At 39.8% G+C, this 220936-nt stretch carries 251 protein-coding genes, 2 tRNA genes and 1 other RNA gene (2 of these 254 cut by a window edge); 79 read left to right on the top strand and 175 right to left on the bottom strand.

Features of this window, described 5'->3' with window-relative positions; all coding sequences use genetic code 11:
* A protein-coding gene (locus AC6JA8_RS05050; RefSeq protein ID WP_497976061.1) for a helix-turn-helix domain-containing protein crosses the window boundary here: on the bottom strand, positions 1-76 show its start. 458 nt of this gene lie to the left of the window's left edge; only the first 76 of its 534 coding nucleotides appear in the window; the start codon lies at positions 74-76; its stop codon lies off the left edge, out of view.
* Positions 77-349: 273 nt separating this feature from the next.
* On the opposite strand from AC6JA8_RS05050, the gene AC6JA8_RS05045 reads away from it, so the two are divergent.
* Positions 350-1255 (top strand): LysR family transcriptional regulator, encoded by a 906-nt coding sequence (locus AC6JA8_RS05045; RefSeq protein WP_497976060.1) that lies wholly within the window; start codon positions 350-352, stop codon positions 1253-1255.
* Here AC6JA8_RS05045 and trmA read toward each other — a convergent pair whose 3' ends face one another.
* The 5 genes from trmA to AC6JA8_RS05020 form a co-directional block, all read right to left on the bottom strand.
* Positions 1256-2356, bottom strand: coding sequence for a tRNA (uridine(54)-C5)-methyltransferase TrmA (trmA, locus tag AC6JA8_RS05040; RefSeq protein ID WP_497976059.1), 1101 nt, complete (start codon positions 2354-2356; stop codon positions 1256-1258). It abuts the gene before it with no gap.
* A gap of 48 nt (positions 2357-2404) precedes the next feature.
* A complete protein-coding gene (locus AC6JA8_RS05035; RefSeq protein ID WP_497976058.1) occupies positions 2405-3100 on the bottom strand; it encodes a transglycosylase SLT domain-containing protein in 696 nt (231 codons plus the stop codon).
* Between the two features lie 212 nt (positions 3101-3312).
* Positions 3313-3909: a YceI family protein gene (locus AC6JA8_RS05030; RefSeq protein WP_497976057.1), complete on the bottom strand. Its 597-nt coding sequence runs from the start codon at positions 3907-3909 to the stop codon at positions 3313-3315.
* 37 nt (positions 3910-3946) lie between these two features.
* Positions 3947-4462 (bottom strand): hypothetical protein, encoded by a 516-nt coding sequence (locus AC6JA8_RS05025; RefSeq protein ID WP_497976056.1) that lies wholly within the window; start codon positions 4460-4462, stop codon positions 3947-3949.
* Positions 4463-4601: 139 nt separating this feature from the next.
* Positions 4602-4946: a hypothetical protein gene (locus tag AC6JA8_RS05020; protein ID WP_497976055.1), complete on the bottom strand. Its 345-nt coding sequence runs from the start codon at positions 4944-4946 to the stop codon at positions 4602-4604.
* Between the two features lie 163 nt (positions 4947-5109).
* Between AC6JA8_RS05020 and AC6JA8_RS05015 the strand changes: the two genes are divergently transcribed.
* Positions 5110-5454: a hypothetical protein gene (locus AC6JA8_RS05015; RefSeq protein ID WP_497976054.1), complete on the top strand. Its 345-nt coding sequence runs from the start codon at positions 5110-5112 to the stop codon at positions 5452-5454.
* 49 nt (positions 5455-5503) lie between these two features.
* Here the strand turns inward: AC6JA8_RS05015 and AC6JA8_RS05010 are convergent, their stop codons facing one another.
* From AC6JA8_RS05010 to AC6JA8_RS04990, 5 genes are all read right to left on the bottom strand, one after another.
* Positions 5504-6103 carry a hypothetical protein gene (locus tag AC6JA8_RS05010; RefSeq protein WP_497976053.1) on the bottom strand — a complete coding sequence of 200 codons (600 nt, stop codon included), beginning with the start codon at positions 6101-6103 and terminating at the stop codon, positions 5504-5506.
* Positions 6103-6330, bottom strand: a complete 228-nt coding sequence (locus AC6JA8_RS05005; protein ID WP_497976052.1) for a helix-turn-helix transcriptional regulator — start codon at positions 6328-6330, stop codon at positions 6103-6105. Before AC6JA8_RS05005 ends, AC6JA8_RS05010 begins: the two co-directional genes overlap by 1 nt.
* A 110-nt stretch (positions 6331-6440) precedes the next feature.
* On the bottom strand, positions 6441-7019 hold the full coding sequence (locus AC6JA8_RS05000; protein ID WP_497976872.1) for a TMEM175 family protein: 579 nt from the start codon (positions 7017-7019) through the stop codon (positions 6441-6443).
* Between the two features lie 52 nt (positions 7020-7071).
* Complete coding sequence (locus tag AC6JA8_RS04995) at positions 7072-7572, bottom strand: CBS domain-containing protein (protein WP_497976051.1); 501 nt, start codon at positions 7570-7572, stop codon at positions 7072-7074.
* Positions 7508-8275, bottom strand: coding sequence for a DUF72 domain-containing protein (locus AC6JA8_RS04990; protein WP_497976050.1), 768 nt, complete (start codon positions 8273-8275; stop codon positions 7508-7510). The genes AC6JA8_RS04995 and AC6JA8_RS04990 overlap by 65 nt, the downstream gene beginning before the upstream one ends.
* 157 nt (positions 8276-8432) lie before the next feature.
* Between AC6JA8_RS04990 and AC6JA8_RS04985 the strand changes: the two genes are divergently transcribed.
* From AC6JA8_RS04985 to AC6JA8_RS04965, 5 genes are all read left to right on the top strand, one after another.
* Positions 8433-9218 carry an NYN domain-containing protein gene (locus tag AC6JA8_RS04985; protein WP_497976049.1) on the top strand — a complete coding sequence of 262 codons (786 nt, stop codon included), beginning with the start codon at positions 8433-8435 and terminating at the stop codon, positions 9216-9218.
* Between the two features lie 66 nt (positions 9219-9284).
* Entirely contained in the window at positions 9285-9593 is a 309-nt protein-coding gene (locus AC6JA8_RS04980; RefSeq protein WP_497976048.1) for a hypothetical protein, read from the top strand.
* Between the two features lie 37 nt (positions 9594-9630).
* Positions 9631-10479, top strand: coding sequence for a YihY/virulence factor BrkB family protein (locus tag AC6JA8_RS04975; protein WP_497976047.1), 849 nt, complete (start codon positions 9631-9633; stop codon positions 10477-10479).
* Positions 10476-10736: a hypothetical protein gene (locus AC6JA8_RS04970; protein WP_497976046.1), complete on the top strand. Its 261-nt coding sequence runs from the start codon at positions 10476-10478 to the stop codon at positions 10734-10736. Before AC6JA8_RS04975 ends, AC6JA8_RS04970 begins: the two co-directional genes overlap by 4 nt.
* Before the next feature lie 56 nt (positions 10737-10792).
* Positions 10793-11368 carry an alpha-ketoglutarate-dependent dioxygenase AlkB family protein gene (locus AC6JA8_RS04965; protein ID WP_497976045.1) on the top strand — a complete coding sequence of 192 codons (576 nt, stop codon included), beginning with the start codon at positions 10793-10795 and terminating at the stop codon, positions 11366-11368.
* 10 nt (positions 11369-11378) lie between these two features.
* Here AC6JA8_RS04965 and AC6JA8_RS04960 read toward each other — a convergent pair whose 3' ends face one another.
* Together AC6JA8_RS04960 and AC6JA8_RS04955 are read right to left on the bottom strand one after the other, a co-directional pair.
* A complete protein-coding gene (locus AC6JA8_RS04960; RefSeq protein ID WP_497976044.1) occupies positions 11379-11558 on the bottom strand; it encodes a hypothetical protein in 180 nt (59 codons plus the stop codon).
* A gap of 14 nt (positions 11559-11572) precedes the next feature.
* Positions 11573-11800 carry a BON domain-containing protein gene (locus AC6JA8_RS04955; RefSeq protein WP_497976043.1) on the bottom strand — a complete coding sequence of 76 codons (228 nt, stop codon included), beginning with the start codon at positions 11798-11800 and terminating at the stop codon, positions 11573-11575.
* A 117-nt stretch (positions 11801-11917) separates the two neighbouring features.
* Between AC6JA8_RS04955 and AC6JA8_RS04950 the strand changes: the two genes are divergently transcribed.
* The 4 genes from AC6JA8_RS04950 to AC6JA8_RS04935 all read left to right on the top strand — a co-directional run bounded on the left by AC6JA8_RS04950 (position 11918) and on the right by AC6JA8_RS04935 (position 16543).
* A complete protein-coding gene (locus tag AC6JA8_RS04950; protein WP_497976042.1) occupies positions 11918-13279 on the top strand; it encodes a hypothetical protein in 1362 nt (453 codons plus the stop codon).
* Between the two features lie 98 nt (positions 13280-13377).
* Entirely contained in the window at positions 13378-14976 is a 1599-nt protein-coding gene (locus AC6JA8_RS04945) for an ABC transporter substrate-binding protein (protein ID WP_497976041.1), read from the top strand.
* Between the two features lie 13 nt (positions 14977-14989).
* A complete protein-coding gene (locus AC6JA8_RS04940; RefSeq protein WP_497976040.1) occupies positions 14990-15472 on the top strand; it encodes an SRPBCC family protein in 483 nt (160 codons plus the stop codon).
* A gap of 162 nt (positions 15473-15634) precedes the next feature.
* A complete protein-coding gene (locus AC6JA8_RS04935; protein ID WP_497976039.1) occupies positions 15635-16543 on the top strand; it encodes a ParB/RepB/Spo0J family partition protein in 909 nt (302 codons plus the stop codon).
* 24 nt (positions 16544-16567) lie between these two features.
* Here AC6JA8_RS04935 and AC6JA8_RS04930 read toward each other — a convergent pair whose 3' ends face one another.
* Complete coding sequence (locus tag AC6JA8_RS04930) at positions 16568-17608, bottom strand: hypothetical protein (RefSeq protein ID WP_497976038.1); 1041 nt, start codon at positions 17606-17608, stop codon at positions 16568-16570.
* A 166-nt stretch (positions 17609-17774) separates the two neighbouring features.
* Here AC6JA8_RS04930 and AC6JA8_RS04925 point away from each other — a divergent pair, with 166 nt between their 5' ends.
* Positions 17775-18008, top strand: coding sequence for a DUF1653 domain-containing protein (locus AC6JA8_RS04925; protein ID WP_497976037.1), 234 nt, complete (start codon positions 17775-17777; stop codon positions 18006-18008).
* A gap of 4 nt (positions 18009-18012) precedes the next feature.
* Here AC6JA8_RS04925 and AC6JA8_RS04920 read toward each other — a convergent pair whose 3' ends face one another.
* Positions 18013-19029, bottom strand: a complete 1017-nt coding sequence (locus AC6JA8_RS04920; protein WP_497976036.1) for an extracellular catalytic domain type 1 short-chain-length polyhydroxyalkanoate depolymerase — start codon at positions 19027-19029, stop codon at positions 18013-18015.
* 216 nt (positions 19030-19245) lie between these two features.
* On the opposite strand from AC6JA8_RS04920, the gene AC6JA8_RS04915 reads away from it, so the two are divergent.
* The gene (locus AC6JA8_RS04915) at positions 19246-19419 is read left to right on the top strand and encodes a hypothetical protein (protein ID WP_497976035.1); all 174 of its coding nucleotides are present in this window, start codon (positions 19246-19248) and stop codon (positions 19417-19419) included.
* 21 nt (positions 19420-19440) lie between these two features.
* Here the strand turns inward: AC6JA8_RS04915 and AC6JA8_RS04910 are convergent, their stop codons facing one another.
* The 3 genes from AC6JA8_RS04910 to AC6JA8_RS04900 all read right to left on the bottom strand — a co-directional run bounded on the left by AC6JA8_RS04910 (position 19441) and on the right by AC6JA8_RS04900 (position 21954).
* A complete protein-coding gene (locus tag AC6JA8_RS04910) occupies positions 19441-19833 on the bottom strand; it encodes a response regulator (protein WP_497976034.1) in 393 nt (130 codons plus the stop codon).
* Entirely contained in the window at positions 19823-21451 is a 1629-nt protein-coding gene (locus AC6JA8_RS04905; protein ID WP_497976033.1) for a sensor histidine kinase, read from the bottom strand. Before AC6JA8_RS04905 ends, AC6JA8_RS04910 begins: the two co-directional genes overlap by 11 nt.
* A gap of 188 nt (positions 21452-21639) precedes the next feature.
* Positions 21640-21954, bottom strand: a complete 315-nt coding sequence (locus AC6JA8_RS04900) for a hypothetical protein (protein WP_497976032.1) — start codon at positions 21952-21954, stop codon at positions 21640-21642.
* A gap of 149 nt (positions 21955-22103) precedes the next feature.
* On the opposite strand from AC6JA8_RS04900, the gene AC6JA8_RS04895 reads away from it, so the two are divergent.
* Complete coding sequence (locus AC6JA8_RS04895; RefSeq protein ID WP_497976031.1) at positions 22104-22583, top strand: DUF2452 domain-containing protein; 480 nt, start codon at positions 22104-22106, stop codon at positions 22581-22583.
* Here AC6JA8_RS04895 and AC6JA8_RS04890 read toward each other — a convergent pair.
* Complete coding sequence (locus AC6JA8_RS04890) at positions 22580-23248, bottom strand: SGNH/GDSL hydrolase family protein (protein WP_497976030.1); 669 nt, start codon at positions 23246-23248, stop codon at positions 22580-22582. The genes AC6JA8_RS04895 and AC6JA8_RS04890 overlap by 4 nt on opposite strands.
* 118 nt (positions 23249-23366) lie before the next feature.
* Between AC6JA8_RS04890 and AC6JA8_RS04885 the strand changes: the two genes are divergently transcribed.
* Positions 23367-24833, top strand: coding sequence for a DASS family sodium-coupled anion symporter (locus tag AC6JA8_RS04885; protein ID WP_497976029.1), 1467 nt, complete (start codon positions 23367-23369; stop codon positions 24831-24833).
* Between the two features lie 44 nt (positions 24834-24877).
* Here AC6JA8_RS04885 and AC6JA8_RS04880 read toward each other — a convergent pair whose 3' ends face one another.
* Together AC6JA8_RS04880 and AC6JA8_RS04875 are read right to left on the bottom strand one after the other, a co-directional pair.
* Entirely contained in the window at positions 24878-26002 is a 1125-nt protein-coding gene (locus AC6JA8_RS04880; RefSeq protein WP_497976028.1) for a M23 family metallopeptidase, read from the bottom strand.
* A gap of 135 nt (positions 26003-26137) precedes the next feature.
* Positions 26138-27535, bottom strand: coding sequence for a L,D-transpeptidase family protein (locus tag AC6JA8_RS04875; protein ID WP_497976027.1), 1398 nt, complete (start codon positions 27533-27535; stop codon positions 26138-26140).
* Between the two features lie 217 nt (positions 27536-27752).
* On the opposite strand from AC6JA8_RS04875, the gene AC6JA8_RS04870 reads away from it, so the two are divergent.
* The gene (locus tag AC6JA8_RS04870) at positions 27753-28127 is read left to right on the top strand and encodes an ArsR/SmtB family transcription factor (RefSeq protein ID WP_497976026.1); all 375 of its coding nucleotides are present in this window, start codon (positions 27753-27755) and stop codon (positions 28125-28127) included.
* Positions 28124-29080 carry an SRPBCC family protein gene (locus AC6JA8_RS04865; RefSeq protein WP_497976025.1) on the top strand — a complete coding sequence of 319 codons (957 nt, stop codon included), beginning with the start codon at positions 28124-28126 and terminating at the stop codon, positions 29078-29080. The genes AC6JA8_RS04870 and AC6JA8_RS04865 overlap by 4 nt, the downstream gene beginning before the upstream one ends.
* Positions 29081-29120: 40 nt before the next feature.
* Here the strand turns inward: AC6JA8_RS04865 and AC6JA8_RS04860 are convergent, their stop codons facing one another.
* From AC6JA8_RS04860 to AC6JA8_RS04850, 3 genes are all read right to left on the bottom strand, one after another.
* A complete protein-coding gene (locus tag AC6JA8_RS04860) occupies positions 29121-29324 on the bottom strand; it encodes a hypothetical protein (RefSeq protein ID WP_497976024.1) in 204 nt (67 codons plus the stop codon).
* A gap of 173 nt (positions 29325-29497) precedes the next feature.
* Complete coding sequence (locus AC6JA8_RS04855) at positions 29498-30625, bottom strand: NnrS family protein (RefSeq protein ID WP_497976023.1); 1128 nt, start codon at positions 30623-30625, stop codon at positions 29498-29500.
* A 49-nt stretch (positions 30626-30674) separates the two neighbouring features.
* Positions 30675-31394, bottom strand: a complete 720-nt coding sequence (locus tag AC6JA8_RS04850; protein WP_497976022.1) for a class I SAM-dependent methyltransferase — start codon at positions 31392-31394, stop codon at positions 30675-30677.
* 91 nt (positions 31395-31485) lie between these two features.
* Between AC6JA8_RS04850 and AC6JA8_RS04845 the strand changes: the two genes are divergently transcribed.
* Positions 31486-32151, top strand: coding sequence for a hypothetical protein (locus AC6JA8_RS04845; protein WP_497976021.1), 666 nt, complete (start codon positions 31486-31488; stop codon positions 32149-32151).
* Between the two features lie 78 nt (positions 32152-32229).
* The gene (locus AC6JA8_RS04840) at positions 32230-32643 is read left to right on the top strand and encodes a hypothetical protein (protein WP_497976020.1); all 414 of its coding nucleotides are present in this window, start codon (positions 32230-32232) and stop codon (positions 32641-32643) included.
* A gap of 47 nt (positions 32644-32690) precedes the next feature.
* Here AC6JA8_RS04840 and AC6JA8_RS04835 read toward each other — a convergent pair whose 3' ends face one another.
* Positions 32691-33581 (bottom strand): hypothetical protein, encoded by an 891-nt coding sequence (locus tag AC6JA8_RS04835; protein WP_497976019.1) that lies wholly within the window; start codon positions 33579-33581, stop codon positions 32691-32693.
* Between the two features lie 306 nt (positions 33582-33887).
* On the opposite strand from AC6JA8_RS04835, the gene AC6JA8_RS04830 reads away from it, so the two are divergent.
* Both AC6JA8_RS04830 and AC6JA8_RS04825 read left to right on the top strand, forming a co-directional pair.
* Positions 33888-34655, top strand: a complete 768-nt coding sequence (locus AC6JA8_RS04830) for a serine protease (RefSeq protein WP_497976018.1) — start codon at positions 33888-33890, stop codon at positions 34653-34655.
* 47 nt (positions 34656-34702) lie between these two features.
* Positions 34703-34993 carry a hypothetical protein gene (locus AC6JA8_RS04825; RefSeq protein ID WP_497976017.1) on the top strand — a complete coding sequence of 97 codons (291 nt, stop codon included), beginning with the start codon at positions 34703-34705 and terminating at the stop codon, positions 34991-34993.
* Positions 34994-35001: 8 nt separating this feature from the next.
* On the opposite strand, the gene AC6JA8_RS04820 is transcribed toward AC6JA8_RS04825, so the two are convergent.
* Positions 35002-35703 carry an SIR2 family NAD-dependent protein deacylase gene (locus AC6JA8_RS04820; protein ID WP_497976016.1) on the bottom strand — a complete coding sequence of 234 codons (702 nt, stop codon included), beginning with the start codon at positions 35701-35703 and terminating at the stop codon, positions 35002-35004.
* Positions 35704-35806: 103 nt separating this feature from the next.
* Between AC6JA8_RS04820 and AC6JA8_RS04815 the strand changes: the two genes are divergently transcribed.
* Positions 35807-36346, top strand: a complete 540-nt coding sequence (locus tag AC6JA8_RS04815; protein ID WP_497976015.1) for an SRPBCC family protein — start codon at positions 35807-35809, stop codon at positions 36344-36346.
* A 38-nt stretch (positions 36347-36384) separates the two neighbouring features.
* Here the strand turns inward: AC6JA8_RS04815 and AC6JA8_RS04810 are convergent, their stop codons facing one another.
* Positions 36385-37122: an SDR family oxidoreductase gene (locus AC6JA8_RS04810; RefSeq protein ID WP_497976014.1), complete on the bottom strand. Its 738-nt coding sequence runs from the start codon at positions 37120-37122 to the stop codon at positions 36385-36387.
* Positions 37123-37241: 119 nt separating this feature from the next.
* Here AC6JA8_RS04810 and AC6JA8_RS04805 point away from each other — a divergent pair, with 119 nt between their 5' ends.
* Positions 37242-37787: a TetR/AcrR family transcriptional regulator gene (locus AC6JA8_RS04805; protein WP_497976013.1), complete on the top strand. Its 546-nt coding sequence runs from the start codon at positions 37242-37244 to the stop codon at positions 37785-37787.
* Between the two features lie 45 nt (positions 37788-37832).
* On the top strand, positions 37833-38318 hold the full coding sequence (locus AC6JA8_RS04800) for a hypothetical protein (RefSeq protein WP_497976012.1): 486 nt from the start codon (positions 37833-37835) through the stop codon (positions 38316-38318).
* On the opposite strand, the gene AC6JA8_RS04795 is transcribed toward AC6JA8_RS04800, so the two are convergent.
* Positions 38319-38828, bottom strand: a complete 510-nt coding sequence (locus tag AC6JA8_RS04795) for a hypothetical protein (protein ID WP_497976011.1) — start codon at positions 38826-38828, stop codon at positions 38319-38321.
* Between the two features lie 207 nt (positions 38829-39035).
* On the opposite strand from AC6JA8_RS04795, the gene AC6JA8_RS04790 reads away from it, so the two are divergent.
* Positions 39036-39521 carry a hypothetical protein gene (locus AC6JA8_RS04790; protein WP_497976010.1) on the top strand — a complete coding sequence of 162 codons (486 nt, stop codon included), beginning with the start codon at positions 39036-39038 and terminating at the stop codon, positions 39519-39521.
* Positions 39522-39688: 167 nt separating this feature from the next.
* On the opposite strand, the gene AC6JA8_RS04785 is transcribed toward AC6JA8_RS04790, so the two are convergent.
* On the bottom strand, positions 39689-40138 hold the full coding sequence (locus AC6JA8_RS04785; RefSeq protein WP_497976009.1) for a hypothetical protein: 450 nt from the start codon (positions 40136-40138) through the stop codon (positions 39689-39691).
* Between the two features lie 204 nt (positions 40139-40342).
* On the opposite strand from AC6JA8_RS04785, the gene katG reads away from it, so the two are divergent.
* From katG to AC6JA8_RS04770, 3 genes are all read left to right on the top strand, one after another.
* Entirely contained in the window at positions 40343-42508 is a 2166-nt protein-coding gene (katG, locus tag AC6JA8_RS04780) for a catalase/peroxidase HPI (RefSeq protein ID WP_497976008.1), read from the top strand.
* A 178-nt stretch (positions 42509-42686) separates the two neighbouring features.
* Complete coding sequence (locus tag AC6JA8_RS04775) at positions 42687-44252, top strand: methyl-accepting chemotaxis protein (protein ID WP_497976007.1); 1566 nt, start codon at positions 42687-42689, stop codon at positions 44250-44252.
* A gap of 9 nt (positions 44253-44261) precedes the next feature.
* Complete coding sequence (locus AC6JA8_RS04770) at positions 44262-44489, top strand: hypervirulence associated TUDOR domain-containing protein (protein ID WP_142409930.1); 228 nt, start codon at positions 44262-44264, stop codon at positions 44487-44489.
* Here the strand turns inward: AC6JA8_RS04770 and AC6JA8_RS04765 are convergent.
* From AC6JA8_RS04765 to AC6JA8_RS04735, 7 genes are all read right to left on the bottom strand, one after another.
* Positions 44486-45388 (bottom strand): M14 family metallopeptidase, encoded by a 903-nt coding sequence (locus AC6JA8_RS04765; RefSeq protein ID WP_497976006.1) that lies wholly within the window; start codon positions 45386-45388, stop codon positions 44486-44488. The genes AC6JA8_RS04770 and AC6JA8_RS04765 overlap by 4 nt on opposite strands.
* A 23-nt stretch (positions 45389-45411) precedes the next feature.
* Positions 45412-46197, bottom strand: coding sequence for a trypsin-like serine protease (locus AC6JA8_RS04760; RefSeq protein ID WP_497976005.1), 786 nt, complete (start codon positions 46195-46197; stop codon positions 45412-45414).
* A gap of 7 nt (positions 46198-46204) precedes the next feature.
* Positions 46205-46495 carry a DUF6172 family protein gene (locus tag AC6JA8_RS04755; RefSeq protein ID WP_497976004.1) on the bottom strand — a complete coding sequence of 97 codons (291 nt, stop codon included), beginning with the start codon at positions 46493-46495 and terminating at the stop codon, positions 46205-46207.
* An 11-nt stretch (positions 46496-46506) separates the two neighbouring features.
* Positions 46507-46935 (bottom strand): cold-shock protein, encoded by a 429-nt coding sequence (locus AC6JA8_RS04750; RefSeq protein ID WP_497976003.1) that lies wholly within the window; start codon positions 46933-46935, stop codon positions 46507-46509.
* Positions 46936-47108: 173 nt separating this feature from the next.
* On the bottom strand, positions 47109-49076 hold the full coding sequence (locus tag AC6JA8_RS04745) for a methyl-accepting chemotaxis protein (RefSeq protein WP_497976002.1): 1968 nt from the start codon (positions 49074-49076) through the stop codon (positions 47109-47111).
* Positions 49077-49331: 255 nt separating this feature from the next.
* Positions 49332-49724: a nuclear transport factor 2 family protein gene (locus AC6JA8_RS04740; protein WP_497976001.1), complete on the bottom strand. Its 393-nt coding sequence runs from the start codon at positions 49722-49724 to the stop codon at positions 49332-49334.
* Between the two features lie 8 nt (positions 49725-49732).
* Complete coding sequence (locus AC6JA8_RS04735) at positions 49733-50212, bottom strand: VOC family protein (protein ID WP_497976000.1); 480 nt, start codon at positions 50210-50212, stop codon at positions 49733-49735.
* Positions 50213-50381: 169 nt separating this feature from the next.
* Between AC6JA8_RS04735 and AC6JA8_RS04730 the strand changes: the two genes are divergently transcribed.
* Positions 50382-51152, top strand: coding sequence for a substrate-binding periplasmic protein (locus AC6JA8_RS04730; RefSeq protein ID WP_497975999.1), 771 nt, complete (start codon positions 50382-50384; stop codon positions 51150-51152).
* 2 nt (positions 51153-51154) lie between these two features.
* On the opposite strand, the gene AC6JA8_RS04725 is transcribed toward AC6JA8_RS04730, so the two are convergent.
* The gene (locus tag AC6JA8_RS04725; protein ID WP_497975998.1) at positions 51155-52855 is read right to left on the bottom strand and encodes a methyl-accepting chemotaxis protein; all 1701 of its coding nucleotides are present in this window, start codon (positions 52853-52855) and stop codon (positions 51155-51157) included.
* Positions 52856-53135: 280 nt separating this feature from the next.
* On the opposite strand from AC6JA8_RS04725, the gene AC6JA8_RS04720 reads away from it, so the two are divergent.
* The 3 genes from AC6JA8_RS04720 to AC6JA8_RS04710 are packed head-to-tail and all read left to right on the top strand — an operon-like array spanning position 53136 to position 55551.
* Positions 53136-54701, top strand: coding sequence for a carboxylesterase/lipase family protein (locus AC6JA8_RS04720; RefSeq protein WP_497975997.1), 1566 nt, complete (start codon positions 53136-53138; stop codon positions 54699-54701).
* 18 nt (positions 54702-54719) lie between these two features.
* Positions 54720-55073 (top strand): DUF1428 domain-containing protein, encoded by a 354-nt coding sequence (locus tag AC6JA8_RS04715; protein WP_497975996.1) that lies wholly within the window; start codon positions 54720-54722, stop codon positions 55071-55073.
* Positions 55074-55098: 25 nt separating this feature from the next.
* Positions 55099-55551 (top strand): SRPBCC domain-containing protein, encoded by a 453-nt coding sequence (locus AC6JA8_RS04710; RefSeq protein WP_497975995.1) that lies wholly within the window; start codon positions 55099-55101, stop codon positions 55549-55551.
* 1 nt (position 55552) lies between these two features.
* Here AC6JA8_RS04710 and AC6JA8_RS04705 read toward each other — a convergent pair whose 3' ends face one another.
* Positions 55553-56230 carry a hypothetical protein gene (locus AC6JA8_RS04705; RefSeq protein WP_497975994.1) on the bottom strand — a complete coding sequence of 226 codons (678 nt, stop codon included), beginning with the start codon at positions 56228-56230 and terminating at the stop codon, positions 55553-55555.
* Between the two features lie 158 nt (positions 56231-56388).
* Here AC6JA8_RS04705 and AC6JA8_RS04700 point away from each other — a divergent pair, with 158 nt between their 5' ends.
* Positions 56389-56919: a hypothetical protein gene (locus AC6JA8_RS04700; RefSeq protein WP_497975993.1), complete on the top strand. Its 531-nt coding sequence runs from the start codon at positions 56389-56391 to the stop codon at positions 56917-56919.
* A 146-nt stretch (positions 56920-57065) separates the two neighbouring features.
* The gene (locus tag AC6JA8_RS04695) at positions 57066-58697 is read left to right on the top strand and encodes a tail fiber domain-containing protein (protein ID WP_497975992.1); all 1632 of its coding nucleotides are present in this window, start codon (positions 57066-57068) and stop codon (positions 58695-58697) included.
* 5 nt (positions 58698-58702) lie between these two features.
* Here the strand turns inward: AC6JA8_RS04695 and AC6JA8_RS04690 are convergent, their stop codons facing one another.
* The 3 genes from AC6JA8_RS04690 to AC6JA8_RS04680 form a co-directional block, all read right to left on the bottom strand.
* Positions 58703-59494: an alpha/beta hydrolase family protein gene (locus AC6JA8_RS04690; protein WP_497975991.1), complete on the bottom strand. Its 792-nt coding sequence runs from the start codon at positions 59492-59494 to the stop codon at positions 58703-58705.
* A 112-nt stretch (positions 59495-59606) separates the two neighbouring features.
* Positions 59607-60005, bottom strand: coding sequence for a hydroxyisourate hydrolase (gene uraH / locus AC6JA8_RS04685; RefSeq protein WP_497975990.1), 399 nt, complete (start codon positions 60003-60005; stop codon positions 59607-59609).
* A gap of 22 nt (positions 60006-60027) precedes the next feature.
* On the bottom strand, positions 60028-60525 hold the full coding sequence (locus AC6JA8_RS04680) for a GlcG/HbpS family heme-binding protein (RefSeq protein WP_497975989.1): 498 nt from the start codon (positions 60523-60525) through the stop codon (positions 60028-60030).
* A 93-nt stretch (positions 60526-60618) separates the two neighbouring features.
* On the opposite strand from AC6JA8_RS04680, the gene AC6JA8_RS04675 reads away from it, so the two are divergent.
* Complete coding sequence (locus tag AC6JA8_RS04675; RefSeq protein ID WP_497975988.1) at positions 60619-61530, top strand: LysR family transcriptional regulator; 912 nt, start codon at positions 60619-60621, stop codon at positions 61528-61530.
* Here the strand turns inward: AC6JA8_RS04675 and AC6JA8_RS04670 are convergent.
* Genes AC6JA8_RS04670 through AC6JA8_RS04660 form a run of 3 tightly spaced genes read right to left on the bottom strand, consistent with a single transcriptional unit; the run spans position 61523 to position 62551 of the window.
* Entirely contained in the window at positions 61523-61894 is a 372-nt protein-coding gene (locus AC6JA8_RS04670; protein ID WP_497975987.1) for a hypothetical protein, read from the bottom strand. The genes AC6JA8_RS04675 and AC6JA8_RS04670 overlap by 8 nt on opposite strands.
* 45 nt (positions 61895-61939) lie before the next feature.
* Positions 61940-62353, bottom strand: coding sequence for an alkyl hydroperoxide reductase (locus AC6JA8_RS04665; protein ID WP_497975986.1), 414 nt, complete (start codon positions 62351-62353; stop codon positions 61940-61942).
* 6 nt (positions 62354-62359) lie between these two features.
* Positions 62360-62551, bottom strand: coding sequence for a hypothetical protein (locus tag AC6JA8_RS04660; protein WP_497975985.1), 192 nt, complete (start codon positions 62549-62551; stop codon positions 62360-62362).
* Between the two features lie 22 nt (positions 62552-62573).
* On the opposite strand from AC6JA8_RS04660, the gene AC6JA8_RS04655 reads away from it, so the two are divergent.
* Entirely contained in the window at positions 62574-63833 is a 1260-nt protein-coding gene (locus tag AC6JA8_RS04655) for a hypothetical protein (protein ID WP_497975984.1), read from the top strand.
* Positions 63834-63854: 21 nt separating this feature from the next.
* Here the strand turns inward: AC6JA8_RS04655 and AC6JA8_RS04650 are convergent, their stop codons facing one another.
* Positions 63855-64973 carry an FAD-dependent oxidoreductase gene (locus AC6JA8_RS04650; RefSeq protein WP_497975983.1) on the bottom strand — a complete coding sequence of 373 codons (1119 nt, stop codon included), beginning with the start codon at positions 64971-64973 and terminating at the stop codon, positions 63855-63857.
* 105 nt (positions 64974-65078) lie between these two features.
* Here AC6JA8_RS04650 and AC6JA8_RS04645 point away from each other — a divergent pair, with 105 nt between their 5' ends.
* On the top strand, positions 65079-65642 hold the full coding sequence (locus AC6JA8_RS04645; RefSeq protein ID WP_497975982.1) for a TetR/AcrR family transcriptional regulator: 564 nt from the start codon (positions 65079-65081) through the stop codon (positions 65640-65642).
* A 49-nt stretch (positions 65643-65691) separates the two neighbouring features.
* Here the strand turns inward: AC6JA8_RS04645 and AC6JA8_RS04640 are convergent, their stop codons facing one another.
* Genes AC6JA8_RS04640 through AC6JA8_RS04630 form a run of 3 tightly spaced genes read right to left on the bottom strand, consistent with a single transcriptional unit; the run spans position 65692 to position 67524 of the window.
* Positions 65692-66408 carry an HvfC/BufC N-terminal domain-containing protein gene (locus AC6JA8_RS04640; protein WP_497975981.1) on the bottom strand — a complete coding sequence of 239 codons (717 nt, stop codon included), beginning with the start codon at positions 66406-66408 and terminating at the stop codon, positions 65692-65694.
* A complete protein-coding gene (gene bufB / locus AC6JA8_RS04635) occupies positions 66405-67241 on the bottom strand; it encodes an MNIO family bufferin maturase (protein ID WP_497975980.1) in 837 nt (278 codons plus the stop codon). The genes AC6JA8_RS04640 and bufB overlap by 4 nt, the downstream gene beginning before the upstream one ends.
* On the bottom strand, positions 67228-67524 hold the full coding sequence (locus AC6JA8_RS04630) for a BufA2 family periplasmic bufferin-type metallophore (RefSeq protein WP_497975979.1): 297 nt from the start codon (positions 67522-67524) through the stop codon (positions 67228-67230). Before AC6JA8_RS04630 ends, bufB begins: the two co-directional genes overlap by 14 nt.
* A gap of 79 nt (positions 67525-67603) precedes the next feature.
* Between AC6JA8_RS04630 and AC6JA8_RS04625 the strand changes: the two genes are divergently transcribed.
* Positions 67604-68116, top strand: coding sequence for an RNA polymerase sigma factor (locus AC6JA8_RS04625; protein ID WP_497975978.1), 513 nt, complete (start codon positions 67604-67606; stop codon positions 68114-68116).
* Positions 68113-68706, top strand: a complete 594-nt coding sequence (locus AC6JA8_RS04620) for a hypothetical protein (protein WP_497975977.1) — start codon at positions 68113-68115, stop codon at positions 68704-68706. Before AC6JA8_RS04625 ends, AC6JA8_RS04620 begins: the two co-directional genes overlap by 4 nt.
* Positions 68707-68719: 13 nt before the next feature.
* Here the strand turns inward: AC6JA8_RS04620 and AC6JA8_RS04615 are convergent, their stop codons facing one another.
* The 7 genes from AC6JA8_RS04615 to AC6JA8_RS04585 all read right to left on the bottom strand — a co-directional run bounded on the left by AC6JA8_RS04615 (position 68720) and on the right by AC6JA8_RS04585 (position 74978).
* Positions 68720-70063: a response regulator gene (locus AC6JA8_RS04615; protein ID WP_497975976.1), complete on the bottom strand. Its 1344-nt coding sequence runs from the start codon at positions 70061-70063 to the stop codon at positions 68720-68722.
* On the bottom strand, positions 70060-70431 hold the full coding sequence (locus AC6JA8_RS04610) for a response regulator (RefSeq protein ID WP_497975975.1): 372 nt from the start codon (positions 70429-70431) through the stop codon (positions 70060-70062). Before AC6JA8_RS04610 ends, AC6JA8_RS04615 begins: the two co-directional genes overlap by 4 nt.
* 9 nt (positions 70432-70440) lie before the next feature.
* Positions 70441-71919 (bottom strand): sensor histidine kinase, encoded by a 1479-nt coding sequence (locus AC6JA8_RS04605; protein ID WP_497975974.1) that lies wholly within the window; start codon positions 71917-71919, stop codon positions 70441-70443.
* Entirely contained in the window at positions 71906-72475 is a 570-nt protein-coding gene (locus tag AC6JA8_RS04600) for a heme NO-binding domain-containing protein (RefSeq protein ID WP_497975973.1), read from the bottom strand. The genes AC6JA8_RS04605 and AC6JA8_RS04600 overlap by 14 nt, the downstream gene beginning before the upstream one ends.
* A gap of 12 nt (positions 72476-72487) precedes the next feature.
* Entirely contained in the window at positions 72488-73057 is a 570-nt protein-coding gene (locus AC6JA8_RS04595) for a response regulator (RefSeq protein WP_497975972.1), read from the bottom strand.
* A gap of 368 nt (positions 73058-73425) precedes the next feature.
* Complete coding sequence (locus tag AC6JA8_RS04590; RefSeq protein ID WP_497975971.1) at positions 73426-74052, bottom strand: flavodoxin family protein; 627 nt, start codon at positions 74050-74052, stop codon at positions 73426-73428.
* On the bottom strand, positions 74052-74978 hold the full coding sequence (locus AC6JA8_RS04585) for an alpha/beta hydrolase (protein WP_497975970.1): 927 nt from the start codon (positions 74976-74978) through the stop codon (positions 74052-74054). The genes AC6JA8_RS04590 and AC6JA8_RS04585 overlap by 1 nt, the downstream gene beginning before the upstream one ends.
* 124 nt (positions 74979-75102) lie before the next feature.
* On the opposite strand from AC6JA8_RS04585, the gene AC6JA8_RS04580 reads away from it, so the two are divergent.
* Positions 75103-76044 carry a LysR family transcriptional regulator gene (locus AC6JA8_RS04580; protein WP_497975969.1) on the top strand — a complete coding sequence of 314 codons (942 nt, stop codon included), beginning with the start codon at positions 75103-75105 and terminating at the stop codon, positions 76042-76044.
* A 101-nt stretch (positions 76045-76145) separates the two neighbouring features.
* On the top strand, positions 76146-76673 hold the full coding sequence (locus tag AC6JA8_RS04575; protein ID WP_497975968.1) for an NUDIX hydrolase: 528 nt from the start codon (positions 76146-76148) through the stop codon (positions 76671-76673).
* Position 76674: 1 nt separating this feature from the next.
* Here AC6JA8_RS04575 and AC6JA8_RS04570 read toward each other — a convergent pair whose 3' ends face one another.
* Complete coding sequence (locus AC6JA8_RS04570; protein ID WP_497975967.1) at positions 76675-77259, bottom strand: YiiX/YebB-like N1pC/P60 family cysteine hydrolase; 585 nt, start codon at positions 77257-77259, stop codon at positions 76675-76677.
* A gap of 130 nt (positions 77260-77389) precedes the next feature.
* On the opposite strand from AC6JA8_RS04570, the gene AC6JA8_RS04565 reads away from it, so the two are divergent.
* Positions 77390-77851, top strand: a complete 462-nt coding sequence (locus AC6JA8_RS04565; RefSeq protein WP_497975966.1) for a MarR family winged helix-turn-helix transcriptional regulator — start codon at positions 77390-77392, stop codon at positions 77849-77851.
* A 32-nt stretch (positions 77852-77883) separates the two neighbouring features.
* On the opposite strand, the gene AC6JA8_RS04560 is transcribed toward AC6JA8_RS04565, so the two are convergent.
* From AC6JA8_RS04560 to AC6JA8_RS04475, 18 genes are all read right to left on the bottom strand, one after another.
* Positions 77884-78540, bottom strand: a complete 657-nt coding sequence (locus AC6JA8_RS04560) for a hypothetical protein (protein ID WP_497975965.1) — start codon at positions 78538-78540, stop codon at positions 77884-77886.
* Between the two features lie 862 nt (positions 78541-79402).
* A complete protein-coding gene (locus AC6JA8_RS04555; RefSeq protein WP_497975964.1) occupies positions 79403-79894 on the bottom strand; it encodes a hypothetical protein in 492 nt (163 codons plus the stop codon).
* 163 nt (positions 79895-80057) lie between these two features.
* Entirely contained in the window at positions 80058-84239 is a 4182-nt protein-coding gene (locus AC6JA8_RS04550) for an AAA domain-containing protein (RefSeq protein ID WP_497975963.1), read from the bottom strand.
* 246 nt (positions 84240-84485) lie between these two features.
* Positions 84486-86123, bottom strand: a complete 1638-nt coding sequence (locus tag AC6JA8_RS04545) for an AAA family ATPase (protein WP_497975962.1) — start codon at positions 86121-86123, stop codon at positions 84486-84488.
* A gap of 194 nt (positions 86124-86317) precedes the next feature.
* Positions 86318-87181 carry a PDDEXK family nuclease gene (locus AC6JA8_RS04540; protein ID WP_497975961.1) on the bottom strand — a complete coding sequence of 288 codons (864 nt, stop codon included), beginning with the start codon at positions 87179-87181 and terminating at the stop codon, positions 86318-86320.
* Positions 87182-87202: 21 nt separating this feature from the next.
* On the bottom strand, positions 87203-88579 hold the full coding sequence (locus tag AC6JA8_RS04535) for a phospholipase D-like domain-containing protein (protein WP_497975960.1): 1377 nt from the start codon (positions 88577-88579) through the stop codon (positions 87203-87205).
* Between the two features lie 14 nt (positions 88580-88593).
* The gene (locus AC6JA8_RS04530) at positions 88594-92028 is read right to left on the bottom strand and encodes a TM0106 family RecB-like putative nuclease (protein WP_497975959.1); all 3435 of its coding nucleotides are present in this window, start codon (positions 92026-92028) and stop codon (positions 88594-88596) included.
* Positions 92029-92485: 457 nt separating this feature from the next.
* A complete protein-coding gene (locus AC6JA8_RS04525; protein ID WP_497975958.1) occupies positions 92486-93271 on the bottom strand; it encodes a HesA/MoeB/ThiF family protein in 786 nt (261 codons plus the stop codon).
* Positions 93255-93743, bottom strand: coding sequence for a hypothetical protein (locus AC6JA8_RS04520; RefSeq protein ID WP_497975957.1), 489 nt, complete (start codon positions 93741-93743; stop codon positions 93255-93257). The genes AC6JA8_RS04525 and AC6JA8_RS04520 overlap by 17 nt, the downstream gene beginning before the upstream one ends.
* Positions 93740-94072 carry a hypothetical protein gene (locus AC6JA8_RS04515; protein WP_497975956.1) on the bottom strand — a complete coding sequence of 111 codons (333 nt, stop codon included), beginning with the start codon at positions 94070-94072 and terminating at the stop codon, positions 93740-93742. Before AC6JA8_RS04515 ends, AC6JA8_RS04520 begins: the two co-directional genes overlap by 4 nt.
* Before the next feature lie 12 nt (positions 94073-94084).
* Positions 94085-94354: a hypothetical protein gene (locus AC6JA8_RS04510; protein ID WP_497975955.1), complete on the bottom strand. Its 270-nt coding sequence runs from the start codon at positions 94352-94354 to the stop codon at positions 94085-94087.
* Between the two features lie 186 nt (positions 94355-94540).
* Positions 94541-95551, bottom strand: a complete 1011-nt coding sequence (locus AC6JA8_RS04505; protein ID WP_497975954.1) for a hypothetical protein — start codon at positions 95549-95551, stop codon at positions 94541-94543.
* Positions 95541-96767, bottom strand: coding sequence for a hypothetical protein (locus tag AC6JA8_RS04500; protein WP_497975953.1), 1227 nt, complete (start codon positions 96765-96767; stop codon positions 95541-95543). The genes AC6JA8_RS04505 and AC6JA8_RS04500 overlap by 11 nt, the downstream gene beginning before the upstream one ends.
* 272 nt (positions 96768-97039) lie before the next feature.
* Positions 97040-97726, bottom strand: coding sequence for a M48 family metallopeptidase (locus AC6JA8_RS04495; RefSeq protein WP_497975952.1), 687 nt, complete (start codon positions 97724-97726; stop codon positions 97040-97042).
* Positions 97723-101028: a type I restriction endonuclease subunit R gene (locus tag AC6JA8_RS04490; protein ID WP_497975951.1), complete on the bottom strand. Its 3306-nt coding sequence runs from the start codon at positions 101026-101028 to the stop codon at positions 97723-97725. The genes AC6JA8_RS04495 and AC6JA8_RS04490 overlap by 4 nt, the downstream gene beginning before the upstream one ends.
* The gene (locus AC6JA8_RS04485; RefSeq protein WP_497975950.1) at positions 101021-102337 is read right to left on the bottom strand and encodes a restriction endonuclease subunit S; all 1317 of its coding nucleotides are present in this window, start codon (positions 102335-102337) and stop codon (positions 101021-101023) included. Before AC6JA8_RS04485 ends, AC6JA8_RS04490 begins: the two co-directional genes overlap by 8 nt.
* Positions 102330-104747 carry a type I restriction-modification system subunit M gene (locus AC6JA8_RS04480; RefSeq protein ID WP_497975949.1) on the bottom strand — a complete coding sequence of 806 codons (2418 nt, stop codon included), beginning with the start codon at positions 104745-104747 and terminating at the stop codon, positions 102330-102332. Before AC6JA8_RS04480 ends, AC6JA8_RS04485 begins: the two co-directional genes overlap by 8 nt.
* Positions 104748-104756: 9 nt before the next feature.
* Positions 104757-104957: a helix-turn-helix domain-containing protein gene (locus AC6JA8_RS04475; protein ID WP_497975948.1), complete on the bottom strand. Its 201-nt coding sequence runs from the start codon at positions 104955-104957 to the stop codon at positions 104757-104759.
* A 159-nt stretch (positions 104958-105116) separates the two neighbouring features.
* Here AC6JA8_RS04475 and AC6JA8_RS04470 point away from each other — a divergent pair, with 159 nt between their 5' ends.
* Positions 105117-105524, top strand: a complete 408-nt coding sequence (locus AC6JA8_RS04470) for a hypothetical protein (RefSeq protein ID WP_497975947.1) — start codon at positions 105117-105119, stop codon at positions 105522-105524.
* A 74-nt stretch (positions 105525-105598) separates the two neighbouring features.
* Positions 105599-106867: a DUF6602 domain-containing protein gene (locus AC6JA8_RS04465; protein WP_497975946.1), complete on the top strand. Its 1269-nt coding sequence runs from the start codon at positions 105599-105601 to the stop codon at positions 106865-106867.
* A 41-nt stretch (positions 106868-106908) separates the two neighbouring features.
* Here AC6JA8_RS04465 and AC6JA8_RS04460 read toward each other — a convergent pair whose 3' ends face one another.
* The 4 genes from AC6JA8_RS04460 to AC6JA8_RS04445 form a co-directional block, all read right to left on the bottom strand.
* Complete coding sequence (locus tag AC6JA8_RS04460; RefSeq protein WP_497975945.1) at positions 106909-107955, bottom strand: tyrosine-type recombinase/integrase; 1047 nt, start codon at positions 107953-107955, stop codon at positions 106909-106911.
* Positions 107956-107966: 11 nt separating this feature from the next.
* Positions 107967-108329, bottom strand: a complete 363-nt coding sequence (locus AC6JA8_RS04455; RefSeq protein ID WP_497975944.1) for a helix-turn-helix domain-containing protein — start codon at positions 108327-108329, stop codon at positions 107967-107969.
* Between the two features lie 275 nt (positions 108330-108604).
* Positions 108605-108975, bottom strand: a transfer-messenger RNA (tmRNA) gene (ssrA, locus tag AC6JA8_RS04450).
* Between the two features lie 18 nt (positions 108976-108993).
* Positions 108994-109425, bottom strand: coding sequence for an OsmC family protein (locus tag AC6JA8_RS04445; RefSeq protein ID WP_497975943.1), 432 nt, complete (start codon positions 109423-109425; stop codon positions 108994-108996).
* A gap of 116 nt (positions 109426-109541) precedes the next feature.
* On the opposite strand from AC6JA8_RS04445, the gene AC6JA8_RS04440 reads away from it, so the two are divergent.
* Together AC6JA8_RS04440 and AC6JA8_RS04435 are read left to right on the top strand one after the other, a co-directional pair.
* Entirely contained in the window at positions 109542-109787 is a 246-nt protein-coding gene (locus tag AC6JA8_RS04440; protein ID WP_497975942.1) for a DUF3253 domain-containing protein, read from the top strand.
* Positions 109784-110257, top strand: coding sequence for a 3-hydroxyacyl-ACP dehydratase FabZ family protein (locus tag AC6JA8_RS04435; protein WP_497975941.1), 474 nt, complete (start codon positions 109784-109786; stop codon positions 110255-110257). The genes AC6JA8_RS04440 and AC6JA8_RS04435 overlap by 4 nt, the downstream gene beginning before the upstream one ends.
* Here the strand turns inward: AC6JA8_RS04435 and AC6JA8_RS04430 are convergent.
* Entirely contained in the window at positions 110240-111265 is a 1026-nt protein-coding gene (locus tag AC6JA8_RS04430; RefSeq protein ID WP_497975940.1) for a class I SAM-dependent methyltransferase, read from the bottom strand. The two genes, AC6JA8_RS04435 and AC6JA8_RS04430, sit on opposite strands and share 18 nt — an antisense overlap.
* A gap of 94 nt (positions 111266-111359) precedes the next feature.
* Positions 111360-111620 (bottom strand): PepSY domain-containing protein, encoded by a 261-nt coding sequence (locus AC6JA8_RS04425; RefSeq protein WP_497975939.1) that lies wholly within the window; start codon positions 111618-111620, stop codon positions 111360-111362.
* A 173-nt stretch (positions 111621-111793) separates the two neighbouring features.
* Between AC6JA8_RS04425 and AC6JA8_RS04420 the strand changes: the two genes are divergently transcribed.
* Complete coding sequence (locus tag AC6JA8_RS04420; protein ID WP_497975938.1) at positions 111794-112513, top strand: cytochrome b/b6 domain-containing protein; 720 nt, start codon at positions 111794-111796, stop codon at positions 112511-112513.
* Between the two features lie 9 nt (positions 112514-112522).
* Positions 112523-113032, top strand: a complete 510-nt coding sequence (locus tag AC6JA8_RS04415) for a helix-turn-helix transcriptional regulator (protein ID WP_497975937.1) — start codon at positions 112523-112525, stop codon at positions 113030-113032.
* Here the strand turns inward: AC6JA8_RS04415 and AC6JA8_RS04410 are convergent.
* Genes AC6JA8_RS04410 through AC6JA8_RS04400 form a run of 3 tightly spaced genes read right to left on the bottom strand, consistent with a single transcriptional unit; the run spans position 113029 to position 115076 of the window.
* Entirely contained in the window at positions 113029-113802 is a 774-nt protein-coding gene (locus AC6JA8_RS04410) for a hypothetical protein (protein WP_497975936.1), read from the bottom strand. The two genes, AC6JA8_RS04415 and AC6JA8_RS04410, sit on opposite strands and share 4 nt — an antisense overlap.
* A 12-nt stretch (positions 113803-113814) precedes the next feature.
* Positions 113815-114492 carry a hypothetical protein gene (locus AC6JA8_RS04405; RefSeq protein WP_497975935.1) on the bottom strand — a complete coding sequence of 226 codons (678 nt, stop codon included), beginning with the start codon at positions 114490-114492 and terminating at the stop codon, positions 113815-113817.
* Between the two features lie 2 nt (positions 114493-114494).
* The gene (locus tag AC6JA8_RS04400) at positions 114495-115076 is read right to left on the bottom strand and encodes a GNAT family N-acetyltransferase (RefSeq protein WP_497975934.1); all 582 of its coding nucleotides are present in this window, start codon (positions 115074-115076) and stop codon (positions 114495-114497) included.
* A gap of 157 nt (positions 115077-115233) precedes the next feature.
* Between AC6JA8_RS04400 and AC6JA8_RS04395 the strand changes: the two genes are divergently transcribed.
* A complete protein-coding gene (locus tag AC6JA8_RS04395) occupies positions 115234-117048 on the top strand; it encodes a M3 family oligoendopeptidase (RefSeq protein WP_497975933.1) in 1815 nt (604 codons plus the stop codon).
* Here AC6JA8_RS04395 and AC6JA8_RS04390 read toward each other — a convergent pair.
* On the bottom strand, positions 117040-118353 hold the full coding sequence (locus AC6JA8_RS04390) for an MBL fold metallo-hydrolase (RefSeq protein ID WP_497975932.1): 1314 nt from the start codon (positions 118351-118353) through the stop codon (positions 117040-117042). The two genes, AC6JA8_RS04395 and AC6JA8_RS04390, sit on opposite strands and share 9 nt — an antisense overlap.
* Before the next feature lie 8 nt (positions 118354-118361).
* The gene (locus tag AC6JA8_RS04385) at positions 118362-119207 is read right to left on the bottom strand and encodes a restriction endonuclease (protein WP_497975931.1); all 846 of its coding nucleotides are present in this window, start codon (positions 119205-119207) and stop codon (positions 118362-118364) included.
* Between the two features lie 108 nt (positions 119208-119315).
* On the opposite strand from AC6JA8_RS04385, the gene AC6JA8_RS04380 reads away from it, so the two are divergent.
* From AC6JA8_RS04380 to AC6JA8_RS04370, 3 genes are all read left to right on the top strand, one after another.
* On the top strand, positions 119316-120044 hold the full coding sequence (locus tag AC6JA8_RS04380) for an SDR family oxidoreductase (RefSeq protein ID WP_497975930.1): 729 nt from the start codon (positions 119316-119318) through the stop codon (positions 120042-120044).
* Positions 120045-120144: 100 nt separating this feature from the next.
* Positions 120145-120570 (top strand): hypothetical protein, encoded by a 426-nt coding sequence (locus AC6JA8_RS04375; RefSeq protein WP_497975929.1) that lies wholly within the window; start codon positions 120145-120147, stop codon positions 120568-120570.
* A 140-nt stretch (positions 120571-120710) separates the two neighbouring features.
* Complete coding sequence (locus AC6JA8_RS04370; protein ID WP_497975928.1) at positions 120711-121493, top strand: S1 family peptidase; 783 nt, start codon at positions 120711-120713, stop codon at positions 121491-121493.
* A gap of 51 nt (positions 121494-121544) precedes the next feature.
* Here the strand turns inward: AC6JA8_RS04370 and AC6JA8_RS04365 are convergent, their stop codons facing one another.
* From AC6JA8_RS04365 to AC6JA8_RS04355, 3 genes are read right to left on the bottom strand one after another with little or no spacing between them, the layout of a single operon-like run.
* Positions 121545-121970: a hypothetical protein gene (locus tag AC6JA8_RS04365; RefSeq protein WP_497975927.1), complete on the bottom strand. Its 426-nt coding sequence runs from the start codon at positions 121968-121970 to the stop codon at positions 121545-121547.
* A gap of 6 nt (positions 121971-121976) precedes the next feature.
* Positions 121977-122780, bottom strand: coding sequence for a DNA/RNA non-specific endonuclease (locus AC6JA8_RS04360; RefSeq protein WP_497975926.1), 804 nt, complete (start codon positions 122778-122780; stop codon positions 121977-121979).
* Positions 122781-122785: 5 nt separating this feature from the next.
* Complete coding sequence (locus AC6JA8_RS04355) at positions 122786-123634, bottom strand: hypothetical protein (protein WP_497975925.1); 849 nt, start codon at positions 123632-123634, stop codon at positions 122786-122788.
* 194 nt (positions 123635-123828) lie between these two features.
* Between AC6JA8_RS04355 and AC6JA8_RS04350 the strand changes: the two genes are divergently transcribed.
* Entirely contained in the window at positions 123829-124179 is a 351-nt protein-coding gene (locus AC6JA8_RS04350) for a DUF1232 domain-containing protein (protein WP_102242597.1), read from the top strand.
* Between the two features lie 17 nt (positions 124180-124196).
* On the opposite strand, the gene AC6JA8_RS04345 is transcribed toward AC6JA8_RS04350, so the two are convergent.
* Complete coding sequence (locus AC6JA8_RS04345) at positions 124197-127049, bottom strand: hypothetical protein (RefSeq protein WP_497975924.1); 2853 nt, start codon at positions 127047-127049, stop codon at positions 124197-124199.
* A 100-nt stretch (positions 127050-127149) separates the two neighbouring features.
* Between AC6JA8_RS04345 and pal the strand changes: the two genes are divergently transcribed.
* From pal to AC6JA8_RS04325, 4 genes are read left to right on the top strand one after another with little or no spacing between them, the layout of a single operon-like run.
* A complete protein-coding gene (gene pal / locus AC6JA8_RS04340) occupies positions 127150-127671 on the top strand; it encodes a peptidoglycan-associated lipoprotein Pal (RefSeq protein ID WP_133566706.1) in 522 nt (173 codons plus the stop codon).
* A 10-nt stretch (positions 127672-127681) separates the two neighbouring features.
* On the top strand, positions 127682-127984 hold the full coding sequence (locus tag AC6JA8_RS04335; RefSeq protein ID WP_497975923.1) for a DUF4398 domain-containing protein: 303 nt from the start codon (positions 127682-127684) through the stop codon (positions 127982-127984).
* A gap of 45 nt (positions 127985-128029) precedes the next feature.
* A complete protein-coding gene (locus tag AC6JA8_RS04330) occupies positions 128030-128845 on the top strand; it encodes a tetratricopeptide repeat protein (RefSeq protein ID WP_497975922.1) in 816 nt (271 codons plus the stop codon).
* A gap of 18 nt (positions 128846-128863) precedes the next feature.
* The gene (locus AC6JA8_RS04325; RefSeq protein WP_497975921.1) at positions 128864-130450 is read left to right on the top strand and encodes a multiheme c-type cytochrome; all 1587 of its coding nucleotides are present in this window, start codon (positions 128864-128866) and stop codon (positions 130448-130450) included.
* 3 nt (positions 130451-130453) lie between these two features.
* Here the strand turns inward: AC6JA8_RS04325 and AC6JA8_RS04320 are convergent, their stop codons facing one another.
* The 8 genes from AC6JA8_RS04320 to AC6JA8_RS04285 all read right to left on the bottom strand — a co-directional run bounded on the left by AC6JA8_RS04320 (position 130454) and on the right by AC6JA8_RS04285 (position 141367).
* The gene (locus AC6JA8_RS04320; RefSeq protein ID WP_497975920.1) at positions 130454-131140 is read right to left on the bottom strand and encodes a response regulator; all 687 of its coding nucleotides are present in this window, start codon (positions 131138-131140) and stop codon (positions 130454-130456) included.
* Positions 131137-133827 (bottom strand): ATP-binding protein, encoded by a 2691-nt coding sequence (locus AC6JA8_RS04315; RefSeq protein WP_497975919.1) that lies wholly within the window; start codon positions 133825-133827, stop codon positions 131137-131139. The genes AC6JA8_RS04320 and AC6JA8_RS04315 overlap by 4 nt, the downstream gene beginning before the upstream one ends.
* The gene (kdpC, locus tag AC6JA8_RS04310) at positions 133817-134356 is read right to left on the bottom strand and encodes a potassium-transporting ATPase subunit KdpC (protein ID WP_497975918.1); all 540 of its coding nucleotides are present in this window, start codon (positions 134354-134356) and stop codon (positions 133817-133819) included. The genes AC6JA8_RS04315 and kdpC overlap by 11 nt, the downstream gene beginning before the upstream one ends.
* A gap of 9 nt (positions 134357-134365) precedes the next feature.
* Complete coding sequence (gene kdpB, locus AC6JA8_RS04305) at positions 134366-136390, bottom strand: potassium-transporting ATPase subunit KdpB (RefSeq protein WP_497975917.1); 2025 nt, start codon at positions 136388-136390, stop codon at positions 134366-134368.
* A gap of 12 nt (positions 136391-136402) precedes the next feature.
* Positions 136403-138094, bottom strand: coding sequence for a potassium-transporting ATPase subunit KdpA (gene kdpA / locus AC6JA8_RS04300; protein ID WP_497975916.1), 1692 nt, complete (start codon positions 138092-138094; stop codon positions 136403-136405).
* Between the two features lie 196 nt (positions 138095-138290).
* Positions 138291-139103 (bottom strand): alpha/beta hydrolase, encoded by an 813-nt coding sequence (locus AC6JA8_RS04295; RefSeq protein WP_497975915.1) that lies wholly within the window; start codon positions 139101-139103, stop codon positions 138291-138293.
* Positions 139087-140931: an Lnb N-terminal periplasmic domain-containing protein gene (locus AC6JA8_RS04290; protein WP_497975914.1), complete on the bottom strand. Its 1845-nt coding sequence runs from the start codon at positions 140929-140931 to the stop codon at positions 139087-139089. Before AC6JA8_RS04290 ends, AC6JA8_RS04295 begins: the two co-directional genes overlap by 17 nt.
* On the bottom strand, positions 140897-141367 hold the full coding sequence (locus tag AC6JA8_RS04285; RefSeq protein ID WP_102242583.1) for a DUF3015 family protein: 471 nt from the start codon (positions 141365-141367) through the stop codon (positions 140897-140899). The genes AC6JA8_RS04290 and AC6JA8_RS04285 overlap by 35 nt, the downstream gene beginning before the upstream one ends.
* 82 nt (positions 141368-141449) lie before the next feature.
* Here AC6JA8_RS04285 and tsaD point away from each other — a divergent pair, with 82 nt between their 5' ends.
* Genes tsaD through smpB form a run of 4 tightly spaced genes read left to right on the top strand, consistent with a single transcriptional unit; the run spans position 141450 to position 145079 of the window.
* On the top strand, positions 141450-142514 hold the full coding sequence (gene tsaD / locus AC6JA8_RS04280) for a tRNA (adenosine(37)-N6)-threonylcarbamoyltransferase complex transferase subunit TsaD (RefSeq protein ID WP_497975913.1): 1065 nt from the start codon (positions 141450-141452) through the stop codon (positions 142512-142514).
* Positions 142514-143326 carry a 16S rRNA (adenine(1518)-N(6)/adenine(1519)-N(6))-dimethyltransferase RsmA gene (rsmA, locus tag AC6JA8_RS04275; RefSeq protein ID WP_497975912.1) on the top strand — a complete coding sequence of 271 codons (813 nt, stop codon included), beginning with the start codon at positions 142514-142516 and terminating at the stop codon, positions 143324-143326. Before tsaD ends, rsmA begins: the two co-directional genes overlap by 1 nt.
* A complete protein-coding gene (locus tag AC6JA8_RS04270; RefSeq protein WP_497975911.1) occupies positions 143323-144633 on the top strand; it encodes an OmpP1/FadL family transporter in 1311 nt (436 codons plus the stop codon). Before rsmA ends, AC6JA8_RS04270 begins: the two co-directional genes overlap by 4 nt.
* Positions 144633-145079 (top strand): SsrA-binding protein SmpB, encoded by a 447-nt coding sequence (smpB, locus tag AC6JA8_RS04265; protein WP_102242579.1) that lies wholly within the window; start codon positions 144633-144635, stop codon positions 145077-145079. Before AC6JA8_RS04270 ends, smpB begins: the two co-directional genes overlap by 1 nt.
* 1 nt (position 145080) lies before the next feature.
* Here smpB and AC6JA8_RS04260 read toward each other — a convergent pair whose 3' ends face one another.
* Positions 145081-145362, bottom strand: a complete 282-nt coding sequence (locus tag AC6JA8_RS04260) for a hypothetical protein (RefSeq protein ID WP_497975910.1) — start codon at positions 145360-145362, stop codon at positions 145081-145083.
* A gap of 78 nt (positions 145363-145440) precedes the next feature.
* Between AC6JA8_RS04260 and AC6JA8_RS04255 the strand changes: the two genes are divergently transcribed.
* Together AC6JA8_RS04255 and AC6JA8_RS04250 are read left to right on the top strand one after the other, a co-directional pair.
* Positions 145441-145944 carry a hypothetical protein gene (locus AC6JA8_RS04255; protein WP_497975909.1) on the top strand — a complete coding sequence of 168 codons (504 nt, stop codon included), beginning with the start codon at positions 145441-145443 and terminating at the stop codon, positions 145942-145944.
* The gene (locus AC6JA8_RS04250; RefSeq protein ID WP_497975908.1) at positions 145931-146353 is read left to right on the top strand and encodes a hypothetical protein; all 423 of its coding nucleotides are present in this window, start codon (positions 145931-145933) and stop codon (positions 146351-146353) included. The genes AC6JA8_RS04255 and AC6JA8_RS04250 overlap by 14 nt, the downstream gene beginning before the upstream one ends.
* Here the strand turns inward: AC6JA8_RS04250 and AC6JA8_RS04245 are convergent.
* From AC6JA8_RS04245 to AC6JA8_RS04235, 3 genes are read right to left on the bottom strand one after another with little or no spacing between them, the layout of a single operon-like run.
* Positions 146322-146705 (bottom strand): hypothetical protein, encoded by a 384-nt coding sequence (locus AC6JA8_RS04245; protein ID WP_497975907.1) that lies wholly within the window; start codon positions 146703-146705, stop codon positions 146322-146324. The genes AC6JA8_RS04250 and AC6JA8_RS04245 overlap by 32 nt on opposite strands.
* Positions 146692-146964 carry a heavy-metal-associated domain-containing protein gene (locus AC6JA8_RS04240; protein ID WP_491634195.1) on the bottom strand — a complete coding sequence of 91 codons (273 nt, stop codon included), beginning with the start codon at positions 146962-146964 and terminating at the stop codon, positions 146692-146694. The genes AC6JA8_RS04245 and AC6JA8_RS04240 overlap by 14 nt, the downstream gene beginning before the upstream one ends.
* A gap of 13 nt (positions 146965-146977) precedes the next feature.
* The gene (locus tag AC6JA8_RS04235) at positions 146978-147625 is read right to left on the bottom strand and encodes a hypothetical protein (RefSeq protein ID WP_102242574.1); all 648 of its coding nucleotides are present in this window, start codon (positions 147623-147625) and stop codon (positions 146978-146980) included.
* 67 nt (positions 147626-147692) lie between these two features.
* On the opposite strand from AC6JA8_RS04235, the gene AC6JA8_RS04230 reads away from it, so the two are divergent.
* Together AC6JA8_RS04230 and AC6JA8_RS04225 are read left to right on the top strand one after the other, a co-directional pair.
* Positions 147693-148238, top strand: a complete 546-nt coding sequence (locus tag AC6JA8_RS04230; RefSeq protein WP_497975906.1) for an RNA polymerase sigma factor — start codon at positions 147693-147695, stop codon at positions 148236-148238.
* Positions 148235-148705 carry a hypothetical protein gene (locus AC6JA8_RS04225; RefSeq protein WP_497975905.1) on the top strand — a complete coding sequence of 157 codons (471 nt, stop codon included), beginning with the start codon at positions 148235-148237 and terminating at the stop codon, positions 148703-148705. The genes AC6JA8_RS04230 and AC6JA8_RS04225 overlap by 4 nt, the downstream gene beginning before the upstream one ends.
* On the opposite strand, the gene AC6JA8_RS04220 is transcribed toward AC6JA8_RS04225, so the two are convergent.
* From AC6JA8_RS04220 to AC6JA8_RS04180, 9 genes are all read right to left on the bottom strand, one after another.
* Positions 148702-149628, bottom strand: a complete 927-nt coding sequence (locus tag AC6JA8_RS04220; RefSeq protein WP_497975904.1) for a hypothetical protein — start codon at positions 149626-149628, stop codon at positions 148702-148704. The two genes, AC6JA8_RS04225 and AC6JA8_RS04220, sit on opposite strands and share 4 nt — an antisense overlap.
* Entirely contained in the window at positions 149628-150641 is a 1014-nt protein-coding gene (locus AC6JA8_RS04215; RefSeq protein ID WP_497975903.1) for a GHMP family kinase ATP-binding protein, read from the bottom strand. The genes AC6JA8_RS04220 and AC6JA8_RS04215 overlap by 1 nt, the downstream gene beginning before the upstream one ends.
* A complete protein-coding gene (gene hpt, locus AC6JA8_RS04210) occupies positions 150634-151158 on the bottom strand; it encodes a hypoxanthine phosphoribosyltransferase (protein WP_497975902.1) in 525 nt (174 codons plus the stop codon). The genes AC6JA8_RS04215 and hpt overlap by 8 nt, the downstream gene beginning before the upstream one ends.
* Before the next feature lie 44 nt (positions 151159-151202).
* On the bottom strand, positions 151203-151841 hold the full coding sequence (locus AC6JA8_RS04205; protein ID WP_102242568.1) for a thymidine kinase: 639 nt from the start codon (positions 151839-151841) through the stop codon (positions 151203-151205).
* A gap of 130 nt (positions 151842-151971) precedes the next feature.
* Entirely contained in the window at positions 151972-152580 is a 609-nt protein-coding gene (locus AC6JA8_RS04200; protein WP_497975901.1) for a hypothetical protein, read from the bottom strand.
* Complete coding sequence (locus AC6JA8_RS04195; RefSeq protein ID WP_497975900.1) at positions 152577-153989, bottom strand: hypothetical protein; 1413 nt, start codon at positions 153987-153989, stop codon at positions 152577-152579. The genes AC6JA8_RS04200 and AC6JA8_RS04195 overlap by 4 nt, the downstream gene beginning before the upstream one ends.
* Before the next feature lie 8 nt (positions 153990-153997).
* On the bottom strand, positions 153998-155533 hold the full coding sequence (locus tag AC6JA8_RS04190; protein WP_497975899.1) for a GldG family protein: 1536 nt from the start codon (positions 155531-155533) through the stop codon (positions 153998-154000).
* Positions 155534-155543: 10 nt separating this feature from the next.
* Positions 155544-156287 (bottom strand): ABC transporter permease subunit, encoded by a 744-nt coding sequence (locus AC6JA8_RS04185; protein ID WP_497975898.1) that lies wholly within the window; start codon positions 156285-156287, stop codon positions 155544-155546.
* On the bottom strand, positions 156284-157129 hold the full coding sequence (locus AC6JA8_RS04180) for an ABC transporter ATP-binding protein (protein ID WP_497975897.1): 846 nt from the start codon (positions 157127-157129) through the stop codon (positions 156284-156286). Before AC6JA8_RS04180 ends, AC6JA8_RS04185 begins: the two co-directional genes overlap by 4 nt.
* Before the next feature lie 160 nt (positions 157130-157289).
* Between AC6JA8_RS04180 and AC6JA8_RS04175 the strand changes: the two genes are divergently transcribed.
* Positions 157290-158300, top strand: a complete 1011-nt coding sequence (locus AC6JA8_RS04175) for a DHH family phosphoesterase (RefSeq protein WP_497975896.1) — start codon at positions 157290-157292, stop codon at positions 158298-158300.
* On the opposite strand, the gene AC6JA8_RS04170 is transcribed toward AC6JA8_RS04175, so the two are convergent.
* From AC6JA8_RS04170 to AC6JA8_RS04160, 3 genes are all read right to left on the bottom strand, one after another.
* Complete coding sequence (locus AC6JA8_RS04170; protein WP_497975895.1) at positions 158297-158656, bottom strand: hypothetical protein; 360 nt, start codon at positions 158654-158656, stop codon at positions 158297-158299. The two genes, AC6JA8_RS04175 and AC6JA8_RS04170, sit on opposite strands and share 4 nt — an antisense overlap.
* Before the next feature lie 24 nt (positions 158657-158680).
* Positions 158681-158974, bottom strand: coding sequence for a hypothetical protein (locus tag AC6JA8_RS04165; RefSeq protein WP_497975894.1), 294 nt, complete (start codon positions 158972-158974; stop codon positions 158681-158683).
* 81 nt (positions 158975-159055) lie between these two features.
* Positions 159056-159535, bottom strand: coding sequence for a hypothetical protein (locus AC6JA8_RS04160; protein ID WP_497975893.1), 480 nt, complete (start codon positions 159533-159535; stop codon positions 159056-159058).
* Positions 159536-159602: 67 nt separating this feature from the next.
* Between AC6JA8_RS04160 and AC6JA8_RS04155 the strand changes: the two genes are divergently transcribed.
* From AC6JA8_RS04155 to AC6JA8_RS04145, 3 genes are all read left to right on the top strand, one after another.
* On the top strand, positions 159603-160280 hold the full coding sequence (locus AC6JA8_RS04155) for an HAD family hydrolase (RefSeq protein ID WP_497975892.1): 678 nt from the start codon (positions 159603-159605) through the stop codon (positions 160278-160280).
* A gap of 110 nt (positions 160281-160390) precedes the next feature.
* Positions 160391-161593, top strand: coding sequence for a hypothetical protein (locus AC6JA8_RS04150; RefSeq protein ID WP_497975891.1), 1203 nt, complete (start codon positions 160391-160393; stop codon positions 161591-161593).
* A 243-nt stretch (positions 161594-161836) separates the two neighbouring features.
* On the top strand, positions 161837-162487 hold the full coding sequence (locus AC6JA8_RS04145; protein ID WP_497975890.1) for a hypothetical protein: 651 nt from the start codon (positions 161837-161839) through the stop codon (positions 162485-162487).
* A gap of 57 nt (positions 162488-162544) precedes the next feature.
* Here the strand turns inward: AC6JA8_RS04145 and AC6JA8_RS04140 are convergent, their stop codons facing one another.
* The 5 genes from AC6JA8_RS04140 to AC6JA8_RS04120 are packed head-to-tail and all read right to left on the bottom strand — an operon-like array spanning position 162545 to position 167899.
* Positions 162545-164092 (bottom strand): hypothetical protein, encoded by a 1548-nt coding sequence (locus tag AC6JA8_RS04140; RefSeq protein ID WP_497975889.1) that lies wholly within the window; start codon positions 164090-164092, stop codon positions 162545-162547.
* 45 nt (positions 164093-164137) lie between these two features.
* Complete coding sequence (locus AC6JA8_RS04135) at positions 164138-165406, bottom strand: TRAP transporter large permease (RefSeq protein ID WP_497975888.1); 1269 nt, start codon at positions 165404-165406, stop codon at positions 164138-164140.
* Entirely contained in the window at positions 165403-165906 is a 504-nt protein-coding gene (locus tag AC6JA8_RS04130) for a TRAP transporter small permease (protein ID WP_497975887.1), read from the bottom strand. Before AC6JA8_RS04130 ends, AC6JA8_RS04135 begins: the two co-directional genes overlap by 4 nt.
* Positions 165907-165919: 13 nt before the next feature.
* On the bottom strand, positions 165920-166891 hold the full coding sequence (locus AC6JA8_RS04125) for a TRAP transporter substrate-binding protein (RefSeq protein ID WP_497975886.1): 972 nt from the start codon (positions 166889-166891) through the stop codon (positions 165920-165922).
* Between the two features lie 27 nt (positions 166892-166918).
* Positions 166919-167899, bottom strand: a complete 981-nt coding sequence (locus tag AC6JA8_RS04120; protein ID WP_497975885.1) for a TRAP transporter TatT component family protein — start codon at positions 167897-167899, stop codon at positions 166919-166921.
* Between the two features lie 339 nt (positions 167900-168238).
* Between AC6JA8_RS04120 and AC6JA8_RS04115 the strand changes: the two genes are divergently transcribed.
* Positions 168239-168439, top strand: coding sequence for a hypothetical protein (locus AC6JA8_RS04115; RefSeq protein WP_497975884.1), 201 nt, complete (start codon positions 168239-168241; stop codon positions 168437-168439).
* A gap of 1 nt (position 168440) precedes the next feature.
* On the opposite strand, the gene AC6JA8_RS04110 is transcribed toward AC6JA8_RS04115, so the two are convergent.
* Together AC6JA8_RS04110 and AC6JA8_RS04105 are read right to left on the bottom strand one after the other, a co-directional pair.
* Positions 168441-169061 carry a Maf family protein gene (locus AC6JA8_RS04110; protein WP_497975883.1) on the bottom strand — a complete coding sequence of 207 codons (621 nt, stop codon included), beginning with the start codon at positions 169059-169061 and terminating at the stop codon, positions 168441-168443.
* Positions 169048-170478 carry a hypothetical protein gene (locus AC6JA8_RS04105; protein WP_497975882.1) on the bottom strand — a complete coding sequence of 477 codons (1431 nt, stop codon included), beginning with the start codon at positions 170476-170478 and terminating at the stop codon, positions 169048-169050. Before AC6JA8_RS04105 ends, AC6JA8_RS04110 begins: the two co-directional genes overlap by 14 nt.
* A gap of 105 nt (positions 170479-170583) precedes the next feature.
* Between AC6JA8_RS04105 and ileS the strand changes: the two genes are divergently transcribed.
* Positions 170584-173724, top strand: a complete 3141-nt coding sequence (gene ileS / locus AC6JA8_RS04100; protein ID WP_497975881.1) for an isoleucine--tRNA ligase — start codon at positions 170584-170586, stop codon at positions 173722-173724.
* Between the two features lie 34 nt (positions 173725-173758).
* Here ileS and AC6JA8_RS04095 read toward each other — a convergent pair whose 3' ends face one another.
* The 7 genes from AC6JA8_RS04095 to AC6JA8_RS04065 all read right to left on the bottom strand — a co-directional run bounded on the left by AC6JA8_RS04095 (position 173759) and on the right by AC6JA8_RS04065 (position 179246).
* Positions 173759-174481, bottom strand: a complete 723-nt coding sequence (locus AC6JA8_RS04095) for a putative outer membrane beta-barrel protein (protein WP_497975880.1) — start codon at positions 174479-174481, stop codon at positions 173759-173761.
* Positions 174482-174554: 73 nt separating this feature from the next.
* A complete protein-coding gene (locus tag AC6JA8_RS04090; protein ID WP_497975879.1) occupies positions 174555-174989 on the bottom strand; it encodes a hypothetical protein in 435 nt (144 codons plus the stop codon).
* Between the two features lie 71 nt (positions 174990-175060).
* Complete coding sequence (locus AC6JA8_RS04085; protein ID WP_497975878.1) at positions 175061-175450, bottom strand: MerR family transcriptional regulator; 390 nt, start codon at positions 175448-175450, stop codon at positions 175061-175063.
* Positions 175451-175684: 234 nt separating this feature from the next.
* The gene (locus AC6JA8_RS04080) at positions 175685-176551 is read right to left on the bottom strand and encodes a carbon-nitrogen hydrolase family protein (protein WP_497975877.1); all 867 of its coding nucleotides are present in this window, start codon (positions 176549-176551) and stop codon (positions 175685-175687) included.
* Positions 176545-177129 (bottom strand): GNAT family N-acetyltransferase, encoded by a 585-nt coding sequence (locus tag AC6JA8_RS04075; protein WP_497975876.1) that lies wholly within the window; start codon positions 177127-177129, stop codon positions 176545-176547. The genes AC6JA8_RS04080 and AC6JA8_RS04075 overlap by 7 nt, the downstream gene beginning before the upstream one ends.
* Position 177130: 1 nt before the next feature.
* On the bottom strand, positions 177131-178726 hold the full coding sequence (locus AC6JA8_RS04070; protein WP_102242540.1) for an Rne/Rng family ribonuclease: 1596 nt from the start codon (positions 178724-178726) through the stop codon (positions 177131-177133).
* Between the two features lie 91 nt (positions 178727-178817).
* Complete coding sequence (locus tag AC6JA8_RS04065; protein ID WP_497975875.1) at positions 178818-179246, bottom strand: hypothetical protein; 429 nt, start codon at positions 179244-179246, stop codon at positions 178818-178820.
* 107 nt (positions 179247-179353) lie between these two features.
* Between AC6JA8_RS04065 and AC6JA8_RS04060 the strand changes: the two genes are divergently transcribed.
* The 3 genes from AC6JA8_RS04060 to cdd are packed head-to-tail and all read left to right on the top strand — an operon-like array spanning position 179354 to position 182037.
* Complete coding sequence (locus AC6JA8_RS04060) at positions 179354-180805, top strand: thymidine phosphorylase (protein WP_497975874.1); 1452 nt, start codon at positions 179354-179356, stop codon at positions 180803-180805.
* A 3-nt stretch (positions 180806-180808) separates the two neighbouring features.
* Positions 180809-181642: a purine-nucleoside phosphorylase gene (locus AC6JA8_RS04055; RefSeq protein ID WP_497975873.1), complete on the top strand. Its 834-nt coding sequence runs from the start codon at positions 180809-180811 to the stop codon at positions 181640-181642.
* Positions 181642-182037, top strand: coding sequence for a cytidine deaminase (gene cdd / locus AC6JA8_RS04050; protein ID WP_497975872.1), 396 nt, complete (start codon positions 181642-181644; stop codon positions 182035-182037). Before AC6JA8_RS04055 ends, cdd begins: the two co-directional genes overlap by 1 nt.
* Here the strand turns inward: cdd and AC6JA8_RS04045 are convergent.
* Positions 182034-182801, bottom strand: a complete 768-nt coding sequence (locus AC6JA8_RS04045; RefSeq protein ID WP_497975871.1) for a phosphatase domain-containing protein — start codon at positions 182799-182801, stop codon at positions 182034-182036. The two genes, cdd and AC6JA8_RS04045, sit on opposite strands and share 4 nt — an antisense overlap.
* 132 nt (positions 182802-182933) lie before the next feature.
* On the bottom strand, positions 182934-184208 hold the full coding sequence (locus tag AC6JA8_RS04040) for a L,D-transpeptidase (protein ID WP_497975870.1): 1275 nt from the start codon (positions 184206-184208) through the stop codon (positions 182934-182936).
* 95 nt (positions 184209-184303) lie between these two features.
* On the opposite strand from AC6JA8_RS04040, the gene AC6JA8_RS04035 reads away from it, so the two are divergent.
* Complete coding sequence (locus AC6JA8_RS04035; protein ID WP_102242533.1) at positions 184304-184882, top strand: MarC family protein; 579 nt, start codon at positions 184304-184306, stop codon at positions 184880-184882.
* Here AC6JA8_RS04035 and AC6JA8_RS04030 read toward each other — a convergent pair.
* From AC6JA8_RS04030 to AC6JA8_RS03970, 13 genes are all read right to left on the bottom strand, one after another.
* Positions 184879-185571: a hypothetical protein gene (locus AC6JA8_RS04030; RefSeq protein ID WP_497975869.1), complete on the bottom strand. Its 693-nt coding sequence runs from the start codon at positions 185569-185571 to the stop codon at positions 184879-184881. The two genes, AC6JA8_RS04035 and AC6JA8_RS04030, sit on opposite strands and share 4 nt — an antisense overlap.
* 99 nt (positions 185572-185670) lie before the next feature.
* On the bottom strand, positions 185671-186099 hold the full coding sequence (locus tag AC6JA8_RS04025; protein WP_497975868.1) for a hypothetical protein: 429 nt from the start codon (positions 186097-186099) through the stop codon (positions 185671-185673).
* A gap of 164 nt (positions 186100-186263) precedes the next feature.
* Complete coding sequence (locus AC6JA8_RS04020) at positions 186264-187580, bottom strand: site-specific integrase (protein WP_497975867.1); 1317 nt, start codon at positions 187578-187580, stop codon at positions 186264-186266.
* Between the two features lie 118 nt (positions 187581-187698).
* Positions 187699-187992, bottom strand: coding sequence for a hypothetical protein (locus AC6JA8_RS04015; protein WP_497975866.1), 294 nt, complete (start codon positions 187990-187992; stop codon positions 187699-187701).
* Positions 187985-188113, bottom strand: a complete 129-nt coding sequence (locus tag AC6JA8_RS04010; RefSeq protein ID WP_497975865.1) for a hypothetical protein — start codon at positions 188111-188113, stop codon at positions 187985-187987. Before AC6JA8_RS04010 ends, AC6JA8_RS04015 begins: the two co-directional genes overlap by 8 nt.
* 154 nt (positions 188114-188267) lie before the next feature.
* Positions 188268-188405 carry a hypothetical protein gene (locus AC6JA8_RS04005; RefSeq protein WP_497975864.1) on the bottom strand — a complete coding sequence of 46 codons (138 nt, stop codon included), beginning with the start codon at positions 188403-188405 and terminating at the stop codon, positions 188268-188270.
* A gap of 14 nt (positions 188406-188419) precedes the next feature.
* The gene (locus AC6JA8_RS04000; protein ID WP_497975863.1) at positions 188420-188581 is read right to left on the bottom strand and encodes a hypothetical protein; all 162 of its coding nucleotides are present in this window, start codon (positions 188579-188581) and stop codon (positions 188420-188422) included.
* Between the two features lie 230 nt (positions 188582-188811).
* Entirely contained in the window at positions 188812-189105 is a 294-nt protein-coding gene (locus AC6JA8_RS03995) for a hypothetical protein (protein WP_497975862.1), read from the bottom strand.
* On the bottom strand, positions 189106-189360 hold the full coding sequence (locus tag AC6JA8_RS03990; RefSeq protein ID WP_497975861.1) for a hypothetical protein: 255 nt from the start codon (positions 189358-189360) through the stop codon (positions 189106-189108).
* Complete coding sequence (locus tag AC6JA8_RS03985; RefSeq protein ID WP_497975860.1) at positions 189344-189562, bottom strand: hypothetical protein; 219 nt, start codon at positions 189560-189562, stop codon at positions 189344-189346. Before AC6JA8_RS03985 ends, AC6JA8_RS03990 begins: the two co-directional genes overlap by 17 nt.
* Before the next feature lie 249 nt (positions 189563-189811).
* Positions 189812-190897, bottom strand: a complete 1086-nt coding sequence (locus AC6JA8_RS03980; RefSeq protein ID WP_497975859.1) for a recombinase RecT — start codon at positions 190895-190897, stop codon at positions 189812-189814.
* Positions 190897-191451, bottom strand: coding sequence for a siphovirus Gp157 family protein (locus AC6JA8_RS03975; RefSeq protein WP_497975858.1), 555 nt, complete (start codon positions 191449-191451; stop codon positions 190897-190899). The genes AC6JA8_RS03980 and AC6JA8_RS03975 overlap by 1 nt, the downstream gene beginning before the upstream one ends.
* Before the next feature lie 80 nt (positions 191452-191531).
* Complete coding sequence (locus AC6JA8_RS03970; protein WP_497975857.1) at positions 191532-191756, bottom strand: hypothetical protein; 225 nt, start codon at positions 191754-191756, stop codon at positions 191532-191534.
* Positions 191757-191897: 141 nt separating this feature from the next.
* Between AC6JA8_RS03970 and AC6JA8_RS03965 the strand changes: the two genes are divergently transcribed.
* The 3 genes from AC6JA8_RS03965 (at position 191898) to AC6JA8_RS03955 (ending at position 193890) form a co-directional block, all read left to right on the top strand.
* Complete coding sequence (locus AC6JA8_RS03965; RefSeq protein ID WP_497975856.1) at positions 191898-192389, top strand: helix-turn-helix domain-containing protein; 492 nt, start codon at positions 191898-191900, stop codon at positions 192387-192389.
* Positions 192390-193008: 619 nt separating this feature from the next.
* A complete protein-coding gene (locus AC6JA8_RS03960; protein WP_497975855.1) occupies positions 193009-193350 on the top strand; it encodes a hypothetical protein in 342 nt (113 codons plus the stop codon).
* 3 nt (positions 193351-193353) lie between these two features.
* Positions 193354-193890: a hypothetical protein gene (locus AC6JA8_RS03955; RefSeq protein WP_497975854.1), complete on the top strand. Its 537-nt coding sequence runs from the start codon at positions 193354-193356 to the stop codon at positions 193888-193890.
* Here AC6JA8_RS03955 and AC6JA8_RS03950 read toward each other — a convergent pair.
* The 32 genes from AC6JA8_RS03950 to AC6JA8_RS03795 all read right to left on the bottom strand — a co-directional run bounded on the left by AC6JA8_RS03950 (position 193880) and on the right by AC6JA8_RS03795 (position 219670).
* The gene (locus AC6JA8_RS03950) at positions 193880-194248 is read right to left on the bottom strand and encodes a hypothetical protein (RefSeq protein ID WP_497975853.1); all 369 of its coding nucleotides are present in this window, start codon (positions 194246-194248) and stop codon (positions 193880-193882) included. The genes AC6JA8_RS03955 and AC6JA8_RS03950 overlap by 11 nt on opposite strands.
* On the bottom strand, positions 194178-194519 hold the full coding sequence (locus tag AC6JA8_RS03945) for a hypothetical protein (RefSeq protein WP_497975852.1): 342 nt from the start codon (positions 194517-194519) through the stop codon (positions 194178-194180). Before AC6JA8_RS03945 ends, AC6JA8_RS03950 begins: the two co-directional genes overlap by 71 nt.
* Positions 194520-194521: 2 nt before the next feature.
* Positions 194522-194935 (bottom strand): hypothetical protein, encoded by a 414-nt coding sequence (locus AC6JA8_RS03940; RefSeq protein ID WP_497975851.1) that lies wholly within the window; start codon positions 194933-194935, stop codon positions 194522-194524.
* 33 nt (positions 194936-194968) lie between these two features.
* Positions 194969-195220, bottom strand: coding sequence for a hypothetical protein (locus AC6JA8_RS03935; RefSeq protein WP_497975850.1), 252 nt, complete (start codon positions 195218-195220; stop codon positions 194969-194971).
* A gap of 7 nt (positions 195221-195227) precedes the next feature.
* Entirely contained in the window at positions 195228-195737 is a 510-nt protein-coding gene (locus AC6JA8_RS03930; RefSeq protein ID WP_497975849.1) for a lysozyme, read from the bottom strand.
* An 8-nt stretch (positions 195738-195745) separates the two neighbouring features.
* Positions 195746-197575 carry a carbohydrate binding domain-containing protein gene (locus AC6JA8_RS03925; protein WP_497975848.1) on the bottom strand — a complete coding sequence of 610 codons (1830 nt, stop codon included), beginning with the start codon at positions 197573-197575 and terminating at the stop codon, positions 195746-195748.
* Positions 197575-199191: a hypothetical protein gene (locus AC6JA8_RS03920; protein ID WP_497975847.1), complete on the bottom strand. Its 1617-nt coding sequence runs from the start codon at positions 199189-199191 to the stop codon at positions 197575-197577. Before AC6JA8_RS03920 ends, AC6JA8_RS03925 begins: the two co-directional genes overlap by 1 nt.
* A 9-nt stretch (positions 199192-199200) precedes the next feature.
* Positions 199201-204279 (bottom strand): LPD3 domain-containing protein, encoded by a 5079-nt coding sequence (locus AC6JA8_RS03915; RefSeq protein ID WP_497975846.1) that lies wholly within the window; start codon positions 204277-204279, stop codon positions 199201-199203.
* Position 204280: 1 nt separating this feature from the next.
* On the bottom strand, positions 204281-206170 hold the full coding sequence (locus AC6JA8_RS03910; RefSeq protein ID WP_497975845.1) for a hypothetical protein: 1890 nt from the start codon (positions 206168-206170) through the stop codon (positions 204281-204283).
* Entirely contained in the window at positions 206170-206550 is a 381-nt protein-coding gene (locus AC6JA8_RS03905; RefSeq protein WP_497975844.1) for a hypothetical protein, read from the bottom strand. The genes AC6JA8_RS03910 and AC6JA8_RS03905 overlap by 1 nt, the downstream gene beginning before the upstream one ends.
* Positions 206551-206988 carry a hypothetical protein gene (locus AC6JA8_RS03900; protein WP_497975843.1) on the bottom strand — a complete coding sequence of 146 codons (438 nt, stop codon included), beginning with the start codon at positions 206986-206988 and terminating at the stop codon, positions 206551-206553.
* Positions 206985-208700: a phage tail protein gene (locus AC6JA8_RS03895; RefSeq protein WP_497975842.1), complete on the bottom strand. Its 1716-nt coding sequence runs from the start codon at positions 208698-208700 to the stop codon at positions 206985-206987. Before AC6JA8_RS03895 ends, AC6JA8_RS03900 begins: the two co-directional genes overlap by 4 nt.
* Positions 208700-209263, bottom strand: coding sequence for a phage connector family protein (locus tag AC6JA8_RS03890; RefSeq protein ID WP_497975841.1), 564 nt, complete (start codon positions 209261-209263; stop codon positions 208700-208702). The genes AC6JA8_RS03895 and AC6JA8_RS03890 overlap by 1 nt, the downstream gene beginning before the upstream one ends.
* Positions 209264-209274: 11 nt before the next feature.
* Complete coding sequence (locus tag AC6JA8_RS03885) at positions 209275-209526, bottom strand: hypothetical protein (RefSeq protein ID WP_497975840.1); 252 nt, start codon at positions 209524-209526, stop codon at positions 209275-209277.
* Positions 209527-209598: 72 nt separating this feature from the next.
* Positions 209599-210423 carry a phage capsid protein gene (locus tag AC6JA8_RS03880; RefSeq protein WP_497975839.1) on the bottom strand — a complete coding sequence of 275 codons (825 nt, stop codon included), beginning with the start codon at positions 210421-210423 and terminating at the stop codon, positions 209599-209601.
* Between the two features lie 111 nt (positions 210424-210534).
* The gene (locus AC6JA8_RS03875; protein WP_497975838.1) at positions 210535-211350 is read right to left on the bottom strand and encodes a hypothetical protein; all 816 of its coding nucleotides are present in this window, start codon (positions 211348-211350) and stop codon (positions 210535-210537) included.
* Positions 211351-211388: 38 nt separating this feature from the next.
* A tRNA-His gene (locus AC6JA8_RS03870) sits at positions 211389-211464 on the bottom strand.
* 7 nt (positions 211465-211471) lie between these two features.
* Positions 211472-211726 carry a hypothetical protein gene (locus AC6JA8_RS03865; protein WP_497975837.1) on the bottom strand — a complete coding sequence of 85 codons (255 nt, stop codon included), beginning with the start codon at positions 211724-211726 and terminating at the stop codon, positions 211472-211474.
* Positions 211701-213314: a portal protein gene (locus AC6JA8_RS03860; protein WP_497975836.1), complete on the bottom strand. Its 1614-nt coding sequence runs from the start codon at positions 213312-213314 to the stop codon at positions 211701-211703. Before AC6JA8_RS03860 ends, AC6JA8_RS03865 begins: the two co-directional genes overlap by 26 nt.
* Positions 213315-213317: 3 nt before the next feature.
* A complete protein-coding gene (locus tag AC6JA8_RS03855; RefSeq protein ID WP_497975835.1) occupies positions 213318-213590 on the bottom strand; it encodes a hypothetical protein in 273 nt (90 codons plus the stop codon).
* Between the two features lie 8 nt (positions 213591-213598).
* Positions 213599-215092, bottom strand: a complete 1494-nt coding sequence (locus AC6JA8_RS03850; protein ID WP_497975834.1) for a terminase — start codon at positions 215090-215092, stop codon at positions 213599-213601.
* Entirely contained in the window at positions 215076-215432 is a 357-nt protein-coding gene (locus tag AC6JA8_RS03845) for a hypothetical protein (RefSeq protein ID WP_497975833.1), read from the bottom strand. The genes AC6JA8_RS03850 and AC6JA8_RS03845 overlap by 17 nt, the downstream gene beginning before the upstream one ends.
* The gene (locus AC6JA8_RS03840) at positions 215432-215986 is read right to left on the bottom strand and encodes a helix-turn-helix domain-containing protein (protein ID WP_497975832.1); all 555 of its coding nucleotides are present in this window, start codon (positions 215984-215986) and stop codon (positions 215432-215434) included. The genes AC6JA8_RS03845 and AC6JA8_RS03840 overlap by 1 nt, the downstream gene beginning before the upstream one ends.
* Positions 215987-216169: 183 nt before the next feature.
* Positions 216170-216319, bottom strand: coding sequence for a hypothetical protein (locus AC6JA8_RS03835; RefSeq protein WP_497975831.1), 150 nt, complete (start codon positions 216317-216319; stop codon positions 216170-216172).
* A gap of 81 nt (positions 216320-216400) precedes the next feature.
* The gene (locus AC6JA8_RS03830; protein WP_497975830.1) at positions 216401-216640 is read right to left on the bottom strand and encodes a hypothetical protein; all 240 of its coding nucleotides are present in this window, start codon (positions 216638-216640) and stop codon (positions 216401-216403) included.
* Positions 216637-217089, bottom strand: coding sequence for an HNH endonuclease signature motif containing protein (locus tag AC6JA8_RS03825; protein WP_497975829.1), 453 nt, complete (start codon positions 217087-217089; stop codon positions 216637-216639). Before AC6JA8_RS03825 ends, AC6JA8_RS03830 begins: the two co-directional genes overlap by 4 nt.
* Positions 217086-217505 carry a hypothetical protein gene (locus AC6JA8_RS03820; protein WP_497975828.1) on the bottom strand — a complete coding sequence of 140 codons (420 nt, stop codon included), beginning with the start codon at positions 217503-217505 and terminating at the stop codon, positions 217086-217088. Before AC6JA8_RS03820 ends, AC6JA8_RS03825 begins: the two co-directional genes overlap by 4 nt.
* 21 nt (positions 217506-217526) lie before the next feature.
* Positions 217527-217865, bottom strand: coding sequence for a single-stranded DNA-binding protein (locus AC6JA8_RS03815; RefSeq protein ID WP_497975827.1), 339 nt, complete (start codon positions 217863-217865; stop codon positions 217527-217529).
* Positions 217862-218269 carry an Acb2/Tad1 domain-containing protein gene (locus tag AC6JA8_RS03810; protein WP_497975826.1) on the bottom strand — a complete coding sequence of 136 codons (408 nt, stop codon included), beginning with the start codon at positions 218267-218269 and terminating at the stop codon, positions 217862-217864. The genes AC6JA8_RS03815 and AC6JA8_RS03810 overlap by 4 nt, the downstream gene beginning before the upstream one ends.
* A gap of 12 nt (positions 218270-218281) precedes the next feature.
* On the bottom strand, positions 218282-218605 hold the full coding sequence (locus AC6JA8_RS03805; protein WP_497975825.1) for a helix-turn-helix domain-containing protein: 324 nt from the start codon (positions 218603-218605) through the stop codon (positions 218282-218284).
* A 48-nt stretch (positions 218606-218653) separates the two neighbouring features.
* Positions 218654-219331, bottom strand: coding sequence for a hypothetical protein (locus AC6JA8_RS03800; protein WP_497975824.1), 678 nt, complete (start codon positions 219329-219331; stop codon positions 218654-218656).
* 263 nt (positions 219332-219594) lie between these two features.
* Positions 219595-219670 (bottom strand) — tRNA-Val (locus AC6JA8_RS03795).
* 226 nt (positions 219671-219896) lie between these two features.
* On the opposite strand from AC6JA8_RS03795, the gene AC6JA8_RS03790 reads away from it, so the two are divergent.
* A complete protein-coding gene (locus AC6JA8_RS03790) occupies positions 219897-220322 on the top strand; it encodes a hypothetical protein (RefSeq protein ID WP_497975823.1) in 426 nt (141 codons plus the stop codon).
* A gap of 26 nt (positions 220323-220348) precedes the next feature.
* Here AC6JA8_RS03790 and AC6JA8_RS03785 read toward each other — a convergent pair whose 3' ends face one another.
* Positions 220349-220936, bottom strand: partial view of an HD-GYP domain-containing protein gene (locus tag AC6JA8_RS03785; protein WP_497975822.1) — the 3' portion only. It continues 930 nt past the right edge of the window; the window shows 588 of its 1518 coding nt (coding positions 931-1518); the start codon falls outside the window, past its right edge; its stop codon occupies positions 220349-220351.

Here is a 220936-nt window from a genome sequence, read left to right as displayed (position 1 = left end):
GACTTAATCGTGCCTCTCGAATAAAGTCGCCAATCGTTTTGCCTTTCAATAAATGATCAGAATAATCTTTTTCCATAATAATCCTGGAAAATACAAAGGGCCGACACCGTAAGGCCTTCGGCCCCATGAAACCTGGGAGAAAATGACAATGAGAAAGAGACTTGTTCTTAGAAGTCTCAAAGAATTTTTAGCTACTGTATCATCATAGCAAAATATAAAAATTTAAATAATATAAAATAAAGAGCCATCCATTCAAAAATAGTATGGATGATACTGAAATCAGGGCAAATAGCAGAAAAACAGCAAAAGAAATATTGATAGACATTGGATGAATCTCTACAATTTCATTATGCAGAACTTTAATCATCTCTACTATTTTTATACAGTCGCTAAATTAAGAAGTGTTACTGCCGCTGCAAAACACCTCAACACCAGCCAGCCATCGCTCAGCACTCAAATAAAAACATTGGAATTAAATCTTGATAAAACTCTTTTTATAAAAAAAGGGAAATACCTTGAACTTACCAATGATGGCATCAATATCTTTGAAATCTGCTCTCGTATGTTTGAAGTTTATGAAGAGCTGGAAAATTACGTAAAAAAAGAAGCACAAAATAGCAATCAGATTGTTGTTGGTGTCTGCGGTGAAATCTCACGCCCTTTTACGACAAAAATCATTGCCCAGGTCCTGAAAAAATTTACAGCAAAAAACAGACCTCGCATCAAACTCGACACTGGAAATCATGAGACACTGATACAAAAATTGAAAATTAAGAAACTTGATTTTATTCTTACTAATATGCCTACGACTGATATCGACTTAAAAACATTGAAAACTTTTCCCATGCCCGTTGTCCTCGCAGGTAAAAGTGAATTAATTGAAGACTTAAAGCTCTCTTCACTGAAAAAACCAGAGACCATTTTAAAGAAGGCTTCAGGGCACTTAAGCCTTCCGGCGGAAGAAACTAAGCTGAGGATTGAAACCAACAAGTTCTTTGTAAAAAACAAAATCAAATACTCGCCCTTATTTGAAAGCGACATTTTGGCCTCTCTTGTCCAATCCGCGATTGACGGTATTGGCATGTGCCTGATCCCTCTGCCCTATATCAAACGCGAGATCAATTCAGGATTGATTAAAATTCCAACTGGAGCTTCTTCACTATGGAAGCACAACATCTACATCATTTCGCGTTCATCGATAGATAAAAAACAATTCATCAATAAGTTAATTGGGGAAATTGAAGCTGCGGTTTAATTAGCTGTTTTTTACCAGCAATACCCCACACTCCATATGGTCGGTGTATGGAAACTGATCAAAAAGGGCCAGGCGCTTAATTGAATGAGTTGATGAAAGCACTTCAAGATTTTCAATCAATGTATTTGGGTTACATGAAATATAAAGAATGCGTTCATACTTTTGAACCAGTGTCACTGTATTGGCATCTAATCCAGCTCTTGGTGGATCGACAAAAATAGTACTGCACTCGTAATCTGAAAGATTAATTCCTCTTAGTCTCTGATACTCTCGTTTTCCGGCCATGGCATCGCTGAAGTCTTCGGCAGACATACGGATAATTTGCAGATTAGTCACACCATTGACTTCGATATTATATTGAGCGGCTTCAACTGAAGGTCCTGCGAGCTCTGTCGCCAGCACTTTTCTAAAGTTCGGAGCAAGAGCAATCGAGAAATTTCCATTGCCACAATAAAGCTCCAACAGATCTCCCTTACTCTCTTTTGTACAGTCAATCGCCCATTCCAGCATCTTAATGGCCACTCGAGCATTAGGTTGCGTGAAGCTATTTTCAATTTGCTTATAAATCAGTTTTTTGTCATTAACTGGGAGTTCTTCAAGAACGAAGTCGCGGTCTAGGTCAATTTTCTGTTTACGGGCGCGTCCGACCAGGTTCACTTTAAACTTTGCTGAAAGCCTTTCTTTTAGGAGTTTTGCTTCTGTGATCCAGGCATCATCAAGTTGGCGGTGATAAAGAAGACTCACCAAAATCTCTCCACTCAACGTTGAGAGAAAATCAACCTGAAATAGCTTTTTTCTTAAAGCAAGATTTGGTTTTAGCTCTTCCATTAAGGCCTTCATCATATCGTTGATTAAAAGGCTTACTGGAAGGTATTGATCTGTTCTGATTTTTTGATCCTGAACCTTATCGAACATGTAGTAATACATGTCCTCTCCCTCATGCCAGACGCGGAATTCCGCTCTCATGCGGTAGTGGGCCTCAGGAGATGCAAAGACCTCTGCTTCCATTGATGTAAACGGTTTAAAAAGCTCTTTGAGCTTAAGGCGTTTCGCCTCTAGCTGTGAAGCATACAGAGTGGTGTCTAGTGCATTTAAATCCATGAGGCCGAGTATGCCCCAAAAGGTTTCTTTTGACCAGCGTCTTTCTCTCTATTGAAGGGCCAGAAGTTGTGGTTTACTGGTCTTTTTAAAGCCAACGATGTTGGATTTCTCCAATTTCTTCATTCGACGCTCGAGTTTAGTGAGATAAAGCCCTTTGTATTTTTTAGTTTTCGAGTGGTAGCGAGCATACCATCTGCGGTCGTTTTTCTCATAGCGCTCTTTGAGTAAAGTCAGGATCTGGGCCATTGTATCCAGGGCATAAACTTCATCTCTTTTTAATCTCTCGCTATCAATTAATGGTTTTTTCATGCGCTCAAATTCTTTGTTCCAAACTTCCACATTAATCTGTGCCAGAGATAAATCCCCGCTCGATGAAACTGCATCTTGATTAAAACTACTTTCTGTATCAATGATCGATAAAACAATTTGCGGTGGAATAGTATACTTTTTTAAGACCGTATGAATCTTCATCGACAATTGATGTTTTTGGGCCTTGCTCATTGTAGGCTTTAAAGTCTTCATCATTTTAGCAATGACCACAGGCTTATTAGGAACAGAGACCTTATCAAAATTCCCAAATTCATCATCGTAGATACTGTCTAATTTGACAGGCTCCAGACCTTTCGCATTTTTGGCATTTCTAACATTTGAATAAACACCAATAGCTAATGTCGAAAGCAGAACAAACTTTAAGAAAAGTTCTTTTTCCTGAATTGTTGCTACATATGTTGTTAGTGTTTTCATATCTACATTATAAAATGCGACATGAATGAATGAGTCCGAAATATGGCCTTTTTTTGATATACCAGCTAGTTAAAAAAAACCAGTTATTTATAAGTGATGAAAATGTGACGAATTGAACTTAGAGATTTTACCTAAATGTGGCCACTGATGATGGCAGATGAGAGCTAAGTAAAAGGCTTCACTTTCCTAAATAGAAAGTGAAGCCTCAATCATTATTTTTCTAATACGCCTTCAGAAAGAATTTGAATTGTCACTTCATCGCCAACTGCTGGACCGATATCAATTTTATCATTGTAGTTGATGTGAAAGTCCTTGCGGTTGATTTTAGTATTGGCCGAAACGGCAGCTCTTGTTCCCCCCCAAGGGTCTTTAGCTGATCCTGTGTACTTCCCTACTAAAACAACTTCTTTAGTGACGTCTTTAATTGTTAAGTCACCAGTGACTCTAAAACTTGAGAGAGAACCGGTAAACTTTTTACTCTTAAAAGTCATCGTTGGGTATTTAGCAGCATCAAAGAAATCTGGGCTTTTTAAATGCTCATCTCTTTTAGCAACGGCCGTATCAATTGAATTAATAGGAATAGTAACATCGATAGTGCTCTTACTGATATTATCAGAAAGCATAAATGTCCCTTCGACATCATTAAAACGTCCTTGGACTTCCGACACCACAAAGTGCTTAATCAAAAAAGACACACGCGTGTGAGCGGGGTCAATTTTGTAAGTCCCCGGAGTAAGCTTTAATCCGACGGCAAAAGCATTAGAAGAAATGAGAAGTGATAGGAAGAGAGCTGACAATGTAGATTTCATAAGACCTCCTTAAGTAAAAAAAAGTCTAACAAACAACTCATAGGCAGTCAGCCTTTGAATGATAAATTAAGCTTTCGGCCTCTTCCTCTGTTTGACTCGTGCCAATGACACAACTCTTCTCTTTATCTAATCGCACAGAGTAAAGAATAGATGTGTCTGTTCCATTTTCTGCATCAACAACACTTAAACGGTATATCAGACCGGCCCACTCTATTGCCCCGACACCATCTGCATCGGCACTATGTCTATAAAGCCATTGGATTTTATCTGAACCTGGGTCATGAAAATTTCCCGGGCGTTGCAGATTAATTTGCACGCCGTTAAAAATAAGCTTCGGCCCATATCGAAGATCTCCACCTTCGATATAGAGTTGGTAGCCACCAAATGACCTGCACTCTGCTTCATAGAAATCAATAGGTGCTTGATCACTAGCTTCAGAAATAACTACGCAGTCTTTTTGAATGTCAGTGTAAGCACTCTTCCAATGCCAATCTGGAGCGAAAGAAAAACTCATGAATAGAAAGGAAAAAGGAACGATCAGTAGGGATTTCATTTTATTCTCCTGTTAAAAAACAACATAGAACGCTACTTCTTTTTATTTCTCTTCTACAAGATGAAGAAGAGAATTTAATAAAAACTAAAGCAGCTCTCTAGTTGTCCTTTAACAGGAGGTATACCGAATCAACGTTTATTTATTCAATGCATTTAGCTTCAGCAATTTTTCCAACAACAAGTTTGTTAGTCGCAATTTTTCCACCATTAGGAGTTGTGATCACTTCTCCAACAGCTTTTACTTTTACAACTGTCTCACAGCGCCAGTCTAATTTTGCTGTTTCAACTGTCACTGAGAACTCATTTAGTTTTGTGTTTTCGACTGCTACTTTTAAGAATGTTTCAGTCTGGGCCTTATCCATTACTTTTGAGAGAACTTCAGGAGCTAGAACAGCTCTAGCAGCGTCAGCGTTTCCGTAAACTGCAAGCTTAGCAAACGATGGTGCAGAAATAACCATTAGAGAAGCGATCAGAAGAGATTTCATAAGTCCTCCAAATTAAACCATTTTATGTGTTGAAAAAGCGCCTTCTTTATAAATAAGTTTTAGATTTTTCGCCAGAGCTCCTGAATTTTTTACACCAAGGCCACATAGGAAGAGAAACGTGCTACAAGGACGCAACTTCTTTATAACCAACTTGGGAGAATTTATGAAAAAGACTATCGTTATTGCTGCTTTATCACTTTCAACAACTCTTGCTTCTGCGGCTACATTTTCTGAGCAGACTCTGGCCAACTCAACAATCCAAACTGTTGCGAATGTTGTGGCCAACATGATCGTTATTTCAAGTCAGGCTTCTTCAATCGCTACGACTGAAAACAGAAAAATGGAAGCACAAATGATCCAAAATGATATCCAGGACTACGCTGTTAATGGAACAATGAGCGTATACCTTGCTTCTAAAGTTGAAATGGTAAAATCAGTGAATGCTGAGCTTTCGACAGAAGAGTCGATCGACGTTTTAATCCTGGCTTCTGAATCAATTCTTAACTAGTAAAAAAATCCACCAGGAGCGCATAAACCTGGTGGATTCTTTACTCATACTATTCGCGGAGCTCTCGCCTCGCGACCAAGTGATAACTTCCAATTTGCCATACCATAATAACTAAAAGCATGAACGGCTTTGAGAGAGGTATAGACTTGTAGTCAAAGCTCTCCACTCCATCTTTGATCTGATGAACAAAAGCTGTTTCGTCGTGGGCCTTCAAACCAAAACCGATAGCGACCTGTCCATTTCCATTTTTTCCGGGAGCAGGCACTTCATTCTTTTTTACAGTTAACGTTGTGACTGAAAAAACCAACATAAAAAGTAAAAGTGCAAAAGTTGAAAGAAAAGAAAACTTGGCCGCATTTCCTGCGACTAATCCCTCTCGTTCATCTCGCTCTTTAATCCCCGCAAGTCTTGCCATCGTCGTATCGCGGAACTTTTTTCCAAAGAGCATCTTTGTCACTGTATAAAGCAGGATTAAAACCCAGGCGATAAAACACCACCCAAAGACATCCCACAGTCCACCATTAAGCTTAGCAGGGTTACTGGCCCCCTTAAATTCCATACTCGCCCAGATCATAAATCCAATAAAAGCCGGACTTGAGTACACAAAATATTTCAATGCATATCTATCGAAACGATTTAGCTCTTTCATTATTCTTCTTCCCCTAATTTAAAAATGTCGTGAATGCTTTTCCCAAAGAACAGACTTAGTCGAAATGCTAGTTCGAGAGAAGGATTGTAATTTCCTTTCTCAAGCGCATTGACTGTTGCTCGTGTCACTCCAATGGCATCGGCCAGTTCCTGCTGCGTGATTTTCTTTTCAGCACGAAGCACGTGTAGCTCGTTGATGAGTGTGAGTTTTGCTTTTAAATTCCCCATGGGTGTGTGGCTCCTTCCATGTAAAGTAAACTATACATGGAAGGCTTTCATGTCAACTTTACTTTACATTTTGTTAAGTTTTTTTGACATTTTTAAGGAATTTTAAGGGTTTAATGGGTCTGAAGGACACCTTCAACTCTTTTATCGGGGATAAGCCAGATAGAGGCCACGGCCACATAAAGAGCGATCGCAATTGCCGAGTGAATAAAGGCCGAAGCTATCGCCACAGCGTAGATAAGCACTGAAACTTTTCCTTTCCAGTCTCTTCCTACGGCGCGAGCGAGTGAAGAGTCTTTTTCGTGAGTCTTGGTTAGTGTCTTCACTAGAATTCCGTAAGCGGTTCCACACATAAAAAGAACGAAACCATAAACAGCGACAGGAATAGAAGCAAAATGATTTTCATCCATCCACGCAGTGGTGAAAGGAATCAGTGAGAGCCAAAAAAGTAAATGAGTGTTGGCCCAAAGAACAGGACCTTTAATATGTTTTACGATCTGAAATAAATGGTGGTGATTGTTCCAATAGATACCAACATAAATGAAACTCAAAATATAACTTAAGAAAATATAAGCAAGCGAAGAAAGCCCCGCCCAAGTTGCCTCATGTGGAGGTTTAAGCTCCAGCACCATAATAGTAATAATAATAGCGAGCACTCCGTCGCTAAAAGCCTCAAGTCTACCTTTATGCATTTCATTCATACAGCTATTATCAAATGAAGCTTATAGGCTCGGCAACTCTTTTTTAGTGTACAGTGTGACTGTCGTGGCCGCCTTCACTTTCCATATTATTTGCTTCGGGGTCATCATCTTCAGCAACTTCTGTATTCACATTGACCGGAGCGCTCTTTTTGACTTCTGGCTTTTTTGGAATCTTATAGTGATTGACTCTATCGTATACTCCACATAAATGGCCTTCATCATCAATGATAGCTAAATGCTCCAGGTGATTGGCATCCAGAATTCTTTGGCATTCTTCCAGAGTAATATTTTCTCTTGCCGTCACTGGTACTGGCTTCATACACTGTTCAGCATTTAAACTTGAAGGAACGACACTTTGTTCAAAAGATCTGGCAGAAATGTCGTTGCCATAGATGATACCCACGAGATGTTTTTCAAGCATGGTATCCACAACTAAAATTTCTTCAGAATCATTGTCCTCCATAATCTTTTTAATATTCTCAATGCTGGTCAATGGCGTGCACATCGGTGTGTCCACTGTCATGTATTCTTTGATAAGACTCATAAACTTCTCCTTTTTGATAAACAGCTAATGCGTTTAGTGTTGCGTATCCAAAAGTTGTATTGTCGAAAATACACCATACATCTGATGTAAATGTTTTCATTTCTTCTACCAGATTATCTAAATACACCGGCGAGTAATCGCTGATATACATTTCCGGACTTCCATGAAGGCGATAATATTCAATCTCATTTTCAAATTCACCAGGACATTTTTCCGGGTCTGCTGTGACTTTGGAAATTCGGTATTTCTTCATCAGCTTGATCGCATCCCGGTAAAGCCAGGTAGAATTTCTGGCCTCGAGGACGATTGGCCCTTCATGAACTGCTCTAATAGTTTCATAGAAATTTTCCATCTTTTCGGTATGGAAACTTTGTCCTGCTGGGAATTGAAGCAAAAGCGGTCCTAACTTTTTACCCAATTCTTTAATCACAATTAAATTGGCCAGCAAGTCTTCACGGTCAATAATCAAGTCGTTTTTATGAGTAAACCGCTGATTGAGTTTGACACTAAATCGAAAATTTTCCGGAGTCGTTCTCGCCCACCTCTGATAAGTTTCCGGTTTGTGATCACGGTAAAATGAAGTATTAATCTCCACTGCATTTAATCGATTAGCATAGCGCTCAAGCACTGTTCCTTCTTTTATAAAAGACCCCTCGGCTATTTTAGGGATATTCCAAGCCGCTGTTCCGATATACATCATCATCAATTTCCCAATCGTTAAATTCCTCATTATGAGGAAAAGATCCACATAGATGCTATGTGCATAGGCATCAAATCCTCTTAATAAGTGAATATTGCAATCTACGCGCCACTGGCATACGAAATGCATTAAACCCTAGCAGGAGGGTCGACCAAAGATCATGGCCACACCAAACGAAATTACCAACATTGCGCTCTTTTGCGATTTCGAGAATATAGTTCTGGGAGCAAAAGAAACAAAGTTTCCTCATTTCAATATTCAGCTTATTCTTGAACGCCTTCTCTTAAAGGGAAGCATTGTTGTGAAAAAAGCATATTGCGATTGGGATCGTTATAAAGATTTCAAACGCGATATGCATGAGGCCGCTTTTGAGCTCATTGAAATACCCCACACCAGACAATCTGGGAAAAACTCTGCTGACATTCGCATGGTCGTAGATGCGCTCGATCTTTGTTACACCAAATCACATGTCGATACGTTTGTTATTCTTAGTGGAGATTCAGATTTTTCTCCCCTTGTTTCCAAACTAAGGGAGAACGACAAACACGTCATTGGAATTGGTGTCCGCGATGCCACGTCAACACTTCTCAGTGCCAACTGCGATGAATTTATTTTTTATGATGACTTAATGAGAACTCAAACTCCTTCTAAGAAATCAGAAGTGAGAAAGTCTCCTGAAAAAGCTGTCAGCAAAAAGCAAGAGGCCCTTGATTTTATCTGCGAGACTATTGAAGCTCTCACTGAAGAACGAGGCGAAGAAGAGTTTTGGGGCTCAATGGTTAAACTTACTATGAAAAGAAGACAACCCGGCTTTAACGAATCAGCTTATGGATATGCATCTTTCAGAGAATTAGTTGAAGACGCACAAAAAAAGAATCTCCTTATCATGCACAGGCAGGAGCGTTCTGGTCAGTACACCATTCGTCTAGCACATTCCGATGAATAGGCTTCTAAGTTGCATACTAAATAACCAAGAGGAATATTTCCTTTAAAAATATTCAAGGAGGAGAAAATGGAAAAAGATCTATTAAAAGAAAGCGGAAGAGCTCAAGGAATTGCCCCCTCTTCTACATCTGCGCGTGAAGGAACGATGACAAAAGTCATTGAGCGCCAAACAGCAAAAATTCCTTCTACTTACTTTTTAGCTGCTGCCGGTGGGGCCATTGCCGTTTCACTTGGGCTGGCGATTATGAAGGAGAAAAAAGGATGGGCAAACTTTGTGGGAAACTGGGTTCCTACGCTGCTTCTTTTGGGGATTTACAACAAGATTGTAAAAACCCACGGGTCTGATAAAGCTGATAACCTAAGACATCTACATTAATCCATGTTGCCGGGCTAAAAACCCGGCAATAAAAACTATGAGCACAAAACAACACTTAAAAAAATTCATCGAAGATGTAGACAAGCATGATATCTTCACACTCTCGGGATCGCTGGCCTACACGACGGCTTTAGCATTGGCGCCTTTTGTACTTATTCTTTTATCGCTCGCTTCGATACTGACACCTGATGTTCAAGAAAAGATTTATCTTCAACTCGCCTCTTCTATTGGAGAAAAGGCCGGGCAGACAGTCATTGATATTGTCCAGAACGCTAAAAAGAATTCATCTTTTTCCGGCATTTCAGGAATTATTGGTTTTATTATTCTGCTCATTTCTGCCTCTGCTATTTTTATTCAGCTCAGAGTGGCCTTAAATAAAATCAATGATCATGATACAGCAAAAGATAAAACAGGTTTTTGGTTTTTTATTAAAGATCGTTTTCTTTCGATGGGACTGGTTTTTGGTTTTGCTTTCTTGTCGATCGTTTCTTTAATTGCTTCAACTGCCATCTCTGTTGTTTTTCAAGGAGGAGAAGGCCTTTTCTGGCAAGGGGTTTCTCTACTAATAAACCTTATTATCTTCTCTGTTCTTTTTACTGCCATTTTTAAGGTGGTACCTTCTGATAAACTAGACTGGAGACGCAGCCGGATTTCTGGAATTGTGAGCGCAGTCTTTTACTTGATTGGTAAAAATTTAATCAGTCTCTATCTCGCCCATGCCGGTTTAGAATCGTCTTACGGTGCTGCCGGGTCTTTAGTCGCTTTCTTAGTTTGGGTTTACTACAGCTCACTCACGCTACTCATTAGCTATGAATTCACCCGCAATATAGTTTTATACCAGGATGTACCAGACAAATTTTTAAGTCCTAAGGAGAAAACTGCATGATAAAAACAAGCAATAATAAACGTCACAACGAAGACGAGGATCAACCGGATATTTCTCATATCCCCAATGATCAGCCTATTCCTTCCCGCAATCCTGATAAGACCCCTCCTGAAATCCCAGTGGATGAACCAGACATTCCTGGACCTAAGGATACACCGATTAGGGAACCCAATCGCAAACCAAAAAATCCGCGTTTTAAATATTCAATAAGGAGCCACTATGTTCAAGACAAAAACAACAAACGAAATCCTGTTTAGAAAAAAGAGTTTTTTAGTCTGTTGAGTTTAATCTCAAAAAAAGTGTAAGATGAGGCATGCACCTTCCTGGGCTTCTTGATTATCACGAGAAAAATCTTCTCCCTAAAGACGGCACTCTTGAGTACCTTTATCCCTTTTTTACTCTGGAGGAATCAGAAAACTTTTTTAAAGTACTGCATGCTCAAGTCAAATGGGTTCAAGATGAAATGGAAATTTATGACAAAATCCATCCACTCCCACGGTTAGTCTCCTGGTACAGTGAAGAAGACGAATGGCTTCCCGAACTTCTTGTCATAAAAAGGAAAATTGAAGAGTTCACCGGACTTATTTTCAATACGGTATTGTTAAATCTTTATCGAAACGAACGTGATCACGTTTCATGGCATTCGGATAAATATAAAAATCCAGATGATGTTAAACATATCGTCTCGATCTCATTTGGTGAAACGAGAAAATTTCAGGTAAAACACAAGAAGGATAAAAACCTTCCTCCTATCTCTCTGGAGCTTATGCCTGGCTCAATGGTTATTATGAAAGAAATGCAACAAGCGTGGCTTCATCGCGTGGCCCTGACGACAAAGCCAAAAGGCCCCCGGATTAATCTAACATTTAGAAATATAAAAAAAGATTGAGTTACTTTATCTACTTTGCTTTTTCCTCGGATGAATGGGCCTTCACGCGTTGACCACGTCCTTGTCCGCTATTTTTCTTTAAGTGCTTACTAAAACCCTTGATTTCTCCGGGAGCTCTACTTTGATTAGGAATCTTATCCATCATTCGGCGCTCTTCTTGTCTATGAGACTGGGCTTTTTTTTCTTTCATCTCTCCTCCTTCAATTACTGAACAACTTTGACAGTCAATTCGTTTTCCACATCATCGACACCCGGCAATTCTCTGATTGTTGACTCAATGAAGTCCAAAGATTCCTCAGTATCGACCACTCCAGTAAGTCGGACAATTCCATCGTAGACATGCACATCAATGCCACTTTCCTCTCCTACAGCTTTGTAAATCTCCTTTCTTATCTGCTCATTTGATTTAATGACAATGTCTCTCTCACTCATGGGTCAACCTCCGAAACAGGGTATTATAGATAACTAAAGCAAAACCCAGGCCAGTATTTATGAGTATTTTCCGACCAGAAGCTAAAGACTAAACCTGTAAAACCGATACATTTCCCAATGAAACTAATGCAAAAAACCCTACTCACATTAAGCCTTTTTATCCTCGTTGCCTGTCAGACAACACTAGACAGACACGTAGCTGCTGATTATCACATCTCTAACAGCGCTCAACAGCTAGTGACCTGGGAAACAAAGGCCAACGCTATTTCTGAAAGATCAAATGAAGTTATCCGAGTAGAACACTATGAGATTCCACTGAGGCTTTTAGAAAAAGACTTCGACGCTAATTTGGATTCAAATATTAAGAACTCCTTATTCTTTACTAAAAATGGCGAGACTTATGTTAGATGGATCATCAATCCAGAAGATTCTAAATGGCACCTTGAAGTTAAAAACTTTCTGCAAAAACATAAGATCGATAGCGAACCAAAAAAATTCTTTGATGGTTACTTAACTGCTTCACGCTCAATGATTCTGGTTAACCCAACGAATGGAGCAAGCTTCTCACTAAAAGTTTCAACTGATAAAACAGGTGGAAAGTGGACAGATAAAAAACAAACTTGGGCCGATGCCTTGCAAGTCCGCAACATGAACCGCTACCTTCAGGAAACACTTCCTAAAATGGACACGCCAACTCTTGTGATCATGGATGAACCACTTGCTATGGGAATCAAAGAACTCGATCACGGTATGATTATGCGCTCACTCAATGATCTTCCTGAAGACGGACACTACTACCTTCCGGCCTTTTCAGCTCTTCACGATGTTGAGGGGGCAAGAATCGCAAAGCTTAACGGTGCAACTGATCCTGTGCGCTTTTGGGATAAGCACCTCAATGAACCTATTGCCCGTGCAATGGCAGAATACTTTGCGGCCACAGGCTCTTGGTATGACTCTCCTCACGCTCAAAATTTCTTAGTGGAACTCGACCGCGATATGAAACCAACAGGACGAGTTGTTCTGCGCGATTTAGGTGACACTTACCTACTGGAAGATTTTGTGAAAAACACAAAGTTTGCATGGATCACAAAAAATTGGGACCCAAACAATGTTCAGCAGGGCAAGATTACTACAGGGATTGGACTTCTTCATGGAAACAATCCACCGAGCTGGATGACGTCAACTGAATACAAAGAATATCAATGGGGTTTCTACCGAACTTTTGAGCAACGTTTTGCAGAAATCACCGGAGTGCCCTACAATGAAATGCTAAGAACAGAATCCAAAGAGTCACTTTGGTCATACTCACGCAAAACATATCAGGCGACATCTGAGGCCTGGAAGAAATTCATTCGTTATGCCAACTGCCTAAACGGCGAACTTAAAACTCTGGCCGGTGAAAAATGCCCGGAGATTTATGTCAAACGCCATCGCAAAGTAGATTGTTTCCAGGGCGTCAACGCTATTATCGCCCATTAAATTAAGTAACATTCTTGTGACTATAGATTTGTGCACATCCACTATCTTATTGTGTTTATCACTTATATAATTTTTCCTTTTGCCTGGAGTTTATCAACATGCTTAAAACCACACTAATTCTCGGACTCTTATCTCTTTCACCAATGAGTCTTTACGCTAAAACGTTTGTTAATTGCTCTGAAGCTTCGCCAGCTTCTTTTAACCCACAAGTTGTGACAGACGCTCCTTCATACAATGCTTCTGCGATCACTCTTTACAATAAGCTAATGCGCTTTGAACTAGGAACGACAAAAATGATTCCTGGTTTAGCAGAGTCTTATACCATTTCAAAAGACGAGAAGGTTTATACTTTTAAACTTCGCCGTGGAGTGAAATTCCACACGACAAGCTATTTCAAACCAACCCGAGACTTCAACGCTGAGGATGTTCTCTTCTCTATCAACCGCCAAAGACAAAAAGATCACCCTTTCCACATGGTGAGTGGCGGAGTCTACACTCAGTATGAGAATAACATCAAAGACAATATCAAAGATGTTGTGGCCCTTGATCCTTACACTGTGCAGATCACTTTAAATGAAGTCCAAGCTCCTTTCCTCGCCTACATGGCCGGAAACTACATGAGTGTTCTTTCTGCTGAATATGGAGAGAAACTCGCTAAAGAAAACCGCAAACAGGACATGGATCAATTCCCAATTGGTACAGGTCCCTTTTCTTTCGTCTCTTACGTAAAAGATAGTGTGATCCGCTATGCTGCTCATCCTGATTATTGGGATAAAGCAAGTTATAAAGGGAAAGCTGAAAACCGCATTGATAAATTAATCTTTGCGATCACTCCAGACCAGACAGTTCGCTACCAAAAACTAAAAGCTGGCGAATGTCACTTCGTCACTCTTCCCTCAATCATCGACCTGGATGATATGCGCGCTAATAAAAATGTGCTGGTCATGTCTCAAGAAGGATTGAACGTTGGTTACCTGGCGATGAACACTACAAAAAAGCCATTCGACAATGTCTTGGTAAGACGTGCAGTTAACCATGCTCTTAACAGAAAACTGTATCTCGATGCCATTTATCACGGCACAGGAATCGTTGCGAGCAACCCAGTTCCTCCTGCTCTTTGGTCATACGACAAAACACTTAAGGACTACGATTACAACCCGGAAAAGGCAAAGGCCCTCTTAAAACAAGCTGGTCTTGCTGATGGATTTGAAACTGAGATGATTACTCTTCCTGTTACTCGTCCCTACAACCCGGATGGAAAAAAGATGGGTGAACTAATGCAAGCTGATCTTGCAAAAGTCGGCATCAAAGTAAAACTTGTCACTTTTGACTGGCCGACATTCTTAAAGAAGTCGCGCTCAGGTGAACAGCAAATGATCCAGTTCGGTTGGACTGGAAACAATGACCCTGACACTTTCTTAAATGACCTTTTAAGCTGTGCGAGCGTTGAATCTGGAAATAACACTGCAAGATGGTGTAATGAAAAATTTAACGATCTTGTTCTTCAAGCAAGACGTGTCACTGACCAAAAGAAGCGAGCTGATCTTTATAAGAAAGCACAAAAAATCTTTAAAGAGGAAGCTCCATGGGTGACTCTAGCTCATGCGAAAGTTTTTAGAGTCATGGATAAAAATGTCGCGAACTTTAAGATTGATCCGTTTGGATATGATTACTTTGATCAAGTTGAATTAAAATAAAATAGGAGCTCCTATGAAAAGCTTTAACCCTGAAACTGATTTAAAATTTGAACGCACGACAGACTTAACACCTGCTCAGTTATTTGCAGGCTGGACGACACCATCACTTTTAACGAAATGGTTTACTCCTGCTCCATGGAAAACAATTGAGGCCAAAATAGATCTAAGACCTGGTGGAAAGTTTTATACGCTCATGCAATCTCCTGAAGGACAAAGCTTTCCAAACACAGGATGTTACCTGGAAGTTGAAAAAGATCATAAGATTGTTTGGACGTCGGCCTTAACTTCAGACTTTCGTCCAACCTCAGATGAATCTCCAGCTTCATTCCCTATCACTGTTCACGTTATTTTTGAGAAGCAAGCTCAAGGCACAAAGTATACTGCCTACGCTCTTCACAAAAATGCTGAAGACAAGAAAAAGCATGAAGCAATGGGGTTTGAAACAGGATGGGGACTGGCCTTTGATCAACTCGTAAAATTAATGAAAGAGATTTAATTAATATAAGAAATTACAATAAATAAATATCATTTCTTTATCAGCTAAGATCCGAATATTTGGTCCAGATGTCAGACATTTTTTAACTAATTTCCCTGACAGTTGGACCACTATTTGGCACTCTTTTTCCTCACACACACAACGCATTTTGGAGACATTTTAGTGGAAACAAGAAGACTTAAGGATCTTAAGGCAACGAACCCGTATTTAAGACTTGGAACAGACGTTTCCGAGCTTGAAAAATCAATTCAAACAGTGGGCCTTATCGCTCCGCTTGTTATCTCCCCTGACAATGTTATTTTAGCTGGAGCAAGACGCTTCCAGGCCCTATTAAACCTTGGTTACGTTGAAGCTCCGGTGATGATCGTCGATAAAGGTGAACTAGAGCGCGAGCTTGTTTCAATCGATGAAAACTTAGTAAGAAAAGACCTGACAAAAATTGAAATCGAAGGACACCTGAGACGTGCAAAAGAAATTTATCAGGCCCTAAACCCATACGAAGAAGAAACACCTGCTCCAGTTGAAGCAAGTGAAGAAAATGAAGATGATGAAATCGAAAAAAAGAAGGTCGTTCTTCCTGCCGAGAAATTCCTAAATATCGTTGCCGAAAAAACAGGTCTTTCACCTAAGCAGATTCACGAGGCCATCAACCGCGATGAAATGGCGTCAAAAGATGTTAAAGAAGCGAGAATTAATGGTGAACTTTCTCTTAGCCAAACAAACGAAATTGTTAAGCTAAAAAAAGAAGAACAAGAAAAATCACTTTCACATATCAAGACACTTCCAGTGCGCGAGATTAAAAAATTCGTTAAAATTGCGAAAGTAAAAGGTGTTGAAGAAGCGATTAAAGAAACTCCAAAAGACCCTCACTCGAGAGATTTCTTAGAAGTTGAAGCGGCTTTAAAAAAACTGGTAAAGAAGTTAAAACAACTTGAGTTAGAAGGGATGAATCCTTCGGATTTCCCGGCAGATATTCAGAACATGCTAAAAACTGTGGTGAAGTTTGCTGAGAGCGAAGACAATTTTATTCCAGCAAAAAATACAGATATGTATGAGGAAGCTATTCAATAAGAATAGCTTCCCACTTTTTATAAATTAAAACTGGTAGGCCATACCTAAGAAGGCTTCGCCTTTTGAATCTTGCTCAACCGTTAAAGTTGTCACTGATCCATCAGAAAGATCTGTTTGTTTTAAATCATGCTCCATGATCCCCACTCCCTTCATCGCAAAGATGAATGAAAAATTTTCTGCAGGAGTAAAAACTAAATCTAAAGCGAGTGTCACTAGCCCAGTTGAGTCGTAAACATTTTTAAACTCTTGGTCTGTGTTATTTTGTTTTCTTTCACCTAAAACCCCAAGACCTGCGCCAAGGTTAAGAGCGAATTTCGGGTTAAAAATAAACTGATACTTAAACTCACCTAATAGTAGCCCATAAGCTTCAGAAGTCGTTTTATCTGCAGGATCTCCAGCATCTATTACCGTTGCTTCTGTTACACCCTGGAACGCAAATCTAGCAGTCCATGCGCTGTCTGCTTTCTTTTGACCAATATCGATGGCCAGGTTTAATTCACTTGCTCCTCTTTTTGCATTTCCTTCCAAGGTCGTTGTGGCGATTTTCGAGTCGCCTGTTTTTGGAGATAAACTTAGATAGAGATCAATATCTCTTCCTGACTCATTTTCTGCTTCAGAAAATCTATGTCTCATAAAAATATAAGGATCTTTTAATCCTTTCATTTTGACCGATTTCGTATGTGTTCCATTTAATGTACTACCAGGTCCATAAGCATTCTTAATCTCTGAATCGTACTGATAGGCCACACTTAATCCGGCCATCGTCGTCGATGTAAATGAATAACCAAGAGATTGCTCAAGAGTTGATTCTCTAGTCTCAACTTTTAAAAAGTCTCTAAGGAGGTACTGGTAATTGGTTGTCGAAGATTTCCCACCAAACCCCGTAGAACCAAAAAATGTTCCCTGAACTGGAAGATACATTAAATCATAAATGCGCTTTGGCCCTTTAGTTGAGGCCACAACAATAACTTCTTCCTTTTTTACTTCATCTTTTTTTACTTCTTCTTGCGCGCTCACGATGTTGGTCGCAGCTAGACTTAGACCTAATAACAATGCCTTTTTCACGATATCCCCTTAATACATAAAATTAACTATCCATTAATTATTAAGGGTTCCAAAAAATATGCAACCATTATTTTAATTGGAATATAATTCCAACCTCGTTCTGCTCCTATTGGATGGCCAGAAATATTTATGATAGCCTACTTAAATTCAATAACAGGAAATAGAAATGAAGCTCGGCCTCTATAAGCATTACAAAGGAAAACATTATCAAGTTCTCGGCATCTGCAAACATTCAGAGACACTAGAAGACTTAGTACTCTATGAAACTCTCTACGAAAACGAGCAATCTCGTTTGTGGGTACGTCCCGTGGCAATGTTTCTTGAGAGAATTGTCGTTGATGGCAAGGAGATCCCTCGCTTTGAATACATTGGGGATAGGAAATCTAATCAGAGGATGTAATCTGTTACTTGCTTAAAAAAAACTCCCACATCACATCATTGGCCGAAATCGCCTTTGACGTCTCTTGTGCCCCTCTTCTTATTTTCTCTCCCCCGGGCCATGAATGCGCACCTGTATCAGTTACGCAAAGCTGAACCTTCGTTCCACTTTTGCATCCCGAATAAAGATCACAATACGCCCCGTTTTTATCCAGGACTCTCTTTGGTGTGTCACTACATTCATTTTGCTTAACCCATTTTGCAACTGTGGCAGGTACAGAAACAAACTCAGTCACTTTTTCTTTATTCTCCGATAAGCTTTTGCCAGAGCCTCCATTAAATAAAACGTGATCATCATTTTTGGCATGAATATGCAGAATAGAAATAGGATTTTTAGGTGCGCAATTGATTGTGTTGTCCGTTCCAGCGACAGCGGCAATGCCTTTTATTGTATCTGATAATTCACACGCCAGGCGGTAAGCCATCATCCCGCCGTTAGACATTCCGGTAGCAAAGATCTTATTTTTATCCACATTGAGTTGAGAAGAAATCTTGGCAATCATCTCTTTAATAAAGCCTACATCATCAATATTTTTATCACGGGCATCGCCACAACACTTCCCTGCATTCCATGTCGCAAATTTCCCCGAATTGAATTTACTGTAACCGTTAGGGAAAGCGACAATAAAGCCCAGTTCTTCTGATTTAGAAATCTGTTTATAAAGTTTATCATTTGATTGATAAGACATATCCCCGCCACCGCCATGAAGAGCGATGAGTAGAGGAACTTCAGCGCCCGTATAATGAGAAGGTACATGCAGTTTATACATGCGAGTGATCCCATTGTGAGAAAATGAAAGTGTATAATCTCCAGGCTTAGTGATCTTTTCTTCTGAACTTACGTTTGTTTCAGGTGCAGGTTTGGCCTCTTCTCTTTTGGCCATACGCTCTTTGACTCGTTCTCTGATTCGTTCGCGAAGAGATTGAGCCTCACTACAAGGAGCAAAAAGAGTCAGTGAAAAAAGAGCAATCATTAACTTCATATAATACCTATTAAATAGTTGATCAGAGTTTTTCACTATCTTAACATAAAGAATTTCCGTAGTTCAAAAAACGTACAAAAAAATAAATAAATCATGCGACTATAAGATAATTGCGCGAAACTAGTTCGCTTAAATGTGGAACGAATCTTGAATTTATAATTGTATTAAATAATGTAGTCATTCACTAACGAATCACTACAGAATTTGGAGGAACAAATGAAAGATTTCAAAAAAGATTCGCTCTCTAAAAAGGCCGGAGATAAAATCGAGAGGGTCGGCGAAAAAATCTCTAATGCTGGAGCTAAGAAACTTGGAGATGCTGTTTATAACGCTGGCGATAAGCTAGAGCATATGAACGATAAAAAGGGATTCTCTAAGAATAAAAAATAATCTTTTTATTCGGCAGCCTTTTTAGGCTGCCGAATCTTTACTTCCGACCGTCGATAATAAAGTCAAAAAAACTTTTAAATCCAGAGGCTTTCTCATGACGGCTGCTGTCCTGGAATTAAGATCCTCCCTTGCACTTTGTTCAGAAGCAGTAATCAGGATAACGGGAATTTTTTTGAAAGAGTTATCAATCCCCGCATCAATGGCATCCAAAAATTCCCTTCCATTCATCACCGGCATAAAAAGATCCAGCAGAATTATTGCTGGCAAATTATCCTTATGCTCTTCCAACTGCTTTATGGCCTCTACCCCATTTTCGGCGTGAAGAACCTCATAATTTTCATACTCCAGGACCATTGCCATATTTTCACGAATATCAAGATCATCTTCTACTAATAAAATTTTTTTAGCCTGCATAACTTAAATTACCTTCTAATTCATTTATCATTCTCGTTGGTATTGTCGCGGTAAAAGTGGAGCCTACGCCGGCCACACTTTCAACCCTGATACTTCCTCCATGAGCTTCGGCAATTTTTCGGGAAATATAAAGTCCCAATCCAAGACCGCTGATCTTATTGACAGAAATAGCGCGCTCGTAAGGCTCAAATATCCGTTTAAAATCGCACGACTCAATCCCCATTCCATGGTCTCGGATTTGGATGCATATATTTTGCTTCTCTTGAAAAATACTTAATTCAATTGGTTGATGATTGCCATATTTGATTGCATTGTTCAGCAAATTTCCAACTAGCTGCTCTATTCGCCCAGTATCCCAAAACACAATGAGTGGATTTTCTGAGTCAATAGAAAGATTTAATTCACATTGATTGATTCTAAGTTGTGCTTTGTAACTCTCAAGCATATCAAAAATAAGTTTATTCAAGTTGAATTCTTCTTTATTCAATTTAAATCTTCCCCCGTTGAGTCTGCTAAAATCCAACATATCTTCGATGAGCTTGGTTAAACGGTTTAGCTGATTATCAAATTGTCCTAAAATTTCACTCATTTTCTTGGGACTAATGGTGTGTTGGACATCTTTTTCCATTTGATACTGCACAAACTGGGTTTGCAGTTTCATGCTGGATATTGGTGTCTTCAACTCATGAGAGCAAATACTCAAAAGATCATCTCTGGCCATAAGCGCTCTTTGTAATTCTTCAGTTCTCGTTTTTTGTGCCTGTTCAGCAATGGCCCTTTTTTCATCAACCTCAGAGAGATATATCCCGGTAATCATCGCCATCCATGCAAAACAAACAATACTCCCCACCACTCTGATCAAGACTCCAAAATCCGCATCAAACAAGTTCATTTTAAGGCCGTGGAGTTGGAGAATATTTATTAATGGTGGCACAATGATCGCGGCCAAAAGGAGTTTTCTTCCAACTCTGCCAGCCACATTGTCACCGGATAAGTGTTTAACGTAACCTTCATGCCTCCACATAAGTAGTATTCCAGACGTCAAAGCGATGAAGAGAATTGATGTGTGGAGAGCAATTTGTGTGTAGAAAGCTGAACCAAATGTATATGAGTTCCCACTAATATAACCAATCAATGCTTGAATGGAAGCGATCCATGCAATAGTCACCAGGGCCTGGGTCGCTTTTATAAATTTTTTTGAGTTGAAAAAATGTAGAAGTAGTCCTGTACTAATAAAAATAAAATTCACTCCAGTAATAGGAGCAAATCTTCCAGGCGGCCATTTGTTAGCGATCACGTCCATGTCTTTATAAAACAATTCATCAATATGAAAATCTCTATTAAAAAGATATTCACCTAAAGTAAACGAAGCCAGAAGCATAACAAAAACGGCAGTGATTACACCTAGAGCGTGAGAGATCTTTTCTTGTCGGTGAAAAAGGTAGCTAGACAATGCAAGGAAGATTAAACCAATTGCCGTGTTTGGCTTCATTGCAATGAAACCAGGTAAAACAGATTTAAAAACCTGAATGTTCCATTCCCACCCCACCAACACAATCAGGCCGCATATGATGACAAGGAAAAAAAGAAACAATGTGAATCGATTAACATTATTCATAATGGATTAAGATTAGCTAAAAAAAATAAGGAAACAAACACACCTAAAATAATTTTTTATGAGCGATTAAGTCATTAAAGAGTTGTGAATGAAAACATCAGAAGAAATTAATTAGGCGGGTTTTTAGCAGGCGGGAAAGATATTTTGAAACCAAATAGTAAGGGAGCTTTTCAGCTCCCTGTTATAATTTAGATGCCTGAACAGTCTACGTCTTTTGGAGAAAAAGAGTTTCCTGTTTTTTCGAAACTCACTAAACATGACCATGTTTGCGGGTAACCATTAAGAGGATTTACAGTTTCTACTTTTGCTTTTACGCCAACTCCACCTTTGATTGTCACAAGAGAGTGGTTCGTTATGCTCGTTACTTCACGACCGTTGTCATAGAACTCAGCGATGATTGCATCTTCTGCTTCAATCACAAGCTCTTTCATAGCTCCAGCAAATGCGTTTGTACTCATAAAAAGAGTGGCCATAGTAGCTAGCGATAAGACGATTTTTTTCATTTAGACTCTCCAGGGTGATGGTTTAAATTTATGGCGGAATACCATCTAAAAGTGGCATATAGCAAGCTGTTATTTTGTCTAATCCAAATCTTAACAATCCCATTATCCATGAGTTGCTTAAATTAAAGATTTTACGTTAAGATAGGGCCATGTCTGATGATAAAAAACCAAAGCCTGTTGATCTCGATAACATTAACCTTGATTTAATGAAGCTCAAGGTGACCGATATGCCATCGCTTCTTGAGTACGCTCATACCGTCGGTGGTTTTGCCATTACACCAACCAATCAAGGCGCTATCAAAAGCAATGCCCGTTCGGCAATGGTCGAACAAACAGAAGAGCAACTCAATATCATCTATGAGCAAATGAAAACTCTGGCCAAGCAAGTTCAAGACATCAAAAAGCGCGTCTATATTTCTGATCTTATCTACAATGTGGAAATCCCCTTCACACCCGTGATTGGAAAAACCTATTATCTCTATGAAGAGAATACTGGAAAAAGATACCTGTCACTTGTCTCACCAGATGAATGGGGAAAGGCCATGGACTCACAGATTTTCCTGGCCGAGATCAGGCTCAATGCTGATCACACCTGGAAAGTTATCAAATCGACTATTGAATTGTCTTAATTGTCTTTAATTAATTCTAGAAGCTGAACACTCACCTTTTCTCCCCATTGAGCAGAAGCACTTGGTGGATAGTGAATGCCCTCTTTGTTATCAGCAGGGAATTTTGTGAGTTTTAAGCTATCGATGTACTGACAGTTATTTTCTTTTGCCAAAGAAATCAAAAGATCATTAGTTTCTTTTAATTTTACCTGAGTGACGACTTTAGAATTCGCATCAGGTGGTCCAATCCAAATACACTTGCTACCTTCATCTTTAATGGCTTTCATCATGGCCAAAATACTATTTTTAGCGTTCGAAGGTTTTGCTCCAGCTGCGATATTTGTTCCCAGTTGAACAATGGTCACATCAGGGCGATACTTGGCCAGCTCATCCACAAACTTTGGAGTGTTATGCTCTTTAGATCTAATTTCCTCATTCCCGTCTTTCTTCCAAAATCCACAAACAGTCTTTTCGTACTTATTATTGCCCAACCACGTGCTCGGCGTTGCTCCACAACTCGATTGCATAATCACTCGTGTAACCTTTTGCGAAAGATTCTTTTCAATCGTCGTCCCCAGCTTCCCATAACTATGAGAGTCACCAACATATAAAATGGTTTTTGACTCTTGAGCAAAAGCACTAGAGAAGAGGATTAATAAAGATGGAATGAGAAGAGATTTTTTCATGATTCTTCTTAACATTAAACCAGAGAATTAGTGGTTTTTTGTAAAAAATATAGCCCATTATAGAGGCTTGAGATTAATATTATTATAAGAATTTATCTCATTTCCACAGGAGTCAGGAATGAAACTATCCCCGGTAAAAGTGATCCCGGCGCTTATTGCGTTCGTGGTAACTTGCCTTTTCTGGTTTATTATTGCCCCGCCTGAAGGTGTCGACATCAATGCCTGGCGCTTACTAGGAATTTTCGTTGGTACCATCGTTGCTATTATCGGTAAGGCCCTGCCTATCGGTGGAGCTGCCATGATCGGTATTCTTCTCGTCGGGATCACTCAGGTGACCAATCCCGGTGAACCGGCCAAGGCCATGGGAGATGCGCTAAGTGGTTTCTCAAACACTCTGATCTGGCTTATTGGTATCGCCTTTTTTATTTCTCGCGGATTTATTAAAACAGGCCTCGGTGCACGCGTCGCCTACTACTTCGTCAAGATGTTCGGGAAGCGCACCATCGGTATCAGCTACGGGCTTTCATTTGCTGAATTAATCCTTTCTCCTGTTATGCCAAGTAACACTGCCCGCGGTGGTGGCGTTCTCTATCCCATCAACCGTTCAATCTCTGAATCAATGGGTTCACTCCCTGATGAAGGCTCGAGATTAAAAGTTGGGGCCTTCTTAACGTTGGTGGCTTACCAGGTGAATATCATCACTTCAGCAATGTTTATCACCGCGACCGCTCCAAACCCACTCGTGACAGCAGGAATCAAGCAAGTCGCCAATATCGAAGTAAGCTGGAGCCAATGGGCCATCGCCGCTTTCGTTCCGGGACTCATTGCCCTTCTTCTTATTCCACTTATTCTTTACATGATCTATCCGCCGCAAATTAAAAACACTCCAAATGCGGCAGCACTAGCAACTCAGAAACTTCAAGAAATGGGTCCAATCAAATTAGAAGAATGGATCATGATTGGCGTTTTCTTCTTACTTCTTTTTATCTGGGCCGGTGGTCCTGCTCTCATTTCAAGTGACCCTCTTTTTAAAATTGACCCAACCGCGGGGGCCTTTGTCGGTCTTGGTGTCTTACTTTTCTCTGGTGTTTTAAGCTGGGATGACTTGCTTAAAGAAAAAGGTGCATGGGATACAGTGACCTGGTTCTCCTCACTCGTTATGATGGCCACTTACCTAAACAAGCTTGGAGTCATTAAATGGTTCTCACAATTGGTTGAGACCTCTATTTCTCACTGGGGATTAGGTACAATCCAGGCGGCCGTGATCTTAATTCTCATTTACGTTTTTATTCACTACTTCTTTGCAAGTAACACTGCCCACATCTCGGCACTCTTTGCTTCATTCTTTGGTGTTGGTGTGGCCTTAGGAGCACCTCCTCTAATGTTTGGTCTCTTCTTGGGATTTGCTTCTTCACTTTGTGCTTCAATCACTCACTACGGAACAGGAACAGCACCGGTTCTTTTTGGACCTGGTTATGTGACGATGGGTGAATGGTGGAAATATGGATTTGTAGTCACTATCCTTAACCTGATTATTTTTGGATTAGGGTGTGCTGTTTGGTGGAAAGTTTTAGGATATTGGTAGAAATAAAAAAGCCCCGTCATGCGGGGCTTTTTTTTATTCAGTTTTTATTCTTCTGCTTCATCATTAGGCAATAGATCGCCCTCTAAAATCCCAAGATCCTCTTGCTCCATATTCATGTTTTCATGCTGATCTTTTTGGTCATAACAATAACTCTTCACCAGGTTGATTGGATTTACAAAGAAGCCGTCTCTAATAACACCAAAGTGCAAGTGAGCTCCCGTTGCATACCCTGTGCGCCCCACTTGTCCAATTTGATCTTCCATGCTCACACGCATTCCTACGCGCAGACCTTTTTGAAATTTCTTTAAATGGATGTAAGTCGTCTGGTAGCCATTGTCATGGAGGATGGTAACAAATTTTCCTTTTGAACGTGTTCTAGCGATTGTCACCACCTCGCCTTCAAGGGCCGGGTAAACCGGAGTTCCACTTGGAGCAACGAAATCAATTCCGTTGTGCGGTTGATGTCTTCTCGTCACCGGGTGTCTACGATTCAGCTGGAATAAACTTGAGACGCGGCTTGATCTCACTGGAGCGTAAAAAGGTTTGTCTGCCAGCTCATAATCTTCAGAGAGAAGTTTCCATGCAAAAGTCTCTGGATCAATTTTTAAAATCTTTTTTGAAAGAGCGTGACCGATAACGAGTGAAGCTTGAAGAACGCTTCCTTGTTTAACCAGCCTTCCATTTTCATAATATTGTCTCACGTCCATGCTATAAGAAGCATTAGTGCGAAGACCTTTTGTTGTTGAGAAGTCTTCTTTAAAAGCTTCACTCATTTGTATTGCAATTTTTTCAACACCCACATCGTTCATCAATGTGTCGTAAAGCGTCCCGCGGATTTCACCTTCAATTCTTTTGATCTCTGATTCAAAAACGCCGTCAGACTTTTCAACATCAACTAACGAATCAGATTTCATAATCGTATAAATATCGTTTGAATCCTGGTCGTAAAGTTTTAGAGTGAAATTTGAAGCATTGTATTCTGGCCCAACAAAAGTCTGGTGTTCAGAAGAAATGATGAGTTCATCTAGTTCTGGCATTTTCTTTTCGAGAGCTGCAATTTCCTGGGCCTTAAATCCATAACGGCCAAGAATTGCAGAAGCTCTCTCGATCGCTTGAACACTTTGAGAAAAAGACATCAACAGCATTAGGCATAAGAATGTTTTAGTCATAAGTGGTCTCTAGAATTGGTGGGATATCAGCGTTTATTTTAAGGAAGCGCGAAGCGAAATGACTAATAAAGAACTCTTACATCTCGCGTGAATTCTATTAATAATTCGCTTCTTACGCCTCCTTGAAACTAAAATTTATCTTAATTTCGCCATATTCATCCACGAAGGCGTGACTTCGTCGAGAAACCCTGAAACTTCCATCTTCTCTGTAGGGTGACGATAGCCATTTAAAAACCCTGAGTCGACATAGAAAACGCCGCTGGACATCTCTTCATTTTTTAAACCGTAAACGTTTCCATTTCTTCCTGTCGCTCTCCATTTGCCAAGTATCTTTTTGCGTTCTGTGAATGGAAAAGCAGTCGGCTCTGTATCGAGATCATATGTCCCAACTTCAAGAATCTGATTCAATTTGTTTGCAGGATCAATAATGATTGAACCACCATCTCTGTATGCTCTCCAATAAGCATCCACATCGCGATCGTTAAGACCTAGCGATTTTATCACTTCTGCTCTGTCAGCGCGAAGTCCTGCTGTTTTTGTCATGATATACTTCCACTGGCGAGAGACTCCATTATAATTTCTTAAGCTCGGATCCATGAGAGCTTCACGAGCGTAAATTTTAATAATCGGTGTTCCCGTTTCGATGATTTGTCTTAAATAAGCAATCGCTTCATTATTATTTCTTGTGCAGCCTGAACTTCTTGGATTAGAAACTACATTGATCATAAACTTTTTTGTCTTCTTGATATATTTGTCTTTATCTTCACCCCAGCCAAGAGTTCCGTGCATCCATTGTCCAAAAGGATTTGGCGCAACAAAAGCCGCGTACCAACCAAAAGCTCCACGCATTTTTCCTTCCTTCTCACCATCTTTTCCATCTGGCATATACTTGCCCTTAAACCAATCTCTCCAATCGTTATCTCCAATTGCTGGAGGCATTGGGTAGCCCTCTTTATACCAGGCCGGGTAATGCCCCTCAGAGTCTTGATAAAACTTCGTCCACCCTGTCACTCGGTATGAACCAAGGATTGAGCGCCCTTTGCCTTTTTCAGCTGCAGAGAGGTCTTTATCTTCCCCTACCACAACTTCAGTTTCCATAATCATTTTGTGGGGACAAGAATCATCCATACATTGCCTTTCGTAAACGCGAAGAGTTTCACTGGCCACATTGATAACCACAAAAAGTTTTCCATTAAATTCTTTATAGTCTTGCGGTCTGTCTAAAAGATATTCGAAGACAACATAGTAATGTTCAGCATCGATTAGCTTTGCGTTTGAACTGACAACTTCAATTTCAACATACTTGTTATTAATGAGATCCGTGCTAATCAAACGGACTTTATCATTGAGATTTAAGAGCCCCATGACTTTGGCGCTATCTTCTGGAGTGGAGCGAACTCTAAGCCCATTGGTAGCGATATAATAAACCTTATCGTAAGCACCAACAGTGTACGGATTCAGCTCTTGCCCAAGTGCAGGTTTGATAGGCAGTGAAAACAAAATCGCGAGAAAAATAAATTCTAAAACTTTCATGACTCCCCTCTCTTTTTCTTGTAAATAAAAAAAGCCTAGGGAAAGTTAACAGGCTCACTTTTTAAAGACAACCCTAAAGTTGATTGATTTTGTTTAGTCTTTTTATTCAAACTAACTATCTAAAATAACTAGATTTTATCAACAACTTGACCATATTTCAGATTAGCCTTATATTTAACCAAATAGTTAATTAACCGACAGGTAAAATAACATGCTGATGCAAACAGACCAATTAAGCTTAACCTTCTCTGCGCTCGCTGATCCAACCAGAAGAGCGATGCTTGCTCAACTCTCAGAAGGAGAAGCAAGTGTAACGGATTTAGCAAAACCATTTTTAAAAGACATGAGTCTTCCGGCCATCACCAAACACTTAAAGGTGTTGGAGCGCGCAGGACTTATTACCAAAACAAAAGAAGCTCAGTGGAGACCATGCAAGCTCAATGCTGAAGCACTAAAAGATGCCACAGAGTGGATGGAGCAATACCGAATCTTTTGGGAAGAAAGTTTTGATCGCCTTGATGAGTATTTAAAAACTGTGACCTCTCAGAATAATAAAAAAACTAAACCTACTAAGAAGGGGAAAAAGTCATGAGTGCAAAACATAAACCGAATGAACTTTATATTGAAAGAATTTACGATGCTCCTGTAAAAGCAGTTTGGGATGCTTGGACTGACCCGGATCAAATAGCAAAATGGTGGGGGCCTCGCGGTTTTACTCACACAACTAAAAGCAAAGATTTTCGCCCCGGTGGAAAGTGGATTTATACCATGCATGGACCAGATGGAGTGGATTGGCCAAATATTACAACTTATCACGAGATTGTTCCCTACTCTCGCCTGATGTACGACCACGGTGGCAACGATGAAAGAGAAGCTCTTTTTAGAGTGACTGTGAATTTTATCGAACTAAAAAATAATAAAACAAAAATGGAAATGTGGATGGCACTTCCTACTCCAGAAGCTGCCAAGGAAATTGCCAAGTTTATTAAGCAAGCTGGTGGAACTGCGACTTGGGACCGTCTTGCTGAACACTTGGAGAAAAAATCTTCAGGGAAAGAAAATTTTGTTATCAACCGTACATTCGAAGCACCTATTGCTCTTGTGTTTGATATGTTCACAAAACCAGAGCACTTCACCAAGTGGCTTGCTCCGACGGGAATGAACATGGTGTACTTAAAAGACGACATCAAGGTCGGTGATTACACTATTTGTAAAATGAGCGATGCCCAGGGTTTCACTCTGTATAACAAGGCCCAGTACCAAGAAATCACGAAACCAAACCGCATTGTGTACACTCAAGAGTTTTGCGATGAAAAAGGAAATATTACCAAAGCTCCTTTTGATCCAAATTGGCCGACAACAATGAAGACGACAGTGACATTAACTGAAGAAACTCCAACTCTCACTCGCGTAACTGTCAACTGGGAGCTTGCCGGTGACTTTACTCAAATTGAGCTTGAAACTTTCATCAAAGAAAGAGGCGGCATGACTGTTGGATGGACAGGGTCATTTGATAAACTTGAAGAGTATTTGAAAACGATCTAAAAAAACTCAGGCCCCCGGCAAAGATCGGGGGCCCTTCCACTTATCTCATTTGACGATAGTGAAATAATGGACGATCCTGATGGATTGAAAGTGCCCTTGAATAAAGTTCTTGAGGTTTAGTGATTGAACTATCCGATGCCATAATTTCGTTCGTTACAAAGTAATGACATAAAAATCCCATAAAAAGTGCAATTAAAAGAATAAGGATGTTGGAATTTAAAAATTCTTTAAACTTGGCTTTCATTTTTCCTCCAAAAAATGCAGGGTTAAAGTTAAACTTCCTATTCATTATACGAGTCTTTAACAATTAGGTTTCGACCTCCTTGAAATATTGTGGGCATATTTATTTTGGGATGGCCGAAAAAAAAGTCAAGACTGGCCAATGTAAAAAAAACTCTACAAAAATGCTCGAGAAATTTACTTGTGTGTGCCAACAAATCTCAAATACTTCCATGACCACAAAAGAGTTCCCATAGTTAAAACAAAAGAACTATAGCCCAAGTGCCTCAAGTAGCCTTCGGGCATAAGAATGGCAGAGACTCTTGTAGCGGCGGCCAGTGTCACTAAAAAGGCTACAATATAAAGAACTTTTGAATTCTCAAGCTTTTTATCACCAGGCCCGTGAGACTGAAGCACCCTGGTTGCAATAAGGAACGACAAAAGGAGAATTCCGCTAAAAAAGAAAGCGTGCCCACTATGAATCGCTCCCTCAATCCAAAGCACTTTTAACAAGAAACTAAAAAGAATCGCCCAGCAAGAAAACCAAATACACCAGGTCAAAACAGATCTGTCTTTAGGCCGGATATAAAGTTTCCAATAGACCAAAGATATAGTTGCAACAACAAGAAGACGTAAAATGGCGCCTGGAGTTCCCGGAAGAAAATAGCTACCGATAAAAGTGGCGATCAATCCGTAAAAATGCAGAGGAACAGTCAGGAAAAAATTCTTCTCATTTTCATAACGTTTTCTTTGAGTCTGGACGATTTCAACGTGCCCAAGAATTCCGGGAACCAGCCTGCTTCCTACTCCTAAAATGATCGCGGCAATGGCACCTTCATAGTGCAGCCCTTTATAAACATCTTCTAAAGTCAGGGCACTGGTTATGGCCGAAAAAATCCAAAGAAGCAGCCCCACTAAGATGAAAACAAAAGAGTACGGTGGATTTACCTTTCTCTTTGTTATTCTTCTTACGAGAAAAAGAAGAATAAAGAAGGCCTGTGAAGCCGACACCCAATACATCAAAGATTCTCTATCTTGAAAGGCAAACACCAGACCAACCATCGTCAGGATAAAAAAGCCAATCGTCTCAAAAAGTGAAGCTGTTTTAGTTTGTGAAAACTTCGGCACAGCGGTCATTAAAAAACCAGCGATAAACGCCCCACTAAAACCATTAAGCATCAAATAGCGATGAGCAAGAACCGGATAATTTTGTTGAATCCATATTTGCGGAAGCCATAAGAGTGTTCCCCACAACAAGAAGACAACTCCTAGTGGGAAATAAAAGCGATAAGGTTCTTTTTGAACGTAGGCAAAGTAGGTTTTCATGATCTCATCATACTAGAGATCATAGAAAATAAACTGACCTGAATCAGCTTTAATAAATATAAACGTCTTCGAGTTTTTTGACTTTCAGGCCTTCGCCGTACTCTTCGTCTTTAAGCATGATCTGTCGTGCAATCTGCCCTTTAACAACCAGTAGACGTCGTGGCGTATGCTTGAGCATTTCAAGCACTTTCTTAATGTGTGTGACTGAACCAAAATCGTAGATAAAAAAGATGTCACCTTCAGGCAACTCGCTCATTTTATCCAAATCAATCGCTGCCAGCTTTTTATCGTGACAGCCAAGAGTTCCAAGAAGCCTGTTGCCCTCATCGACTCTTTCTTTAACGATCTCCACTCCTAAAAATTCTGAGCGTGGATAGAAGTGATGAAGAAAGACACCTATTCTTCCATAACCTGCACCAAGATCAATCACCCTCTCACCTGCTTTCGGTTTGATGATTTCAAACATGACCTTTAAATCGTGGTAGCTCGTTTGAAGAATTTGAAAATCGAGCCCAATCCAGGTTTGTGCTCCTCCATGAAGAACAGGCCCCCATTGATCAAACTGTGATTCTGGTAAAAGTCTTTTTGCTTTTGACTGCAGAATTTCTTCTGTTTGTTTGATATTGAATCCAAGCTCTAAATCAATTTGAGAAGAGATATGTCTTTTTGTAATGCTGTGATCGACGAAATGATTGAGAGGTGAAAAAATATCACTTAGATTTTTTTGAGATGTTTTATGTCGAGAGATTAAGGGAAGATCAAAATCCATATTGACCTCTTAAATAAAATCATAACCCAACTATAAAAAAGTGCAAGCCGACCTTTGATTTGCTTCATTCTTTATGTTATTTGGATACCTTATGAAAAAGAAAATCATCCTTGCCGTCACTCTGACAATCATCTTAGCCCTTGTAATCGCTTACTTTTACAAGGCCAATCAGGAAGCTAAAAAGAAGCTCATCACGACTCAACCGGTGTATGTCGCCGCTTTAAAAGAGGCCTTTGAAAGTAAGGCCATTAATCTTGAAGGCGCTTGTGCAAACCCTTCTCTTCTTCCATCTGGGACTGTGGAGCTAAAGGATGAAGAACAAAAAAAGCGCTTCGAGTATCTTTGCGAGGATCTTAAAATCCATAAAGGACTCGAGGAGAATTTCGCTTCTAATACTGACTACCGCTACTTCCTTGAGTGCGCACAAAAATACGCTCAAGATATAGAGCAACTCAAAGATGATTTAAAGGCACACTACCCAGAGGATTATCAGGCGCTGAATTTCAAACAAGAAGACATTCTTTTAAAATACCTGAAACACCCGTCATCTGCTTATCTTCAAGTTCAATGTGAAGCTAAGGCCGAAGCCCTTTATTGGAACTCAATTGTGAATTCTGGCAAAGTCGAAGACTTAAAATTTTGCCTGGAGACATTGGAAGGATGTGTAAACGGTTTCACTAAGGCCGAAGAATGTCCTGCAAAGTTCAAGAATTACTATGATGATTGCACAAAAAAGCTAAACAAGCTGCGACACTAGGGTCCAAAAAAATAAGCTAGCCGATGTCCTCCGCTGACGCTAGCATTTAACTACATTTCATTTCTCGGAGGTTATAAAATGAAAAGATTATTATCCCTTGCGCTTCTTCTCGGTTTCACCTCTCTGGCTTCTGCCCAAACTCCAGAAGTCGTTCAAGAAAACGAAAAAGCTCCTATCTTTCTTCAGTACTGTAGCCATTTCGGCACAGGTGTAAGCTACTCTTTCCAGAGCTGTGTAAACTCAAACTTCTCTTCGATTTCTCGCGTGACGGGAGGATTCTTCCAGCACTGTATGAACTTCGGCCAGGAAGTGGATTATGGATTCACGAGCTGTGTGAATAACGGTTTTAGAGAGGCTCAACGCCAACTTGAAAACACAGTATGGATGCAATCGTGTATGAACTTTGACCGCAAGACTTTGGACTACTCGTTCATCAGTTGTGTGAACTCAAACTTCAGCGCGATCCAAAGAGAAATTTCATCTAGAAACTAATTCCAAAGCAGGCAGATGATATTTTCGTCTGCCTGCTTCTTCTTTTATTAAAATCTATAATAATTTTTCTTCTCTTTATACTTGATTGGAATCTGATCAAATTTTTCCTTAAACATGAAATGAAATAAATCTTCAATATCTTGATTGCTACTTAAATAGTGGCGGTGTTCAGAACCAGCGAGCCCCGAAACATCGAAGTATAAAGCATTCGCTGCAATTCGAGTGTTAAGGAAAAGCAGGTTATCAAATCCTCTTCCAAGCCCTAAGCGGTCATCATTTTTAGAAGCAAGGTCAATCTCCGTGTAGTCGTGTCCAACAGAAGCAAGAAGAACAGCATCTTTATTATTGGTTACGACATAAACATCATGAGACATATTAAGAGTTGAAAGCCATTTTTTATGTCCAGTAAAAGGAGTGTCTGCTCCCGTTAGAATAATGGAATCAAAAAAGCTAGGGTCTTGAATATCGTTTTTAGACTTCTCAAGATAATTTTTAAGAACAATATTCCCCATTGAGTGAAACATTAAAAACATCTTGTGGTCTTTAAAAAATTCAGCATCATTCTTTTTAAAACGATAAACTTCATGCAGACCGAGGTCTAATTGCCTGCTTCCTTCATATGTGTTATCCACCGGGCGCCCTAAAGCATTATTCCACGAATCCCAGTGAAGCATTAACACGCGCACATTATAGATCTGCTCAACCTTGTTAATGTTATTCCATTCTTTTTCCAGTGTATGGCTTCTACCATGTACATAAAAAAGAATATTCTTGTCTGGTGATTCAACTGTCAGTTGATTTAAAAGTTTGGAAACATCTGAAGCTTGATAGGTCGTCATATCGTTGGAGATATAAAAACCTGTGGCCCCTGTGGCGTCTCCGGCAAATGTGTTGAAAGCAATCAGGAAGAAAGCAATGAAGAGAAAAGAAAATTTCATGCAATAACCTTGGTAGGGAGGGACATGCCCATTTTGCTAGAAATCGCGGCCAATCTAAACTCTATTTGACGAAGGCAAAAAAATTGAAGACTTGAGTCTTAATTTGGTAAGGATACCACTTCTAAAAAAGCGACTATGTTTGGAGGCATGGCCAACATCGTTATTATTTTCGCTCTGGCAAGTAGTGCTATTTACTTGGCCGTGTATAAACCATTTTAGTAGATTAACAAAACATTAACTGAATTCGGCGTTTTCAAGAAAGTATCTTTTCGTTATAGTCTTACGAAAAAAACCGGGTGCCCTGCAATGAAAAAAACTTTTCTTTTATGTCTTCTTTTCTCTCTTACTAATTCACTTTTTGCCAATGATAAAATTGTTGGTGGAGATTTTGTCGATCCAGCTGTGCTAGAAACATCACACATCGTAAGCCTTGGTGGTGGATGTGCTGGAAGTATTATTGCCGCTAAGTGGATTTTAACAGCAGCTCACTGCCAACCAGTTATCAGCCGTTACGTGACAGCAGGACACATCAACCTGAAGTCGAAAGAAAGAATTAAACTTGAAGTAAAAAAAGCATACCCACATCCAAAGTATAATCCAAAAACATACAGCCACGACTTTGTCTTAATCGAATTGAAGTACGCTATTCATTTTGAAAACATGGGGCTTAAAGCAATCGATCTTTTAACTCCAACACTTGTTGAGCAAGGTGCGATTGAACCTGGAACAAAAGCAATGGCCATGGGATGGGGTTCAGTCAGAGAAGGCGGAAGTTCATCTAATCTGCTTATGTATGTTGAACTTCCGATTGTAAGTCGTGAAGTGGCCAACGCTGAAAACGCTTACAAAGGTTTAGTAGAAGAAGCGATGATCCCTGCTGGATACGCTGCTGGAAAAAAAGATTCATGCCAGGGCGATAGTGGTGGACCATTTACGATCATGGGAGCTGATGCCAAACCAATCCTTGCTGGAGTTATCAGCTGGGGTAATGGCTGTGCCCGCCCTAATCTATATGGGTTATACGCGAACGTCGCTTTTGCTTACCCATGGATTATGGAAACAATTAATAAATAATTGCCATTGACACTAATCAGAGAGAGAATATTTTTAAGGAGCACTTTATGAAAAGTTTCTTAATCGTTTCTCTCTTTTTTGCTTTCAACGCTTTTTCTCAAACAACACAAAAGCCTGATCCCCACTCTCCGATCAATGCCGAAGAGCAGATTAGAGGCTTACCTGGCGCTGCTTCAGGATATCCAAATACTATTTCAACAGATAAGAAAAACTCACTAAAAGCTCCTGCGATTGTTGCACCCACAGAAAACACTGTCCCTGCAAATTGTGCTGACAACCTTGGTGGCAAAGGTAGTGCAACTTTCACTGCTTGCGAAGCGAATAAAAAAACTAGATAGTGATCTCTTTATTTCAGTAGTGACTCAACAAAACGAGGAACTTCGGCCGAAGCCTTCCCATAATAATGCTCTTTAAAAAGTGGGCTAATCTGCGTTGACACCAAATTGATTTCTACCGTTCTGCAATCCAGAGGAACCATATCGACAAATCCTGCGGCCGGATAAACTTGCCCGCTTGTTCCTATGCAAATGAAAAGATCACACAAACGAAGATGCTCCATAATCTCTTTCATATGCATCACTGCTTCTTCAAACCACACAATGTCCGGGCGAAGCCTTCCTTTAGTCCCACAACTCTTGCACACAGATGAGAGAGTCATATCTTCAAAATGTTCGTTAGACTTCTCACATGACAGACAGCGGGCCTTCATGATTTCCCCATGCATGTGAACAACTTTTTCAGCCCCTGCTCTTTCGTGAAGATTATCGACATTCTGAGTGACGAGAAGAAAATGAGCAAACGAATTGTCCTCAAGTTCTTTTAAGGCCAGATGTGCGGCATTTGGTTTTATCTCGGGGGCCTGAAGTTTCTTTCTTCTTTCATTATAAAAACGATGAACGAGTTCCGGATTTTTTTGAAAGGCCATTGGATGGGCCACTTCTTCAATGCGATGATTTTCCCAAAGCCCATCAGCTCCACGAAAAGTTTGGATGCCAGACTCTTCAGAAATCCCGGCGCCGGTAAGAATCACGATATTGGTGTACTTCATGATCACTATTTTAAGGCAGCCTTGCTATCACTGGCAATGCACAATAAAGATGACATCATTCTTGCATACTCTTTTATGGTTAATTAAAACCAGGGAGTAAAAAATGGCACAAACAACCGACAAACTAGATTCGACGTCACCACAATTTCATTCACACTTCAACACTCCTTTTGTGGAAGTGACAAAAACGTTCAATGCCCCCGTCGAAAACGTGTGGAAGGCATGGTCAGATCCAGAAATGGTTAAAGAATGGTGGGGGCCTTATGGTTTTTCATGCCCTACTGCAAAATTAGATTTTAAAATCGACGGCAAATATCTTTTTGCGATGAAAGACCCACAAGGGCAAGTTGTCTGGAGCACAGGGATATATAAGGAAATTTTCCCTAACGAATTAATCGTCTGTACAGACCAATTTGCTGACCAAAATGGTCGCCCTATCTCTGCCCAAGAAGCTGGTATGGGCGAAGCTTGGGAGAACGCAGAGGAAACACTTATTTATTCTGTGAAATTCACAAGCCTTGGTGAAAATAAAACTGAGATCCAATTAGTTCATGAAGGAATTCCAGAATCGGAACATGATGATTGCGTGAATGGATGGAGTTCATCATTAGATAAAATGAAAAAACTTTTAGAAAGTAATTAATAAAAGTCCCCGCTCTAAAAAGCGGGGACACATATATATTAAATCTGGCCAAATCCACCGTCGGCCATAAGTTCTGCACCCACAACATAACTTGAATCTTCACTTGCCAAGAAAAGTGCTGCTTTTGCCATCTCTTCTGCCTTCCCTAATCGCTTAATTGGAGTCGACCCACCTAAATGATCCTGACCTTCTTGAGGTAATCCCATTTTATCAAAGATTGGTGTTTGGATTGGCCCTGGAGATAAAACATTGAAGCGAATATCTTCAACTGGAAATTCCGCTGTCCAGCTGCGAGCAAAATTTCTTACTGCTGCTTTAGTTGCAGAGTACACACTTGAACCTGCAAACCCTTTACTGGCCACAACTGAAGCAGTCAGGACGACAGAGCTTCCTTTATTTAAAAGTGGAATCGCTCTGGCCACTGTGAAGTAAAGACCTTTAACGTTGGTATTAAATTGATTGTCGAAATACTCTGGAGTCACTTCTAGTGTTGGTGCAAATCCTGCAACTCCCGCATTGGCAAAAAGAATGTCGAACTTTCCGTACTTCGTTTTAATATGCCCAAAAAGGCGCTCAATATCGGCAATCTTACTAACATCGGCTTGAACGATATCAAACTGCGCTCCGTATTCAAGTTTAGCCTTTTCATAAGTTTCATTTGAGCGGGCAGTGATAATCACTTGCGCCCCCTGCTCTTTAAAAAGCTTGGCAGTTGCCAGACCAATACCTGAGTTTCCACCAGTAACAAGAGCGATTTTATTAGCTAATTTAGACATAATTCATTCCTTATTTGAGGGTTCTTAATTCTGAACCGATTGGTTCAAAATATACTCCTTTAAAAAACGATTGCAACAAAAATATTGAACCGAACGGTTTTTTATGATATATTAAGCACATGGGACGCTTAAAAGCCTTTAATCGCGAAGATGTCTTAGATTCAGCTATCCAACTTTTCTGGAAGAAAGGTTACGCTGACACATCTTTATCCGATCTGGAAAAAGCAACAGGTGTGAATAAGTCTGGTCTGTATTCTGAGTTTAAAGATAAGGACGATATTTATCTTGAAAGCTTACGAAGATACCACGACAACAATCCCCTCTACGTTTTCTTAAAAGCAGATCCACTTGGCTGGCACAATATTGAGAACTATTTCAAAGACAAACTTCACTGCAAAGGCCAGAAAGGATGTTTTATGGCCTATACAGCTAGAGAGTACGCCATCATTCCAACAAAGGCGAAACAACTTCTAGAAAAAAACTCGATCGAAGTCCAAGAAATGATCTTTAAAAACATCAAGGCTGAAAAAGTTAGGAATCCAGAACTACTGACTAGCTTATTGTTGAATTTTGCAACCGGGCTGAGCCTTAAGGCCTGCAATCACAAACCAGATGACCTGGAAAAGGAATTGCTGGCCTTTATAGACATCCTTAAAAAGTCTTAATACATAAGCATGGCAGGTTTTTTAATTCTCGATTAACATAAGAGAATGAAAAAAAGCCTGTTCCTTCTTTTTATCCTTTCTTCTACTTCCTCGCATGCCGATTTTGGTGACAGTATCGCTAAAGCATTCTTTCAAAAAAAAGTAGAACACGTTTATGAAAAGGCCCTGCAATGTGATCCTTTAGAAAAAGACCCTAAATCAGGAATGGATGCCAAAGACTGGATTAAAATTCAGCCGACTCTTCCCGGTTGGCAGATGCTGGCAGAAATTGAAAAAGTCGCTAATGAAGCCAATAGCTTTGCCCGCTCAAAAAAGACCAACGATAAAATCCGCCATTGCCTGGCCGGCTGTTATATCGCTCAGAAACTGGATTATCAGTCTGCTGTTTTAGTGGGATGGTATAAAGAACTTCAGGATGCAAGTGACTGCTCGAAGAATACTTCTTTTGAAAAGAAAGACTATGAGGCAACTATTTTTGGGGCCCGCGGAGCGGACTCTGAAAAAGGTTGTGAGCGCTTTTGTAAAAAGTGATTACTCTCGAGTCCTAAAGACATTGTAGACGTTATCTAAAATAAATCTCTTATATGACCCCGGCTTCTTCTTTTTTCCACCGATGTAATTCACCATCAGAGCTTCTTTCTTCGCTTCATTAATCCAGGCGACAAAAATCGCACTATGCTCGATATCTCTATATGAGTGATTAACAAAATACAACCAATCCCCTGCTTCAAAGGTTTCAGTCTTGGCATAAGGACCTTCAAATTTACTTTTATACACAGTGATTCTTTGATTTGACGGGTATCCAGCGCGGTCGTAAACGGCATTGATATAATCCCAACAGCCACCAACTACGACATCTTGATCGGCGATCATTGATCTGGAAACCTCGAGGATTTTTCTTCCGCCTGGTGTGGCATTGGACTCTGCTCGATCCAAAATCTCTGTCTCATTGTCGATTTTGTCTTGGTCTGAACTGCGAGAGGCAGAGGCGCAGGAAATAAGTGATGTCAGTAAGGCAAGAATTATCAAAATTTTATTCATTAAAATATTCTAATCGAATGAGGATTTGAGTCAAGCTAACCTCAAATAGTTGTCACTCTCTTAAGTCAGCCAGTACATGGTAAGTGCCTTATTTATATATATTCTCATTAAAATATGTGTTCAATTTTTAGATGGAGGCTAAAATGAATCCACTAGAATTCCGATAGAAATAACCATGGTATCATCGCGTGTTTTTAGGAGAAACAAATGAAAAGAATTTTCAGTATTTTATTACTTATGACTTTAGCGTCTTGTGCCTCTTTAAACTCTCAACAAAAATCAGAGTTAAAGGAATGGCAAGCAAGCAATCTGGAAGTTCAAGAAAAAAGCCCAGGAACGGCTGCTGCTCTTAATATTCTCCCTGGTTTTGGTGATTTTTACAACGGCAATGTTGGACTTGGAATCGTCAATCTTCTCTTCTGGCCAGCCTCTATTTTATGGGCTCCAGTCGGAGGTGCAACAGGGGCCGAAGAGATTAATTATTATGTGACAAAGAAAAATGTTGAGTTGTTTGAAAAGAACAAGAAGCTCACCCAAACTAGTATTGATGAAGCTCTCTATTATAAAAAAATTAATGATCAAGAGCATATGATGGCCGTAAAAAAGCTTGCTTCGATGGATCTAAAAGAATTTAAAACAGCACTTTCAGTATATGACTTGATCCCTGCACGAATTCCTTCAAGCCAAAAATAAACAAAGGAGGATTTATGGCCTATATTACATGCCCACAATGTGGAAAAGAAGAGTTCAATACAGAAACAAATGCCTGTGAGTGTGGTTATGACAAAGGACCCAGTCGGTTCAGAAGGGTCTTAAAAATTATTCTCATTAAGAATTTTTAATTTTCGCTGGCACATTCATTAATTTGAATGTGCCTTCCTTTGTTTTTTCATCAAATCAATAATAATTGAATTCGCTTCCAAATTTTTGTGATGTCTGGCCCAGTAAAGCAGACTCTTTTTCTTATATGAGCCTTGCAAAATTTCTGGATTCTCTTCAAGTGTTTCAATCAGTGACTGCGTCTGCTTCAAACGAATGTAAGTGATAACATCTTTCACTGTATCGCGTGTGACGTTTTTGAATTCATTTTCCAAAGTGTGATAGGTGTAAAAAAAGAGCACTGGGATCGCGAGCACAAAAAGCGCCGGAAACCTCGGTGTGAAATCATCATAGACCAAACAAATCGTTATCAAGTTATAAGCCGCAAGGACGGCCATGTAATACATCAGGCAATCCAGGTATCTTCGGATGTTTTTTGAGTTGGGCAAACTCCTGGTCTTAAAGGCGTATTTTTCTAACTCAAACTTCATCCCCCTATTCTAATGATAAAAGAGGACACATCCAAAAAATCCCCTATCTACCTGAAATAGCTAAAAAACATTGCCTCTTTTCATAGGCATTATGAGTAATAACCCTACGCAAAAGGAGTATTCCTATACCCTAATCAATTTAAACTATTTGCTCTCCAATAAATAAAAAAACTATAATTTAAAAAAATTTATGGAGGATGATTTATGAGCAGTACGACAGAAAAAGAAAACAACCGAAGACGAATTACCAACAGAGACTGGTGGCCGGATATGCTCAATATCAACGTGCTTCACCAGCACACGACTGAATCAAATCCATACGGAGAAAAATTCAATTACGCCGAAGAGTTTAAAAAGCTCGATCTCGATGCAGTAAAAAAAGATATCAATGCACTCATGAGAGATTCACAAGATTGGTGGCCAGCTGACTACGGTCACTACGGACCCCTTTTTATCAGAATGGCATGGCATAGTGCTGGTACATATAGAACTGGTGATGGCCGTGGAGGTGCAGGTTCTGGAAGTCAGCGCTTCCCTCCTCTTAACAGCTGGCCTGACAACGCCAACCTGGATAAGGCGCGCATGCTTCTGTGGCCAGTAAAACAAAAATACGGAAAGAAACTTTCATGGGCAGACTTAATGGTTCTTGCAGGAAACTGCGCTCTTGAATCAATGGGCCTTGGGACATTTGGTTTCGGGGGTGGTCGCGTAGATATTTACGAAGCTGAAGAAGATATTTACTGGGGATCAGAAGATAAATGGTTGGGAGACACTCGTATCACTGAAGACAAAAAAATGGATGACCCTCTAGCGGCCATTCAAATGGGACTTATCTATGTAAACCCAGAAGGACCTGGTGGAAATCCAGACCCAATAAAATCGGCCCGCGATATTCGTGAAACATTTGCTCGTATGGCGATGAATGATGAAGAAACTGTTGCACTCGTTGCCGGTGGACACACTTTCGGGAAAGCTCACGGGGCAGGAAATGCGAAACACGTTGGTCGTGAACCAGCGGCAGGAAATATTGTTGATCAAGGTTTAGGTTGGAAAAATGCTTACCAAACTGGTCACGGTGTAGATGCCACAACAAGTGGTATTGAAGGAGCATGGAAACCAAACCCAACAAAATGGGATTCTGGTTATCTTGATATGCTTTTAAACTATGACTGGGAATTAACAAAATCTCCGGCCGGTGCCCACCAATGGCGTCCGAAAGATCGCGCAACAGATACATTAGTTGAAGATGCTCACGACCCGAAGAAAAAACATGCACCGATGATGACGACTGCAGATATGGCCATGAAGATGGACCCTATTTACGAAAAAATCGCTCGCAAGTACCACGCTGATCCACAATTGTTTGCTGAATCATTTAGAAGAGCGTGGTTTAAGCTTACTCATAGAGATATGGGACCAAAGGTTCGCTACCTTGGAAAAGAAGTTCCAAAAGAAGACCTAATCTGGCAAGACCCGATTCCAGCAGTGAATCACCAACTCATTGGGCAGGCAGATATCAAAACGCTAAAAGATAAAATCTTAGCTTCTGGACTATCGGTCTCAAGACTGGTTTCAGTTGCATGGGCTTCAGCTTCTTCTTACAGAGGATCTGATAAGCGCGGTGGTGCAAACGGAGCACGCGTAAGACTTGCTCCGCAAAATACTTGGGAGGCCAATCGTCCAAAACTTTTAAAAGAAGAATTGGAAATCTTAGAAAAGGTTCGCAAGGAATTTGGAAAGCCAGTCTCTCTTGCTGACATGATTGTCCTGGCAGGATGTGCTGCTATTGAAAAAGCTGCCGCAGATGCTGGTCATAAAGTTACTGTTCCTTTTAGACCAGGAAGAATGGACGCATCTGCAGAACAAACAGATGCTCATTCATTTGAAGTCCTGGAGCCGATCGCTGATGGCTTTAGAAACTACCTGAAAAAGAAATACAGCCTGAGTGCTGAAGAGCTTTTAATCGACAAGGCCCAACTCTTAACTCTAACGGCACCAGAGATGACTGCGCTTATTGGTGGGATGAGAGTTTTGGGAACGAATTCAGACGGATCTAATCATGGGGTCTTTACTGATAAGGTTGGAGTACTCTCAAACGATTACTTTGTGAATCTTCTTAATATGAACACTCGCTGGGAAGCGATCGATAAAGATGAGCAGCTTTTTGAAGGAAAAGAGCGCAAGTCTGGCACAAAGAAATGGACAGCAACTCGAGTGGATTTGGTCTTTGGATCAAATGCTCAGCTTCGTGCCCTCGCTGAAGTTTATGCTTCGGCAGATGGGAAAGAGAAGTTTGTGGAAGATTTTGTGAAAGCTTGGGTTAAAGTAATGGAGCTGGATAGATTTGACCTAGATCCCTCATTTAAATAATTTTTCTTGCCAGGGAGAATCTCCTATTCTTCCTGGCCCATTTCTTAATTTGCCTGTGTGAAAATTTGATTGAATCCCCAAACACTATTTTCTAAATCCTCTCGATCAAACTATGTTTTTTCCAGGAATCAGATATCCTATTTGTCATTATACACAAAATGCACACATGGAATATTTTATGTCACTATCCCTAGGGAAAAAAATCGCTTTCGGTCAGTTTATTGCTTTTATGTTCTTTATCTCATTTGCATCTGTAGTTATTTACTATCTTTATCAAATCAACACCTACAACGTTAAAGACGTCAAAATAAATTTTACACATTACCGTCTATCTCAAAAAACAAAATTACATGTCGTTCAAATTCAACAGTACCTCTCTGATATTGGTGCAACGAGAGGCGAAGATGGCCTGGATGACGGACTCGAAGAAGCAAAAAAAAACTACGAAGAGCTTCTTAAAAATCTCCAGGAAGAAAATGAACTAGCAGCTAAAGAAAATAATACCGCAATGATTGCCAAGCTGGAGGAAATTAAAAAATTTTCTGAAGTTTATTATTCTACGGGTGTAAGAATGGCAAATCTCTATATCAAAGAAGGTACAAAGGCAGGTAACACTTTTATGCCGAACTTTGATCAAGCATCCTTAGATCTTCAACAAAAAGTAGACTCCTTCTTAAATGAGGCTACAAATAATTTTGCGAAAGAAATTGAGAAAATTTCTGACACTCTCTCTTTAATTTTCAAGATTGCTATCTACTTCCCAATGATAGTTCTCGTCATTTATTCTATCTTCAGTTTTAAATTTATTAAAAATCTCACTCTCCAGATCATCAATGTGAGTGAAGAGCTAAGTGCGACGACTCCCAAACTAATCTCTTCAGCTGACTCAATGAGTTCATTGAGTGAAGAGCTTTCTTCATGTGCAACAGAACAAGCGGCTGCAGTTCAAGAGACAGCTGCCAGCATCGAAGAAATCAGCGCTATGATCAGCAAGAACTCTGATAATGCTAACAATGCCAAAATATCTTCTTTAGAAAGTTTAAACTCTGTGAAGGCCGGTCAGAAAGCAATTCATGAAATGCTTATCGCCATGAATGAAATCAGCAAGAACAACGAATCACTTAATCAATTTATTGACAAAAACAACACTGAACTAAATGAGATGGCCAATGTTATTACCAACATTGCAGAAAAAACAAAAATCATCAACGATATCGTCTTCCAAACAAAACTTCTCTCTTTTAATGCATCTGTAGAGGCAGCGAGAGCTGGTGAACAAGGAAAAGGCTTTGCTGTCGTTGCGCAAGAAATTGGTAATTTAGCGCAAATGAGTGGAAATGCGGCCAATGAAATTAAATCTGAGCTAGATTCAAGTATCAAAAAAGTAAATGACATTGTGACATCTACTAAATTAGAAATTGACTCACTTATGCGAGATGGAAAAGAAAAAATTGAAATAGGTAATGAGAAGGCCGAATACTGCAATACCCTCTTGAATGAAATTAACCATTCATCTCAAACAGCTGAATCTTTAGTTGTTGAAGTTGCCAATGCTTCAAAAGAACAATCGCAAGGAATTAGTGAAGTTAACAAGGCCATGGGGCAAATTGATGAAGTTACGGGACAGAACTCTTTAGCTTCAGAGCGCGTTTCGACAACAGCGTCACAAGTTTTAGAACTTTCCAATACGATTAATAGTGGGGCCAATAAACTTCTATTGCTTGTCAAAGGGCAACAGGTGTAAAGTAAACTTATGGAAAAGAATAAACCTTATTCAGTTGGCGATAAAGTAACATGGAAATGGGCCGGTGGAACGATTAAAGGACAAGTTGAAGAAGTTCATTTCGCTCCGATTGAAAAAATCATCAAAGGCTCAAGAATTAAACGCAACGGCTCAGTTGAAAAGCCTGCTTACCAAGTCAAATCGGAAGCGGGCAATATCGCTTTAAAACTTCACACAGAATTACAAAAAGCTGATTAAATTCTGCTCTTAACGTAATTCAATCCGCCTCTAACGGCTGCGACCTGAGCAAGGTTACAATTTTCAGCTGTGACTTTCGGGCTATCTGGATAAACCTCAGTCGTTGTTGAATACTGAGCGTCTGAAAAACCTCCACACAAGAAGAGCTTCTTCATATCGTAATAAACCACTCCATCATCTTCCATTTTTACACCGATGAGATTTCCCTCTTCGTCGGCAGGAGCAATGTGAGTGACTTTTCTTACTTCATCAATGACTGCCTTTTGAAATCCTTTTTGTGGATTAGAGGTATCACCAACAACATAAAAACCATCCGGGATTTCTGAAAACTTTTCTTCTTTTCCATCTCTAGCTGCCAGGGCCGGTCTAAAAACAGAGTTGTCCGTATCCGTTGTTTCATGAAGGTCAAAATGAACAAAGATAGAAGTTTTTTGATCTGCAATGGCCTTTAAAAAGAGACTGCACTCCTCCGCCGGGCTATTGGCGTAGAAAGAACGGTTTGGATCAATCGCAAGATTGTTCCAGCGATTGATCGTTTCATATCCCCAGGGACTCACACATGGTGTGCAAATGAAGTTGAATGTATCTGTGTAATCAGAGGCATATTTCTCCATGAAAAGAAGAGCTCCATGGACACCACTTGTTTCATATCCGTGAACTCCACCTGTAATCAGAACTGTTTTTTTAGCTGGGTCAAAATTCTTGCTTTTGATCAAGAAGACAGGATATTTTTGTGCATTTAAAGAAAGGGCCCCGTATTGAGAAACATCATAACTCTCTTTGAGTTTCATGATTTTAGTCACGACCTCATCATTGTATGAACGTTTGATTGTTTGTTCTTTAAACCAGCTTTCTTTTTCTGCTGGTCCCCATGGTGTGCGTACATTTTCTTTTTTCATGAAAAAAGTCTATCACAAAAAAACTAAAGAAAAAGAGGACGGTTTAAACTCTTTATCCAATCAATAATTTTCTCATTAAGTGGAACAAAGAAAGTTGCACTAAAACCACATGGATGATTAGACACAGCGTACTCAACACCCACAAAACGAAGGTTACCTTTTTGGTCATTCATGTAGGCACTCCCTCCAGAATCACCGTGGCAGGCACCCGGGCCATTTCCACGCATCTCTCCAACTCCCAGGCCGTTATAGCCGTTGAGTTCTTTAAGAGGTAGACGAAACAAGGCCTTATTCCCTTTCACACCATCATTTGTAATTTGGCCGTAACCAATGTGGATCAATTCTTTCCCCAAGAGTTCTTTGGTAGGAATTAAAAGCGAGGCAGGATTGATATTCCATTTTTTTAAATCGACGTCTTGGTCTAATTCAATCAAAACAATATCGCTGTAAATAGAATCGTTAATTGGATGAACGACAACCTTTGTGTTTTTAAATTGAGGTGTAACCATTGGCAGATCAGGGGCATTCTCAGTCTCCCCCATATAAACCCAGGTCTGACTCTTAAAAGTCTCTACAGAGACTTTCATTGCCTTTGCACCTGAAGAAATACAGTGAGCTGCACTTATGACAACTCTTGGGCCGATTAAAGTACCGCTACAGTAAATTTCACCAGTCTTTTGGGTTGGATCTTTTTTGTAAACTAAGGCCACAGATTGGCGAAAAGCTGAATCAGTAATTGGCGTACCATCAACGATGGCCCATGCAAATTGAGAGAAAAAACTAAAACAAATGCACAGGATGAATTTCATAGGATCGTTATTTTACTTTCTTGGTTTTGTATCCCGGTTTTGCCAGGACTTCGATATAAAAACTCTCTGCATTGTCGCTTACGACTTTATCAATCGCTTTATTAATTTCTGAAACCTGAATCACAACAGCAGAGTCTTTGTCTTTGCCAAGCTTACAATCAAAGTCCCAGTAGTCAGCGCCTTCTTTCGGAGTCTTTCTTCTCTCACGAGCGAGGTACTTATTGATTTCGTGTTTTACATAATCAACTTGTCTTGCTGGAGCTTTTTTAGGGTCAGTTAGTTTAAATTCTTTTTTCATTAAGTCCTCTTTTATTCTTTATCTTCAGTTAGAATCTTCACGTGAATCGCAGATAGACCTTTTGGTCTCTTACTGATTTTGAAGATAACTCTATCTCCGTCATAAGGAACTCCGTCTTCGCAAGCAGACTTATGAAAGAATAGATCGTCCATGTCTTCATCCGGGCGGATAAAACCAAAACCTTTTTCCAGGTCCAGGAATTTTACTTGTCCAGTGAACATGTGTCTTTGTTCAATTTTATTTTGGCGATTTACTTCTTTGATTTGTTTATCATCCCAGATAATCTCGTGAATCTTTACGACTTCTTCACCTTTATGGATTTTTTCAAGTTGTGCGATAACTGCATCTTCGGTTTGCTCATCGACCAGCATATCTTTGCGATTGCGCTTTTGAGTTTTAGTCATGTCATATCTAACGAGTTGGACTCTTACTTTTTTCATGGGAATTCCTGAGATTGATTTTGGGGGAATCTACGCCAATTTACGAGGATAGTCATGAATAAAAGAGATTAAAGTGACTTCGTTTAATCGAGCAAGGAACGAGGTCGCGAGGCCCCTCCTAAAAACGTGAACTTGGCTACTAAAAGTGCTCTCTACGCCTCTCGAGTCTGCTTTTAACTTTGCCCCTCAATCACTGATCTCAATTCACCAGCAACAGTTTTAAGGGCATCAGACTTCTGATTAACAATTTGTGCTGATGTGGCGGCTTCCTGGGCAAGTGTTGAATTAGACTGTGCCTGAACTTCAAGTTCAGCGATGGCCTTACTTACTTCGGCCACCCCTGCGGCCTGTTGTTCAGAAGCTGAGAAAATCTCTTCTACTAGCTGTGCGACTTGATCTGAGCCAGTAATGATTTTTTCCAGGGCCTCGGTGCAAACTTCTGCAGTTTGAATTCCCACTTTTACTTTTTGGTTGGCCTCTACTACCAGCCCCTCAGTCGCAGCTTTGTTCTTTTGGATAATCTGTTCTACTTTTTCAGTGCTTGAAGACAATAAATCAGAAATTTCGGTTGAAGAGTGTCCGCTCATTTCAGCAAGCTTACCAACTTCTTCTGCGACAACAGAAAAACCTTTTCCTTGTTCACCGGCACGGGCAGCTTCTACCGAAGCATTAAACGACAGGAGCTTAGTTTGAAAAACAATGTCGTTAATCACTTTCGTTTTATCAGAGATCGCCTGGAAGATCGTTAAAATTTCCTGAACCTCAATATTTGATCTATTGGTTTGCTCAGAAATTTTATTGGTCGATTCACGGATTTCTTGAATAGAGCGAATCATTTCTTCTGTGGCGTTTTTTCCTTCCATTGCCGCACTTCTTGAATCCTGCGAAGCCTCTCTTCCTCTTCTGGCCGCAGACGTGTTGGCCTGAACCATGGCATTGATCTCATCCATCGCCGTTGCAGTTTCAACCAGAGCTGCCGATTGCTCCGTTGATGAGCTAGATAAACTCTCAGACACCTTCATTAATTTTTCAGAGTTGGCATACAAATCAATTCCCGTTTGGTGAACTGAATCCGAAGAAAGAGATAATGGTTTAGCAATTGATTGGGCCAGAAAATAAATAATGAGAGAAACAATAATCAAGGCAAGGATCGAAAAGAGAACTTGAGTTTTCGCCAAAGTTATTGAGCCTGCTAACACTTTATCGACAGGGATAATGACAATTAAAGACCAGTACTTTCCCGACTCTCCCAGCTTAATTGGGGCGCTTACAATATAATCTTTTCCATCTGCTGAAAGAGAGTCTTCAACTTTCTTTTCTTCATTTGATTTTTTAATTAGCCCTTTCATAAGCTCATCAGCAAGCGGCTTCATGACCAGGTCTTTATTGGGATGAGAGACAACATTTCCATCACTGGCAATCAACATCGCATACCCGACATCGTAAGGCTTGATAGAGTTAATCAGATCAATCACGGAGTTTAAAGTGATATCAACTGAGGTGATTCCTAAAAATTTCCCATTTAAAAGGATAGGTACTGATGGAGACGTCAAAACCATCTTATCCCCAGAGTTTGTGGTGTACTCGTAAGGCTCGATCATCGATTCTTTCTTGGATTGCATTGGAATTAAATACCAGTCACCATCGCCTGGTTTGTACATTTTAACTGCCTGCTCTGCAGTTGTTGGATCAAGAACATAATCCCCTTTCCCATCTTTGCGATACCAATAACCAAAAAGACCGCTGTCTTCAGCCCCATATTTCTTAGCATGCTCGTGATCTTTTCCATCCCAGGCGTTTGGCTCCCAGAATGTTCCTGAACCGTAATAGAAATCTTTTTTACTTTTAACAATATCACTAATCATCTCAACAACCACATCACGGTTTGAAACGATTTCTTTTTCTTTCATTCTCGTCAAAGTTGAAGCAAGGCTGCGCGCCTTTGAAAAAGCTTCATTAATATCAGATTCGATATTTTTAGCGTAATTCAAGGCCAGGTAATTTGCCTTTCCAAAGGCCTCTTCCTGAATCAAAGCAGAAGATTTTTTATAGTTGTATACTGTCATGGCCACTAGGATCAGTGTGATGACTGATATAATGGCAAAGGCCATACGCGTGCGCAGGTGCTTATTCTTTAGCATAAAAGTATCCCCAATAAAGTCTTAGGCTTATTTTATCGGGGAATATAAGTAAAATTTGACTTAAGATATCCTCAAAGAGAGCATGAACAAAAATGCTCGGCTTTTTTATTTGAGTTTTTCGACAATATTATCTGAGCTTAAAAGAAGGTTTTTATAATATTCATCAGAAGATTTTTCAAGGTAGGCATTGGCCAATTTCTTCGATTTCTGAGGATAATTCTGTACTAATAAATACTCAATGCCTGACAGGTTAAATCAATATTTTTCCTGAATCCACTTAATGGCCTCTTCACTCTTTGCAAATGTTCGCATTTCAATGACTTTATGATCGCGGAATGTAAAAACATCAGCGATGCGGGCATCAATCCAATCCTGATGGTTTTTTAATCGTACTTTTACATGCAAGAAAGCAATGACCTTTTCTCCTGCGACTTGAAAACTTTCAGGCTCACAGGCACCCTCGGCCCATGTATCACGCCCTTTCACTACGTGCGCCGCAAGTTCAGCGTGGCCTCGGTAAGTGCCAGTGCTTGGAAAACCTGCGGGCTCGATTCGTACAATATCAGGAGCACAGAACTCTAAAATAGCAGGAATATTGTTACTGTTAATTCCTGCATAAATAGTCTTTACGATTTCAGTTTTTGTCATGATTGATCCTACCCCTTCCTGGCAGCATCAATTTTAGCGACATCAATTTTTTTCATACTCATCATCGCCGTAAAAGCACGTTGCGCCTCAGCTCCTCCACGAGCCATCGCTTCCGTCAAAGTGCGAGGAGTGATTTGCCAAGAAATACCATAGCGATCTTTACACCAACCACATTGGCTTTCTTGTCCACCATTTTCAACAATCGCATTCCAATAACGGTCAGTCTCTTCTTGTGAATCTGTCGCGATTTGAAATGAGAAAGCTTCACTGTGCTTAAAATAAGTTCCACCATTTACGCCAACACATGGAATCCCTAAAACGGTAAACTCTACCGTTAAAACATCTCCAGCTTTCCCCATCGGGTAATCTGTAGGCGCGCGGTGAACAGCTCCGACGCTGCTATTGGGAAATACTTTCGCATAGAAGTGGGCGGCTTCTTCAGCGCCTTTATCATACATTAAGCAGATGAGGTTTTTAGGGTTTGCCATAGAGATCTCCTGTTCATTTCTCATAAACAAGAATATAGGCCTTGATAGGATTTTGATAGCCAGTATGCAATACAACTTTTTTGCTAAATTTTTCTTTTATCAGTTGCGATCTCTGCTATGATATCTGTAAATACTATTAATTTACAGCGCGTCAATGCCGGGACATCGAATGTACAGACTATTTCTCTTTGTTGTGACACTGTTCATTGCAATGCCTGCCCGTGCTGAAAAACTCAAAGTTGTTGGGACTCATTTCAACAAAATTTTTGAAACTGATACTAGTGGGGATTTTCATGGTGTGGCAGTTGATTTACTAAAGAAAGTTGCAGCTAAAAAAAATCTTCAGATCGAATACGCCATTTATCCATGGAATCGCGCTCAATACTTAATCTCAACAGGCAGGGCCGACATTCTTATCGGGCCTTATCGCACTCCTGAGCGTGAAAAACAAATGGACTTCCTCTCAACTCCTTTTTACACAGACAATATGGTTTTCTACACCACGAAAGACAAACCTTTTGTCTGGAATGAGAGTCTTGATCTTTTAAAAACGAAAAGGATTCTAACGATTAAAGGCTGGGTCTACGGGATAAAGTTTGATGAAATCAAAGACAAACTGACTATCGTCGAGGCCAATGACATTGAAACAGCTTTTAGGATGCTTGCCCTTGGAAGGGCCGATCTACTGCTTGCCAATGAAAGAAACGCTGAGGATGCATTAGAGCAAAAAGAAAATAAGGATCACTTCATCAAAACCAAAAAACCTTTTAGCTTTATGCAGGGCTATTTTGCTTTCTCTTTAAAATACAAGAATGACTCAGTCAAAAAGGCCATCCAGGAATCCCTTTCACAACTTTCTTATGAAGGGATTATTAAAAAGATCAATAAAGACTACAAACTTTCCTTTGATCCTAGAGTCTCCTTAGCGCCTAATCACTAAAATTAGACATCAGTAAATCTGCCGTCGTTTGCAGAAGGAAAGCCATTACTCACTTTTAGAGATTTCATAACCGGTGCTTTTTTTGCCATAGGAATAACGTTGTGATTTACTTTTTCGAGATTGGCCACTTTATCTTCACGACCTTCAACATTGACCAATAAATCACTCACTAATTGACTTAAGATCTGGGCCTGTTGAGAGAGTTCATCAGCAGCATTGGCAGCCTGTGCAGAAGTAGAAGAATTCTCTTGAGTCACTTGATCCAATTGGGCCACTGCTTTTGTAATTTCCTGCACCCCTTGTGCCTGCTCCTGGGTTGCTGTCGAAATTTCTCCAATCATTTTCGATACTGTTGAAACTGATTGGACGATTTCTTCGAGTGCCTCTCCACATTCATTCGCTACCAGCGTCCCTGTCTCTACTTTTTCTTGACCGTTAACAATGAGCTTACCAATTTTCTCTTTGGAGTTTCTCACAATACTTTCTACTGATTTTGTGCTTGTTTCAAGCATTTTTGTAATCTCTAAAGCAGCGGCACCACTCATCGCTGCCAGATTCCCAACTTCTTCCGCAACAACAGAGAACCCTTTACCTTGTTCACCTGCACGGGCCGCTTCAACAGAAGCGTTAAAAGATAAGAGTTTTGTCTGGAAAACAATGTCATTGATAACCTTTGTTTTATTCCCAATATCATTGATGATCTTAACGATATTTTCAATTTCAGCATTAGTCTCATCGATTTGCTTAACAATTTCACTGTTGCTGGCGTTAATCGCATCGATAGCAACAATCATTTGATCAACTTTCTTTTTCCCTTTCTCTGCCGTTAATAAGCTTTTTTCCGATAGGTCTGAAGACTTTCTGGCATTTTCAGTATTAGCAGAGATCATCGAATTAATTTCCTCAATAGATGATGATGTTTCCTGAAGAGAAGCCGCCTGCTCTACGTTGGCCTGAGAAAGTTGTTCTGAAGAAGCTGCAATTTGAGTCGAGGAATTTTCAACTAACTCACTTGAGCTCTTAACTTTATTTGTAATTGTTAATAAGGCCTTTGCAATTTGTGCCCCTAGAAGATAAGCGAGAAATATACTAATGGCTCCGGCCACAACTAGTATCAAAGGAACTAACCATGACAACAAGTTGGCTTCTTCGATCGCGTGACCGGATTTTAAATTGATTTCATTTTCCTGAAAATTTATAAGGGTATCAAATTCCTTATCTCTTTTTTCGACAATATTTTTCCAGTTTGCTTTGGCGAAATCGTCTCTAGCTGTAATGTCACTGGCCTTTCCAGTACCTGAGAGATCGATAATTTTTTTGACATCTTGTGCATACACTTGCCAGAATTCAGATTGAAATTTTTTCCACACGACCTCTTCGCCTTCAACAAACGGTAAAGACTCATACTTTTTAGCATTCTCACTATAGAGCTTAATGGCCTTTTCATACTGCTCTGACGCTTCTTTATAGGAATCAGCTGAGTACTGTGAACCAATGAGCATATTCGCGGCAGCTTCAAGTAAAACCCCAGACTTCTCCATTGTTGCTAAAACTTGAATGTTAGGGAGATTAACCGATGTTATATGATGAAAAACTGCAATGTTTTCTTTGGACTTCCAGTTGGCATATAAACTAATGAGAAGACACAAGACAACCGCAATCGCTGCAGTCCCGATAACTTTTAACTTTATACTTAATCTCATTTTCTTCTCCAGTCTAAGAAGCCTTGTTTTAATGCCTCTGCATAATTAATTATGAACCTCCCTAAAAATTTTTAGTTATCTTAATAATTAATTTTTTTTAATGTCGCCAAGTATTGATATTACGAGGAGTGCGCATAGAAGAATGCTATGTTTGTTAGATAAAATAATTATAAATCTCAGCATACATAAAAATTAATAATGCCCTATATAAGTGGCATGGGAGTTAAGTACTCGACAAATGGTAATCAGGACGCTAGCCTAATTCATACTCGGAGAGACTATGAAAATACCTGCTATTATCCTTACTTCCCTGCTTATTTCCTTTTCTGCCATGGCGGCAGAGTCATTTCAGTCGACAGAAGGAAAAGTTATCGGTCTTCTAGATAAGAACCAAACCATTTCCTTTAAGGGCGTCCCATACGCTAAAGCACCAACAGGCAGTTTAAGATTTAAGGCCCCAAGACCTGCCGAAAGAAGAATCTTTGCTTACAATGCCAAAAAGTTCGGGTCATCTTGTATGCAAGTTGGAAACGTCTTTTCTGTCACAAGCCCGGATGAGCTAGGTAAAGTAATCGGAAGCGAAGACTGTTTATTCTTAAACATCTGGAAGCCGCAAAAAAAGACAACCGAAAAAAGACCAGTCTTTTTCTGGATTCATGGTGGAAGTAACGATAAAGGCACTACCACTGATCCAAATTACGATGGGGCATACTTCGCAAGTACAAATGATGCCATTTATGTTTCTGTGAATTATCGCCTTGGGCACTTCGGCGCTTTCTATCACCCACTTTTGCAAACAGATAACCCACTTGATAATTCCGGCAACTTTACAACTCTGGATTTAATCCAGGCGCTAAACTGGGTAAAAAATAATGCTGATGCTTTAGGTGCCGACGCCAACAACGTGACGATTGCCGGGCAGTCTGCAGGCTGTATGAACGTTTGGGGTTTGATTCAGTCTCCTCTTGCTAAAGATTTATTTCATAAGGCCATCTGCTCAGCCGGTCTGCCCAATACATACCCAACAAGTGTTGGGACGGCAAAGGCCAGCTTAGTTATGTATAAGCTTATTGAGCAAATGGGATACGCTTCTAATGGAGAAGAATTCTTAAAAGACAAATCACCTGAATGGGTCAGAAAGTTTTTACAGCTTGTTCCTGCAGAAATGATCGCCAAAGCAAATACAGGCGTCGTCCCCTTTCAGCACTACTCTGATGGAGTTGTTCTTCCAAGCGGTGGATGGATTGACCTGACTCTGGGAATGTATAACCATGTGCCGATGATTGTTGGAGCAACTAAAGACGAGTTTTCAGCTGTTGGGCTTTTAAGTTTTAGTAAAATGGATACAGCGGAATTGTTTACTCACATGCTCAATCCAGACATGCCCGTTCGTTTTGAAGACTTAATTAGTATTAGTGAAGGACAATATAAACTCCTGGTGAATTCAGGAAGTGCCTCTCTTCACGCCACTCAAGATTCAATTCTTAATTCTCTAAGAGTTTATAACAAAGATATCTACCGCTATCATTTTAACTGGGATCACCTGCCCGCTCCGTGGGATAAGGCCCTAGGTGCTCTTCATGGACTGGATGCTATTTTCTATTTAGGAAACTTTACAACTGAAGAAAAGAGTTTTGCTAACTTTGCATGGAATGAAGAAAATAAGGCCTCTCGTGAAAAACTAAGAAAAGAAATGAGTGTTTATTTTAAAAACTTCATTCATTTTGGGAATCCGAATGCGAAGCTAACGGACGATTTACCAAAGTGGCCGACATGGAGTTTAGTGCCGTTTAAAGAAAAGCGTTTATTTTTTAATGAAACAATTTCAACTTCAAATGTTGATTAAACAATAAGGGAGATAATTATGGCCAAGTACGTTGACGTTTGCATGTTCCCAATTAATAAAAAACATCTTGCCCAATACAAGAAGACGACAACTAAAATCGGAAAGCTTCTTCTTAAGCATGGCGCTCTTTCAAGCAGTGACTTCGTTGCCGATGATAAAAACGCAACAAAAGATCTATTTCCGCAAGTTATTAAAGTTAAAACTGGTGAAGTGATTATCATTGCGATGGCCGAGTTTAAATCAAAAGCTCATCGTGAAAAAGTTTTTAAATCGTTTCAAAAAGATCCGGCAACAATGAAAGTGATGATGGATACGAAGATGGATGAAAAACGTATGGTGATGGGTGGATTTAAAGGGATTGTTTCGCTTTAATTAAACCTTTATCAAGGCCTGGAAAATGAACCTAGAGCATAAGACAATTAAACTAAAGAAAGTCATTAAGGCACCTATTGATGCTGTTTATAAGGCACTATCCTCAACAAAGGAAAAAGCCAAGTGGTCAGCACCCGGCACTGATAAAATAAAATACCTAAAATCGAATTTTAAAAATGGTGGGATTGAAACATTCAAGTGCGGTCCCGCCGGCTCTTTAGATTTCAGCGGAACTCTTCACTATGAAGACATCATTAAAAATAAGCGTATTGTGTATACAGAAACAGTCTTTTATCAAAAGAACAAACTTTCTTCGGCCTTGGTCTCGATTGAATTAAGTGAAAAAAACAGCTCTACCCTTATCTCAATGACCATTCAAGTCGCTTCTTATAGCGGGCCTCAAATGCTCAAAGGAAACGAAGTTGGTTACAAAGGGTCATTAAACAACTTAAAGCAATACCTCGAAGAGACTCCTTAAACTATTGTAATAAACATTTCGCCAGATCATTCTCAATCAAAGAAGAAATCTCATTTAGATCTTTTTGGGTCTTATTCGTAATAAATCTATAATTTTGTTGTGGCGTCTGAATTAATTGAGAAAGTTCCTTAAATTTTGCTGGAGTCATCACAACGCTATTTTCATAATCACTTCTTATGATTGAAAACACCTGTTTTTTTGCAGATGAAAGTTGTCCGTGCTCACGGATAACTTCGCTATGATTAGCTAAAAAAGATGAGATGGCATTATTGAAATGAGAAATGGCCTGTGGGCATTTTTGTTTAACTTCTTCTGTAAGGCACGAATTAAAATCATTTTTAAGCTTTGAGAAATTAATGTTCTGGATAAGATACGTGCGAGTATTAAGGTTTTGAGTCAATACATTAAAATGCATGCTCGCATTATCAAACATCGACATCACATAATCATTCGGTGGAGTGTTGCCAGAAGCAAGAGTCAGCGAAAATTCCAGCCCCTGCTGTGTTTTTTTAGTGAAATCATTTAATGACATAGAACCTATATTAAACATATTCGCAAGATAGCTGATATCATCTTTAACAACTTCTGTTTTTAAATAGCAAACTTGGTTTTGATTAGCTGAAGCCGAGAATGAAAAAGCTGAAAGAATAAAGACCAGTGATAACAATACAGGTTTCATAAGTAATCCTTGAAGGTTTTTTATTTTTTATTGAAAAAGACCAAAATTGTCCAATAAGTGGGTAAAATTTTTAAGGCTAAAGTCCTGTTATAGAAATTTGGACTAGTCATAAATAGTAAAAGCGATAAGATATAATACGAAAAAATAAGGGGTTAATCTTGAAACTCTACAAGGCCATAAGGCTCTCGCTCTCAGAAGCCGAAATTCTGGATTCAAATGATAGATCGATTGCTCGCATCTCATGGCCCAAAGTCGCGATTTGGAAGACCCAAAATGCGCCCCTGTCAGATGCTCTCGGCAATCAATGCCAATCAAACCCTACGATTGAAACTGACCAGAAAAAATGGACTGCCTATCGTAAGCTCTTAACTAATAATTTTCTGGCAAATGATTACGAAATTTCTCTTGGTGATGGGAATGGTGAAGCGAGAGTTTTGGCCGAGTTAAAAGGTACAAAAAGAAAGATCGTCATTCGTTTTGAAGGTGAAGAATATCACTTAATCAGGGAAGGTTTTTTTAGCTTTCATTTTAAACTTCAAAAAGGCCCAACCATATTTTTTCAAATGAGAGATGTGACACCATTTTTTACTTTTTCGAGCCGCCGAGAATTCGAAGTTTCTTCTGAAAGACTCTTAGATCCGACCTTGCTTTCATTTTCATTCTTCTTAGCGCACAATTCATTCTTTTAAATTAAAAAGGCATGTGCCTTTTATTCTCATTCTCATAATTTCAGTGCGCCTATTTTCTATGGCAAACTTATCAATTTTCTCGGAATTATTTTCCTAATTTCAGTTGATTGGAACTGCCCTTTTTTTTTAGTGGTACAATACTAGTCATGAAAAAGTTTATTCTCATTTCACTAGTCTTACTCTCTTTTTGTTTTAATGGCTGTCTTCCTGGTGCTCGAATAAAAGTCGATCCAAAAACAAAGTCAGTTATTGTTTCAAATATTCAGCTTACAAACAATCAAATGATTATCAGGGGAAACAACCTGGAATCAATAAAATTAATTAAGATGAATGAGGGGTCAAATAGTGATTCACTCGTCATTGAATCACAAAGCAGTGAACAAATTATTGCTAATACATTATCTAATGTTACCTGGAGTGCTGGAAAAATTTTCGATCTAATCCTCTCATCAGCCTATGCTGACAACACTTACAAAATTAACTTTTCATTATGTGATTCAACATTGGGCAATGGCGCTGTTATTGATTGCACTCTTACACCTGATGATAAAGATGTTCTGGCCTATGATCAAAGTTCTAATAAATGGCTACCAAGTACACTGGTTCTTCCATGGGGCCATAATTCTTCTGGCCTTGGTAACACATACGTAACTTCTGGCAATGTTGGTATTGGGACAAGCTCTCCGACTGCCATACTTGATATTAATGGACTCAAAAATGGAACAGGAACTTTAGATGCAGCTGCAGGTGCTACCACTGTAACGGGAACTGGAACGGCATTTTTGTCTGAAGTTGCCGTTGGAGATTTGATTCTTTTTACTGGAAACGGTGATGAGAAAATCGTTACGGCCATTGCCAGTGATACTAGTTTAACCGTCCATTCTGGGATGTTACTGACGGCTACGGCTTCGGCCTTTACAATTAGAAAAAAAGTTTCAATGAATAATGGTGTTTTAACACTGGGAACAAGTTCTGTGACTCCGCTTATTGCTGGTTCAGGAGTATTCGCTGGTGCCTATCCAAAAGTAGATATCAATACAGGTAATAATACTTGGCAGACGTATAGCGACGTCATGGTTATGAGACACTCTGGAACAGGAGCGACTGCAAATACAAGGCAACTAGGATTTCTTTTCAAATTAAGTAACGAATCTAGCACCGGTGAGTCTCAAAAGAGCGGTGGGATCATGCTTGAGTCCACTACAAGTTACGCGAACAATCCTAATCTTAGTCTCGTTACAACTGGTTCAAAACGATTGACGATTGATTACGCTGGAAATGTGGCCATTGGGACAACTCCAGTTACAACATCAAGATTGACCGTGAGTACGACTGCAACCAGTGGATCAATAGCCAACTTCGTCTCTACAGGAGCTGGAGGCGCAGGCTGTTCAATTACGTGGAACGGGACAAGTTGTTCTTCTGATGAAAGATTAAAAGAAAACATCACTGCATTAACCTCTCCCCTAGACGATGTTTTAAAATTAAGAAGTGTGAACTTCAACTGGAAAAAAGATCAGAAAAAAGAAAAGCAAATTGGATATGTGGCCCAGGAAGTAGAAAAAGTTATTCCTGAAGTCGTTCGAAACGATTCAAATGGATACAAACAAGTTAACTATGGAAACATCGTTTCGCTTGCGACTGCTGCGATTCAAGAGTTCTTTTTTAAATGGCAAGATGACAGCGAAAAGCTTCATAGAGAGATCGCTGCCTTGAAAGAAGAAAACGAATTGCTAAAGACACGTTTAGATAATCTAGAGAAGAAATCAAAAAACTAAGAATCTTAGTTTGAGATCTGCTTCCTGAAAAAATCTAATATTCTTGCTCTATAAAAATAGATTGTGCTCGCTCCTTTGACATGCCCACCATCTAACTGAATCACTTTGTGAGGAGGACAGGCCTCTTTTAATTCTAGTTGAGTTGATGTTGGAACCTTATCATCATCTAAAGCAATCACCTGGACAAAAGGGATTTTGATTTTTTCGCATGAATAGAGCGGATCATTCTTTAAATTCGCTCTGAGGTAAAGCTCATAGTCTTTCGGGTCAGTAAAACCAAGCTTGGCCATGTGGTTTTGACGTAGAGTTGTAATCTTTTTAACAGTAGATGTTGCATAAACTAGAGGAAAATTACCTCCAGCAACAGCAAACCAAGCGGCCTTCACCCTACTGCTTTCGGCCGCAAGACCAAGGGCCCTAATTCCTCCCTGGCTTGCACCCAATGCAAAGACTGGAACTTCATTTTTTATTTTTTCGTCTACTACCGCAATTAAGCCCATCGCAGCTTGAGCTGGTTTAAAATAATCGCGATCGAGTTGTTCTACATCTGGATTCGCCACATTGAGTTCAAGTGCGACCGGGTCCGGTATGATCACAGCAAATCCTCTGCGTGCAAAGTAGCGAGCTGTGGTTTTTTCAAGGGGGCTAGGCCCAGAGATTGTAGGATATAAATAGACAATCCCTTCGACTCTAGGATTCTCTGGAAGATAAAGATTCCCTTGTGTCGTAAAGGATTCATCGAGATAAGAAATAGTCTTTTTTATGACCTCAACTTTAAAGGTTGAGGCCTGAGACACGGATGATATTATAAGAACAAAAAGTATAATTAGTTTTTTCATGCCCAGAAGATAGCTCTTCTGGGTAGAAATTGTCATTTTACGGCCCTTAGACAGTAATTTTTACATCTGCCTAATTACCTCTATAAGTACTATATCCGTAAGGGCTTACAACCACTGGCACGTGATAATGTAGCCCCTCATCGGCAACATTAAAGACGACACTAATTTCAGGGAAAAATGGACTCGCTTTAGCTCCTGAGTACTTACTCATATCAAAGTTGAGCTTGTACTTACCGATTTTTGTTTTAAATGAATCACCAAAAGACTTTATACGGCCATTGTCGTCCGTCACTCCTGATGCAACCTTAGACCACACACCTTTTTCATTTTGCATTTCTAAAGTCACAGGCACGTTTTTTCCACCAACTCCAGAGGCCAAATCTAAAACATGCGTAGAGATCCCTTCTGCAAACGCAGAAAAACTTAAAAATGAAGATAAGATGGCCAATAAACAAAAAGAACGGAACATAAAAACTCCTCGTTAAAGTTTGCTATTTTTTAGTTGAAATACCTGCAAGAGAAACTCCTGCCTGACTCGCAATTAAATCATCATTTTCAGGACTTCCTCCTCCAGCAATTCCAATGGCCCCGATCACGGCTCCATCTTTCCAGAGAGGGTGTCCTCCACTTAATAATAGCAACTCTGGTAGCTCTGCTAAATTTGTGGTGTCTGGACTTTCTTTTGCCTTACGTAGCAGTAAGAGTGTCGGCGTTTTCGTTGATAAAGATGTGTACGCTTTTCTGCGCGCAGCCTCAGTATTATGAGGTCCCACACCGTCTCCCTTAAAAATCAAAATAGTCTCTCCCTGACTTCCAACGACTGCAATAGAAACTGTTTTATTTAATTTTTGTGCAGCCATTTGCGCTTGCTTGGCAATTTGAGTAGCCCCCTCTAAAGTGAGTTGTGGCGCCATTTCTGTAAGGCTGTCTTTATTGGCCGCAAAAGAAACTGAAGAGCTCAAACAGAAGACTAGAATTAAAAACTTCATATTTTTCCTTTGTTTATACACTACCAGTATTATAAGCCTCTTTACCCCTAGGTGGTAGTAGACAGCCATGCAAATCAGTTATACGCTATACGTATGACAAATACAGCTGGACTGAGCTTTGACAGACTTGAATTAATGAAAACGTTCATTAGAATTGTGGACTCAAAAAGTCTCAGCGCTGCAGCTCTGTCTTTAAAAACCACTCAACCTACGATAAGCCGCAGACTAAAAACACTTGAGCAAAGCCTGGGGTTAAAACTCATCCAACGAACGACTCATCAAATGCAAGTGACCGAAGAAGGTAGACGCTTCTATTATCACGCTAAGGACATTGTCGAGCGCTGGAGTTTGATAGAGACCGAAATGACTGGTGCGAAAACTTCGCCAACTGGAACACTTCGAGTTCAGGTTCCACAAGCACTAGGGATTGGAAAGTTTAACGATGTTTTATCAACTTACCTAAAAAATTATAAAGAAGTCGATATCGAGTGGATACTAAGCGACAAATCACCAGATTTCATTTCAGAGAACCTGGATTGCGCAATAAAAGTCGGCAATATAGATGATCCAAGTTTAATCGCCATTAAAATTTTTGAGCTACCAAGAATTATCGTGAGTTCACCTGATTTGATCGCCAAAATAAAAAGACCTACTCACCCCAGCGACTTGCAAAACTCTCCATGGATATCGTTCAAGACCCATTATCTCGATAGTATCGAGCTTTTTTATGCAAAAACGAATGAAGAAATAACGATGAAAATTCATTCTCGATTTATATCAGATAATTTATTTGCAATGAGAGAGGCAGCACTCATGGGCCTGGGGATTGGGGTTCTCTCTAAATGGATTGTTGAAAAGGATCTTCAAGAAGGCCGTCTCATTCAATTATGCAAAGACTGGCAGGGAGCAAGTCTTCCGGTATACCTAATCTATCCACAATCCAAATTAAAACCAGCAAAACTACAAAAATTTATTGAATTAATTAAGCGCCAAAAAATCAAATAAAGAGCAGAAGATAAATTGATTTCAAGCTCCAGGCACCTACGCGCAACCAGTTTGAAACTACCAGCCGTCTACAAGTATCGCGGTCAAAACCAGCACTAAGTCTCTCGTGAGAAGGAACAGAAAGAAAAAAAGTCGTTGCCCAAGTAAGTGCGATTAAGAAACCGACGAAAGGCAGATTAAACTCAACATGACTCTTTATAAAAAAAAGACCAACGAAACTAAGAAGCTCGATCAGCATTACAGGAGCGACAATAAAAGTTATGCTCCGAGCATGAAATGAATGATACTCACGAAAGCTATCATCCCCTACCTTCGTGAAGAGTGGATAATGGACAACTTGGATTAACCAGATAAGTCCGGTCATAAACCAACTGGATGCAAGCTGCGCTTTAAAAAAAATGGCTTCCATTTATAACTTACCTTCTCCAGCTAAATAGGATTTCATCTCACCTGAGCATTGTTTAAGAATAAGAAAAAATGGAATCCACCAGACCAAGTCATTGGTAATAATGGTCAGACCAAATTTTAAATTGAAGACACCAGTATAGAGCGCTTGAATAAAGCCAATCGGACCAAAAATTTTGCCTAAAAACCCTACAAGCACTATGGGCCAATGCCTGCGAGGGTCACTGGCCGCAACCCAATAGCCTACCCCATAAACCCCAACAATCATGCCCACGCATTGCCAGACGCCGGGGTAGTTCATCCTAGGCAATCCTGCAAAATCAAAGAGTGCGTGAGGGAAAAAGATAATCAGGGCCCCCCATACGACATTATAAAGCGCTGCAATTTTAAGAGTTGTTTTGGCGATTTGATTGTTCATGCCTCATTATCTTTCATTTGGAATTGGATCACAATGAGACAAGGCCTTGATGAAGTTGAGTTTTACACTTAGTTCTGGTCCCAAATCAAATGAAAGGCGTTTATTTTTTCTTAGAAAAAGTCGATAAAGAGACATGTCACAAATACTTCTCATTGAAAGCGATGAATCTCTACGCTCAATACTCAAACTGAATCTCATTAAAAATATGGGATGTGAAGTTGTGGAAAAAGATTCTTCAGAAGATGCGATCTCTCTGTTGGATATTTTACCTAACATAGATCTGATCATCTCCAGGGAACAAATTGATCATGCACCGGTGGCCTTAAAGATTGCACAATACTTACAAAAAAATCATTCAAATATTCCCTTGCTGGTGATCGGAGAAAGAATCGAGTGCTACGAGAATACTCTGACCATAAAATCTGATGAATCATGGAAGGGCATCATACAAACGGCAGCTAAAATTATTGGGATGGAAGTTAATTTTGACACTTCTCGAGTCACTTCTGACTATGTACCTGTGAGTATTCAGTATTTCTTCAATATCAATTCTCTAAGCTTCGGATGTGATGTCTATATTCGTGTTAAAAATGGAGAAATCTATCAATACATCAAAAGACTACACTCTACTGATCAATTTGAAAGATCCGATATTGAAAGATATAAAAAAGCCGGGCTAAGAGAATTTTTCATCGCTAAAGAGCATTTTCCTCAATTTGTAAATTACGTTACAGACCAGCTCTTATTAAAACTAGACTCACCTAACTTGAGTAAGATGGAGCGGATTTCACTGACTGCCGATACTTATGAAATGACCCTTGAACGCATCCACACTTTAGGTATTGACGATTATACGATTGCACTTTTTGAAGAAAGTGTTAAGGCCATGGAACATAGTCTCCAAGAAAATAACGCTTTATTGGATTTTTTACATTCATTAAGAGCGAATAAACATTCTTATGCTTACGCTCACACTTACCTCGTCAGTCTTATTCTGCACAAGCTTGTGGAAAGCTTTGAATGGGAAACTCCTCAGATAAAAGAAAAGTTGACTTACATTTCTTTCTTTCATGATATCTCTCTTCCAGAGAGCGAGCTAATGAAAGTTCATTCCCTCACCGAGCTGGAGGAATTATCATTGCCAAGAGCAGAAAAAAATCTTGTTTTAAATCATGCGTTTCAATCAGCAGAGATAATTGAGCGGTTTCCGAGAATTCCTCCTGGAGTTGGTGCAATTATAAGAGAGCATCATGGCTCAAAAAGTGGAATTGGTTTTCCAAAGACACTTAGTATTGCGATTGCTCCACTGAGTATGATGTTTATTGTTGTCGAAGATTTTGTTGATAGCTTCTTAAAAATTGAAGAATTACCAAAACGGAGTGATTTTGAGTCCATCTTTAATCAGCTTGAAAAAAAGTACACCAAAGTCACCTATGTACAAACTCTTTCAGCCTTAAAAAAGATGACTCTTGGTAAATGATTAAGTCCGTTCTTACGTTGATCATTTTCCCAAAAAAAGATTAACCACACTTTGCGGTGACTCTTGATTAAAAAATAATTTAGAATTTCGATCCGACTCCTCTGCTGAATGTGCACTTCTTATAAACATCTCTTTTTCAAAATCTTCTAAACCAGCTTCAATATCGTTGAGATTCTTTACAATGAACTTACCAAGTTCCGCTCCATCATAAAGAGCGAGGTTCGCCCCTTCGCCGGCAAAGGGAGACATCAAGTGAGCGGCGTCCCCAATTAAAGTCACTCCTGGCACTCGCTCCCAACTTATACCGACAGGTAGGGCATAAATTGCTCGAATCTGGGGTGATGTTTGCCCCTCAAGGATAATGGCCTGTAAATCGCTCGACCAATCATTAAACTCGTTTGCGATTTGAAGAGCAGCATTCTTAGAATCAGTTAAATCTATTTTTGAGATCCATTCTTTAGATTGATTAAGGGCCACATAAGCATGAAAGGTTCCATTCGTCTCTTTATGCCCGAGAATTCCTTTGCCTGGTGCCAAGGCCATGAGAGTTCCATTGCCTATAATATTGGCAACTGATTTATGATTTTTATCAACATCGTAAAGATAGAGTTCGATGAAAGACGTTCCAATATAAGAAGGCACTATATCTGTTAGGAGTGGTCTCACTTTCGACCATGCTCCATCTGCTCCAACCAGAAGAGCACTCACGACAGTCACTCCATTGGTAAAAGTCACTTCGTGCTTGCCATTAGAAAGCGGTTTGACACCCGATAATTTATGACCCCAGACAATAGATTCTTTTGGCAAAGAATGAATCAGCATTTCGCGAAGCTCTCCACGATAAACTTCAGGGCGTGATCCATGCCCCCTATCCTGATCTTCGTGCAAAATATTGGCATTCTTGTCCAAAATACGATGAGCGTCCGCCCCCGGTATAATGAGCTTTAAAAACTCCTCATATAAATGGCAATCTTTAAGGGCCAGCTGCCCGTTGTAGTCGTGGATGTCTAAAAGCCCGCCCTGTGAGCGCGCGCCTAAGGATGCTTCGGCCTCATAGACGGTGGCCTTAACTCCATTAACTAAAAGCACTCGGGCCAATGCTAAACCGCCAAGCCCTCCACCGATAATAACGATATTCATTATCTCCTCCTTTCGGAACTAATATCTGAACTTTAACACGAAACCTTGAAAAATTTAAGTGACTTAATTATTTAATTTAGTTAACATAATAAAAACGGAGACCTAATGGGATTAAGACAACTAAAAAAACAAAAAACAAGAAAGGCCATCTCAAACCTGGCGACCAAGCTCTTTTTGGAGCGTGGCTACTATAATGTGACCACTGCTGAAATTGCGGAGCTTGCAGAAGTCTCTATTCCTACTCTCTTTAAGTATTTTCCAACGAAAGAGATGCTGGTCTTTGACGAAGATTTTGAAATTGAAGAATGGCTGGTCAATACAGTAAAAAATAGAAAGAAAGGACAAAGTATTCTTGATGCCTTGGAGCTTGCTGGGCTTGAGAGAATTAGTGAGGTTCCGGCGAGCCATAGAAAGAATGCTAAGGCCTTTATAAATTTAGTGGATGAGACTCCTGAATTAAGTCGGTACGCAGGCCAGATGTGGATGAGGCATGAGATTGTACTTTCAGAGGTTATTAGAAAAGAAGCTAAAAAGAAGATGACGAGTGTTGAAGCAGATGTGGTGGCAAGATTTGTGCTGGATGCGTTTTATAGAGCGATGAAGGTTGGGAATTCGAAAGAAGCGCTTAAAAGAATGTTTGGGGTATTGAGAGGGGGGTGGGATGAGTAATCAATTTATGATTTTTCAGTAGGACTTTCTGCAAACTATTGATCTATTACTATGCCCAGGAAAGTCTTTTCGACCACTTTAAAATTGAAAAGATATCGGCCCAATCGTCTTGCTCTGGAACCATCTGGCATTCAGAAATAATTTCTTTCTGCTTTAGCTCCTCAAGAAAGCGAAACCCTTTTTCTGACAAGACTAAAAAAAGAACTTTTTCATCGGCCTTAAAAAGAGCGAGAAAGGTTTCAACCTCTAGATCCACATCCTCCAATACCTCTGCAGCGTCCTGTCGATGATTCCATACCTCATTTATTTTAAAAGGTGCCTGAATAAGAGAAATTTTTCTGAGTCCAAAATGTGTAGATAAAACATCTTCCTGGGTAAGAGTGATGCTCGAATTTTGCTCATCATGGAAAAGCTTCCAAAATGCTCTTTCGAACTCGGCCATAGCGACAACAGCTCCCCCTGCGTTTTCGCTTAGAAGAAACTCCGGGAAGGAATGACCGTAGTCAATCAGACTCCTAAACGAAGATGGGTGGGAGAATATATATTTTTTTCCGAGCGAAAAAAAACCTTCATCCCCCAAAAGAAGCCAGGTGGCCTCATAGTTGCTTCCCAAGGCTTCCAACATCCGCGCCTCATAATCTTGCCTATAGACCTCAAGTGCTTCCACGGCCGAGAGTTTTCCTTCTGCTCGAAAAGAAAGTGTAACTTCGTCGTTAGGATTGACAATACTTTTAACAAATTCCTCTTGAAGAGACTTTAATCTCATATCGACCCCACTATCTTTCTTGCCTTTGAGACCTCTGCCAGGACCACATCATAAGAAGGAATGTTTTCATCCCACTCAATCGTTGTCACTGCTTCTTTATAATGAACCAAGTGTTCTTTATAGATTTCCCAAACTGCATCTGCCACCGGACATGAATGGGTATCAAAGTAAAAATTTCCCATATCACTAAAGCCAGCTAAATGGATCTCTTTAACCGCATTTGGCGGTATTTTCTCCAGCCATTGCTTCGCTGAAAAATTTTGATTATATGAATTTACAAAAACATTATTAAGATCCAAAAGAAGATGACATCCGGTCTTTTGGTGGAGCTCATTTAAAAAATCAGCCTCACTCATTTCACTTTCGTAAAAACCTATATAAGCTGAAAGGTTTTCAAATAGTAGAGTTCGGCCTAAGAAATCTTGTGCTCTCAAAACTTTCTCTGCCAAGTATTCTAGGTTCTCTTTCGTGTAAGGAAATGGAAGTAAATTGTGCATATTATTTTTTTCCAATCCACTCCAGCAGAGATGATCAGAGACAAGAAAGGGTTGTAGCTGTCTTTCAAGCTCTTTAACCTTATTAAGGTAATCAAAATTCAAATTCCCATGCGAAGCGATTGAAAGAGACACTCCATGAAAAGATACAGGTACATGTTCACGCACTTTCTCCAAAACAGACAATGGTCTTCCCTTGGTTTCAAAGAAATTCTCTGTAATGATTTCAAAATAATCCACACCTAACAGTTTTGGATCATTTTCTATTCTTTCTAAAATTTCAGGAAAGTGGGTATGGCGTAACCCCATACCCACTTTCAAAAGACTATTTGCTTGCAACTTTTCCACCTTTATCCAAGCATTCTTTTTTCGAAGTTTTGATTAATCCTTTTCCTTTGCACTCATTGTGACCTGCACACTTAAGCTCAGCATTGCAACCGTTCTTTCCACTGCAAGCATCAATTTTTCCTGCACATGAACCTGTTCCTTTACATGAGTTAACCCCGTAACACATAACTTGCTCATCTTTAGTCATTTCACTTTTGCCGGCCTGAGCATTGCCTGATAACATTACTAATCCTGCAATGGCTCCAAGTACAATTGGACTTAATTCTTTCTTCATCTTCATCTCCTTTTTGTTCTACACATCAAAATGATGAGTATTTACTAGTAAGTTCGTAAAGGAGATGTAAAATGTTACAGTGGACGAAAAAAAATTTCATGACCTCTTAATTCGTTCCCAAATCGGGGATGCGCAGGCCTATCAATGCCTTCTGGAACTCTCATATACATACTTAAATAACCGGCTAAAGAAATGGCTATCCAGAGCGGAACTCCGCGAAGAAGTAACCCAGGAAATCCTCTTAGGGCTGCATCACAGCTTAAAAACCTTCACCCCTGGCCATAACAGCCTTGCCTGGATTCACGCCATAACCCGCTATAAAGTCATTGATTATCTAAGGAAAAATCCCCACCAATTCCAGGAATTCATCGACAATGTAACAAATGAAGAAGATTCAACGAATGAACTTATAGAAGCCGTTTACATGGCATTAGATAAGCTTTCCCCAGAGGTTAAGGCAGCCATTACGTTGACAAAACTTGAAGGTTATTCGACTCAGGAAGTAGCTAAAAAACTAGGAATGAAAGAAAACGCCTTGAGAACAAAACTTTCCAGGGCCTTTGCTAAAATTCGCGAGGAACTAATTAAATGAAGGATACCAAAACACTTATTGCCGAATTGGTAAATGATAAAAAAGCACAGAAAAGAGATTTCTCAGTACTAACGAAATCTTTTACTTCTTTCCTCTTTGTCCTCCTGGCCTTTTATCTCGTAAGCGCTCTATACAACCCAATGGCCTTTTCATTATCTAATCGAATAGAAAATGTGGAGACACTTTGTCTCGGGTTCATCATCCTATCTTTGCTCTCTTTGGGCTTTCGCTCTCTCATTCCTGGAATGAGATTAAGAAAGAATCTGATTGCAACTAGCCTATTAATTATTTTCTTTATCGCGATACATTCTTATAGAACAAGCCTTTCACCAGTCTATTCGCAAATCAGGGCCTTTTGTGAAGTCGAAGCGATTTGTGCCTCACTCATCACGTCTATCCTGGCCCATTTTTATTTAAAACGTTTTCCATTATCTAAATATCAACCTTTTTCACTGGCCATTGTATGGGGGCTTTCATTATCTGCAAGCTTTATGCTTCACTCTACTTGCAGCAACGAGACGGTCCATATGCTTTTATGCCATTTGCTTCCTGCGAGCATTATTCCCACTTGGATTAGCCTAAGAAAATAATATTTTCTCTTTTTTAAATTGGAACCTTTATTTTCTTACTTATAAACTCCTCAAAGTTAAATCGCTTTTCAGGTGTTTTTTCATACACATAGAAAGGATTTTTAATTCCGATCTGGTCATGGTGTCTTAAAAGTCTTTTTAGAATCTCTTTAGTTATTTTATACTCACTATTTAAAAGCATTTTCCCCTCTATGTTAAAAAGAGGACGCGAGAGAACCATTGATTCTTCCAGCTCTACGATATGAATTTTCCTTTCATTAAAGAACATTTCTAGCTTAAAGTTCTTTAAGATAATCTCTTTAAAGGATTCAAAAATGTCTGCATCAAACCTAGTCCCTTTCTCTTTTTCCATTTCCGCTAAGATTAATGCCAATGTTTTGGGTCTTTCATCCAATTCATAATTAACACTTGAACTCACCTCTTTATCGAAATGATCTACAAGACAAAGTATCTTACTCTCTAACGGAATGCTCGAAGCTCCCTCCTCATCGAGTCTTTTATGGTGGTAACGAACAATATTTGCTGCATCTTTGAGCTCTAAAAAATTAGATAAGAGGTTTGCACCCAACTCACTGTGTTCTGTTTGAGCGGCTAACTCGAATAACTTTCCAACATCATGATATAAACCTGCATAATAGAGGTTCTTTTGGGCCACGGTATCCAGATTCATGGCATTTCCAACAAATGCAGAAAGCTGGGAAACTCGCTTGCAATGGTTTCCAATTCTGCTGGAAACCAGATTTATAATGTAATTTAGGTGCTGATGCTCTTCAAGTCTTAGGACTTCACATAACTTCTTAGCATCTACCGAATCATAGATGGGAGATGGCAGGATCTCCTCAAGGTAATGGTCTTCCTCCAGTGTTCTGGAATCTAGGGAATCTTTCGCCATTTCTAGTGGCACAATATCCGCAAGAGATGCCCCTTGCTTCCTAAAAAGCTCTTCTCTGGCAAAGATCTCTCGGTCATATTTTGAAATAGATTCTTGAATAATCGACAATAGCTCTTTATCTTTCCAAGGTTTACTTATAAATCTAAAGACCTCACTCTTATTAATAATTTCCAAAAGTGTTTCCTGTGAAATATAAGCACTAAGCATCAGGCGAATACTTGCAGGAGAGACTTCTTTGACGACGTCTAGAAAATCAGCGCCATTCATCGAAGGCATTCTAAAATCACTGATAATAACTTTGTAATTATTCTCCTTGACCATTTCAACTGCTTTTATACAGTCTGTTTCAACATCGACTTCAATATTGTGTTGCCTAAAGTATCTCCTAAGGGAAAATAAAATAAAGGCTTCATCATCTACAAAGAGAATTCTATCTTTCTTCAGCTCTTCAGTGACTGCATTCATACAATCTCCCCAGGAAGAAATTTTATAATAAGTTTCTTGAAGATATCCAGCCCAATGGGCTTAACTAAATAATCCTGGACAATATTAAGCTCCATCGCACTTTTGATAAAACTTTCTTCAGCATACCCACTGATAATAATCATCGGGACATTGATTCCTTTCTTCCTGGCAAACTTTAGGAAGTCTAATCCTGTTTCTTGCTCCAATCTATAATCTGATATAATTAGATCTATTTTTTCATTCTGAATTATCTTTATCGCTTCTTGTGAATTTTTGGCGTAAAATCCTTCTATGTCTGTTGGATGAAGCATTCTTTTATAAGTATTGAGGATTCGCTCTTCATCATCTAAAAAGAGAATTTTGGCCATAAACCCCTCTCAGGCTGCAGGGAGAACGATATCGAATATTGTGCCTATCCCAACACTGCTTTCGACATTAATTGTCCCTTTATGTCTTTGTACAATCCCATAGCTTATAGATAATCCAAGGCCTGTTCCCTGACCTACTGGCTTGGTTGTAAAAAAAGGTGTAAATAAGTTATTCAGGTTTTCTTTCGAAATCCCTTTTCCATTATCTCGTATAGTAACAATTACATTCGAATCTTCGTCGCGCGAGGTGATTTCAATGACACCGTAGTCATCAATGGCCTGAGCACTATTGACCAGTAAGTTCGTTAGGACCTGGATGATTTGACCTTCAGAGCCTCGGATCATCAAATCACTTTCAAGTTTTTTTCCAACTTTGCATTTGTGTTTAAGCTCATTGGAGACCAATCGCAGTGAGCTCTCAATGCAAGAGTTGACACTGAACTCTTTTATTTCACCGTCATCAGCTCTTGAGAAGGCCCTCAACCCGTTAATAATTTCTCTTATTCTCTCTATTCCTTCCAAAGACTCCTTCATAAGCATCGGGGTATCATTAATTATGTATTCAATATTCTTTCTCATTTGATCTTTTTTTTCTTCACTCTCAAATCCATGTTCTAAATTATTGATATAGTCTATAATGCTCCCCATATACTCTTTTAAGACTTCAGAATTGGTTAAGAGGAAGCTGAGAGGATTATTGATTTCATGGGCAATCCCTGCAGAGATCGTACCGATAGAGGCCATTTTTTCAGACTGAATCAACTGAGATTTTATGTCCTTTAATTTTTTAAAGTTATCTACTAAGAGCATTCTTGACTTCTTTTTTTGCAAGATACTCTTGAGTTGCCCAATTCCTCTATCAACAAGCTCAATTGTGATTTCATCAAGCTCTATCGAATTAGAAAAGGTAAACCATATGAGGTATTTTTCATTCGCATCAACTTCCAGAGGACATAAATAGCTGTGATTAAGAAGTGAATATAATGGATTAATTTTTCTCATCTCTTGAGAGAACTTGGAATATCTTAATGGGTATGTAGCATCCAAGTGAATTTCCAAAAAATCGAAATTTTCTTTTAAAAATGCCTCATCTGAATAAGTGACACTTTGTTGGCCAGAAGCGAGCAAAAAAGAAGTTACTGGCTTGATCTTTTGATTTTCAATATCACATAAAAAAGCAAATCCCGCCTCTGACCAGAGATGGTTTGAACTAATTCTCAAAAAGTTTTTTATAATAGATGCACTGTCTTCGGTCTCATCATCTTCCAGGTTGGTGATCTTCAACAAATAATCAATATCGTGACTTGCTTTTGTCGAGTTTAAATATTGCTCATGTAGATGAGCATTTACTTTAGACAAATTCGAGGCTTTCTCCTCTAGGATTCGTTCTGCTTTTTCACGTGATTTCTGCTCTCTTTGAAAGGCCTCTTCCAAAGCTCTAATTTCTTCTAAGGCCTCTTTCATGGTGGTAATTTTATTTATCCCCATTCATCCCTTCCTGTTTCCGTCTATAAAGAACTTCAAACATACAGCAATCTCTACCTTCCCTCATGCATGAGATGTGACGGATTACTACATCTTCTTTATATATTTTTGCAGCCCCAGCAATCAGGCCATGGGCCAGATGGCATAACTTTCTTTTAGAGGAGTATTTAATGCTAAAGCCATTCTCATTGCTGCTTACGACTTGAACAACGGGCGGGATAAGACGTGGAGAGATCTTTTCAATCTCTGGATGAACATTGCTGTCAATTGAGCGCATAAATGAAAGGAAATTTACATGATCGAAAAGCTGAGGATACAGTCTATAAAAATATTTTATGAGATAAGTGCCAAATGCATGGAGGATTTCACCTTGTTCTTTACCTAATTTCCTGGAGATTGTATCAAGTAAAAGCTGAGACTCTTTATCGTCGTAAATTTCTGTGGAAGTGTAAATCCCTTGTGATTCTACTCCTGATTCATCCAAGAACTCATTCCAAACTCGATGACCATAAAGTTGCTGAATCATCGACGAAAGAGCAATAAAGACGACACCTTTCACAGATCTCTCCCTTCATGCTGACTTTGGACAAACCCTCCAAATGATTTTTTCCAAGTCCGTTTTTGAAAAAGGTTTTTGCAAATAAAAATCTGCTCCCATTTCAACGGCACGCTCACAACTATCATGAGAGCTGCCTGATATAATTATGATCCAAGCTTTTTGCCTAACTTTTAATTTTTGTATGATGCTCACGACATCATAACCATCTAAACCGTTCATAGAGAGATCGATGGTGATAATTTGCGGGACTTCTTTTTTCGCCAGGATGGCAGCCTTAAAGCCATTTTCTGCCAGAAGAATATCAAAACCATTACATTGAAAAACTCTGCTGATACTATTGGCAACATTCTCTTCATCGTCCACAATTAAAACACTTGGACGTTTTGGCTTTTTTTCATTTTCTACCGGCAGGCTTTTATTGATAAACTCGACAAATTCATCTAATGATACTTTTTGTTCGGGTTTCCAGGGGAATTGAATACGGTATCTATTAAACCAACGGGAGACAATCTGATAATTCATTCCACATTTTTGGGCAACTTCAATTGTCGTAAAGATCTTTTTGTCACTTTTTAAGCTCAAGTTTCACCTCAAAAGCACTAGATCACGATGGTATTCTTAGCGCTCATTATCACACATCTGAATGTATTACTAAAGAGTTTGAAATGATCACCATAACTCCAGACACATAAAGAAAAATGGTGAGTATACCTTTTCACAAAATCATTTTTTTTATGCCAATATATTGAGTAAAGTGAAATAACCTTATAGGATCTAAGGCCTGGGATTGAGCAATTTTCTCATCTCCCCAGAAATCGTAAAGACTTACTGGGGATTATGTTGTCTCTATCTATTCACGAATCTGATTGTTCTCATCGATCATACCTTCTAATCTTGCCAGCGTAACAATAGTATTTGATAAAATATGTTCCAGGTTAAGACTGGTCGATTCAAAAAAGATCATCAACTTTCTTTAGAAATTCGTCTATAGATAGCTGACTTCCTACACGACCTCGAAGAATGATTTTATGTTCAAACGAAGTTGCTCCTCTGGAAATAGCAATCTCTTTAAATTCATCAATAAATCTTTGCTCAAATTTGCTGTTATGACTATTAAACAAAACCACTTTCTTTCCATCAAAATTATTATTTTTTAAGAATGTCCAAATAGGTGGTGCCGGACTATATAACCAGATCGGAGAACCTAAAAACACTGTATGGTATTTCGATAAATCGATTTTCTTTGGATGAATTTCTACATCGTGATTTCTAGCCTGTGCCGTAGCCTTAACAAGACCAACGACTCCTCTTTCGTATTCAGGCGCTTCAATTCTAAATTCATCAGCATTAAAAATGTGAGCAATTCTATTGGCCATCAGTCTTGTTGTTCCTGATCTCGAAAATGAAACCACTGCCACGCCGCTATCGTTTACAGTAGGTCTTTTAATTAAAAGTTCATTATTTTTGTTAAACTGATAGTTTTCTACCAATGCAATATACACGAGATATAAAATGGGGGCTGCAACAACCAGCCCCACAATAGATAAAATCATTTTTTTACCCTTCATTTTCTTCATTAAAGATTTTCTTTAAAGAATGGGATGACTTTCGCCAATGCCTTGTCAACCGGCTCAGCTTTATCGTAAAGGTCGTAGTGCGAAAATCCTTCGACAACAACGAGTTCCTTCTTTTGTGATTTTGCACGACCAATAATTTCACAACCATCACGATAAGCACCGAAAGCCCCTACTTTATCCCCAACAACCACCATTAACGGTTGTGTTAATAAAACTTCGGCCAAGTGAAATGCATCCCATCCGACTGCTGCCGCTTGGTGCGAATCAAGTGAGCGGTTGCGACCGTTCGGGCTTTGTCCTCGCGGAGTTCTGTAATAGTCAGTTGCTTCCAGTACATCAATATCTTTGATGCCTGCTTCCTTCCCTGCTTGGACTGAAGGCGGTAGTAGATCAGTCACTCTATAATCTTCACCACGAGCTTCAATTGTACGTCTCTGAGCAATCCCCTCAAGCAATGCCACTGGGTTAAAATTACTGAATCCCTCTCTCATAAGACGGCCATAATTGACTCCTGTAATAGTCGTTACAGCTTTAAAGCGGCGTTCAGTCATTGCGGCGTTGATCGCATAACCGCCACCACCACAAATACCTAACACTCCAATACGGTTTTCATCGACATATGGAAGTGTCACAAGATAGTCCACAACGTGACGGAAGTCCTCTACGGCTAAAGTTGGGTCTTCAGTAAATCGTGGCTCACCACCACTAGCCCCTTGAAAACTGCGGTCGAAAGCAATAACAACGAATCCATCTTTCGCTAAAGCAGCACCGTAAACATTTCCTGAAGTCTGCTCTTTACAGCTACCAATTGGGTGGGCGCTCACGATGGCCGGATACTTTTTTGATTCATCAAATCCTGGCGGGAAATAAAGATCTGCGGCGATTTCCCAATACATGTCGCGATTTTTAATACTCACAGTTTTCATAAATATCTCCTATTGGTTTGTTAAATAAATTCTCTCTTTATTAATTTTAATGCTGGTATTGTTTATTGAGAATATGCTAATACTTCAATGACTTTGAAGTTAAACTTCATAATGTGAGGTGAAAATGGATAGAAACCTATTACCGGCGATTTCAGCTTTTTGCCAGCTTGCAAAACATGGCAGCTTTACTCTTGCATCTGAAGTGCTAGGTGTTTCCCCTTCGGCTCTATCGCAAACAATAAGAATGCTAGAAGATAAATTAAATGTTCGCCTGTTAAACAGAACAACCCGCAGTATTTCTCTGACTGAGGAAGGTAAGGTTTTTCTCAAACAAGTTGAACCGGCCCTTAAGTCGATTGAGTTCGCTGCCGGGGTCGCTGGGGAATCTCTTTCAACTCCCTCTGGTGAAATTCGTATTAATACTTCCCGCGTGGCTGCAAGGCTCTTGATCGAGCCTCACCTTAAGGAGTTTTATAATTTGTATCCGCAAATTCATATTGAGCTAGTCATGGATGACGGGATCGGAGACATTGTTCAGGAAGGATGTGATGCGGGCATTAGGCTTCGAGAAAGCGTTTTAGATAGCATGGTTGCTATACCAATATCACCTGATATTCAAATGGCGGTGGTTGGCTCTCCTGAATATTTTAAAAACCATCCAATGCCAAAGACTCCTTCTGATTTAAACCAACACAATTGTTTGCGTTTTCGTCCTACTGCAAATAAATCAGTTTATCATTGGGAATTCACAAATCCTCAAAGGCCTAACCAAGACGTTTTATTCGAGCCAAAAGGCTCATTGACGACGAACGATGAATTGGCACTCATTCGCATGGCCGTTGAAGGTGTCGGATTAATTATTCACTTCGATCTGGCCTTAAACTCGTATATAGAAAACGGCACTTTAGTAAGAGTTCTAGATTCATGGAGCCAATCTTGGCCTGGGTTTAATCTTTACATGCCCTCTCGCGCACAAATGCCAGCGAAGATGCGAGCGTTTATAGATTTTTTTACATCCAAAAAAGGTTTATCTTATAAGAAGAAAGGCAAAAAGCGGTTATCGTGAGTTAGTTCCAACACACACTTCTTGTTGCCTTGTGATTAGAAAAGTCCGCTGGAACGATAGTTGAAATCGACAAAATATTATCTCTTTGCTACCTTTTTTTTATGTCACAAGAGTTGATCGAAATTTTTGATTCTGAAGGTTTATTAATAGGAGTAAGAGACAGAAAAGAGGTCCACTCTCTTGGTCTATGGCATCGTGGAGTCCATGGATTTTTATTCGATAACAAAGGTAGACTTCTCATCCAAAAAAGATCAGAAAATTGTGACACTTTTCCAAATGTTTATGATTGTTCAATATCAGAGCACCTCAGAGTTGGTGAATCATTTAAAGAAGCCTTTATTCGAGGCTGTAATGAAGAATTAGGTCTTTTGATATTGAATTCAGAAAAATTAATATCTTACAAGATGATTTATGGACCTACTGATAATATGATTTGCGAGCTTTACAGGGCCAAGATTGAAAGTAACGATATTGAATTCGATAAATCTGAAGTCACATCTATCGACTTTGTAGAGATTGAATTAATTCTCAGTGACGTAAATGATAATCCTGCTCTGTTTACATCATGGTTCAAGCAACAATTGCTTTGGTATGCACAAAAACCACACAACCTGACACTTATAACTTGAATTATTCTTTTCTAATAAACACATTGATCATTTCATGACATTTAGAAGGTTGAAAAATTTTCTGAATATCAAGATGTCCGTTCTTTTCTAAAGAATAATAGTACTGAGAATGACTAGTGATCTTATTAAAAAGATCATCTGGTGAAATCCCAAGCTGCCCTCGCGATTTTTTATACTTATTGCTCCATACTGATGAATTGTATTTCATAGGTCGAGGTTCAATTTCTAAAATTTTTGCGACGAGTTCTGAACAATAGTAACTTTCATCCCCCCATGAAAAATGATTGTCGTAAGGTTTGCCTAAAAATTTGTGTAACTCAGACTCTTCGAGTTCATTTTTGTTCGTGTTAGTCACTATTGTAAGCTCCCCTATTTTTCGAAGTTTTTCTTCCGTAATCAACTCTACGCCGTAATAAGGTCGAGAGTGAAGCCATTTGCCTTTATAAGATATTGCAACATGTGCAAATCTTCCATTTTCTTCCAGCTGTACTAACTGCCCATCATGAGTTCTAACTTCAACAAAGGCAATATCAACAGAAGCAAAACAATAGATCGGAATCAGGAACTGTAAAAGGATATATCTCATGCCCTCTTTCCTATTAAGCACTAATGCTGTAAGCATATTTTATAGAAAAGAGTTTATATATAAATAGTATTTTAATTATTTTTAATTTAAATAGTTGAATCATTCAATCATTTGGATATTATATCTTCATATGAAAATACAAGCCTATCTCCATCAAAGTCCAATCTTTGCAATTAATTCTGCCTATGAAGGCATTATTACAAAAATCAACCGTCAGTTAAAATCCGATAAGCTTAACTTACTACAGGCCCTTGTCTTAACTTCATTATTTTTTGAAGAGCATAACGATATCACTCCGTCAAAATTAGCCGAGATATTTGAAACGAGCCGAGGCAATATGAGTCATATTTTATCGGCTCTCGAATACCAAGGTTATGTAAAAAGAGTTGTTAATGACAAAGATGCAAGACAATTTAAAATTGAATTGAAGGCTGAAGGCCGAAAAAAGGCAATCACATTAATCCGTTTTTTTGATCGCTTGCAGGAACTATTTGAAAAAGAGGTAGGAGAAAATACCTGTAAGAAAATTGTTGGAGGCATCAATCACTTCTCTAAGATTTTCAAGGAAAGTAAACCCTCTAAACATGCTTAGTCAGAATTTTTTGCCCAACAATTAATTATACTCTAAGTTGAACTTTGCTTCTCTTGTTCTTTATCCTTCAATAAAAAGCCAGCCTTTGCCCCAAGAAATAATGGAACTCCAAAGAAAAGCCTTACCACCAAACTTCCCCCATTGACCTGTCTTCCACTTTTCCCCATTTCAACAATCCATAAAAAGGCATTTACTGTATCGAGTAGAAAGACCACAAGAACAAAACACAATGCAACCCAACTCTTAGTTTTATATCCAATAAAAATAGGTACAAAATATAAAATTGACATAATTAAATTATACCAACCAAATCCCATTTGAATTAGAAAGTCGATTTGAAAAAAGGATGCAAGCAAACCAACGACTAAATTTAGTCCACAAAGAAAAATAGCCACTTTATAGGCTTTCTCTACAAGAACGGCAGGATCAGAATCTGTTCCTTCCAGGGGCTCTCCATTAACAAATACTTCGATTAGAACAGTCATTATTTTTTGCGTCTTTTTAACTCGAAGAGTTTCTCCATTAGGAAGCAAGAAATCTTCTCCTCTATCCAAGTGCTTTTGTCCTTGGAATCGTCCAATTTCTTTTCCATCAAAATAAACAATGAAATTCCTAAAAAATATTCCCCATGACATCTCTATTTCATGATTAATTCCATTCTTTTTATAAATCACAACTTTTTTAGGCATCAAGTCCTCCGTTTATTTTAAGTCGATTTAGTTTCTCATGATTAAGAAATTAAAAAGAAGAAAAATTCAAAGCGAATAAAAAACTAGTACCTTGGGCATGACTAGTCCAAAAGTGTAGACATAGAAAGTTGCCAGGGGCAATTACTCTAAAGAGTTTAAGGATCTGATAAGACTCAAAAATAGTTATATTTTACCAATCTTGAACCGATTCTCTAATAGAATAGTCCGAATAGTCACCCTCTAAAGAAACATATTCGGAGCTTAATAAATGGCTTAGAAGAGGGAAATTTCAAGGACTTCAAAAACTAGAATGAGAAAAACTGATGATAAAATCCATCTATCAAAACTGAAGCTAATTGGCCCCTGGTCAGCTTTTAGCTCCCTCATAAATTTACTTATTTTTTAGATAATATTATTATTTTTAAACGACTGTAACTCGTTAAGTGGAGCTCATATGTCCTTGATCTGTTCTAAATGTACTTGTGCCATTCACTCAAGAGATAATCTGGTTGTTGCAGTAGATCTCTATAAACTCGCCCCATTCTGTCCTGCGTGCTGGAGCCAGAATCAAAAGTCGTTTTTGGGACAGATGCTTACGGGAGTTCCTTTCAATGGGTCTCAAGCCAATATCACTACAGGTATAGCGGCTCTACTTGTGATTGCATTTATTTTTTATCAGCAATATATTTATAGTGCTCTATGTATACTGATTATTGTGTTACGTTTTCTTTCATTTTGGTTTTTTGAGAGAAGAGTTAATTAGAACTTTCTTGATAGATTTGGAATCATTTAAAAACTTCGGCTCAACAGCACACCTTTTCTGGACTCACATAGACAAGAAAAGTCTATTGGAACCTTTTAACTAATCCTGGAACCAATCAGGCCTAAACTTTTTTGAAGGTGAGTTATATGCTGTAGACCACTTGAACTGTTTAGCTTTTCCTTTCTTTGTTCTAAATAAGGTGTAGCAATCTTTTTTGGATAACCAGAAATGTTCTTTATAAGTTAAATCTTCATTTAACCGTACGGCAATTAACCAATCCCATTTTCCCTTGTCCGTATGAAATATCCCCGAAAGGCCAGTCTTAGAGTGTTCTGTTGTTGTCTTAACGGAAATATACTTTATTTCTCCATTATAACTTAACATGAGATCATCTGGATCTTTTGGCGATATTGAGACTCTGCTTGCATCGAGGCAAAAATCATTTTTTATAATTTGAATTGCTCTCCATTCACCAATTGGTCCGATAATATGATCATTGGGTGACACTGGACAACTCTCTGTCTTTTGAAACTTTACGAATTCTGCATAAAGGATGCCTATTCTATTTATTAAATTATCTAGTTCTTGCACATTTCACCTGTCCCTTAATTTATACCAACCGAAACCTATTCCAAGGCATCTTCAAGCTGCGAATGCAACCTTTCTTATAGCCTGGAAATATCATGAGATCAGTTCCAGCACACCTTTCTTGCTGCCTCATGACCAGAAAAGTCTGCTGGACTGACTATCTAATCTATGCAATCTTTTTCAAAGATTCACTCTTAAGCCTTTCTTCGATCTCTTGAATGACTTTATCTGGTTGACTTATCCAATCCTGAAGCCAAACATTATAAATTTTCCACCCTCTCTTACTTAGCAGCATCTCTCTATTTTTAAATGAGTCTCTTAAGAAAGCATTGTGCTCTTTAATTCCATAATTCAAATCAATGCCAAAATAAAATTCATTAATTGAATCTTCTTTGAGTACGCCTAAATCAACACTAAAACCACAAGTTCCAACATTTTCTTCTATCTTGTAACCTTTCGCTCTTAAACTTTTAGCTATCAAGTGAGTTAGAATATTTCGACTGCTTGAACTGATTTGCCCAGAAGGAAAAAGATTTAAAATTTCTATAGCTTTCTTGTCATCCTGCTTCGAAACAGACAGGGCATAATGCAAAAACCTAGAAAAAGTGGCTGTATTTGGATTTTTTTCATATGCTTCGGCATCAATTGCTAATCCAGTGATAGGATAAGAACAAAAGACTTTCATATTTTTACGAGCTCTTGTAATTGCCACGTTTAGACGGCGCCCGCCTCCAGCTTTCGATAATGGCCCGAAGGATTTGCGGAGCTTTCCTTCTTTGTTGTGCCCATAGCCTACACTTAAAATAATTTCGTCACGCTCATCACCCTGAACATTTTCAAGATTTCTATTAAAAAAACCTTTAAAAGATCCTTCTTCGCAATAGTTTAGAGAAAAGTTGTATGCCTTTGAAAAAGCTTCATTTTCTTCACATAATCGTTCAAGAATTTTATCTATAGCTTTTTGTTGCTTTACCCCCATTGAAATAACACCGATTGAAGCTTTGGCATCCTCCAGCAAACGTTCCTTTATAATTTGAACTATTTCCTGTGCCTCAATAATATTTCCATGACTAGAATCGAATACTGCATTTTCGACTTGAAAAAACTCAATCGCTCGACTTGAGCAAAGAGTTCGAGGATTAGGGGCAACCACTAACCTCCCCTCATAGTATGCATAATTTGAAAAAGCGATCAAAGCTTCATGTTCACTTCTATAATGCCATTCTAGCATAAGGGATGGATATTTTTTTGAGGCTTGATCTAATAACGATTCTGCAATTTCAACTCTAGACTCACCATCAATATCATCTTCTTCCTCATCATCCTCATCAATGCTACTTCCAAAGAAGTTTGTAGGGGGCATTTGCTTATTGTCTCCTACAACTACTAAAGACTTGGCTCGAAAAATCGATGGTATCGCATCTTCAATCCTCACCTGACTGGCTTCATCAAAGATAACGACGTCGAATAGATTCTCTATATTAGGTAACATTTGAGATATGCTCAATGGACTCATTAACCAACAACGTTTCCAATTTAACATTACATCCAGTGCACCATTTTCCATAACCTCACGTGGTGATTTTATTCTGCGACTCTTTCCAGCTTCATTTTCAATCATCTTAAGAATCTTAGTAGGAATTTCATTTTCAGATCTTTTTTGATGAACAAAATAGTCCACAGCTTGTTTTGAGAATTCTTTATGTTGAGTTAAAAGACTTAAGAGATCGGTTACATCCTTGTTCATTTTAGTAGAACTGAATAAATTTATGTTGGGATATTGCGAATAAATCCGATCTCGCAGAGAAGACATTAAATGATATTGAATATAATCGAACCAATTAACTGCTTGCTGTTGAAAAAACTCACATTGGAAGTCAAAATTTTGCACGCTCAACTCTTTTTCAACTTCGGCTATCTTTATTCTAATATTCTGAATTAATGGAAAATCATGCCTTTTGCTAATTAAATCATTTAGCTCAGAATCGTAGCTTAGGTAATCACTACCTATTTTATGTAAAAACTGATTATCTAAATCCTTTCCAATTACTTCAATTTCGCTCAAAGCGAGAGAGGCTTCTTTGGACAGCAATTGGCCCTTTTTTAAATCAGTTATCAAAGAGTTTAAACTCTTTGAGTCAAAATCTACATTAAACCTTTCCCCCGAAACTTTTTGCTTACATCCAAGTACAAAATCTGCAAATTTTAGATATCTTGAATATCCTTCAATTTGGCCATCCTTATCACTTGTTTCAAGCTGTATTGCATTGTATACCGTAGACAATTTTAATTTTAACTCTTCTTCAAAACTTGTAAAATAAATCCAATCCTTATAAATATCTCCTCTTTCAAAGTATGACTTATTCTCAACCGTCTGTTTTGCCAAATTAGCCATTTCCCAAAATTTCAAAGAAAAGTATTTAAAAAAGTTTCTTTTTACTGAAAAATAGTCTCTGAGCAATGTAATGTTTTCGACTGAGGCATTTTTTTTAATTACTTTAAAACTAGAGAGATTGGCTTTTAATCCTTCTATTGTTCCATTAATCTCATATAAAACTTCTTTTGACTTTTCTGTTTTTAGACATTTATTAACTAATGTACTCGCAATTTCATAGTCAATATCTTTTATCTCTGGAACATTTAATCTCTCTATAGCAAGATGATCACCTTGAGGAAAAGCTAAATCTAACTGAGCCTTTGAAGATAAATAAGAATTTTTAAGCGAAGTCAATTTCTTCGCTTTATTCCCAAATTCACTAACTGCCACTTCACTAAGAAAATTGTCTTTAAACCAAGGCCATTTACTTTCCTTATATCGTCCAAAAGAAACATAAGCTTCTTCACATTTTTCAATTAGCAGCTTTGACCTATCCAATTGCTGTAAAGTGAGATGGCTAAAATATTTGTAAATTTGTGAAGTTAAATCATATTTTGGTATGGATGAATATCTTGAAAAAAAATTGTAGTTTGAGATGTTTGTCTCAATTGCTTCTGCTGATAGTTCTTCGAAATATTTTTTTATATTTATATTTTGATAATTCAATCCTTCAGATATATCGGCCCATCTATTACCAATAGTATCATCATTCGATGAATTAAATGCTGTTACGTAGGATCTATAAAGCGCATTTTTGTTAACTTGATTATCATGTAAAATAACTGAATGCTTATCTAATCCTGTTTGAGCTAATCTTGAGAAAACTACATCTAAGGCCGCTTTCTTTTCTGCAACAAATAATACTTTTTTACCTTCGGCAAGATATTGAGCAATCATATTTGTTATGGTTTGACTTTTTCCGGTACCAGGAGGACCCTGAATGACGAATCCACTATTTCCAGAACTATCTTTTATAGCTTTATGCTGAGAACCATCGATATCTACAACGTAAAAGTTATTTTTCTCGCAATCTACATATGTCGGCTGTGTAATACTTGGATAATTATTCTCACTCACAAGATTTTCAATTAAATTATTTTTATCTGCATTGTAATTTTTAATTATTTCTTCGTAATCGTAGTACAGTGACATTTTAGATGCATTAAACACATCAATATAGAAAATGTCTTGAATAATGAAGCTATGTGATGAAATTGTCCCTAGTTGATTAATTTCTTGAGCTGTAAATCTTTCATTAAGTGGAATTTTGATAGATTTTTTTTTGCCGTTGTCATCAACTATAGTCTTAGACTTCGCAGGTATTCTGAATACTTCCTTGCCCGGAACATCTACTGTCAAAGTGATTTTTTCTTGAGATATTGCTTGATTAACTAACGATAAAACATCTTTTATTTTTCCAAAATATTCTTTTTCTAAATTAACACCATATTCTTTTTTTAAAAGTATTCTCAATGTAGGATTTACTTGAAACTTACCATCTTCCTCAAAAGAGACTATCTCTTGCTTGCTTTTATTTTTTTTAAAATCAACAGCACACTTAAAGATTGGAGAGATAAAAATGTTGTCAACTTCCCCTTCTCCTGCCATTTCTTTTGTTTTCCACATTAAAAATGGTCCAATGAACCATGCGCCACTGATCCCAAATTCTTTTTGAAAACTATCGTCTTCCAATCGCACTTTGTTTATTAAACTACGAAGAGTGCTATTCTCAAATTTTAATAAAAAATGTTCTGACAAATTTATCTCACCTGAATCAATCTCATTGAGAAAAGTCTCATTATTCAAATTACCTTCTTTAAATAATTGCCTGACCTTGAATGGCTCTGAAAATCCTTGTGGCAGAGTTAAATTAGAAAAATTAATCGAATAAGGACTTGGACGGTACAAAAGCTCTTTGTTTTTCTTTTGGAAATTACAGATCAGCTCTTGATACTTTCGTAAAATTTTCATTAGCACTCCTAAAAAATAGTAAAAACTATTCGGATAGAAATAAAAATAAAGGTAGTTTATTTTTGAAGTTTTGCATTTCTTGATAAGTAGCTAAGAAGGCTAAAGCAAAAAATATCCGACACTATTGGTCTGAAATAGATGCTACTTCATCACCTGTTAGCTCTTCTTTTTCATTGATAAGGCTCCAAAACCCTTCATGCAGAATTGCGACTAGAAAAGGCACTGGAACCTTTCCTGTGCGTAAAATTAAGCCGCTTCATCAAGGTACTCTTTGGCCAACTTAAGCAGCTGATGGAAAAAGTCCTTACTCTCAAATCCGTGAATTATCACCTTTCCTCGGCTGCGACAGATTGCCGAAAACAGTGAGCGCATCTTGGCTTCCTCTGAAAGTTTAGACGAGTATTCCAAATAAAAATCGGTGTTATAAATAAGAACGATATCGGCCTCTAGGCCTTTTACTCTTGAATAAGGTTCAATCTTTATCCTGGCGGACTCTTTGATACTTAATTGATCCTTTTGTCCTACAAAATTAGTGATGATTAATATGTCAGAATTAGGATTTTCGTTGATAATTTTAGAGAATTTTCTTTCCGCTTCTATTTTATCATTAAGCCAAAAGTAAATATTTTTGCGAACACCTTCTCTTGATTCCTTAAAATCATACCAATGATTATGATCTTGAAAGTATTTATCAATAGTTTTAGCTAGTTTTTTATTTTCAGATAAGAATCTTAGGCCATAATCAACAATAGAAGCCTCTGTTCGATATGGTTTTGCCAAAAACATACTTTGAAGTCCATAAACATGAATCCCTCGACTCTTCCAGGTCACTTCTTTATCTTTGATTTCTTGTAAAGGATCTCCAGCTAGTACAATCAGAGCATCTGGAACAACACATTTCAAAATTAATTTATAATCATCTTCTTCTAAGTCTTGATATTCATCAATGAGAAGCACGTCAAATAACGGCTCAACTTTCATGCTGAGAATTAGACGCAAAGACTTCTTATTCATTTCTGTATTTTTGTAATCAAACGGCAGCTGATATCTTCTGCATAACTTCATCAAGAGCTGTGAGATAGTATAAACGGAATTTTCATTTAAATCCTTTGCAACAGAATCTCGCAGAGGACGATTAAAACAAACAAAACCAATACGCTTATCTTCGGCCTCTTCCCTTTTTGCAATTGCCACCAACATCTTCGTTTTTCCCGTTCCGGGGAGTCCGTGAAAGAGATAATTACCATGTTGAACACGATTAATTTTTTCAATTTGATCTTGGCTAAATTTGAGAATTCTTCTTTCCGATTGATCCTCATCTAGCCCGTAATTATGATCAATAATAGACTCTTTATTCAATTTTTTACAAAGCTCATTAAACTGCTCTGAACTCATTGCATCTTCTGCTGATTCTTCAAAGCTAAAGGAGTTCTGCAAATCCTCTTTGAAAAAAAGATCTCCACTATGATGGTGTTCAATAATAGCTTGTGCTACTTTCCCATGTTTGGATATATGTGGGAAGACTGCCCCCTTAACAATGGGGACCTTAAAGTCTAAGTCTTTAACAAGGGCTTCAATCAGATAATAATACTCGCGCAACTGTACTTGATATCTATCGACTTCTCCTACAAGCTTAATACCTTGAGTATTGCTCACATCTTCGATAAAGTTTTCAGAGTGAGATTTGCATTCTAATATGCACACTCCATGTTTTTTTGTTATTAAAACAAAGTCTGGCCAGCGAGCATGCCTAAAACCTTCTCCCTGGTAGCTCGGTTCAACTAAAACGGTAAAATGGCGCTTGATATCGCATGTTTTGATCCATTCTAATGTTTTTGCTTCACCGAGGTTAAGGCGAGATAGGCATCCTATTATTTTAATCATGATGGCTTTTCGGTATCTGACTAAAACAATTTAGTTTTCATGGCTAAAAATCTATAAATTCCTAATTAAATACGCGAATACGGGTATTTCGAAGGAGAGATTCTTTCATATTATTGCAAAGCTATAAAAAAAGATACATTGGCAGTTTAAAGATAGCTTAGATCCATTATTAAAATAGCATTTTAATAATAAATTTAATTAAAATCTTTTTTCTTACTAGTTCTTCGCAACTCAATGACCTCTACACCTAAAGTATTTTTCATTGGTATTAAACGTTTTGGCAGCTCTCCTTCAACGACTAGAATCACACGGATTTGTTTATTCATCCTTTCAACATTATTAACTGCTTCCATTACTGAATAATATTTTACAGCTTGAAATAATCCTCTTACTAAATCGGCATCCTCTGAAATTGATGACTTCGCCTCAATCCCAACCCATTCAGATTTGCTTAAAAACGATACATCTAAAAAATCACCTGAAGGCAAAGGGTATTCCTTTAAGCCTTTTAAGTTATTGCCTTTCAATTTAAACATTTGTGGATTTTTTAAAATATAGTCTTTTAAATCTTTATGATTATCACTCTCGCCTCCTCTTCTTGAAGCACGAGAAATTAAATCGTTATAATCTTCCTTAAATACTTCTAAGTTAAGTGCATGTAAAACCTCTTCCCATTTCTTAAATAAGAAAATATCGCTTAATTTTGTTTCAACTATAATCCTTTTTTGGGTTCTTGAGAGCTTTGAAAAATCCTTTTTTGTTATGAACCAACCAATTCCTTCACCTGGTAGGCCTGTCTGTTTGTTAACAACGAGGCATTGAATTGGAGGAATATCAAACTTTAAACTTTTGCTCAGCATCTCTAATGTAGTGCCGATACTACCAAGCACAACATTTAAATTTCTAGCATTTGCCATCCCAAGTTCAAGTGCCAGATCAGAATAAAACATAGTTTCACCAGTGATTGCCTGTCTTACTAAAATTGGCAATGCATGCTGAGCATGCACTTGATAAGGTTTATTACCAAACATGGGAGCAATTGACCGGATATCTTTCACTTTAATCTCCTATATGGAAGGCTACTTTTTATGAGCTAGATCAAAAAAATAAGTTAATGAGTTCATATCTTGAGCAATATTATTAATGATTTTATTAGTTGTTAAAATTTCAGCATCCTTGGGATTATTTAAATAGTACTTTCTTCGGACGTGAACATCTGCAACTCTTTCACTTGCGAGATAATTATCGATCATGGCTACTAAAGAATCAGCTGTGATCAATTTGACAGCAATCTCGTTAGGCAGCTCTTCCATTTCTCTATCATGAGTTAACACCCATCCATCGCCTAATAGTTGAAATTTACTTAGTACTTCCTTATGTTTATTTTTCATATTTTTTAGGAATTTTCTCCCAAACTCTGTTAGTTTTGCCTCGTTAAGCTCTTCTACTCCCATTCGTATTTCAAACCAGTGTCCATGTTCTGGATGCTTTCCCATTCCAACAATAAACGACGGTTCGCTTATATGCTGAATAGGATTTTTCCCTTCTCTTTTTCTTACCATCCAAAGGTATCTATAATCCGGTAAGAAATTTTTTACCCAACGATTTTTCGAATATCCAATGTCAAAGTATTCAAGCTTTGTTTCTAAATCTCTGCTGAATCTAAAGTGCTCATAAAAACTTTTAAGAACTGGTTCGATTTTTTGTGTTAATATTTGTTTTACAGTATTTAGATTTTCTGGTGTAAAAGTAAGCCCATGATCAAATGCTTCCCAGTCCTTAATCGTGAATCCTTTAAATAAAGCTGCTGCCTCAAGTTCATTATCGACCTGAGAGGGATTCTCACATTCTTTCGAATGTGGCTTAAATTTTAGTCCAAGGGATTCATCAGATTGCAGCAATATCTCCTTTCTCAAATTTTCTGTTTCTAATTCTATTTTTAAGAAATCTTCAATATTTGTATGATTTAATCCAGATTCTTTTTGTTTTAAATCTGTCCATAAATTATTAATTCTCTTGTTAACTTTGCTAAAATCTACATCCTTTGCCAAAACTGGAGATTTGTTTTTATCAAGAAGAACACCAATTTCAAAATTTTCATCTAGCCCATTATTGGTTAGATTGGCCGAAGTAATTAATACTATATCTTCGTCGAACAAAAATAGTTTAGCATGCAAATTGCCTCCGACGAATGAAACTTTAACACCTTTGTCAATTAAAATTTTCAAGGTACTTGGTAATTGCACTCCTGTTGTAATTCCTCTTCTTGTAAGCTCAGTTACAATTTCTATCTCTCGGTCATTAGAAACATACTGAGCTAACCATTCAGCTCTATCTTTTGAGATAAAAGGACAAATAATTCGTATTCGTTTTGATTTTTTGATCAACATTTCTATTTTTTCACGATGATTAATATTTTTATGAGTATTCGAAATAATGTAGTCTGAAGTTTCCATCTAATTTTCCTTATTTATATAGTTAGCTTCTTACTTTTTTCTTTAACTATTTCCAAAAATCTACAGAATGAATTAGCTAGTTTGATTTGTGCTGGACTTTTACAATTCGGCTCAAATATTTCTTTATTGGCAACCATTATAAATAGACATTCAGCTCTACTGACAGCGACATTAAGACGATTTCCTGAATATAAAAACTCCATTCCTCTTGGCGCATCTTCTTGAGAAGATGTCGCCATGCTGTAAATAATGATTGGGGCTTCTTGTCCTTGAAACTTGTCAACAGTTCCGATACTTACTTCAGGTAGCAATTGCTTCAATCTGTTAACTTGAGCATTGTAAGGTGAAATAATTTTTATAGCTTCATAAGTAACTCTGAAAGAAATTTCTTTTCCATCTTTGAATAATGTAAATGTATTTTCATTAGTAACTAGTTCCTCAACGATTTCTTTAATTTTTTGAGCTTCTTCTATTGAATAGTTAGTGTTTCCCCAATGCTCAACTTCTACATATGCTAAATTTTTTCCAACAAAATTATTTTTACCTATAATGTTTTGACATTGATTTCCATCAACAGCCTTTAACCTGTTCTCATAAAATAATTCGCTATTAAATTGGCAAATATCTGGATGTAATCTATATGTGACCGGAAGAAAAACACCTTTTTCTTTAGGAAGTGTCTGATGATCACCAACAATATAATCCAATGCACTTACTTCACATCCTGGCGGATGAGCTCCCTGTATGGGTTGTTTTAATTGAGATCCATCACCAAGAAGAATAATATTTTTTGCAACATGAGCAATCGACATAATTCCGACCAGGGAAAACTGCCCAGCTTCATCAACAATTAAGTAATCTACTTTATCGGTGCAATTTTCACTTGCCCACATAAAATCTGTGCCGCCCAAGACGAATGGTTTTTTCATATTCAAAACTTCATCTAATCCTTTGCTTTGAATGTACTTAATGTTCTTATTTGTTTCTTCCTCTAATTTAGTTTTTTGGTAGATATTTAAAGGGACATTTTCTTTAACGCTGGCTTCATGGATTTTACTCATGAGATTACTTATCACTTTATGCGATAATCCTGTGACTCCAACTTTATAACCTTGTTTAACCAACTCCAATACTACTCGAGAAGCCGTATAACTCTTGCCGGTTCCCGGTGGACCTTGAATTGCCAGATAGCTATGGTTTAGTGCAAGTGCCATCTCCTTTGCTTGCATTAAAGTATCCGGGTTATCTAAATTAATCGCAGCTTTGAAATCAGGATTATTTCGAAGGAGAATGTCTCGAGCTGCTTTAAAATTTAGTTCAGGACTATCAATTCCTTTTTCTAATACAAATTTTGCTAATTCAAACAATCGATCTGCTTTAGTACTTTTATCAATATGATTCCAGGCCCAAAAGGCATTCGGATGGAATTCCGACATCCCTGTCTTTTTCTTTATATCAACATAGTTTTCTTCGTAACTAATGTTAGTGACTTCCCCAAAGGATTTTACATCTTCTCCAGATAAAATACCCTCTTTGTAAACTGGACACTCTTTCTTGATATCTACAACTTGATCAGTAAATTTATAACGATGGATTGGACATCTTGCTGTGCCACCTGCAATTTCTTTAATAAATTTCAGACCACCTATTCCAGACTTATCTTCTAAAAGTTCTAAAGCATCTAATTCTTTTAATCGAAACTTCTCCCAAAAATTCACCTTATCCTCTCTTCTATAAAAAGAAATTAAATCTCCTAATAGCCATTGCGCTTGCTCTTTTGAAGTTCTTTGCTCGGGTACAGGATTGATATCTTTTTGTAATAAGTTCTTTAACTCATTAAGCATTTTAAGGTGAGCATCTAATTCTTCTGCTATTTCCCCATCAGAACTCACCGGACGAGTTAACGTATGTCCTTTCTTGGCTTCAGTTGATCTCAATCCTTCCAGCCATTCACGAAGGTAAAAGGTGCTATCAGTATCATCTCGATTGTAAGTACGCACAAAATCTCTAGCCTCTTCAGTGATCATGTCTAATCGATTAAGCTCTAAAGAATGTTCTAATCCTCTTTTGTGCGCAATGAGCTCTCTAAGATTCGCTTTCCTTTTATAACCATAAAACTGCTCCAAATCCTTAATGGAATATTTTTCAATTCCGGCCCTTATCGACTGTCTTGTAATGCTGTAAAGATCAACGAAGGTTCCAGTTCGCAAAAGATGATCCACTTCTATCTCTTTTGTTCCGTACCGACCCATTAGTCTTTTAAGTGCACCCGTTTCATAACTGGCGTAATGATAAATTTTAAAATTCGGATGTTTTTTTTTCCGAATCATGACGTAATCTATAAACCATTCAAAGTTTTCTTTTTCTTCTTTGAAGTCAAATGACCATCGATGTTCATATTGAAGCTTACCATTCTGGCAATATGAAAAGCCCCATAGGTACTCAATCCCTAAATCTTTAAAAAATGAATCACCTTCTAGATCAAAAAAAATGTCTCCTTCCGTGGGAATGGGAAGCCTGTTAAGGCCTCTTTCTTCCAGAATAGGTAAAACTTCATAAGTTGGCTTCCCTGTGACTCTAGCTTCAAATTGTAGTCTTGCTTGCTCTTTAGTTAAGCTTAGACTTTCAATATTAACGTCAATAATAGTTGCTAAGAAATCAATGGGAGCATTTGCAAACGCTTCAAGTGTTGTGATTCCAACTGAACTTAAATCTTTTCTTTGAATTGTGCTTATTCCTGCGACAAAGGAAATATGATCATCATTTCTTCTTTGCTTATCACAAGTTTCAAACCACTTGCATACATCGCAGTGGGAAACGGGTTCTGGATATGTATTATTATCCGTTCGTAGGAAGCTAATCAGATAACTCTTGATTAAACGATAGTACGATTGATACTCACTAACTCTAAATTCAATTTCATTAAATGGATTCCCAGGAGTCACTACAAACATTACTTCCGGTTTTGAATTGATAACTCTCTCAAGTAGTTCGCTGTATAAACAAAGCTGCAAAACAGCTCCGGCTTTAGTTTCCTTGCTTAATTTTGTGTCCATTACTACGTATGAGTAATTTCCATAAACACACTTGCCTTCGACTTTTTTTAGAATGTCTGTTTTTCCAAACCATTCACCTTCTTTTAATACTCCTTGGGCAATAATGTCTGCTCCGCTTTCCATTGCTTTTATTGTGAGCTCAAAAGCTTCTGATGCTCCTGCATCTTCAGGAATTTTCGTTATTGTTAGTCCTTTAGACTGGAGAAACGTTAGATAATTTTCTTCATGTAAAAATCCTTTTTCTTGAAGGATTTTTACATGTGGATTGTTCCACTCAGGTTTTTTCAAATCCCCTTTAATTACTTTCTTATCTAATTCAGTAAGGTGTTTACAGCTTAGAAAATTACTTAGGTCAGAAGCGGATAGCTGGATGTAATCTTTTTTATCTTTCACAAATTCTCCAGGACAATTGAAAAAATTCAATGACAGGCAATGATTTATTGACTGCCCACTTTGTCGGATTCCATTTTGAATAAATTAAATAAACTTTGTTATTTTTTTAAATTTTGAATAATGCAAGACAACTTGACTAGGACGGTCAAGTAAATTGCAATTCATTGATTCATGCACGAAACTTAACAGTACCAGCACTAAAATGTTTCAGGCTAATCCGATGAAGTCTTAATTTTTTGAATATTCTATTTGAATAAGTTTATTTCTGACAAAGGTCCAACATGCTTATCGGGAAACGATGTGTCCCGATAAGCATGTTAGAATTTTTATTACCTTGCATTGGCAGTGTGAAGATGACTTGGAACTAGCAATGTGGGCAGGGGTTAATCCCATGAAAAAAGTAAGACCAGTCAGGTTTAACTGATCTTACTCTTACTGCAAAGTTTTAAAAAAGTATTCATGATTCAGAATAATGTGAGCATACGCATCTCTTTGATGAAAATTCTTCAACTTTGGGATGATCCATTAAATTCAAAATATTCCCATCGAGCATCTTGTAAAAAGCAAACCTCTCACTTCCCGTCCAACCGCTTAACAATTCAATTCCTAGGCAGACTGCTACATTTGAAAGAATACCGTTAATAGAAGCTACTTGCTGACGAATCCCCACTGCCCCGTATCTGGACGCTTCTAACTCTAAATCTTTATCCGTAATAAAATTTAAACACTTAAAGCAAGGCCCATAAGGATGGCTCATCACAACTTGCCCCATACTAAAATAATAATCGCCCGATTTTTTCACACTCATTCCAATGTCAATCATGATGATTCCATGCCTACGGCAAAAACTTTCAAGTTGAACTCGTGTTGCAAAATCATCAAGTCCAGAAAAGATAATTTTACACTCACGAAATCGTGGGTCATCAATACATTCTTGCCATTGCTTCTGAACCTTTATGACATCAGCATCGCCGGCAATGCTCTTAATAACTCTTTCTGCAATATCTACCTTGACTGTTTTATTTATGATGTCCTCGTAGTAACTACCAATTAGCCTATGAATATTTGATTCCTCAAATACATCAGGGTCACAAATAAAATACTTTTTAAATCCATAGTGAGCAAGTGACTGGCCCGTATGAGAACCACCACCACTATACCCTACAATACCAACTCGAACTTCCGCCATCGCATAATCAAAGTTTTCCCCCAAAAAGGATTGTCTGCTATTTCTCTCTTTCATACTCACTCCTTGGCCCAAGGCCGCAATCAATAATTAGTTCATTTTTTCTTTTACAACATCGCTCGTCCCACCAAATAAGCCTTGAAGACTCTCTTCCTATAAGTAGTGCACCATGAGGACCCATCCCTGAAAAATCGAACAGCGATGGCGTTACTTCAAGCAATGACCTAATATCTACCCCGCTGAATGTTGGGACATCCTGAAAATCATGCAAATGAGTGTGAAAAAAAAGGTTTTTTGAACTAACAACTTTTCTCATCAAAAAAGTCATCCCTTCTCCACCAATCCGTGCACCAACTTCATCATTGTCTTCGTAGAAAAAATCTTCAAATTTCATCCATTCATTTAAAATAAGGGTACCCTCTTTAATGTCACCGAGGACATACCCCACTCGTTCAAACGCGAAAGTGTGGGGTCGAATTAAGTCTTTAGTTATCTCCTCAAAAAGGCCTTTGCTAAAGTGTGCTCTCATCGTGCACCTGCCAAGTGAGAGAGGAGAATTTCAGAGAGAGTTGCACCTTTACCCTTCATCGAAAAAGCTGACCATAATCGCCCAATAATACAAAAATTTTTATGATTCCAATTCGCTTGAATTTCGCATGATAAATCTTTTGCAAACCATAGACGATTGGAATAGCCTTGATGGGTATCACAAGCAAAAAGGCAATCCACTAATTCTCCGCTCTTAGTTTTGAAGAACTGAGGCAGATATAAAAATCTGCACCCAGCTTCTGTTTTCACTTCTATCTTCTCAAGGCCAGTAATAATTCTCACGGCCTCTACTTGTTGTTCAAAGCTCATAATACTTCCTCCTTAAGACGCATCACCCTTGCCAGGATATGAACAAAACTTTTCGCCACCGCAGATGTGAGTAGCATCGTCACTCGGCTTCTCATCTACTTTTCCGTCTCTGATTTCAGCAAAAAGGTGACATTCAGGAACTCCAGCAAGACGTTTTAAATCTTTCACAAGATAAAATCCTTGTGGCAGATAAAACTTCTTCTCGCCGACTGAGAACTCAACAAGTTCTTCAATTTTTCGAGGGGACTTGATTTCGCAATTTTTTTTATCTAACTGATTCATAGATTAACCTCCTATGAATTTTCCAAAGCACCGTTGCCTTGGATATATCCATAGGATGAATCGGATCGAAGTATTTTTCTCTGGCTTTAACTATAGTAGATTGGACTCTATACTTTTAAGGGGGAAGAACAAGGGTGTGTAAGCAACTGATAACACTGGTTTTTCTCTATAGCAAATGAACTAGCATTACTCCCAAAAATAAATATCCTCTGGTGAAAAATTGCATCGAACAGCCCCATCTCTTGGTTGTTCATACAATGATTGCAATGCAATTTTTTGTTTTTCAATATCTGAAATTTTATCTTCTATTTTTTTCTTAATTTTGCTTCTCAAATCCCCAATATATCCCTGAGAAGATTGATTGCGACTAATCTTTAATAAGTTATATGCAAAATGATCATGTGTAACTTCGCTTGATTGAGCGTATCTAGCCAACGTATCAACATATTTGTAAATTCGATCGTCAGTCTTGTCGTTGATTCTTACACCAAATACATAAATAATTTTTTCTACTCGGTCTATCATTAATGGTTGAGAGGGAACAATTCCCAAATAGTCCTGCGATTTAAAATGAAATTTGCTTTTTAAATATGAACTTGGTGGAATAATCCAAGACTCCTTTATCTCGGGAAGTAATACCGAAACGATTATAGGCTCAAAAGACACCACTTCAAATAATGGTGACGTAAAGAGACACACTTTCGCAGAAGTTTTTTGAAGTGCATCCCTTAAAACAGGCACTAATGAGGTATTCTTAGAGAATGAAATACACCAGATAATTTTTATTCCAGATATCGTTCTACTTCCCCAAAATATATTCCCGTCAGAAATTTCAGAGCTATCAAAACTAAAACCATTTTCCTGAAATAGTTTTCTGGCCAATGCCCCTTTATCAATAGAAACAAATTTCTCAAAGCCTAGTGCTTTCTCAAAAGGTTCACCTACACCATCCTCTGGTTCAAAAAAAATCTTGTCGTCCCTGAGATTAATCCAGAAGCTTTTTTCTATTCCATCTAGTGAAAGGCTCAAGCTTGTTCCATCTAGCTGGACCCATTCAATCGATTTCAATACGCCATCACGAATTAAGCTCTTAGTCACTTCATCCCCAAAAAAATCGAAAAAGACCGACGAATGCACAAGATGGGCACTACTCAAAAGAGATAGTCTTGAAATGTTTTCAAATTTATCAGGCATCATAACTTTTTTCCATGATTCCTAAGCCATAAAGAATTGCAACCATCTCTTCCTCGCGAATTAAGTTTCCTGTCTTGAGCGTTGATTCTCCAAACGTTATCTTGTCACGCATTTTAGGATTATTATTGAATTCAATTTCGATGAGAATTGAACATGGAATTCCTGCATCCATTCGTTCTTGCATGAATGAAGAGTCTTCGAGCAAGCAACCATTTCTTACTGCTGTAAATTTTTGTTCTTTTTTTGATTGAGAATTGGATTTGAAAACAACTTTCTTAATTTTTATTTTTGTAATTCTTCCTTGAAGTACCGTTTGAATCATTCCAGACAAATCATCTGTTCTAACAAAGTTCAACTTGAATCCGACTTGAGTTTTAAATGCTGTTGGGTCTCCAAAAAGTTTTTCTCCCATCAACATTTTATATTTCAAGATGTCATGTTTCCCTTTTGCCGACATCCATAAACAATGAGTTGATACTTCATAAAAAGCAATATCGGTTTTACGAGGACGATCTCTTCGAGAACAAGCCTTCTCATGCAAATCAATTACTGGTTTTCCATTTCGTTTTCCGCCTCGTTCGACATAAATCCCGTTATTCTTTCCGTAATTATTGGGAAGTAAATTACAAAAATCGCCGCATCCTGTTTCCTTTAAATGCTCCTTAAGATCACTTTCAAATTCTGTTTTTAAATTACTATCAAATGGGATTTTTATTATCTGCGTTCTGGGCTTATTGCATTTAAACATTGCAAATGATGTCCCCTTGTAAAACTCGTCCCCAACGATACGATTGACCACTTCATAAAATACGTCTGTATGATCTAAAAGGCATCTAGATAGAAATTCTCCGAGTTCTTCCTCCGAGGAGCACATAATGTTTTTATTCTCAAAATGTTCTGTTCCATTTGTCAAAGCAAGTCGATGTATCCAACCAATAGACAAGAGTAAGCCATAGTCGATTTCTTCTTTCAAATCATTGATACGCTGAACGGCAACATCACACTCATCTGCATTTAAATCATATATAAGAGGGAATACTTGAGTTGGAGAAAATTTTTGAGCTAGTTTTTTTAGACCATTGATAGAGACAGCATGAACTGCTTCTGTTAAGAATACAGGGTTAATTGGAAAACCATGCTCAGGAAGCTGCTTGCTTCCTGAGAGGTTATCTTCCACAATCTTAATTACATTTCGAACCTTTTGTACTTCTGTATCCATGAAAATCCCTCCGACAATCGTTGTCGCAAGAGTTCGAAAAAATTTCTTGTCATTTTTTGAAATATCATGGATTCTTTAAGCACAACATTCATAATGATAAGAGTTTCGACTCTCTAATTTGCCCTTATTCACTAAGCCGCCAAGCATTCCGTGTTTAAGGGCATTGTTAATATTATCCTGATTATTTCAGTTCTTTTGGTTATGAGTCAAGTGCACTGGTTCGATAGCCGAAATAAAGTAAGAAGATATAGGCCGAGCATTTCAGTCAGCTTTTAATCCATGAAGTATTTTTCTAATTCTCTATCAAGATGCTTACTATCTTCAATTAGTGTCTCAAGACAATGCCAAAAGCTCGCAGAATGATTTAAATGAACTAGATGGGTATATTCATGAGCAAGGATATAGTTAAAAAGTTTTTCTGGAAGCATTATCGCTTTCCAATTTATCTTAATAACTCCTGAAGGAGTACAAACTCCCCATTTATCTTGTAACTCACAAACGAAAATGTCTTTTGCATCTTTTCCAACAATTTTTTTATAATCAGTTTTCTTATGACAAAGTCTTTCGTTAGCCTCTCGTATATAAAAATCTTTAATCAGATTTTTCCCAACAGTTATTGCATTGTGGTTTAAGTTAAAATTTCTCCCATCAAAATTGAAATCATTTTTGACATTATCAGTAATAAGAAGTTGATATGAGTTACCCAAAAACAAAAACTCTTCTCTGTCTACGATCTCATTTTCATCAAAACTCAATTTAATTTTGGGTTCCATGAGTTTCGCTATCTGAACAGAACTTCGTTGTACAAAAATTTCAACATCTGAATCCGAGTAGGTTTCATTCACATAAACCCAGATATTGTCCTTCGCATCTCGTAAAATACTTGGAGCCTTGCGGTTCTGTCTCACAAGATGAAACTCAAATTTTCCTATATTACGTTTTTCAAAATTCTCACTCATTGTAAGTCCCCATTCTGGGCTAATTCTCTAGCAAGTTTTAGTAACTCTTTAGTCACTTGTTCTTTCTGGTCAAAGAGTTCTGGACATAACTCTAAAAATAAATCCTGAATTTCAGACTCAAGAGCATTTTGATTTTGAATGTGCGTAGGATTCCAAAAATCTTTAATCTCTCTCGTTTTACTCATTATGTGTTCGACAACGGTGTTTACAAATGTCACATACGAACCACTAAGCTCTTGTCCATTCGATAGTTCTTTAACCCTGTCATTAAAGAGATCAAGAAATCTGTCCTTAATCGGGTCAAGCACGACATCTTTTCTGCCAGAATCAACTTCATCAATCAGTTCGTCGAGGAGAGCGATTTGCTCATCCCAATTATCTTCGTATTTCTTTAAAATTTCTTCCAACTTCTCACTTAGTCTTTTGTATCTTGAAGGGTCTTTGGCAAAATTGTCCTTAATATGTTTCCTTAGTCCACCAACTTTTGCTTTGGCACGAGTTCTTTTGCTTCCAGTGCTATTTGTTTCATTCTTGAATTTTTCTTTATCCGTGATTTCAACAGGAGCAATAGCGTCATCCACCCCCTGAGCTTTATAGAACTTGTTGATGAGATTTTTAACTTTCTCACCCGCCCCCATCACGGTTGTCGGATTTCTTCTTTCATAGGTTCGTTTTGCATCAACAAGAAGTTGGCCAGTTCTTCCGGCTGGCCTCAAGTATGGAGCACAAGCCTTATCCGGCATGAGAATATCAAGGCTCTCTAAAAAAGCCTTATACACTAATTCAAATTTCCCTCTTGTGTCTGGTTCATGGAGGTGATCAAGACAGATAATATTCACCTCATTTATTTCATCAGGATGTTTTATTTTTCCTTCTATAAATTCTTTAAACTTATTTGTTGAGGACTTATCAAAAATCTGAATAATCGCTCGGTATCTTGCTTCAAGCGTAGGAATTTCTTCTTCTTTTTTAATAAAAGTATTTTTTATGTCTTTTACATCTTCATCAGAATAAATCTTTAAAGCATCGACCAGATGTTCCGTGATTCCAATATAATCGACAATAAATCCTCTTGATTTCCCTTTGCTCTTTCGATTTACCCTCGCTATAGCCTGAAGAAGATTGTGTTCAACCATTCGCTTGTCAATATACATAACTTGTTCAATGGGAGCATCAAAGCCAGTAAGAAGCATATCCTTCACACACAGAAAGCATACACCCGTATCAGGTTTTTCTGGGTTAAATGCTTTTTTAAAAGTCTGATCTACAATTGAAAGTTTCGACTTTGAACCTTCGATCAGTTTATCTTCTTTCTCCTGTTTTTCTTTTTGCTCTATAGAAAGACTGCGCGTCCCTTGTTGCTTTTTTGTCGGTTTTCCACGACTAGAAACAATGAGTATTGCTTTCGCAATGCCAAGTCGTTCTTTTGTCTTATCAGTCATCTCGTCATCATTTTTATGTTCAGAAAGATATTTCTTAAGTTCTTCGTTGATAAAAACAGAATAGCGATAGGCCGCAATTCTTGAAGACGCTACCACTTGAGCCTTAAATCCATTTGGTAAAATGCTTTCTACATAATGCTTTACAATACTTTTAGAGATGGCTTTAATACGACTTTCGGCTTCAAGCACATCTCCCTCTGTCCCATATTTTTTCTTAATTCGCTCTAATTCCTCAGGCGTTTTATCTGAGAACATCTCCTCAAATTCATCTTCAAAATCTTGCTGATTGATTTTTCCCTTCTTAACAGTTTTACCCTCATAAAGGATTGCGAGTGTTGCACCATCAGCTATGGCCTCACCGAATTTATATTTATCAATATAATCGTTATCATTCCCAAAGGTTTGAAGGGTTTTCTTTTTATGCTTATCACTTATAAGTGGTGTACCAGTAAAAGCTATCTTCACCGCATTGGGAAAAGCCGCATTTAAGCGAACACCAAGAGAAGAGTTATGAGTTCTGTGGGCCTCATCGACGACAATTAAGACATTAGGGCTATCATTAATTTCAGGATATTCTTCTGCCTCATTTTCATCTTCAAGAACTTCATCTTCATCATCCGCATCATCGTCTTTTCCTAGGAACTTCTGAATTGTGGACATGACGATATTATTCGTCGTATTTCCAAGTTTCTCTGGGATTTCAGAAATCTTTTTAACCAGAACAGGCTTCTCACCTGTAAGAACTGCGGTATCACCAAGTTGCTTATCTAGGTCACGACGGTCTGTTACCATAACAACTTTGAGTTTTTTTAATTTTTCATGTGAACGAAGTTTTTTAACAAGAAAAACCATCGTAAGAGATTTACCACTCCCTTGAGTATGCCAGATAACACCTGATCTTTCTTCTTTCGGCTTATCTGATTCAAGCCGAACAATAGCTTTTGAAACTGCTCTAAACTGCTGATAGCGACAAAGAGTTTTAACCCTTATATTTCCGCCATCTGCTGTCTCAATATCCATAAAAAGATTGAAGTGATAAATAATGTCGAGAAAGTTTTGAGGAGTGAGCATACCTTGAACTAACTCTTCTCTTCGGTTCTGTTTTACTCCTATCTTATAAGGCGTTTCAGATGGGTGAATAGTTTTCCACTCGTTAAAGTGTTCGGCCATTGCTCCAATCGTTCCATAGAAGGCTGAATCTTGAGAGCAAGAAATAAGAATCTGATTATACCAAAAGAAACGCTCATTACTCGTTTTGATACTTTCGTTAAGATTCGTACCTATCCCTTGGTACATTCTTAAATCTTCAATTCCTGTATAAATGGGGTCTGAATCAATACCTTTAGCGTGCTTGCACTCAATCACACATAAAGGGATTCCATTCACAAACAACGTTATATCAGGAAAGATATTTCCATTCGGTGATTTTAATTGATACTGAGAAATGGCTAAGAAACGGTTTTTATCCCAATTTTCATAATCAATAAATTTAACAGGCCTTCCTTCCTCACTATTCAATTCACTCTTACCAATCGTCGGATAAGACTGAATAAAACTTTTTGTGATTTCTTCATTAAGGGCCAAAAGTGATTTTCTTTCTGGGCTTGTTAGATCTTGAATTAGATCTTCTATCTGATTATCAGTGACAAAACACTGTCCACTTTCATCTTTGTTGATAACCTTGATGGCTGCCACTAATTCGGACTTGATTACAATTTCGTCGAAATTTTCACGAAAACTCTCTTCAGGTTTTTGCCCAAACATATCGAGTTCATGGATTTTCCATCCTTGTTTTTCAAGTTGGACTAAGGTGGGCCTTTCAACATAGATATACTCTGGTTGATTTTCTTGATTACTCATCCTTGTCCACCTTTACCTCCACTTTCCCTGTTAAGAGGTCTTGCATTAAACCATTCTTCGCTTTTTGTAATTTTCTAAGAAATTTAAACTCTTCATCTAGCGTTGCCGAAAACGAGTTAATCTTCTTTAAAATCTCATCTTGCTCAATCTCGCCAGGAATCAGAACAGGAAACTTTTTAAAATCTGCAACAGGTAGTTGGGGCTGTGCTGAACCTGAAACTAATTTTATAAATTCTTTTTGAAAGATGTACTTATCAAGTGAATGATACAAAAAATCAGTTTTTAATCTTTTCTCTTCATTGCGAAGAATTATCATCCCTGAGTTAATTCTTATATTTTCAAAAGGTGTATCAATTGAAGTAATCGCCATATTTCCTACTGTCCCACGAGTTGTAAGAACAATATCGCCTTTAAGAACCTTCCCTTTTCTTAGGACATTATCCTTTTCTTTCGTAATGAATTGACACTCACTAAAATCATATCCTGATTGAGTTACATTACCTGCATTCAGGAAAAGGCAGTAACCAGAGGCCTTGAGGTCATCAGATTTTGGATAGTTTGGTCCACGATCACCATCAATCAAACATACTTTAATATCAACGATTTTTGGACAATCCCATTCTTTCGGAATCATTCCAAGGGGAGACGATTTATAAAGTTCAGGTTTTTCATCATAGCTAGGACGAAGTTTTCCATTCGCATCCACGCCTCTCGTAAAGAGGTCTTGCATCAAACCCGTTTTAATTTTTTGAAGTTTTGATATCGTTTCTTCGGTTTGGGTAATGCACTTATCAACAGACTTTAGAATAGCTGAAATCTTTTTTTGTTTGTTAAGAGACTTGGGGGCTGAAATATCTATCTTCAATAATTTTTTCTGCTGAATCCCTTTGGCTGTCGTTCCTGTCGCATTATTCTGGAGTTCTCGTTGAAATTCATCACCGGAAAGCAGGTAATAGAAGTAATCGTTTAATATTTTCTCTTTTTTTGTTTTAAAAAGCACTGTCCTCTGGCTAAGAATGTACTTCTTGTCGTCAGGTATCTGTGCAATATTACCGAGAGGAGCTTCCATGGTCATCACAACATCAGACTCAGAACAATCACCTCTATTCATCCATTTATTATAAAGTTTTTCACTTCCAAGATAGCACTCCTTCTCGAAGTTAATTTTTCCCATTTCTACATTGTTAGCCGAGAGGGCACGAATTTCTCCTCCTCCCCAATCCATCCCAAGTTTCTTTGGGGTTCTTCCTCGAAAATCTATTATTTTATCAATAAAGTTCGCGAATGGCTCTGAAGGATACTTACTCATACCCAAGCTCCTTCATAAAGCTATTAAGCTTCTGAGCTTCGTTATCTCTACTGTTTTTAATTAAACTCAGTGTTGTACTATATTTAGAATAAAAAATCTCAAGAGCGACAAGAATTTTCTGCTCCCCCTCTGAGAGATAGCCATCCAGAATCTTCTTAAATTCAGCTAAAAATTTATCAAGAATAAGTTCTTTAGCCTGAGCTTCAGTAAGTTTGCTTCTAAAATCTTCAACTTTCCCATCTAGCTCTTTTTCCGTTTTTGAAATCAAGGCAGTATGTTTTTTAAGCTCGTCTTTTTTATCTTTGATTTTTTTAAGTTCTTCAGTGATTCTTTCAATTTCTTTTTTATCAGCTTTCTTATCAGCCTTAAGAGCATCAAGTTGTTTTTTTAGAACTTTATCTTTTGTTTCTGGTTCAGACTCTTCTTCTCCGTCTTCCCCTGATGCTTCTTCGTCTTCATTGATAAGCATTTCATCAAGTTCTGACACAATCTCCGAGTTTTTACTTCTCAATGCTTCAAGTTCACTTAACTCATTTTTGAAATGGGCCTGTTTAATTGCTTCAGAATCAATGAGAACAGGACTCCAACCATGCTCAACAAGTGTCTTGAAGTCATACTTCAAGTTTGTCCAAAAGTTAGAAAAAATTCCAAGGACTTGATAAGGGTCAAGTGTTCCATTATTTTCAAAAGCTTTTTGTAGGGACTTCTCACCTAGATTTTTTAGCTCGTGCGGTTTCGTTCCAGTTCGTAGTCCATCAATACTTTTTGAGTATGTCTTAAACCACTTTACGAGGGTAGCTGTCTGATCTGCTCTTACTTGTTCAAAGGCCTTCGTTGTAATCACAGCTTCTTTTACTGAATCCTTCGTTCTAATTTCTTTCTTAAAAGAATAGTAATCCTTGTCCTTACTTTCAAAAATGACTTCAGGCTTAATTCTATATAGATCAAATAAATCCTTCGTCCATTCTGACTTAGGAACTCCCCCTTGAAGGTGAGCCTTCACATCTTGAGGTTCAGGAGCTGGACTATTATCAACATATCTTCTGATGTTGAGGTTATATTCTTCCTTTTTAATTTCTTCCCTAGAAACAATCCTAGAATACCCTGCAATTTCTTCTTTTGTTTCATAGACTCTTACAATTTTAGAAATATCTTCTGCTCGAAGGGAGTTCATGTTTTTTCCTTCTTTGAACTCTCGGTCAGCATTGATAATAAACAGGTCTTTTCTTTTTTCCTTTCCCTTTTTATTTACAACGAGAAGACAAGCAGGAATCCCTGTTCCGTAAAAAAGGCCTGCTGGAAGTCCAATCACAGCTTCAAGAAGTCCGTTGTTAATGACTTTCTCTCTTACTTCTTTTTCTTTCCCTCCACGGAATAAAACACCGTGAGGCATTACACAAACCATTTTCCCATCATCCTTGAGAGATGAGACGAAATGTTGAAAAAACATGAAGTCGGCTTTTTTCTTTTCAGGTGTAAAAGCATCGAAGCGATCTTTGAACTTCATATCTGTCGTATCGTAGTTTTGAGAAAATGGAGGATTTACTCCAATGCGGTCAAAAGTTTTAATCGCATTTCTTTTTGTATCTAAGATTTTTGGGTCTTTAATTGTATCCCCTTGCTCAATCTTATAGTTCTTCACGCCATGAAGAATCATGTTCATATTTGCAATAGCCCAAGTTCCACCGTTATCTTCTTGGCCATATAGACTGAGGTTATTAGAATTTCCGCCATTCTCTTCAACAAATTGCTTCATCTGAATGAGAATACCTCCTGAACCAGCAGCTCCGTCATAAATCTCCATACCTTCTTCCGGACGAAGAAGTTTCGTAATAAGATTCACTACCTCTGATGGTGTATAGAACTCTCCACCTTTTTTCCCTGCTGAGTCGGCGAAGTATTTAATTAAGTATTCATAAGCCGCACCCATAAGATCACTAAATTCAAAATCTTCATCACGGAGCCTGAATTTATCAAAGTGATCGACGAACTCTTTGATTCGCTCATTCGGAATAGATGCTTTACCAATCTTTTTTGTGAAGTCGATACTTGATAAAATCCCCTCTTCAATTTTTTTCTCGTTAGCCTTCTCAATTGCCGACAAGGCTTTATTAAGCTCACTCCCCACATTCTTTGTATGGTATTTGATGGCTTCCCAACGAGCTGATTCAGGAACGTAGTAAGTATAGTGGATTGGATTTTCTAATTCTTTTTTAAGTTGGGCAGGCGCTAATTTAGCTTTTTCATACTTTGCTTTTCTTTTCTCTTGCTCAACTTCAAATTGATCGGAAAGACGCTTTAAAAAAAGTGTTCCAAAGACATAATTCTTAAATTCTGAAGCGTCCATTTTCCCACGGAGAATGTCGGCAGCTTGAAGTAGATGTGATTCTAGTTGAGAAAGAGTTAACATTTTATATTCCTATATGAGTTTATTGTTTGATGCTTGTCCGGATTTAATCCATGTATCAATTTCAGAAATTTGAAACTTCCATTGTTTGCCAATTTTATGAGCAGGAATTTTTTCTGCCTCAAGCCAGCGATAGATTGTTTCCTTAGAAATTCCTAAATAATGAGCGACTTCTAGAACAGATAACCATCTATCCGTGATTTCCAGATTCATTATCTTCTCCGTGATAATTAAAAAGAATGTAAGTGTTTATAATTATGAAATAAATATATTTATGTGACAACTAAATACAAGTAATAACCATGATTAAAACAATTAAAATCAAACAAAATTAGTCAAGAAAAGTTCAAATTATTCCGAAACATAAATTGCATGAAATTAACAAAGATAAAATACGAAGATTTAAACAGTCGAGCCAAAGAAACTTATAATTTTCAAAAAATAAGTTCAATCCTTGTCGAATATGGATTTGCAACAAATTGGTTAAATGTGGATTTTGAATCCGCTGATTTTATAGCTGTTCATTTTAACGGCCTTGATATTCTACGAGTCCAGCTAAAAGGAAGAGTAACTATAGATAAGAAATATATAGGTAAAGATATTTGGATAGCATTCCCACTTGCAAATGATTTTTATCTTCTTCCGCATGATGAGCTTGTTGAAATAACCGGACGAGCCACTAACTGGCTTGAGTCCTCATCTTGGAATGACAATTCTGGATATTCATCTCAATCACCAAGTGCTCAAATGAAAACAGAATTATTAAAATATAAGCTATAAACATGCATTTTAATTTTTTGTTTTTTTTTCAAATACGCAATGACTAATTATTATATAAAATTAAGGAACCAAATTTGATAAAAAACATTGAAGAATTATTGTCACAGTTAGTTGCCGTAGAAAAGAAGATTCAAGATGAATACCCTATTAATCATGCACCAACTATTGGCAAAATGTATGAAGGATTAACAAGTAAAATTATCTCGAAAACGGCTAGTTTTTTTCCTGAATTAAATCTAAATGTCGTATCTGGGTTTATAATCGATGATAAAAACAATAGTAAATCTAAGCAAATAGATTGCATGCTTGTGACGGGTACAACTGAATTAATACCTAACACTTCAGATTATGTTGTTCATATAAATCAGGTTATTGCCATTTTCGAAGTAAAGAAAGAATTAACCAAGTCTGATCTAGAAGATGCTTTAGCATTATTTCAGAACATTGATAATTATCTTCCTTCAAAAGACACACCTTCAAATCTTTTTTTAGATTCATTCAAAGCCATCATAAAAGAACTTCCTCCAGAAAATAAAAAATATGATGGGTATACTCCATTTGAAATCATGATGTCTCATGTATTAACAATAGAAGCAGTAACTCCATTGAAAATTATCATTGGATATAATGGTCATAAAACAGAAAAGGGATTACGAGATGCCTTTTTAAGCATTATTGAAGAAAATATTGATCATAAAGGTTATTCTCCAACAGCACTTCCCTCTTTAATTATTTCAGGACAAAATACTCTTATAAAATTAAATGGAATGCCATTTTCATCTGGTGAATATTCTCCAGGCACGTGGGATTTAATAGCGAGTAATAATTCAAATCCACTCCATTACATATTAGAAGTCATTTTCACGAGACTAACATATTATTTTAATCTACCTCCCGAAGTGTTTGGGGATGATCTTGAGGGTGAACAATGTGCACCATTAATAAAAGCAAATTTTGATCACAATTTAAACGGTTGGCATTACAATGGTATCGATCTATCTAAAAAAGCACTTACAAAACTTACTCCATCTAAAAGCTGGGCACCTGTGCCTCTCAGCAAATTCGAATGGATTTTTATTAATATGCTTAATAAAAATCCAAACATGCGAACATATGATAAAAATTTTGAAAGCATGTTAGCAGAATACAATCTAGACAAAGATCAATTTATTTTTAACCTCAAAAAAACAGGTTTGATAACTACAACAAAAACCAAATTTACTTATCTAACTAAAGAACTAACTACAGTCATCTTACCAAGTGGAACCTATGCTGGAGATGCATCAGATCCCCGTTTTAAGAACTGGCTTTGCGAGGAACAGGCAAAACTAAAAAAACCATAATCTACTTTTAATATTAAAAATGATTGATCTGCATTTGTGTCTTAAAAAAATTTCAATGTGTCAGTTATCCCTTGAATATTTATCCCCGACTTCCTTATATAAATCTGCATCGTTTTCAAATCTTTCCAGCCTCCCATCGACATTATTTTGATAGACTCTATTCCTTTTGAGAGCATAATAGTTGCCCAAGAAGCCCTGAGATCATGAAAACGAATTAAAGGAAGATTTAAAGTCTTTAAAAAATCCTTTAATGGCTTAGCCTGCGTTCCAGTTTCCCAATCGCGAATTCTTGGAAGAACAAAGACCGAGTGATTAAAATCTTTCAGCTCAATTAATAGAGGAAGAAGACTTGGTGCTATTTCCACACCCCTATCATCACCAGATTTAGTTTCTTTAAATCCATTTATTTTATTCCAAGAATGAGTGATATAGATAATCCGTTTTTTAAGATCAACGCTCTCCCATTTTAAAGCGTAAAGCTCTCCGTTTCGAAGCCCTGTGTAACAAGCTAAGGCCCAAACATAAAACCATTCGTGATTTTCTTCTCTCGCTCTACTCAAAAGAATCCTAATCTCATCTTCTGTAAGCATTTTTTTTATTTTTTCGTTCTTTTTAAATTTAAGTTTTGGACAAGGATCTCGTGGAATTATATTTAGCTCAACAGCGTATCTGAAAACTGCTCGTAAGATTTTCAGCATACTTTTTCTATGGGCTTCAGAAAACTTTCCCAAATCTTCTTGGATAAAATCTCTTATTTCTCCAGTCGAAAATTCATTGATTCTTTTTTTGCTCCAAATGGGAAAGGTATTTGCTTCAATACATTGCTTGTAATTTTTAACGGTGTTCTTAGCATTACCACAATTTGCATAGTATTCTAAAAATCTTGCTACTATCTCTGGCCATAATGGATGAAGATTTTCATTAAACTTTTCGCTTAATTTAATAATGAGTTCTTTGTAAATTTTCTCGGCCTCAGCCTTTGTCTTAATTCCTTGTCTCCTAATACTTTTTGAAGCCCTACTTACTGGATGTCTTCGGTGGTAAGTAACGACGTAAGAATTTGTCTTTTCATCAAATTTAATTCCCATAAGCTTCCCCCCTATTGACCTAAGAAGGTGCTTAAAAAAGCCTTAACCGTTTTTAATTTCTGTTCATCTAAGCGATTTACGATGTCGATGCACTCTGATCGAATGTGCTGAGGTAATATAATATTTCCTTTCAGCATGTCCTGAAACTGCTCAAAGGAATGTCCATACGCATCTAAGAATTTGAGAATAGTTCCTGTGGTAATGTCTTTTCTTCCATTTTCGACATGGTTCACAGTTGATGAAGAAGTCCCGATTAAATCGGCAGCTTTTCGCATAGAGAGCTTTCGCGACTCACGTAGGTACTTCAGCAAATTTCCCTCAGGTGTTTCAGTTTTCTTGTCACAACGGCGAGTTTTTTTTCTTTTTAAAGTCATGTTTTCCTCCTTTTGACTTAAAAGTTTGCTCATCCGTTACACTGAGTAGTTTTTTTATTACGCTGACTTGATGATTCATTTTTGATGGTCGACTACATTGAGTAGTTTTCTTAAAACTGCTGTAGCCTTCGATTTGGCTACAAATAGCCACGTCGAGACAGTTTTAAACAGTTTTAGACAGGCTTGTTTTCAAAAACAAAACGCAAGTTACCGTAATGAAGTAGTTGATTTCAAAAATGTTTAAGGAAGAGAGGTGTCCACCATCGGAAATCCGATGGTGGAGGTGGTGGGAATCGAACCCACGTCCAAAAGGCCATCTATAAAGCGGACTACGTGTGTAGTTCTGAATTATTGTCTCAGAACGAAGACTAGAAGATTCGTGAACCTACAAGCTCGGTGATTTTAAAGTGTCACTCCCGACTACTCACTTGCCTCATTAAAGTCGAGACAGACCTGTTGCTACACTTGTTTTTATTGGCAGTAGCTTCCGCAATGACTAGGCTTAAATTAATTAAGCAGCTAGAGCATAGCCGTAATCGTTAGATTCAGCATTTAATTTTTGATCCCCTTTTTACCAGGACCGTGGTGATCAACCTGGACACGCCCACTAAATTTCAGTACCCCCTGTCGAAACCGGTGCACCCCCATTTAGAGATAGGTTAGCTTAGCACAAATGGTGGTGAAAAATCACTTTAGTTTTTACGGAATTTAAGATTAAACAACTTCCCTCAATTTTGGTGAGGAGGCGCTGTGCTCTCTCGGGGTTGCTGGCGCCCGAGAGGTAAGAATCGAGATAAAATTCCTTCATCATAGGGCGTGCGCTTTCATCCATATCAACGACAAGTTTTGTCTCCACCTTGAGGTCCGTAAAGGTGACTCCTGACTTGTGGGCGGCAAACTTAAACGTCGCTACAAAGCAGTTTGTGAGGGCCAGGAGATAAAGATCCTCTGGTGAATAACCTCCGCCCTCGCCTTCGAACTCCTTGGGAATGGCCACGGTGAGAGGTAGTTGATTAAATGCGTTTGACTCCCAGGTTGTGTTGAGTCCTGGGGTGGCGTTAGTGGTTGCGTTAAAAACGAGAGGGTATTTTGTCATAAAAGCTCCTTAAGAGAACTCTAGTTCAAAAAAAGACAATTGAGAGCTTCACAACACTTAGACTGTCCGGGAAATGTCTACCTCAACATTGGTGATCTTTTCGCTATGATGATGGCATGGATAAAGATGCTATCAGAAAAAAGATTATCGAGCTTACGAACACGCGCTTTCCAAAGACGATTTGCCCGAGCGAAGTGCTCTCTGGTGAGGATAAAAAGAATAAAGAAAAAATGGAGCTCGTGCGCGAAGTTGCCAAGAAGCTCGCGGATGAAAGTCTTATCGTGATCATGCAGAAAGAAAAAGTTATCGACTACACCAATATTAAAGGGCCCATTCGGCTAAAGAAAAAGGAATCTACATGAGTATTAACATTCATAAACGTCTTCACCACCGCGCTCCCTATCTTCTGGTGGATAAAGTTCTTGAGCACTCAAGTGAACATATTGTCGCTGCAAAAACTCCGGCCCTTGAAGACTTCTACATTCAGGGACATTTTCCAGGTGCGCACGTTGTTCCGGGAGCGATGATGCAAGAGATGACCACGCAGACAGCGGGGCTTTTAATTGCTGAACACCACTCGCCTGTGGCCGACTATGATTCAGAAGTGACTAAGGGTTATGCTTTGGGAGTTTTGCGCTCTGTTCATCATTCGAAGTTTAAGAAGTTTGCTCGCCCAGGTGAGAAGCTTGAAATCCATGTGCGCTTGATTGAAAAAAATGAGCAGCTCTTTCGCTTCAAAGGGAGCATCTTTGTCGGCGAAGACAAAATCATGAGCAATGAGTTTACGCTGATAAATATCAGCGACACTCACATCCTAGACTTTAACCGCTGAAAAATATTTTGAGAGCAAATGAAACTCCGATGAAATGTCTTTGAAGTTATTCTTTGTGAGTGCTTCAGAGACATCCCATTTCGTGTAATCGCGGTAAAAAGGCTCGTGATAATCTCGTGGGAAATTATCCAGCACTTCATTTAACCTTGAATCATCATCCATTTGAATCGAATCACACAAGGCCACCACTCCTCCACTCTTTAAAACGCGGAAAGATTCCCTGAAAACCTCGTCGCGTACTTGACGAGGAATTTCGTGGAATAAAAAGACGCTATAAACCAAGTCAAACTCCCCATCCTTAAAAGGAAGCTCTTCGGCCTTAGCGACATTAAAGCTCACGCGAGAATCAGTGATTTTTTCTTTAGCGAGGTTTAAGTACTGTTCAGAAATATCTGTGATCACAAGTTCATTAAAGTCAAAACTCTTCACAAAATCGACACTCATCGCCCCTGTTCCAGCGGCCACTTCCAGGACTTTAAAGAACTTCTTTTCCGGGAAGCGCTTTTTTAAGTGACCAATCAGCATGCGTCTCATCGCTTGGGCCGTGCCATTAAAGAGGATTTCCACTTGATGCTCGTAAAGAGAAGCTGAGTGATCTGAAAAATAACCATCCGTTTGAAAGTGATAATTTCTTTTGATGTAATCGGGAGCTTCGATTTCAGAATCCAGGTCTTTTGTTTTCCCCATTTTTCTTCGACGGGAAATGCTCAATGAATCCATTAGGAGTTTAGGCAGGCGAAGCAAGTGGTTTTTTGGGTCAAACTTTAACAATAAGTCTTTTGGGTAGTACCCATTTAAAACATTATTTGCATCCTGAAGATAAAGATCCAGGACTTTTTCACGCATGATTTTAATCAGTGCGGGGTCATCCTCTTTTTTAGGTGCCTTTACAAAAGGCTCCATCATACGGTTTAAGTGATAAAGCATTTTGTACTCCGACATATAGAGGAATGACTTAGAAAAATTAAGTGTGACGAGAGAGTTAAGTAAAACTTTTTCTTTATTCATGATGGACCCATCATAAATGACTTTTGGGGAAATGAGACTTTTACAATTCTTAGACGGGCACAAGACTTAGGCCTGTGCCCGAATAAAAGACGGTTTATTTCTCTTTCTTCACAGAGCCATCTACCGGGTTGAAGTAAATTTCGACTTTTTTGCCTTCCTTGTTAGTCCCGTAAATTTCATAACAAGTGCCTGGCTGTTTAAATTTACTGATAGTGTAACCTTCGGCCTCAACTTTCTTTTTGAAGTCAGCTTCCGACATCCATTTCTCTTTTGGTTGATCTGTGCAGTCTTTTTTGGCGAAAGCGACGCCTGAAGCAAGCATTAGACTCATAATAGCAAGTAAGTAGTTACGCATGTTATTCTCCGAATTGGTTGTTACAGAATGATTTCTGTTTGATTTAAAACTACCCACATTCAAAAAAATGCACATTGGCCAAATGACCTAAAGGCCTGAATAAATGCTCATAGGTCATTTGGACAATGGAAGTTTCCTTAGTTTAGGGCATGCTCTTATTATCAGGAGGCCTTATGCGCAAACAACTTATCTACGACTTACCTACTAGAATCTTTCACTGGAGCTTTGCTTTCCTCTTTGTCTTCGCCTTTATGATCGCTAAGACCGTTGACGATGAAAGCCCTGTATTTTCCTACCACATGCTTGCAGGCCTCATGTTGGGACTACTTGTAGTTCTAAGACTCATCTGGGGAGTGATCGGGACAAAATATGCGCGATTCTCATCATTTGCCCTCTATCCTACAGATGTCATAGAGTACCTTAAGGGTCTGTTTTCAGGAGATAAAAAACGTTGGAGTGGACACAACCCGGCCTCAAGTTGGGCGGCCATCATTATGCTCATTTCGGCCCTCATGTTGGCCATCACCGGAGTTATCATGACTTCGGGGCACAAGGAAGCTTTCGAAGATTTGCATGAGCTTTTTGCTAATCTTTTTTTAATCACAACTCTCTTGCACGTTGCCGGAGTTTTTCTCCACACCATTCGTCACGTCGATGGAATTGCGTTCTCAATGCTTCATGGAAAAAAAGAAACAGACCATGGCCTAAGCGGTATCTCTGGACATAAACCAGTGGTCGCGCTTTTACTGATTTTTCTCATGGTTGGTTCCGGGACTTATCTTGTAAAAAATTATGATACTTCTTCCGGCCAGTTAAAAATCTTTGGAAAGACACTTTCTTTAGGCGATAATGAAGGCAAAAAAAATGAGCATGAAAATGAACACGATGATTAGAGGTTGGTTGTGAGCCATAAAGAAAAATGGGTACTAGTGAGCATCTTAAGTGCGGTTCTTCTGCTCGTCTCAATGGACATAATCAGTGACTCTAAAGAAGGTGTAGTGATTTGGCATCTTTTAATGGAAGGAAGTGTTGGGCTTATTTCTTTAATTGGGATTTTTTATATTTTAAGGGATTCATTTCAAACCAAAAAAAGCCTAATTGAAACTAGTCAGAAATTTTCTGCTTACCGCGAGCAAGCAGAAAAATGGAGAGCTGAATCAAGAAAATACCTGGAAGGATTATCTCTGGCCATTGATGAGCAGTTAAGAAAATGGGAGCTCACTGAAGCGGAAAAAGAAGTCGCTTTCCTATTGCTCAAAGGCTTGAGTCTAAAAGAAATTGCGAGTGTGAGAAATACAACTGAAAAAACGGCACGAGTTCAATCGATGGCCATTTATGCGAAGGCGGGGCTTTCCAGCAGGTCTGAGCTTTCGGCGTTTTTTCTGGAAGATTTGCTGGTGCCGCAAGATTAAGATTCTCTAATCAGAAGGTTCCATGAAAGCGACTTCTCATAAAGTGGTGGATCAATTCTCACTACTTCGTGATCAAAAAACATCTCGCTTTTTCCAGAGCGTCCAACAACCTTCTTCACTTTCTTTAAACTTTGAGCATTAAGGATAATAGATTTATACCGATCACTTTTTCCTTTCTCTAGGTAAATAAAGGTCCCATCATTTAATTCAACTTTATCCTTAATTTTCTTGCCTAGAATAATTTCAAGATTCTTCTTCGATTTAGGAGTTAAAGATAAAACAATACCGTGAAGACCTTCAACTGTGTTTTTATGTTTTAGGATTTTTTCAATTTTTTTCTTTCTTTTGACTGGCTCATACTCTGTAAACCATGTGAAGGTATTTTGAATCGGCCTCTTTTTAAAAGTTAACATATTCCAGCCAGGCAGACGGTCTACAGAATTGTTTTTCCAATCATAATTTTTATGGACGAATTTTGCAGAAAGTTTACTTTTAATTTTATTAAATAGTTTTTCTAAATTTTCATGGTATCCAAAAGATAGTCCAGCTTCTCTTTCAATAGCAGGTGCACCTTTCCCAAAAGAAATGAATTCCAAGTAATACCCTTGACTCTTTTTAGAGCCACTTAACATAATAAACTTACAATAGGCCTTTCCAGGGTGCTCCATCATTGTCTTCTCAAGAACAAACCCCAGCTTTCCTAGTTTCTTAAAAAATTTAAAATTTTGATCGCAATTATAGCTATGATCAAGATAGATATTTTTAAACATTATATGCTCTCTTTATTTCCTATAATTTTTCCACTCTTCCATTTTAGCCACAAACTCTGCCACCTCAGCTTCGTTCACTTGAGATTTCTGTTTGCGGTACATGTCTTTATAACAAAGCAATGCCTCTTCATACTTTCCTAAACAGGCCAGGGACTGAGAGCTAAAGTAATTAATATTGTACCAATCAGGCATATATTTTTCGTATTTCTCAAAATGAAAAAAAGATTTATTCGCCCACTCTTCAGCTAGTGGGATATTTCTCTCCTTTAAGAATTTAAGTGCTAACATCGAAGCACCGACGCAAGCACTATAATGACCATCTTCACTGGTTGCGATTGTCTCTATGCCAAGATCATATTGCTCTTGATGTAACTCAAAAAACCAATAGTATTCATTCCGGACTCCAAATTGAAAATGCCACGACCATTTTTTAAAGTCAGGGTCATTAATTAAAGTCTGAAAACCATTGTTTGCAATTTCTCGGCACCTCTTCGACTCTTCCTGAGTGAGTCCTAACTCAGCAGAATAGTCTCCATGCATAACCGAGTAGAGATAACGGGCCGTTAGACTTTCTGGAAATTCTTTCAAAAAATTAATGGACATCTCAACTGCTTTTTTAGCATTCCCCGAATTATAAACTTTCCTAATCTCACTAGCTAATGCCTTTTCTCTCTCTGAAACTTCGTCCATAATCAATCCACCTTCTTAAAATAGTAATCATAACGATCTTGACTCTTAAACTTCACCAGCTTTACTAACTTTCCCCAGCGCTCATGAGTTTCACTGCCAACAATAACGTACTTTGCTTTTAATTTTAGTGAGATGATTCTTGCGTTAGTAGGCGCATGTTGAGAAGAAATTCTGGCATACCCCAATCCGAAAATATAATTTTCAAACTCTTTTAAAAATTTCTTATAAATTCCTTTATCTTGATGAGCAGGTAAGATACCTGTATTTCTCATATAAAACGTTTCGAAATCTTCCATCTCACCTTGCATCCATCCGATGACTTTTCCTTTGTGAGTAATAAGGAATCTTTCAGAGTGAATTTTTCGATATTCCAGGTAACAAGGATCAAGCGCCTTATCTTCTTTTTTATTAGGTACAAACCCAACACCTGTAGGAGGAAAGACTTTTTTGAAAATCTTCGTCTGCTCTTTATAAAAAACATCTCTTTCAGCGACTTCAACTTTGTAGTCTTTGAACTTAATTGGAAAATGCTGATTTCGCTTTTGGTCAGCCAACTCAGAAACTGTGAGTTTTTTCTTTGACACTTTACGCCTCTGTTGATTAGTTTATTTGCTAAATTCTAATAGGAATCATGCAAATGAAAAGAGAAAAATTTAAGTTACACAAACGAGTCAATTTAAAGGCGCATTAACCGAACTTTATGCTATGATTTGCCCCTAATTCATCTTCGCCGAGGTAAAAATGAACGATTTACAGACAATTTCTTGGGACAACACAAACATCTACAAAGATTTCAACGACCCTCAAATTGAAAAAGACCTCGCTCTGGTTGTCGAAACAACGGCGATTTTCGAATCAAAAGAAGCACTTTTTAAAAACCTCATCAATCAACTGGAAAATAACGAGACCGCTGATCTTTATAAAAACTTAGAACTCACAATTGAGCTCTACCACCGCTACCTTGAAACAACGGTCATCTACTATCAGGTTATGGTCTACTCAATGACGGCCTTGTCGGTGAATACACAAAACAAAGAAGCAAAGAATCTCCAGGCAAGAGGACAAAAGCTTTGGACGAATTACCTAAAGGCCTTTAAGCCCATTTCAATTTGTGTTCAGCGCTCGCCTACTGATTTCTTAGCGCTCTTTCTTGATGATAAAAGAACAAAAGAGCTGCACTTCACTCTTGGAAGACAACGCGAGCAAAACGATCACCTCCTAAGCACAAACGAAGAAGTTCTTCTAACGGGTTTTGGGCTTGATGGTCTTTCTGCCTGGGGAAAACTCTATAACGAAATTTCTGGTGCACTTAAAGTGAACGTCGATGGTGAAACAATGGCGCTTTCAAGTGCCAACAACCTTTACTCTCACCCTGATAGAACAAAAAGAGAGAAAGCTTACCGTGCCATCAACGAAGGCTGGCGAGGACAAGAAATCAGCGCGTGCGCGATTTTAAACTCAATTAACGGCTGGAGAAATGAAAACTACAAAGTGAGATCAACTAAAAAGAAGCTACACTACCTTGATCAAACTTGTCATGCGGCCAATATCACGAGAACAACACTTGATACTTTAATGAATACGACTTTCGAAAAAAGATCATTTGGACAAGATGTTTTAAAAACGATGGCCCGCGATCTCAATGTAAAGCAACTTGGTCCTTGGGATTTAATGGCGCCATATCCGGCAAAAACGACGGCAAGTAAGATTAATTTTCCAAAGGCGATTGAAATTATCAAAGCTGCTTTTAGTGAAGTGAGCCCAGAGATGGCGGACTTTGCCCAAATGATGGCCGATAAGAAATGGATTGATTGTGCTCCTTCTGAAAACCGCGCTCAAGGCGCTTACTGTACTGGATACGCAAAAGTGAGAGAGACACGCGTTTTTATGACTTACGATGGAAGTATGAAAAACGTCATTACCCTGGCCCACGAAATCGGCCACGCTTATCACAACTGGGTTATGAAAGACTTACCAGTGAGTGAATGTTCATATCCTATGACATTGGCCGAAACGGCCTCTATTTTTGCTGAAACAGTTGTGCGCGATTACCTCTTAAAGACATCTGAATCAAAAGATGAATTAAAAGCGATTCTATGGCAGGAGATCCAATCTGTTCAAAGCCTGATGATCAACATTCCGGCGCGCTACGAATTTGAAAAGCGCTTTGTTGAAAAAAGGCTGGAGAAAAATGTCACTGTTGAAGAGACAAAAAACATCATGAGCGAAAGCCAGAAAATTTGGTATGGCGATACTTTGTCAGAGTACGATGAGATGTTCTGGGCAAGTAAGCTTCACTTCTCTATGTCAGAAAGAAGCTTCTATAACTACCCTTACCTTTTTGGATACCTCTTTAGCTTGGGGATTTACTCAAAAAGAGAAGCTCTTGGAAAAGACTTCCACTCTCGTTATGTAGAGCTTCTAAAAGATACAGGTCGAATGACAGCAGAAAACCTGGTAAAAAAACACTTTAACGAAGATATTTCAAAAAGTGATTTCTGGTTAAGGTCTATCGCGATTGCTGAGCAGTCGTTTGAGAAGTATAAATCACTCTAGGCCTTCGGCATGAGCTATATCACATTTCTCAAATCCTAAACTCTTAAGTTTCTTTCTCAAGGCGATCTTGGCATCAGGGTCACCGTGATTTAGGTAAATGTGAGTTGTTTTATCCAAATCACTAATCCACTCAATGAGTTCATCTTGATCAGCGTGAGATGAGAAGGCCTGAGATGAAATCACACTTCCCGACCAGCGAATCGTCTTTCCTTCTTCATTTTTTACTTCGCGCACGCCTTCACTCAGTTTTCTTCCGGCAGTATTAGCGGCCTGGTATCCTGGTAAAAATAAAACTGCGTTTTTATCATCCTGCCAATTTTCCAGGTAGCGCCAGATTCTTCCTCCGGTAATCATTCCGCTTGAAGAAATGATGACGATTGGACCTTTTTGTTTTTGGATGGAGTGCCACTCGCGGATGTTGTCGATCACTTCCACATCACCTAAGGCCTTCTGTAACTCATCGGCCATTTCGGTGAGTTCAGTGAACTGTTGGTAAATGCGGTTAGCTCCGCTCATCATTGGACCGTCGATCACAAAGCGCACTTTATTTTCAGGGTTTTCAAAATTGTATTGGTGAATCAGCGTGATTAAAAGCTGGGCGCGAGAGACGGCAAAGCTTGCAATGATCCCAACCTTTGATTCTCTTTTAACCAGTTTTAAAAAATCAGTCAGGTCTTTTTGCAGATCACCTTTTCTCAGTTTTCCACCATATGTTGACTCAAGCACTACCACATCGGCCTTCGGGCATGGTGGAGGCGGAGAATTGAGTGGATCGTCGTGTCTGCCGAGGTCTCCTGAAAAGACTACGCGTTTTTTGTCTTCATCTTCAAAAAGATACGAAACCGCTCCCAGAATATGTCCAGCCGGGAGCAGGCTTACTTTTAAATCGAGAAAAGAGAACGTTGATCCCATTTCTTTAACGACGAAAAAAGAAGTTGTCTTCACTACTTCTTCGACGCCGTAATAATTTTTTAATGGATGATTTTCTGTCTCTTCAATAATGTGAGCACTGTCGGCCATAATTAAGAGTGCAAGCTTCATCGTTGCACGCGTGCAGAAAATGCTACCTCTAAATCCCAGCTTCACTAAGTGTGGAATAGAACCCGAATGATCAAGATGGGCGTGAGTGAGAAAAATCGCTTTAATATCTCTTGGATCAAAAGGTAGTGGCTGGAGATTTTTTTGAACGCTTTCAAAACTTCCTTGGTGCATCCCACAGTCAATCAGGATTTTCCCAGCTGGGGTTTGAACTAAGGTCATTGAACCAGTGACTTCATCAGTAGCGCCGACAAAAGTAAGTTTCATAAAGTCTCCTATAATCCAAGCAGCGTATGGATATCTTTAATAACAGCGCTCACCTCTTCAGGTCTCATGCCGATTTTGAGCATCAGCTTATCTTCATTTAAAAGCTCTGAGCACAGGATAACTTTTCGACTTAGCAGTTCTTTGCAATGAACTTTTTTTAAACGCACGAGTGCGGTGATGGGATAGAGTTTATGTTTTTTAATGATATCTAAAAACGTCTCCCCTTCCGGAGCGTTCACTCCTAAAAGAAGAAGCCCCACACCTTCGGCATAAGCAATGGCATCTTTGGTAAAAACAGTGTTAGTGGCCAGGGCGTAACCACGCAGGTATTTCCCATCAGGTCCATTTTTTAAATCGTCCCATCTCGCCTTGACGTAAAGAGCGACCTTAATATCGTTTTTCTTTCCACCGTTATTGTGGAATTTGCATTCAGTGTAAATATTATAGTTGGGCTTTGAAGCAACGACATCAACTTCATGGCGGACGATTCCTCCTTGAAGAACAACACCGACACTCGTTTGATAGCCCTGGTTTTCAAAATATTTCCCGACAAAGTGTTCAAACTCATAACCAGTCGGTCCTAAGTTTAAAAGAGCACGCTTTAATGAGTAATGGGCCGCCGCTATTGGGGATTGTTGTTTAACCAGCTTAATTGCTTTTCGGTAGATGTCTTTTGACGTCGTCCCGTCAAGCACACTACTGGAAACCTTTTTAGAGATGCGCTGACAGTCTTTTTCTTTTAACCCTGAACGTCTCAGAGAGTTTCGAAGTTTTTTCTCAGAAAATTTTTCAATCTCTCCGCTTGATTTAATAATTCGAAATTTGGGTTTTGGTCTTAAATTTGTATGTTTCATCTTGCAGGAATTATAACAAAGATACTCTCCTTGTAAAACGATGAGGTCCGCTTACCGCGAGAAAATACCAGCGATTAAAACTATGATTCTTATCAGTAGGAGGTCATTATGGAATTTCGTGACAAAATAGTTTTAATTACAGGGGCCAATCGTGGAATAGGCAAAGCTTTAGTCGAAGCGTGTCTAAAAAAAGAAGTCAAAAAAATATACGCGTGCGCTAGAGACAGTAAATCTCTTTCTGTCTTTCAAGATGAAAGAATTGTCCCTCTGACACTTGATATTTCCAATCAAGATCAAAGGCTCGCTGCCGCTAAGGCCGCTTATGATGTGCAAATCTTGATCAATAATGCAGGAGTTCTTCATCCTGGTAGTTTATTTGGAGAGAGCTCCAATAATTTTAAAGAGGACATGGAGATAAATTATTTTGCCACCATTGAAATGATGAGGGCCTTTCTTCCTCTACTTAAAAAAAATAAAGAAGCACGCATGATCAATATCGCTTCAATTGCAAAGTTTACAAACTTTCCTTTTATTGCCGGTTACTCAGCTTCAAAGGCCGCCCTTTACTCTATTTCTCAGGCCGCAAGAATTGAACTAAGCCAATACAATATTCCCGTTCATATCGTTAACCCCGGGGCCATCGATACGGACATGAATAAGGGAAGCACAATGCAGATGACCGCGCCCGATGAAATGGCGATGAATCTCTTAAATGACGTCGAGGCCGAGATTGAAGACATCATTCCGGATAAAATTGGAAAAGGGATGTATGAAGTCTGGGAGCGCTCCCCAAGGGAACTCGAGGCCCTTTCACGACAGATCTTCTTTCAAAGTTAAACTAATTTTCAAGCGGTTATCCCCTTCGATAAGATAAATTTTAGCTTCGAAGGGGTTGCAACTCTAGCGCCTGCGTTATAAACAAACGCCCGGAGGTTCTATGAAAACATTAATCGCAACTTCTCTCCTTTTAACTGCAGTAAGCGCCTTTGGTTATGAGCGTCCGGAAGACGGGCCAATGACAGCTAAACAAGCTGACCAATTAAAGAGTGCTGTGACTGTGACAATCACAGATGTTAACGAAAGAGCATTATCTAAAAAAGCAAAAGCTAAGTATGAAGCAGTTCTCATGAATCCATTCACACGTTCAATCACGTGCGATATCGATTTAACGAGCACACTTAAAACTGAAGCAATCGATTCTAAAAAACACGTTGGCATCTATGCTCCTGCAAGATCTGGTCAGAAAGTGACTGGTGAAATTGAAATTAAGCATGGAAAAAAAGGTGAAGAAGACGGGCTTCAGTGGATCAATGCTAAAGGGACTGCTGTTACAACTTCGAATTGTAGATTTATTGATCAATAGTTATTTCACAAAATTCACAAAGCCGAGCTCCACACTCGGCTTTCATCCTAACAAATCCCTAACAAAATATTACATTACTGCAAATGAATTGCAGATCTGTCCATGAGGTCTATCATCTTATCTATCAAGGATGGTAATTTATGAAAAATATTTTCAATCTCTCTCTTCTATCTCTAACAGTACTTTTCTCAAACGCTGCGATCTCTCAAGATAAGATCGTTGGTGGTGTAGTTGTTGACCCTGCTCAAACTGAAACAAGATATATTGTTTCTATCGGTGGTGGATGTGCTGGTTCAATCATTAATGAAAAATGGATCCTTACAGCAGCTCACTGTAAGTCAATCTTCACTCGCCCAATCACAGGTGGAAACGTTGATCTAAACGCATCTGGAAGAATCAAGCTTGAAGTGAAGAAATCTTATATTCACCCAAAAAACAACGCTAGCAAGTATAGCTACGACTTCGCTCTTCTTGAGCTTAAAAACCCAATCGACTTCGAAGCAACTGGTCTAAGAAGCATTGGAATGGTTGATCCTGAGCTAGTTAAAACTGGGGCAATCGATGCTGGTGTAGTTTCTACAGTTCTAGGATGGGGAGCGACAAGAGAGAATGGAAGTGTTTCATACGTTCTAAGAATGGTTGATGTTCCAATCGTATCTAACGAAACAGCAAACGCTCCAACTTCATACAATGGTCAAGTTGATTCAACGATGATCGCAGCAGGTTTCCCTGAAGGACAAAAAGATTCTTGCCAAGGTGACTCTGGTGGACCACTAACAATCACAGGAACAGACGGACGTCCAGTTCTTGCTGGTGTAGTAAGCTGGGGAAGAGGATGTGCAAGAGCTAAGTACTACGGAATCTATGGAAACGTAGCTGTAGCTCACCCATGGATCATGGAAACAATCTCAGCTGCTAGATAATTTCTAAATTAATAAGTTAATGAAAGGGCCGAAGAGAAATCTTCGGCCTTTTTATTTTGAACAAGTGTAAGCAGTCACTCTCGCCATGGCCTCAGGAATTTCTTCTTCCTTTTTAATCCCAGAAAGTTCAGTTCCCTCGCATCTCGTGTTGTCGCAGAAGCCGAGTTCGAAATACTCCGAATAAACACAGATCACCGTCCCCTTCTCAAAGCCTTTGGCCTTAATTACATTAAAGGCCCTGATATCTCTTTTTAAACTTAGAGCACTATCGCTTGAGAGTTGATCCAGGATCGTCTCCCAGTATGTCTGAGAGAATCCTTCATATTGCTGAAAGTTTCGGTAGTAACGATTGGCAATTTGCAGGTTGGTGCTGGAGAAATCGCGCATGAATTTTTCCTGAACACTTTTTTCCATAACAGGAGTAGAAGAACATCCTACAGCTGAAAGTGCGAGAAGGGACAATAGAAGTGAACGCATATAAACCTACTTGCTGCAGTCTGCTTCTTTCCATTCACTGGTGCTGGCAGGCATTCTGATTTTGCCATTCAGGTCAGGGAATTCACGGTTAAAAGCAATACCAGTTGCTGATTCAATCTTTTTAAGTGGGATCATTCTCTCTGCGAGCATATCGCCGCTGTCTTCTTGATAATACATAAAAGCGATGGCCTTTTTCGGAGGCGTTTCATCGATAATAATTTTAAAGAAGGCCTCTGGAATTTCTAAGCCGCTAGGAAGTGTCGCTAGATGCTCTTTTAGAACTGGCCCAGTAATAACTATCACCTTCTCTTCACCACAGGCCCATTTCCTGACTTGCTCTTCAAGCCTCTTCCAGGCATCGCGGTTTAGTTTCGGTTTTTGAGGCGCCATATTCGACATAACAAAAGTTAAGTCGTTAGCTTCCTGACTCCAGGCAAAGTCTGCAGAAGGGGCCATATGACCTCTGTCGTAGCCTGTTTTGACGTACTCAGCACTGACAACAAAAGGAAGATTTTTTTGTTTTAAAAGTGGATCGGGAATAAACCTGTCTTCACGAGAGGCTTCTTTTGCTTTTAAATGCTCTGCTGTGAGTTCGTAGCTTACGAAATTTGCCAGGCGTCTTTTCACATTATACGAAATCTTAAAAAACTTATGATCAAGTACAATCGAATCGCGAAGCTCAGCAGGCCCTGATTTCTCAACAGGCTTAACAACTTTCGTTATTGGTTTTGAAGTCTCTACTGGTTGTTGCGTCGGTCTTGTCGCACAACCAGCAAGGAGTAAAAGAAAAAAGACGTTACGTAATTTCATAAAACTTATTCTGGTCTAAAAACAAAACTCAACATTAGGAACCATCCAATAACTGGACTCGCTCCTGCTCCCATAACTGGTGGTGGATAGTGACCAAACTCAGTGATAATAAAAGCAGCTGATAGGTAAACAATAAAAGCGATAGAAAGAGTTCTCACTGTTTCGATACGCTTAAGACTCATGTAAATAAAAGGGAAAAACAGCAGAAGTGAAATCCCCACCATTCCAATATAACCAAGAGGTCCTAAGCTCTCCATCAAGGTAAAGATGTCTTCAACATATTCAACCGGCTCAAGAAGATCGACTCTGTTCCACGCCAGTCCTGTTGTCACGATAGCAATCAACACAGCGGCTGCGCGGATCTTTGCACTCATTTTATTTCTAAAGAAAAGCACGAGCCCTGCCAAAACAAAACATGTTGTCTGACCAGCGTCTGGCTGGAAACCAAGAACTGTAGCGATAGCTGCAAAAAGAATCACACCGTGAAGGTATTTTTTTTCATGAAGCAATTGGTGCATACAAAAAAGAACAAGCGGAAGCACGATCATCGACACATTGATATTAAATGACCCTAGTACAATCCAACGGTGGACTTCACTTGGCCCTGGGAAAAAGAAACAAAGAAGCAGAAGTAAAAGCGACACAAACGATAACTGGAGAACCAGAGATGGTCTTCGGTCATTCCATCGCGAGGCCAGAAGATAAACTAAAGGGATACCTAAAACTGTCGCAATAGCATTTGGGTAGAACACTTCAGCGGGAATTCCCATTGAATAAACGGTGTACATCCCAAAAAGGACAGCTAGGATTGGGCCAATAAAAAAGAGAGATGATTGTAGTTGAGCTTTTTTCATAGTTTATCTTAGCTTATTTTTTGTCTCTCAAACAAGGAGAGAATCGGGCCTGTCATAAAAGTTTCCAAGGGGGCTTGATAAATTGTGCTGCGACAATAAACTCATTTGGCCCTGAGCTTCCAGACCAATATCAATGGTAATGGGATAAAAAATTATTAATTTCATCCCCCAATGATAGTGTTATCATAGGCCATATGAAAACTTTTTTTATTGATCTAAAGAACTTTCTAAAAGACACGGCCAATGACGAACGCATCCCAATGCGCGATAAAAAGGTCCTGCTGGCAATGGTGGCCTTGCTACTTTCACCTATCGATATTATCCCTGATTGGATTCCCATTTTTGGATTAATTGATGACGTGATTATTCTCGGACTCATCCTGGATTACTTCTTTAGTGTTTTAGATCAAAGTATCCTTCTGTCTCACTACCCATGGGGGATGAAGAGTTTTGCCCGTCTAAAAAGAGTGGCGAGATTTATGTCGTTTTTTGTTCCGGGAATTATCAAAGACAATTTGTGGAAATATACAAGGGACCCGTTTTAGGTCCCTTGTGATTTTATCTATTCGAAAGAAGCATTAACCAGGAAATCTACCTGATTCACCTTGCCACCATTCGGGCGCTGAATGTTGGAATAAATGACATCGATATCAGTCGGGACAAAGTAGAAAAGATTCGTTTTCAAACGCGCTCCCGCAAACATTGAATGAATCGTTTGTTCTTTATAAAGAGTTTTCTCCAAGATGATACGGTCTGCATAAAGCGACTCTCTTCCCAAAAGTAAGTGAGCTTCTTTAAAGAAAACCGGAACCAGTCCCCACCCTCTGTTGATGTACCAGAAATTGTAATCTAAATGTAGCCTGAAAGTGAAAATCTCGTTTCCGTAAGCATTGTTGTATGGAAGTCCATAAAACTCATGCCAACGAATAGTGTCGAGTGAATTTACTCCCCCACCGTAGATAACCCCTTGTCTAAAACCGTCTTTAAAAAGTTTTCCGTAAGAAAATTTTACTCCACCGACAAGTCTTTCATAAAAGCGGCCTTCTAGCTTCAAAAGAGATTGCACGCTGTAGTAATCATCCCCGATATCAGGTTGGTTATTTTCAAACTTCAATTGGAAAATAAGTTTTTGGAAAACATCGTCGAAAGTCTGAGCGTTGTAACTTAAAACATTACTTACCCCCACACTTTTAACTGTTCTATCAGAGATGAAGTCATCTGTTTTGGTCTGACCAAAAAAGAGTCCCGGAACCATCGTCCAGCGCTTCATCAAGATAGCGTAATGTGTTCCGACACTCCACTCTGTCGTCTGATCTACATTGGAGCTGAAATCTGTTTTTGAATACTCGTGGTTGAAATAAGCACTCAATGACCATAGGTCGCTCACAGGTGCAAGCTTGTGATTTAGAGTGAAATGCCCACCAACTTTACTTTCTTCTGGATAAGTTAGAACTGCGGCGTCTAAAATTGTTAAATCCATTGGGTCAGAAAAAGTTGTCATGGCCCCATAGCTTGAAAGATTTTCACTCGAACCAAAAGCGATAAACCAGTAATGAGGAATGAAGTGGTAAGCTTTCGGGAACGACTCCGCTTTCGCCTGATCCAACGTTAGTGGCACTTCTTCATTCTTAAAAGAAACCTGGATCATCTCGACATTTTGAGCTTTGCCGGCATTTCTTTTTAAATAGGCCATGCTCTCTTTCAAACTCATGTCTTTTGTTTTTAGGCGGTTTTCTAAAACCAGCACGCGTTCATCGCCGATTTCTGCTGAAGTCACACGATTAAGCAGGTCTTTACCCATTTCGCTGACTGAAACTTTTTTAAGGCCATCATTAAATTCAAAAAGTCTTAATGAATCCTGTTCTCTTAAAACAAAGAAATTTTCATTTTGAATTGGTAGATCAAAAAACGTTTTTGACTCGTAAACTTTATATAAACTCTCTAATGTCAGGTCACTTATATAAAGTGCTGTTCCCAATTCCTTGCGGTTTAATTTAACCAGGACCTTCTGCCCTACTTTCTTAAAAAAAGCTAAGTTTACATCTGCTCCGAAATAATGAAGGATATCACTATCCGTCACTGTCCCTTTTGCCATATCAACTTTTTGTCTTTCAATAATCCAGCGGTTGTTCACAAAGCTAGCCGTTAAAAAGCGGTTATTCCCCAGACCAATAACATAACTTGGGTCGTTTTTTAGAGGAAGAGTGTAATCGGCCTGCAAAGTTTCCGTATTCACCAGTTTCCAGACGGGGTTTGCACCTCTAAAATAAGGGTCTTCATTAAAAGCAACGATTAAAAATTTTCCGTTGTCGCTGATCTCATTGTCTACTTGTGGGACTGTCGTCATTCCTGAAATATCTGAGATGGGATACGAAAATTGAGCAACCAGCATATTTACATTTTCTTGCAGGTCATAGCTAACCAGTGCTTCACTTTGTCTATACTGCTCCACTTTAAAAAGTGTATTTCCGTCGAGGTAAATACCTTTTTGAAGGTCATCACTTCCAAAGGCATTGCTAATTTTATCACCCCATGCTTCATTTTCCGGCGTCTGTGGTGGTTGTGAATTAATCAAACGCTCGCGGAATTCTGCAAATGAATCTTCTGCATTTTGTCCCGTACAAATACTAAAGACGCGGTTGAGAAGAAAAGGAATTTTTGAAGAGTTCTCTTCCACCAGACACTTAATTGTCCCCGGTTTCTTTTCTTCCATATACTCCATAAAATGAGCGCCGGCCCAATAGGCCAGAGAGCCATTTGGATAAAGACCTGGCTCATCAAGGCAATCGATCGTCTTGCAATAATCAGCGCGCAGGAATTGAATTAACAATTCTTTTCTAAAAAGAGGATTGTTCAATCGACCATTTTTTGAAAGATGAGACTCGGCCCAGACCGCAATCCCCTCAGTAAACCATCTTGGTACGATCATCACTGGAAACTTCGCAATTGATCCGAAGATATTTCGGCCTAATTCTAAAAAGTCTCTCGTCTGATCAAGATGAGTGACGTGCACGTACTCGTGAAAGATAAGGCCCGTAAGCCAATCTTCCATGACAATAAGGTGTTCATTGTTGCTGGGTGGAAACTTATAAAGATTGATAATATCAGTCGGAAATGTGCGCGCATTCCCATTTGTCAGTCTTAAGTAAGGATCTACGTTGAAATGCACAATAGTTCTAGGGACATACTGAAAGTAGTTGATCGCTTTAATCAGGTCTGTCTTGATCACTCTTTCCGCTTTAAGCGCAACATCAAGATCTCTCTCATCAAAGTGAATCTCTGCTTGAAGAATTCCGTAATCTGATTGAACGCTGACATTGATGGTTTTTAAAGTGACACTTTTTGCAAATCCCATTGGAGAAATGAGGCAAACAAAAAGAATTAGCGCGAACATAGAAACGCGAATTCCGACCATTTTTTTCTTCCTTATATACAGTAAAGTTGGCATAATCATATCTGTCTTTAAGATTATTTGGAATATCTTTTGATTTTTTTAAACATTAAGGAGCTTTTTCATGAAATTCAGATCGGTACTTGTATTAACACTTTTGGCAGCATCTCTAACTCTTACATCGTGTGCGAGCAAAAAAACTAAACCTACTGACGGTGTAGATGGTACAGATACTTCTTCTCAAATCGACAATGGGAACAACTCTGGTGTAGCTCTAGAACTAAACGGTGACTCTGATTCAAACCGTGCTGGTGCTCTTAAGACTGTATACTTTGGATACAGCTCTTCAGCTATCGAAGGTTCTACTCGCGATACACTAAATGCAAACGCTGATTTCCTTAAAACAAACGCATCAGTTAGAGTTCAAGTTGAAGGTCACTGTGATGAGCGCGGAAGTGTTCAATTCAACCTTGCACTTGGAGAAAGAAGAGCAAAAGCAACAAGAGACTACCTAGTAGCTCAAGGTGTAGCTTCTTCAAGAATCAGCATCATCTCTCTTGGTAAAGAAAAACCAGTATCTTTCGGACACGATGAAGAGTCTTGGTCAAAAAACCGTAGAGCAAACTTCGTAGTAACTGAAAAGTAATTAAAAGATTTTGAAAAATAATTTAGCTCTCATTCTTATCGTTCTATTAGTTTCAGCGTGTGGTCTAGCTACCACACGCCCGAAACTTGAAATGTCCATGGCCCAGACCGCTTTCATGGCCGCCAAAGAAGCCCAAGCAGATGTCAAAGCTCCCGGTCTCTATAGAAAAGCCGAGTATTACTATCTAAAGGCCAAATCCTCATACAAACGCAAATACTTTAATAAAGCCCAACAATACGCTCTACTATCCAAAAAATATTCCGAACGTGCAGAATATGTTGCTATTAGGAAGAAGACGTTAGAAAATTTATAGGTAACCCTATTATTTATCTACACTCATTGGAAGAGGTATTGATTCATGAAACGTTCTCAAATTCTCATTTGTGCATTTCTAGTTATTTTTGTTTCAGCTTGTAAAACGCAAGAAGACATTCGTCGTGAAAGAACTGTTGAAACGTTAAACGAAGAAGTTCAACAAACAAAGAAAGCTGCAGCTTCAGGAAATACTCGTTTTCAATCAATCGAAGAGCAAGTTTCAAGACTTCAAGGCCAACTTGAAGAAGCTAACCACGCTCGTTCACAATCAATTAAAGACAACCAGGCCCTTAACGATCGCATCAATGTTCTAGAGAAATCAAACAAAGAACAAGTTGAATACTTAAAAGCTTTAACTGAAAAAGTTAACAATCAAAGCGGATACATCGAAGAAGTTCTTGAGAAATTAAAGGCGCTTGCAGAAAAGCCGGTTGAAAAGACGTCTTCAAAAAAAAAAGCGGTAAATCCAGATAGCGTAGAAATGGAAGACGAAGATCTTCCGGCCACTTTTGATAATGGAATGAAAAAATTCCGTGCAAAAGAATACGACTCGGCAAAAGAAATCTTCAAAGAAGTTTCTGAAAACAAAAAGGCCAGCAAGAAAAACCGCGAAGGGGCCACACTGTACTTAGGAATGACTGAGTACAGACAGAAAAACTATGAAGGTGCAAAAGTGTACTTCTCAAAAGTTTTCAGCGACAACCCAGACTCAAGCTACGCTCCTCAGGCGCTTTTAAACTTGGGGAAAACGTTTACTCAGCTTAAATCAAAAGACGAGGCCAGCATGACATTTGACGAGCTGATCTCACGTTTCCCAAAAAGCAAAGAAGCACAGGAAGCTCAGAAGCTAAAAAAATAATTTTCACTGAGACCAAACATGAAAAAATACCTTTTGCTCTCTCTTCTCGCCCTCACCTCTTGTTCTTACTTTATCGAAACAGTCGATAAGAACTCGGTGGTGAAGGCGCCAGTAGAAAAGAAAGTCTCTATTGTTTTCTCTCACAACATTAGCGGCGAAACTCATCCATGTGGCTGCCGAAACTTCCCACTTGGAGGTCTGCCACAGGTTGCCGGGCTTTTTGCTGATATTTCAAAAGACAGTGAGCTTATCTATGTTGATACGGGAGATACGTTTTTCCCTTCATCTGTTGTTCCAGTAACGATGAAAGACTCTCTTACCTTTGCTGGAGAAAACCTGGCCCTTGGTTTAGAGCAAGTAGGCCTTAAGTACTATCTTCCCGGAGACCAGGACTTTGCGATGGGTCTGACGTTTCTTCAGGGAATTGCCAACACAAGAAAATTTGAATTCTTAATTGCCAACCTAAGAGATGAAAACTTAATCAAACACAAAAAGTTTGCTGTTATCGAAAGAAACAAATCAAAAATCTTTTTAGTGGGATTAGTTGATCCTGAAGTTTTTAACGGCCCTCATGCTGATTATTTTATGAAACCAGCAGACGCCCTTCCTGGAATTATGGAAGAGCTTAAAAAGGCCGGATATGAAAAAAATAATGACTACCACCGTTTAGTTATTCTTTCTCACGCTGGTATTGACCCGGATAAAGAATTAGCTAAGGCCTACCCTTTTGTGGACTGGATTATAGGTGCTCACTCTCAAAGCTTCCTTCGTTACTCTGTGGATGAAGGAAACGTTAAAATCGTTCAGACTCTTTCAAAAAACCACTACATTGGCGATATCAAGATCGATGTAAACTCAAAAAAGCAAACTGACACTTACGAGCTTCACGAAATCCGCGATGAACTAGAAAGAAAACTCACTCCAAATCCAATGCGTTCATTTATCGATGACCACAAAACAAAAATGAATGACCTGCAGATTAAAGAGCAGGCCAAGATGGGAATGAGTGAAATTTTAAATGCTGAAATCCACAAAGATGTGAAGAAGTTTAAAACTGCGGCCAGCTGTATTGAATGCCATAAACCTCAGACTGATTTCTGGCAAAAGACTCCGCATTCAATCGCCTACACAACTTTAATCAACGCCAAAGAGCCAAACAACCTTTCATGTATTGGTTGTCACTCGCTAGGCCTCAATGATCCTAAGGGATACACTACTCAGAAAAACATGGTGACGTTTAAAGGCAAGCCATTAAAAGCATACTGGGACGAAGTTCAGAAGATGGGGGCCCATGTTGAAACGGTTAGAAAGCTTCCTCCAGAAGAGATCAAAAAAGTTTCTGTGAAGTGGTTTGCTCTGGATAAAAAAGCAGGTGTAAAAAATAACTTCGCTAATGTTCAGTGTTTAAATTGTCACATGCAAGACGACGCTCACCCGGTTCGCACTGAACCAAAACTGGCTTCGAGCGATCGCGAGTTCAATATCAAAAATAAATGTCTTGGTTGCCACACCCCAGATCAATCACCTGAATGGTATGAAAGTGGAATTAAAGTAAACGCGAAATTCGAAGAAAGTTATAAGAAAGTCAGCTGCCCTAGGATGTAAATCCTAGGGTACGTTTTTAAGCCTGTATCCCACTCCAGATTCATTCTCGATAATTTCCCCTGCTCCCGCCTGGGCCTGATCAAGTTTCTTTCTAATCTGGCCAAAATACACTCTTAGGTAATGATTATGCTCAACAGAGTTGGGTCCCCAGATCTCTTTTAAGATCATGCGGTGAGGAACGAGTTTTTCTCCGTTTTTTAAAAGAAGTTTTAACAGGTCGTACTCAGTCGATGTGAGTTTTAACTCATGGCCATCGTATGAAACCTTATGAGTCGCCTGATTTAAAGAAAGTTTTCCAAAACCAAGAACAGGTTCGGTCTCTTCTGTCTTTGAATGGCGAAGGGCCACGCGGATTCTCGCCATGAGTTCCGGTAAACTAAAAGGCTTTGTCAGGTAGTCATCTGCGCCGTTATCAAGGGCCTGAACTTTATCTTCATCGGCATCTCTAACCGTAAGAAAAATCACCGGCACACTCGACCACTCACGGAGTTTCTTTAAAACCTCAATCCCATTCATATCCGGGAGCCCGTGATCGAGAATCACCAATCCAGGGCGGGCCTCAATCACCTTTTGCAAAGCTTCGTTTCCATTGTGTGCTTCCACCACTTCAAACTGATTGGCCTCAAGAGAAACCTTGAGGAACTTGCGGATAGATGTCTCGTCATCGACGACTAGGATTTTGGTGTTCATATTTCTTGATTCACTAAACTTTTAGGCACCTGTTTTTTTGGCAGCTTGATCTTGTAACAAGCGCCACTATAAGTATCACTCAATTCAATGCTTCCGTCATGGAGTTCGATAATACTTTTTACGATCGCGAGCCCCAGGCCAAGACCTCCGGCCTTGGAGTTTGGAAGCCTGAAGAATTTTTCAAAGACCTGCTCTTTGTAGTCTTTATGAATTCCTGGGCCATTGTCATAAAAATAGATTTCAAAATGGTCTTTGGCCGCTTTGTCATTAACGACGAAAGTCATCTGCGCCTCTGCTCCGGCATAACGAACAGAGTTTGACACAAGATTCGCAAATGAGTGCAGAAGTAACGTAAAGTCCGCTTCAATCAGACCATTTAAATTTCCTTCACTTTTTAGCTTCACTTCGCCCAGGTCATTTTGCGCCTGAGATTTTAATTCATGAAAGAAGTCTTCAAAGGTAAACCATTCTTTTTTTAAGGCCAGGTCTTCTCTTTCCAAGCGGCTTAAATCCAGAAGGTTTTCAACCACGCGGTTTAAACGTTTAGCAGACGAAACGATTTCAGAAGTTAAGATGTCTCTGGTTTCTGCATTTTCACCGACTACTTTTTCTTTTAAGGCAGACGCCGAACCAATCAGTGCCGTCAGAGGTGTTCTCATCTCATGAGAAACCGAGTTTAAAAGAGTCTGGTGAAGTTTTTTAGAAGCTTCTGCCAGTCTTAATTCGTGAACTTGTTTTCCATAGATCACTCTTTCTAAGGCAAGTGAAGCTTGTTTCATCAGCGTATCAATTAAAACTTCCTGATCAATACTTAAGAGTTTCTTCTTATCGCTTGGGTAAAAAAGAACTGTCCCTAGAACGCTGTTTTCTCCCGACAGCGGCATACTGATACAATCAGCGGCCGAAAGTGTATCTGTCGACCAGCCGGCCTTTTTATTATGGTGATATGACCATAGGGCCACTGAATAATCTTTTTCATTTAATAAGATATTATTCACCAGGACTTTTTCTTTGAGGTCACTCACTAAGATTTTAATCCCTGATCCAAAATGGTCTTCCAGTGTTCCTTTTAAGAAGGAAATGATTTTCTTCTCATCGCCCTGACCTGAAAGCTCTTTGGTGAATTCATAAAGAGAGCGAGTCTGCTTTTCTCTTCTCTCCAGGATTTCTTCCTGCTTTTTAATTTTTGAAGTGAGCATTCCTCCAACGAGAGCTGCGATAAAATACGAGACAACCATCAGGATGTCTTCTTTGGCCTGGATGTTAAAAGTAAACTGCGGTGGAATGAAAAAAAAGTTCCAGATAAAAGCACTTAAGAACGCACAGTAAATCAGTGGTCCTCTGGTTAAAAATGTTGAGAAAAAAAGCATCGCTACTAAAAAGAGCGATCCCATCGAACGGTATCCCATAAAAGGAGAAATTCCGTAGCCGACAACTGAAAGACCCAACATCATCCAGCTTGCTCCATAGTAGCTATAAAGCGAAGAGGTAAATTTGGGAAGGTGTTTTAAGATTTTAGAAGAAAGACCAGTGTAAACTGGAAGTCTTTCTGACCTGATAACGTGAATGTCCACTTCACTCTTTGAATTGACTAAACGATCAAGCAGGTTTCCGCGCTGGAAAAGATCTTTAAATAATCTCTTATCTGGACGCCCTAAAAGAATTTGAGTGATGTGTTTATCATGACAAGTTCTTCTAATGGCATTGAGGATATCCGTGTCCATACTGGTGATAAGTTCACCACCAAGATCCTGAACCATATCAATATTCGTTCTCAATTGTTTTTGATCGGCTTCTGTTAAAGTCTCCCCTGTTTGAACATAGAGAGCAAACCATGGGCAATCAATAAGCGAAGCCATTCTTCTGGTGGCACGAATCAGTCTCTCTGAATGCGGGCTGTGGCTGATACCCACCAACAATTTTTCATTGGTTTTCCATGGGCCACTTAACCCCTTTAAAACCATTTGGTCTTGTAACTCGTGGTCTACTTTCTGAGCAATGTATCTTAAGGCCAGCTCGCGAAGAGCTATCAAATGCTCTATCTTAAAAAAATTCTCTGCCGCTCTTTCTGCTCTATCTCCAAGATAGACTTTTCCTTCTTTTAAACGAAGAAGCAGTTCATCGGGAGAAAGATCGACAATTTCAACTTGATCAGCGAGATCAAAAAAGAAATCAGGAACAGTTTCTCTGACGTTGACACCAGTAATCTTTAAAACCGAGTCCTTGATACTTTCAATGTGCTGGATATTAACTGTCGTATAAACATCGATGCCGTGATTTAAAATCTCTTCGATGTCCTGGTAGCGCTTCTTATGTCTCATCGAAGCGATGTTGGTATGGGCAAGCTCATCGACTAAAACCAGGTCAGGTTTTAGTCGTAGGACTTCTTCTAAATCCATCTCTTCTACGGTTGTATTTTTATGATCGATTTTTAAACGGGGGATTTTTTGAATGTGGTTGGTGATCACTTCCGTTTCAATGCGCCCGTGGGTTTCCACGATTCCTATAAAAACTTTATCGCCGCGGTTAACTCTTTCAATCCCGGTTTTTAACATGGCGTAGGTTTTCCCCACGCCGGGGCACATCCCTAGAAAGATTCTAAGTTTTCCTCTGACGGTCGATGTCTCTAAGCGGTTAATCGCTTTTAAGAGCATCTCGGGATTCGGGCGCTCACCATTATCGTTCATCGATGATGTTCTCCAATTTCATGTTCAACAATAGCACATTTACTCTCTCTTCTCCTAGGAGTCCAAACTGTCTTTCTTCAACCGCATCCTTCACCATTTGATTAAGAGCGTCTTCATCAATACCGCGGGACTTGGCAATTCTTGGAACCTGTAGATAAGCGGCCTTAGGTGTGATGTGTGGGTCAAGCCCACTTCCTGAAGTGGTAAGAAGATCGAAGTCCAACCCTAGGGCCTTGCGTTCGGCCACGGCCTTTTGATGGTCTTTGTTGATAAGTGCGTAGTTAGAACCAGTAGACGCTGCCCCGTTATAACCTGCGGCCGAGGGTCTCGCCCAGAAGAACTTATCTTGAGTAAATTCCTGAGCGATCAAGGCTGAGCCAACTTTCTTGTGGTCAACACTCAAGAAGCTCCCGTTGGCCTTATCATAAAAAAAGGTTTGAGCAATTCCCATAACCACTGCGGGATAAATTCCACCGAGGATAACAGTCATAACTGCAAAACATAAAATTGATTGTCTTATTAATTTCATACATCCCTCTTAAAAAGCGCTAATCAGCATATCAATAAGCTTGATACCGATAAATGGAGTGATGAGACCACCAACTCCATAAATTAAAATATTTCTTTGTAGTAAAGCTTTGGCTCCCACTGAGCGGTAAGCGACTCCTCTTAGAGCAAGAGGAATCAACGCCACGATAACCAGGGCATTAAAAATAACAGCACTTAAAATGGCCGACTCGGGAGTCGAGAGTCTCATCACATTCAAAATAGAAAGTGGCCCATCATTGTGGTGAACAGCATAAAGACCAGCAAAAAGCGCTGGGATAATAGCGAAGTACTTGGCCACATCATTAGCAATACTAAAAGTTGTTAAACTTCCTCTGGTCATTAGGATTTGTTTTCCAGTCTCCACGATCTCAATGAGCTTCGTTGGGTTACTGTCGAGGTCAATCATATTTCCAGCTTCGCGTGCTGCTTGAGTTCCTGTGTTCATTGCGACACCAACATCTGCTTGAGCAAGAGCAGGAGCATCGTTTGTTCCGTCTCCTGTCATCGCAACCAGGTGACCTTTTTCCTGCTCTTCTCTAATGCGTTTTAATTTCATCTCAGGTGTTGCCTGGGCCATGAAATCATCCACGCCTGCTTCAGCGGCAATAGAAGCTGCCGTTAAAGGGTTATCGCCTGTGATCATGATGGTTTTAATTCCCATACGACGAAGCTCAGCGAATCTTTCGCGGATGCCATTTTTCACCACGTCTTTAAGATAGACGACACCGAAGACGTGTTCATTTTCACAAACAACTAATGGTGTTCCCCCTGCGCGAGCGATATTTTCACTGGCGCGAACGATGGCCTCAGGCATTTGCCCACCAAGAGAGATCACGAATTTTTCAATGGCATCAACAGCTCCTTTTCGGATTTGTGTTTTTCCGCCGTTCATATCGATCCCACTCATTCTGGTTTGAGCAGTAAAAGGAACAAAGACTCTGTCTTCAGCAAGGCTTAAAGATTCAAGCTCGCTGTATTTATTTTTAGCAAACTCAATAATCGATTTTCCTTCCGGAGTGTCATCACTCATTGAAGCCAAGTAAGAAAGTCGGTACATTTCTTTTTCACCGATATTAGGAGCCGCGATCAACTCACTGGCCATACGGTTTCCGTAAGTGATCGTTCCTGTTTTATCAAGAAGAAGAATGTCGATATCTCCGGCCGCTTCTACGGCACGCCCACTAAGAGCGATAACATTCTTTTGAATTAAGCGGTCCATCCCTGAAATCCCAATCGCACTTAATAACCCACCAATCGTTGTTGGGATTAGACAAATAAGAAGCGAGACTAAAACCGGAATAGAAACCGATTCTCCTGCATAATCAGCAAAGAACTTTAAAGTCACAACGGCCGCGAGGAAAACCAGAGTCAGCGCTGTCAATAAAAGTGAAAGGGCAATCTCATTAGGTGTCTTTTGTCTGCTTGCTCCCTCGACAAGAGAAATCATCCGATCTAAAAAACCTTCTCCCGGGTCAACTGAGATTTTAACTACGATGCGGTCACTGAGAACTCTTGTCCCGCCAGTCACTGCACTTCTGTCTCCACCACTTTCGCGCACAACTGGAGCAGACTCACCAGTAATTGCTGACTCATCAACAGAGGCTAAACCTTCGATGATTTCACCGTCGGCCGGAATAATGTCGTTTGCCTCACAAACAACCAGGTCACCTTTTCTTAGTTCAGTGGCATTGATTTTTGTTTCCACTTTATTTTTGAGAAGTCTTGCCACTGCATGGGTTCTCGACTTTCTTAGCGACTCTGCTTGCGCCTTCCCTTTTCCTTCGGCAATAGCTTCAGAGAAATTGGCAAATAAGACGGTGAACCACAGCCAGATGGCAATCTGAAATTCAAACCAGTTAAAACCGTGAGCGATGAGAGTGAACGTTGTGATCAGGGCACCTAATCCAGTAATAAAGATAACCGGATTTTTTATCAGGGTTTTAGGGTTCATCTTTTTAAAAGAGTCCCCTATTGCCTGCATATAAATTTCTTTTGTTAAGATTTTTTGTTTCATATAAGTCTCGTATTAAAAAGTTTTCTCTTGGATAAACATGATCTGCTCAATAATCGGTCCTAAACTTAAGGCCGGGAAAAATGTCAGTGCACCAACAATGACAATGACTCCGACTAATAAGAAGACGAATAAAAAGTTATCTGTTTTAAAAGTCCCCACTGACTCAGGCATAATTTTTTTCTGCGAGATGTTTCCTGCTAAGGCCATGACCGGAAAGATCACGGCAAAACGTCCAATCAACATTGAAATCCCCAATAGTGTATTGAGAATGGGAGTGTTGGCCGAAAGACCAGCAAAAGCACTGCCGTTATTTCCTGCTGTTGATGTAAAGGCATAGAAAATTTCACTAAAGCCGTGAGAGCCTTTATGCATTAAGCTCGACATGATTGAAGGAGTTAACAAACTAAAAGCTGTCCCAAATAAAATGACAAAACTTGGAGCAAGAACTCCCATAATCGCCATTTTGATATCAAAAGCTTCAATTTTTTTACCAAGGTATTCAGGAGTTCTCCCGACCATCAGTCCTGCGATAAAGACAGTTAAGATGACATATAAGAGCATTCCATAAAGACCACTTCCCGCTCCTCCGAATATGATTTCTCCAAAGAGCATATTGAGCATGGCCATTCCACCGGCCATAGGAGTCAGTGACGAGTGCATAGCATTGACTGAACCGTTACTTGCGGCCGTTGTGAATGTTGACCACAAAACAGAGTTCGTTACACCAAAACGCACTTCCTTTCCTTCCATGGCATAGTGATGGGCTGTCAGAGCATTGCTTTGGTATTCAGACCAAAGAGAAATCGTTAAGCCTAAAACTAAAACAATAAGCATCGCTGAAAAAAGGATTCGTCCTTCGCGCGGTTTTCCCAACATATAACCAAACGTCATTGTCAAAGCTGCCGGGATAATAAGAATGGCCAGCAGCTGCAGGAAGTTTGAAAAAGGAGTTGGGTTTTCATAAGGGTGGGCGCTGTTAGTATTAAAAAAACCACCACCATTTGTTCCCAATTGTTTGATAGCAATTTGTGAAGCGACTGGACCTTGAGCAATCACCTGCTCTTTTCCTTCTAATGTTTTAACAGCGACTGGTGCGCTTAAATTATCAATGACTCCTTGAGAGGCCAGAAGCACAGACCAAAGTAAAGATAGTGGTAGAAGGACATAAATAACTGAGCGGTTTAAATCCACCCAGAAGTTCCCCAGTTTTTTTGATTGATTGTTTTTAAAAGCACGAATGATCACCAGCATGACCGAAATACCAGTTGCCGCTGAAAGAAAGTTCTGACCAGTTAAGGCCACCATCTGTGAGAAGTGACTCATCGTCGCTTCACCCGCATAAGACTGCCAGTTGGTGTTCGTCATGAAACTCACCGCTGTATTAAAAGCGAGATCCCAACTTAAGTTTGGAAGATGGGCCGGGTTAAGAGGTAACCCTCCTTGAAAAAGGAGAACAAAAAAGACAAAAAGAAAACCGACAAAGTTAAAAGCTAAAACTGCTTTTAAATACTGTGACCAGGTCATCTCCTCTTTTTCATCAACACCAATAATAAGATAAAGAAGTTTTTCAAAAGGTCTGGCAATCTTACCTAAAAGCGTCGATTGACCAGAAAGCGACTTATGAAAAAAGGCCCCCAATATCGGTGTAAAAAGGATGAGGAAAAAAAGTGCAATGATGACTTGTAACAAATCATAACCATTCATGGGAACTCCTAAAATTTATCCGGAAAAATTAAGCAATAAATAAGATAGATAAATGTGAGGCCCGCAATGGCGCCCACGATAGCAAAATCCATAAAAAGACCTCCGTTAAGACGTCTTTAGAATAGCGAATCGTGGATCAAGATTTCGTCAAAACCCCATGAAAGGGCGTAAAGATTTAGTAAAGAAAGGCATAAACCTAAGGAAGCGCTTCTACGTATTTCAAGAATTCTTGTTGATACTTCTTGTTTTCTACATAAAAAACATCCCCATGTCCGCGAATACTGAAAGTCCAAAAATCCTTCTTCGGGGAAGTGGTGATGCGGTTATACAACTGTTGTCCCAATTTGTAAGCGATCACAAAATCTTCGGTTGAGTGAATAGATAAAACCGGCATGGTCAAGTGAAGAAGCTTTGGATCTGCGGTATACGAATTTGTAATAATCAACGAGAGAGGCCAAAACGTTTTTTCGCGGGCCACTTCTCTAGGAGATAAAAAAGTTGAGTCCAAAACTAAAAGAGCAATCTCATCTCTGTGTTTAAAATCTTCCAGAGACTTCAGAAGAATCGCTCCCCCTAAACTTTGTCCGTAGACAATAAAACGTTTGAAGCCTCCTTTTTTGTACTGCTCGTAAGCGTAATTTAAAAAGGCCAGTCCATCTTCTGCCACACCTTTTGGTTCAGGTTTGCCTTCACTGAGCCCATAACCACGGTAATCAAAAATGATGCTGTCATAATCGTGGTCCATCATCCACACTGAGTTGGCAAAATGAGACGTCAGGTTCTGGGCATTGCCATGGAAATAAAGAATCAGGTTTTTAGGATTCTTATTTTTTGAGAACATCCTCCACGCTGAGAGCTTTGTCCCATCAATAGAAGGGATAGTAAAAGCTTCAAACTTCACTTTAAACTGTTCAGGAGTCGCGTACAAGTAATTATCCGGTTGGTAGATAATCGCACTACAGCTCGTGAGTAAAAGACACATTAAAATGATTTTAGAAATAGTGCCCATAACTCACCTCATGAATGATTGTGTTTTTTGAAAAACTTCCAAAGCGAGAAATGACCGAGCTTTCAAAACGCACGTCTTGTTGGCGGTCAAAAAAGAGTGAATGTTTAAGAGTGACTTTATTGTAATAGTCCTCAGAGATTTTTTTAGTGGCATCAAAACGAAGCTCGTCAACAAGCCCGATTTTATACTTATTTCCTAGCTGAGCATAAAAAGACACTTCGGCCGCAGGTCCTGCTCTAAAACCTTTTTTCAAATGAGAGCTCACTTCTCCAAAAGCTCCGGCCATAAAACTCGCAACCGTGTTTTTCCCTCTCAACGTCACTCCCCCATACGCATTAGCATTAACCTTATGGCAAAGAGAGCAATCTAAATCGTATAATCTTTCACTCGAGACTTTTGCTCTCCATGAAAGTTGCGGGTCATAGAAGCGGTACTCGTGAAGAGAAATAAGATCGACTAGGACTAGTTTGTCGTAATCGAGCTTTTTATTTTTTACATCGTAAACTAATGAGCCTGTTAAAAAATCAAATTGTGAAAAAGGATCAAAGCCTTGATCGCGGGCCATAAGGTCATGGTATCCTTGCTTTAATTCAAATCCCATGAGTGTCGTATGATTTTCTACGCGGGCAAAAACCGACATTTTTTGTGGGTCGTGAGAGTTCTCCGGCATGTTCGTTTGGTCGTAAACTTCTTTTACTATTTCAGCTTTAGGAAGTTTTGCTCTTTTAACCAATGCTGCTCTTTGGAGTTTGGCCAGTTTTTCACTGAGTTTATTTTTTGTTCGGTAGTGAGTGAAATCCAAATAGGCCACAACAGCATCGAGAACTTTCGGGTTATTCACATCTTCAGGCAGAATTTCATCATCAACGATTTTTTTAACCTGTGAGACTTCTGCTGGTGAGAGATTTTCCCACATTTTTGCGACTTGTTTTTTTAAACTAGCACGGTAGTGAGTTGAGGCCACTCTCCCCGGCGTTTCTTCAAAATGTTTAACCATTTCCCCTGGAAGATAATACCAGCGTGCATGAGCATTAACTTTGTCATCATCTTTGTAGGCCACAGAAAGAAGATCGGCCAAAACAGCAGAGCAGTTTTCATCGGCAAAGTAATAATCAAAATAAGTCGTCTGGTACAATTCCCACAGGTGATTAATCAAGCGGTCTCGTTCAGCAGGAGTCATGTTGAGGTTGTATTCAATCAAATCCCTCGACTCTCCATTATTGTATTCATTAACTTTCGTGTAATACTTTGTGACTTCAAAAAGCCCTTTGTATCCACCGAACATTCCTTTAAAAGCAAAGATGAGTCCCATGTCTTCCGTTTCAGGAACAGCTGAAAAAGCGACAGCGTAATCAAGAAGATCGTTGGTCTTTCCTTTTTGGTTCAGTCTTAAAAGCGTGTGCCCAAAAAGTGATGACGGGTTATTGGGGTATGAAGAAGAAAAAATTAATGTCACTGATTCAGCGTTGAGCCCGGCCTTCCATTCGTCGAACACCGGACATGCAATGTCCGGAACACCACTGAGCAGTCCTTGGGCCTTTAAGAATTCATATCTTTCACGAAACACACACTGAGCAGGATAACCAAACCAACCAACCTTCGAGTCGAGCTCGTGAAAGGCCTGAATCGTCCAATTAAGTTCCGCTTCCGGATTGGTTTTCCCATCGGGAGCAAAGAAAAACTTTTCACCATCAACTTGAGATTTGCCGTTTTTGTAATGAAGGAGTTTGAGCCAGTACTTGTGATCGAAATTTAAAGACGCTGCCGAGGCGGGCCCGGCAGCGATTAAGAAATTAGATAAGAGAGCAAGAAGCAGAAAGTGTTGCATTGTTTCTGATTTCAGCCTTTACGTTGTTGTAAAGTTCTACACCAGAAGTGTTTGCCGATGGTAGAACTGATTCATATTTTGCTTGAACCATTGAACCAAAAGCTTCTGCGTTTTGACAACCGAAAACACCAGCAAATCCAGCTACGAACTCACCGTTTCCACGAGACATTTCAACTGCTAGTTGGTTCATGTTCGCTTCAGCAAAGTGGATTCCTTTTGCGTCGTTTTTAACGATTGAGTGCTTAGCACATCCAGAAGTTCCAAGAGTCATTGCGATTGAGTTAGAGAAAGTCGCGTTAACTAGTGATCTTGTTGAAGAAGACACTAGAGATTGTTTTGGAGCTACTTCGTATCCCATACCGCATCCAGATGAAGTATCTGCTGCAAATACTGAAGAAGCTGCTACAAGTGCGAAAAGTCCGATAATAAGTTTCATTTAAGTCCTCCTTGAACTATGAAAGTTTTCATAATGAATAGGTTCAGGTATATTGGCTTAAAACTCAATAAGAAAACTACTAATGAAAGAAAAAATTATCCTCGGTATCGAGACCAGCTGTGACGACACTTCATTTGCCCTTTTGAAAGGGAATCCCGATGATCTTTCGGAGAAGCCGACACTACTGGCGCACCAGTCATTTTCCCAAGAACTAATGCTCCAAAAATGGGGAGGGGTCGTGCCAGAAATTGCTGCGCGCAACCACCTCGAGAAGATCACTCCGCTCTTAGATTCGTGTTTTAAGACTGCGGGAGTGAAAATTACAGATGTAAGTCTCATCGCCGTGACAACTCACCCGGGCCTTCTGGGGCCGCTACTAACTGGAATTAATTGTGCTAAAACTTTGGCACTGCTTCATAATCTGCCAATTGCATCGGTAAACCACTTATATGCGCACCTTGAGGCCATTCACCTCACAGAAAGTGTGCCATATCCGTACTTAGGTTTACTCGTAAGCGGTGGACATAGCCTTTACTTAAAAGTCACAAGTCCGACTTCATTTGAAATTCTGGGCAACACCATTGACGATGCGGCCGGAGAGGCCTTCGACAAAGGTGGAAAACTCTTAGGTCTTGGATACCCTGCTGGAAAAATCATCGATGACCTCGCAGTTAACGGCGATCCAAAAAAATACACCTTCCCTATTTCAATGCTCGATTCTGGAGATGCGACTCTAAGTTTCTCTGGTGTAAAAACATCGCTGAGAAATTTTATTGAAGCTAACCCAGAAGGAAGTTTCAAAATGGAAGATGTGTGTGCTTCTTATCAGTACGCCATCGTTGAAGCGCTTTCAAGAAAATTGAAAAAGGCTCAGGACATTGCTAACGCTCACGACCTGCCAATCGTTGTTGGTGGTGGTGTGGCCTGCAATTCCAGCCTGCGCACAACTTTAAAAAATAATTATAAAAACGTTCACGTGGTTGCTCCTCGCTTTTGTACAGACAACGGAGCGATGATTGCGAACTACGCGCTTAGAACTTATCACGATGCAATTTCATTCCCTGAATGCTTAGGACTGGATGCCCGCGGACAATTTGTTTCTAAAAAAGATAAACTTGAGCACCAACGCAAAGGGGACAGACTTTAATGAAAATGGAACTCCCTTTAGCTAATAAAAGCCTAGGCCAGCACTTTCTTCGCGACAGTGGTGTGATCGACAGAATCTGCTCGGATTTCAAAGGGCAAGCAGAAGCTGTTTTAGAAATTGGTCCAGGACCTGGGATTCTCACTGAGTTTCTTGCTCTCAGATCAAAGAGTGAAGGTCTTCCCTTTTTTGTAATCGAAAAAGATGACCGCTTCCCTCCTTACCTTCTGCAATTTATTAACGACAATCAAATCACCATGACAGATGCGCTCGCTGTGCACCTGAGTGCTTTTTTCAAAGAAAAAAATATCGACCAGAAAAATATCTGGCTGGTCTCTAACCTTCCCTACAACATCAGCACTCCGCTTTTAATCAACTTCCTGCAGGCGCCGGAAATTAAATACATGACTTTGATGTTTCAAAAAGAAGTGGCCGATAAGGTCTTTCCTTTTTCGACAACAAAAAATTACATGGGATCTCTTTTGGCCATCACGCAAACATACTTTGATTGCAAACTTCTGTGCAAAGTTCCTCCGGGAGCTTTTAACCCACCTCCGAAAGTTGACTCCGCTGTTTTAACGATGTCTCGTCGTGAAACGCCACTTGTTCCACTTTCAGAGTTCCATGCGCTGGAAAAATTCCTTCGCCTTCTCTTCTCGCAAAAAAGAAAACAGTTGGGTGGAATTCTAAAAGCTTCTTTCCCTCTGCCACTTATTGAATCAAGCTTTAATACGCTTGGGATTCCTTTAACAATCAGAGCAGAAGCTCTGGAGCTAAATCAAGTGATCGAACTTTATAGGATGTTAAAAAAATGAAATGGATTCTTCTACTTCAATGTTTACTTGTGACCAATGCTCACGCCTCTTATCCTGAATTATTCGGAGCGAGCTTTTCAACAAGTGGGATTGGAAACCAGGCAAACCTAAACGCTAATGATCCAAGTAACAACTACTACGCTCCATCGGTACTTGGCTTCTCTGACAAGTTCAACGTTTTGGCGCAAGCGACGTCGACAGCGACTCACTTTAAGCCAATCAACAATATCGTGGTCACTAACAGCACCAATTCAACGAGCGGGACAACTTACGGAAGTGCGAAAACGGATTACCAAAAATTTTACGGAAGCGCTCTTCACGTGGCCCTACCTGTTGGTGGAAAAATTCACCTGGGAACTCTTGGTCTTTCAGTTTTCATGCCGATTGGTCACCTGACACAAACAAACTCTGGGGATGCTTTTCTTCCTGAGTACGTTATGTTCCATTCGCGCTACCAAAGAACGTCAACTTATTTAAACTTTGCCCGCAAGTGGAGCGATGACTTCGCCTGGTCACTGGGAGCGATGTTAGGCTTTCAAGCGACTGCTGAAGTTAAAACGAATATGAGTTTAAATGGGGCCAACTACGGTTCATGGGCCAAAGGTCAGGCAAAGGTCTCTCCTTCAATTGCGGCCATTGCTTCTGTGACAAAAATGTTTGATACCACTTCGGTGTATTTCACTTATCAGCAAGAAATGAAGTCGAACTTAAAGACGACAGTCTTTGGGGAAATCACGAACCCGAACCTGGCGCTGATCAACTCAACACTGACGTCGATGATTTACTACGATCCACACACTTTCCGTTTAGGTTCAACTTACATTGTGGGCGATGCCGAGCTTTACGCTGGTCTTGAGTATCAGATGTGGTCAAACTACAAAACACCGATCATGAAAGTTGAAAAAACATCAGGTGCCGTTGTTCCAAGTAATAACTACGAAAAGATCACCACTCGCGACACGATCAACCCTCGCCTTGGGATCAAATACAACTGGACTGACCGCTGGAGCACTTTACTTGGGGCCCAGTACCGCATGACACCGCTTAAAGGAGATTTCTCACAAGCGGGTAACTCAATTGATGTCGACACAGTTGTGGGAACAGGTGGGATTCAATACCGTATGGTCATTTGGTCAAAAGATGTTCACTTAGGAACAAGTCTCCAGTATCATCATTTACTAGAAAAGCACGTCACAAAAGCTGACGGGCAAGAAAATGGAACGGCCGGGCAAAAGCTGGGAGCTCCAGGCTACGACATTGGCGGCTATATTTTAGCTGCGACATTTGGAGTGAAATTTAATTTCTAATGAAGATAATTGGAACAAATAAACGTGCAGGCTTTGACTACTCTTTAAAGGAATTCTTTGAAGCAGGGATCGTTTTACAAGGAACGGAAGTTAAAGTTCTACGCGAAGGCAAAGTTAACCTGGGCGAAGCCTACGTCGTCATTGATGGCGAAGGTGAAGTGTGGGCCTATAACGTTCTTATTCCTCAATACGCCTTTGGAAACATTCACAACCACCAGGAAGCAAGGGTTAAGAAACTTCTCTTAAACCGACTGGAAATCAACCGCATTTACCACACGATGAAAACTCAGCAGATGAGTTTAGTTGTCACTAAAATTTATTTTAAAGACTCAAAGGTAAAACTAGAATTTGCGCTGGCAAAAGGTAAAAAACTTCACGACAAACGCGAAAGCGATAAAGAAAAAGATGTGAAGAGAAAACTTCAGCGTGGAAGTTACGACGAATAAATCAGGCCTTCTTCTTTTTAGCTGACCCCGACGACTTTCCACCGAAGGCCATGGCGATCATAAGACCCACAATCAATCCCCCCATCGTATAGCGCATCACGTACCAGAAAGATTCATCCAGGAACCCCTGGCTGAAAAAACCTGAGACTGCCCCCACAAAATACCCTTTAGTCAGGACATTCCACCAGTCTAACTGCCCAATTAATGGATAAGAAGGCCTAAAATATAAACCTAAGGCCGTCGCTGCTACTGTGAGAAGGAGAATAATGATTATTTTCTTCATGAGTCAATTATCACTTATTTTAAAATTTATTCACTAAAAAACTATTCATTGAGTTCTAAAATTTCTAAACTTTTTGGCATGAAATTAAGTCTCTTTCTTCTACTCATCGCTTTTTGTTTGAGCTCCGCTCATGCCGACATCGTGTCTTTTAAGGCACCCGAAGTTAACGGCAAAATCCGCGTTTCAAAAAACCTGGTCCTCACAGACTGGCAAGCGGTCATGAGCTGTCACTTTGATGTAAAAGGAGTGAGAAAAGAATCGATTCGTTACCCGCAGACCATCCTGAAAAAAATAGCGACCGATGAGTATTCACTCTTTGTTAAAAAAGGCTCACTTTCAGAAATGCTTCCGGGCTGGAGACTTTTAACCTGTGCTTATAAAATCATTTTAATCGGAAAAAACACTGAGCTAGACAGAAGCATTATGGGAGAGCTTTATCTCCTGGGGCAAGAGAGCGGTGAAATGGATTCCAACGATTTAAAAGATATTCAAAACAAAGAATTTGTCGCGAAAGTGATTGCGGATAAAACCCGCGAGATCAGTCTAACCATCTCTTCTGAAGGTGGAATTGAATCTAACTAGAAAACAACAAAAGATCCTGGCGATCACTCTTTGCTTTTTAAGTGACCTCACACTTATGGCATGGCTATATTTTATGGCCACGAACTATAATAACTATGGAACGATCGCGGCCAAGAGTATCGACTCTCCCGATTTCCAAATCCAGCTCTATAAAATCCTGCTGCAAAGCCTGACATTTTTTCTGCTGGTTTTTATTCTCGCTCAAACGATTGTGTACGCTCTGGCGATTAAAAACTTCAAGGCGGCCTTTTTATATTTGAAGTTTTTTTCAGTCGCTGGATTTGCCGCCTTCTTTTTTGTCACTGTCATGCATTCAGGCTTTGGCCTTCTGCCAATGATCATCTACGTTTTTGGCTATTACGTTTTCTCTAAACTCTTTAAAGAATCATCGGCAGTAGGGCAAAAGTAGCTCCGATCGCCCAGACGACAATCGAAAAAATTGTAATTCGTTTTGACCACTGGCGGGCACTGGTACACGCACGCGCTTCATTAGGATCAATCGGGCAAGGAAGAAACCTCGCCCTGTATTGCATGTAAGAGCTAATCGCCAGCATGATAAATGATGATGAAAAAACCAGGAGCTTATTTTCCGAAAGCCAGATGAGTCCCGGAAAGGCCGAAACCAATCCCACCATCGTCGCTCCCAATCCAATCGAGACCAGTAATGCTGGAAGTGCACAGCACACCAGTGTACTCATCGAAGTGAATAAACTGAAAAAAGAAATCCAGATATTTTTTTGTAAATCACTATTTGGTTTCAATTTTTTCTACTCCATATCCGGCGTCCGTTAAAAGTTTTTCAATACGGGCATTGTCCAGTTTCTGGTTATCAGCAAGCTCTAAACTCACTAAGTGTTTTCCCAAATCCACGTTGACGTTTTTTACGCCTTCTTCTTTAAATTTTTTCGTGATCCCCTGCGAGCAGAATGAGCAAACCATTCCTTTTACCGTGATATCAATTTTATCCCCGGCAAAAACGCTTCCTGACATAAGTAATGTAGCTAGTAATAATGTTTTCATGAAAATCTCCTGCCTAAAAGTGCACCATAAAGTTAAATTGTGAGTCCCCTTTCATCGTCGATCCAAACTCCAAAAGGATGTTGTGATAGAAGAGCCTGATAAAAGGAGTGAGTTTATATTCATCTGTCATTTTGTTGGATTTATCGGCCTGTAAAATAAACCAGGCGTTCATTTCGTTAAACTCGGCCAGGTAAGGAGCAAACCCCGCTCTGACTTTCGTTTGATAGATATTGCGTTTTGAATCTTTATGAGACAAAAGAACGTCCTCTCTAAAAGAGACGTAGTATTTTCTCGACTCCCAGTCTGCTTCCAGGGCCGCTCCAGTTGTATTCTTAAAAGAAGAGTTCACTTTCTCTCCCCCATGCCCAAGAGAAAGATAGATGTTGGCCTGCGAGTCCAGCTCATTCCATCTTTTAAGCAGGTAATTCACCTGAGGCATATAGAATGTTCTTTCTCCATCGCGGGTATCCATTCGCAAGTAGCGGGCCGCCAGTGAAAACTTGGAAGTATAACTATGAGTCAACATCCAGTCGCTCATCTCCTTACTATTCCAAGTCATAATTGATGTGGACCCGGCGTAGGCCACAGGGTGAGCATGGGCCTTTTCCCCCATGAAAATTGATAAAAATAGACCGGTAACTGTTAAAAATTTGGTGAACACGTCCGCCCCTTGCTATGATAAAGCCAGTATTACCCCCTATACGTCACATCCTGAGGGTTTGTGACGTATGCGTTTACGAGAGAGGAAAACGCTGGCCAATTTAAAAGCGCTTTCGGCGGAGGAGCTCATGCTCATCTACCAGACACATTCACCTACTGAAGCTTACGAAGCTTTCAGCGAGCTTTATTCTCGCTACAGTGGTCGTGTGTTTAGTTTTCTCGTGAAAAAAACCAGGAATCAGGCAGAAAGTGAGGATTTATTGCAAAAGGTGTTTCTTAAGATTCACGAAAGCAAGCACCTCTACAAAGATAAGTTTAAATTTGAGCAATGGCTTTTTGTCATCGCCAGAACCCAGGCACTGGATCACTTTAGAAGTGCCAAGAGATATAAGGACCGTCTGGATAAATTTTCTCCTGAGACTCAGGAAGAAAGCATGGTGGATACCAGTGCACTCGCCTCTCTCGAGGCCGATCAAGAGGAACTCCTGGCCATGAAATTTATCGATGATCTCTCTTATGAAGAAATCTCACAAGTGTTGGGTAAAAGTGAAGTCTCTCTAAGAAAAACTGTCAGCCGACTTATGGCAAAGATGAGGAAAGGTGAAGCCCTATGAATCAAATTCCACCATCAGTGAATGAAAAAATTCTAACGAGTGTGCACGCAAAGCTGCACCCAAAAGTTAGTCATCTTCTGGGAAAAGTTTTTCTCGCTCACATTCTTTCTTCTGTAATCACGCTTTCAGTTTGCCCACAGTTTGGTTTTAAGATTTTTAAGCTTCCTATCAATCTTATGCATACGTTTATGGTTTTTGGGATGCCTGTGTGCAATTTCCTTTGTGGACTCTTCTTTACAGCCACATCAATGCTCATCGCGAGCATCGTCCTTAACCGCGACGAAGTCAGGGCCTTAAGACACAGAGAAGTTCTTGCAGCTTCTGTTTTAATCTTAAGCTCAATTGGATTCTTCGGGATTATGAACCCTAACCTCTTTATCGAGTTTTCTCTTCTATGGCTTTTAGGAGCTGTGTTGGGAGTGATTTTAACGGTAGAGATCAGCTCTAGAGTTCTTGCCCGCGCTTAGATTCCAAAATCCGGAATAATGAATTTTGTTTCCTCTGGCATCGTCCAGTCTGGAAGCTCTCTGTTTTTCTTTTGAAGCACGTTTTGTCCCGCCAGGGCCAAAAGGAAAGAGTCAAAAGCGCGTGGGTTTTTAACCAGGATCTCCAGGTCGTGATTGTAGATAAAGATATCCAGTTTGCTTTCAATCTTTTTAATCGTCTCAAGGCGAGTTTCATACCCCAGGTCGATATCAGATAAAAGCTCAACGTCTTTTTTAAGGATGATTTTAGACCTAAGAAGCTCGACGATAATAATGTGAGCATTGGCCTCAAAAAGCTCCAATTCCTTCGGGAAATGGCGCTTGATATAGTTAAAACGGAAAAGAACCATGAGCGAAACATTTCCGAAAGAATCAAAGGATGTATTGAACATCTCTAAGATCTGGTCGTAGTAGTATTTCCAAACCCAAAAATCCAGAGTCCTGTTCCAGTATGGAAGGAAACCTTTTTTCAGGCGTCTTTTAAATGAGCGCGATAAAAGGTGATGAGCTGTCTCTTTTGAAAAGATGTCGCGGTTGTAGACGATTTCGTCGGCCTTATTTCTTTCCTGCTCGTATTTCTTTGGGTTTTCGTTGATGAGCTTTTGGTCTTCATCAAGAAGATTTTTGATTTTTTCCTGAACGACATTAATCTTTTTTTCAGCATCGCTCGCACATTCAATCGCTGGTTTTGAAAGCGGGAAATCAACTACGAGTTGTTTGACATCATAGTTATTAATCCAGGCATGAATAGCGTCGTCATTATGATTCACCTCTTCATCTTTAACCGGAAGAAGTGATTTTAGAAACCATCGTTTGCTGTCTGGGTAGTATTCAAGGAGGCAGAAGTAGAAATTATCATTTCTACCACCCTTCATACTTAAGCTTCCGATGTTGTTTGTGTCCATTAAAGTGGGCCTTCTACATTAAACGTCAGTCTCTTCATTTGAAATTTTCCAAGAAGCTGATCGATGTACTCGCGGTCTCCTGGCTTGTGAGTGATCAGGAAACATCCGCCTCCACCTGCTCCGCAAATTTTCATTCCAAAATGCGCTGACTGGTCTTTTAAAACCATGTGCAGTTGATTCATATTCGGAGTCAGGATTCCCGGAAATAATTTTCTTCTTTCTTCTCCTTCAGCTGCAATTAAAGGAATCAGATCGTTGTATCTCTTTTCTTTAATCGCGTTATAAGCTTCATGAGAAAGACGGGCGATTTCCCCCAGACCATGTCTTACGTTTTGGTCTTTATTAAAAAATGCCTTATAAACTTCCCAGTTATTGATTCCTGAATTTCTCGTCTCACCTGAGTAAACAAGTGTGATGTGATTTTCTAAAACTTCTTTTAACTCTTTTGAGTAAAGCTGCTCAACATGAACCGCTCCCGGTCGTGGAACTAATCCTAGCACTCCCCCGAATAAAGCAGGGTAATAATCCTGATATCCGGCCGGGCAATCGATGATCAGGGCCTCTAGTGCATTGATCTTTTGAATTGCTTCGATTCTGTTGTATTCAATTCCCAGGTATTTTGAAATAGCTGCGTAACAAGTTACACCCATCGCCGATGAGCCACCAAGCCCTGCTCCCGGAGGAGAACCAGACTCAAGCTCCATGCGGACGTTTTTTGTTAAAGCGAATAAGTTCAAGATATGAGCAATGAACGTTAAGTTTCCAAAGAAATTCTTTTGTAAATTCTCTGCTGTGAAATCAGCGCGGTTAAACTTATCAGTGGTCTTATAATCTTTTGAAACGATTTCCACCCCATCAAAATCGATGTGAGTGATTTTTACTTTTGCTTTAAGCGATGTTGCCAGGTTTAACGTCACTACGTTTGGCAAAATAAGATTGATAGGGATAAGATCCAGAGTCCCCCCTAACAAATCTACGCGAACAGATCCTTCTACCAGTACTTCCTTACTCACCATAAACTCCAATGTATGGAAGTTCACGGTAGCGCCCATCAAAATCCAAACCATATCCAATAACAAATTTATCTTCGATATCAAAACCTAAGTAATCAATCGGCACATCTACTTTCAGACGTGCTTTTTTTCTTAGGAGCGAACAAAGCTTTAAGCTCTTCACGTTTTTTAATTTCATGTGTTTTAAAAGAAAGCTGATGGTCAATCCCGTATCGACGATGTCTTCAACGACGATCACGTTTTTTCCTTCCAGCGACTGCTTCACGTCCATGCGGAAGGCCACTTCCCCCGAGCTGTTCGTCCCTTCGTATGAACTCAGGGAAACAAACTCGATATGCACTGGAGTTTTAATGTGACGGACTAAATCTGCACAAAAAATAAAAGAGCCGTTTAAAACTCCGACCACAACCACATCCTGACCTTGAAAGTCACGATTGATCATGCCAGCGAGTTCTTTCACGCGCGTCTGAATTTGTTCTTCGGAAATAAAGACACCAATAGGAGCAGGCTTTGTCATCCTAATACCCTGTGCGAGGAGGATTGATATTGCCTACTAGTGTACTATAAATTTTGTGTTTTGGAACGAGACTCGTTTAAATTCACGAAGAATGCTAACTGGTCCTGGTCTTCACCGAAGAAATCGGCGTGAGCACGGCAGCGTGCCTCATACAGATCAGTTTCTCCAACGAGAACCTGGTTAGTATTTTTTGGATCTTTTCTAAATGTTTTTGAAGCAGGTGCTCCGCACACTGTACAGATGGCCTGAATCTTAGTGACATTGTCAGCGATCGCCAGAAGATTTGCCATTGGACCAAAGGACTTGCCCATATAATCCTGGTCAAGGCCTGCCATAATGACACGAATCCCACGGCGAGCAAGTTTCTCAACTACAATCGAGATGCTCTCATCAAAGAATTGAACTTCATCAATCCCTACAACTCTCGTTGAATCGTAAACTTTTTGTAGAATTTCAATAGAAGAGTTCACTGGAGTCGCTTCAATTGAAAGCGATGAGTGCGATACGACTTCTGTGTCGTGGTAGCGGTTATCAATTGCTGGCTTGAAAATTTGGACTTTTTGGCGAGCGATCTGTGCTCTTTTCACTCGGCGAATAAGCTCTTCTGTTTTACCTGAAAACATAGGTCCGCAAACGACCTCAATACTTCCAGAACTACCTGGCATCCCTGCAAATAGAGTCATAGATCTCTCCCCAAAATGTCTCAAAAATATCGTAACAATTGTGTGTGTGTTTGCTCATCTTGGCAGATGAAAGGCCCGTTTTCAATCGGGTTTAGGCCTTCAAATTCTAACATCAATAAAATTTAAGTTGTTAGATCAGGGATATCAGAAACGTGAAGTAAGACGCGACGAGTATAGTCGTTAAAAACATCAAAAAAAGTGGAGTCAGGAGCACTAAAAAAGCTTGCACTCGAGTAAATCCCAGTTTAGCGCGAAGGCCGCTAAAAAGATAAAGACCCATCGTCAGGACGCTTAAGACATTTCCAAAAATCGGAATAATTAAAAAAATATTGGCCGTAAAAATAGAATTCAGGAGCTCTTCGATCTCGGCATCAATTGAGCGCTCCCCATCGTATTCAAAAATCTGAGCATAAAATCTTAAAACGTAGGCCCAGAACTTAAAACCAAATTGAAAAATGAACGGATAGAAGATCACTTCAAATAACGTCATCATCAAAGAGATCTTTTGGAAAGTCACATTGATGGACTCAAAAAGCAAATGAGAAAAATCAGCTGAATTAGAAAGGTACTCGTAACTTCTGATCCCTAAATAAAGGGCGAAGATCGAGTAAAAAGCGTAGATCATATGCAGGGACCATGAAATCCCCATCACCTCAAAATACGAAATCCTCTCTCCTTCCACCGATCTTTGCGTTGGTTTCAGGAAAGTCTGGAAATATAAATTGAGAGAGTGAATCATTTTTTAGGGCCTGCAAAATAGTCTTCGTATCTTATACTAAAAGGAAGTTTCTCGCCGACCAGATGGTGAACCATCACTTTATTATCCAGGTCGACAATGATTGCTTCATTCTCTTCCAGAATAACACTCAAATGCCTATTATCAAAATGAACTCTCATGATATTTTTCTTGAGTAAATCAGTTGGGCTTATATCTAAATCATTGACGTGATTGCCTTCCATTTTAAAGAATTCAATCAGGCGTTTAAATTCCAAAGCTCGAATCGATGCTTCAGTGTATTTCGTGTTGGTCGGAAGAACTTTAAAAAGTTCCTTGTCCTCTACTTTTACCGTTTCAGTTTTTCCATCGTAAAAAGAAACATTCAGAGTGTAACTCTTTTCTTTTGGAGCAATCACTTTGTGCCAGAAGTCCTGAACGTTCACGAAAAAGTACTGAGCATCTTCAGGCTTTAATTGATAAACGATGTTGTCGAGACTGGTCTTTAAAAAGTAGCCGTTATCTTCGCCATACTTCTTATAAACAGTCAGTGTGTATTTGCGTTTTTCTCTATCGACGACTTCAAACTGTGAAAGAACCTCATCCAAAAGTGCTGGGTTGGCAGGGTAATAAATGCTTTTTCCTTCTAACTTTGAAAGAAACTGGTGAAAAGAGACCCAGTTTTCATCGAAGTATTCAATCCCTTTTGGTGGAGCTGGATTAGTGGTCGAGTCTTTAAAAGAAATGGAATAGGCCTTATTTCTAAACGTTGCAATCCTGATAGTCTCAAAATTGATCTTGTCTTCCGGATAACTAAAATCCTTAAACACTCTAGTGTCATAGAAATATTTATTGGTCAGGAAAAAAACAACCTGAAGCCTTTTAAATTTAACGTCTGATCTTCTGTATTGGTCATCACTTTCATAGACGCCCGGATCAGGGGACTCATCGCTAACGATTACAATCTGCGACTTATTATCGCGCACGACCTGCATATAAAATGTTTGGTCGTAATCCAGTTTTTTCCCCAGGATAAAAGTCATTTGCCCTTTATCAAAGTGAAACGTCATCTTCATTGAAGGATCAGGGATGTAAAAGCTCTCCCCGACTTTGGCGACTTCTGCTTGATTGAGAAAAGTTTTAACTTTAAGGCCACCCAGGATAGTGAAAAACTCGTTGAGTCTTTCTTCTCTAAGTCTCATATTGTTTTCTTTGTCGTAGAAAAAGCCTCCACGGCGCTCGAAATTGAGTTTGATCCCCTGAATGCTGGTGATTTCTCCCAGCCCTTCAGAGTTTAGAAGCGCATTCTTTTTGGCCTCTGTGGCCTCTTTAATTTTATTGCTTCTTTCTTCAAAGATATAAGTTCCGGCCAGAGCTATCACTAACAAGATAAAGAGGGCCAGGTTCTTATGTTTTAAAATTTTTTCTTTCATCATTTTTCCTATTTATCGCGCTTTCTTCTGTACATAAAAATCGCCAGGCCAAAGAGAACCAACGGAGAGAAAAGCACTGAAAAATAAAAAATTATCCCCATCTGAGGAGCTGAAATAAAAATCGGCTCACTCTGAACAATAGGAAGGTTAAACGAAATTAAACGGTCTTCGCCTACAACCCACGACAGCGAGTTTAAGAAGAAGGCATAGTTGCTGCCAAATTTTGAATAGGCATTGTAAACAAACGAAGAGTTTCCGAAAGCTGCAATTCTGTTCGTATCACTTTCAAACGTCAGCGCCAGGCTTAGTGGCCCTGGACGGTCTTCGCCTTGAGTGTACTGCATATTCTGAGCGGCCAGTTCTTTTAAGCTCGTCTCTCCCCATGAATCGGGAAAAGGAGTTGAAGCGGCAAGCGATTTCACAGTCCCCTTCATCCCCGGCACAACTTGATCTGGAATAGGATCAAGTGAAGCGGCCAATGGGAAGAAGATTTGGCCTTTAAAGTTTTTCGTGATCTCACTGTCGTGATCAAAATGATCGACTAGCGGAATAGAGCCATTAGAGCCGTTAACAAAACTCTTTCTATCCATCACCAGATCGTTTCTCACGATCATCTTGTATTCTCTTAATAAGGCCCTTAGATCCTGGTGGACGTCTCCATTTAATTCCGGATCAATGGCCACCATGAGGTTTCCTTTTCTCTGAAGAAACTCTCTAAGAACATTAATTTCTGAGGCGTGAAGTGCAGTTTTTGGACCCCAAAGAACAATTGCTTTTGCATCAAAAGGGATCACTTGAGTCGTCAGAAGGTTGAGTGGTCGAATATCCATTGCCGAGTTTTTTGCCGACTCGAAAATAAATTTCATTCCTTCATTTTCTTGAGAGTTGATATCGCCTTCACCGTGTCCCTGAACAAAATAAACCACCGGGTCCTGGTTTCTGGAAATTTTAATCAACCCATTTGTGATATTGAGTTCATCTCTTTCTGTCACTTTCTGGCGTTTGCCATTGTATTCAATAACTAAAGTGGCAGCATCGCTGATCTGGTAGTCGCCTACTAAGTCCGGGCGGACATCAATATCAATCTTCTCAATATTGATTGAAGGTTTTTCAGCACGGTAAAACTCTAAAAGCGCCATCCACGGAAGTGACTCCTGCTTTCTGGCAAACATTTTAAAGGTGATCGGCTCCTTCATTTCCTTAAGGATATTTTTGGTCTGGTCTGTCAGTGAGTTTAACTTGATAACTGACCAGTCAAACTGCGACGGGTGCTTATAGGCCCAGTAGTTCCCTACTCCAAAGAGAGAAAATAATAGTGCAAAGAAAACGAGAGTTTCCTGAAGTTTTCTGAAGTGATTGCTTTGGTAATAGACTGAAAGACTTGCGCGGTTTAAATAAACTGAAACACACGTCAAGGCCATCGCCACTGCCGTCACGGCGATATTCAGGGTCAACTCCTCCGGGATAGAAATCCACAGAGCAATAACCACAAGGTAAAGAACACTGATAATAATTGCTAAGAGAATGTTGTACCATTTTTTCATTTTTATCCCCTTACCACTTTCTCGACTGAAGAGACTTCAGGGTTAATAAAAAGAAAAAAGCATAAAAAGACAAGAAGTACACGACACTGTATGAGCGCAGAAGACCTCTGGTGAATCCTTCATAGTGAAAAGGAATCGTGAGATACTGAACCATCAGGGCCAAAAGATAATTGTTAGTTGCATTGACGGAAATTACCAGAAGCATTGATCCTAAAAGAATACAAAACGTCAGAAGACTTGCCACGATCTGATTGTCAGTTAGGCTTGAGCAAAAAAGCCCTACAGCAGTGTAGGCCATGATCGAGAGAACAATTCCCAGGTAAGAACTCCACACCACTCCCCAGTCGCTATAACCAGAGAAAGAAAGAATTAATGGGAAAAGCAGAGTCAGCGACAGCATAAAAAGAACCATCGCCACGTTAGAAATAAACTTTCCTAAGATGATCTGCATTTCTGTCAGTTCTGATCTTAAAAGCAAATCCAGCGTGTGCTGCTTTTTTTCTTCAGCAAACGAGCGCATCGTGATGAGCGGGCACAGGAAAATAAAAATAAAATTAATATTCCCAAAGATTGGAGTGATCACTCCCATGGTCATCGTCGTTGTTGTCATCTGCTTTGACTGGACCAGGTAGTTAAAAAACAACCACCCCATCATCAAGGAAAACAATCCCGCGAGAACATAAATTAAGGGAGAAGAAAAAGCGTCCTTTAGCTCTTTTTTGGCCAGGACCATAATTTTTTTACAATAGATCATTCGTGAATCCGTTTGAAAAGATCTTCAAGCTCGCCGCGCTCTTCTGCAAATTCCAAAAGCCCAATCTCTGGGGCCACTAGAAAACGAGAAAGTTCAGAGCGGATATCGGCCTTGCCTTTTGTTACAATTTTTAACAAAGTATTTTTTTGTTCTTCATCAAAAGTCACTTCCACGTGTTCAACCGCAAAAGCGCTTTGTAGTTTTTTCTTTTGTTCTTCCGAGAAAGAAAGAACGCGCGCCTTAATGCTCATGTTCGTTTTAAGGCTGTTTAAAATCGTCTCAATTGATCCGGAGACCACAATCTCTCCGCGGTTAATCAGCGTGATTTCCGAGCACAGAAGCTCTACTTCATGCAGTTGGTGAGACGAAAATAAAATAGTGTGTTCGTTTTTTAATTCCAGGATTAAAGACCTGATGTCTTGAATAGCTACAGGGTCAAGACCAACAGTCGGTTCATCGAGAATGATAATTTCCGGTGAGTGAATAATCGCCTGAGCAATCCCCACTCTCTGTTGATAACCTTTTGAGAGATTGCCAATGAGTCTGTCCTTCACATCTGTTAAACCAGTCTTCTGCATAACTTCATCAACGCGTGCTTCGTTAATGACAGGAGCATAGATGGCGAAGACAAATTTTAAATAGTCTTCCACACTCATGTTGGGATAAACCGGAGGATGTTCCGGTAAAAAACCAACTTTCCCATTCACTTTAAATGAACCACTTGATTCTGGAATAAGCCCACTTAAGATCTTCATCGTCGTGGATTTCCCAGCACCATTAGGCCCTAAAAAGCCATGGATACTTCCTTTTTTCACAGCAAAAGACACATTATCTAAAGCCATGCGTCCAGGATAGTTCTTACATAATTTCTGAATTTCTATCGCTAATTCCATAGGACCACATAGTGTTAATGAATAAATGTCGCTAAAAAGCGCCTTAATGTGGAAAATCGTAACAAAAAGTACAGCATTTGAAAAAAATTTAGTGTAAATTATTAATGCTATGAACATTATCGAAAGATTTCATCACTACACAAAAAACGCCGAGAACATCGTCATCTCTACTCACATCATTCCTGATGCTGATGGTATTGGAAGTGAGATTGCTCTTTGCCTTGCAATGCGCTCTTTAGGCAAAAATGCTATTTGTGTAAACGAGGAACCATTACTTGAACGCTACAAGTACCTCGATCCGGAAGATGTGGTCATTTCACGCGAAGATTACCTGGCATTCTACCCTGAAGCCGAAGTTGATCTCTTCATCGTCACCGATACAAACTCTTTAGAGAGAATTGGTGAAGGAATGAAGGCCATCGCTAAAAAAGCTCCTTCCCTTCTTTTTATCGATCACCACCCATGCCCGAAAGAAGTCATGGCCGAAAACTGCATCGATACAAGTAAAGCGGCAACGGGAGAGCTTGCCGGAGAACTGATTCAGTCTCTTGGTGTTCCACTAAATAGAGAAATGGCCCTTCCTTTATACACGGCCATCTTGATTGATACTTCAAGTTTCCGCTACCCAACAGTCACTGGAAACACTCACCGCCTGATCGGAAGTTTAATGGACACAGGAGTTCGCCCTCCTCACGCCTACAACATGATCTACGGGACAAAGAAAATCTCTTATATGAAACTTCTAGGGAAAGTCCTGGCGAGCGCTCATACGACAAAAGATGAGAAAGTGGCCTGGCTGACTTTGACGGAAGAACTCCTTAACAAGTTCAACGTTGACTCTGAAGACACACTTGCTTTCATCAACCACCTGTTGGTTCTGGACAATATCAAAGTTGCTATCATGTTCAGAGAAATGGGACCGGATATCAAAGTTTCACTTCGCTCAATTGGAACTGTGGATGTTGGGGTTATGGCCCGCGCTCTTGGAGGCGGAGGTCACGATCACTCGGCAGCTGCCATGATCAATGGGTCACTTGATGTGGTCATTAAGCAGACAGTTGATAAACTTCATGAAATGTTATTGATTGCTGAGAGTAAAGACAGCTCAAAATCTCACTAGTCGATAATAACTGGCGGATCAATTGGACCGGTATAAGATTTCCAGCATTTGATTCTTGCAGCATTATAATCATATTCGCTAAAAGTTAAACCTACTGAATCCGATGAATTTTCAATTTGCTTAACGACCTGAGTGGGAAGATGAGTGATTTTTAATTTATTCATTTTCGTTGCATCTGAATAAACATACTCAAAAGCATACTCTCTTAGCGCAAAAGAGAATGAGTCTCCGACATTTTCAAATTTTTTGAGAAACATCTGACTAGCATCAAGGCGAAGAGTGACTTCACAATCTGTTTGAGCAAAGGCCTGAAATGAAAAAGCACTTAGAAATACCGCCAATAAAACAGTCTTCATATTATTTCCTGAATTTATAAAATACTAACGGCAAAGAAGTTCAATCGATTGAATCTGCCCACTACCAGGTGCTGGCATTAGTTCAAGTGTAGCTGTGTTGGATTCTTTTTTGTATGTCAAAACAGTTGTCTCTACTGTTTCAAAGTTGATTGCTGTACAAACATCACCTTCGGTCTCCAGACATTCCAGTGATACACCATTTACATTTAAAATTCCCGATTCAAGAGAAGCTGTTACTTCTTCATTTGAACAAATTAATGTGTCAGCTAGAACAACGTTTGAGCCTAGGATTAAAAAAGATAATAAAATAGCTTTCACAGGACACCTCTTAAAAAAAATGGATGCCCTATCCTACTATAAATCTGGAAAATGCTGGGAAATCTTGTAAATTTTACAGGTTTACTGCTGGCCGAGAATCTTCTCGAGAGCTTCTCTTTCCTTAGGGTTGAAATTAAAAGCACCTTTTGAAAGCACCGTTTTTAATTTCTCCTGAGTGTTGGTGTCCTTAGGGTCATTAAGGGCAATATCACTTTTGATCGTTAGGCTTTTAGTATTAGGAGAATTGTCTTCGTCAATGTCCGGCTTCTCTACTTTTACCTCATCGACCACTGATGGCTTGATCAATTCAGGTTTAACACTGTCATTAAGAAAGCCTTCACCTAATTTTTTCGAGTTGCTTTTGAGCGCCATATTTTTAGCTGTGTCCGATGTTTCCACATGGGCCGCCAATTTTTCTTTTATCTCGCTCGCGCTGATATTTTTTCTTTCCGGTGGAGCTGGCTTTTTGCGAGAGATACCCTTGCCTTCTCTCGAAGAAGCTTTCTCAGCTTTTGCCGGTGATGAGGATGAAACTGTCGATTCATTTCGGAAGATTTTCATGGTATAGTCCTTACTCTCTCTAGTAAGATTATAACAAACATTCCCTTAAATTTTTACCGGGCAAAACATGACCGACTTAAAAACTCTAGTACGACTTAAAGATGCGATTCTCTTTGATATGGACGGGACACTCGTCAATACGGAGCCTCTGCATGCCAAGGCAGCCGTCATCGTTTTAGCGGAAATGGGAGTCAAAGTTGACCTCATGGCCTGTATCGATCAGTTTTATGGAATGACCGATCATGTGGTGTTAAAGACTGTTTGCCCACAGCTTAGTGACAAAGAAATTGACCGTGCAATTGAACAGAAGAATTATCACTTGATCAATCTCTTTAAACAATTAAAAGACCATGAAAAAGATCAGTACATCACACCTGGACTTCTTCCATTCTTAAATCATTTGAAACAAGAAAATAAAATGTGTGCGGTTGTCAGTGCCAGTGAAGACATCATTGTTCATGAAACGATGAAATGTTTTGGATTAGACCACTTTATGAAAATCCAGATGGGACGCAATCAAACCGTTTTAACAAAACCACATCCTGATCCATACATCGAAGCGATGAAGAGATTAAACACGAACCATGAACGCTCGATTATCTTTGAAGACTCTCCTACCGGCATCAAAGCAGGAAACGCCTCAGGTGCTCAAGTGATTCGTGTCACGGCCTTTGCTCACCATGGCGGGGCCCAGACAATCGAAGGTGAATACATCGAACTGGTGAACTTTCACACCGACTATTAAATACTCCTCGCATTAAGTCCTTGAGAAGTCAAAATGACAGGGTAATTCCTTTGACAACAAAGGATGCCTGATAGACTCTTTTGCCTTCAAAAATTCAGGAGACTTTTATAATGAAAGCATTAGTGTTTTTACTCGCTCTTCTTCTATCTGTTGCCCATGCAGAAACGAAGCTTTCTTACTCAGGCGATGCTTACGTTCGCGGTTACTTTAAAAATTCTACAGGTAACAACGGAACTCAAGCCTTCAATCAATTTTTTAGACTAAATGTTGTCGCAAAACCAGATGACAACCTGTCGGTAAAAATTGGAGCCGTTCTCGCTAGCGATAGCTGGGAAGGTGACAACCATAAAGGTATCTACTCTTCGACAACTCAAAACACAGGGACTGCTGTTGGTGGAACAAATGATGATGGATTCGGAAACGACAACGTCACTCGCCTAGACCACGCAGTTATTGAATACTCAAAAAACAACTGGATCACATCTGTTGGTCGCCACGTTGTAACGACACCAGGAAGCTTCGTTACTTCTGATGACAGAAGAGACAGAATTCAGGTGATTAAAATCCGCGACAACTACGACGCTGTAGCTTTTGCTTACGATAAAAGAGCTGAAGGTGCACTTAACAACGCTAAAGACGATGTTGATATGTACTCGCTTAACTACTACGGTGCTTTCTCTGGAATGAAGTATGCTCTTCAAACTGGTTACTGGACGGCGAGAAAATACAATGCGGCGACATCTGGGTTCAATGGCGTGAATCTAGATAACGTAAAACAATTCTCTCCTCAACTTGAAGGCTCTGCTCTTGGAATTGATTTCAATTTCTACTACACACTTCTATGGGGCGGGTCTGCTTACTATAAAGACGAACACCACGCTGCTGCTTTAAAACTTGCGCACGACTTTGAAATCTTCAAAGTTGAGTTCCAGTCTATGGCCACACTTGATGGTGGTTTAATTGCAGGTGGATTTGATTCACTTTCAAGTGTTGTTAACAACTCTCCAGATCACAACCAGTCTTCTATTAAGTTAAGAACAGTTGGTTTTGGATTAGGTAACAAACAATCTGACGATCAATTACACATGCTCCGTTTCTCAAAAATCTTCTCTCAAGAATTAAGTGCAACTGTTGGTGGTGGTTACGGAGTCTTCTACAACACTACATCAAAGAAAGATGAAAAGAACACTCTTGTAGATGCTACAGCTCGCTACAGTTTCTCTCAGTATCTTTCACTAAGTGCTGCTTACGGACGCTTTTTTGGCGATTACGAACAACACGCTGGAAGCCTTACTCTAAAGGCCGTGCTCTAGTCCTAACTCTTGACTATTCCTAGGCCCTTTTCAACAAACACACAAATACTGGGCACTTTTAAAAAAGTGCCCTTTCTCTAACTTATGAAAATTCTTAGCGCGCTTGCTTTCCTTGAAGCTAGCGGAATAACCGAGTAATCTTCTCTTACTTTGAAAAAACGTTTGTGAGTCTTCTACGGTACGTCTGTTCACGTTGACCCTAGTTGATAAGAAGAACCACAACAAGCTTCTAATGGAAGTCGTATGATGAAGATCTTTTCGCACACTAAGGCCCTTGTCCTGTCAGTCGCTCTAACTGCAGGCGTTCTCTCAACTTCATGTGGTGATGGTACCAGCTCATCTAACATCCAGGTACCGGGTGTAAACAACATGTCTGTAACTCTTGTTCAAGACAATGTGTTGATCTCAATGGTTTTCCAAAACCTACAACTTGATGGTGGACTTCGTTACAACATTCCGAAGTATCCAAACTCATACCTAGAGATTTCTCCAGACCTTCAATCAGCTGGAACTCTAATGGCGATCTCTGTTTCTCTAAAAGACGTATTTAATACAAGCCTTCAAACGCTTGACCCTGCAACACTTCCTGGTGGACGTTCTCTACCTGGTGTAGCTGGCGGACGTTTACCGGCAGTAGCTTTCTCAATTGAGAAATTCAAGAATATGAGTTTCTACCTAGGGCCAAAACTGTTTGGTGTATTCATCCCAGTTAAGAGTCTAGGAATTGGTAACTCGATCATTACAGCTAGATATTACACAGGTTCAAACAGAATTGGTAACATCTCTCTTGTTGGTGAAGACGCGAACGGTGAAAATGCTGGTATCCTGTTAATGTTGGATATGTCATCAAGTGTTCAGTCTCAGTTGAAATCTGTTGCTAAAAAATATAACTAATCAATAAAGAAAATAATCTTCTTCTTATTAAGCCCCGAAAGTTCTTTTCGGGGTTTTTTATTTTTTAAGTAGAATGATTTGCCAGCGGTTTTTTGTAGAGGCGTCGTTTTTTAATTGAACATAATGAGGCGTATTTTTCTTTTCCAGGTCGTTGACCACGTAGAACTTCTCTCCTAACACCGTCACGATGTTATAAAGTCCCTGATGGTTTTCTGTATCGATTAAGAACTTAAGAAAGATCAAACCGACCGGAGCATCTTTAGATCCCAACATATCGTAAGACTTCATATCGTTTAGGGCCGATCTGGTCTGGAACTTTTTAATCGGGCCTGATAATTCTGTAATCATCTCTTGAGTAAATTCAAAATCGTCGCGGAAAATATCCATATCCACATCGATGCTCGAAAGCCCTTTTTGTTGAAGCTCCTGAGCGGCCCTTTCAAACTCGCTGATCTGTGGTTTTGGAGGCTCTACTACTACAACAGGAGGTGCTTCAGGTTTCTTTTCTTCCACCTTCGGGGCTTCCACTACAACTGGCTTTGGTTTAGGCTTCGGTTTTGGTTTTACAATGACCACTACTGGCTCAACCTTAGGTGGTTTTAAAGCTGTCAGGAAGTCACTTAGCCCCTTCATATCAAATTCTTTAAGCGCACCTGGGAGGAAAAGCTCCCCTTGCTGATAACGGCTATTAGACTTTAGCAGATAGGAATAAAGCAGTGGGTACTGTCTCGAAAGAACCGGGTAACTCGATTCTTTATTCTGGAAAAGTTTCCCGTAACGGCGTAGACACTCTTCCCCCATCCCCGATTGGTTAATCAGGTTAAAGGCATTTGATTTTTTAATCAGGTCAGTTGGAGTGGAAATTCCAGAAAGTCCATAAAAGCTGTCCTTTTCAGAACAAAGCATCTTAATGGTCTTTGTATCGCTTGCGCAAAACCCCGCAAGAGCATCTTTAATTTCTTCAACAGTAAGGCCACGGCAGTTTTTCTTATTGGCAATACACCACTCGTGCAGTCGAGCAAAAGTTGGTTCAGTCGTCAGTGATGTCGAGTCCTGAAACTCATTAAGCCATGCAGCCGTTTCTTTTTTGCTAAAGGCCGGCGTATGAATCTTTTCAATCTCGTTAACAAATTTCCCGTACACTCTTTCATGAAACTTCTTCATATCTGAAGACTCAGGAGTGCACCCACCAAAAACATCTTTAAAACTCATTGAACAGATATTCTTTCCACCCAATTGAGAAGACAACTTGTTGTTGAGCTTAAGCCCCTCAAATAAATAACTCATCGTCACCAGACGATACAGGTAACGGATATAATCGATATTCTCGCCGAGAGTTTCATCCGGACAAGTCGATTTCTCAACTACCTCATTAAACCAGTAACGGTGAAGCACAAACGGCTCATCTTGAATCTGCTGGTTCATGTAGGCGTCTTTAAAAGTGTCGTCTAAAAGAATCAACTCCCCTACGCTGTCACTATATTGGCTGCGTGGATCAAGTGGCCCTGCATAGTTTATGGTTTTTTTCTCACCCATAAACACGTCACGGTAATAATCATCAAGTTTTTTAGTATCAGCAACTGACGCCACCGATGTGCATAACATCGAAAGCGTCAGAGTGAATGTATGGAATCGTGAAAATATAAACATCTATTTAAACCAGAACAAACTCAGACTTGGTACATAGGTAATAATGACCAGTGCAATAATCAGTAAAATTAAAAAGGGAACAGAAGCACGATACAAAGTCGTAATTGGTTTATTGAACCTAAAACTTCCAATAAAAAGGTTGATACCTACCGGTGGAGTTAAGTATCCAATCTCCAGGTTTGCCAGGAAAATAATCGCCAGGTGGATTGGATCAACACCAAAGTCATTGGCAATAGGAATAATTAACGGTACGACAACGATAATCGCACTGAAGATATCCATCAAGCAACCGACAATCAGAAGAAAGATATTCAGGAAAAGGAGGAATGAGTATTTATCATGTAAAAACTCTTTCATTAGCGCAAAAATTTTAAGCGGAACTTCTTCATCTACTAAAAAGTTCGTAAACCCAAGAGCACAACAAAGAATCAGGAGAATTCCCCCTACTAAGCTCATCGAATCGACAATGACTCTTGGAATATCCTTAAATAGATCAAGGTCTTTATAGATAAAGACTTCCACAATAAAAATGTATAAGGCCGTAAAGGCCGCTGCTTCCGTCACCGTAACAATTCCACCATAGATCCCTACAAGAACAGCTACCGGGAGTAAGGCCTCAAGCCACGCTTCTTTTAAGGCCGCAACGAAATCTTTTAAAACAAATTTATTCGCTTTCTCTCCAGTATGCTTTGGGCTGTTGTAAACCGCCCAAAAAGAAAGAATGAGCATAATAACAATTCCAGGAACAATTCCGGCCTTAAACAACTTATCAATATCAACTTTAGCCACCATTCCATAAAGGATGATTGGAAGTGATGGCGGGAAAAGAAGACCAAGAGAACCAGAGGCAGTAATCATTCCTAAAGTGTATTTTTCTGAATACCCATCTCTCATCAGGATCGGATAAATTAATCCTCCCAGAGCAATGATCGTGACACCTGATGCTCCAGTGAAGGCCGTAAAAAAAGCACAAACGACAAGAGCAACAATTGAAATACCACCCGGAAGCCAGCCCAATCCAGTTTCGGCCAGTTTGAGAAGTCTTTGAGGTGATTTACTTTCTGCCATTAAATACCCGGCAAAAGTAAAAAGTGGAATAGTCATTAAAGTGGGTGCAGATGAGATTCTATAAAATTCCTGTGCGACAGCTGAAACCTCTACGCCAGAAAATGTGAAGGCTACCAGGGCCGCAAGTGACATAATAATAAAAAGTGGAGTTCCAAGAATTGCAAGAAAGACAATCCCTAATGCAGCAATAGTACCGGTCATGCTGCCTCCTCTTGTTTAGCTTCAAAGCTTAAAAGAAAAACCAAAAGAAACCTAACGAGTAAAAAAGCTAGACCAACCGGGATAATCATAACCAGGTAGCCGCTTCCAATTCCCCAGAATTCCTCTTTTGAGAATTCCATCTCCACGCGAGTGAAGTCAATTCCAGACTTGATCAACCATAATAAAACAAACATCGAAGACACCATGATAATTCTGCTGATGGCCGTTTTGGCAGAATGCCATCCTTTGCTTTCCACAAATTTACCCACGATATCGATACCGATATGTGTCCCCTTTCCAGTGGCGACAACACCACCAAGAAAAGTGCTAATAAACACCAGGTGTCTTACAAAGGGATCAATCCATGTAATGTTATGATGAAACCATCTTGCTACAATGCTCAGAGAACTAAAGAGCAGCATAGACATCACACAAATAACCAACAGCCAGGTTGCCGTCTTTTCAACAATGCTGTCGCATTTTTTTACTAAGCCAAACATAACTTTATCCTGATTATTTTTTAGCCATTTCTGTTTCAAGTTTCTTTAAAGCTTCTGCTGAAAATAATTTTCCCGTCAGCTTCTTAATCATGCTTGCTCTATAGCCTTGAGCAACTTTGATTTCAGAGTCACTAAACTTAACAAACTCAATTTTCTGAGACTTGATGGCTGCCATTGCATCATCATTGTCTTTGGCATTTCCAGAATTGATCTCTTTCTCATATTTTTTAGCGATATCAGATACAATTTTCTGATCTGCAGGTGAGATGTTCGCCCATGCAGAGTTGGTAATAACAAAGGCACCAATAGAATATGAGATTGGGAAATCTACAATGTACTTAACTTTTGTATTCCATTGAAGAGCAATAATTCCGATAGGTGGAGCATAGGCTGCTTCAACAACACCAGTAGAAAGAGACGCCAAAACATCTGGTAGAGCAAGTGGTACACCGATAAGGTTCATTGATTCAAAAAGAGTTGCCACGATCGGGTCACCGTCCCAAGTCCAGATCTTAAGTGACTTGATAGAATTTAAATCCTGAACTTTCTTTTGAGTCACGAAATAAACATGACCAATTTCAAATGTAGCCAGGTTCTTAAATTTGTTTTGTTCAAATTTTTGATTAAAATAAGGAACCATTGCATCTAAAGTCTTCAGGGCCTTTACTCGGTCATGGTTAAAAGTAAATGGAACTTCCATTACACGGACATCACCGTTAATTTCCCCTAGCGTTTTCCCTGTAAAAATTCCACCTTGAAGCTGACCAATTCTGATTTTTCTTAGTACATCCTGCTCATCTCCCTGAGATCCACCGTAGTAGATTTTCAGTTCAACGTTACCTTTAGTTGCATCTTTAATTTCTGTTGCCATCTTCTTGATGTTCTTTGCCCATCCTGTTCCTTCTGGAGCAAGAACGCCGACCTTAATGGCTGCATGAAGATTCATCGATGCAAAGAGAGTCATTGAAAGTAAAAGTGTTTTCATGTTCATTACCTTTTTAAATTTTGCCTATTAAAAAAATTGCTTTTGAAAGCGGTTCATTAATTCATAACGTTTTAGAGAGAGCGTCTGATAAAATCTCATCCCCGACTCTCTTGTCCAGGCCGACTCGCTTTTTGGATTCTGGTCGTAGATGTAATATTTTTGGAATTCATCATGGAAGCCTTTCATCGCCAGCATCTGCTCTTTGAAGCCTTCTTCATCGTTTTGAGGAATCAGGTAAAACTGCATATAACTTGTTCTGATCAGCCAATTGTGTGGATGTTTTGTGATCGCCTTTAAAAAAATCTCTTTTCCTTTGGCCGGATTTCCACCGAGCATTTGTGGGCGTCCCGCTTCATATGCTCCATAGAAAATATCGCACGTGCCATAATTAATTGACGGGTCTTTTAAACAAACCCAATCAAACATTCCTTTAGCTGCAGGAAGCTGAGACACTAATCCCATATTGTCTTTTTGGATATTCACCAATGCGGCCAGTGATTGCGCCGTAAAAAGAACTGTTTCCAGGTCTCTTTTGTCGTCGCCCATTTTTTTATCTAAAAGAAGATGAATCCCTTGAGGTTCATTCATGCGCGAGATGATGTCGTTTAATTCAATCCCTTTTTCTTTCAGGTAACGAAGCCCGAAATTAAGCGACCTGGTGTAATTAAAAAGCGCCTGTTTTTTGCCTTCTTCGCTTTTTAGTTCGGCCCACTCTTCTTCGTACATATGTGTTTCATTCACGGCAAAAGCATAACCGGCATACCCTTTATTCAGAGTGGCCAAAAGGTCCATGTTTTTTGGTGACTGAGCAAGAAGTCCCTCGATCAAAATCAAATTGCCTGGCAGACCATCTTTAAAAACGTCGAAGTTTGATTCGTGTAAAACGCCGTTTCCTGAAGTGTAAATCAGATCACTTGCTCCACCGACGGCCATTTTGTTGAATGTAGAGCATGAAGATAGAAGAGTTCCCAGCGTGATTGCAGTAACTGCTAAACGAAGCTTATTCATGAAGCTCACCTTATTTTGTTGGCATTAAAATTCCCTTTCAAGTACTAAGATTGCCCTATAAATCAATGATTTACAACCTTAGCGGAGTGGGAAAGTTTGCCTATTACAGGGGGGATAGGAAAAAGCGCGCTCCCGTAGTATAATTAGCTTAAGTACTTAGTCACCAAGACCGATAAGAAGAGCACTTTAGTCGGTTTTGTTTTAAAGGAGACTCTATTGACGACTTTACCTTCTAAGTAACTTTTTCGAACCTTCTACAACTTCCTTGCGTGGAATTGTTATTGGTTGAAAGGGTTACAAAACCGGATCTACCATTAACGATTTAACAAAGAGGATGACATGACTACTGACAATCAAACGACCAATTCACTGACCCCTATCGAAGACACTACGACCTATTCAAAAGCTGCTGGTATTGGCAGAAATTCTGTTTCTAAAGCTGTTGAGAAAACTTCAACGACACTTAAAACGCTGAGCTTAAGACCTACGAAGTCTGTTAAGAAAAACAGCAGTTTTAAACCGACGAAGAAACTTAGATAGTTTAAAGGAACTGGCTTCGGTAATTTTCACCAAGTACAATTGCAAGCTCGCCTACGACTTTATCGAGGGGAAAACCCACTACGTTGGAATATGACCCTGAGAGATTTGAAATGAATGTTAAGCTTGCCCCCTGAATGCCGTAGGCGCCTGCTTTATCCAATGACTCCCCTGTCGCAATGTAATCGTCCATCAACTCTTTCGAGATTTCTGTAAACGTCACTTCAGTCGAATCAAAAAATAAATGCTCACGAAGTTTTTTCGTGGCCTGGTCAACAAACAGGAAGCTCACCCCAGTAATCACCTGGTGAGTTTTATCTGAAAGCTCATTTAAAATAGCGCGGGCATCGTCCTTGTCTTTTGGTTTGCCGTAGAGCTTTCCATCCAGAACGACAATAGTGTCGGAAGAAATGATAAATGGGTTTTCAATCCCCGAGGCCTTATCCATTACTGCGCGCGCTTTTTGTGAAGCTAAATCCATCGCAATGCGATCTGGGGCTGTCTCGTCAGACACTTCATCCAAATCAGCAGTTAAAATCTGAAACGGAATGTTGATGTAAGAGAGAAGTTGTTTTCTACGCGGGCTTTGTGAGCCGAGAACAAGGTGGTATTTATCTGATCCCATGCATTTTTTTCCAAAGAAGTTTTTTAGTTGAGTTTAAAACTTCTCCGGTTTCTTTGTCATCAGAAATATCTCTGAATTGCTCGCCGTATTTGTAATAACGGTTAAGCGCTGTGATGAAAAAATAATTGCCGTAAGTCATGGCCTGTGTCTTCTCACCTCTTTCTTCCAGGCGCTCCCTAAAACGCGAACTGGCCAGAAGATTAGATGTCTCCACTCTGCGGAAATACTCTTTTAAGAAATCCAGTCGCAGCTCGAGGTCAGCCTTTTTTTCACCTTCATCTGTTTTGATTTTCCCCCAAAGCCTGTAACCATCTTTTTTGGCCAGGATCATCGGATCGTATTTTTCTCTGAAAGCAAATTCGGAATAACGCTTTAAAAAGATCTCACGCCCCATCATGATACTTGGAATTCTTTTGGTTAAAAATTCACCGACATTCAGCCATCTGACTTCTTCGGCATGAGCGTAGTTTCTGCCTTTTTCATCAATAGAAATCCACAGGTCATCTTGAATCGTGTTGAGTGTTTTATTGTCAAAACCGCGCAGCTGCAAGTTGAGATCTTCCGGAGTTGTTTCTGTGGGCTTCATTCCTAAAAGCTCAGTCGAGCGCTTTTTAAAAAATGATTTCCCACCAAGAAGCACCACCATCTCGACACTTGGAGACTCGCCCATAATCGTTGCATTGGGCATAACCAAAAAAGCATACGTCGGCTTTTTCTTGGTCAATTTATTATTGGCCTCAATCGTTTCATTGAGTGATTTGTAATGATTGATAAAGGTTTTTTTCTCTGAGAGCAGTTCAAATAAATCATCTTCGATGTATTGTTTTTTATCATTCACAGGAAGAGATTCATATTCTGAATACGGGAAAAAAATCACGTCTGTTTCACGCACATTAACTTCTTCAAAAGTGTTTTCGTGACGGGAAAGCCACAGGACATTTCCAGCATTGATTCTGGCATTAATGAAATTTTCTTTAACACCCACATTGAATTCATTAAACGTCACCGAAGACTGAGGTGAGAGCCTCACCATAGTTCCATCAAACAAAAAGATCCACGCGTAACTATCACCTACCGTCTGGATTTCATCCCCTTCGTATAGACCTGTGCGGTATGAACCGTTAAAAAAGCTCTCTCCGCGGTCAATTCGACAGATTCCGACACACTGATAAATGCGGCCAACAAGCTCGCGGTTATTTCTTTCTCTAATGATTTTTTCCCAATCGGGAACCTGGTCTCTGATATCACTCTCTTCTTTCCAGTCCTTAAACGACAAAAAAGAGTTAACCGGGATACTTCCCCATGGAGTGACACTTTGGTTTTGCCCTTTGAATTCCAATTTCGGCCCGGGAATGACCTCTTGTGCAGTTGCACAAAACGCCAGAGCGAACAGAAGAATGAGCAAAGTCTTTTTCATGTTCACTCTATCGGAACGATCCTCTGATAAGTATAGGTTCTCACTGGAATACTCCCCCTTTTTATGATAAAATTTCCCCCGTGAATCACCCCAAAGGAGCCTTTCGTGTCAACTGATCTCAATACCGAAGTAAATGAATCGGAAAATACCTCGTTCTCTTTCGTCAAAAGCGAACACAAAATTTTAGATTTCTGGAAAGAAAATGATATTTTCAAGAAGTCACTTGATCAGACAAGAAAGGGCAAGCCGTACATTTTTTATGATGGGCCTCCCTTTGCCACAGGTCTTCCGCACCACGGTCACCTTTTAGCTTCAACTCTAAAAGACATTGTTCCTCGTTACTTCACGATGAAAGGTCGTTATGTTGAAAGACGTTTTGGTTGGGACTGTCACGGTCTTCCAATCGAACACGAGATCGATAAAAAATTAGGCATGTCTGCTCAAGACGCTGTTAAGCAACTTGGAGTCAAAGGCTACAACGACGAATGCCGTGGGATCGTTCAACGTTTCACGAACGAGTGGGAAAAAACAATTACAAGAATCGGCCGTTGGGTTGATTTCAAAAACGATTACAAAACCATGGATGCTGATTTCATGGAATCAGTTTGGTGGGTAATCGGAGAACTTTGGAAAAAAGATTTAATTTATCAGGGAACAAAAGTTGTTCCATTCTCAACTGCGCTTGGAACTGTTCTTTCAAACTTTGAAGCAAGTTCAAACTACCAGGACGTTCAAGACCCAGCGATCACTGTTCTTTTCAAAGTTAAAGACCAGGATTTCTACATCGCTGCTTGGACAACAACTCCTTGGACACTTCCTTCAAACCTTGCTCTGTGTATGGGGCCTGAGATTGAGTACGTAAAAATTCACGACAAAGATAAGGACATCAAGTTCATTATCGCCAAAGACCGCGTGGAAGCTTACTCGAAGAAGAGAAACTATGAAGTGCTTGAGTCTTACACTGGGGCCCAACTAAAAGGTCTTCGCTACGAGCCACTTTTCCCATACTTTAAACAACACGAAGCTGTTGGAGCTTTCGTTGTCCTAAACGACGGATACGTTACAACAACTGATGGTACAGGTATCGTTCACATCGCTCCAGCTTTCGGGGAAGACGATAACCGTGTCATGAAAGAAGCAGGTATCACTGCTCTTGAGTGCCCGGTTGATGACGCTGGTAAATTCACAGCAGACGTTCGCGACTTCGCTGGCGTTCACGTTAAGACTGCCGATAAAGACATCATCAAAAAACTAAAAGACGAAAATAAACTTTACGACCAAGGGGTTCTGGTTCACAGTTACCCATTCTGTCCGCGCTCAGACACTCCACTTATCTACAAGGCGATCCCTTCTTGGTACGTGAGTGTAGAAAAAATCAAAGACAGACTTCTGGCCTCAAACGCTCAGATCAACTGGACTCCGTCGCACATTAAAGACGGGCGTTTCGGTAAATGGCTTGAAGGCTCACGTGACTGGTCGATCTCAAGAAACAGAATCTGGGGTACGCCAATTCCTATCTGGATCAACGATAAGACAAACAACCGCGTTTGCATCAGCTCTGTTGAAGAGCTTTTCCAAAGAACAGGTGTAAAGGTCACTGATCTTCACAAAGAAAACGTGGATGACTTAACATTCACACAAACTGGTGAAGAAGGAACATACAGAAGAATTCCAGAAGTTCTGGACTGCTGGTTTGAATCTGGTTCAATGCCTTTTGCTCAACTGCACTACCCTTTTGAAAACAAAGAAATGTTCAAAGAAGGTTTCCCTGCTGAATTCATCGCTGAAGGTCTGGATCAGACTCGCGGATGGTTTTACACGTTAACAGTTCTCTCAACTGCTTTATACGACAAGCCAGCTTTTAAAAACGTTATCGTTAACGGTATCGTTATGGCAGAAGACGGCAAGAAGATGTCAAAGCGTCTGAAAAACTACACGGCACCAGATGAATTAATGGAAACATTCGGAGCTGACGCTCTAAGATTGTACCTCATCAACTCTGGTCTGGTAAAAGCTGAAGAGCAACGCTTTACTGATGCCGGCGTAAAAGACATGGTAAGAAAAGCACTTCTTCCTTGGCAGAACTCATTTAAGTTCTTCCAGACATACGCTGAAGTTGACGGCTGGTCACCAGTAACGAACTTCAAAACGTCGGATAACATCGTTGATAGATGGCTAATTTCTAACCTGCAAACGTTAAAGAAAAATATCGCTCGCGAAATGGAAGAGTACCACCTGTACAACGTGGTTCCTGCTCTTTTCACATTCATTGAAGACTTAACAAACTGGTACATCCGTCTTAACCGCTCTCGTTTCTGGGGTGACGGTCTGACTGATGATAAGTGCGCTGCTTACTCGACTCTGTACACAGCTCTAAGAGAGCTTACAATCTCGATGGCGCCGTTTACTCCATTTTTCTCTGAACACGTTTTCCAGGAACTAAGAAAAATGAATCCAAAGGAGCCGGAGTCTGTTCATCTTTGTGAATACCCGCTTCCAAACGATTACTTAATCAACAACGACCTTGAAGTTGCTGTTGGAAGAATGCAACAGATTATCCTTCTTGGCCGCCAGAAGAGAAACCAGGTGCAGATTAAAGTTAAGACGCCGCTTAAGCGCTTAACAATCATCCACAAAGATAAAGCTCTTCTAAACGAGATCTCAAAGCTTGCTGAATACATTCAGACAGAGCTTAACGTGAAGAACATTGAGCTATCGACTGAAGAGTCGAAGTTTATCAAGCTTTACGCTAAACCAAACCTTCCAGCTCTTGGTAAGAAGCTTGGTAAGGATATGGGGAAATTCAAGGCCATCATCGAAAAACTTCAAGGCCCTGATTTAATCAAGCTTGAGGAAGAAGGTGTTTTAACTCTTGAAGGTCTAAACTTCTTCCCAGAAGAAATCTTAGTATTCAGAGAAGCAAAAGAAGGGACTCAGGCCATGAGTAACCGTTTCATCTCTGTTGATATCGACACAACTCTTGATCCTGAACTGATCAAAGAAGGTCTGGCACGCGAGGTAATTAACCGCATCCAGAAATCGAGAAAAGACCTAAACTTCAACGTTGGAGACCGCATTGCTGTTGAATACAGCGGCTCTCCTGAAGTCTTGGAAGCGATTGCTGCTCACGAAGCACACATTGCCAGTGAAACGCTGGCCACTGGCCTTAAAAAGGCCTCTGGCGAACTGAGCTTGAAGTATGAGATTGATGAATACACATTGTCGTTAAGTTTGAAAAAAGCTTAAAAAAAAGGGGCCTAAAGAGGCCCCTTTTTATTTGCTAGAAACGAAATCCTACAACTCCGCCAAATGAATTATTCCATAAACTCTGATTAGCTGACTTAGCATTCGCTCCCGAGTATTCCGCCGTTAACTCTAAAGTATTGCCGAATAAAAAACTCGCTCCGAAAGTTCCGCCAGTATTTTTCGATTTGCCTTCAAACTTCCTCGTATCAGTTCCTCTGGTCTGTTCGATATCGTAGCTAAAACTATCGTGGAAAAAAGAAGCATAGATCAAAACCACTTTATTAAAGCGATAACCTGCAATGATATCTACACCCACAACAGAATTGTCTAACTCTGCTTTAGTCGGAGTGTGATAATTCTCGCTCATGCTCTCACTTCCACCGCCTGCATGGGCCGCAATGGAAGTTTGGAACCCTTCTACACCACTTTTTCCAATCAACTGGTATTTTCCTTTTAACACTGTTCCTAAATCGCTGATGTATTGAAGTCCTACATCAATGCGTTCATGCAAACCAAGGTCACCACCAAGCGTGATAAAGTTCTCACGCGATAAATCTGGGCCATTAGGATCGGCCCAGGTTTGTGAGTAGCTCGATGTCAGCGTGATGTCTTTACCATTTCCCACACCTGCATAGAGGTGTGCACCCCAAAGCTTTCCGGTAGTTTCTGACGTTTCAAATCGGTTATCAGGCATTTTGTAATTAAGAGCACACGAAGCAGAAAGTAAGGCCATCATGGCCAGAGCGAGCGTTTTCATTTTTCATTTTCCCCCATAAAAAAAGGGCCTCAATGAGGCCCTTTTAAATAAGTATAATGGATTCTAAAAAAAATTAAAGATTAACTACACATTCAACAAGCTCAACCTTGCGGTCTCTGTTAACTGTGATTTCGTTAGCGACAACTACATAAAGAAGTTCATCACCAGCAATAACAGTTCTTACGACTCTGTCGACATATGAGTTTCTTGTTGAATCTACATAGTAGCGGTCAGTTTGAATGAACTCTTTTTTATATCCTCTGAACATGAATTCAGAAGCGTCGTTGATTACTTTGAAAATTTTAAGATCAGCATTTTCTGCCTGAACAGAAATGGCCTTTGCCGGGAAATTGGCCTCGCTTACAGTCACTTTACAAACGTTACCTTTATCATCAACACCAGTGTGAGTTCCAAGTGGAAGAACTGAAAGAAATGTATCAACTGCACTTTCTGCGGCGAATGTTGAAACAGATGCTAGTAATAATGCTGTGGCAATCAGACTTTTCATATAGGGCCTCCCTTAAAATTAGGGACACCCTATCAAAGCACCTTTTTCCAGTCAAAGGGTATTGATCGTTTTTACAGAGCTAAGTTCTTGATATCCTCGTGAGAAGAGACTTTTAAAATGCGTTTAACTCTATGATTTTTAAGAGCTTCCTCGACATCAGCTTCTAAGGCGGGAGATGTGACCAATACCACGATTTCATCCTTCAAGCTGCCTTCGGTAAGGCCAAATGACTTTGAGAGTTCTCTGAGCTCATTAAGGCTTTGATCGATGATCTTTGAAGGTCTGTAACCTTCTTCCATAAGAGCTTTAATGAGTTTTAGTTTTTCCAGGTCGTCATTGGTATAGACGCGCTCGCCTTTTTGATCTCTACCTGGCCTGGGGAAAGAATAACGTCTCTCCCACATACGCAGTAAATACTTGCTGATGTTGGTTTCTTTTTCTACGACATTGATTGGATACATTAACACCTTCCTCGTATCAAGTTTCAAAACTTATACAGCATGATTTGTGCCACTTATTTAATCCGTTATCTGATCAATTTTGTGTCCACAAGCGGGGCGCAACACCACAGTTGTGGGGAAAAAAAGTAGTCCTTATCAAATGCTTATTCAGGAATATAAGCATGAGTGATAATGCATTAAGAATAACACTAGTTGGCGTATAGAGGATTGAGACAAGTTATAGACAGTAAAAAACTACTTAGTCTCTTTCACTAGAGTTGTGATTTTTTTGAAATTAAGGACACTTCCATTCTCTCGAACATTAGTGACCAGGTCGGGCCTGATATCGGCATAGACCCACTTTGGATAATTCACTTCACCTTGAACAATGATGCCATCATCAGGAAAGCCTTTGTCGCAAGTCGAGTACACTGCGGCCATTCCCGTATTCCTGTCGATGGCCTCTGAATAATCAACCTCTCCCACAGTCTGAGAGACGGCAACGTAGATTTGATTTTCCAAAGCTCTAGCACGAGCACCGACGTGAACGCGGTTCATTCCCGCTGGTGTTTCTGTACATGAAGGCGCAATTAAAAGAGTGATTCCAGATAAAGCGAGTTCGCGCGAGAAATCCGGAAACTCGACGTCGAAACAAATAGAAATTCCCACCTTCACACCATCCACATCAAAGACGTTGAGCTTTCTTTGATCGGGTGAAGACACTTTCCATTCTTCATCTTCAAAACGAGTCATCACTTGTTTGTCCTGATAACCATAAAGGCCTTCAGGGTTAATGAAAAAAGCGCGGTTAATATATTTGCCTTCAAGCTCCAGAGGAAAACTAGGAGCGATAATATAAACTTTGTATTTTTTTGCCAGATCGAGGTAGCAGTTTAAAAAGTCGTCTTTATATTTTTGAATTTCTTTTAACTGCCCGGCAAGATTCTTTTGGATTTCTGGCGTCATCAAAGACACCAATTCAATCGAGCCATATTCAGGGAAAATCACCAGACGAGCACCATGTGTTGCCGCTTCCTTCACCCAGTCTTCAGCATTGCTTTTAAAAGCGTTGAGTGAGCTGTGTTTATTCATTGAGTACTGGGCCGTGGCGATTTTTAACATAATGATTTCATCCAATAGATCATAGGCTTTTTAGTTTCTGCGCTCTCACCAATGTCCTGCCATGAAAATTCACTTCTTAGGTTTTCTTGTTTGACGTATCCGCGTTTTTTCCAGAATTCATCCAGTGGGCTATAGCCTTCCGGCTTCATCGGGTGATCGGCCGGTCTTTGAACTCCACAAAAAACAGAGATGGGAAAACCAAATTTTTTAGCAGCAGCTTCTCTTCCATCAAAAAACTGATGACCTAAACCATGGCCTCGGTATTCTTTTAACAGAACACTTTCACCAAAATAATAAATTTCATCGAGATTCATTTTAGCTTGTAAGAATGGCGCTCTTACATAATCGGCTTCATCACTTAAAGGAAGAGCTGTCGCTGCTCCCACAAGCTGGTCACCATCAAAGGCCGCCACTAAAACGCTGCGAGAACTGTTGGTATAAACTTTAAGGTAGTCTTTTTCATAATCAAGACTTCCCTCATAAAGATAAGGGAAGTCGTGAAAAACTTTTATGCGTAATTCAGCCAGGCGAGGAATCAGTGGAGTGATGTCTTTTCCAAAAAAGCTCTCCACTCTCATTTTAGTATTCCTGCGGGAAGATCTCGTATTGCTCGACGTGATAGTTATTTTCTGAACGAATCTGAATTGATTTACCGTGAGCTTCTTCAAGCGTGTCGATTAAATCAAAGTCTTCGCCAGTTAATGTCGCCGTCACTTCAGGGTGAGCGTAGATCGAAACTTTTGAGCCTTTTGTTTTTGCCAGGACTTTATTGAGTTCACGGATCAGCTCGTAACAAACTGACAACGTCGACTTCACTCTTCCTGTTCCTTCACAGTATGGGCATGGCTCACACATGATACGAGACAGGGTGTCTCTAGTTCTCTTTCTGGTCATCTCAACCAGTCCAAGACCAGAGATAGGAAGCACGTTGGTTTTTGCACGGTCTTTTTTCAGTGCTTCTAATAAAGCATTGTAGACAGTGATGCGGTTTTCTTCTTTTTCCATATCGATGAAATCGATGATGATAATCCCACCGCAGTTTCTTAAACGTAATTGATAAGCGATTTCTTTAACCGCTTCCAGGTTGGTCTTTAGAATTGTTTCTTCAAACGTTTTTCTTCCGATGTATTTACCGGTATTGACGTCGATAGAGACCAAAGCTTCAGTCTGATCAATGTTCAATGATCCACCAGACTTCAGGAAAACCTTGTTGTCGATAGCTCGCTCTACTTCCAGGTCAATTCCAAATTTTTCAAAAATTGGAGTTGAGTCTTCGCCATAGAATTTGAATTTTCCTTTCATCGTTGGAAGGAACTTCTGCACGAACTTTTCAGCTTCTTTTAAATTTTCTTTTGAATCAAGAATGATTTCATCAACGTCTTCATCAGCGATATCGCGGAAGACTCTTTGAATAAAACTTAAATCCTGGTGAACAACTGCTGGAGCTCTCGCCTTCTCTGCTTTTTTCGAAACATCTTTCCAGAGTTTCATCAGCATATTGAAGTCGAACTTCAGTGTTTTATAACTTTGTCCTTCGGCCACAGTACGGGCAATCACCCCTGTTCCTTCCGGACGAATCGTTTCTAAAATTTCTTTTAGTCTCTCGCGCTCTTTTTCACTTTCAATTCTTCTTGAAACACCTGTGTGCTCAATGAATGGCATGAACACAATATGTCTTCCAGCAAAAGTGATATGGCGAGTGACTCGCGGGCCTTTTGTTGAGATTGGCTCTTTGGCAACCTGGACCAGGATCTCGTCACCTTCTTTAATGAAAGTTTCAATCGAGATGTCTGGACGAAAACGCATGTTAACCGCTTCCGATAGTGTAGAAAGTTCGTCAGGAATAACTTCTCCCTGCTTTTCTTTTCCTTCCATCGACTTCTTGCTCTTTTCCGCCATGTCTCTTTGTTCTTCAATGGTAGGAATATATGCATCATCTACATACAAGAAGGCCGCTTTTTCGTATCCAATGTCTACGAATGCCGACTGCATCCCTGGAAGAACGCGAACGACTTTTCCTTTGAAAATGTCGCCTACGAAGGGAAAATCTACATGATTGTTCTCAGGTCTGTGGTGAAATGAGCGCTCCATTAAAAAATCGAGAATTTCACCATTCTCAATAAGCGCTGCCCGACACTCATTGAGTGTCTGGTTGATAATTAATTGTTTGGCCATTGTAAAATCCTTAAAAACTTAAATCTAGTTCAGGATACATTACCTTGACCAAAGTGACAAAGGAGGAAAATGTCGCAGCTCTGTATGGAAATTAGAACGTGAAAGAGAAGCCGACAGTAGGTTCTTTCAGGTAACTCTCGGCAATTTTTTGTTTAGAAAAATCAAGTCTTGCAAGACTCTCGTTTTTCTCTGCCGTCATAGGCGCTGGAGTCAATTCTGTGATGGCCTGAGACTTCGTGGCCTGGTTAAAAATAACGTAGCCTACCCCAAAAACAATCCCGATAGCTCCACCGATAGCGATATTTTTCATATGATCTTTTGGTGTTTCAACAAACGATAGAGTTGAAAGCCCCAACACTGCTCCAATAGCACCTGAACCTAATACCACGTATAAGTCATTCAACGATTCATCGACTAAACCAGTTGAATTTGAGTCTTGCGCCCTTAGTTGAAGTGGGTTTAAAAGAATAACTGTAGTTACTAAACAAGTAAGAATTTTTTTAGCTAGTGTCGATTTCATAGTTTGTCCTTAAACCTGGGGCGATACGTTATGTTTGATTTTCATGAGTCTTTTCAATACACTTTATCCCTTACTCTTAATTTTTTAAGGAACGGTTTAAAGGACGTATGACTCAATCATTCTCAGCTTATAGTATTATACAAAAGAAACGAGATAAAGAAAAACTTAGCAAAGATGAAATCTCTTGGTTCATTGATGGACTGACAAAAGGAGAAATTGCTGATTATCAAATGAGTGCTCTACTCATGGCCATCTATCTCAATGGAATGGACATCGAAGAAACAGCAGCACTTACAGATGCCATGCTTTACTCGGGTAAAGTTCTCAACTTTCCAGAGCAACATTTTATCGACAAACACTCAACGGGTGGTGTTGGCGATAAGGCCTCTTTCATTCTCGCTCCTATCGCCGCTGCTTGCGGTGTAAAAGTTCCCATGATCGCCGGGCGCGGCCTTGGTCACACTGGTGGAACGATCGATAAGATCGAATCGATCCCGGGTTTTAAAACAGAAATCTCATTAGAAGAATTTGAAAAACTTTTACGCGAGCGCGGGGTTGTTCTCATTGGTCAAACCAAAGAAATCGCTCCAGCTGATAAAAAGATTTACGCTCTAAGAGACGTGACGGGAACTGTTGAATCAATTCCACTTATCACGGCTTCGATCATGAGTAAAAAACTGGCCGAAGGTGCTAAAGGGATCGTCATGGACATCAAGACCGGCAACGGCGCCTTCATGTCTAAACTGGCCGACGCTAAAAAATTGGCCGAATCAATTAGAAAAACAGGACATAGATTCGATAAAAATATGATGACAATGATCACAGACATGTCAGAGCCTTTAGGGTTAGCTGTCGGGAACTCATTGGAAGTCATCGAGAGTATCGAAACTCTAAAAGGAAAAGGACCAAAAGATTTAACAGATCTTTCTGTGGCCCTTGCCGGCGGGATGATTCACCTCGCGGGTCTAGCAAAAGATTTAAAGGAAGGAATTAAAAAAGCTCAGGCTTCAATTGATGATGGAAGTGCACTGGAGAAATTCCGCGAGTTGATTTCTAATCAAGGTGGAGATGCAAGAGTTATTGATGACTACTCTCTTCTTCCAGTAACAAAAACAACTTTCAAAGTGAAATCTAAGAAAGCTGGTTACGTGACAAAAATGGAATGCACAGAGCTTGGTAAACACTGCGTGCGCCTGGGTGGTGGAAGACAAAAAACGGGAGACGCGGTGGATTTTGCTGTGGGCTTCGTGATGAATAAGAAGATTGGAGATAAAGTCGCTAAAGGCGAAACGCTGATGACTATCTACTGTCACGACAATCAAATGAAAATTGCTGAGGAGATCTCTGAGCTTGTAACAAGCCGTGACATCACGATAAGTGCAAGTAAACCACCTAAAAAGAAATTGATTATAGATATTAATACGAGCTTTGCTGGAAAAAATACGAAGACAAAGAAAACTAGCAATGCTAAAAAGACCACCCCAAAAAAAGTGGCAAAAAAAACAGTAAAGAAACCCGCAAAGAAGCCCATTAAGAAGGCAACAAAGAAAAAGAAGTAAAAAATGGAATCACTAACACAAAAACTAGAAAAGACCGTCGCTCATATTCACAACGTAAAAAAGACCAATCCACGCGTAGGAGTTATCCTGGGTTCTGGACTGGGAGATTTTGTTGAAAAGATGGAAAACAAAACCGTTATTCCTTATAACGACATTCCTCACTTCAAAAAAGTGACTGTGCAAGGGCACGACGGAAAAATGATTCTGGGAACTGTTGGTGGTGTTGAAGTTGTCGCTCTTCAGGGACGCTTTCACCTTTACGAAGGCCACGACATGGAAGACGTTGTCTACCCTGTCCGCGTTCTGGCAAAACTTGGAATCGAAACGCTAATCGTAACTAACGCCGCTGGTGGAGTGAATTTAAGTTACTCGCCTGGAGACTTAGTGATTCTTACTGACCAAATTAACCTGACAGGAAGAAACCCATTAATTGGACCAAACGATGATTCAATTGGTCCTCGTTTCCCGGATATGTCTCACGCTTTCAATGCAAAATACATCGACATTCTGGCAGAGACTGCCGCTGAATTAAAAATGAACAACAGACAAGGTGTTTACGTTGGTGTTTTAGGGCCGACGTATGAAACTCCAGCAGAAATCAGAATGTTCAGAATCCTGGGCGGTGACGTTGTGGGAATGAGCACTGTTCACGAAGTGATCGTTGCTAATCACATCGGTCTTAAAGTTTGTGGTGTCTCATGTGTAACCAACATGGGGGCCGGGATTATCGACCAGACTTTAAAACACGAAGACATTAAAGATGAAGCCAATAAAGTTATGAGTAACTTCACTGAACTTCTTAACCGTTCAATCGTTAAATTTTCGAGGGTAAAATAATGGAAATTAAAAAAGTACTACGCGAAAAAGCGAAAGATGCTGCCAGCAAGGCTTACTCTCCTTACTCAAAAGCAAAAGTAGGAAGTGCGATTGAAATGAGTGATGGCTCTATCTACACTGGATGCAACATTGAAAACGCCAGCTACGGCGGGACAATTTGTGCTGAAAGAGTGGCGATTTTGAAAGCTGTCTCTGACCAAAAAATGAAGATTGCTAAAGTTTACGTTTATACAAAAGACGGATGGCCGCCATGCGGATTGTGCCGTCAGGTTATGAGTGAATTTGCGGCTAAAGATATGGAAGTCATCATGGGTGACGAAAACGGAAAAGAAGTCACTATGAAGTTCTCTGAACTGCTTCCTCTTTCGTTTACTCCAGATCACCTCATCGGTTAATTACAAGACCTGATGATTTTCTTCTGGGTTTTTGCAAAAAGCTCAGTGATGTCCTGATCCGCGATTTTGTGCTTGAGTTCCTCTATTGCTTCTCTGCCTTTCTTAGGACAATAGCGGGACTTAAGAACAATACCACTGTCATTTGTCTGTTTAATAAATCCATTGGCCACAACTTTAAATGCGCGCTTATCAAGTCTTCCTTCTAAGAATTCATGTCCGGCAATTTCCATTGGTGTGAAAAACGACGTCTCTACTCCCTCGCGGTTGCTGACAGCACGGATATAAATTGTCGAAGACAATTCCGGGTACTCTGCTTTGATATGCTCATACACCTGTGGATCGTATTCAGTGTCATCACCAATTAGAATCAGCCTGTCTGGATTGAGTTCTTTGATAAGTTTTTTGATTGTTGTTGTTTTGTATTCATAAGTATCATCACTCATCGAATCTTTAAGTAGAAGATTGTGCTGTTGTGGAAAATCGTTTTCCTCCAGGAATTCACTCACGCGCACACGGATAACTTTAGGAGATCCACTAACGTAATAGATCGACGTATCCTGATTCACCATTTTATTATAAAGCTCGCTCATTCCGGCAAACGCTTTTTCTCTAAAAAGTCCGTTGAAAATAATAGTTCTTTTTTTTCCAAGAACATCGGTCATTTTAATGGTGTCATCCACATCGCTGACAATTAATGTTTTAGCGTGAAGAGTTTGAATTGAGGCAATCAGGATTGCGCTTAGAAAAAGGATTTTTGCTTTCATGCTTCCACCAAAAAAAAGGCCTTAAATAAGTGATTCCTTTTAACTCTAGCAAATGGTGTGGTTCTCACCATAAAGCTTGTAAAATTTATCACCTATTTAAGGCCTCTAATTAGGGAAATCCCCTTTAAGCTCTTAAAATAAGTCTAATACGGTAATCGAATCAATTCCCATGAACTTGCGGTAGATGCGGTCTTTGGCCGAATCTTCACGTTTTCCAGCGTCCAGGCACTTTTCCATATCTTTTGGAGATGTCCCGATAGTTCCGGCCATAAGTTTTGCCTGGCACTCATTTTTACGACGGGCATTCTGCTCTTTTAACTGCTCTTGAGTGTCGTAGTTAAAAAGATCTTCGTAATTGTCTTTAGCATCGTCGATAAGTTTATCAACTGGGGCTCCCGTCTCCTTGTAAGTCAATTGCACCAGGTTGTCTCTGTCTAGCGGGAAGAACGGGCTTTCTTTTGTCCCGTTGTTTAAAACTGTTTTATAAGTTTTGTTTCTCTTTCCTGCCGGGTGATCCGCTTGGTCTTTTGTTTTATAAGACACAGTGATCGGAGTTTGTTGTTCATCGTTATCCATGATCAGGTCATGAAGCGCCATTAGATCAGGAACGCGAAGTCTCATACACCCGTGAGAGTCGAACCCTCTGACGAATGAATCGTTGATTTCAGTGTGGAAACCAATCGCCGTCATATCATTTCTAATATCATTTCCTTTTAATAATCTGATAAATGGTTTGCCATCAAAGTAACGAGGTTTTTCTCTTTTTGAAATAACCGCTCTCTGGTCAATCACTCCATTTTGAAAACGTGGAGTTAAAAGGCTTACGCGACCTTCGTTTAAAACACCTTCATCAAATCCACCGACACCGATTGGGAAGACGAATTTAATATCGTACATTGAGTCTTCGATGATCACTTTTCTATCAACTAATCCAACAGTGATGGAAAAAGCAGTGTCTCTTAAATTCACAGAGCCTTCTGGTTGAATCAGCATATCAGCTAACTTCTTAGCTCCATTGTTGTATGAAACAGTAAAGCGTTCAAAATTTGAGAAGCCTTTATACTTAACATAAGCTGTAACCGATAAACGAACCATTCCCGGTGTCACTTCCGGAAGCTTATTTAAGAAAACATTGTGGACAACTTCGATTGTCCCGCTGTTAAAAAAGGCCTGTGGATTGCTCTTTATGTTGGCCGCTACGTTAGCAAGACCCGGAACAAGAGAAGGAAAGTTGTTAACTAAGTCATCTAGCCTTACGCCTACGACTTTATTGGCCGCTTCGGCCGGAACGACTAACTGGTTTGTTAAAAGTGAATTTTTCCCCAATACAGCTTGTGCATAAACGTCTTGAACTGACATCGTTAAAAGCACAGCAACAGTTGAAGAGACAATAGCTTGCCTGATCATAAGAATCCCCCTGAGTTTTGTCGGGTTTATCAAACAAGTTTGACTTTCAAAACAGCAGTGTATTTTTTACAGATATTGAGTTAGGATCAACTGGTATGAACTCAATAAATTTTAAAGAATTTTTTTCAGTTACACTTATTCTCTTTTCGGTCATTGATATTCTGGGTGCCATTCCCTTTATCCTCGACATCAAAAAGAAATTCAAAGTGCTCGATGCTTTTAAGATCACCATTGTTTCTGGTGTCCTGTTATATGCTTTCTTATTTATCGGAGAATCGATTCTTCACCTATTTGGTGTAGACGTTGAATCATTTGCCGTGGCCGGTGGTTTGATCATGTTCTTTTTAGGCCTGGAAATGGTTTTAAACATCGAGATCTTTAAACACGACCCACAACTTGCCTACACCTCTCCTATCGTTCCTCTGGCCTTCCCATTGATCGCAGGAGCAGGGTCTATGACGACTCTGATCTCACTCAATGCTGAATACCAGAGAATTAACATTATCCTCGGTGTTTTCTTCAACCTGATTTTTGTTTATTTCGTTTTAAAGTCTTCGGATTTCATCGATAGAAAAATCGGCGTCAGTGGAAGTATCATCTTAAGAAAGTTCTTCGGGACCATTCTTCTGGCAATGGCCATCCGTCTGATTAAGAAAAATATTGTAGGAGTCTAGAAACTATAACCTGCACCGAAAGCAAACTGTAATCCGCTCTCTGTCAGCTTGATGGTTTTGTACTTCTGATTGCGGGCTTCATAACCTACACCTAAGCTCGCTCTGACCTTTGGAAAGAAATAATTGAAGTTACTATTAATTAAATAAGAAGTACCAATCTTCTGATCCCCTGATGGCAGGATAAACCCGACTCTCAGAGAAGGAACGATGGCGAAGTCGCCTTTTTCAAACGCCTTCATATAGAGTCCACCATTGAGTCTTTTCGTCCAAGCAACAACACCATTGATGATGCCATTTTGGTCTTCAAAGAAAATTTCCTTTTTACTTTCCGCACTCACTGTCGCTGACCAGCGCTGGGAAATGTAATATCTTGCCCCTACTTCGTAACCCCCCATCTTGCTCTTGCGGCTTGAGTTGTCAGTCGTATTGAGCACGGTGATTTCATAAGTCGAGAACGTTCCAAAAAGAACGAACCTCTCATTCAAGCGTCTCAGGTAAGAAAATTTTAAACGGGAAGCGAAGTCTGAGCTGAACTTATAATCAATGCCCGGGCCACTGATGTCGTAATTTCCTTCTGCAAAAAGAAACTCTGCCACGATAGCATTTTTAGAAGATGTCTCCTCTTCAGCATTTACTGAAAATGAGATCATCAAAGCAAAGACAAAAGCTAAGATAACATTTTTTGACATAACTTATTGTCTATCTAACTGGAATTTATTACTAGGATTTTTTTAAAAATTAAGTCTCTTGGTACTTAGAATAAAATACCAAGAGACTTAGTCAGATAATTAAAGGCTGCGTTCGATATTTAAGGAATCAATATTTACACCATACGGTCTGTGCTTTAGGAGGTGGCAGGCAACAGGTAAATCGTTAACAACTGCTTCATAATTGTCAGAGTCATTTCCACTAGTCCAATTAAGCGCTTTCCAACCATTCAACAGGTCTTTTTTTACGGTCACAACGAAACCGTAATTCGTGTCCATAAAATCTCCCCACTGGACCCAAAGCTCACCATTAGCAGTATCTTTTGGCGTCACTTCAATTTCTTCGCTCCATCCAACATAATCGTTAAATGCATAAGACAGAATCTTATCATTCTTGATCTTAAAGAAAGCATTGTACTGTTCTTGATTATCAGTGCATGAAATGAATTTAATCTCGCTGGCATGCAGGTTCATTGAGGTCATGAGAATCAAAGGCAGAAGCATTTTCATACGAATTCCTGGTTGAAGTTTAACCGGAATTAACATGCAGCTGTTTTGAATGTAAAGAAAAGCCCCCGAAAGGGATGAAATCTTAATAAATGAATAAAGGGATTAATAGGAAGAATAAAAATGGTGGGCGTTGAGGGGTTCGAACCCCCGTTAACATACAAATTTTATCTGTAATTACTAAGGCTTACGACGTTGTCAAATTCGTCCTGCACCTTCTTCGCACCACCAAGTGCAAATCTATTAGAGTTCACAAAACCATCGTCTTTAACTTTTGGTTTCACATATATTTTAAGCGTTTTAATATCGCTATGTTTTGAAAACTGAACACCCTTTTCATATCCATGCTCTTCAACAAATTTATTTAGTGTTGAGTGCTTGGCGACAGCATAAGGCCTATACATGAAGCCAAGTTTTAAACAAGCCATTTTCATGTGCTTGCGCAAGGTGGTATCACCAATAAACTTTGAAAGCCTTCCTGGAAAAATTGGATCCTCGGGGCCCTTGCCTTCAATGTGCTTCACAAGAATTCGATGCGCCTCATCATCAACTGTGTGTGTTATCACTCCTAATTCTTCATGACCTTGAATGGACTTACGACCCTCTTCAATCTCACCATCTGATCTATGTCTCGAGATCGTTAACTCGCGAGTTTCTGGGTTGTAGTCTTTAGCCAAAAGTACAATGATCTCACAGGGCCTACTTGCAGTCGAAGCGACAATAATCCAGACTTCCCTATAGAACTCATCTTCAATTGCCCGCACTATGGTTAGCTGAGTGTCCTCATCCGGGATCTCTTCCCTGGTTAATGATCGAGCTCTTGGAATATAAGGAAATGGAGGCACTTCTTTAATGTACTCAAGCTCATCTTTTGCAAAGTTAAGAAGAGCTTTCAATTCCCCCGTTGCTTTGTCTCGAGCTCTAAAGTGCCGCACGTAAGAATCATAAAATTTTATAATTTCTTTCTTGTCGATCTCATCAATGTATCGGGTTACAGTTTCACCTTTTGAGTTTAGTCGTTCTTTAAAGTAAGGCAGTAAGTGATTTTTAACATTTGAGACAAGTGTTCTTCGCCCGCCCTTGGTCAATCTCAACCGGTGCCTCTGTGGAAGAGTGAAACGTTTATCTGCGTGAGCCAAATATTCATTCAAAACATTCTCAACACTCATGCACTCTCTAGCTTTAGAATTATATTTTTCTAACTTAAAGCTTGGATCTGTGATTTCTTTATTGAGCTGGCCTATCAACTCTATGCAGTCGCTGACAGAATCAAGACGGTTGCCTTGAAGATTATCTCTAAACCAGGCGTAGTAAACTTTTCCATCCTTTCCAGGAAAGCTTTTTTTCACTCGAAGAAGGGATGGTGGTTTTTGACATTTATCGCAGGCCGGATATTTGGCCTTGATGATTTCATTGAAAATGGTTTTGAAAGCTCCGCCACAAGAGCACACGCTCCCGCAGTCGGACAAAATAAGTCCGTTCATAAATACTCCTCTTTTAAGCTTTTCGACTAGCTTGTGAGGCGGCATCTTACTGTCCGGAAATAAATTTGTTAAGTTGCTTGAAAAATCCATTTAATTTATTTTTAAAATCCAATTCATTTTAGAATCTTAACGCACTACTTTTATTTATTGGCTGAAATTGATTGTGCTCTTCTTGATCGTCTTGATCTTCAGGAGAAAGAATTCCAGCCTTGATCAAATGGTCATAGGCTTCTTTCTGTTTTTCATTTTGAATTTTCACTACAACGTCATAACTCATCAATGCCACGGTTTCACATCTCCCTAAATCAATGTCCCACTTCTTTCCGAAGCTGATACATTTAAGCCTTTGCTCATATTCTTGGCCGGCTTTAAAGCTAATAATTAAAAGACATATATATAAAATTTTATTCATAACTATTTTTAAAACCCCAGATTAAGCACTGAGGAGCTGCTGGTGATTTAGTCCCACCCGGAGCGAACTGGTTTACGAAACCAGAATCCATTGAACGGCTAGCTTTGTATTTAAAGTCCATAGCTACCTACTCAAGACTGCCACGTTACGGTTTAGCGAGTACAGTGACTGAGTACATCGGCAGAACTTCCCTGCTTCCAGATCATGCCTGTTTAAGTGCGGCCATTGATCATTCACACACCGCCTTTTCTTTTTACGGAGTTGGGCTTTCCGTGCTAGGCCATGCGCGACTCTGGCACTCCTGTCTCAATGAGCGGCCTGCGTGTCTCCAGTGGCTTAAAGATTTCACGACGCTCGCCGAACGAGATACCGCTCCCTACTTTCGCATCCACAGCTTCCCACGCCGCTAGCAATTATTTAATCCAAACTAAGAAGGATCACCCTTGCCTTTCTTTTTTCCTTCTGTGAAGCCAACTCGATAGAGCAAGAAACCAACAACAAGCATTACAATAAATTGAACTAATAAAAATTCGTAAGTGCCATCAAAGCTTCCGCCGATTTTAAAGTTCCATAACTGTGATAAATTCATAGTCCATCCTTGCAAGGGAAGAGCGCGACTTCCCGAGGTTCAAATTTTTAGTTATGTATTTTATAATAGCTGTCGCGCCAGCTTTGTTCTTTATATTCAAGGGAAGGGTGCGGGCTCCCCGAGATCTAGTTTTTTAGCAATTTAATAAATCCGCACCTACTAATTCATTCCTTAAAAAAGGGGCGTATGCGACCACCCCCGACGCTCTTCATTTTCTTACTTCATCAAAATCAAGGAGTATTCATCAGAGCACTCGCATCTACTCTTTCAGAAACTGGAATATACTTTTTCTTATTCACAACCATTGTCCTTTTAGGACAAGCATGAGAACAAACAGATTCATAATTTTTTAATTTTGTTTGATTTAGACCTGCACGCGTTCTAGTGCAGAATTCCCCACAAGAGCATTGGCATAGCCACACAGCTGTAGTGGTATTTACGCCGTTAGATTTTCGCCCCATATATTGAACAACTGTCAACTGGCCAAACACTTTACCTTTCAAGTTAACTGTATTCTTGTTCATTTAAACAGCTCTCCCGCATGACTCAAAGGATTCCACAATGTGAATCCCATGATCCTTTGGCAATAAAAGACCATCGCTCTCTTTTACGTTTTGATAAGTAATATTCAGCATAAATGCCTGATCACCATCAAGTGGTTTATTATCAACAATGCTTTCAATAAAAACCTTCTCACTTAAAGTAAGCTCTCCCATTCTTGTTCTGAGATAGCGTAACTTGGCTAGATGATCCGATTGCATTTCAGGAATTTCGACCATGACTTCCCCTGTGTTTGTATAGTTCTTGATTTACAGCAAAGCTCAATTTCCTAAAGAACTCTTCGCCACCATTCGGAGCGAGAATCGCAATAGGCATCGGTGCTGAAGCTTCATCCTTTTCACGAACGCGTGTGCAGGTTCTGCTTGCTCGCGAGTTCAGCTCCCTTCTTTCACTTTCAATGTCCGTTTTACTTCTTGTCATAATTTAAAAATGGGTGGAACGATTAATGTTATTGTTTTGTTACTTTGATCAATTGGTCTTTGACCGTTCCACCCAATCTCTCTAATTTAAAAGTCGTAGCACCCTCCCCTCTTAAAACACCAGGGGCCGATGTGTAGTGTGTTGCTCGCGATCAACTCTTCCTTGGTTATCGTCTAATTTAAAAAATGAGGCGCGCTGGTTTATAAAAGTAATTAGTGCCATTCACACACCCTTACGCGCCTCAAGTCTTTATCCTGCTGAAGCGGACTCTTCGCTTCCAGGATAGATAAAATTCAATCCTTCTAATTTTTTAACTTCTTTGTGGTAATCAGCTGGAACATTCGAGAAGTCCCAGCTCTTCGTTGTCGCGTTCCACTTGCCACCCAAACTTTTTAATGCGTTCTTATGAGAAGCAGTGTTACCCGTGACTGAAAAAGTAAATCTTTCAATCTGCCCAGCTTTCATCTGAGAGTTCTTTAAAGCACTCTCTTGTTGATTGTTAATGATTTCAACCAATAGATCTTTATCAACCGTCAACTCTTCTAACGATTTTGTATAAAGTTCTTTAATGTTTCTAATGAATAGCTTTTTAAGAAGTGCTGTCTTCTCTGTAACCGTGAACGTCTGAACCTGGTCAAGTAATTGCTCCACCTCTTGAGCCAGGGCCATTGTCTCTTTCACATGAGGAGCTTCTTCGGCCATCTTCTTTGCAGCGTCTGCTTTTTGAACAGCGACATCAATTGCCTTAGGATCGTCAATTTTGATTACACCTTCGTAGTTTTGCTCAGAGATTTCATCTTCTATAAACATACCACTTAGTGCCTCCGGGAAAGCCCATCTCAAGACGTTTGCAATCGCACACTTCTCAAGCATTCCATAAGGTCTCAACTTCCACTGATCACTGTTTGGATTATAAAACTCTGACCATCTAGCTTTATGAGTTGTAGCTCCTCTCCCTTTACGTTTAACGATCGCAGTTGCGACAAGTTCTTCACGCTCTTCCCTTGTGATTGGGTCATAAACTTTCTCTAGTTTAGTCTCAACCTCAAGCCCTTCAACTTCACCTGTTTGATTCGCTTGGTTTAAAAAGAAGTGATAAGAAAAAACAACGACTCCAACTTTTTTACCAATCCCCTTATTCCAATACTTAACAAGGTAGATTTGTTTCTGAGCTGGATTAGCACCACTTAATTGTGCCTGATGAAGAAAATCCACCACGAATGATTGATCAATATCTTTATTGCTTTCAAAGAGACCACGGATATAATTTTCTTCAAAAGTTCTTTTCACGCCTTGGGTTAAAAGAAATCTTTCATATGAGATTAACTCTCCCATTATTTACCTGCCTTGAAGGAAAGCTTTCTTTCGCCAAGCTTTAAATGAGCTCCGTTAACAACTTGTCCTTCTTCAATGGCCTTCTTAATTCCGGCCTTATCAATATCGTGAACTTCTTTTGTTTTAATAAACTTCGTAGGAAGTTCATTTTCATTTAGAATTTCTACTGACAACAATGGTTTTCTATATGAAATTGAATACAGGTTCCCCACCAACTTATTAGTGTTAAGTTGATCCATTCCTGCAAGGATATACTTGTGAAAGTTGGCTTGCTTCTTCACACATTTTTCTTTAAGTTCTTTCAGTTCAGCGATTCTATTATCAATGGCATTAATGAAATCTTCCGCCTTTGAATTGAAACCACAAACTGCATCTGTCTTACTGTTCAGGAAAAAAAGCATTTCCTGCATCTTGTCTGCAACAGCTTGTTGCTCTCCTTCACCTAGCGCCACGAAGTTTTCTTCATTCATGAATGCCTCGATGCTGGCAAGTTCATGAGCTGCTCCGTAAAGGGTCATTTCCTTTTTGGTCTCTACTGAATTTGTATCTGACATACTGTCCTCCAAAAAAATTGCGCGCAAAAATTCGCGCGTAAAAATTACACGTTATCTTTTAAAAAGATTTTGTTGTGTTACTAAGATGCCGTTCGAGAAACTTTGAAGAGATCGCTTACTTTGGCACCCAGCCCTTCAGCGATCATCTTTCTTGTTTTCTCTCTGCGGGGAGCCGTCTTCGTTTTTAGAAACGTATAGGCTGTCCCGTAGCTAACCCCACCCTTGAACTGCAATTCAATGATGGGATCTTTGACCTTGTCTTCAAACTCAGACACGAGTTTTTCATTCACAATGATAGTTTCCATGAAAAGAAATTATGACAAATTGTCGTTTATGTCAATTTGATAAACTTTCTTTGTCGTATTTATTTCGATTAATTGTTGTTTTTTTAATTATTACAGTCGTTTAGCGAAGGTTATTACGACAAAATGGCGTATAGAAAATACATGATCACACAGTATTTCTTAGAAAATTTATCGACACTGATGGAAGCCAATGGGTTAAATCAGATCAACCTCGCAAAACAGCTAGGCGTTTCTCAAAGCACAGTGAATAACTGGTGGAGAAAGAAGTCTATTCCCCGAGATGAAACTCTAAATGAACTCGCAAAATTTCTGAAGGTGGAGCCATACTACTTCTTTATGACACCCGGATCACAAGGCAGTGCCCGTCCTGTAGAGAGACACGATAGTTTTAAAACTCTCCTGGATGACCTAGCTCAAAAATGTTTAAACCCGATTGAGTTGAAAACGTACCAAGCCGAGGGCCATGAAGAATTCGTCAGAGTTCTAAGAATGAATTATGAAACCGACCATATTCTCACTGCGAGCTGGTGCTTAAAACTTACACAAGAGCTTAATAAGTACACGTCGATTGATTTGGAAGAAAAGCTTAAGGGCCTGCTGGGTGAACGAGCTTCAGCTGCGAAGAAGGCCTAATTACTTTTACCAGGTTCACAATATTGTTTTTTGAGTGAATCGAATTCTTTTTAAAAACTCCCAAACAATTCAGTTCTATATCGAGATTGCTTCCTGTTAAGATGATTAATCTATTTGGATGAAACTCTAACCAGAAAATTTCAAGACTAAACTTTTCAAAGTAATATTCAGAAATCACAAGATCGTAGTTCTTCCTAGAGGAGAACAAGTTTACAGGGCTTGAAAAACAATCCACCGACACATCGGCTTCACCTTGAATTAGCTTAGAGTAGATCTTTTGCGTAATCAGGCAGGGGTCAATAATCGCAACGTCCATTTCGTATCCAGGAATCAAAGCCTAATTACACGGCCACTTAGCATAGATTCGGAATCTTTAGATTTAGTTTAACAACTCTTGAAAAATTAAAATGGGGGGAATCAAAATTGCCTACCCTTAATCGGTTTAGAATGGCACCCAAAACCACAAAAAGTTGGCACCTCTACAGATATAATCCCAAACTCCCTATGCAAAATGAGTACTCTTCAAAGTTCCTTTAAAAGGAACTTTGATTCTTTTAGGAATTAATTCTTTAAAGCATAGGCTATTTTTGTACGAAAATAGAGAAAAGGAGAAAGTCCCATGCTGAAGATTTTAATGATTACTGCCATGATCCTGGTTGTCTCTTGTGGAAGCAAAGAGAGCTCCGACAATAAACTCATTTTAAACTCCGGCCTTTATGGTGGAACGTGGAGATACGATAACGGGAACGTGTCACAGTATCTCACATTTTCCGGAAACCAGGTACAACTTGTAGAGGAAGTATCAGGTGTCCAGGTTAGTGACAACACTTACACCATAACACCGATCACAACTTCAAAAGCGACTGTAATGAAAAATGGATCACCTGAAACGTGGGACTATGTAGTGAATGGGAATAGCTTAAATCTTTGCATAAATAGTTGTGTGAATTTTACGAGGTAGCAAATGACAGACCCACAACCGTACAAGCTAAGTGAAGAACAGCACAAGCGCTTAAAGAAGGCTGCTGAAAATGTTGTCCATCTAGGCTTGCGAGGAGCAGGAAGCAGCATTGAAAAGTTTGACATTGTATCAAGATGGATGCTCGCTGGTTCAATTTTCATAGTATACAATACACTCACAGGCATTAAAGAAATTCCTACAATATACAGTCCATGCTCTTATAAGTTCTTACTTGCGTTTCAACTCTTGTCTATTATAACAGGAGTTATTTATATTGGGTTCAATGAGATGTGGAAGTCGGCAAGAGAAGAAGTAGTACCCTACCTAGAAAAAGAAGTTGCTGAAGTCGTTCAGTCATTATCAAAAGAAATAGAAGAGTCAGGACAGAATGTATCTACAGCGACAAGCGAAGATTTAATCTTTAATGAGTTGGAAGCTTTAATTAAGAGATTCAGTAATCAAAAATGTTTCTTAATTCAGGTGGGTGCTTTCGTTCTAAGCTTTGGCCCGATCATGATCCAATTCTTTTTTAATCTTTAAGCTGAATGGCTTTAAATTGATTCTGAATTAACTTGCCTTTAAAGTTATTCAGTTTTTTTTTGAATTCTTTTTCGCAAACATTATACTGTCTGCAGAAAGTTTCAATTGCCGTGACCATGTTGGTATAGTTATCTGAAAGAGTGCAAAACATTCCGTAACGTTCCTTGTCCCATTCTTCCTTTGAGAGCTCGCGTTCCTTTCCCTCAAAAATCCAGAATGAATCAGCGCCAAGATCTCCAAGGTCTAAGAACCACTCTGAATTTTTAACCGGAATTCTTGAGCATGAACTAAATATTAACACGCACAAGATCACGAGCACGCTTGCGAATCTCTTCCCTTGCTTGCCTAATTTGTTCATCAGTTGCTCCTTCAGCGACAATTGTTTTGATTTGCTCTACAGCTTCTTTGAGCTCTTCATTTTGGTGCTCCTTAGTGAGCTTCACCTGAAGATAAATCGCCGCATTTCTTCCTGGCGTATAAAGCTGTGTCATAAATTTTCTAAGAATCCAATCGATAAACTGTGACACAATTGGAACCCTGAGAAATGGGAGCTTCGTTTTTAGCGCCTCGATTTCAAGAGCTAGCCCGAATTCAAAAAGCGGATCTAAAATATCTTCCACTCCCACCATGATTAAGCCTTCTTTTCAAAGTACTGTTTGTAAACCTGGTTCGAAAGAACCACGAATGCAGACAGTGTTGTTGAGTGCAATAACGCTGTAACGAGTGGGACGCCAGAAACCATTAAGGCGACAACACCAGACACTAAAGTTAGAGCTAAAACAATAGTAAGCTTCACACCGCCACTGAGCTTCTTAAACACCTGGCCGGCCATCTCGGTTGAGAAAAAGGATAGAATCAACTTAACTGCAATACCTACGATTGCTAAAGTTGTCGCCCCCTTCGCTCCACCAATGGACTCGATAAGAAGCTTAAAGAAATCTTCGTTTGTAACTACCGGGATAACAACATCCTGAGCAAAGACCTGGAATGATGCTAGCAGCATTAAAATACCTGCCACTAAAAAAGAGAAGTTCATCAATTTCAAAATAACCTCCGTGTTATATCCCACTAGGTGGGACTATTCTTTATTTGAATTGTGTTCGAGTTTTCCTTCGATCCTGGAAAGAACTTTAATAGCGTCATTCATCGTTAGCTGAAAAAAGTCTAGCTTCTTCCAAACTGCAGAGTCCTTGTCTTGCTGTGTTCTTTTGTGCTCTTCATGATCCTTCCTAAGGTACCTCACTTCTGCTTCAAGTCTGATACACCAGATAATTACTGTTACCAGTGCTAGCAGCAGGGGCCAGAGCCTTGATACTGTTTCTAATTCCATGAATCTCCTATGAGAAAAAAAGCTTCAGCTCGTTCTCTCTTCTCTTCACTAGTCCAGGAAGAGTTACCTTAAAACCCCACTTATTCTTTGCTTTAACGTAAAGCTTGAATGCCGACTCAATCCTCTCTCTTTTACCTGATTTAAGTGCCAGAGAAAGAGTACTATCACCTGCCGTGATTGGCCCGCTGCCAAGGTTGTAAGCAAAAGAAACAAGAGCAGAGAATTGATTATCGTTTAACTGAACATTGTTTTTCACAAGCCAGTTATTAACTTCATCTTCTTTCTGGTCAAGCTCATAGTTCAACCAGGAATATGCTTGCTCCAACGTACAAGGAGGATCAAACGGGCCTACTCTTTTCCCCTGAAGACCGGCCGGAGCTCGTTCATCGTTTGGGTAATAAGTTGTTCCAATTCCAATTGTCCATACACCCGCAGGGCATTTATAGACCTTTGAATAAAAACCTTCTGAAAATTTAATAAGATCTAGGCCTTTTGTATTGCAGTCCCTTCTTTGCATTTTAACTCCTAATAAGAACCAAAACAGTTAACCGTTCCCCATGAGTCAGTGGCTGATCCGGCACCTGTGTCTGTTTGAATTAGAAAAGTATTCGTGTTCACTGAAGGCGTAGACCACAGAATGGTGTAATTAGCCGTTCCTCTAGTTGAGCCTGTGCAATGGAAGTTTTTATATGTCTTCTCTGTGACAAGAGCGTACGATCCCGCCGTGCTTCGAGAGAAAGAAACGATTCCACCAGTATTCCCAGCGAGAGGAACTAGGTACGGACAAGCCCCTGTAGCCGAACACGCACTAGAGATTGTCGCTCCAAACTTGAATGAAATGAGATCAATGCCACCTGTCGCACCAGGCGCTGTTGGCACTCCTCGCATTTGAATAATCTGTTGGGTAATTTTTGAACGTGCGTAGTCGTCACCTTTTTTCTGACAAAAAACTTTTACGTCCGCATTTGCATTTGCAGTTCCGTCGTTTGCTCTATTTGTAAAAGAAATAGAATTCGCTGACTCTGATGCAATGGCCATGCGCTGGCCCTGCACGTAAGAAATCCCCCAACAATTTGGCGCTTCACCAAACATCCCAGCAACTGGAGTGATGGTAAGAGTCCCACTCGACCAAGAAGCTGAAGCCAGCCAAGGATAGGCAGTTCCAGTACTTTGACCGGAAACAGCATTAGCAGAAGAAACATTTGCGCTAAAAACTGTTTCACATAGCCTAAGATCATCACACTTTGTAGAGAAAGCATTAAAGCCGCCTGAGTTAGAGATTGGCACTTTAATGTTTGCAGAAAAGATTTGCCCGGCACCAATAGAGCTTCCGGCCAATTCCGCGGCACCTGAAGTAGTCCCCGATTGAAATCTAATCGCAGATACAGAAGAAGGGAGAACGCTAATCGCATAAACGTTAGCGCCTGTATTATATGTTAAATAAGCTCCACCGTAAGATGTAGCTCTACCGCCACTTCCCACAGTTACATTCGCCATATTGATTGCCACGCCTGAAGGCATAGCAATTTCAACTGAAGCTGAACCAGAACCAGCGGTTCCGTCTTTGACAAACCAGACGTTAATAAATGCCCATTCCCCGATAATATGGTAAGTCCCCCCAGAAGAAGCCACTGATCCTGATCCAAGGCCAGACACAACTGGAGTGAATGTTTTAATAGGTGTGTTTAATAACCCGTTAACCGCATTGGTTCTTTCACCTACCCATGCTTTATCCATGCCCACGACGGTTCCAGAAGCAGAACCTTTAAGCTCAATTCCATTTGATGTAGAACCTCCAATAAATTGAACTGTAAGCTTTTGAGGAGATCCAATTGCTGTGTATTGAGTACAGCCATTAGCTACTGATGCTGTTACAGATACACCATTAACTTTAGGGCAAAGCCAAATTGGATCGCTTGAGTTGACTGAACCGACCCATATAGAGCCTGTAAGCTCTTGTCCGGCCCATCTAGCAGCGTTTGTCGTAGATTCTTGAGCATTAGACCAGTTAGTCCCTGAAGACGTAAATAGACAGTTTTGAGTGCCGTCCATCGTAACGCCTGAACTGGTAGCACATGATCCATTGGTAGCAGTCCATCCAGTTGATCCGGACTCAAAACTGTAGTTCTTTAACAAGTTGCCTGAATTGTCGCCAAGGTTCTCAGCAATTCCATCAGAGGTTAAAAGTTTTAGCCTTCCATCCTTTAAGTAAACCTTAGCCTTATTCGCAGCAGGCGTTGCCGGAGTACTGCCAAGAGCTTTTAGTTGTCCAATATCAAAACCAATCTCACGGTCTAGTGCCGCTGAAACCTGGTACGAAAAAATAAAAGACAATAAAAATAAGATATTTTTCATTAGCAATTTCTCCCTACTTCGCCCCATGAGACATAAGTCCCATCGGTCCCTAAGAACTCAAGCCTGATCATGTTGTCTTTGCCGAGCTCGACCTCACCATTGATAGCTAAATTTACTCCTGGAGTAAGCGTTAGCTTGGCATTGCTATCAGTACCCCAAATTGAAATTTGTTGACCGATAGTCATATTTGCCACTTCAATAGGCATAACGTTTGTGACAGTCACGTGACCGCCATTTCCTTTTACAAAAATTGATTGAGTTGCTTTTCCGAATGCCGGCGTAATTCTATTTGCTGCACTGATGGCCACACCTGTTTGGCGTGTCCCTTGAGGTGCTCCAATTCCACCACCACCGACACCGAACTCACAGCTCGTCCATGCGTCTGGGTTTGGATCCACATCTGGAATGAGCGTCGCCCCTGCATCTTGAGAGGTGATATTTTTTGAAGTGGCACCATCAATTTGATCAGTACCACCGCGATTGATTTTAATTGCATTTGCGCTCGAGTCTGTTTTCTTAACTCCCAGAACCCAAGGTGTAGATAAATCCAAAGTTGAAATTTGCGGTAAGTTAACGACAACTTCACCACTCGAGCAGTCAATAGAAAGAAGTTTCCCTCTCCTTGCTTCAGTGATTGTTACCGGGCTATCTGCAAATGTGATGAATTCAACATCATTCCAAAGCACCGACGCTGCAGCGGTAGCCGCCGCGGTCGCCGAATTGGCAGCGTTAGCTTCTGAAATCGCTGCGTCTGCAGCTGAGCTCGCTGAGTTTGTCTCAGATAATGCAGCTGCGTTCTTAGAAGCAAGAGCTTCAGCAGCCTTTGTTGTAGCGGTTCCGGCCCCGTTAGATGCAGTTGTTGCGGAATTAGCAGCATTATTTTCAGATGTTGCAGCTGCATTTTTTGAAACCAGTGCAGCTGCTGCTGAAGACGCGGATGCTGTAGCGGATCCTGCCGCCGCTGTCGCTGAATCACTAGCGCTTTCTGCTGATGATTGAGCCGAATCACGAGCCTCGAGAATGCCTTCCTTTGCTTCTACCGCTTCATCTTTTGCAGACTCGGCTTCATTCTTAGCATCAATAGCGGCATCGCGCGCTGCTTGTGAATCTGAAACTTTTTGATTTAGGTCACCTAGAAATGCTGAAAGCTTTGGCCCCGCTTCTAATCCGGATCCATCTTCCTTGATTAGAAGAACTCCACCACCTACAAGCATCCCTGTTAATTGCGGATTCTTCGTGGAAGAGACTGGAAAGCGAATACAGCGTGATAGAATTTCATTAAGGAATTGTTGAATGTAAGTATTATCATCGAACATCTGTTCGATGGTTCCAGCAAGAAATGGCCCATTTTCGTTTAGGGTATTTCCTTGTTTAATTGGAACTTCTCGAAGAATTGCCAAAGGTAAGTTACCATCAGGAGGAGTGCCAATAATTGTTAACACCCCTCCCATATCATTCCCTTCACCAGAGACTTGATAGTCAGTACCGTATTCTTTTTTTACATCGTTAACATAAAGAGCAATATGGCTCTTTAATGAAAACTTGAAAGGGATCGCGTAAGTGGAAGCTCCATTAGCAACGTAATTAACTTTACTCTCTTCTGAAGTAACACTCATGCTCCATCCTTAGAGCCCGTAGACCTCGCTAGGACTCATAAGATATTTTTGATTAAAATCTTTTTTAAGTCTGCGTTCACTACGGCGGATCGAACCTGGCTCGAGTGCTTCTTTAATCTGATGCCAAATTAAAAATTCAGTCGCTGCCCTTGTATACCAAAGAGTATTAAATGGAACTTGAGATTTCGCGATATCGACACCATCAGACACCAGGCCAGTGTAATCTGTTTTCTCGCCTACCGAGCTGTTATAAACCTGCTTAGCTGTTTTTCCTGCAAGGTTAGCAATACCTGCAGCAGTGGTAACGGTTGGGCCTGCAAAGGTTGCAATAAAGTCGGCACCTGTTCTGGCCAATGATCCTTGAACGAAGTCTCCCATAATTCCTAAGCCTCCGCCTTGGAAGGCCGCTTGTAACCAGGTTTGCTTCAAAGTTGGATCTTTTGGCTCAAGACCTTTTGAAAGATCCTTCGCGACCATTGAGATGTATCCAAGCATAACACCTGCGACGGCCTGGTGAATGACTCCACCATAATCAACGGAGTCCTTTGAGATGTTAAATCGTCTACCTTCAATTGTTCTATCCCAGTAAGCGAAGGCAAAAGATTTAAACTGAGTCATAAGTCTAGCAGCTTCACCTGTAATCGTTCCTGACTTTGTCCCAAAAGAGGTAATCCTTTTTGTCTTCAGATCCGGCTCGAGCACGGCGTTCTTGGTTTCTTCGATAAAGAATGTCCTAAGGTTGTTCTCAAGTTCAAACTTCGCACGCTCAAGGTGAAATTCACGATACTCACCCCAGTTCTTAAGCTTAGACTCGAGTGCCTTTTCCTCCATGGCGATCGCATCCCCTTGATCGGCCGGGTTATCAAACTTTCCTGGATCGATTTCTTTTGCTTTTGGTTTATTGCCTTCACGAAATTCTTCAGGGATGAAATCCTCCAATAGGGACTTCTCTACTTTTTGAACAAGATCCGGGTGATAATATTTCACACCGTCAACGTCTTCAGGTGAGATCGATCTTAAAAGATCCCATTTCTTTTTATCAATAGAGCCATACTGCTGAAGAGCTTCTTTATATCCTGCAGGAAGTTTATCAAAGTCAACGTCCACGAGCTCACCTAGATCTTTCGACATTGCTAACGCAAAACCAGACTTCGCCTTTGTTGTGTGTAACTCCTGGCCGGAGATCTTAAAAAGAATATCGTTCATTCTTCCAAGTTTGTTATTGATATTGTCAGCGTCAAATCGGTTATAGTTTTTAAAGTTAATGGTGTCTGCCATAACTCCAAGCCTGTCCAGGACACGCTGCTTTTCCGGTGTCATCGATGAGAAGTAGTGCTTCATTGTATCGACCCAGGCCCCTGCAAAATTATTTCCGCGAACTACTCTGTGCTCGTTAACCAGGTTCAAGAAGTCAGAAAACTGAGAGAGTGTTGCAGCTCCTAACTTGGCTACAGAGTTTACTGAGCGAACTGTTTGAGCAAACTGTTTCATGCGTGGGGCTTCAAAGCTATTACCTTCGCCCATCATAAACATAAATGATTTTCCAATTGCCCCTTCACGATTGATAAGCTTATTCTTGTCGCCCAAGTTTTCAAGAAGCTTTACCCTGTCTGCATCCGGAAGATCTTTATAAATTTTTTTATCCCTGATGGATTGACGAATATTTTCAATTGCACTTGCCACAGTCGTGTCCGGATTCGGCCCAAGTCTTTCCATTAAAGCAATCTTGCGAGAAGTGATATCCATGTGTCTCGACATTGTTTCCAGGATATTGGATCCTTGCCCAAACTCCTTTAGGTAATTCAACTCGCCTGCAGAATCTTTAAAGTGCAGAACTCTTGACTCTCCAAGCTTCTTTGCAATATTTCGTGGAGACTTCACAAGCGATGCCGTTCCATCAATCTGTCCACGTTCGCCACGAACGCCTGTAATGATATTTTGATAAGTTTCATAAAGAGCTTTATCAAGAGCTGCTTCGTCCTTTATTTTTGGAAAAGTCTTTTCTAGGTCGAGTGATCCCTTCATGTATTCAATCCAGGCTTTCTCGCCCTTTAAAATAAGCTTGTCAGCGTCATGGGTTCTCGGGATCCAGCCGTCAAGCTTTCCAATATTGGCACCTGAGAGATTTAACCTTTGTCTTGCTGACTCAGCATGGTCGCTTAAAATCTTTGCCACCTGGACAGCAACATTATCTCCGGAAACGCCTACGTTGCCTTTGCCATCACTTCTGATCTGAAGCATTTCAGTAATAACATTTTCATTAAATTTCACATCATCCATGAAAAGCTTCTCAATGCGAGGATCTATTTCTTTAAGTTCTGAATGAAGCTTGCTTAGAGAAGATTGAGAAAGAGAGTGATAAGTTCCCCACACAGAATCCCCGGCCCCATGCTGACCACGCAATCTTGAGTCACCTTCCAATTGGGATAAAATCGCTTGCTCAGGATTTGCTCCAGCATCAATCAGGCTGAGCGCTTGATTGTGAACTTTCTCTTTTGCAAGCTTTGATAGATAAACTTGTCTCTTCTTTTCTTTGGCTTCAATTGCTAATTGGATTCTTTTTTCTTCAATCGCCTTTTGAATTGCGAACTCATTAATTCCGCTTCCACCTTCAGCAGCAACCTTTTCTTCAGCAATCTCCCTGACTTCCTTTGCAAGGCGATCAAATTCTTTTTTTGAAATTCCAACCTGTTTTGCCAACTGCTCGAGCTCCGTCTTCTTTGAAGGCTCAGATTGAAATAAAGTTAAATATTCCTGGATGGCATCCAGGGAATCTTCTTCGGCTTTAATCTCTGAGAGGTGCTCATTTAATAAATGAATTTCCTCTAAATCTACATTGCTCGTTAAGCCACTCTCTTGATGCTTTAAAGCGATTTCATCAATTGCCTTATCAAGATCTGCTTCTGTTTTAAAAAGCGGCTCTGGAAGAGCTGGTGGCTCAATAGGATCAAAGCGTGGCTGGCCTTCTCCTCCAAGCAATCTTCCATATACTTCGCGCGCATCGTCGCTTAATTTTACATTTAATTGCTCACTAGATTTATAAATCGACGTTAGCCAGTTTTTAAATTTCTGAAACGCGTTTTCAAGTTCAGGTCGCGGAGCCACTCCTTCTCGTAAATATTGCTCAAACCCCCGAGCGAATTTCTCATGGTGCTCAACTCCAATCTTATCTTTTACGCCAAGCCACTTCTTCATGATTTCAAAATCGCGTTTCATTCCAGGAGAGGCATTTTCCATAGCGGAAAACTGCTCAAGGTTTCTTAAGAAGATATGTCCAGTTTCATGAAAGATCGTAGACTTGTCCGCTTTCTCAAAAAGCGAAACGATAGCCTTTCCATCATCTTTAAATGTGACTGCTCCCTTAACCCCTTGATAGTGCTCACTCGCATCCTTGACGCTATTGATTTTATTTTGGAAATCCGATAAGCTCATTGATGAGAGGGGAGATTCGGCAAGTGGCGAAGATCCGTCCGAACCAACACCCTTCGCGGTGGAAGTTGCCCCCCTCTCTCTTTTGATCTCCTCAATCTTCAAATTATAAAGCTCATTATTTTTTAAACGATCAACCTGCAGCTGAACTGCATACTCTTTTCCGTTCACTTGGGCGATAGAATGATAGTAGTCAAACTCGCGTCCTTTCCCTTTAGCATCCAAAGATGATTCCAGGAAAACGGCCTTATCGATAACGTCATCGATGCCATCAAGGATCTTTGAAAGAGTCTTGGCCTGGTGTTCAGACTTCACCATTTTCTTTGAAATTTCAGAGCCTAACTTTCCTCTTGTTGATTCATTAATCTGAATCTCAACTCCGGAGTGGGCATTTATCACAGATCGATCCTGGAGTTTATCTGCTACGATTATAGAAACGTTGCCCCTTAGGTTTTCTTTAATTGGTTTATTGATTACAACCTGGTCAACTGTTTCAGGTAAAGGAATTGATGTTTGCTGTGTTTGAATACCAAGTTCACGTCTTTGCCTTGGAGAAAGTCGTCCCTGAATATCGGCCTGTCCGTAATGTCCGGCCTGATCTGAGAATTGGCTGATTCCAAACTTTTCAATAAATTCATCTATCGTGAGCCCAAGATCAGATGCATACGCCTGAGCATGGGCCACCATAGGAGTGATCGCCGTCTGTGCATCCTCCGGACTATATTTAAAATCGTTAACAAGTTGGTCTTGAAGAATTTGAACCTTCTCACTTCTTTGAATTTCTGGAAGATCCCAAAGGTTTTTTACAGCAGTATCTAATCCTTCGACGTTGTTTAGATTTGGGTTCTCACCTCTTTGAATTGCTTCAATGGAATGATCAAGTGCTGAAGAAAGAGCAACTCTGTCTGAAGCATTTACTGAAGCGCGAGCGTTCCTGGATTCAATCAATTTTGAAAATCCATGCCCAGCTGCAGAAAAGGCACCACCTAGCACTCCACCAATAACTAAATCATTGGCATAATCCTGCCAAGTGGACTCGACTCCGCGGTCTTGCCAATACGGCCTTGTAATTGACGATACAGCAATATTTGAAAGCGCCCCTTCTGCAACACCTCTTCCAACTGTCGCAGCCAATGTAGCACCTTTAACGGCCCCACCTGCAAATGGTATTAAGTTAATCGGGTCGGCGATTGATCCAACAATTTGACCGGCAAACCCCATCCCCGTTCTAACAACTCCTTTTCCACCTGCTTCAATTGTTGCCGCTCTAAATTGACGATCATCAAAAGATTGGGCCAGGTATTTCGCACGGTCTTCAGAATAACCATCCTGGAACGCTACCCCCTCTCTAAAATAAGGAGACTGCTTCCATTGATCTACTGTCATAGTATTTGTTTTCTTAACCGTAACAGGCGTTAGCTCTTTTGGTTGACGGCCTTCTTTGTAGGCTGCCATGTTCTCATTGTGTTGATCCAATGGAGTTGGGATTGATGTTTCTAAGTCTTGAGATCTTTCCTTTGTGTAGTCATAAGCAACACCCAGAGAAGTATTATCAAAGCCATCTTTAACATTGGCCATGAAATACTCCATACCTGTCGGCTCACCTTCAGATAATGATTCAGCCAAATCCTTTTGATCCATTTCCGGAAGAGTTAACATCCTATTCCCCTTTTGATTTTTTATTGTTCTTTAATCCATGACGTACTTCTTCAAACTCAACGTAAGAACCAGGAACGACTCTTCCTGACTTCTTGTCTGCAAGAACGAACCCATTTGGCGAATTCACCCAAGTGTAATCTCTTACTGCCCATTTTGCTCGCGTTGCCATCTCTTTGTTGTCTAACGAAATACTGTCTGAGATTTGCTGTTTTTTCTCATCCAGTGTTTTAATAACGTCGTCAGAATCAAAAGACTTTGGAAAATAAATCGTTTTATCCGAATCTTCTTCGACTTCAAAATTGTCATCAAAGAACTTTGCCCCGGCACCTACGTCCATTTTCTTCAGGCCAATATTGACCATTGCTGTTTGCATATCTTTAATTTGCTCCCCGAGACCTGAGTCTGTCGGAAAATCTCTTTGAACCTTTGCCATCACTTGATAGATCTTAGAATCCTGAGCTGCGGCCTTGTAGTCTGCCTCCTTCACGTTTGGGTCCAGGTTCGTTGGCCTTGAGGAAGCAGCTGACACCAGAAGCTCAAGGGCTTTCTTATCCTGAAGCATCGGTGCAAATGCTAGTGCTTTATTAACCTCTAGCTCTTGTATTACCTTGGGTGCGTGCTTTCCGTATTTAGTTAGCTCCTGGACAAGCTCCGCTTTCTGTCTTTCATCTCCTGCCTCAAAGGCTTGCTTATAACCTGTCTTTTCCTGGAAGGTTAAAACATTGAATCCCTTCTCTGGAATGATGCCTTGATTTCTTTGAAGAGAAATTCTGGAGCTTGCAATCTCTTCTGGCGTATTCCCCTGGGCTCTATTGCTAACGAATCCAGCTGGATCCTTATTAAAGATTTGAACCTGTTTATAAGTTTCTTTTTGAATGGTCTTTCTAGCTTCGAAGTCTAAACCTGATCCTTCGACCTGGTCAGAGACTGTTAAGTCTTGAGCTGCTTTTAATTTCTCTGAAAGAGGTGCGCCTTTGTACTGGTCATTAAATTTAATTGTCCTATCGTAGAGCTTTCCCTCGCTTTCAAGATCGCGTGCCCAATCTTTATACCCCATGCTTCTTAACTTCTGTGCTCCTGAAAAATAGTGAGAGGTGTCACCTTTATCAATTGCCTGGGCCGAGAAATCCTTTCTCTGGTCCATAATCATACGAGCTTCTTCAGCATAAAGAGTTTTGCGCTCTCTTTCTTCTGCACGTAGGTCGTCTTTGTACTTCTCTTGCCATTTAGAAATTTCAGGCTTGCCGAATCCAAACCCATTAATATTTTTCATGAATTCATGCTTATCTTGAGTGTAATAACTTTTTCCAAGCTCAGATCTAAACCTGTTTTCAATTTCAGTTTTCTTGGCATCATACTCTTCTGGCTTAATAATTCCTGATCTAAGTCCATTTTGAAGTGTGTTCTCAACGTGCAAAGCCGCTTCACGATAAGTTCTAGCGTCCTGCCTAATCATATCTTCAGCAACCGTTAAACCAGTATTGAAGCGAGATTCCTTTACCGCCATATCTTGTTTTTGCTCATGGAGCATGACATTCAATCGGTCTTGATTATCTTGAGCTTGGCTCCATCCACCATAAAGACGTTTGGCCTTTGGAGAAAGATTTGATGAAACACGCTCATCAATCTCTTTTGTTTTCTCCATGTACTCTTTTGTCATACCTAAGGCAGACTCACCTTGACGTGAATAATTGGCGGCTTTCCAGTCATTCAACTCTTTGACTTTTTTATTTTGAGCATCCTGGATATCGCTTGAATCTTGCTGTTCTTTATATCTACCGACTAAGTCCATTGCCGCACCAAAAGTGTCTGTCGCAAGTCCTGTCATAGAACTCTGAACCTGGGCGCCGGATCCAACTTGTGAAACACCGCCCCTTCGTGGAATTCTCATTACATTGCTCCTAACATAAATCTACCGCCATCTTTCGCAGTAGAAACATACCCGTTAATTCTATTCATCTTTGCCTGAGACTTCATCATGGCCTTCTTATACTCACCCGCATAGATGATGTTCATTGCCTCGATATTGGCATTAACCTCGTCCTCTTTAATTACATCAGCTGCCGTCCCTTCAAGTTCAATCCCACTTGCTGCATAAGATGCCTGCTGCTCCTTTCTGAACTTAACAGCATCATCCTTCACAAGCCTTGCATTGTATTTAGCTTCTTCGCCCACGCGATCTGCTGCCGCCTTATTCATCTCATATTCACTTTCAATAAGACCTGAAGACAAAGCTCCATAAGGTCCCATCGCTGCTTGAGCTGCTCCCATTTAAGCCTCCATGGTTAACAGAATTCTATTTTTCCCATCCTCAAAATAGTTAACCGTGCCCTGTCTTTTGTATCCAACACTTTCAACAAAGCGGACTTCTCTTTCATAGGATGGCAAATTGTAGGTATAAAATAATTTAATATTATGTGACTGCGCCCCTTCTCGATGAAGTCTCTTTATAAGTTTCATTGTAGAAATGGGACAGGTTTCGATTAGATCAGAAGCAATCAACCAGGTATTGCACTGAGATTGATTATTGATATTACCACCCATAATAACTGCGACCTGATCTTCAACCAAGATCGCTTTCTTATATTGGCAATTCAAATAGAAATCAGCGTGCCTCTCAAGAGCATCGCCGCCTAACAAATCATCAAGTTCAAGATTTCTTAACTTGATATTAAATAAGTGTTCTTTTTTTAAATCGACTATTTTCATTCATTGACCGTTACCTTTGCGACGATCATTAAAATAGTGACAGGCAATGGGTCTTTGCCGAATAGTTCAAATTGACCATCGCGATCCCATGAGTCTTGTACCTTGATTGGCAAATCACCAGTATAAAGCTTTACCGCTTCATTGAAGTTATTACCAAATTTTCGAGCTGCGAGTGGCATCCCTTTTTCTTGTCCAGGTATTCTATGATTAATGCCTGCACTTCTTTCAACACGCACCACAAGTGATTCGATTCTTTTTTTCTTTCCCTGGGAAACGCCAGTAGGAGAACCTCCTTCTAATCTAAGTGGAACTAATCGCCACTCATACTCAAGGCCCACCACAACTTTAGTGGCCTTAACACCTAAAGTAATTTTCCCATCTATAACCTTTTTAACAGGTAGAACTTGACCGTTTGCAATCACGCCAACATCCATACCTTCTAAGTGCTCAAGACCGGACAGCGTTTGAATTTCTGGTCCTTCATACGTCAAGAAAGAATCTAAGTAAGCGCAGCTAGTATCGTTCAAATCATCGCCTTCAAACATATCGGGCATCTTCTCAATGCGTACTTTCCCATTTCTAAGAACTGCAAACCACACTTCCGTGCTTGTATCGCCTTCAATTGTGCAAACACTTTTAACTTCACCCTGAGTTGTATGCCTATGCCATCCTTGAACCTCTTCTGATTTAAGATATGTCAGGCCCGCCAAGGATCCATCCTCCATTACACACCAGAGAATTGTGTCTGGGTTTTGAGCGAGATCGAACTCTCGAATACCTGGTCGAGTTAAATGCTCTGAAAGTAGAGATAACTCTGGAGAGATAAACCCATCTGATTGATATGAATAAGACATATCTCTAAGTTTTCTACCATCTCGAGAAGCGTAAATAGCACCTTGACCTACAAGCTGCACACGTCCGGATTTCGAACCATAATTAGATTCACGATAAGCTTGAATATTACTTGGAGTTACAGCATTAACCCCATCTCCAACTGTCCACTCTCCACCAGTAGTCCCAACTAAAAGTTTCTTGCTGGCAACCAACCATTGGATAGCATTAACCTGGTTAGATGAAATAGTTACAACCATTCCATCACTTCCACCAGTCCCAGAGGTCAGCGTCTCGTAAGTCGCGGTTTTAGAAAACCACAATGTTTGAGGCTTATTGGGTGAGCCCGCAAAAACCAATCTGTTTTGATAGAAACAAATGGCGCGAGGATAATTATTGGCCGTCCACTCAACCGGTTGTCCTGTAAAGACAATTGCTGACAAGCCAAAGGTATCGGGCCCTGTGCGCGAGAGTTTTTGTGGAGGGTGCTTTTCATGCACAAGATACAGTACATCTGCCGATTGAGTGAACGATATATCAGGAAGATCAGCTGCAGAAAAAGGACTTACCACCTCGTAGGGCAATCCCCCAGCCTGAATCTGAGCTCCGTTTCTATAAAATCTTATTTTGTTTTCTGTGAACTCTAGCACATAGGCTTGCTCACGGTTGTACTCAAATGGAATAAGACGAACATTGTTTGTTCGCGCATCTTCAATATACTCCATCCCCATTCTTCTAACGACGCCACCATGCGGATAATTAATCAAATTTTGAAGAACCGCACAGGCATTACTGTACTTTCCAATATCTGATCTTCCATGCAAGCGTGGAGACCACTCTCCCCCGGTAAAGCTCGTTAAAGGAATTGAAGCGTTTGGCATTAATAACCCCCAAGCTTCGCACTAATCCATGTCTTTTTGACATTGTCGCGTTTAGTTCCCTCAAATGAGTTACTTGATTTCGCCATTGAAATAAGATCATCGGCAAGCCCCTGAACTCTTTCCGCCATAGAAACAGAAGAGGTCATTGGATATGCTAATCGTGCCGCGAGGGCATGAGCAATTCCTGAAGATAATTCAGGTGTATAGATATCTGTATTGTCATTAAAAACAACACAATTGATTTGAACTGATTCAGCATTGGATAAAAGCTTTTTCCCTTGAATTTTATATTCTTGCTCAGGAGAAACAGAGTTCAGTCTTAAATATCCAGTTGGTAGCTGATAATAATATTTGTATTCGGAAACTGGTGAATCTGACAATCTATTAAGGTTAAAGTCTTCAGATACACAGTTCCATGGATGGCCAGCGAGAATTACTTTGATGACAGTATCGATATGGCGATTGCAAGCATAGGCTTCTACAGATTCATCACTCAAAGAAACAATTTCTTTTTGTCCTAAGATTGATAAAGCCTCATTGCAGATATCTACCTTGCTTGCCATCGCTCACCTCTTTATTTCTTTTCTTTAATTTCTTGAACTACGATATTGATCGATTCCTTTTCGTTTTTACAAATAACCACATCCCCTACTCTTAGACCTAGGTTCTTTGAGTGGATACATTGGAAAGCTCCTGCTGTCTTGCAAGCAGAAAGGTCGCCCGGATGAGAATAGATAAAAAGTCCAGGGCCAACATAAGTTAATGAGTCACGATTGACAGCAATCGCATCGGTTTCTTTTTTTGGTGTTTTTGTTGCTTCAGACATTAGTTGCTCCTAAAAATATTGATATGAATTAACGATATGAAAAAGAAATAGAAAGGGGTTTCCCCCTTCCTGTTAATCTTTAACTTTTAGAATCCCGCATCCAAGAGCATCTACCAGGACAGCTCCAGAGCTCATCATTGAGTTAACAAAGTGAGATGCTTTTTCCCCGTTCCACCAAATATCTGTTTCAGTACCTTTGGCTTCACCAAGACCAAGAGAGCGCTTGTCAAAAATGATACAATCAGAAACCCCAGTCGCAGTTGCAAGCAGGTTTGAGTGAACAAAGTTCATTCCCATAAATTGCTTAACACCTGCAATCTTCATATCCATTTGGCCATTTTGTTTTCTGTAGTCTGCTGACTTAAACTCATCAATTTTATGAAGAGCTAGCCACTGCTTTGTTTTAAGGACTACTGTCACATCGAAGTCTGCCCCCTCAAAAACATCTGCCCCAAGCATTGCTTCAATACCAGCAAAGAGTACGTCTAATGAAAACGTATTTGTAGCTTGGTTAATAATGTTTGTGGATGTGTAAGCAGCTGCGATAAGCTGAGCATCAACCTTGCGACCAAGTGCCCCTGCCCCAGTCGAAAGAATTGCTTGTCTTTCGTCGATGTTGACTTTGTACTCATCAAGCTTATCAACGTAATCACCTGCATACCAGTCTTCTAAAGTAACAGCGACTTTAGTATGCACTGGGTTCATTGGAGTGATAGCTCCGTGACGAGTTTTTTGAGTAGCTTCACCTTTTCCGTACTTCTGAAAAGTAACCTTTTCACCGGAAACACCAGACTTTTTACGAACAAAGTCTCTTAACTTTGATCCATGTTGCTGATATGCCAAATGCAAATCTGTATCGTATTGCTGAATAAATGCTTGATCAATTGTTGTAGACATAAAAATCCTCCAAAAATAAAAGTGTTAGTTTTACTCTCAGGGTATCAGCTCATGATCAAAGTATCCTTACGGGTTTGACTTTTGTACTGGCCCTAAAGTTTTGCGCTGAAGTTACTTCTTCAGCGCATTTGCTTGTTTATAAAGAGATGCAACCTGGTCAAAAACTTTCTGATCGGTCTTGTATTCTGGTGAAGCCTGCAGGCGTCTAGCTTGTTCAAGTAAAGACTCTTTCGATTCTCCACCATTATTTGGAACAAACTCTCCTTCACCGACTCCCTTACCTAATTCAGCTAGGATTTGTAGAACCAGAGGATCTCTTCCAAGCCCTCTTGCGTTTAGTTTATCAGTGTATCCATAAGCGTCAGAGGCTTTGTTCGCTAGAGCGTAGCCCTCGTCAACTTTGTCGCCAAACGCTTCTTTCTTTGCTTGGTCTAATGTAGGACGGGATGCTTGGTATTGTTCATGATGTTTATTAAGAGCTCCAATGTAGTCTTTAAAGAGACCTGCTGCTTGTTTATCAGAGAGCCCATTCTTGTGGGCCAACTCATTGAACATTTTCTTTTCGCCGTCTAGGTCGAAACCATCGAATGCTTTTACATCTTCAGGAAGATTGTATTTATCGGCTGATTCTGGTCTTCCAAGTGAAGTATAATATTTACTCCAGTCATCATCAGTAGCACCTTCTCCAGGCACTTGAATCCCCTGAACAATTTGCTTCTGCCCGACCATCTTATTTAGATTGTCGATCCCTTTGAAAAAATCTTCAGGTGTAGAATACTTTGATGCCCACGAAGCATCTTTATATTCTGCTGGAATAAAACTTAATCCGACATTTTGAGCTGGCGCCGCTTGACCAGGATTACCTTCTTGTCCGGTTTGTCCCGACGGTGTTTCTTGCCCTTGCCCTGATAATTCTTGATCGCCCATCTAAAACTCCTTTTTTGATTAAGCTTCATAATTGATATTGGGTTGACAGGTGGGGATCGAACCCACGACCTCCGGATCCACATTCCAGCGCTCCACCATCTAAGCTACTGCCAACATAAAATTATTTTGTTGTTACTTTTAACTTGTTTAATAAATCGTTAATAACGCTTTGGCGCCCCATCTGATAATAAAGGTCTGTAACGGGAATTCCTTTTGTGTAAAGGTTCTCCCCGTGCTTTAAATCAATCTTTAAATCTTCAAGCACTCGTTGACCTGCATCCGTATTAAAGACCTGAGAATAGAGCCACAAAATCTCAGAGATGATTTCTTTACCCGTCTCTGGCTTATTGCTATGCCGCTTGTTGTTTGACTTCATTTAGATCCTTTGCTTGCCCAGCCACTGTTAAAACATTACTTGCGTCTGCCATATTCTTTTGCGCCTGAGCTTCTTCAGCTGCGGCCTGATCTTCTTTTGCAACCTTCTGACGATCTTTTAAATATTTTGCCGGATACCCAAACAGCGCTTGAGTGTCTCGAGCGATTTCATCGAAATCAAAATTACGCATCATTTGTGGTTGAGCTTGTACCATTGGAGCTAAATAAGTGAGGGCCTGCTGAAATGCCTCTGCCTCAACTTGCTTTTGTGCTCTAGTAATTGGCGAGATGTAACTCACTTTTAACTCAGCATTTACAATTGACTCTGGTGCTTCTGGAAACTCTCCGTTGCGATACATAATTCTAAAGACACGATTAACTAATGGACCTAAGAATTCTGGTTGAACTCGGCTTCCAACCGGTCCCAGAATATTCATTCGTGCTTTAGTTGCCTCGAGAATTTCTGTAGCCGTTTTTTGTGGGCCACCGACTTCTAAGATCTTGTCGTTTAGCCACATCTTTCTAAGGGCACCTTGCCTCTTATCAATGAATGCAAGTAGAGCATTTAAGTCTGCATCCGATCCAATTGTGATTACTTTATCCTTCATATCTAATGAAGCACGGTAATAGTTAGTTGCACCACCATCACTCGAATATGGAGAAATGAACCCATCATGAGGTAAAAGTGTTGTAGGATCCGCTGCCTTCTCACCAGCGATAAGTGACGACCTGTTCATAGCATTGAGAACTCGAACATCCGGAAGTGATTTCTGTCCGATACCTCGTCCCCAAACAGATCCGGAGATCTTAGACCAACGAGCAACCATTATCGGCATCTCATGATAACCTGACTCATGTAGTGTCTTCTTTGTATCTAAAGCTATGTAGTAAGACGCGATTGGCATATCTTTGCCTCGGACCGCATCTTCTTTAAATTTCTTTCTTGGTTCAATCACATGAAGAACTTTATACCTTCTTTCTGGATCTTTGAGACTAACTTCCGTAAGAGTAACTCCGGCACCTTCTGGCCACTTCTCAACAATCTGACGAGCAGTCATAGTAATGGTTCTATAGACAGTATCAACAATCTTCTTTGAGTTTTCAGAAAAACGAATGTTGTCGATAGGTAAGCACTCAAAGCGAGGCTCACCATCTTCTTCATCAACGAAGAAAGCAGCTGTTCCAAATGAAGGGTAATCTAAAAAGAATTCATGAACTGAGTTATGGAATCCAAGTCGTTCCGAATTGAACTTATCAGACATCTTCCTACTGACAATATCGAGCCATTCTTTTTCTTCAGCTGGTAGTTCTTCTTCCTGCACACCTTCCATCCCTACATAACTCCACATCTGAGTAGATGGGGTAAGAAGTGTGTGAGTGAATGCCGCAAGGTTTTCAAGGCAGTCTTCAGGGGTTGAGTCAAAGATCTTTGCTCTATCATCATCGGAAGTGAAATCCGCACCAAACCCCATAGACCTTTCCGGCTGGAAGTATTCGGCAATCTCTTTTAGTCTTGCCTTGTGTGAGGCTAAACCTGTTTCAAGAGAATTAAAACGATGTATCAGGCGATCAGCTAAAACACTGGCCATCAATTACTCCCCAAGAAGTTTTTTCTTTTTAAGGTTTGAATCATCCCCGGTAGATCCACCCATCATAGTGGAAGAGACCCCAGAGTTTTTTAAGTTAATGTCTTTTAATTGCTTTGCTTCGACTTCGGCTTCAGCTGCGGCTTTTTGGGCTTCATAGTCTGGTGCTGCAGGAAGGTTTGGCTTTAATTCTTTTGCGGCAGCACGAGCAACCTCACTCATTCCTCCAGTTGCTACAGCAGCGAACCCTCTTTCAGCTTTTTCTTTTGCTCCACCCATTTGAACTCCTATCGATATTTGTTACGAGCAGTTGTTTGTTGTGGGATCACAATCTCTTTACATGAAACACCTACACTCATTCTGAAGGCATCGGCTCCGTGAGATTCTGGTCCATGCACCGGATGATCTTTCCAGCATCCGGCCTTGTCATCCCATGCTTTACGATACATTCGAAGGTGATTGATTCCTAGAGCGCACTTCGTCTGATCGAACCAACACTTTTTAAAGAAGTTTCTAACTGATTCAATCGCATCATTGAGATCCGGAGTATCCACAATCTCAATATCCTTAAGACCCAAGCCTTCCAGGATCTCAACTCTAGTCTTCCCATCATTAAGTGATCTAACTCGAGCATCATGTGGAAGGATAGTTTTTCCATAAACGTATTCTTTTTTATCTGCCATCACCTTTACATAATGAGACAGTGGTTCGCCTGAATTTTCATAGTAATCAATATAGCGACGAATGCCGGAACTCTCTTCCTGGAAGAACCAAATCCCATTTGAATCGTTCATCCCCAAGTCCCACGCTGTGTGAACTTTCAATAAAGGCTCATGTGGAACGTGTGTAATTCGACGTTCTTTATCCGCAAGTGCAAATTGCTTGGCGTAATACGCACCTTCAATCGCCTGCTCAAATGCCTCATCCGGATATGATGGAAATTCTTTCTTCATGTCTTCACCTTGTGATTCTTCTTTCTTTGAATACCAGGCCCGCTGCTCAGGGGTCAGAATAATTCCGTAATCTGATTCAAGCTTGGCAAAGTAATCCAGGTTCTGCTGTGTAAACACAACACCTGTCGCATCGATCTTGTAGGCCGGATCCTCATACCAGGGAAAGAAGTGAAGCTTGTAATCCATTTGGCCCAGGACTTCCCCACGCGCTTTCTTTTGTTTGGCAGTCTCGCAATACTGATAGAAGTATCCCGCTTTACCTTCAGCAGTAGACTCAATGGCAACCCTGTTACCAACGGCCACTGCGTTTAGTGCACCGGTTACAATCTCTTTAGCTTTATGAGGATGCTTGGCACAGATCTTCCCGAACTCAGATATAAGAAGTCTCTGAAGGGTTCCAGACCTGAAGGAAGAGCTCACCCTGATCTTGGATCCATTATTAAATCTAAGTTCACCTTTCTTTTCAGTATTGGCCGGCCTAAGTTTTTTAATCGCATCCGGAAGATTGTCATAAGCGAATTTAATCTTATCTTCAAAGAAGGACTTCGCGTCCTCCAGGTTGTGGGCAATAATCCCCGCAGACATATTGCTCATAAATAAGCAATCATCCAGGTAGTCGATACAGAAGAACGTCGTGAAGCCAAGTTGTCTTGCCTTCAGAATAATGTCCAGGTTATGACGGCCATAATAGAAAGAGGTCTGAGCAGAATTCAATATGAACTGAACCATCTTCCCAAACTTGTCCTTAATCTTATAAAGATTATTTAATCGCCACCACTTGTCTCCGATTGTCTTCTCGAAGTTTAGGATGTTAAATGCGTGAACCATTAATCACCTGTAAAAGATCAGAAAGAACGTCGTTGTCATCGCCATTTTTATCTACTGGCTTTCTCTTTGGATAAAGATATTGAACGGCTTCACCCGCTGCCTTAAGCCTCATCTCGAGTGTTATATGAGGTCGCTTTTCTTTGTTGTATTTAGTAGCTGGTTTAAACTCAGACTTAAACCCCATGCCCTTCCAATCACCATTAGCTATCATTAAAAGGACAGCAAGAGGATCACAGTCGTGCTCCTGGGCCAAGGCAATAGCATCAAAGGTCCTCTTATTCGGAGTCCCCTTTTTCCTACCAGATTTCTCAGGCTTTGAGTCACCTTCCTTGAAGGCCATTAAAACCTCATGCTATTTTGTGCTACTTTAGCGTTGCGGAATTCAAGCGTTGTTAGACGAGCAAGCTGGATCCAGTCTTCATCAGTTCTCATCCATGAATTAATCTTGTTTCTAACTGTTCTAATTGAGACCCCTAAAGCCTCGGCAGTCCTTTGCCTGTTACCATTGAAGTGAGTTAAAGTATTTTTATATAAAACTTTCTCAACTCTCTCGGCGAGATCACCAAACTCAAAGTAAACTTCGCCTATTAAAACCTTCAGGTTTCCACTCTGTTCCTCGGTTTCGATTTGTCTGATTGTTTTGCCTTCTAGTCTTCTTAAGGCTGCCGCCTCTCTTTCAAGCCGGAACTCACGCTCTACTTTTTTTTTAGCGATGATCTTATGGATTTGTTCTTTAATGTCTTCAATTAAATCTTCACAATCTTCAATCTCTTTTTTAAAGACCTGGAGATTTAAAACCTCTCGAGTCTCTTTCATGAGTTTGCGGAGCTCTCTGATTGTCAGACTTTCTTTTTGGGATTGGAAAAACATTCTTAGTTGTATGTAATCTCTCATGAGTACATAGTAACAAGAGGACGCGATTTATAATTATCTGACTACGCTCAGGCGAACTAGGTCTCTTATTTAACCTGCCCGCCCATTGCTTTTCTGAATTTAATTTGAAATTATTTAATTACAACAACAGATCTGAAGATATTTAGAGCCGCAAAACCATGGAAGGAAATGCGGCTTTTTTAATTAGATATAAATTAAAGTGAAAATAATTCTTCCATCTAAAGTTGCGTTTAAGATTGTATGAATATTAATCTTCTTTTTGTTTGCATTAATAAACCCAACTAGATCTTCCGGTTCACTAAATTGCTTCCATTTCATATCTGGCATCCCCATAACTCCCTCCTTTTAGATAGATTTCGATAGAAATCCTTAAATCCTTGAGGAGAATAGTATAAAGAAATGCACAAGATTATCTCATTTTTCAGACCACCAAATAAAGGGCTTGTCTCTTTGCTTCATTTGTCCAATTTTCACAATGGCATTTGATGCCAACCTTTGAATGTTCCACACATGATTCGAATCCTTGCCAGTTCCATACCCCTGGGACACCTCGCCTAGTGCCTTAAGTGCTACTTCAAGCTTATCCTCAATATCTGTGCAGTAGTTTTGAAGCTCACCTGTCTGAATCGCTCTATACTTTTGCCAACTTGTCATGATCCCCCCCCTCCATTTCTTCTCGCCCAATATTCTTCCTCTTCTCGCTTTTTTGTAAATTGATTATTAATGAATCCGCGCCTGCGACAATTTTCTGAGATTGTAGATTTAACCAGGTTGTCAAGGACGACATTATCCTTATTCCCATCTTTAAAGCTTATCTCTTCATTTTCATTTAAAGGCCCATAAGTATCTTCCCACATTTGCCGATGAAGAAGCTTACGATCGCCTTTAGATTTTCTCCACTCGTTCTTTTTAGAATAAGTGTATTTTTCACCATTATAAATAATCACCTTAGATTGAAATTTGTGACCTCTACATTTCAACCCCTCTCTGGTGAAGTAATAATGGAGCATTTTTCTATTAACATTAAATCGTGGTGCTACCTGGGCCAAACTCATCCCGCATTGATATAACCCATAAGCTCTTTTTATATCCTCCTGTTTCATATCGCCGCTTTTAGTCTGTCTATGATTTCTTTATATTCTTTATTTTCTCTTTCAAGTTTTTCAACATACTCATGATTGTTCAGTTTTAAATGAACTCTCTGAGATACCTTCAAAGAAAGATCTGTAGACCTTGTCATAACCAATTGTCCAAGTTCCAATGTGATTAAGCCTCTCTCTACGAAAAAAGAAAGCTGCTCTAAGATTGAGTCCTGCTGGGCCTGTGCAATTTTTTGCGAAACCTCCAGCATCTCATCTTGAGTGTTCATTGTTGCAAAAGCGATGTCGGTATCCGTGCTCGGTCTCCATTCTGATGGCACCCAATGATTGCCACAAGTGCCGCACTTTCTAGTTCCAACCATATCCCTCGCAATTATGATATTATCTCCCTTACAAATAAAACAAAATTCCTTTGACATAAACTCTCCTCCTGCTCTTTTTTAATCCTGGGCCTGACCACTTTCATGCCCTGGAAACTTATCCAGGAACTTCACTTCCTTCGCGATAATCTCAGTTGTGTACCTGGTAGAGCCATCCTTATCTTCCCATTTGCGGGTTTGAAGGCCTCCTTCAGTAAACACTAGGCTTCCCTTTTTCAGATACTGACTACAAAGCTCTGCTAGCTTTCCCCAAACAACAATCCTGTGCCATTCTGTTTTATCCTGGTCTTTACCTCTTTCTGAAGTTGCAACCGAGAACGTGCAGCACGCAGCCCCTGTAGGTGTATATGAAAGCTCGGGGTTTCCCCCGAGTCTGCCTAAAATAATTACTTTGTTCATACCTGACTCTTCCCTTCGACTTGACGAGATTGTCTGTCTGCTGTTCTTTTTTTAGACCACATAATTGCTTCATCTAGCTTTGTGATCGTCATGGCGTTTTCACGACAAGGGAACTTACTGTTAAGTTGCTCTACGATATGCTTGGCTACAGCAATCACATCCTCTACTTGGCAACCATTCTCTCCCACTTCTTTAATCGGACCGTTTTGAAGCGTGAATGAAAGTGAGTTCTTGTCGTGACGTACGTAGATAAAGCTATTTGGCCTGATGGTTTCTTCAAACCACTTGTGGTCCATTGCTCCCGTTTCAGTAAATTTTTCAGGAAATTCTTCTCTAAGGTCATCCATGATAACAATTTTTTGACCATTAATTTCTTTGACACCTTTCATTGTTTCTAAAGCCATTAAACTCTCCTATTAGTTATTGCCTTCAAAGGCGGGTTCGTCTGTACCTATTCCATAAACCAAGTAGTGAATGTGGACGTTAAAGAACTGGGCTAGCTTTAAAATATTCTTGTCCAGTTTTTGCACGTTGGTATCTCCATTGTGCCAATCCATTAAAGTCCCCCAAGGTATTCCCGTTTCTTTTTGGATTTGAGAAAGAGTGACCTTTCTTTCATCCATCAATTCCAGAAGCATCTCCTGAAGTACATTCACCTTTTCCTGGACTTTTTTCCCTTCCGGGTTATCCATTTTTAATTCTTCAAATAGCGGCATCTGCCCTTTTAAAATCTCATTCACTTCAAACCTCCGTGTTTGCAGAATTAATTTTTTAAGAAAGCGCTGCTGTTATCCGGTATCCATGCAAGGAAGTATCGCCCTCTTCATCTCGTCAATGAGGGCCTTCTGAGTTTTCTTCGAATCTAGTATCTGAATTACCCCGCCAAAGCCTTTAATCGCCTCTATTTCAAGCTTTGTCCCTGGAACCCATGGTTCTTCTCGGCCTCTTGAAAAAATCTGACTGACGATCTTTGCAGCTGTATTTCTAGCGTTAGAAATTTCTGCGACGCTGTAGACTCTTTCTGGTATCTCTTCTCCCTCTTCTTTTCTTTTTTCTTCTTCTTTTTCTTTAACCCCCTTGGGAGGGGCTCCAGCCCCCCCCTTAGGGGGCGCAAAACTTCCTTTAAATTCGAGCTGATTTTTTTTAAGAATTGCTAAGGCTGTTATGACAACTGCATTTGCTTCAGACACCAGGCCTTCTTTGTCTCCATACTGGAAAACGATAAAATCCTGCACATAAAACTTATCCGAATCAAACTTGATAATCTTTTCTTTAAAGGCCTGGCAAAACTCTTCCTCCGTTACTTCTTCGCCCACATGAAACGACATCGAATCAAAGTCAGCGACCCATACACCTGCCGGATCGCAGCAGTCGAAGACATACTGAAGGGCGCACTTCATTTTGGGTTTTAAAACTCGGAACCACTTGTGGTCCCACTTGTCTGCATCGGTAAATCTCTTCCTCAATTCTCTCTTCCTGTTTGAGATAGTTGTTCGAAGGCTCCGCCAAGAGCCCTGTTGTTTTGCGTGATCAAAATGGATTAAGAAAATGATTGTGAAAAATGCATGATGATTCCTCCGTTGTTAAAAACCAACAAAGGCAAAGAAGATGAATTTGAGTGAACTCTGAATGAAAGAAGGGGCGAAGCTCTTACGAGTTCCGCACCTTTTCCGCACCTCAAGCTAGTCGAAAGAAAGAGGTGTAAATGTATGGATTTGCGAAATTAAAATGGTGGGCGTTGAGGGGTTCGAACCCCCGACATCTACCTTGTAAGGGTAGCGCTCTCCCAGCTGAGCTAAACGCCCATTTGAATTCGTCGAGTGGATAAGAAGATAGTCAAACCACTTTCTTCTGTCAATTCAAAAAAGTGAAAATCTGTTAATTTTTAGAGCTTTTTGGGCCACTCCCTTATCAACCATGTTGTTTTTACAAGATGGATACAGAGGTTGCCACCCCCTTTTTTCTGCGGTAAATCACAGCTCCAAAGTTACCAAGGGGTCAATCCACTGGCCCATCAAATGAGGAGTTATTATGAAATCTTTCGTCCTTGCTATGACACTTGTTCTTTCAGCTTCTGCTTTCGCAAACACTGCAACTGAAGCAGTTTCTAACCTTATCCCTTCTGGAACTTACGCTGGGAAAAATGGCGCTGAGAAATGTACAGTTAACGTAACAATCTCAACTGACGCTGTTACAATCGCAATCCAAGATAAAAACAACAAGAGCGACTACTTCTCGCTTTTAAACTCATACGCTAACTACAATGTTGACGCTGTTACTGGTGAAATCTCTGCTTCTCAAAAACTTAGCTTCCCTCGTTACCTTCAAGGTGGATCAAAAATCCTTAACGTAAGAGGAAATGACAAGAACCAGGTAGAATTCTTTATTTCTCAAATTCTTCTGGACCACAGAGGAAACGATGCAAGCACATACGCATCTTGTACAGTTTCTCTTTAATTCATGATTAACAGGCCGGTGAGAAATCACCGGTCTTTTAAGAACTTTTGTAACTCTTCGGCCACATCGGCATACGTCAGCTTCACATACTTGTTTTTTAATTCTTCCGAAATTGCGACCATCATCTCTTTTGTGATTTCTTCTTTTTCCGCCTTTTCCATAAAGCGTGTAACGAAATCTTCAATGACAATATAAGACATCGTTAATGGTGAAATCCCCAGACTCAATGATTCTGGAAAACCACGCCCATTTCTCATTCCATGGTGTTCTCGTACAATAGAAGGAACTTCTTTGGAAGATTTGATAATCGTTTCCAGTATTGCAGCTGCAGCATCGGCGTGCCCATTAACAACGGCCAGGTCGTCTTCAGAAAGTTTTGCTCTTTCTGCTGGTGAATGGTGGGCCTTAATCAAACGGTCACTGTTTAAAGCAAGGTCATGAAAGAGGGCCAGGTAAAGAATCTTATTTCTGGTCTGATCCTGGCTCCATGAGAATTTTCCCATGACTGCAAAAAGCAGCATGCATCCCATATAGCTATGAGCGTATCCATAAGAGAGTTTCGTATTTTTTAATCCAACTAAAAAAGCGTCCAACGGATTAGGAGACTTCAAAAG

Source organism: Bacteriovorax sp. HI3 (assembly GCF_059738875.1).
This window is presented reverse-complemented; position numbering and strand designations above follow the sequence as displayed.

What these genes read in the sequence shown, in the direction of transcription:
- AC6JA8_RS05045 (WP_497976060.1), top strand. Translation starts at nt 350, where the DNA reads ATGCAGAACTTTAATCATCTCTACTATTTTTATACAGTCGCTAAATTA.
- trmA (WP_497976059.1), bottom strand. Translation starts at nt 2,356, where the DNA reads ATGGATTTAAATGCACTAGACACCACTCTGTATGCTTCACAGCTAGAG.
- AC6JA8_RS05035 (WP_497976058.1), bottom strand. Translation starts at nt 3,100, where the DNA reads ATGAAAACACTAACAACATATGTAGCAACAATTCAGGAAAAAGAACTT.
- AC6JA8_RS05030 (WP_497976057.1), bottom strand. Translation starts at nt 3,909, where the DNA reads ATGAAATCTACATTGTCAGCTCTCTTCCTATCACTTCTCATTTCTTCT.
- AC6JA8_RS05025 (WP_497976056.1), bottom strand. Translation starts at nt 4,462, where the DNA reads ATGAAATCCCTACTGATCGTTCCTTTTTCCTTTCTATTCATGAGTTTT.
- AC6JA8_RS05020 (WP_497976055.1), bottom strand. Translation starts at nt 4,946, where the DNA reads ATGAAATCTCTTCTGATCGCTTCTCTAATGGTTATTTCTGCACCATCG.
- AC6JA8_RS05015 (WP_497976054.1), top strand. Translation starts at nt 5,110, where the DNA reads ATGAAAAAGACTATCGTTATTGCTGCTTTATCACTTTCAACAACTCTT.
- AC6JA8_RS05010 (WP_497976053.1), bottom strand. Translation starts at nt 6,103, where the DNA reads ATGAAAGAGCTAAATCGTTTCGATAGATATGCATTGAAATATTTTGTG.
- AC6JA8_RS05005 (WP_497976052.1), bottom strand. Translation starts at nt 6,330, where the DNA reads ATGGGGAATTTAAAAGCAAAACTCACACTCATCAACGAGCTACACGTG.
- AC6JA8_RS05000 (WP_497976872.1), bottom strand. Translation starts at nt 7,019, where the DNA reads ATGCATAAAGGTAGACTTGAGGCTTTTAGCGACGGAGTGCTCGCTATT.
- AC6JA8_RS04995 (WP_497976051.1), bottom strand. Translation starts at nt 7,572, where the DNA reads ATGAGTCTTATCAAAGAATACATGACAGTGGACACACCGATGTGCACG.
- AC6JA8_RS04990 (WP_497976050.1), bottom strand. Translation starts at nt 8,275, where the DNA reads ATGATGATGTATATCGGAACAGCGGCTTGGAATATCCCTAAAATAGCC.
- AC6JA8_RS04985 (WP_497976049.1), top strand. Translation starts at nt 8,433, where the DNA reads ATGGCCACACCAAACGAAATTACCAACATTGCGCTCTTTTGCGATTTC.
- AC6JA8_RS04980 (WP_497976048.1), top strand. Translation starts at nt 9,285, where the DNA reads ATGGAAAAAGATCTATTAAAAGAAAGCGGAAGAGCTCAAGGAATTGCC.
- AC6JA8_RS04975 (WP_497976047.1), top strand. Translation starts at nt 9,631, where the DNA reads ATGAGCACAAAACAACACTTAAAAAAATTCATCGAAGATGTAGACAAG.
- AC6JA8_RS04970 (WP_497976046.1), top strand. Translation starts at nt 10,476, where the DNA reads ATGATAAAAACAAGCAATAATAAACGTCACAACGAAGACGAGGATCAA.
- AC6JA8_RS04965 (WP_497976045.1), top strand. Translation starts at nt 10,793, where the DNA reads ATGCACCTTCCTGGGCTTCTTGATTATCACGAGAAAAATCTTCTCCCT.
- AC6JA8_RS04960 (WP_497976044.1), bottom strand. Translation starts at nt 11,558, where the DNA reads ATGAAAGAAAAAAAAGCCCAGTCTCATAGACAAGAAGAGCGCCGAATG.
- AC6JA8_RS04955 (WP_497976043.1), bottom strand. Translation starts at nt 11,800, where the DNA reads ATGAGTGAGAGAGACATTGTCATTAAATCAAATGAGCAGATAAGAAAG.
- AC6JA8_RS04950 (WP_497976042.1), top strand. Translation starts at nt 11,918, where the DNA reads ATGAAACTAATGCAAAAAACCCTACTCACATTAAGCCTTTTTATCCTC.
- AC6JA8_RS04945 (WP_497976041.1), top strand. Translation starts at nt 13,378, where the DNA reads ATGCTTAAAACCACACTAATTCTCGGACTCTTATCTCTTTCACCAATG.
- AC6JA8_RS04940 (WP_497976040.1), top strand. Translation starts at nt 14,990, where the DNA reads ATGAAAAGCTTTAACCCTGAAACTGATTTAAAATTTGAACGCACGACA.
- AC6JA8_RS04925 (WP_497976037.1), top strand. Translation starts at nt 17,775, where the DNA reads ATGAAGCTCGGCCTCTATAAGCATTACAAAGGAAAACATTATCAAGTT.
- AC6JA8_RS04920 (WP_497976036.1), bottom strand. Translation starts at nt 19,029, where the DNA reads ATGAAGTTAATGATTGCTCTTTTTTCACTGACTCTTTTTGCTCCTTGT.
- AC6JA8_RS04915 (WP_497976035.1), top strand. Translation starts at nt 19,246, where the DNA reads ATGAAAGATTTCAAAAAAGATTCGCTCTCTAAAAAGGCCGGAGATAAA.
- AC6JA8_RS04910 (WP_497976034.1), bottom strand. Translation starts at nt 19,833, where the DNA reads ATGCAGGCTAAAAAAATTTTATTAGTAGAAGATGATCTTGATATTCGT.
- AC6JA8_RS04905 (WP_497976033.1), bottom strand. Translation starts at nt 21,451, where the DNA reads ATGAATAATGTTAATCGATTCACATTGTTTCTTTTTTTCCTTGTCATC.
- AC6JA8_RS04900 (WP_497976032.1), bottom strand. Translation starts at nt 21,954, where the DNA reads ATGAAAAAAATCGTCTTATCGCTAGCTACTATGGCCACTCTTTTTATG.
- AC6JA8_RS04895 (WP_497976031.1), top strand. Translation starts at nt 22,104, where the DNA reads ATGTCTGATGATAAAAAACCAAAGCCTGTTGATCTCGATAACATTAAC.
- AC6JA8_RS04890 (WP_497976030.1), bottom strand. Translation starts at nt 23,248, where the DNA reads ATGAAAAAATCTCTTCTCATTCCATCTTTATTAATCCTCTTCTCTAGT.
- AC6JA8_RS04885 (WP_497976029.1), top strand. Translation starts at nt 23,367, where the DNA reads ATGAAACTATCCCCGGTAAAAGTGATCCCGGCGCTTATTGCGTTCGTG.
- AC6JA8_RS04880 (WP_497976028.1), bottom strand. Translation starts at nt 26,002, where the DNA reads ATGACTAAAACATTCTTATGCCTAATGCTGTTGATGTCTTTTTCTCAA.
- AC6JA8_RS04875 (WP_497976027.1), bottom strand. Translation starts at nt 27,535, where the DNA reads ATGAAAGTTTTAGAATTTATTTTTCTCGCGATTTTGTTTTCACTGCCT.
- AC6JA8_RS04870 (WP_497976026.1), top strand. Translation starts at nt 27,753, where the DNA reads ATGCAAACAGACCAATTAAGCTTAACCTTCTCTGCGCTCGCTGATCCA.
- AC6JA8_RS04865 (WP_497976025.1), top strand. Translation starts at nt 28,124, where the DNA reads ATGAGTGCAAAACATAAACCGAATGAACTTTATATTGAAAGAATTTAC.
- AC6JA8_RS04860 (WP_497976024.1), bottom strand. Translation starts at nt 29,324, where the DNA reads ATGAAAGCCAAGTTTAAAGAATTTTTAAATTCCAACATCCTTATTCTT.
- AC6JA8_RS04855 (WP_497976023.1), bottom strand. Translation starts at nt 30,625, where the DNA reads ATGAAAACCTACTTTGCCTACGTTCAAAAAGAACCTTATCGCTTTTAT.
- AC6JA8_RS04850 (WP_497976022.1), bottom strand. Translation starts at nt 31,394, where the DNA reads ATGGATTTTGATCTTCCCTTAATCTCTCGACATAAAACATCTCAAAAA.
- AC6JA8_RS04845 (WP_497976021.1), top strand. Translation starts at nt 31,486, where the DNA reads ATGAAAAAGAAAATCATCCTTGCCGTCACTCTGACAATCATCTTAGCC.
- AC6JA8_RS04840 (WP_497976020.1), top strand. Translation starts at nt 32,230, where the DNA reads ATGAAAAGATTATTATCCCTTGCGCTTCTTCTCGGTTTCACCTCTCTG.
- AC6JA8_RS04835 (WP_497976019.1), bottom strand. Translation starts at nt 33,581, where the DNA reads ATGAAATTTTCTTTTCTCTTCATTGCTTTCTTCCTGATTGCTTTCAAC.
- AC6JA8_RS04830 (WP_497976018.1), top strand. Translation starts at nt 33,888, where the DNA reads ATGAAAAAAACTTTTCTTTTATGTCTTCTTTTCTCTCTTACTAATTCA.
- AC6JA8_RS04825 (WP_497976017.1), top strand. Translation starts at nt 34,703, where the DNA reads ATGAAAAGTTTCTTAATCGTTTCTCTCTTTTTTGCTTTCAACGCTTTT.
- AC6JA8_RS04820 (WP_497976016.1), bottom strand. Translation starts at nt 35,703, where the DNA reads ATGAAGTACACCAATATCGTGATTCTTACCGGCGCCGGGATTTCTGAA.
- AC6JA8_RS04815 (WP_497976015.1), top strand. Translation starts at nt 35,807, where the DNA reads ATGGCACAAACAACCGACAAACTAGATTCGACGTCACCACAATTTCAT.
- AC6JA8_RS04810 (WP_497976014.1), bottom strand. Translation starts at nt 37,122, where the DNA reads ATGTCTAAATTAGCTAATAAAATCGCTCTTGTTACTGGTGGAAACTCA.
- AC6JA8_RS04805 (WP_497976013.1), top strand. Translation starts at nt 37,242, where the DNA reads ATGGGACGCTTAAAAGCCTTTAATCGCGAAGATGTCTTAGATTCAGCT.
- AC6JA8_RS04800 (WP_497976012.1), top strand. Translation starts at nt 37,833, where the DNA reads ATGAAAAAAAGCCTGTTCCTTCTTTTTATCCTTTCTTCTACTTCCTCG.
- AC6JA8_RS04795 (WP_497976011.1), bottom strand. Translation starts at nt 38,828, where the DNA reads ATGAATAAAATTTTGATAATTCTTGCCTTACTGACATCACTTATTTCC.
- AC6JA8_RS04790 (WP_497976010.1), top strand. Translation starts at nt 39,036, where the DNA reads ATGAAAAGAATTTTCAGTATTTTATTACTTATGACTTTAGCGTCTTGT.
- AC6JA8_RS04785 (WP_497976009.1), bottom strand. Translation starts at nt 40,138, where the DNA reads ATGAAGTTTGAGTTAGAAAAATACGCCTTTAAGACCAGGAGTTTGCCC.
- katG (WP_497976008.1), top strand. Translation starts at nt 40,343, where the DNA reads ATGAGCAGTACGACAGAAAAAGAAAACAACCGAAGACGAATTACCAAC.
- AC6JA8_RS04775 (WP_497976007.1), top strand. Translation starts at nt 42,687, where the DNA reads ATGTCACTATCCCTAGGGAAAAAAATCGCTTTCGGTCAGTTTATTGCT.
- AC6JA8_RS04770 (WP_142409930.1), top strand. Translation starts at nt 44,262, where the DNA reads ATGGAAAAGAATAAACCTTATTCAGTTGGCGATAAAGTAACATGGAAA.
- AC6JA8_RS04765 (WP_497976006.1), bottom strand. Translation starts at nt 45,388, where the DNA reads ATGAAAAAAGAAAATGTACGCACACCATGGGGACCAGCAGAAAAAGAA.
- AC6JA8_RS04760 (WP_497976005.1), bottom strand. Translation starts at nt 46,197, where the DNA reads ATGAAATTCATCCTGTGCATTTGTTTTAGTTTTTTCTCTCAATTTGCA.
- AC6JA8_RS04755 (WP_497976004.1), bottom strand. Translation starts at nt 46,495, where the DNA reads ATGAAAAAAGAATTTAAACTAACTGACCCTAAAAAAGCTCCAGCAAGA.
- AC6JA8_RS04750 (WP_497976003.1), bottom strand. Translation starts at nt 46,935, where the DNA reads ATGAAAAAAGTAAGAGTCCAACTCGTTAGATATGACATGACTAAAACT.
- AC6JA8_RS04745 (WP_497976002.1), bottom strand. Translation starts at nt 49,076, where the DNA reads ATGCTAAAGAATAAGCACCTGCGCACGCGTATGGCCTTTGCCATTATA.
- AC6JA8_RS04740 (WP_497976001.1), bottom strand. Translation starts at nt 49,724, where the DNA reads ATGACAAAAACTGAAATCGTAAAGACTATTTATGCAGGAATTAACAGT.
- AC6JA8_RS04735 (WP_497976000.1), bottom strand. Translation starts at nt 50,212, where the DNA reads ATGGCAAACCCTAAAAACCTCATCTGCTTAATGTATGATAAAGGCGCT.
- AC6JA8_RS04730 (WP_497975999.1), top strand. Translation starts at nt 50,382, where the DNA reads ATGTACAGACTATTTCTCTTTGTTGTGACACTGTTCATTGCAATGCCT.
- AC6JA8_RS04725 (WP_497975998.1), bottom strand. Translation starts at nt 52,855, where the DNA reads ATGAGATTAAGTATAAAGTTAAAAGTTATCGGGACTGCAGCGATTGCG.
- AC6JA8_RS04720 (WP_497975997.1), top strand. Translation starts at nt 53,136, where the DNA reads ATGAAAATACCTGCTATTATCCTTACTTCCCTGCTTATTTCCTTTTCT.
- AC6JA8_RS04715 (WP_497975996.1), top strand. Translation starts at nt 54,720, where the DNA reads ATGGCCAAGTACGTTGACGTTTGCATGTTCCCAATTAATAAAAAACAT.
- AC6JA8_RS04710 (WP_497975995.1), top strand. Translation starts at nt 55,099, where the DNA reads ATGAACCTAGAGCATAAGACAATTAAACTAAAGAAAGTCATTAAGGCA.
- AC6JA8_RS04705 (WP_497975994.1), bottom strand. Translation starts at nt 56,230, where the DNA reads ATGAAACCTGTATTGTTATCACTGGTCTTTATTCTTTCAGCTTTTTCA.
- AC6JA8_RS04695 (WP_497975992.1), top strand. Translation starts at nt 57,066, where the DNA reads ATGAAAAAGTTTATTCTCATTTCACTAGTCTTACTCTCTTTTTGTTTT.
- uraH (WP_497975990.1), bottom strand. Translation starts at nt 60,005, where the DNA reads ATGTTCCGTTCTTTTTGTTTATTGGCCATCTTATCTTCATTTTTAAGT.
- AC6JA8_RS04680 (WP_497975989.1), bottom strand. Translation starts at nt 60,525, where the DNA reads ATGAAGTTTTTAATTCTAGTCTTCTGTTTGAGCTCTTCAGTTTCTTTT.
- AC6JA8_RS04675 (WP_497975988.1), top strand. Translation starts at nt 60,619, where the DNA reads ATGACAAATACAGCTGGACTGAGCTTTGACAGACTTGAATTAATGAAA.
- AC6JA8_RS04670 (WP_497975987.1), bottom strand. Translation starts at nt 61,894, where the DNA reads ATGACCGGACTTATCTGGTTAATCCAAGTTGTCCATTATCCACTCTTC.
- AC6JA8_RS04665 (WP_497975986.1), bottom strand. Translation starts at nt 62,353, where the DNA reads ATGAACAATCAAATCGCCAAAACAACTCTTAAAATTGCAGCGCTTTAT.
- AC6JA8_RS04660 (WP_497975985.1), bottom strand. Translation starts at nt 62,551, where the DNA reads ATGAGATTCAGTTTGAGTATTGAGCGTAGAGATTCATCGCTTTCAATG.
- AC6JA8_RS04650 (WP_497975983.1), bottom strand. Translation starts at nt 64,973, where the DNA reads ATGAATATCGTTATTATCGGTGGAGGGCTTGGCGGTTTAGCATTGGCC.
- AC6JA8_RS04645 (WP_497975982.1), top strand. Translation starts at nt 65,079, where the DNA reads ATGGGATTAAGACAACTAAAAAAACAAAAAACAAGAAAGGCCATCTCA.
- AC6JA8_RS04640 (WP_497975981.1), bottom strand. Translation starts at nt 66,408, where the DNA reads ATGAGATTAAAGTCTCTTCAAGAGGAATTTGTTAAAAGTATTGTCAAT.
- AC6JA8_RS04630 (WP_497975979.1), bottom strand. Translation starts at nt 67,524, where the DNA reads ATGAAGAAAGAATTAAGTCCAATTGTACTTGGAGCCATTGCAGGATTA.
- AC6JA8_RS04620 (WP_497975977.1), top strand. Translation starts at nt 68,113, where the DNA reads ATGAAGGATACCAAAACACTTATTGCCGAATTGGTAAATGATAAAAAA.
- AC6JA8_RS04615 (WP_497975976.1), bottom strand. Translation starts at nt 70,063, where the DNA reads ATGAATGCAGTCACTGAAGAGCTGAAGAAAGATAGAATTCTCTTTGTA.
- AC6JA8_RS04610 (WP_497975975.1), bottom strand. Translation starts at nt 70,431, where the DNA reads ATGGCCAAAATTCTCTTTTTAGATGATGAAGAGCGAATCCTCAATACT.
- AC6JA8_RS04605 (WP_497975974.1), bottom strand. Translation starts at nt 71,919, where the DNA reads ATGGGGATAAATAAAATTACCACCATGAAAGAGGCCTTAGAAGAAATT.
- AC6JA8_RS04590 (WP_497975971.1), bottom strand. Translation starts at nt 74,052, where the DNA reads ATGAAGAAAATGAAGGGTAAAAAAATGATTTTATCTATTGTGGGGCTG.
- AC6JA8_RS04585 (WP_497975970.1), bottom strand. Translation starts at nt 74,978, where the DNA reads ATGAAAACTGTGAGTATTAAAAATCGCGACATGTATTGGGAAATCGCC.
- AC6JA8_RS04580 (WP_497975969.1), top strand. Translation starts at nt 75,103, where the DNA reads ATGGATAGAAACCTATTACCGGCGATTTCAGCTTTTTGCCAGCTTGCA.
- AC6JA8_RS04575 (WP_497975968.1), top strand. Translation starts at nt 76,146, where the DNA reads ATGTCACAAGAGTTGATCGAAATTTTTGATTCTGAAGGTTTATTAATA.
- AC6JA8_RS04570 (WP_497975967.1), bottom strand. Translation starts at nt 77,259, where the DNA reads ATGAGATATATCCTTTTACAGTTCCTGATTCCGATCTATTGTTTTGCT.
- AC6JA8_RS04565 (WP_497975966.1), top strand. Translation starts at nt 77,390, where the DNA reads ATGAAAATACAAGCCTATCTCCATCAAAGTCCAATCTTTGCAATTAAT.
- AC6JA8_RS04560 (WP_497975965.1), bottom strand. Translation starts at nt 78,540, where the DNA reads ATGCCTAAAAAAGTTGTGATTTATAAAAAGAATGGAATTAATCATGAA.
- AC6JA8_RS04550 (WP_497975963.1), bottom strand. Translation starts at nt 84,239, where the DNA reads ATGAAAATTTTACGAAAGTATCAAGAGCTGATCTGTAATTTCCAAAAG.
- AC6JA8_RS04545 (WP_497975962.1), bottom strand. Translation starts at nt 86,123, where the DNA reads ATGATTAAAATAATAGGATGCCTATCTCGCCTTAACCTCGGTGAAGCA.
- AC6JA8_RS04535 (WP_497975960.1), bottom strand. Translation starts at nt 88,579, where the DNA reads ATGGAAACTTCAGACTACATTATTTCGAATACTCATAAAAATATTAAT.
- AC6JA8_RS04525 (WP_497975958.1), bottom strand. Translation starts at nt 93,271, where the DNA reads ATGAAAGAGAGAAATAGCAGACAATCCTTTTTGGGGGAAAACTTTGAT.
- AC6JA8_RS04520 (WP_497975957.1), bottom strand. Translation starts at nt 93,743, where the DNA reads ATGAGAGCACACTTTAGCAAAGGCCTTTTTGAGGAGATAACTAAAGAC.
- AC6JA8_RS04515 (WP_497975956.1), bottom strand. Translation starts at nt 94,072, where the DNA reads ATGAGCTTTGAACAACAAGTAGAGGCCGTGAGAATTATTACTGGCCTT.
- AC6JA8_RS04510 (WP_497975955.1), bottom strand. Translation starts at nt 94,354, where the DNA reads ATGAATCAGTTAGATAAAAAAAATTGCGAAATCAAGTCCCCTCGAAAA.
- AC6JA8_RS04505 (WP_497975954.1), bottom strand. Translation starts at nt 95,551, where the DNA reads ATGATGCCTGATAAATTTGAAAACATTTCAAGACTATCTCTTTTGAGT.
- AC6JA8_RS04500 (WP_497975953.1), bottom strand. Translation starts at nt 96,767, where the DNA reads ATGGATACAGAAGTACAAAAGGTTCGAAATGTAATTAAGATTGTGGAA.
- AC6JA8_RS04495 (WP_497975952.1), bottom strand. Translation starts at nt 97,726, where the DNA reads ATGAGTGAGAATTTTGAAAAACGTAATATAGGAAAATTTGAGTTTCAT.
- AC6JA8_RS04490 (WP_497975951.1), bottom strand. Translation starts at nt 101,028, where the DNA reads ATGAGTAATCAAGAAAATCAACCAGAGTATATCTATGTTGAAAGGCCC.
- AC6JA8_RS04485 (WP_497975950.1), bottom strand. Translation starts at nt 102,337, where the DNA reads ATGAGTAAGTATCCTTCAGAGCCATTCGCGAACTTTATTGATAAAATA.
- AC6JA8_RS04480 (WP_497975949.1), bottom strand. Translation starts at nt 104,747, where the DNA reads ATGTTAACTCTTTCTCAACTAGAATCACATCTACTTCAAGCTGCCGAC.
- AC6JA8_RS04475 (WP_497975948.1), bottom strand. Translation starts at nt 104,957, where the DNA reads ATGAATCTGGAAATCACGGATAGATGGTTATCTGTTCTAGAAGTCGCT.
- AC6JA8_RS04470 (WP_497975947.1), top strand. Translation starts at nt 105,117, where the DNA reads ATGAAATTAACAAAGATAAAATACGAAGATTTAAACAGTCGAGCCAAA.
- AC6JA8_RS04460 (WP_497975945.1), bottom strand. Translation starts at nt 107,955, where the DNA reads ATGGGAATTAAATTTGATGAAAAGACAAATTCTTACGTCGTTACTTAC.
- AC6JA8_RS04455 (WP_497975944.1), bottom strand. Translation starts at nt 108,329, where the DNA reads ATGACTTTAAAAAGAAAAAAAACTCGCCGTTGTGACAAGAAAACTGAA.
- AC6JA8_RS04445 (WP_497975943.1), bottom strand. Translation starts at nt 109,425, where the DNA reads ATGACAAAATACCCTCTCGTTTTTAACGCAACCACTAACGCCACCCCA.
- AC6JA8_RS04440 (WP_497975942.1), top strand. Translation starts at nt 109,542, where the DNA reads ATGGATAAAGATGCTATCAGAAAAAAGATTATCGAGCTTACGAACACG.
- AC6JA8_RS04435 (WP_497975941.1), top strand. Translation starts at nt 109,784, where the DNA reads ATGAGTATTAACATTCATAAACGTCTTCACCACCGCGCTCCCTATCTT.
- AC6JA8_RS04430 (WP_497975940.1), bottom strand. Translation starts at nt 111,265, where the DNA reads ATGAATAAAGAAAAAGTTTTACTTAACTCTCTCGTCACACTTAATTTT.
- AC6JA8_RS04425 (WP_497975939.1), bottom strand. Translation starts at nt 111,620, where the DNA reads ATGCGTAACTACTTACTTGCTATTATGAGTCTAATGCTTGCTTCAGGC.
- AC6JA8_RS04420 (WP_497975938.1), top strand. Translation starts at nt 111,794, where the DNA reads ATGCGCAAACAACTTATCTACGACTTACCTACTAGAATCTTTCACTGG.
- AC6JA8_RS04410 (WP_497975936.1), bottom strand. Translation starts at nt 113,802, where the DNA reads ATGTTTAAAAATATCTATCTTGATCATAGCTATAATTGCGATCAAAAT.
- AC6JA8_RS04405 (WP_497975935.1), bottom strand. Translation starts at nt 114,492, where the DNA reads ATGGACGAAGTTTCAGAGAGAGAAAAGGCATTAGCTAGTGAGATTAGG.
- AC6JA8_RS04395 (WP_497975933.1), top strand. Translation starts at nt 115,234, where the DNA reads ATGAACGATTTACAGACAATTTCTTGGGACAACACAAACATCTACAAA.
- AC6JA8_RS04390 (WP_497975932.1), bottom strand. Translation starts at nt 118,353, where the DNA reads ATGAAACTTACTTTTGTCGGCGCTACTGATGAAGTCACTGGTTCAATG.
- AC6JA8_RS04385 (WP_497975931.1), bottom strand. Translation starts at nt 119,207, where the DNA reads ATGAAACATACAAATTTAAGACCAAAACCCAAATTTCGAATTATTAAA.
- AC6JA8_RS04380 (WP_497975930.1), top strand. Translation starts at nt 119,316, where the DNA reads ATGGAATTTCGTGACAAAATAGTTTTAATTACAGGGGCCAATCGTGGA.
- AC6JA8_RS04375 (WP_497975929.1), top strand. Translation starts at nt 120,145, where the DNA reads ATGAAAACATTAATCGCAACTTCTCTCCTTTTAACTGCAGTAAGCGCC.
- AC6JA8_RS04370 (WP_497975928.1), top strand. Translation starts at nt 120,711, where the DNA reads ATGAAAAATATTTTCAATCTCTCTCTTCTATCTCTAACAGTACTTTTC.
- AC6JA8_RS04365 (WP_497975927.1), bottom strand. Translation starts at nt 121,970, where the DNA reads ATGCGTTCACTTCTATTGTCCCTTCTCGCACTTTCAGCTGTAGGATGT.
- AC6JA8_RS04360 (WP_497975926.1), bottom strand. Translation starts at nt 122,780, where the DNA reads ATGAAATTACGTAACGTCTTTTTTCTTTTACTCCTTGCTGGTTGTGCG.
- AC6JA8_RS04355 (WP_497975925.1), bottom strand. Translation starts at nt 123,634, where the DNA reads ATGAAAAAAGCTCAACTACAATCATCTCTCTTTTTTATTGGCCCAATC.
- AC6JA8_RS04350 (WP_102242597.1), top strand. Translation starts at nt 123,829, where the DNA reads ATGAAAACTTTTTTTATTGATCTAAAGAACTTTCTAAAAGACACGGCC.
- AC6JA8_RS04345 (WP_497975924.1), bottom strand. Translation starts at nt 127,049, where the DNA reads ATGGTCGGAATTCGCGTTTCTATGTTCGCGCTAATTCTTTTTGTTTGC.
- pal (WP_133566706.1), top strand. Translation starts at nt 127,150, where the DNA reads ATGAAATTCAGATCGGTACTTGTATTAACACTTTTGGCAGCATCTCTA.
- AC6JA8_RS04330 (WP_497975922.1), top strand. Translation starts at nt 128,030, where the DNA reads ATGAAACGTTCTCAAATTCTCATTTGTGCATTTCTAGTTATTTTTGTT.
- AC6JA8_RS04325 (WP_497975921.1), top strand. Translation starts at nt 128,864, where the DNA reads ATGAAAAAATACCTTTTGCTCTCTCTTCTCGCCCTCACCTCTTGTTCT.
- AC6JA8_RS04320 (WP_497975920.1), bottom strand. Translation starts at nt 131,140, where the DNA reads ATGAACACCAAAATCCTAGTCGTCGATGACGAGACATCTATCCGCAAG.
- AC6JA8_RS04315 (WP_497975919.1), bottom strand. Translation starts at nt 133,827, where the DNA reads ATGAACGATAATGGTGAGCGCCCGAATCCCGAGATGCTCTTAAAAGCG.
- kdpC (WP_497975918.1), bottom strand. Translation starts at nt 134,356, where the DNA reads ATGAAATTAATAAGACAATCAATTTTATGTTTTGCAGTTATGACTGTT.
- kdpB (WP_497975917.1), bottom strand. Translation starts at nt 136,390, where the DNA reads ATGAAACAAAAAATCTTAACAAAAGAAATTTATATGCAGGCAATAGGG.
- kdpA (WP_497975916.1), bottom strand. Translation starts at nt 138,094, where the DNA reads ATGAATGGTTATGATTTGTTACAAGTCATCATTGCACTTTTTTTCCTC.
- AC6JA8_RS04295 (WP_497975915.1), bottom strand. Translation starts at nt 139,103, where the DNA reads ATGGGCACTATTTCTAAAATCATTTTAATGTGTCTTTTACTCACGAGC.
- AC6JA8_RS04290 (WP_497975914.1), bottom strand. Translation starts at nt 140,931, where the DNA reads ATGCAACACTTTCTGCTTCTTGCTCTCTTATCTAATTTCTTAATCGCT.
- AC6JA8_RS04285 (WP_102242583.1), bottom strand. Translation starts at nt 141,367, where the DNA reads ATGAAACTTATTATCGGACTTTTCGCACTTGTAGCAGCTTCTTCAGTA.
- tsaD (WP_497975913.1), top strand. Translation starts at nt 141,450, where the DNA reads ATGAAAGAAAAAATTATCCTCGGTATCGAGACCAGCTGTGACGACACT.
- rsmA (WP_497975912.1), top strand. Translation starts at nt 142,514, where the DNA reads ATGAAAATGGAACTCCCTTTAGCTAATAAAAGCCTAGGCCAGCACTTT.
- AC6JA8_RS04270 (WP_497975911.1), top strand. Translation starts at nt 143,323, where the DNA reads ATGAAATGGATTCTTCTACTTCAATGTTTACTTGTGACCAATGCTCAC.
- smpB (WP_102242579.1), top strand. Translation starts at nt 144,633, where the DNA reads ATGAAGATAATTGGAACAAATAAACGTGCAGGCTTTGACTACTCTTTA.
- AC6JA8_RS04260 (WP_497975910.1), bottom strand. Translation starts at nt 145,362, where the DNA reads ATGAAGAAAATAATCATTATTCTCCTTCTCACAGTAGCAGCGACGGCC.
- AC6JA8_RS04255 (WP_497975909.1), top strand. Translation starts at nt 145,441, where the DNA reads ATGAAATTAAGTCTCTTTCTTCTACTCATCGCTTTTTGTTTGAGCTCC.
- AC6JA8_RS04240 (WP_491634195.1), bottom strand. Translation starts at nt 146,964, where the DNA reads ATGAAAACATTATTACTAGCTACATTACTTATGTCAGGAAGCGTTTTT.
- AC6JA8_RS04230 (WP_497975906.1), top strand. Translation starts at nt 147,693, where the DNA reads ATGCGTTTACGAGAGAGGAAAACGCTGGCCAATTTAAAAGCGCTTTCG.
- AC6JA8_RS04225 (WP_497975905.1), top strand. Translation starts at nt 148,235, where the DNA reads ATGAATCAAATTCCACCATCAGTGAATGAAAAAATTCTAACGAGTGTG.
- AC6JA8_RS04220 (WP_497975904.1), bottom strand. Translation starts at nt 149,628, where the DNA reads ATGGACACAAACAACATCGGAAGCTTAAGTATGAAGGGTGGTAGAAAT.
- hpt (WP_497975902.1), bottom strand. Translation starts at nt 151,158, where the DNA reads ATGACAAAGCCTGCTCCTATTGGTGTCTTTATTTCCGAAGAACAAATT.
- AC6JA8_RS04205 (WP_102242568.1), bottom strand. Translation starts at nt 151,841, where the DNA reads ATGACTCTATTTGCAGGGATGCCAGGTAGTTCTGGAAGTATTGAGGTC.
- AC6JA8_RS04200 (WP_497975901.1), bottom strand. Translation starts at nt 152,580, where the DNA reads ATGATTCACTCTCTCAATTTATATTTCCAGACTTTCCTGAAACCAACG.
- AC6JA8_RS04195 (WP_497975900.1), bottom strand. Translation starts at nt 153,989, where the DNA reads ATGAAAGAAAAAATTTTAAAACATAAGAACCTGGCCCTCTTTATCTTG.
- AC6JA8_RS04190 (WP_497975899.1), bottom strand. Translation starts at nt 155,533, where the DNA reads ATGAAAAAATGGTACAACATTCTCTTAGCAATTATTATCAGTGTTCTT.
- AC6JA8_RS04185 (WP_497975898.1), bottom strand. Translation starts at nt 156,287, where the DNA reads ATGATCTATTGTAAAAAAATTATGGTCCTGGCCAAAAAAGAGCTAAAG.
- AC6JA8_RS04180 (WP_497975897.1), bottom strand. Translation starts at nt 157,129, where the DNA reads ATGGCTTTAGATAATGTGTCTTTTGCTGTGAAAAAAGGAAGTATCCAT.
- AC6JA8_RS04175 (WP_497975896.1), top strand. Translation starts at nt 157,290, where the DNA reads ATGAACATTATCGAAAGATTTCATCACTACACAAAAAACGCCGAGAAC.
- AC6JA8_RS04170 (WP_497975895.1), bottom strand. Translation starts at nt 158,656, where the DNA reads ATGAAGACTGTTTTATTGGCGGTATTTCTAAGTGCTTTTTCATTTCAG.
- AC6JA8_RS04160 (WP_497975893.1), bottom strand. Translation starts at nt 159,535, where the DNA reads ATGAAAATCTTCCGAAATGAATCGACAGTTTCATCCTCATCACCGGCA.
- AC6JA8_RS04155 (WP_497975892.1), top strand. Translation starts at nt 159,603, where the DNA reads ATGACCGACTTAAAAACTCTAGTACGACTTAAAGATGCGATTCTCTTT.
- AC6JA8_RS04150 (WP_497975891.1), top strand. Translation starts at nt 160,391, where the DNA reads ATGAAAGCATTAGTGTTTTTACTCGCTCTTCTTCTATCTGTTGCCCAT.
- AC6JA8_RS04145 (WP_497975890.1), top strand. Translation starts at nt 161,837, where the DNA reads ATGATGAAGATCTTTTCGCACACTAAGGCCCTTGTCCTGTCAGTCGCT.
- AC6JA8_RS04140 (WP_497975889.1), bottom strand. Translation starts at nt 164,092, where the DNA reads ATGTTATGCACATCGGTGGCGTCAGTTGCTGATACTAAAAAACTTGAT.
- AC6JA8_RS04135 (WP_497975888.1), bottom strand. Translation starts at nt 165,406, where the DNA reads ATGACCGGTACTATTGCTGCATTAGGGATTGTCTTTCTTGCAATTCTT.
- AC6JA8_RS04130 (WP_497975887.1), bottom strand. Translation starts at nt 165,906, where the DNA reads ATGTTTGGCTTAGTAAAAAAATGCGACAGCATTGTTGAAAAGACGGCA.
- AC6JA8_RS04125 (WP_497975886.1), bottom strand. Translation starts at nt 166,891, where the DNA reads ATGAAAACACTTTTACTTTCAATGACTCTCTTTGCATCGATGAATCTT.
- AC6JA8_RS04120 (WP_497975885.1), bottom strand. Translation starts at nt 167,899, where the DNA reads ATGAATAAGCTTCGTTTAGCAGTTACTGCAATCACGCTGGGAACTCTT.
- AC6JA8_RS04115 (WP_497975884.1), top strand. Translation starts at nt 168,239, where the DNA reads ATGACTACTGACAATCAAACGACCAATTCACTGACCCCTATCGAAGAC.
- AC6JA8_RS04110 (WP_497975883.1), bottom strand. Translation starts at nt 169,061, where the DNA reads ATGGGATCAGATAAATACCACCTTGTTCTCGGCTCACAAAGCCCGCGT.
- AC6JA8_RS04105 (WP_497975882.1), bottom strand. Translation starts at nt 170,478, where the DNA reads ATGAAAAAGACTTTGCTCATTCTTCTGTTCGCTCTGGCGTTTTGTGCA.
- AC6JA8_RS04095 (WP_497975880.1), bottom strand. Translation starts at nt 174,481, where the DNA reads ATGAAAACGCTCGCTCTGGCCATGATGGCCTTACTTTCTGCTTCGTGT.
- AC6JA8_RS04090 (WP_497975879.1), bottom strand. Translation starts at nt 174,989, where the DNA reads ATGAAAAGTCTGATTGCCACAGCATTATTACTAGCATCTGTTTCAACA.
- AC6JA8_RS04085 (WP_497975878.1), bottom strand. Translation starts at nt 175,450, where the DNA reads ATGTATCCAATCAATGTCGTAGAAAAAGAAACCAACATCAGCAAGTAT.
- AC6JA8_RS04080 (WP_497975877.1), bottom strand. Translation starts at nt 176,551, where the DNA reads ATGTTAAAAATCGCCACGGCCCAGTACTCAATGAATAAACACAGCTCA.
- AC6JA8_RS04075 (WP_497975876.1), bottom strand. Translation starts at nt 177,129, where the DNA reads ATGAGAGTGGAGAGCTTTTTTGGAAAAGACATCACTCCACTGATTCCT.
- AC6JA8_RS04070 (WP_102242540.1), bottom strand. Translation starts at nt 178,726, where the DNA reads ATGGCCAAACAATTAATTATCAACCAGACACTCAATGAGTGTCGGGCA.
- AC6JA8_RS04065 (WP_497975875.1), bottom strand. Translation starts at nt 179,246, where the DNA reads ATGAAATCGACACTAGCTAAAAAAATTCTTACTTGTTTAGTAACTACA.
- AC6JA8_RS04060 (WP_497975874.1), top strand. Translation starts at nt 179,354, where the DNA reads ATGACTCAATCATTCTCAGCTTATAGTATTATACAAAAGAAACGAGAT.
- AC6JA8_RS04055 (WP_497975873.1), top strand. Translation starts at nt 180,809, where the DNA reads ATGGAATCACTAACACAAAAACTAGAAAAGACCGTCGCTCATATTCAC.
- cdd (WP_497975872.1), top strand. Translation starts at nt 181,642, where the DNA reads ATGGAAATTAAAAAAGTACTACGCGAAAAAGCGAAAGATGCTGCCAGC.
- AC6JA8_RS04045 (WP_497975871.1), bottom strand. Translation starts at nt 182,801, where the DNA reads ATGAAAGCAAAAATCCTTTTTCTAAGCGCAATCCTGATTGCCTCAATT.
- AC6JA8_RS04040 (WP_497975870.1), bottom strand. Translation starts at nt 184,208, where the DNA reads ATGATCAGGCAAGCTATTGTCTCTTCAACTGTTGCTGTGCTTTTAACG.
- AC6JA8_RS04035 (WP_102242533.1), top strand. Translation starts at nt 184,304, where the DNA reads ATGAACTCAATAAATTTTAAAGAATTTTTTTCAGTTACACTTATTCTC.
- AC6JA8_RS04030 (WP_497975869.1), bottom strand. Translation starts at nt 185,571, where the DNA reads ATGTCAAAAAATGTTATCTTAGCTTTTGTCTTTGCTTTGATGATCTCA.
- AC6JA8_RS04025 (WP_497975868.1), bottom strand. Translation starts at nt 186,099, where the DNA reads ATGAAAATGCTTCTGCCTTTGATTCTCATGACCTCAATGAACCTGCAT.
- AC6JA8_RS04020 (WP_497975867.1), bottom strand. Translation starts at nt 187,580, where the DNA reads ATGAACGGACTTATTTTGTCCGACTGCGGGAGCGTGTGCTCTTGTGGC.
- AC6JA8_RS04015 (WP_497975866.1), bottom strand. Translation starts at nt 187,992, where the DNA reads ATGAATAAAATTTTATATATATGTCTTTTAATTATTAGCTTTAAAGCC.
- AC6JA8_RS04010 (WP_497975865.1), bottom strand. Translation starts at nt 188,113, where the DNA reads ATGGACTTTAAATACAAAGCTAGCCGTTCAATGGATTCTGGTTTCGTA.
- AC6JA8_RS04000 (WP_497975863.1), bottom strand. Translation starts at nt 188,581, where the DNA reads ATGAATTTATCACAGTTATGGAACTTTAAAATCGGCGGAAGCTTTGAT.
- AC6JA8_RS03995 (WP_497975862.1), bottom strand. Translation starts at nt 189,105, where the DNA reads ATGAACAAGAATACAGTTAACTTGAAAGGTAAAGTGTTTGGCCAGTTG.
- AC6JA8_RS03990 (WP_497975861.1), bottom strand. Translation starts at nt 189,360, where the DNA reads ATGGTCGAAATTCCTGAAATGCAATCGGATCATCTAGCCAAGTTACGC.
- AC6JA8_RS03985 (WP_497975860.1), bottom strand. Translation starts at nt 189,562, where the DNA reads ATGACAAGAAGTAAAACGGACATTGAAAGTGAAAGAAGGGAGCTGAAC.
- AC6JA8_RS03980 (WP_497975859.1), bottom strand. Translation starts at nt 190,897, where the DNA reads ATGGGAGAGTTAATCTCATATGAAAGATTTCTTTTAACCCAAGGCGTG.
- AC6JA8_RS03975 (WP_497975858.1), bottom strand. Translation starts at nt 191,451, where the DNA reads ATGTCAGATACAAATTCAGTAGAGACCAAAAAGGAAATGACCCTTTAC.
- AC6JA8_RS03970 (WP_497975857.1), bottom strand. Translation starts at nt 191,756, where the DNA reads ATGGAAACTATCATTGTGAATGAAAAACTCGTGTCTGAGTTTGAAGAC.
- AC6JA8_RS03965 (WP_497975856.1), top strand. Translation starts at nt 191,898, where the DNA reads ATGATCACACAGTATTTCTTAGAAAATTTATCGACACTGATGGAAGCC.
- AC6JA8_RS03960 (WP_497975855.1), top strand. Translation starts at nt 193,009, where the DNA reads ATGCTGAAGATTTTAATGATTACTGCCATGATCCTGGTTGTCTCTTGT.
- AC6JA8_RS03955 (WP_497975854.1), top strand. Translation starts at nt 193,354, where the DNA reads ATGACAGACCCACAACCGTACAAGCTAAGTGAAGAACAGCACAAGCGC.
- AC6JA8_RS03950 (WP_497975853.1), bottom strand. Translation starts at nt 194,248, where the DNA reads ATGAACAAATTAGGCAAGCAAGGGAAGAGATTCGCAAGCGTGCTCGTG.
- AC6JA8_RS03945 (WP_497975852.1), bottom strand. Translation starts at nt 194,519, where the DNA reads ATGGTGGGAGTGGAAGATATTTTAGATCCGCTTTTTGAATTCGGGCTA.
- AC6JA8_RS03935 (WP_497975850.1), bottom strand. Translation starts at nt 195,220, where the DNA reads ATGGAATTAGAAACAGTATCAAGGCTCTGGCCCCTGCTGCTAGCACTG.
- AC6JA8_RS03930 (WP_497975849.1), bottom strand. Translation starts at nt 195,737, where the DNA reads ATGCAAAGAAGGGACTGCAATACAAAAGGCCTAGATCTTATTAAATTT.
- AC6JA8_RS03925 (WP_497975848.1), bottom strand. Translation starts at nt 197,575, where the DNA reads ATGAAAAATATCTTATTTTTATTGTCTTTTATTTTTTCGTACCAGGTT.
- AC6JA8_RS03920 (WP_497975847.1), bottom strand. Translation starts at nt 199,191, where the DNA reads ATGAGTGTTACTTCAGAAGAGAGTAAAGTTAATTACGTTGCTAATGGA.
- AC6JA8_RS03915 (WP_497975846.1), bottom strand. Translation starts at nt 204,279, where the DNA reads ATGTTAACTCTTCCGGAAATGGATCAAAAGGATTTGGCTGAATCATTA.
- AC6JA8_RS03910 (WP_497975845.1), bottom strand. Translation starts at nt 206,170, where the DNA reads ATGAGAATTCCACGAAGGGGCGGTGTTTCACAAGTTGGATCCGGCGCC.
- AC6JA8_RS03905 (WP_497975844.1), bottom strand. Translation starts at nt 206,550, where the DNA reads ATGGGAGCAGCTCAAGCAGCGATGGGACCTTATGGAGCTTTGTCTTCA.
- AC6JA8_RS03900 (WP_497975843.1), bottom strand. Translation starts at nt 206,988, where the DNA reads ATGAAAATAGTCGATTTAAAAAAAGAACACTTATTTAATATCAAGTTA.
- AC6JA8_RS03895 (WP_497975842.1), bottom strand. Translation starts at nt 208,700, where the DNA reads ATGCCAAACGCTTCAATTCCTTTAACGAGCTTTACCGGGGGAGAGTGG.
- AC6JA8_RS03890 (WP_497975841.1), bottom strand. Translation starts at nt 209,263, where the DNA reads ATGGCAAGCAAGGTAGATATCTGCAATGAGGCTTTATCAATCTTAGGA.
- AC6JA8_RS03885 (WP_497975840.1), bottom strand. Translation starts at nt 209,526, where the DNA reads ATGTCTGAAGCAACAAAAACACCAAAAAAAGAAACCGATGCGATTGCT.
- AC6JA8_RS03880 (WP_497975839.1), bottom strand. Translation starts at nt 210,423, where the DNA reads ATGTCTACAACAATTGATCAAGCATTTATTCAGCAATACGATACAGAT.
- AC6JA8_RS03875 (WP_497975838.1), bottom strand. Translation starts at nt 211,350, where the DNA reads ATGGGCGATCAAGAATTATCAGGGCAAGGGCAAGAAACACCGTCGGGA.
- AC6JA8_RS03865 (WP_497975837.1), bottom strand. Translation starts at nt 211,726, where the DNA reads ATGAAGTCAAACAACAAGCGGCATAGCAATAAGCCAGAGACGGGTAAA.
- AC6JA8_RS03860 (WP_497975836.1), bottom strand. Translation starts at nt 213,314, where the DNA reads ATGGCCAGTGTTTTAGCTGATCGCCTGATACATCGTTTTAATTCTCTT.
- AC6JA8_RS03855 (WP_497975835.1), bottom strand. Translation starts at nt 213,590, where the DNA reads ATGGGTGGAGCAAAAGAAAAAGCTGAAAGAGGGTTCGCTGCTGTAGCA.
- AC6JA8_RS03850 (WP_497975834.1), bottom strand. Translation starts at nt 215,092, where the DNA reads ATGGTTCACGCATTTAACATCCTAAACTTCGAGAAGACAATCGGAGAC.
- AC6JA8_RS03845 (WP_497975833.1), bottom strand. Translation starts at nt 215,432, where the DNA reads ATGGCCTTCAAGGAAGGTGACTCAAAGCCTGAGAAATCTGGTAGGAAA.
- AC6JA8_RS03840 (WP_497975832.1), bottom strand. Translation starts at nt 215,986, where the DNA reads ATGAGAGATTACATACAACTAAGAATGTTTTTCCAATCCCAAAAAGAA.
- AC6JA8_RS03835 (WP_497975831.1), bottom strand. Translation starts at nt 216,319, where the DNA reads ATGGGGATGCCAGATATGAAATGGAAGCAATTTAGTGAACCGGAAGAT.
- AC6JA8_RS03830 (WP_497975830.1), bottom strand. Translation starts at nt 216,640, where the DNA reads ATGACAAGTTGGCAAAAGTATAGAGCGATTCAGACAGGTGAGCTTCAA.
- AC6JA8_RS03825 (WP_497975829.1), bottom strand. Translation starts at nt 217,089, where the DNA reads ATGAAACAGGAGGATATAAAAAGAGCTTATGGGTTATATCAATGCGGG.
- AC6JA8_RS03820 (WP_497975828.1), bottom strand. Translation starts at nt 217,505, where the DNA reads ATGTCAAAGGAATTTTGTTTTATTTGTAAGGGAGATAATATCATAATT.
- AC6JA8_RS03815 (WP_497975827.1), bottom strand. Translation starts at nt 217,865, where the DNA reads ATGAACAAAGTAATTATTTTAGGCAGACTCGGGGGAAACCCCGAGCTT.
- AC6JA8_RS03810 (WP_497975826.1), bottom strand. Translation starts at nt 218,269, where the DNA reads ATGGCTTTAGAAACAATGAAAGGTGTCAAAGAAATTAATGGTCAAAAA.
- AC6JA8_RS03790 (WP_497975823.1), top strand. Translation starts at nt 219,897, where the DNA reads ATGAAATCTTTCGTCCTTGCTATGACACTTGTTCTTTCAGCTTCTGCT.